At 38.0% G+C, this 230686-nt stretch carries 218 protein-coding genes and 1 riboswitch (2 of these 219 running past the window's edge); of the genes, 135 read left to right on the forward strand and 83 right to left on the reverse strand.

The features are described from left to right. The 4 genes from H7U19_RS04270 to H7U19_RS04285 all read left to right on the forward strand — a co-directional run. Positions 1-338: the 3' end of a TIGR00266 family protein gene (locus H7U19_RS04270; protein ID WP_186559245.1), read on the forward strand. It extends 463 nt beyond the left edge of the window; 338 of the gene's 801 nt are visible here — the last part of the coding sequence; the start codon falls outside the window, past its left edge; its stop codon occupies positions 336-338. 125 nt (positions 339-463) lie between these two features. After that, positions 464-1999 carry a helix-turn-helix transcriptional regulator gene (locus tag H7U19_RS04275; RefSeq protein ID WP_186559254.1) on the forward strand — a complete coding sequence of 512 codons (1536 nt, stop codon included), beginning with the start codon at positions 464-466 and terminating at the stop codon, positions 1997-1999. Between the two features lie 133 nt (positions 2000-2132). Then, a complete protein-coding gene (locus H7U19_RS04280; RefSeq protein ID WP_186559262.1) occupies positions 2133-4697 on the forward strand; it encodes a T9SS type A sorting domain-containing protein in 2565 nt (854 codons plus the stop codon). A 182-nt stretch (positions 4698-4879) separates the two neighbouring features. Further along, positions 4880-5077, forward strand: a complete 198-nt coding sequence (locus H7U19_RS04285; RefSeq protein WP_186559264.1) for a hypothetical protein — start codon at positions 4880-4882, stop codon at positions 5075-5077. 79 nt (positions 5078-5156) lie between these two features. Here H7U19_RS04285 and H7U19_RS04290 read toward each other — a convergent pair whose 3' ends face one another. The 7 genes from H7U19_RS04290 to H7U19_RS04320 all read right to left on the reverse strand — a co-directional run bounded on the left by H7U19_RS04290 (position 5157) and on the right by H7U19_RS04320 (position 12079). Continuing rightward, on the reverse strand, positions 5157-6098 hold the full coding sequence (locus H7U19_RS04290; RefSeq protein WP_186559266.1) for a LysR substrate-binding domain-containing protein: 942 nt from the start codon (positions 6096-6098) through the stop codon (positions 5157-5159). Positions 6099-6302: 204 nt separating this feature from the next. After that, the gene (locus tag H7U19_RS04295; protein ID WP_186559268.1) at positions 6303-7634 is read right to left on the reverse strand and encodes a DUF58 domain-containing protein; all 1332 of its coding nucleotides are present in this window, start codon (positions 7632-7634) and stop codon (positions 6303-6305) included. Between the two features lie 3 nt (positions 7635-7637). Further along, positions 7638-8021 (reverse strand): DUF805 domain-containing protein, encoded by a 384-nt coding sequence (locus tag H7U19_RS04300; RefSeq protein ID WP_186559270.1) that lies wholly within the window; start codon positions 8019-8021, stop codon positions 7638-7640. Positions 8022-8081: 60 nt separating this feature from the next. Then, the gene (locus H7U19_RS04305) at positions 8082-9158 is read right to left on the reverse strand and encodes an AAA family ATPase (protein ID WP_186559272.1); all 1077 of its coding nucleotides are present in this window, start codon (positions 9156-9158) and stop codon (positions 8082-8084) included. Positions 9159-9160: 2 nt separating this feature from the next. After that, positions 9161-10369 carry a DUF4350 domain-containing protein gene (locus tag H7U19_RS04310; RefSeq protein WP_186559274.1) on the reverse strand — a complete coding sequence of 403 codons (1209 nt, stop codon included), beginning with the start codon at positions 10367-10369 and terminating at the stop codon, positions 9161-9163. Continuing rightward, positions 10370-11023, reverse strand: a complete 654-nt coding sequence (locus H7U19_RS04315) for a hypothetical protein (RefSeq protein ID WP_186559276.1) — start codon at positions 11021-11023, stop codon at positions 10370-10372. Between the two features lie 72 nt (positions 11024-11095). Beyond that, positions 11096-12079, reverse strand: coding sequence for a stage II sporulation protein M (locus tag H7U19_RS04320; protein ID WP_186559278.1), 984 nt, complete (start codon positions 12077-12079; stop codon positions 11096-11098). Between the two features lie 23 nt (positions 12080-12102). On the opposite strand from H7U19_RS04320, the gene H7U19_RS04325 reads away from it, so the two are divergent. After that, positions 12103-12822 carry an RDD family protein gene (locus H7U19_RS04325; RefSeq protein ID WP_186559280.1) on the forward strand — a complete coding sequence of 240 codons (720 nt, stop codon included), beginning with the start codon at positions 12103-12105 and terminating at the stop codon, positions 12820-12822. Between the two features lie 175 nt (positions 12823-12997). Continuing rightward, the gene (locus H7U19_RS04330; RefSeq protein WP_186559281.1) at positions 12998-13612 is read left to right on the forward strand and encodes a trimeric intracellular cation channel family protein; all 615 of its coding nucleotides are present in this window, start codon (positions 12998-13000) and stop codon (positions 13610-13612) included. A 139-nt stretch (positions 13613-13751) separates the two neighbouring features. On the opposite strand, the gene H7U19_RS04335 is transcribed toward H7U19_RS04330, so the two are convergent. Continuing rightward, positions 13752-14462, reverse strand: a complete 711-nt coding sequence (locus H7U19_RS04335; protein WP_186559283.1) for a peptidylprolyl isomerase — start codon at positions 14460-14462, stop codon at positions 13752-13754. A gap of 83 nt (positions 14463-14545) precedes the next feature. Here H7U19_RS04335 and H7U19_RS04340 point away from each other — a divergent pair, with 83 nt between their 5' ends. The 3 genes from H7U19_RS04340 (at position 14546) to H7U19_RS04350 (ending at position 17632) form a co-directional block, all read left to right on the forward strand. Further along, positions 14546-15109, forward strand: a complete 564-nt coding sequence (locus H7U19_RS04340; protein ID WP_343069068.1) for an NUDIX hydrolase — start codon at positions 14546-14548, stop codon at positions 15107-15109. A 46-nt stretch (positions 15110-15155) separates the two neighbouring features. Next, positions 15156-15965, forward strand: a complete 810-nt coding sequence (locus H7U19_RS04345; protein ID WP_186559285.1) for a lysophospholipid acyltransferase family protein — start codon at positions 15156-15158, stop codon at positions 15963-15965. A 209-nt stretch (positions 15966-16174) separates the two neighbouring features. Next, complete coding sequence (locus H7U19_RS04350) at positions 16175-17632, forward strand: PQQ-dependent sugar dehydrogenase (RefSeq protein ID WP_186559287.1); 1458 nt, start codon at positions 16175-16177, stop codon at positions 17630-17632. A gap of 261 nt (positions 17633-17893) precedes the next feature. Here H7U19_RS04350 and H7U19_RS04355 read toward each other — a convergent pair whose 3' ends face one another. Both H7U19_RS04355 and H7U19_RS04360 read right to left on the reverse strand, forming a co-directional pair. Beyond that, positions 17894-18391 (reverse strand): hypothetical protein, encoded by a 498-nt coding sequence (locus H7U19_RS04355; RefSeq protein ID WP_186559289.1) that lies wholly within the window; start codon positions 18389-18391, stop codon positions 17894-17896. 120 nt (positions 18392-18511) lie between these two features. After that, complete coding sequence (locus tag H7U19_RS04360; protein ID WP_186559291.1) at positions 18512-19648, reverse strand: helix-turn-helix domain-containing protein; 1137 nt, start codon at positions 19646-19648, stop codon at positions 18512-18514. A 134-nt stretch (positions 19649-19782) separates the two neighbouring features. Here H7U19_RS04360 and H7U19_RS04365 point away from each other — a divergent pair, with 134 nt between their 5' ends. Then, on the forward strand, positions 19783-20802 hold the full coding sequence (locus tag H7U19_RS04365) for a dipeptide epimerase (protein ID WP_186559293.1): 1020 nt from the start codon (positions 19783-19785) through the stop codon (positions 20800-20802). A 14-nt stretch (positions 20803-20816) separates the two neighbouring features. Here the strand turns inward: H7U19_RS04365 and H7U19_RS04370 are convergent, their stop codons facing one another. Then, positions 20817-22088 carry a porin gene (locus H7U19_RS04370; protein ID WP_186559295.1) on the reverse strand — a complete coding sequence of 424 codons (1272 nt, stop codon included), beginning with the start codon at positions 22086-22088 and terminating at the stop codon, positions 20817-20819. Between the two features lie 513 nt (positions 22089-22601). On the opposite strand from H7U19_RS04370, the gene gyrB reads away from it, so the two are divergent. Beyond that, the gene (gyrB, locus tag H7U19_RS04375; protein WP_186559297.1) at positions 22602-24542 is read left to right on the forward strand and encodes a DNA topoisomerase (ATP-hydrolyzing) subunit B; all 1941 of its coding nucleotides are present in this window, start codon (positions 22602-22604) and stop codon (positions 24540-24542) included. An 84-nt stretch (positions 24543-24626) separates the two neighbouring features. Here gyrB and H7U19_RS04380 read toward each other — a convergent pair whose 3' ends face one another. The 4 genes from H7U19_RS04380 to H7U19_RS04395 all read right to left on the reverse strand — a co-directional run bounded on the left by H7U19_RS04380 (position 24627) and on the right by H7U19_RS04395 (position 27790). Continuing rightward, entirely contained in the window at positions 24627-25088 is a 462-nt protein-coding gene (locus H7U19_RS04380; protein ID WP_186559299.1) for a hypothetical protein, read from the reverse strand. Between the two features lie 164 nt (positions 25089-25252). Then, positions 25253-25831 carry a porin family protein gene (locus H7U19_RS04385; RefSeq protein WP_186559300.1) on the reverse strand — a complete coding sequence of 193 codons (579 nt, stop codon included), beginning with the start codon at positions 25829-25831 and terminating at the stop codon, positions 25253-25255. A gap of 41 nt (positions 25832-25872) precedes the next feature. Beyond that, on the reverse strand, positions 25873-26652 hold the full coding sequence (locus H7U19_RS04390) for a membrane metalloprotease (RefSeq protein WP_186559301.1): 780 nt from the start codon (positions 26650-26652) through the stop codon (positions 25873-25875). Positions 26653-26737: 85 nt separating this feature from the next. Further along, a complete protein-coding gene (locus tag H7U19_RS04395; RefSeq protein WP_186559302.1) occupies positions 26738-27790 on the reverse strand; it encodes a hypothetical protein in 1053 nt (350 codons plus the stop codon). 370 nt (positions 27791-28160) lie between these two features. Here H7U19_RS04395 and H7U19_RS04400 point away from each other — a divergent pair, with 370 nt between their 5' ends. From H7U19_RS04400 to secDF, 8 genes are all read left to right on the forward strand, one after another. After that, positions 28161-28682: an RNA polymerase sigma factor gene (locus H7U19_RS04400; RefSeq protein ID WP_186559303.1), complete on the forward strand. Its 522-nt coding sequence runs from the start codon at positions 28161-28163 to the stop codon at positions 28680-28682. Positions 28683-28803: 121 nt separating this feature from the next. Continuing rightward, the gene (locus H7U19_RS04405) at positions 28804-29718 is read left to right on the forward strand and encodes a FecR family protein (RefSeq protein ID WP_186559304.1); all 915 of its coding nucleotides are present in this window, start codon (positions 28804-28806) and stop codon (positions 29716-29718) included. Next, positions 29705-32254: a TonB-dependent receptor gene (locus H7U19_RS04410; RefSeq protein WP_186559311.1), complete on the forward strand. Its 2550-nt coding sequence runs from the start codon at positions 29705-29707 to the stop codon at positions 32252-32254. Before H7U19_RS04405 ends, H7U19_RS04410 begins: the two co-directional genes overlap by 14 nt. A 94-nt stretch (positions 32255-32348) precedes the next feature. After that, complete coding sequence (locus H7U19_RS04415) at positions 32349-33371, forward strand: DUF6588 family protein (RefSeq protein ID WP_186559313.1); 1023 nt, start codon at positions 32349-32351, stop codon at positions 33369-33371. Positions 33372-33620: 249 nt separating this feature from the next. Continuing rightward, entirely contained in the window at positions 33621-34547 is a 927-nt protein-coding gene (locus tag H7U19_RS04420; RefSeq protein WP_186559315.1) for a malate dehydrogenase, read from the forward strand. Between the two features lie 71 nt (positions 34548-34618). Beyond that, a complete protein-coding gene (locus tag H7U19_RS04425; protein WP_186559317.1) occupies positions 34619-35548 on the forward strand; it encodes a SecDF P1 head subdomain-containing protein in 930 nt (309 codons plus the stop codon). 51 nt (positions 35549-35599) lie between these two features. Then, on the forward strand, positions 35600-36208 hold the full coding sequence (locus tag H7U19_RS04430) for a hypothetical protein (RefSeq protein WP_186559319.1): 609 nt from the start codon (positions 35600-35602) through the stop codon (positions 36206-36208). A 159-nt stretch (positions 36209-36367) separates the two neighbouring features. Further along, complete coding sequence (gene secDF, locus H7U19_RS04435) at positions 36368-39352, forward strand: protein translocase subunit SecDF (RefSeq protein ID WP_186559327.1); 2985 nt, start codon at positions 36368-36370, stop codon at positions 39350-39352. Positions 39353-39637: 285 nt separating this feature from the next. On the opposite strand, the gene H7U19_RS04440 is transcribed toward secDF, so the two are convergent. From H7U19_RS04440 to H7U19_RS04460, 5 genes are all read right to left on the reverse strand, one after another. Then, positions 39638-40498 carry a fructosamine kinase family protein gene (locus H7U19_RS04440; protein ID WP_186559329.1) on the reverse strand — a complete coding sequence of 287 codons (861 nt, stop codon included), beginning with the start codon at positions 40496-40498 and terminating at the stop codon, positions 39638-39640. Positions 40499-40508: 10 nt separating this feature from the next. Continuing rightward, entirely contained in the window at positions 40509-41042 is a 534-nt protein-coding gene (locus H7U19_RS04445; RefSeq protein ID WP_186559331.1) for a dihydrofolate reductase family protein, read from the reverse strand. A 95-nt stretch (positions 41043-41137) separates the two neighbouring features. Beyond that, a complete protein-coding gene (locus H7U19_RS04450; protein ID WP_186559333.1) occupies positions 41138-41455 on the reverse strand; it encodes a type II toxin-antitoxin system RelE/ParE family toxin in 318 nt (105 codons plus the stop codon). Then, on the reverse strand, positions 41455-41706 hold the full coding sequence (locus H7U19_RS04455) for a hypothetical protein (protein ID WP_246454587.1): 252 nt from the start codon (positions 41704-41706) through the stop codon (positions 41455-41457). Before H7U19_RS04455 ends, H7U19_RS04450 begins: the two co-directional genes overlap by 1 nt. A 10-nt stretch (positions 41707-41716) precedes the next feature. Further along, a complete protein-coding gene (locus tag H7U19_RS04460; protein ID WP_186559335.1) occupies positions 41717-42934 on the reverse strand; it encodes an RsmB/NOP family class I SAM-dependent RNA methyltransferase in 1218 nt (405 codons plus the stop codon). A 579-nt stretch (positions 42935-43513) separates the two neighbouring features. On the opposite strand from H7U19_RS04460, the gene H7U19_RS04465 reads away from it, so the two are divergent. The 8 genes from H7U19_RS04465 to H7U19_RS04500 all read left to right on the forward strand — a co-directional run bounded on the left by H7U19_RS04465 (position 43514) and on the right by H7U19_RS04500 (position 50733). Further along, on the forward strand, positions 43514-44092 hold the full coding sequence (locus tag H7U19_RS04465) for an RNA polymerase sigma factor (protein ID WP_186559337.1): 579 nt from the start codon (positions 43514-43516) through the stop codon (positions 44090-44092). A 38-nt stretch (positions 44093-44130) separates the two neighbouring features. Continuing rightward, positions 44131-44454 carry a hypothetical protein gene (locus H7U19_RS04470; protein WP_186559339.1) on the forward strand — a complete coding sequence of 108 codons (324 nt, stop codon included), beginning with the start codon at positions 44131-44133 and terminating at the stop codon, positions 44452-44454. A gap of 5 nt (positions 44455-44459) precedes the next feature. Further along, entirely contained in the window at positions 44460-44999 is a 540-nt protein-coding gene (locus tag H7U19_RS04475) for a Spy/CpxP family protein refolding chaperone (protein WP_186559341.1), read from the forward strand. Positions 45000-45118: 119 nt separating this feature from the next. Then, a complete protein-coding gene (locus tag H7U19_RS04480; RefSeq protein WP_246454588.1) occupies positions 45119-46180 on the forward strand; it encodes a YHYH protein in 1062 nt (353 codons plus the stop codon). A gap of 232 nt (positions 46181-46412) precedes the next feature. After that, positions 46413-47207, forward strand: a complete 795-nt coding sequence (locus H7U19_RS04485; protein WP_186559343.1) for a YHYH protein — start codon at positions 46413-46415, stop codon at positions 47205-47207. Further along, the gene (locus tag H7U19_RS04490; RefSeq protein ID WP_246454589.1) at positions 47208-47777 is read left to right on the forward strand and encodes a toxin-antitoxin system YwqK family antitoxin; all 570 of its coding nucleotides are present in this window, start codon (positions 47208-47210) and stop codon (positions 47775-47777) included. Between the two features lie 88 nt (positions 47778-47865). Beyond that, positions 47866-48411 (forward strand): SCO family protein, encoded by a 546-nt coding sequence (locus tag H7U19_RS04495; RefSeq protein ID WP_246454590.1) that lies wholly within the window; start codon positions 47866-47868, stop codon positions 48409-48411. A gap of 165 nt (positions 48412-48576) precedes the next feature. Beyond that, positions 48577-50733, forward strand: a complete 2157-nt coding sequence (locus H7U19_RS04500; RefSeq protein ID WP_186559347.1) for a prolyl oligopeptidase family serine peptidase — start codon at positions 48577-48579, stop codon at positions 50731-50733. A 26-nt stretch (positions 50734-50759) separates the two neighbouring features. On the opposite strand, the gene H7U19_RS04505 is transcribed toward H7U19_RS04500, so the two are convergent. The 7 genes from H7U19_RS04505 to H7U19_RS04535 form a co-directional block, all read right to left on the reverse strand. Next, entirely contained in the window at positions 50760-51200 is a 441-nt protein-coding gene (locus H7U19_RS04505) for a sensor of ECF-type sigma factor (RefSeq protein WP_186559349.1), read from the reverse strand. Positions 51201-51212: 12 nt separating this feature from the next. Next, positions 51213-51719, reverse strand: a complete 507-nt coding sequence (locus H7U19_RS04510) for a hypothetical protein (protein ID WP_186559351.1) — start codon at positions 51717-51719, stop codon at positions 51213-51215. Positions 51720-51763: 44 nt separating this feature from the next. Further along, positions 51764-52303, reverse strand: a complete 540-nt coding sequence (locus H7U19_RS04515) for an RNA polymerase sigma factor (protein ID WP_484496851.1) — start codon at positions 52301-52303, stop codon at positions 51764-51766. Between the two features lie 309 nt (positions 52304-52612). Then, positions 52613-54436 (reverse strand): ABC transporter ATP-binding protein, encoded by a 1824-nt coding sequence (locus H7U19_RS04520; RefSeq protein ID WP_186559354.1) that lies wholly within the window; start codon positions 54434-54436, stop codon positions 52613-52615. Continuing rightward, positions 54436-56166: a phospho-sugar mutase gene (locus H7U19_RS04525; protein WP_186559356.1), complete on the reverse strand. Its 1731-nt coding sequence runs from the start codon at positions 56164-56166 to the stop codon at positions 54436-54438. The genes H7U19_RS04520 and H7U19_RS04525 overlap by 1 nt, the downstream gene beginning before the upstream one ends. A 98-nt stretch (positions 56167-56264) precedes the next feature. Next, a complete protein-coding gene (locus H7U19_RS04530; protein WP_186559358.1) occupies positions 56265-57212 on the reverse strand; it encodes a glycosyltransferase family 2 protein in 948 nt (315 codons plus the stop codon). A 3-nt stretch (positions 57213-57215) separates the two neighbouring features. Continuing rightward, positions 57216-57731 carry a DUF4199 domain-containing protein gene (locus tag H7U19_RS04535; RefSeq protein ID WP_186559360.1) on the reverse strand — a complete coding sequence of 172 codons (516 nt, stop codon included), beginning with the start codon at positions 57729-57731 and terminating at the stop codon, positions 57216-57218. A 157-nt stretch (positions 57732-57888) separates the two neighbouring features. On the opposite strand from H7U19_RS04535, the gene H7U19_RS04540 reads away from it, so the two are divergent. The 4 genes from H7U19_RS04540 to H7U19_RS04555 all read left to right on the forward strand — a co-directional run bounded on the left by H7U19_RS04540 (position 57889) and on the right by H7U19_RS04555 (position 60775). Next, complete coding sequence (locus H7U19_RS04540) at positions 57889-58140, forward strand: type B 50S ribosomal protein L31 (protein ID WP_186559368.1); 252 nt, start codon at positions 57889-57891, stop codon at positions 58138-58140. A gap of 150 nt (positions 58141-58290) precedes the next feature. Beyond that, positions 58291-59466 (forward strand): GlmU family protein, encoded by a 1176-nt coding sequence (locus H7U19_RS04545; RefSeq protein WP_186559370.1) that lies wholly within the window; start codon positions 58291-58293, stop codon positions 59464-59466. A gap of 59 nt (positions 59467-59525) precedes the next feature. Next, complete coding sequence (locus H7U19_RS04550) at positions 59526-60437, forward strand: TolB family protein (protein WP_186559372.1); 912 nt, start codon at positions 59526-59528, stop codon at positions 60435-60437. An 8-nt stretch (positions 60438-60445) separates the two neighbouring features. Continuing rightward, positions 60446-60775, forward strand: coding sequence for a hypothetical protein (locus H7U19_RS04555; protein WP_186559374.1), 330 nt, complete (start codon positions 60446-60448; stop codon positions 60773-60775). On the opposite strand, the gene H7U19_RS04560 is transcribed toward H7U19_RS04555, so the two are convergent. Further along, the gene (locus H7U19_RS04560) at positions 60772-62406 is read right to left on the reverse strand and encodes an ABC transporter substrate-binding protein (protein ID WP_186559376.1); all 1635 of its coding nucleotides are present in this window, start codon (positions 62404-62406) and stop codon (positions 60772-60774) included. The genes H7U19_RS04555 and H7U19_RS04560 overlap by 4 nt on opposite strands. 156 nt (positions 62407-62562) lie before the next feature. Between H7U19_RS04560 and mtaB the strand changes: the two genes are divergently transcribed. After that, positions 62563-63894 carry a tRNA (N(6)-L-threonylcarbamoyladenosine(37)-C(2))-methylthiotransferase MtaB gene (gene mtaB, locus H7U19_RS04565; protein WP_186559383.1) on the forward strand — a complete coding sequence of 444 codons (1332 nt, stop codon included), beginning with the start codon at positions 62563-62565 and terminating at the stop codon, positions 63892-63894. Positions 63895-64025: 131 nt separating this feature from the next. Here the strand turns inward: mtaB and H7U19_RS04570 are convergent, their stop codons facing one another. Then, entirely contained in the window at positions 64026-64322 is a 297-nt protein-coding gene (locus tag H7U19_RS04570; protein WP_186559385.1) for an N-acetyltransferase, read from the reverse strand. Between the two features lie 124 nt (positions 64323-64446). On the opposite strand from H7U19_RS04570, the gene H7U19_RS04575 reads away from it, so the two are divergent. Genes H7U19_RS04575 through H7U19_RS04585 form a run of 3 tightly spaced genes read left to right on the forward strand, consistent with a single transcriptional unit; the run spans position 64447 to position 66501 of the window. Further along, entirely contained in the window at positions 64447-65112 is a 666-nt protein-coding gene (locus tag H7U19_RS04575) for an alpha/beta hydrolase family protein (RefSeq protein ID WP_186559386.1), read from the forward strand. A 33-nt stretch (positions 65113-65145) separates the two neighbouring features. After that, positions 65146-66072, forward strand: coding sequence for a lytic transglycosylase domain-containing protein (locus H7U19_RS04580; protein WP_186559904.1), 927 nt, complete (start codon positions 65146-65148; stop codon positions 66070-66072). 6 nt (positions 66073-66078) lie between these two features. Next, positions 66079-66501, forward strand: coding sequence for a PH domain-containing protein (locus H7U19_RS04585; RefSeq protein WP_186559401.1), 423 nt, complete (start codon positions 66079-66081; stop codon positions 66499-66501). Here H7U19_RS04585 and H7U19_RS04590 read toward each other — a convergent pair whose 3' ends face one another. Continuing rightward, a complete protein-coding gene (locus H7U19_RS04590) occupies positions 66502-67080 on the reverse strand; it encodes a tetratricopeptide repeat protein (RefSeq protein WP_186559403.1) in 579 nt (192 codons plus the stop codon). It lies immediately after the preceding gene. Between the two features lie 206 nt (positions 67081-67286). Here H7U19_RS04590 and rpmH point away from each other — a divergent pair, with 206 nt between their 5' ends. From rpmH to H7U19_RS04605, 3 genes are all read left to right on the forward strand, one after another. Beyond that, positions 67287-67448 (forward strand): 50S ribosomal protein L34, encoded by a 162-nt coding sequence (gene rpmH / locus H7U19_RS04595; RefSeq protein WP_186559412.1) that lies wholly within the window; start codon positions 67287-67289, stop codon positions 67446-67448. A 112-nt stretch (positions 67449-67560) separates the two neighbouring features. Further along, entirely contained in the window at positions 67561-70413 is a 2853-nt protein-coding gene (gene carB / locus H7U19_RS04600; protein ID WP_186559423.1) for a carbamoyl-phosphate synthase large subunit, read from the forward strand. A 184-nt stretch (positions 70414-70597) separates the two neighbouring features. Then, positions 70598-72466 carry a zinc-dependent metalloprotease gene (locus H7U19_RS04605; RefSeq protein ID WP_186559431.1) on the forward strand — a complete coding sequence of 623 codons (1869 nt, stop codon included), beginning with the start codon at positions 70598-70600 and terminating at the stop codon, positions 72464-72466. 30 nt (positions 72467-72496) lie between these two features. Here H7U19_RS04605 and H7U19_RS04610 read toward each other — a convergent pair whose 3' ends face one another. From H7U19_RS04610 to H7U19_RS04635, 6 genes are all read right to left on the reverse strand, one after another. Beyond that, positions 72497-73039, reverse strand: coding sequence for a YceI family protein (locus H7U19_RS04610; protein ID WP_186559433.1), 543 nt, complete (start codon positions 73037-73039; stop codon positions 72497-72499). A 4-nt stretch (positions 73040-73043) separates the two neighbouring features. Further along, positions 73044-73409 (reverse strand): hypothetical protein, encoded by a 366-nt coding sequence (locus H7U19_RS04615; RefSeq protein ID WP_186559435.1) that lies wholly within the window; start codon positions 73407-73409, stop codon positions 73044-73046. Between the two features lie 35 nt (positions 73410-73444). Next, positions 73445-74296, reverse strand: coding sequence for a DUF5777 family beta-barrel protein (locus tag H7U19_RS04620; protein WP_186559437.1), 852 nt, complete (start codon positions 74294-74296; stop codon positions 73445-73447). A 6-nt stretch (positions 74297-74302) separates the two neighbouring features. Beyond that, positions 74303-75148, reverse strand: a complete 846-nt coding sequence (locus H7U19_RS04625; protein ID WP_186559439.1) for a T9SS type A sorting domain-containing protein — start codon at positions 75146-75148, stop codon at positions 74303-74305. Positions 75149-75158: 10 nt separating this feature from the next. Then, positions 75159-75542, reverse strand: coding sequence for an OB-fold protein (locus H7U19_RS04630; RefSeq protein WP_186559441.1), 384 nt, complete (start codon positions 75540-75542; stop codon positions 75159-75161). A gap of 135 nt (positions 75543-75677) precedes the next feature. Further along, positions 75678-76706 (reverse strand): hypothetical protein, encoded by a 1029-nt coding sequence (locus tag H7U19_RS04635; RefSeq protein ID WP_246454591.1) that lies wholly within the window; start codon positions 76704-76706, stop codon positions 75678-75680. Positions 76707-76981: 275 nt separating this feature from the next. Between H7U19_RS04635 and H7U19_RS04640 the strand changes: the two genes are divergently transcribed. From H7U19_RS04640 to H7U19_RS04650, 3 genes are read left to right on the forward strand one after another with little or no spacing between them, the layout of a single operon-like run. Then, positions 76982-77506, forward strand: coding sequence for an RNA polymerase sigma factor (locus tag H7U19_RS04640; RefSeq protein WP_186559445.1), 525 nt, complete (start codon positions 76982-76984; stop codon positions 77504-77506). A gap of 35 nt (positions 77507-77541) precedes the next feature. Further along, the gene (locus H7U19_RS04645; RefSeq protein ID WP_186559447.1) at positions 77542-78462 is read left to right on the forward strand and encodes a FecR family protein; all 921 of its coding nucleotides are present in this window, start codon (positions 77542-77544) and stop codon (positions 78460-78462) included. Next, positions 78446-80953 (forward strand): TonB-dependent receptor, encoded by a 2508-nt coding sequence (locus H7U19_RS04650; protein WP_186559449.1) that lies wholly within the window; start codon positions 78446-78448, stop codon positions 80951-80953. The genes H7U19_RS04645 and H7U19_RS04650 overlap by 17 nt, the downstream gene beginning before the upstream one ends. Here H7U19_RS04650 and H7U19_RS04655 read toward each other — a convergent pair. The 7 genes from H7U19_RS04655 to H7U19_RS04685 all read right to left on the reverse strand — a co-directional run bounded on the left by H7U19_RS04655 (position 80945) and on the right by H7U19_RS04685 (position 87360). Then, positions 80945-81490: an acyl-CoA thioesterase gene (locus H7U19_RS04655; RefSeq protein WP_186559451.1), complete on the reverse strand. Its 546-nt coding sequence runs from the start codon at positions 81488-81490 to the stop codon at positions 80945-80947. The genes H7U19_RS04650 and H7U19_RS04655 overlap by 9 nt on opposite strands. A 4-nt stretch (positions 81491-81494) precedes the next feature. After that, positions 81495-82196, reverse strand: a complete 702-nt coding sequence (locus H7U19_RS04660; RefSeq protein WP_186559453.1) for a DUF3307 domain-containing protein — start codon at positions 82194-82196, stop codon at positions 81495-81497. Then, positions 82193-82804, reverse strand: coding sequence for a SatD family protein (locus H7U19_RS04665; RefSeq protein ID WP_186559455.1), 612 nt, complete (start codon positions 82802-82804; stop codon positions 82193-82195). The genes H7U19_RS04660 and H7U19_RS04665 overlap by 4 nt, the downstream gene beginning before the upstream one ends. A gap of 122 nt (positions 82805-82926) precedes the next feature. After that, a complete protein-coding gene (locus H7U19_RS04670; protein WP_186559457.1) occupies positions 82927-84246 on the reverse strand; it encodes a DNA recombination protein RmuC in 1320 nt (439 codons plus the stop codon). Positions 84247-84376: 130 nt separating this feature from the next. After that, positions 84377-85171 (reverse strand): ABC transporter ATP-binding protein, encoded by a 795-nt coding sequence (locus H7U19_RS04675; RefSeq protein ID WP_186559459.1) that lies wholly within the window; start codon positions 85169-85171, stop codon positions 84377-84379. Positions 85172-85182: 11 nt separating this feature from the next. Further along, complete coding sequence (locus H7U19_RS04680) at positions 85183-86214, reverse strand: FecCD family ABC transporter permease (protein ID WP_186559461.1); 1032 nt, start codon at positions 86212-86214, stop codon at positions 85183-85185. Continuing rightward, positions 86215-87360, reverse strand: coding sequence for an ABC transporter substrate-binding protein (locus H7U19_RS04685; protein WP_246454592.1), 1146 nt, complete (start codon positions 87358-87360; stop codon positions 86215-86217). A 69-nt stretch (positions 87361-87429) separates the two neighbouring features. Further along, positions 87430-87622, forward strand: a riboswitch (cobalamin riboswitch). Positions 87623-87652: 30 nt separating this feature from the next. On the opposite strand from H7U19_RS04685, the gene H7U19_RS04690 reads away from it, so the two are divergent. Genes H7U19_RS04690 through H7U19_RS04700 form a run of 3 tightly spaced genes read left to right on the forward strand, consistent with a single transcriptional unit; the run spans position 87653 to position 91139 of the window. Beyond that, positions 87653-89476, forward strand: coding sequence for a TonB-dependent receptor plug domain-containing protein (locus H7U19_RS04690; RefSeq protein ID WP_186559463.1), 1824 nt, complete (start codon positions 87653-87655; stop codon positions 89474-89476). A gap of 3 nt (positions 89477-89479) precedes the next feature. After that, positions 89480-90505, forward strand: coding sequence for a YncE family protein (locus tag H7U19_RS04695; protein WP_186559465.1), 1026 nt, complete (start codon positions 89480-89482; stop codon positions 90503-90505). 58 nt (positions 90506-90563) lie between these two features. Continuing rightward, positions 90564-91139 carry a PAS domain-containing protein gene (locus H7U19_RS04700; RefSeq protein ID WP_186559467.1) on the forward strand — a complete coding sequence of 192 codons (576 nt, stop codon included), beginning with the start codon at positions 90564-90566 and terminating at the stop codon, positions 91137-91139. Between the two features lie 62 nt (positions 91140-91201). Here H7U19_RS04700 and H7U19_RS04705 read toward each other — a convergent pair whose 3' ends face one another. The 3 genes from H7U19_RS04705 to H7U19_RS04715 all read right to left on the reverse strand — a co-directional run bounded on the left by H7U19_RS04705 (position 91202) and on the right by H7U19_RS04715 (position 94627). After that, positions 91202-92209, reverse strand: a complete 1008-nt coding sequence (locus tag H7U19_RS04705) for an IS110 family RNA-guided transposase (RefSeq protein WP_186559469.1) — start codon at positions 92207-92209, stop codon at positions 91202-91204. 249 nt (positions 92210-92458) lie between these two features. After that, entirely contained in the window at positions 92459-93184 is a 726-nt protein-coding gene (locus H7U19_RS04710) for a Dph6-related ATP pyrophosphatase (RefSeq protein ID WP_186559471.1), read from the reverse strand. A gap of 9 nt (positions 93185-93193) precedes the next feature. Next, positions 93194-94627 (reverse strand): S41 family peptidase, encoded by a 1434-nt coding sequence (locus tag H7U19_RS04715; RefSeq protein ID WP_186559473.1) that lies wholly within the window; start codon positions 94625-94627, stop codon positions 93194-93196. Positions 94628-95012: 385 nt separating this feature from the next. On the opposite strand from H7U19_RS04715, the gene H7U19_RS04720 reads away from it, so the two are divergent. From H7U19_RS04720 to H7U19_RS04735, 4 genes are all read left to right on the forward strand, one after another. Further along, a complete protein-coding gene (locus H7U19_RS04720; RefSeq protein WP_186559475.1) occupies positions 95013-95522 on the forward strand; it encodes an RNA polymerase sigma factor in 510 nt (169 codons plus the stop codon). After that, positions 95509-96003: a hypothetical protein gene (locus H7U19_RS04725; protein WP_186559477.1), complete on the forward strand. Its 495-nt coding sequence runs from the start codon at positions 95509-95511 to the stop codon at positions 96001-96003. The genes H7U19_RS04720 and H7U19_RS04725 overlap by 14 nt, the downstream gene beginning before the upstream one ends. 39 nt (positions 96004-96042) lie before the next feature. Then, positions 96043-96606 carry a DUF4252 domain-containing protein gene (locus H7U19_RS04730; RefSeq protein WP_186559479.1) on the forward strand — a complete coding sequence of 188 codons (564 nt, stop codon included), beginning with the start codon at positions 96043-96045 and terminating at the stop codon, positions 96604-96606. Between the two features lie 91 nt (positions 96607-96697). Further along, a complete protein-coding gene (locus tag H7U19_RS04735; protein WP_186559486.1) occupies positions 96698-97237 on the forward strand; it encodes a DUF4252 domain-containing protein in 540 nt (179 codons plus the stop codon). Positions 97238-97291: 54 nt separating this feature from the next. Here the strand turns inward: H7U19_RS04735 and H7U19_RS04740 are convergent, their stop codons facing one another. The 3 genes from H7U19_RS04740 to H7U19_RS04750 all read right to left on the reverse strand — a co-directional run bounded on the left by H7U19_RS04740 (position 97292) and on the right by H7U19_RS04750 (position 99561). Beyond that, positions 97292-97489 carry a hypothetical protein gene (locus tag H7U19_RS04740; RefSeq protein ID WP_186559488.1) on the reverse strand — a complete coding sequence of 66 codons (198 nt, stop codon included), beginning with the start codon at positions 97487-97489 and terminating at the stop codon, positions 97292-97294. 9 nt (positions 97490-97498) lie between these two features. Further along, a complete protein-coding gene (gene purB / locus H7U19_RS04745) occupies positions 97499-98842 on the reverse strand; it encodes an adenylosuccinate lyase (RefSeq protein ID WP_186559490.1) in 1344 nt (447 codons plus the stop codon). A 161-nt stretch (positions 98843-99003) separates the two neighbouring features. Next, entirely contained in the window at positions 99004-99561 is a 558-nt protein-coding gene (locus H7U19_RS04750) for an adenylosuccinate lyase (RefSeq protein ID WP_186559492.1), read from the reverse strand. A gap of 35 nt (positions 99562-99596) precedes the next feature. Here H7U19_RS04750 and H7U19_RS04755 point away from each other — a divergent pair, with 35 nt between their 5' ends. The 5 genes from H7U19_RS04755 to H7U19_RS04775 all read left to right on the forward strand — a co-directional run bounded on the left by H7U19_RS04755 (position 99597) and on the right by H7U19_RS04775 (position 103219). Continuing rightward, complete coding sequence (locus H7U19_RS04755; RefSeq protein ID WP_186559494.1) at positions 99597-100070, forward strand: heme-binding domain-containing protein; 474 nt, start codon at positions 99597-99599, stop codon at positions 100068-100070. A 146-nt stretch (positions 100071-100216) separates the two neighbouring features. Beyond that, positions 100217-101449 (forward strand): glycosyltransferase, encoded by a 1233-nt coding sequence (locus H7U19_RS04760; RefSeq protein ID WP_186559496.1) that lies wholly within the window; start codon positions 100217-100219, stop codon positions 101447-101449. A gap of 75 nt (positions 101450-101524) precedes the next feature. After that, entirely contained in the window at positions 101525-102079 is a 555-nt protein-coding gene (locus tag H7U19_RS04765) for a hypothetical protein (RefSeq protein ID WP_186559498.1), read from the forward strand. Between the two features lie 122 nt (positions 102080-102201). Continuing rightward, positions 102202-102807 (forward strand): alpha-ketoglutarate-dependent dioxygenase AlkB family protein, encoded by a 606-nt coding sequence (locus H7U19_RS04770; RefSeq protein ID WP_186559500.1) that lies wholly within the window; start codon positions 102202-102204, stop codon positions 102805-102807. Next, entirely contained in the window at positions 102800-103219 is a 420-nt protein-coding gene (locus tag H7U19_RS04775) for a cupin domain-containing protein (protein ID WP_186559502.1), read from the forward strand. Before H7U19_RS04770 ends, H7U19_RS04775 begins: the two co-directional genes overlap by 8 nt. Here the strand turns inward: H7U19_RS04775 and H7U19_RS04780 are convergent. Further along, entirely contained in the window at positions 103206-103901 is a 696-nt protein-coding gene (locus H7U19_RS04780; RefSeq protein WP_186559504.1) for an SIR2 family NAD-dependent protein deacylase, read from the reverse strand. The genes H7U19_RS04775 and H7U19_RS04780 overlap by 14 nt on opposite strands. A 26-nt stretch (positions 103902-103927) precedes the next feature. Here H7U19_RS04780 and H7U19_RS04785 point away from each other — a divergent pair, with 26 nt between their 5' ends. The 4 genes from H7U19_RS04785 to H7U19_RS04800 all read left to right on the forward strand — a co-directional run bounded on the left by H7U19_RS04785 (position 103928) and on the right by H7U19_RS04800 (position 106016). After that, on the forward strand, positions 103928-104587 hold the full coding sequence (locus H7U19_RS04785; protein WP_186559506.1) for a TrmH family RNA methyltransferase: 660 nt from the start codon (positions 103928-103930) through the stop codon (positions 104585-104587). Positions 104588-104623: 36 nt separating this feature from the next. Further along, positions 104624-105151, forward strand: coding sequence for an SRPBCC family protein (locus tag H7U19_RS04790; protein WP_246454593.1), 528 nt, complete (start codon positions 104624-104626; stop codon positions 105149-105151). Between the two features lie 4 nt (positions 105152-105155). Beyond that, the gene (locus H7U19_RS04795) at positions 105156-105530 is read left to right on the forward strand and encodes a VOC family protein (protein WP_186559508.1); all 375 of its coding nucleotides are present in this window, start codon (positions 105156-105158) and stop codon (positions 105528-105530) included. 63 nt (positions 105531-105593) lie between these two features. Further along, a complete protein-coding gene (locus H7U19_RS04800) occupies positions 105594-106016 on the forward strand; it encodes a VOC family protein (RefSeq protein WP_186559509.1) in 423 nt (140 codons plus the stop codon). 4 nt (positions 106017-106020) lie between these two features. Here H7U19_RS04800 and H7U19_RS04805 read toward each other — a convergent pair whose 3' ends face one another. The 6 genes from H7U19_RS04805 to H7U19_RS04830 form a co-directional block, all read right to left on the reverse strand. Then, positions 106021-106797 (reverse strand): carboxypeptidase-like regulatory domain-containing protein, encoded by a 777-nt coding sequence (locus H7U19_RS04805; protein WP_186559511.1) that lies wholly within the window; start codon positions 106795-106797, stop codon positions 106021-106023. A 146-nt stretch (positions 106798-106943) separates the two neighbouring features. Then, positions 106944-108704 (reverse strand): DEAD/DEAH box helicase, encoded by a 1761-nt coding sequence (locus H7U19_RS04810; protein ID WP_186559513.1) that lies wholly within the window; start codon positions 108702-108704, stop codon positions 106944-106946. Between the two features lie 210 nt (positions 108705-108914). Then, entirely contained in the window at positions 108915-109517 is a 603-nt protein-coding gene (locus H7U19_RS04815; RefSeq protein WP_186559515.1) for an aspartyl/asparaginyl beta-hydroxylase domain-containing protein, read from the reverse strand. Positions 109518-109631: 114 nt separating this feature from the next. Next, positions 109632-110864, reverse strand: a complete 1233-nt coding sequence (locus tag H7U19_RS04820) for a M48 family metallopeptidase (protein WP_186559517.1) — start codon at positions 110862-110864, stop codon at positions 109632-109634. Positions 110865-110978: 114 nt separating this feature from the next. Continuing rightward, positions 110979-111293, reverse strand: a complete 315-nt coding sequence (locus H7U19_RS04825) for a GIY-YIG nuclease family protein (protein WP_186559519.1) — start codon at positions 111291-111293, stop codon at positions 110979-110981. A 54-nt stretch (positions 111294-111347) separates the two neighbouring features. After that, positions 111348-112148 (reverse strand): TrmH family RNA methyltransferase, encoded by an 801-nt coding sequence (locus H7U19_RS04830; protein ID WP_186559521.1) that lies wholly within the window; start codon positions 112146-112148, stop codon positions 111348-111350. A gap of 37 nt (positions 112149-112185) precedes the next feature. Here H7U19_RS04830 and H7U19_RS04835 point away from each other — a divergent pair, with 37 nt between their 5' ends. Both H7U19_RS04835 and H7U19_RS04840 read left to right on the forward strand, forming a co-directional pair. Continuing rightward, complete coding sequence (locus H7U19_RS04835) at positions 112186-113913, forward strand: T9SS type A sorting domain-containing protein (protein WP_186559523.1); 1728 nt, start codon at positions 112186-112188, stop codon at positions 113911-113913. Between the two features lie 107 nt (positions 113914-114020). Continuing rightward, positions 114021-114809, forward strand: coding sequence for a DUF6503 family protein (locus tag H7U19_RS04840; RefSeq protein WP_186559525.1), 789 nt, complete (start codon positions 114021-114023; stop codon positions 114807-114809). A gap of 110 nt (positions 114810-114919) precedes the next feature. Here H7U19_RS04840 and H7U19_RS04845 read toward each other — a convergent pair whose 3' ends face one another. Then, on the reverse strand, positions 114920-115987 hold the full coding sequence (locus H7U19_RS04845; RefSeq protein WP_186559527.1) for a DUF3810 domain-containing protein: 1068 nt from the start codon (positions 115985-115987) through the stop codon (positions 114920-114922). Between the two features lie 95 nt (positions 115988-116082). Between H7U19_RS04845 and H7U19_RS04850 the strand changes: the two genes are divergently transcribed. The 5 genes from H7U19_RS04850 to H7U19_RS04870 all read left to right on the forward strand — a co-directional run bounded on the left by H7U19_RS04850 (position 116083) and on the right by H7U19_RS04870 (position 122553). Beyond that, on the forward strand, positions 116083-117543 hold the full coding sequence (locus H7U19_RS04850; protein WP_186559529.1) for an aminoacyl-histidine dipeptidase: 1461 nt from the start codon (positions 116083-116085) through the stop codon (positions 117541-117543). A 486-nt stretch (positions 117544-118029) separates the two neighbouring features. Further along, on the forward strand, positions 118030-120342 hold the full coding sequence (locus tag H7U19_RS04855) for a type IA DNA topoisomerase (protein WP_186559530.1): 2313 nt from the start codon (positions 118030-118032) through the stop codon (positions 120340-120342). 88 nt (positions 120343-120430) lie between these two features. Continuing rightward, positions 120431-121294 (forward strand): beta-keto acid cleavage family enzyme, encoded by an 864-nt coding sequence (locus H7U19_RS04860; protein ID WP_222597371.1) that lies wholly within the window; start codon positions 120431-120433, stop codon positions 121292-121294. Between the two features lie 17 nt (positions 121295-121311). Beyond that, entirely contained in the window at positions 121312-121956 is a 645-nt protein-coding gene (locus H7U19_RS04865) for a GNAT family N-acetyltransferase (protein ID WP_186559532.1), read from the forward strand. Between the two features lie 18 nt (positions 121957-121974). Further along, the gene (locus H7U19_RS04870; protein WP_222597372.1) at positions 121975-122553 is read left to right on the forward strand and encodes a pseudouridine synthase; all 579 of its coding nucleotides are present in this window, start codon (positions 121975-121977) and stop codon (positions 122551-122553) included. Here H7U19_RS04870 and H7U19_RS04875 read toward each other — a convergent pair. The 3 genes from H7U19_RS04875 to H7U19_RS04885 all read right to left on the reverse strand — a co-directional run bounded on the left by H7U19_RS04875 (position 122550) and on the right by H7U19_RS04885 (position 124698). Continuing rightward, the gene (locus tag H7U19_RS04875; RefSeq protein ID WP_186559534.1) at positions 122550-123179 is read right to left on the reverse strand and encodes a hypothetical protein; all 630 of its coding nucleotides are present in this window, start codon (positions 123177-123179) and stop codon (positions 122550-122552) included. The two genes, H7U19_RS04870 and H7U19_RS04875, sit on opposite strands and share 4 nt — an antisense overlap. A gap of 4 nt (positions 123180-123183) precedes the next feature. Continuing rightward, on the reverse strand, positions 123184-123678 hold the full coding sequence (locus tag H7U19_RS04880; RefSeq protein ID WP_186559536.1) for an RNA polymerase sigma factor: 495 nt from the start codon (positions 123676-123678) through the stop codon (positions 123184-123186). 330 nt (positions 123679-124008) lie between these two features. Then, positions 124009-124698 carry a DUF7103 family protein gene (locus tag H7U19_RS04885; protein ID WP_186559538.1) on the reverse strand — a complete coding sequence of 230 codons (690 nt, stop codon included), beginning with the start codon at positions 124696-124698 and terminating at the stop codon, positions 124009-124011. 232 nt (positions 124699-124930) lie between these two features. Here H7U19_RS04885 and H7U19_RS04890 point away from each other — a divergent pair, with 232 nt between their 5' ends. Further along, positions 124931-127084: a TonB-dependent receptor gene (locus tag H7U19_RS04890; protein WP_186559545.1), complete on the forward strand. Its 2154-nt coding sequence runs from the start codon at positions 124931-124933 to the stop codon at positions 127082-127084. 72 nt (positions 127085-127156) lie between these two features. After that, the gene (locus H7U19_RS04895; protein WP_186559547.1) at positions 127157-128161 is read left to right on the forward strand and encodes a sugar kinase; all 1005 of its coding nucleotides are present in this window, start codon (positions 127157-127159) and stop codon (positions 128159-128161) included. A 45-nt stretch (positions 128162-128206) separates the two neighbouring features. On the opposite strand, the gene H7U19_RS04900 is transcribed toward H7U19_RS04895, so the two are convergent. The 4 genes from H7U19_RS04900 to H7U19_RS04915 form a co-directional block, all read right to left on the reverse strand. Further along, positions 128207-129982, reverse strand: a complete 1776-nt coding sequence (locus H7U19_RS04900) for a UvrD-helicase domain-containing protein (RefSeq protein WP_186559549.1) — start codon at positions 129980-129982, stop codon at positions 128207-128209. Positions 129983-130134: 152 nt separating this feature from the next. Further along, positions 130135-133488: a preprotein translocase subunit SecA gene (secA, locus tag H7U19_RS04905; RefSeq protein WP_186559551.1), complete on the reverse strand. Its 3354-nt coding sequence runs from the start codon at positions 133486-133488 to the stop codon at positions 130135-130137. Positions 133489-133739: 251 nt separating this feature from the next. Continuing rightward, complete coding sequence (locus H7U19_RS04910; RefSeq protein ID WP_019387375.1) at positions 133740-133961, reverse strand: DUF2795 domain-containing protein; 222 nt, start codon at positions 133959-133961, stop codon at positions 133740-133742. Between the two features lie 342 nt (positions 133962-134303). Then, complete coding sequence (locus H7U19_RS04915; RefSeq protein ID WP_186559559.1) at positions 134304-134876, reverse strand: cob(I)yrinic acid a,c-diamide adenosyltransferase; 573 nt, start codon at positions 134874-134876, stop codon at positions 134304-134306. Positions 134877-135049: 173 nt separating this feature from the next. On the opposite strand from H7U19_RS04915, the gene H7U19_RS04920 reads away from it, so the two are divergent. Next, entirely contained in the window at positions 135050-137053 is a 2004-nt protein-coding gene (locus H7U19_RS04920; protein WP_186559561.1) for a DUF5723 family protein, read from the forward strand. A gap of 175 nt (positions 137054-137228) precedes the next feature. After that, the gene (locus H7U19_RS04925; protein ID WP_186559563.1) at positions 137229-138803 is read left to right on the forward strand and encodes a DUF5723 family protein; all 1575 of its coding nucleotides are present in this window, start codon (positions 137229-137231) and stop codon (positions 138801-138803) included. A 24-nt stretch (positions 138804-138827) separates the two neighbouring features. On the opposite strand, the gene H7U19_RS04930 is transcribed toward H7U19_RS04925, so the two are convergent. Further along, complete coding sequence (locus tag H7U19_RS04930) at positions 138828-139388, reverse strand: O-methyltransferase (protein ID WP_343069071.1); 561 nt, start codon at positions 139386-139388, stop codon at positions 138828-138830. Positions 139389-139732: 344 nt separating this feature from the next. Further along, a complete protein-coding gene (locus tag H7U19_RS04935) occupies positions 139733-141598 on the reverse strand; it encodes an ABC-F family ATP-binding cassette domain-containing protein (protein ID WP_186559567.1) in 1866 nt (621 codons plus the stop codon). A 102-nt stretch (positions 141599-141700) separates the two neighbouring features. Here H7U19_RS04935 and H7U19_RS04940 point away from each other — a divergent pair, with 102 nt between their 5' ends. The 42 genes from H7U19_RS04940 to H7U19_RS05145 all read left to right on the forward strand — a co-directional run bounded on the left by H7U19_RS04940 (position 141701) and on the right by H7U19_RS05145 (position 185239). Beyond that, a complete protein-coding gene (locus H7U19_RS04940; protein ID WP_186559569.1) occupies positions 141701-142492 on the forward strand; it encodes a polysaccharide biosynthesis/export family protein in 792 nt (263 codons plus the stop codon). A gap of 3 nt (positions 142493-142495) precedes the next feature. Continuing rightward, complete coding sequence (locus H7U19_RS04945; protein WP_186559577.1) at positions 142496-144967, forward strand: exopolysaccharide transport family protein; 2472 nt, start codon at positions 142496-142498, stop codon at positions 144965-144967. A gap of 2 nt (positions 144968-144969) precedes the next feature. Then, the gene (cysQ, locus tag H7U19_RS04950; protein WP_186559579.1) at positions 144970-145758 is read left to right on the forward strand and encodes a 3'(2'),5'-bisphosphate nucleotidase CysQ; all 789 of its coding nucleotides are present in this window, start codon (positions 144970-144972) and stop codon (positions 145756-145758) included. 5 nt (positions 145759-145763) lie between these two features. Continuing rightward, a complete protein-coding gene (cysC, locus tag H7U19_RS04955) occupies positions 145764-146348 on the forward strand; it encodes an adenylyl-sulfate kinase (RefSeq protein ID WP_186559581.1) in 585 nt (194 codons plus the stop codon). Between the two features lie 26 nt (positions 146349-146374). Next, positions 146375-147214 (forward strand): ABC transporter permease, encoded by an 840-nt coding sequence (locus tag H7U19_RS04960; RefSeq protein ID WP_186559583.1) that lies wholly within the window; start codon positions 146375-146377, stop codon positions 147212-147214. Positions 147215-147216: 2 nt separating this feature from the next. Beyond that, the gene (locus H7U19_RS04965; protein ID WP_186559584.1) at positions 147217-148428 is read left to right on the forward strand and encodes an ABC transporter ATP-binding protein; all 1212 of its coding nucleotides are present in this window, start codon (positions 147217-147219) and stop codon (positions 148426-148428) included. A gap of 9 nt (positions 148429-148437) precedes the next feature. Next, on the forward strand, positions 148438-149706 hold the full coding sequence (locus H7U19_RS04970) for a polysaccharide pyruvyl transferase family protein (protein ID WP_186559586.1): 1269 nt from the start codon (positions 148438-148440) through the stop codon (positions 149704-149706). A 47-nt stretch (positions 149707-149753) separates the two neighbouring features. Continuing rightward, complete coding sequence (locus H7U19_RS04975) at positions 149754-150542, forward strand: FkbM family methyltransferase (protein WP_186559588.1); 789 nt, start codon at positions 149754-149756, stop codon at positions 150540-150542. After that, positions 150539-151609 (forward strand): DegT/DnrJ/EryC1/StrS family aminotransferase, encoded by a 1071-nt coding sequence (locus tag H7U19_RS04980; protein ID WP_186559590.1) that lies wholly within the window; start codon positions 150539-150541, stop codon positions 151607-151609. Before H7U19_RS04975 ends, H7U19_RS04980 begins: the two co-directional genes overlap by 4 nt. Next, positions 151606-152319: a WbqC family protein gene (locus tag H7U19_RS04985; RefSeq protein ID WP_186559592.1), complete on the forward strand. Its 714-nt coding sequence runs from the start codon at positions 151606-151608 to the stop codon at positions 152317-152319. The genes H7U19_RS04980 and H7U19_RS04985 overlap by 4 nt, the downstream gene beginning before the upstream one ends. Further along, positions 152320-153252 carry a DegT/DnrJ/EryC1/StrS family aminotransferase gene (locus H7U19_RS04990; RefSeq protein WP_186559594.1) on the forward strand — a complete coding sequence of 311 codons (933 nt, stop codon included), beginning with the start codon at positions 152320-152322 and terminating at the stop codon, positions 153250-153252. Then, positions 153249-154205: an aspartate aminotransferase family protein gene (locus H7U19_RS04995; protein WP_186559596.1), complete on the forward strand. Its 957-nt coding sequence runs from the start codon at positions 153249-153251 to the stop codon at positions 154203-154205. The genes H7U19_RS04990 and H7U19_RS04995 overlap by 4 nt, the downstream gene beginning before the upstream one ends. A 5-nt stretch (positions 154206-154210) precedes the next feature. Then, positions 154211-155242 (forward strand): sulfotransferase, encoded by a 1032-nt coding sequence (locus tag H7U19_RS05000; RefSeq protein ID WP_186559598.1) that lies wholly within the window; start codon positions 154211-154213, stop codon positions 155240-155242. Beyond that, positions 155242-156168, forward strand: a complete 927-nt coding sequence (locus tag H7U19_RS05005) for a glycosyltransferase (RefSeq protein WP_186559600.1) — start codon at positions 155242-155244, stop codon at positions 156166-156168. The genes H7U19_RS05000 and H7U19_RS05005 overlap by 1 nt, the downstream gene beginning before the upstream one ends. Further along, on the forward strand, positions 156165-157298 hold the full coding sequence (locus H7U19_RS05010) for a glycosyltransferase family 4 protein (protein ID WP_186559602.1): 1134 nt from the start codon (positions 156165-156167) through the stop codon (positions 157296-157298). Before H7U19_RS05005 ends, H7U19_RS05010 begins: the two co-directional genes overlap by 4 nt. 14 nt (positions 157299-157312) lie before the next feature. Further along, positions 157313-158275, forward strand: coding sequence for a glycosyltransferase family A protein (locus H7U19_RS05015; RefSeq protein ID WP_186559604.1), 963 nt, complete (start codon positions 157313-157315; stop codon positions 158273-158275). Positions 158276-158288: 13 nt separating this feature from the next. Then, on the forward strand, positions 158289-159143 hold the full coding sequence (locus tag H7U19_RS05020) for a glycosyltransferase (protein WP_186559606.1): 855 nt from the start codon (positions 158289-158291) through the stop codon (positions 159141-159143). Then, positions 159143-160051 carry a glycosyltransferase gene (locus H7U19_RS05025; RefSeq protein WP_186559608.1) on the forward strand — a complete coding sequence of 303 codons (909 nt, stop codon included), beginning with the start codon at positions 159143-159145 and terminating at the stop codon, positions 160049-160051. The genes H7U19_RS05020 and H7U19_RS05025 overlap by 1 nt, the downstream gene beginning before the upstream one ends. A gap of 2 nt (positions 160052-160053) precedes the next feature. Further along, entirely contained in the window at positions 160054-161004 is a 951-nt protein-coding gene (locus H7U19_RS05030; protein WP_186559610.1) for a glycosyltransferase family 2 protein, read from the forward strand. Between the two features lie 21 nt (positions 161005-161025). Further along, positions 161026-161877 (forward strand): glycosyltransferase family 2 protein, encoded by an 852-nt coding sequence (locus H7U19_RS05035; protein WP_186559612.1) that lies wholly within the window; start codon positions 161026-161028, stop codon positions 161875-161877. Between the two features lie 7 nt (positions 161878-161884). Continuing rightward, positions 161885-162724 carry a glycosyltransferase family 2 protein gene (locus tag H7U19_RS05040; protein WP_186559614.1) on the forward strand — a complete coding sequence of 280 codons (840 nt, stop codon included), beginning with the start codon at positions 161885-161887 and terminating at the stop codon, positions 162722-162724. 12 nt (positions 162725-162736) lie between these two features. Continuing rightward, positions 162737-163516 carry a glycosyltransferase family 2 protein gene (locus H7U19_RS05045; protein WP_186559616.1) on the forward strand — a complete coding sequence of 260 codons (780 nt, stop codon included), beginning with the start codon at positions 162737-162739 and terminating at the stop codon, positions 163514-163516. A gap of 17 nt (positions 163517-163533) precedes the next feature. Continuing rightward, positions 163534-164592 (forward strand): acyltransferase family protein, encoded by a 1059-nt coding sequence (locus H7U19_RS05050; RefSeq protein WP_186559618.1) that lies wholly within the window; start codon positions 163534-163536, stop codon positions 164590-164592. A gap of 17 nt (positions 164593-164609) precedes the next feature. Beyond that, entirely contained in the window at positions 164610-165281 is a 672-nt protein-coding gene (locus H7U19_RS05055; protein ID WP_186559620.1) for a class I SAM-dependent methyltransferase, read from the forward strand. A 3-nt stretch (positions 165282-165284) separates the two neighbouring features. After that, entirely contained in the window at positions 165285-166481 is a 1197-nt protein-coding gene (locus H7U19_RS05060; RefSeq protein ID WP_186559623.1) for a glycosyltransferase family 4 protein, read from the forward strand. Then, the gene (locus tag H7U19_RS05065) at positions 166481-167548 is read left to right on the forward strand and encodes a glycosyltransferase family 2 protein (RefSeq protein ID WP_186559625.1); all 1068 of its coding nucleotides are present in this window, start codon (positions 166481-166483) and stop codon (positions 167546-167548) included. The genes H7U19_RS05060 and H7U19_RS05065 overlap by 1 nt, the downstream gene beginning before the upstream one ends. A gap of 12 nt (positions 167549-167560) precedes the next feature. Beyond that, positions 167561-168706 carry a glycosyltransferase gene (locus H7U19_RS05070; RefSeq protein WP_186559626.1) on the forward strand — a complete coding sequence of 382 codons (1146 nt, stop codon included), beginning with the start codon at positions 167561-167563 and terminating at the stop codon, positions 168704-168706. A 72-nt stretch (positions 168707-168778) separates the two neighbouring features. Then, entirely contained in the window at positions 168779-169936 is a 1158-nt protein-coding gene (locus tag H7U19_RS05075; protein ID WP_186559628.1) for an acylneuraminate cytidylyltransferase, read from the forward strand. Between the two features lie 13 nt (positions 169937-169949). Next, complete coding sequence (locus tag H7U19_RS05080; RefSeq protein ID WP_186559629.1) at positions 169950-170828, forward strand: N-acetylneuraminate synthase family protein; 879 nt, start codon at positions 169950-169952, stop codon at positions 170826-170828. After that, entirely contained in the window at positions 170828-171658 is an 831-nt protein-coding gene (locus H7U19_RS05085; RefSeq protein ID WP_186559631.1) for a polysaccharide pyruvyl transferase family protein, read from the forward strand. The genes H7U19_RS05080 and H7U19_RS05085 overlap by 1 nt, the downstream gene beginning before the upstream one ends. Before the next feature lie 4 nt (positions 171659-171662). Beyond that, complete coding sequence (locus H7U19_RS05090; protein ID WP_186559633.1) at positions 171663-173057, forward strand: glycosyltransferase family 28 protein; 1395 nt, start codon at positions 171663-171665, stop codon at positions 173055-173057. Further along, positions 173054-174199 carry a glycosyltransferase family 4 protein gene (locus H7U19_RS05095; protein WP_186559635.1) on the forward strand — a complete coding sequence of 382 codons (1146 nt, stop codon included), beginning with the start codon at positions 173054-173056 and terminating at the stop codon, positions 174197-174199. Before H7U19_RS05090 ends, H7U19_RS05095 begins: the two co-directional genes overlap by 4 nt. After that, on the forward strand, positions 174196-175746 hold the full coding sequence (locus H7U19_RS05100; protein ID WP_186559637.1) for a glycosyltransferase family 2 protein: 1551 nt from the start codon (positions 174196-174198) through the stop codon (positions 175744-175746). Before H7U19_RS05095 ends, H7U19_RS05100 begins: the two co-directional genes overlap by 4 nt. Continuing rightward, positions 175739-176776, forward strand: coding sequence for a hypothetical protein (locus H7U19_RS05105; protein WP_186559639.1), 1038 nt, complete (start codon positions 175739-175741; stop codon positions 176774-176776). Before H7U19_RS05100 ends, H7U19_RS05105 begins: the two co-directional genes overlap by 8 nt. Further along, positions 176769-177767 carry a glycosyltransferase family 2 protein gene (locus tag H7U19_RS05110; RefSeq protein ID WP_186559641.1) on the forward strand — a complete coding sequence of 333 codons (999 nt, stop codon included), beginning with the start codon at positions 176769-176771 and terminating at the stop codon, positions 177765-177767. Before H7U19_RS05105 ends, H7U19_RS05110 begins: the two co-directional genes overlap by 8 nt. Continuing rightward, positions 177764-178726 (forward strand): class I SAM-dependent methyltransferase, encoded by a 963-nt coding sequence (locus H7U19_RS05115; RefSeq protein WP_186559643.1) that lies wholly within the window; start codon positions 177764-177766, stop codon positions 178724-178726. The genes H7U19_RS05110 and H7U19_RS05115 overlap by 4 nt, the downstream gene beginning before the upstream one ends. Then, positions 178727-179278 (forward strand): serine O-acetyltransferase, encoded by a 552-nt coding sequence (locus tag H7U19_RS05120; RefSeq protein WP_186559645.1) that lies wholly within the window; start codon positions 178727-178729, stop codon positions 179276-179278. After that, positions 179278-180393: a glycosyltransferase family 4 protein gene (locus H7U19_RS05125; RefSeq protein ID WP_186559647.1), complete on the forward strand. Its 1116-nt coding sequence runs from the start codon at positions 179278-179280 to the stop codon at positions 180391-180393. Before H7U19_RS05120 ends, H7U19_RS05125 begins: the two co-directional genes overlap by 1 nt. Continuing rightward, positions 180393-181469, forward strand: coding sequence for a glycosyltransferase family 4 protein (locus tag H7U19_RS05130; protein ID WP_186559649.1), 1077 nt, complete (start codon positions 180393-180395; stop codon positions 181467-181469). Before H7U19_RS05125 ends, H7U19_RS05130 begins: the two co-directional genes overlap by 1 nt. Further along, positions 181466-182824, forward strand: a complete 1359-nt coding sequence (locus H7U19_RS05135) for an O-antigen ligase family protein (protein ID WP_186559651.1) — start codon at positions 181466-181468, stop codon at positions 182822-182824. The genes H7U19_RS05130 and H7U19_RS05135 overlap by 4 nt, the downstream gene beginning before the upstream one ends. Next, positions 182778-183788: a glycosyltransferase family 4 protein gene (locus H7U19_RS05140; protein WP_186559653.1), complete on the forward strand. Its 1011-nt coding sequence runs from the start codon at positions 182778-182780 to the stop codon at positions 183786-183788. The genes H7U19_RS05135 and H7U19_RS05140 overlap by 47 nt, the downstream gene beginning before the upstream one ends. A 59-nt stretch (positions 183789-183847) precedes the next feature. Further along, positions 183848-185239: a sugar transferase gene (locus H7U19_RS05145; protein WP_186559655.1), complete on the forward strand. Its 1392-nt coding sequence runs from the start codon at positions 183848-183850 to the stop codon at positions 185237-185239. A 5-nt stretch (positions 185240-185244) separates the two neighbouring features. Here the strand turns inward: H7U19_RS05145 and H7U19_RS05150 are convergent, their stop codons facing one another. Both H7U19_RS05150 and H7U19_RS05155 read right to left on the reverse strand, forming a co-directional pair. After that, a complete protein-coding gene (locus H7U19_RS05150) occupies positions 185245-186408 on the reverse strand; it encodes a lipoprotein N-acyltransferase Lnb domain-containing protein (protein ID WP_186559657.1) in 1164 nt (387 codons plus the stop codon). Then, the gene (locus H7U19_RS05155; protein ID WP_484496850.1) at positions 186408-187481 is read right to left on the reverse strand and encodes a putative type IX sorting system protein PorV2; all 1074 of its coding nucleotides are present in this window, start codon (positions 187479-187481) and stop codon (positions 186408-186410) included. The genes H7U19_RS05150 and H7U19_RS05155 overlap by 1 nt, the downstream gene beginning before the upstream one ends. Positions 187482-187674: 193 nt before the next feature. Here H7U19_RS05155 and H7U19_RS05160 point away from each other — a divergent pair, with 193 nt between their 5' ends. Together H7U19_RS05160 and H7U19_RS05165 are read left to right on the forward strand one after the other, a co-directional pair. Further along, positions 187675-188400 carry a CDP-alcohol phosphatidyltransferase family protein gene (locus H7U19_RS05160; RefSeq protein WP_186559661.1) on the forward strand — a complete coding sequence of 242 codons (726 nt, stop codon included), beginning with the start codon at positions 187675-187677 and terminating at the stop codon, positions 188398-188400. A gap of 13 nt (positions 188401-188413) precedes the next feature. Then, a complete protein-coding gene (locus H7U19_RS05165; protein WP_186559663.1) occupies positions 188414-189298 on the forward strand; it encodes a DUF808 domain-containing protein in 885 nt (294 codons plus the stop codon). Between the two features lie 16 nt (positions 189299-189314). Here the strand turns inward: H7U19_RS05165 and H7U19_RS05170 are convergent, their stop codons facing one another. From H7U19_RS05170 to H7U19_RS05195, 6 genes are all read right to left on the reverse strand, one after another. Beyond that, the gene (locus H7U19_RS05170; protein WP_186559665.1) at positions 189315-189491 is read right to left on the reverse strand and encodes a type II toxin-antitoxin system antitoxin; all 177 of its coding nucleotides are present in this window, start codon (positions 189489-189491) and stop codon (positions 189315-189317) included. A 2-nt stretch (positions 189492-189493) separates the two neighbouring features. Beyond that, the gene (locus tag H7U19_RS05175) at positions 189494-189985 is read right to left on the reverse strand and encodes a hypothetical protein (protein ID WP_186559667.1); all 492 of its coding nucleotides are present in this window, start codon (positions 189983-189985) and stop codon (positions 189494-189496) included. Between the two features lie 5 nt (positions 189986-189990). Further along, positions 189991-190851, reverse strand: coding sequence for an SPFH domain-containing protein (locus H7U19_RS05180; RefSeq protein WP_186559669.1), 861 nt, complete (start codon positions 190849-190851; stop codon positions 189991-189993). 255 nt (positions 190852-191106) lie between these two features. Next, positions 191107-191847 (reverse strand): LPS export ABC transporter ATP-binding protein, encoded by a 741-nt coding sequence (gene lptB, locus H7U19_RS05185; RefSeq protein WP_186559671.1) that lies wholly within the window; start codon positions 191845-191847, stop codon positions 191107-191109. A 246-nt stretch (positions 191848-192093) separates the two neighbouring features. Further along, entirely contained in the window at positions 192094-192915 is an 822-nt protein-coding gene (tatC, locus tag H7U19_RS05190) for a twin-arginine translocase subunit TatC (protein ID WP_186559673.1), read from the reverse strand. Further along, entirely contained in the window at positions 192915-193832 is a 918-nt protein-coding gene (locus H7U19_RS05195) for a KpsF/GutQ family sugar-phosphate isomerase (protein WP_186559914.1), read from the reverse strand. Before H7U19_RS05195 ends, tatC begins: the two co-directional genes overlap by 1 nt. A gap of 238 nt (positions 193833-194070) precedes the next feature. On the opposite strand from H7U19_RS05195, the gene recQ reads away from it, so the two are divergent. From recQ to H7U19_RS05220, 5 genes are all read left to right on the forward strand, one after another. Beyond that, entirely contained in the window at positions 194071-196275 is a 2205-nt protein-coding gene (recQ, locus tag H7U19_RS05200; RefSeq protein WP_186559675.1) for a DNA helicase RecQ, read from the forward strand. A 237-nt stretch (positions 196276-196512) separates the two neighbouring features. Further along, entirely contained in the window at positions 196513-197445 is a 933-nt protein-coding gene (locus tag H7U19_RS05205; RefSeq protein WP_186559677.1) for a peptidylprolyl isomerase, read from the forward strand. A 196-nt stretch (positions 197446-197641) separates the two neighbouring features. Further along, positions 197642-198064, forward strand: coding sequence for a hypothetical protein (locus H7U19_RS05210; RefSeq protein ID WP_186559679.1), 423 nt, complete (start codon positions 197642-197644; stop codon positions 198062-198064). A gap of 48 nt (positions 198065-198112) precedes the next feature. Continuing rightward, positions 198113-198658, forward strand: coding sequence for a YfiT family bacillithiol transferase (locus H7U19_RS05215; RefSeq protein ID WP_186559681.1), 546 nt, complete (start codon positions 198113-198115; stop codon positions 198656-198658). A 1-nt stretch (position 198659) separates the two neighbouring features. Then, positions 198660-199145, forward strand: a complete 486-nt coding sequence (locus tag H7U19_RS05220) for a GNAT family N-acetyltransferase (protein ID WP_186559683.1) — start codon at positions 198660-198662, stop codon at positions 199143-199145. Here H7U19_RS05220 and H7U19_RS05225 read toward each other — a convergent pair. Beyond that, on the reverse strand, positions 199142-199699 hold the full coding sequence (locus tag H7U19_RS05225) for a thioredoxin family protein (protein ID WP_186559686.1): 558 nt from the start codon (positions 199697-199699) through the stop codon (positions 199142-199144). The genes H7U19_RS05220 and H7U19_RS05225 overlap by 4 nt on opposite strands. Before the next feature lie 47 nt (positions 199700-199746). On the opposite strand from H7U19_RS05225, the gene H7U19_RS05230 reads away from it, so the two are divergent. Continuing rightward, a complete protein-coding gene (locus H7U19_RS05230; RefSeq protein WP_186559688.1) occupies positions 199747-200082 on the forward strand; it encodes a tRNA-binding protein in 336 nt (111 codons plus the stop codon). Positions 200083-200141: 59 nt separating this feature from the next. On the opposite strand, the gene H7U19_RS05235 is transcribed toward H7U19_RS05230, so the two are convergent. Together H7U19_RS05235 and H7U19_RS05240 are read right to left on the reverse strand one after the other, a co-directional pair. Further along, positions 200142-200531 carry a PUR family DNA/RNA-binding protein gene (locus H7U19_RS05235; protein ID WP_186559690.1) on the reverse strand — a complete coding sequence of 130 codons (390 nt, stop codon included), beginning with the start codon at positions 200529-200531 and terminating at the stop codon, positions 200142-200144. 136 nt (positions 200532-200667) lie between these two features. Beyond that, a complete protein-coding gene (locus H7U19_RS05240; protein ID WP_186559692.1) occupies positions 200668-202425 on the reverse strand; it encodes an ABC transporter transmembrane domain-containing protein in 1758 nt (585 codons plus the stop codon). Positions 202426-202628: 203 nt separating this feature from the next. On the opposite strand from H7U19_RS05240, the gene nusB reads away from it, so the two are divergent. The 3 genes from nusB (at position 202629) to yajC (ending at position 204623) form a co-directional block, all read left to right on the forward strand. Further along, the gene (gene nusB / locus H7U19_RS05245; protein ID WP_246454596.1) at positions 202629-203576 is read left to right on the forward strand and encodes a transcription antitermination factor NusB; all 948 of its coding nucleotides are present in this window, start codon (positions 202629-202631) and stop codon (positions 203574-203576) included. A 272-nt stretch (positions 203577-203848) separates the two neighbouring features. Then, positions 203849-204325 carry a DUF1573 domain-containing protein gene (locus tag H7U19_RS05250; RefSeq protein WP_186559694.1) on the forward strand — a complete coding sequence of 159 codons (477 nt, stop codon included), beginning with the start codon at positions 203849-203851 and terminating at the stop codon, positions 204323-204325. Between the two features lie 10 nt (positions 204326-204335). Continuing rightward, positions 204336-204623 (forward strand): preprotein translocase subunit YajC, encoded by a 288-nt coding sequence (yajC, locus tag H7U19_RS05255; RefSeq protein WP_186559696.1) that lies wholly within the window; start codon positions 204336-204338, stop codon positions 204621-204623. A 177-nt stretch (positions 204624-204800) separates the two neighbouring features. On the opposite strand, the gene H7U19_RS05260 is transcribed toward yajC, so the two are convergent. Next, entirely contained in the window at positions 204801-205400 is a 600-nt protein-coding gene (locus H7U19_RS05260) for a YdeI/OmpD-associated family protein (protein WP_186559698.1), read from the reverse strand. A gap of 264 nt (positions 205401-205664) precedes the next feature. On the opposite strand from H7U19_RS05260, the gene H7U19_RS05265 reads away from it, so the two are divergent. After that, positions 205665-206264 (forward strand): hypothetical protein, encoded by a 600-nt coding sequence (locus H7U19_RS05265; RefSeq protein WP_186559700.1) that lies wholly within the window; start codon positions 205665-205667, stop codon positions 206262-206264. Between the two features lie 61 nt (positions 206265-206325). On the opposite strand, the gene pepT is transcribed toward H7U19_RS05265, so the two are convergent. Continuing rightward, entirely contained in the window at positions 206326-207564 is a 1239-nt protein-coding gene (pepT, locus tag H7U19_RS05270; protein WP_186559702.1) for a peptidase T, read from the reverse strand. Between the two features lie 301 nt (positions 207565-207865). On the opposite strand from pepT, the gene H7U19_RS05275 reads away from it, so the two are divergent. Further along, complete coding sequence (locus tag H7U19_RS05275) at positions 207866-208903, forward strand: quinone-dependent dihydroorotate dehydrogenase (protein WP_186559704.1); 1038 nt, start codon at positions 207866-207868, stop codon at positions 208901-208903. A gap of 1 nt (position 208904) precedes the next feature. Here the strand turns inward: H7U19_RS05275 and H7U19_RS05280 are convergent, their stop codons facing one another. After that, positions 208905-210875 carry a T9SS-dependent choice-of-anchor J family protein gene (locus tag H7U19_RS05280; RefSeq protein ID WP_186559705.1) on the reverse strand — a complete coding sequence of 657 codons (1971 nt, stop codon included), beginning with the start codon at positions 210873-210875 and terminating at the stop codon, positions 208905-208907. Positions 210876-210965: 90 nt separating this feature from the next. After that, positions 210966-211886 (reverse strand): T9SS type A sorting domain-containing protein, encoded by a 921-nt coding sequence (locus H7U19_RS05285; protein ID WP_186559706.1) that lies wholly within the window; start codon positions 211884-211886, stop codon positions 210966-210968. A 109-nt stretch (positions 211887-211995) separates the two neighbouring features. Between H7U19_RS05285 and H7U19_RS05290 the strand changes: the two genes are divergently transcribed. The 7 genes from H7U19_RS05290 (at position 211996) to guaB (ending at position 221935) form a co-directional block, all read left to right on the forward strand. Continuing rightward, positions 211996-212859, forward strand: coding sequence for a hydroxymethylglutaryl-CoA lyase (locus H7U19_RS05290; RefSeq protein WP_186559708.1), 864 nt, complete (start codon positions 211996-211998; stop codon positions 212857-212859). Between the two features lie 201 nt (positions 212860-213060). Further along, the gene (locus H7U19_RS05295) at positions 213061-214263 is read left to right on the forward strand and encodes a DUF4856 domain-containing protein (protein ID WP_186559710.1); all 1203 of its coding nucleotides are present in this window, start codon (positions 213061-213063) and stop codon (positions 214261-214263) included. A gap of 91 nt (positions 214264-214354) precedes the next feature. After that, on the forward strand, positions 214355-215461 hold the full coding sequence (locus H7U19_RS05300; RefSeq protein WP_186559712.1) for an imelysin family protein: 1107 nt from the start codon (positions 214355-214357) through the stop codon (positions 215459-215461). 105 nt (positions 215462-215566) lie between these two features. After that, complete coding sequence (locus H7U19_RS05305; RefSeq protein WP_186559714.1) at positions 215567-216940, forward strand: HTTM domain-containing protein; 1374 nt, start codon at positions 215567-215569, stop codon at positions 216938-216940. Beyond that, positions 216921-219392 carry a TonB-dependent receptor gene (locus H7U19_RS05310; protein ID WP_186559716.1) on the forward strand — a complete coding sequence of 824 codons (2472 nt, stop codon included), beginning with the start codon at positions 216921-216923 and terminating at the stop codon, positions 219390-219392. Before H7U19_RS05305 ends, H7U19_RS05310 begins: the two co-directional genes overlap by 20 nt. Before the next feature lie 218 nt (positions 219393-219610). Continuing rightward, complete coding sequence (locus H7U19_RS05315) at positions 219611-220321, forward strand: Insecticidal toxin complex protein (RefSeq protein WP_186559718.1); 711 nt, start codon at positions 219611-219613, stop codon at positions 220319-220321. 141 nt (positions 220322-220462) lie between these two features. Next, positions 220463-221935, forward strand: coding sequence for an IMP dehydrogenase (guaB, locus tag H7U19_RS05320; RefSeq protein ID WP_186559722.1), 1473 nt, complete (start codon positions 220463-220465; stop codon positions 221933-221935). 70 nt (positions 221936-222005) lie between these two features. Here the strand turns inward: guaB and H7U19_RS05325 are convergent, their stop codons facing one another. Continuing rightward, positions 222006-222839 carry a ribonuclease H family protein gene (locus H7U19_RS05325; RefSeq protein ID WP_186559724.1) on the reverse strand — a complete coding sequence of 278 codons (834 nt, stop codon included), beginning with the start codon at positions 222837-222839 and terminating at the stop codon, positions 222006-222008. Between the two features lie 383 nt (positions 222840-223222). After that, positions 223223-223459 (reverse strand): hypothetical protein, encoded by a 237-nt coding sequence (locus H7U19_RS05330; RefSeq protein ID WP_186559726.1) that lies wholly within the window; start codon positions 223457-223459, stop codon positions 223223-223225. A 149-nt stretch (positions 223460-223608) separates the two neighbouring features. On the opposite strand from H7U19_RS05330, the gene H7U19_RS05335 reads away from it, so the two are divergent. The 5 genes from H7U19_RS05335 to H7U19_RS05355 form a co-directional block, all read left to right on the forward strand. Continuing rightward, positions 223609-225549 carry a peptidylprolyl isomerase gene (locus H7U19_RS05335; protein ID WP_186559734.1) on the forward strand — a complete coding sequence of 647 codons (1941 nt, stop codon included), beginning with the start codon at positions 223609-223611 and terminating at the stop codon, positions 225547-225549. 7 nt (positions 225550-225556) lie between these two features. Next, positions 225557-226411 (forward strand): peptidyl-prolyl cis-trans isomerase, encoded by an 855-nt coding sequence (locus H7U19_RS05340; RefSeq protein WP_186559736.1) that lies wholly within the window; start codon positions 225557-225559, stop codon positions 226409-226411. Continuing rightward, entirely contained in the window at positions 226374-227828 is a 1455-nt protein-coding gene (locus H7U19_RS05345; RefSeq protein ID WP_186559737.1) for a peptidylprolyl isomerase, read from the forward strand. Before H7U19_RS05340 ends, H7U19_RS05345 begins: the two co-directional genes overlap by 38 nt. 3 nt (positions 227829-227831) lie before the next feature. Further along, the gene (locus H7U19_RS05350; RefSeq protein ID WP_186559738.1) at positions 227832-228785 is read left to right on the forward strand and encodes an AAA family ATPase; all 954 of its coding nucleotides are present in this window, start codon (positions 227832-227834) and stop codon (positions 228783-228785) included. 415 nt (positions 228786-229200) lie between these two features. Then, positions 229201-230686, forward strand: partial view of a bifunctional aconitate hydratase 2/2-methylisocitrate dehydratase gene (locus H7U19_RS05355; protein ID WP_186559739.1) — the 5' portion only. The gene runs 1292 nt beyond the window's last position; 1486 of the gene's 2778 nt are visible here — the first part of the coding sequence; it begins with the start codon at positions 229201-229203; the stop codon falls past the right edge of the window.

A 230686-nucleotide genomic window follows, 5' to 3' on the forward strand; every position in this document is an offset into this window, starting at 1 on the left:
GTATGGCCTTTGTGCATGCGGGAGGTACCATGGCCATGAAAGAATTGGGGGCTGGAGAAACTTTAAGGGTAGATACAGGTTGTATCGTTGGCTTTGACCAAACAGTGGATTACGGCATTGAGTTTGTTGGCGGTATCAAAAATACAGTATTCGGTGGCGAGGGCTTATTCTTTGCTACGCTAAAAGGACCAGGAACGGTTTATGTGCAGTCCCTGCCATTTAGCAGATTGGCCGGTCGTGTTTTGGCGTCTGCTCCAAGAGGAGGCGGTAAGGATAAAGGCGAAGGCAGTATTTTAGGAGGTTTAGGGGATTTGTTGGATGGTGATAACAGGTTCTAAAAAAAATATTCGACTTTAATTTGTTTGAAGTTGTATTTTGAAATCAATTTCTATATTTGTTAATAATTAACAAATGTTAACGAATATTGAACCCCTTTAGCCATTTCAAAATCTTAATAATTTGCTTGATAGGAGGCTTAATAGCTGATGGTCAAAACCAGCGATTGGACTCCTACACAGTGTTTATTGATTCAGCATATCACCATCTGGACGCTAATCCAGATGTTGCATTTTCTTTCCTGGATTCTATTCCCAAACCCGTTGAGAAGAACATTGAAGGTCATATTTCCTGTTATTATGATGCCATGGCACGGATTTATGATAAAAAACACAATCAGGCATTGTGTTATCAAAATTTTGCACTTGCCTTAAAATATGCCAAGATAGAGGAAAATTTCAACGTTGCAGGGGGTACGGCCCTTGAGTTGTTCTATAATACCTATATCATAAAAAAGGACACAAGCGCTTATGCTTACCTACGGCAAGCAAAAAAATATTATGAGCTTGCAGAAAACAAAAAAGGATTGGCAGAGGTGTTACAAATGCCAGCTATTGTAGCTTTTCACGAACATGAGTATAGCCACAGTAACGACATATTATTTGAACATTTAGAGGAATTTAAAAGAATTACAGACGATGCTTACTATTACATGTACGCATTGTATTTGATTACGTTAAATAGCATCCGTTCCGATGATAGTGTTAACGCTTACAAATATTTTAATCGATTCAACGCATTAAGAGGAAACCCCACTATTCCAGAATCTCTCTATAAAAACCATGCCGTGGTGCTATATGGAGGTTGGGCGCGACACCATCTTTCGAAAAAAAATATCGACTCCACGCTATTTTACCTCAAAGCATCGGCAAAGATGCGGGAAAATATGAATGCTTCCGCTAGACAAAACTATTATAGCCTCTATATCGATTATTTCGATCAACAAAATGATCACGTTTCTAAGAATAGATACAAAGATTCCCTGGCGCTTTTCAAAGATGAGGAGCTAAAAGAAACTTTATTGGCTACGGCCCAAATGGGCGATCATATCCTGCATTCGGGAAATGAACTGCAAATGGAGCGAAGCCAAAAAAAAACATGGTTAAAATGGTTTGTTGTCCTTCTGTTTTCATCGTTTGCTTTAGTTCTAGCTTATTTCGTTAAGCTGAGGCGACAAAAAAGTGTAAACCAGATTCATCAAGAGAACAAACAGGATTATACTTTTTTAAAATTGAACCACGAGAAATTAAAAGCGAAGTTTGAGGGGATGGAGGTCTATATTTCTTCTATAAAGAAAGACATAAAAATCATAGCCTTAATAAAGGATTTGAATGAGCAACAAAACCGAATTAAGGAACTATATAGAAATGTGCATTTGAATTCTTCTGTTTTGCTTGAAAAAGGAGAAGATCATTTAGGCCTGATAAATGAACTTAACATGGAATTTTTCAAAACGATTTCCAACAGGCACCCGGAACTTAACTCTTCTGAAAAAATTGTTTGCTATTATTTGTTTATGGGCTTTAAAAGCAAGGAAATTGGGGCGTTTATTAATACTTCAACTAGGGCCATCGAAAGCAAAAGGTACCGGATTTCTAGTAAATTGAATTTAAAAGAAAAGGACATAAGCCTTAAAGATTACCTTGTTGCCACTTTTGGATAAAAAAACCTTCACTTCTGATGCCCCCTTTATAGCATTTCATCGTAGCGTGTGGTTAATGCGTAGTTTTTAATTGCTACAAAAAGCTGGTTCTAGCCCATATTTGTAGTAACAATCTGAAAAATTAGTAAAAACTATGAGAAACACAATTACCCTTGCCATTTTGCTGTTCTGCACAGCCGTTAACGCCCAATCGATAGACTATCAAAAAGCTCCTACCACTCCAGGAAGCAATTATTATGATGTTGTAAATGCTATGCGCAGTAGTATAGCCTCAAAGAAAAATATTGGAAAAAACACCAAGGCCGACATAAAAGCTGAAAAACAATTTGAGCGTTGGGCCTATTTTTGGAAAGATAGGGTGGATATAGATGGAAGTTTTCCGTCAACCCTACAGGGCTATTACAATGCCGGAATTTTAGATATGAATGGTCGATTAAGAGCAAAAGAAGCTTCTAAACATATAATGGCAAAATCCTCAAGTGGCGAATTATGGACAAATGTCGGTCCGCAAACTGTACCAGATCCTAATGGCTACCCAAATTTCCCACAAATGGGAAGGCTCACTAGCTTTTTAAGGTACAAGCACGCCACAGATGCTTCACAAAACGTACTATTTATTTCTGCCCCAAACGGCGGAATATGGAAATCTAACGATAATGGTGCAACTTGGACACCAAAACTAGACCACATAGCTGGCATTGGGGTTACTGATATAAGAAGTAGCTCTACCGACATCAATAACCCCGGTACTATCTACGTGTCAACGGGAGATTATGACGGGGCGCATATCAAATCCATCGGTGTTTTAAAATCTACTAATTTTGGCGAAACGTATCAATCTACAGGTTTGTCATTTAGTTTGGAAGATCAGGAATCAACCTCTAACTTAATTGTTATTGATGCCAATACCGTAATTGTGGGAACCAATAAATTCATCAAAAAAACCACTGATGGCGGTGCAACTTGGACTAATGTTTATACACATACTTATAACGACGCACAGTTAGGTAAGTTTCATAGAAACGGAAATAACATCATTTGTTGCGACAGTTGGGGCGGTTTATTCTTTTCCAGTAACAACGGGAATAGTTGGTCGGCATTGATAAATGAGGGGGTAAGTTCTGCGAGGCATGCTTCTACTTCAGATGTAAACGGTGTTTTTTATGTCCAAAATAAAGCAGGTCAGGTATCTACTTACAACCCTTCGGCCATGACACCAACTTTGACGGCTTTGGGCAACCCAACAACCAATTATAATCCTCAGGGTACTTACAATCAGGCATTAACTGTAAAGGACGGGTTAATTATTAGCGGTGGTGTTGACGGAATAAATACCGAGGATAACGGTAGTGTATGGTACACCACTTTGAATAACGCCTGGCAGGACAATACTTCACCGGGCTCCTATGCTCATGCGGATATACATGAAATGGGGGTTTTGGATTCTGGGTACTCCTTTTGGGCCTGCAACGATGGAGGGCTAATCTATTTCACCTATGCAAACAAAAGCGATGAAAAACCAGTGGTTGAATATAAATCTGATGGAGTACTGATTACCCAATTGTATTCTGTAGCTATTTCTCCGCAAAGCGAAAACCACAAAATAATGGGAAATCAAGATAACGACGGGTATAGTTTGGAAATGAAAGACGGCTCGTTAAAATGGGTATCTGCATTGGCTGGCGATGGTACTTGCACCGCTATCGATTACACAAACCCAAATATAAGATACTTAGGTGGGCAAAATGGTTCCTTAATTAGGACAGATACTGGGTTTGCTAATAATTACGACGGGGATGTGGATATTACAACTCCTGCGGGAGCGCCATTTGTATGGACGCTTAAAATGAACACAACTACGTCAACGACATTATATGGCGGTTTTGGAGAGCTATATAAATCTACAAACAAAGGGGATACTTGGTCCAACCTTAATTCTGGCGCTGGACAAATAGAGTTCATTGAAACTTTTGGGAATAATCTTTTTGTAGTTGGACAAAATGGGGCAAGAAAATCTACTAATGATGGAAGCTCATGGGCATCTATTATTGAACCTGAAGCAAGTGCAAAAATAAATTCCCTTTCTTTTAATCAAACTAATGCCAACATTGTTTATGCCACGGTAACCGGATATATAAATGGTTCTAAAGTGTTTAAATCCACCGATGGAGGTAGCACTTGGACGAACATTTCATCCGGATTACCCAATATTCTAGCTAAGCAAGTCCTGTTGAAACAAAACCAAGGTCAGGAAATCTTATTTTTGGGCACAGAATTGGGGGTTTACTTCAAAATAGGGACAGAGCCATGGACTAAATTAGGAATTGGCTTACCTAATGTTATAATTAATGATATTGAAATCAATTATACGGTTGATAAATTGATTGTTGCAACTTATGGTAGAGGCTTGTGGGAAATAAGCATTAATAATGCCACATTGGGTGTTGAAGAACAGAAATTGGCTGATAGTGATGCTCCAAAGTTATTTCCCAACCCCGTGGCCAATGGTATCCTAAATATCCAGTCAAAACATGAGATGGATTATGTTATTTACAATGTTCTAGGTGGCTTGGTAGTTAATGGACAAATTAAAATAGGACATAACACCATTGATACATCAAAAATTGCCTCTGGCGTGTATGTGATAAGAATGACTAAAGGAAACTTGACTTCAACAAGTAGGTTTATAAATAGGTAAGGCGAATAGATTTTAAGCGGATTGATAGCGAAGGCCTGAATTCATTTTCAGGCCTTTTTTCTGTTAAAATCCTGCCAAAATTAGAATGAAATGCAATTTTTGACTATTTTTAGGGTTGAATATTTAAACAAAACCTATAACAAAAATCTACTTTTATTATTAACCTAAATCCTAACACCACAATGGCAAGAGCAATGCTAGAGTACACTAAAACTGTACTTGAGAAAGTCAGTTTTGACGCGACATTGTTTTGCAAGGAAGTACAAAAGGCAGTAAAACGTTTGTTGCCTTACGAGATAGAAGAGCTTAAAATTTATATTCTGTCTCTCGTACAGCAAAACCCTGAACTAAATCAGTGTATGATTTATTTAAAACCATAAAAAAAAGCGACCGAAAGGTCGCTTTTTTAGTCTTTGAACTCCCCGGATGCAGTGCATTGGGGTTTTTATTTTGATTATATTATTTATTGGGCAAAGGACTTATAATCTTCACATCCTGAAACTTAATCGCCCCTCTGATAATTCCAGAAATTACGGTTTGCATAGCTTCGATAATCTGCATTTTTAATTCACTTTTATGATAAATAATACTGACTTCTCGTGCCGGGGTGGGGTCAGTAAAATGCCTTAAGTTTTCTTTATATTTTTCTTTTAAATCCAATGTATGCAGATAGGGCAGAAGTGTCATCCCCATACCTTCGTTGGACAACTTTATCAAGGTTTCGATACTGCCACTTTCCAGTTGAAATTTGTCATCCACATGGTCCTTAAATGCTTTGCACAAATTTATTACGCCATCCCTAAAACAGTGTCCGTCTTCTAAAAGGAGCAATTCATCAATTTCCAGGTCATTGGCTTCAATTTGTGTTTTAGCATACAGTTTATGTCCGTTGGGAACATAACCCACAAATGGCTCAAAATAAAGTACACGCTCTTTGATATTTTCGTTTTCCAGAGGTGTTGCCGCTATAGCCGCATCCAAATGTCCTTCATTGATACGATAAATAATTTCTTCTGTGGTAAGCTCCTCAATTTTCAACTTAATTTTTGGGTACTTTTTGATGAAGGTTTTTAAGAACATCGGAAGCAAGGTTGGCATAATCGTTGGAATGATACCTAGTTTAAATTCGCCACCAATAAACCCCTTTTGCTGGTCCACGATATCCTGAATCCGATAGGATTCGTTAACAATATTTCTAGCTTGGGTTACTATTTTTTTTCCAACTTCTGTCAACTCGATCGGTTTCTTACTTCTATCAAAAATTTGAACATCCAATTGGTCTTCAAGCTTTTGAATTTGCATACTCAAGGTAGGCTGGGTAACAAAGCATTTTTCGGCTGCTTTAGTAAAGTTTTGATGTTCCGCTACGGCAAGTACATAGTACAATTGGGTTATGGTCATTATTATAAATTTAGGCTATAAAAATATAAAAACTATCAATAAAACTTATAGAAAATAGACTTAATTATAAGTTAATTTTGTCGTATAAAATTACTGCTTAGTAATTAGGACTGATGCCTTTTAGGGCTAGGTTAAAATAGTTTGGTTGGTTTAGTTTAGTTAAAAAGAAAAAGACCTTTGATGCGAAAGCCCAAGGGTCTTTTTTTATAAGAGACCTCTGGCTTTGATTTCCAAATATTTGTTGATCGTATCGATAGTCAGGTTTTCAGGTGTGGTCAAAATGGAGTAGATGCCGAACTTCTTCAATTCGTTCACAATCAAACGCTTTTCAAAATCGAACTTTTCAGCAATAACCTTATCATAAACCTGTTGAATGGTTTCCGCATCCTCATTAATTAATTTGTCCAATTCTGTATTCTTAAAGAAAATCACCACCAATAAATGGCTTTTGGCAATAGCCTTTAAATAGGGTAGTTGTCTGTTTAGCGCATCCAAAGTGCCAAAGTTGGTGTACATCAATAATAAACTTCGGTGTGTGATATGTCTTTTAATATTGGCGTACAATCGGCTAAAATCACTTTCAAAGAAATCCGTTTTTACATTGTAAAGCGACTCCAAAATCAAACGCATTTGTCCACTTCGTCGCTCCGCTACTACCATATTGTTCATCTTTTTTGAAAATGAAAACATACCGGCCTTATCATGTTTTTTCAAAACGATATTACTGATAACCAACGTAGCGTTGATGGCATAATCCAAGAGGCTCAGCCCGTCAAAAGGCATTTTCATGATGCGACCCTTGTCAATGATGGAATACACCGGTTGCGATTTTTCATCCTGAAATTGATTCACCATTAATTGGTTTTTCTTGGCTGTGGCCTTCCAATTTATGGTGCGCAAATCATCACCCAAAACATAATCTTTAATTTGCTCAAATTCCATAGTATGCCCCAAACGACGGACTTTTTTCAATCCGTAATCCATCGCATTTTTGTTTATGTTGAGGAGCTCAAACCTTTTCAATTGCTTAAAACTAGGGTAGGTGGGCACCATCACTTCATTTTCCAGCATAAACCGTTTGGCCACCAATTTGATGGCAGACATGGCATACACATTCAAAAACCCAAAATGGTATTCGCCACGCTCTTTTGGTGTGACGTTATAGGTGATGCTTTTTTTCTTTCGAGGCGATACGGTGGCTTTTAATTTGAAATCCCTAATTTGAAATTGCTTTGGCAATTCATCAATAATTTCCAAATACGCCAAAAAAGGATAATAATTTCTGATAATAATTTCAATTTGATTCTTATCCCCATTGGAAAACTTATCGGGAACAATGCGTTGCCCCTCGATACGTTGTTTACCTAAAAAGACTATCAAAATGTCTAAAAGAAATAGGGCTATCAACACCAAAATACAAAGCTGAGCGATATTGAACAGCACAGGTTTAAAGTAACTCAAAGCAAAAAGCACCACAATACCAATTCCGGCGTAGAAAAATCGGGGTTGTATGTAGAAGGGTCTTAAAAGTTTCAAGTTTTATCTTTCAAGTTTTGGAGGTTCGTCATTAATTGGTTTACCTATGTCGTCTATTTCATTATATTGACCAATTCCTTTTGGATTATCGCCATATTCATTTGGTCCAGGTTCACCATCGGCAAAAACCATCCAAAACACATAGAAAGGTATGATTTGATACCAGCCACTATTGCCTCTATCATGACAACGTTTTGCGCCCTGAGCCAGCATAATCCACATTAAGGGGATAAGAACCAAAAGATATACAAATAGAGCACTATCACCTCCAATATATTCATTTACCAAGAATTCGATTAGATTAGTAATTATTATGTAACACAGATAGGTAAGGCCGTATTCAAGTCTTCTGATTCTGCCTTCAAACGAAAATGGATTTTTAAACATATTTTGTTAGTTATTGGTTAGGATTTAGTAGTACCTGTTGAAATTGAAAACTGAGACTAATTACCTTGGAATTTCCACTTTTTCAATAATTTGTTGAATAATCTGCTTACTGGTCACGCCTTCCATTTCCCTTTCTGGGGTAACGATGACCCTGTGCTGCAACACGGGGATAATGGCCCGTTTGATATCTTCAGGAGTGACAAAATCCCGCCCGCTCATGGCGGCAAAGGCTTTACTGGCCTTTAATACTGAAATGGACGCTCGTGGCGAAGCCCCCAAATACAAAAAGCGATTGCTTCGGGTGGCTACGATTAATTCTGCGATGTATTTTAAAAGGTGTTTTTCAACAATAATTTGACTGACCAGGCCTTGGTATTCTGCTATCTGTTTGGCAGTTAAAAAGGACGTAATCTGCTCGATTTTAGTTTTTTCCTTTAGCTCGTGCTCTCTAGAAAGGATTTCAATTTCTTCATCTAAATTGGGATAATCCACATCTATTTTAAATAGAAAACGGTCCAATTGCGCTTCGGGCAAACGGTAAGTGCCTTCCTGTTCAATTGGGTTTTGGGTGGCCAATACCATAAAAGGTGCATCTAAATTGTATTTGTGGCCATCAATGGTAATTTGTTGTTCCTCCATAACTTCAAACAGTGCGGCCTGGGTTTTGGCCGGAGCTCGGTTGATTTCGTCAATCAAAATCATATTCGAAAAAATAGGGCCTTTTTTAAACTCGAATTCCGAGTCTTTTAAGTTGAAGACCGATGTCCCCAAAATATCGCTTGGCATCAAATCAGGGGTAAACTGAATCCGGCTAAACCCAACGCTCAAGGATTTTGCCAACAATTTTGCGGTAACCGTTTTTGCAACACCCGGAACACCCTCAATCAAAGAGTGCCCTTTAGCCAAAAGTGAGGCAATCAGCATATCCACCATATCTTTTTGCCCAACAATCACTTTGCCCACTTCGGCCTTTATCTTGGCTACACTTTGTTGTAATTCTGATAAGTCCAGCCTATTTTGGAATTCTAAGTCTTTGGTGTCATCTTTTAGGGCGCTGTCATCAATGGACGACACAACATCCTGTTCTGGTTTTGGCAGGTAGTCCTTATGTTCGTCTTTTGGTTTATTTTCCTCCATAATTATTTCGAATAAAATGCTTCAATATGTTTGTTTAATGTAATTAGGTTTTGCTCAAAAAGTTCTTCTTTTGTGCGCAACCATTTGATATAGGTAATCAATTGCTTGACGTCTTCGGTTTTTCTCCCTGCTTTTCCTGCTAACTTAACAATAAAATCGTCATCCAATTTGGAAGTGTCCAGATTAAAATCCGTTCTTATTTTTTCTAAAAAGTAAGTAATCTTTTTGTGAATCAGGTTGTTGTAATCTTTCGTATCTATGTATAGATTGGAAATGGTCTTTACAAAAGCAACTGTAGTATTCTGTAAGGGTTTGATAATCGGGATAATTCGCTGTCTGCGTTTCGCATTGAAAATCATAAATAGCAATGCGAAAATTAAGGCCGTGTACCATGCCCATCGAAAGGACAGTTGCTCCAAAAACCAACTTAAATTCGATTTTTCTTCCACATCGCCGGAATATGCGCTTTGTAGTTTGATGTAGGAATCAAAATAGATGTCATCGTCCGGCAAATAGGACAGTACGTTTTCCACATATTCGTATCGGTTTTCTTTCAGAATGTTATAATTGGTAAAAGCCTTGGGTTCCGTATGCAATAGAATTTTTCCATCCCCAAAATCCATTTGAATGAAATTGATACGTTTTTTGTCCGTTTTGGAATAGCCCAAAACACTAGTATTGGAGCTATCAATCCTAGAGAAAAAATAATCGCCCTCGTTTCTGTCGATACTACTTTCTGTTAGGTTTTTATATTCAAAAGACAGGTTTGAAATACTATCATTTTTGGGGTTGTATTCAAAATCAATATCGATATCTAAAGTATCATGAAGTGCCTGGGCATAGTAATAATCCGAAATAAAAAGGGTGTTGCCCGCATCTACAAATTCCAAAAGTTTATCCACCGAAAAACCGGTTAAATAATCCGAGTTTCCTATAATTATAAAATTGCCCTTGGCTTCGTGGTCACCATAACCATATTCTGAATTTGCGGTGAGATAACTTGAGGGTTGATGGTACACTGTTCTTATTTTCGAATCTTCAAAAAGAATGGACAATTCGTTATAAAGTACACTTACCCCATAGGGTTTGTTGCTTCGTTCGTTAAAAGATTCTTCCCAATCCACAGTTTTGGTGCGCTTGATGCCCAAACCGAAAATGGCCGTAAAAATTACAGCAACAACAACCAATATAATGGGAATTGCTTTCTTCATTTATCCAACTTCATTGATTAGTTTTGTGAAATTCTTCTTCGCCTTTTGGTATTGCGAATCGTCCAGACTGAATTTGCCATACCAGATATAATTATAGAGATAGGAGGTATAGGCAAATGCTTGGCTAAATGGCTTTTCATGGAGCTCATTCAAATATTCCGAATTGGTTTTGTCGTCTTCAAATTTGATGTGGTTTTTTATGCTGAGCATTTTTAGTACCAGTAGATAATAATAACGAATGGCTAATCGATAATCTTTGTTGGATTCAGCTTGATGGATAAGCGAATGGATGTCGGCATGTTCGATATTTTCGGAAGTAATATCCTGATATTGTTTCAGACTTCTATTGCGTTTTGAAGTGAACAATCCGGTGCCACCTTCGTTTAACAGCACATAGGCCAAATACCCCACTGCCCCAAAGAGAATGAGGTAAAACAACCAACCCAAAGGCCCAAAATTAATGGTAAGTTCATCTTCATTATCACGCTCCTTTACCTTGACTTCACTGTTTTCGTAATCTTTATAATTTCCTGAACCATCTGGTGTTCGGTTAACAACTTTTTTGCCTTCGTAGTTGAATTTTTCACCGGAATATTTCTCCTTAAAATCTGAATCAAATACACGATGGACTTCAGGTTCCTGAGTAGGAGCCAAGCCAAATGAAGTGTGTTGAAAACTTAAAAAAAGCAACAAAAAACATAAGATATGTAGGGGCTTTTTAGTCATTTATGCAAGTGCGAGGTCTGGGATTTGGGTAATCTGTTTTTGAACTTTATAAGGATATACCAAATAATAATAACTGATGAGGGATAAAGTGGATAAAATGATACCGACAGACAGCCAATTGGGCATACTATTGGAATATCTGGTGATAAAACCCTCCAAAAACCCTGCGGAAAATGTAAACGGAAAAGTACTTATCAAAATTTTGATACCCGTTTTTGCACCCAGTTTAAAAGAAGTGTATCGCGAATACGTCCCTGGAAACAGAATGCTTGCGCCCAAAATAAGACCCGCAGCACATTCGATAACAATGGCAAAAATTTCCATTGCACCGTGTATCCAAATGCCTCTAACGCTTTCCCAAAGTACGCCTTTTTCATAGAAGAAATATTGAAAAGAGCCTAGCATAATACAGTTTTTGAACATCACCCATAAGGTACCGAGGCCGCCAAAAACCCCTAAGACAAATGCAATAATCCCCACTTTTAGATTGTTGATTGTGATGCCGATAAAACTACCCCAATTGCTACCGCTTTTATAAACCGCTACTGGGTCGCCCGCTTCAATATTTTCCAAGGTCATGTTTACATATCGGTCGCCTAAAATAGAACGTACAAATTCGCCATCATTGGCTGCAGAAATGGCTCCGATAAATGTAAATGCAAAAAAAATGACAAAGGCCACATAAATAAATTTACGGTACTGGTAGCAGATCAAAGGCACTTCGGTTTTCCAAAAGCCAATAATCCTATTGGTGTCCTGCCGTTTGGTTTTGTAAATTTTTTGGAATGCTTTGGCTGCCAGTTGATTTAAATAGGTAATGACCTTGCTTTTAGGGTAATAGGTTTGCGCGTAAGCCAAATCATTGACTACATGGATGTATTGCGAAGCGAGTTCGTCCGGGTCTTCAAAATCATTATTAAAAATAGCCCTCTCAAAACTCAGCCATTTTTCTTTATTTTGCTTGATAAATGCAACCTCTCTCATTACAGGTTAAATTAAATTATAAAATGTCAGAGTTACAAATTAACACGACGCAAAACGTAAAAATAAATTTTAGGGCTGCCGGAGTGGGGGAACGGCTGATTGCGTTTATCATCGATAATGCCATTAAAGTTGGCTATATGTTAATTTTGAACAAAGTTTTCGGCGTATTTGAGGGCATGGACGAATGGTCTCAAATAGGCATAAATACTGTGTTAAGTTTCCCTGTGATGTTTTATACTTTGGCTTTGGAATCTTTTTTGGATGGACAGACCCTTGGTAAACGCGCGTTAAAAATAAGGGTGGTAAAACTTGATGGCTTTCAGGCCACCTTTTCGGATTATGTGGTGCGCTGGTTTTTTCGGATAGTGGATATTTATCTATTCGGAATTGGGTTTTTTGCCATCATTTTTAGCAAGAAACAGCAACGCATCGGCGATATGGCAGCAGGTACGGGAGTGATTGCCCTTAAAGACACTGTGAATATTAGCCACACTATTTTGGAACAGTTAAAAACCGATTATAAACCAACCTACCCCAATGTGATTAAGCTGTCTGACAACGATGCCAGAATCATAAAAGACACCTTTACCAGGGCGCGTGATGCAAAAGACTATAATACATTAATTAAACTAAGGGATAAATTGATTGAAGTAGTCGGTATAAAAGAGGTAAAACAGAAAAGTGATATAGAGTTTATCGATGTCATTTTAAAGGATTATAATTATTATACTCAGGATATGTAAGCAGAGAACCGAATTTCGCCTGAGCGAAATTCGTGTGAATCGCTTACCCTGAGCGGAGTCGAAGGGTCTGGCAAGAACCGAATTGCTCCTGAACGAAATTTATGTGAAAAGTTTACCCTGAGCGCAGTCGAAGGGCTTATCCCGCCTTTGGCGGGATCTCAATCAATCAAAATTTATGTTCTACACACTAGACATATTAGGAACCATTGCCTTTGCTATTTCAGGTGTTTTGGTTGCTATCCATAAAAAAATGGATCTGTTTGGCATTTTGATCATCGCATTCGTTACGGCCGTTGGAGGAGGCACGCTTCGCGATTTATTAATAGGAAATACCCCCGTTAGTTGGATGCGCGATATTACCTATACCTACGTGATTTTGGTGTCGGCCGTATTTGCGATTATCTTCAGAAATAAAATCAATTATTTAAGAACCTCGCTGTTTTTGTTCGATACCATTGGCATCGGCTTATATACCGTTGTGGGAATTCAAAAAGGGTTAAATGCAGAATTACACCCCGTCATCTGCATCGCTTTAGGCACGATAACCGCTAGTTTTGGTGGCGTTATCCGAGATATATTGTGCAATGAGATTCCCGTTATTTTCAGAAAGGAAATTTATGCTACGGCTTGCATTTTAGGGGGCATCATCTATTTTGTATTGAGCCAATTCCCGATTAAAAGTGATATCGTTTTTATCATTGCAGGTGTTGTGGTCATCGTTATTCGATTGTTGGCCGTAAAGTTTAAGATTGCCCTTCCGTCGATTTATTCGAAGAAAAATGAGGTATGAAGCACGAAGATAGAAGCATGTAGCGAAAGAACGAAGCAATAATGTAGTGTTATTAGTTCTTTGTTATTACTAAGAAAACCCTTAGCGCCTTAGCGACTTTGCGAGAAAACTTCGGTCATCCGTCACCTGTCATCTATCCTCACTCAATAATTTCCACATTCCTAATATAGATATTTCTTAAAGGCCAATCGGCTTCATCGGTTTTAACCCCGGCAATTTTATCAATCACTTCCATGCCTTTGGTAACCCGCCCAAAAATGGTATAATCGCCATCCAAAAAGTAAGCTCCAGGAGTTTGCTGTACAATGAAAAACTCATAGGGCGAGGCCAGTTTATGTGGGTTGTCTATTTCACTACTAGGCATAGAAATGACCCCTCTGTCGTGTTTAAACCCTCTGTTGGTATCCTTTGGGAGCAGATATTTTCCAATCTTTCTCCGCTTTCTGGCTGTTTTTTTGTCATCGCTATTGCCTGCCTGCACCATAAAATTATCGATAACGCGGTAAAACTGTGTGTTATTGAAATATTTACGCTTGGTCAAATAAATAAAATTTGCTCTGTGGAATTTGGTTTCGTTGAACAACAAGATTTCAATATCCCCAAAATCGGTAGTCATCCGCACTTTGTTTTCCCTATGTTCCTTTTCATATTGCAGAAAAAACTCCATTGCGTTTTTGGTATCTAAAACAGGGAATTCAGGTTCTTTTGTTTTTTTGGACTTTGTTTTGGGTGTTTCAATATTTTCTTTAGGGGCCTTTTCGATATATACCGGATTCGACTTTTTCTGGGATTGCTTATCTTCACAATTCAGAAACAAAAAGAAAAAGCTCAAAAAGAGGATTGCCCGCATATACTATGGATTTTGATGATTTTTTAAAACTGCTTTCAAAAATAAAAAATATACCACTACCTGCCGAAACATCCCATTTTAAAATGATGCCACCATTTCGCAGGGAACTGATGAAACGGCAGGAAAAAGCCATAAAAAGCGCAAAACAAGCAGGGGTAATGGCCTTGTTTTATCCCAAGGACGACAATAAAACCCATTTTATTTTAATCCTGAGAAACACCTATAAAGGAGTGCATTCGGCCCAGGTATCATTTCCTGGAGGCAAATTGGAAAAAGGCGACAAAAGTTTGGAATACACGGCGGTTAGAGAAACTTTTGAAGAAGTTGGCGTGCCAGAAAAGGATATTGAAGTCATTAAACCTATTTCGCAAGTTTATATCCCACCGAGTAATTTTTATGTACAGCCCTTTATTGGGATTTCAAAAAATAGGCCTAAATTTATAAAGGAGGAGGCCGAGGTAGAACAATTGATTGAAGTGGAATTAACCGATTTGCTCAACGCATCAAGTTTAGCAATGAAAAGAGTAACAGCTTCTTATAAAATTGATATTGAAGTACCTGCATTTAAATTGAACGGCTTTACGGTATGGGGAGCCACGGCCATGATGCTCAGCGAAATCAAGGATCTGCTCCAAAGCTATGAATAGCCGTTGGATTTGTTAACTTTGCCCCACCAACCAGACCAAAAAATATATGGGACTATTTAAAAGAAATCCTTTTGGACACATATTGTTTCTGAAAAAATGGCTCATCCGAATTATGGGTGCGATGACCCATAGGCGTTTTCGTGGCTTTAACGAACTTCAGATAGACGGTTCCGAAATCATAAAGGACTTGCCTGATACAAATGTACTGTTCATTTCTAACCACCAGACTTATTTTGCCGATGTGGTGGCCATGTTTCATGTGTTTAATGCTAGTTTAAGTGGTAGGGGAGATTCGATCAAAAATATCGGCTACTTGTGGAATCCCAAACTCAATATCTATTACGTGGCGGCAAAAGAAACTATGAAAGCTGGCTTTTTACCGAAATTGTTGGCCTACGCGGGTTCGATAAGTATCGAGCGTACGTGGCGAGCAGAGGGCAAGGATGTAAACCGTCAGGTTCGTATGAGTGATATTTCCAATATAGGCATTGCGTTGGAAGATGGTTGGGTTATTACTTTCCCGCAAGGGACAACTACACCGTTTAAGCCTATTAGAAAAGGTACGGCACATATCATCAAACGCTATAAACCCATTGTTGTACCTATTGTCATTGATGGTTTCCGTCGCTCTTTTGACAAAAAGGGCATACGTGTGAAAAAGAAAAATATCCTTCAGACAATGGAAATCAAGCAACCGTTAGAGATTGATTACGACAACGAGACTACGGAAGAAATCGTCAAAAAAATTGAGTTCGCTATTGAGCAACATCCTTCATTTTTAAAAGTTATTCCGCAGGCCGAAATTGAGGCTCAGGAGGCATTGAATAAAAAGCGACATTGGAAGGTTGAGGATTAAAACCGCACAATTAAATAATAGATAAGCTGCCAGTGCCCTAGTACAACTTATCTGCTCTTCCTGATATTTTCATATTATTTTGATTGACAATAATTTAACAATTAATTTCGTTAAATTAGTACCCTAAAAATTGCTATACAGCCGTTTGTACCAACTTCTTTTTCAAGATTTGCAACAACGATGGATGGCAGCACCAAATCTAAAATGCTATGAAAAATCGTAACACCTTAATAATTGCGGTATTACATCTTTTTATCCTCGCTTTGATTTTGAGTTGTTCGGAATCAACAGAATCCAATACTCAAAATGAAGTAGAAGAGGAGGAACAAGAAATGGCCGATTTAGCAAAAGCGGCCCTAAACTACACCAACCATTGCGGTGGTTGTCACGGGCAAAAGTTTGAGTCTTTTATTGAAAGGGATTGGACCTATGGCAGTACCTCCGGGGACATCGCAAACTCCATCACTAATGGCTATGAATCCAACGGCATGCCTTCTTATGAAAGTGCATTTACGGCCCAAGAAATAAAAGATTTGGCCGATTACATCCTTCAAGAAATTGAGGGGAAAACCAAGGCCGATATTGAAACAGAAAATCCGAACCTTTCAGGAATAATAACTTCTGAAGACCTCGATTTTAGATTAGAAACCATAACAAATCAAATCGCGGGTATCCCTTGGGGTATAGTGCAATTGCCAAATGGCGACTTTTTAGTCACCCAGCGCGAGGGCAAACTGTTCCGGGTAACGAACAACGGCACAATTACCGAAATCAGTGGTGTACCCAATGTGGTGGCTCAAGGTCAGGGCGGTTTGCTGGATGTAACGTTGCATCCCGATTTCGAAAACAATTCCTATGTGTATTTGTCCTACTCCAGCCCAAATCCTAATAATGCCAATCAAAAAACGACGGCAGTAGCCCGCGGGCGATTGTCCGGCAATACCATGGAGGCCACCAGCGAGATTTTTACGGCATCACCATACCTCACCACAACCAATCATTACGGCTCCAGGTTGGTATTTGATAACGAAGGATATCTTTATGTTTCCGTCGGTGATCGTGGGAATCGGGACACCTATCCGCAACTATTAAACAACGACGTTGGCAAAATTCACAGGATTATGGATGACGGCACCATCCCAACCGATAATCCATTTTACAATATGCAGGATCACGAATGGTCCGTTTTCGGTTATGGGGTTAGAAACCCGCAAGGGCTGGCCAAACACCCAGTTACCGGTGCCATTTGGGAAGGCGAACACGGCCCGCGAGGGGGCGACGAAATAAATATCGTAGGCTCAGGAAACAATTATGGCTGGCCCGTCATTACCTACGGCATCAATTACAACGGCACCCCAATTACCGACCAAACCGCTATGGCGGGCATGGAGCAACCCATTCATTATTGGGTGCCATCCATTGCGCCCTGTGGCATGGATTTTATGTCCGGCAATTTTTACGGCAGTTGGCAAAGCGATTTGTTTGTGGGCTCCCTAAAGTTTAGGTACCTGCACCGTCTTAAAATGAACGGCAACACCGTGGTGGGCCACGAAGAACTGTTGGATGATATCGGTCGTGTACGCGATGTGCACATGGGCAATGATGGTTATCTGTATATTTTGGTGGAAGGTCCTGGCAGGCTCATTCGGCTTGTGCCAGAGCAGTAGCGGTCATGGATTATGATTTGGGCGTTACCCTCGATGCCACCTTATAACGTTTTATGAAACCCTCGTCCTCGGGTCGGGCTTTCCGCTTAAAGTTTTGGCTCGATGCGCGCCTCGCCAAAAGCTACCGCTGCAATCCCTAACGTTGGCTAGACGGGTAATTAAAGTTCTGGCTTCTTAGTTATTGCATTCTTGTCGCGTATAAAAGCAAAAACGACACTATTCTAATAGTGCCGTTTTTTAAAAAATATCAATGTTGCCAGATCATTCATTCACCACGACCTTGGCTTCAAAATTTGAAATACAAATCGATTGCTCAGTCTCAAAGTTGTAAAGTACCACATTTGTGCTAACCTTTATAGTGGCCGTGGTACCATCGTTTGAAATGTCCACAGCGCCCTCTAGGTTGGTGGTGCTTACATATTGGTTGCCCTGCACATCAATGTAATATACAAATACAGAATTTAGTGAAAAATTGTTTCCAGAGATAGAGTACTGACCGGATTCCAAATCAGGGTTAAAAATATTCATGCCCAAATCAGGTTGCTCATTTACCGCACCGGAGGGATGAGCGCCCACTTGCCAATAGGTGCCTAAGGAGGTGTCGCTTAGCTCATAACCGTAAATGTCGGAGCCGGAAAAATTTTGATCATTGCTACAGTTTTCGTGTATAGCCGCCCTAAGAAATACAGAGACGCTATCATCTTCACTACAACTGGAGAAAGAAAAAATAACGAGAATTAAGAGTAATAGCTTTTTCATTTTTGAATAATTGTTTGGATTAAAATTCAATTATGAAATTAGCTATATCTCTTTCAAGACATTCCAGATTTTTAAGAATGTCAAAAATCTGGACTAATTATCTGGAATCATTAAGGGGTATCAATTTAAGTGTTCCTTTTTATAAGCCATCGGTGTTTTTCCAGTGGATTTTTTAAACACATCATAAAAGGACGATTTTGAATTGAAGCCCGCCTCAAGCCCAATGGAAGTAATCGTGTATTTAGAAAACTCAGGGTTTTTCAGGTAGTTTTTCACCTCTTTAATTCTAAAGGAGTTGACATATTCTGCAAAGCTTGTATGCATTTGTTCATGGATAATCCGGGACACATAACTGGGGCTCAACTGCAAATGCTCTGCAACAATTTCTAAAGTAAGATTTGGGTTTAAGTAAGCTTTATCCCGTTCTAAAAGATGAATTAATTTGCCTAGGTGTTTGCTATTTCCGTTGGCTCTTGATTCTTGGTTTTTGGTAGGTTTTTGATATAAATTAGTTTTCTCCAAATGATCTTTGATATTTTGACGTTCTACTAAAATACCGTATTTATAAATACCGACATGTCCCAACCAATAAATAGTTACCGCAATAGCGATCCAGAGCCAATAAAAATTTGGGGAGCTACCCGCTACGAACATATTTAAATAGGTTAAATACGCCCAAACTATCGTGAATATCCATATCACAAAAAGCGTAATTTTTAGCCATGTCAAATCTGTTCTTATTTCGCTTACCCGAATTTGTTTTTGGTCCTTCTCAGATGAATGCACTTTTTTAATGGCCATGCTAACTAAGGCTAAAGAGAACAAAACAGAAAAAATTTCCACAGCTCTTACAAACCAGCCATAGGACGGAAACAAGGCTTCATGATTGTTGCTTACAGTAAAAAGTAAACGATACACAATGGTAACGACCATTGAAATCAAAAACGGCAAATAAAGCCATAGCTTCCCTTTAATCCGCCGTTCTGGAAATAAGAATTTAACAACATACAAATAAATGAATACGGGGATAATTGTAGCCAATGGCAAGTACACATATTTGTACATCTCTAGCATGGGCATTGCTCCAATATCAGGTAACATATACTGCAAGTTTCCTAGGGAATAGGTGAAAATTAAAAGCGCCAGAAATAATGTGCTTCTAGCACGGTATTTTTTGGAAGAAAGCACCACGGCAGTAAAGAGAAACCCCTGAATGACTCCAGAAATAATAATAATGTTGAAAATATTGAAATTCATGGTTGGCCAAATTTCATATTAAATATACGTAATTAATCGCCAAGTATCTGAAAATCATGGGTTGGCTCTATTTTATATTGCAATTTGGATGCATTTGGATTTAGATAATGTTGGGCTTTTTCTATCTTTAAAGCATGAACTTCAAACTGACCGTTTCGCATTATCAATTACCTTTAAAATACCCATTTACGATTTCGAGGCACACGGTTCATATGCAGGAAACGCTTATTGTCTCAATTTCTGATGGAACAATAACGGGCTACGGCGAAGCTACCGCCAACCCATATTACGGGATAACCATTCAAAAATTAAAAGCATCAATCAAAAGTGTAAGGGCTGAAATAGAATCCCAAAAGGGAGCACATCCCGAAACCCTTTGGCACCATTTGGAGCCTAAATTGAGACACGATTACTTCGCCCTTTGTGCCATCGATTGTGCCTATTGGGACTATTTCGCCAGAAAAAATAAACGAACCCTAAGAAGTTTTTGGAACAACGGGGAAAGCAATTTGCCCAAAACCAATTACACCATCGGCATCGATGAAATTCCGGTGATGACCGAAAAAGTCAAGCAAAAACCTTGGCCGATTTATAAAATTAAACTGGGCATGGAAAACGATTTGGAAATTGTAGAGGCTCTAAGAAATGCCACGGACGCGGTCTTTAGAATCGACGCCAATTGTGCTTGGGAAGTGGACGAGGCCATTCAAAAATCAAAAGCATTGAAAGCATTAGGTGTTGAATTCATTGAGCAACCTTTGAAAGCAGAGAATTGGGATGGAATGAGCATGTTAAAAAAAGAAAGTGCTTTGCCCTTCATTGCCGACGAAAGTTGCAAAACATTGGAAGATGTTGCAAAATGCGCTGAAGTATTTGACGGCATAAATATCAAATTGATGAAATGTGGAGGCATTACTCCAGCTTTAAAAATGATTGAAAAGGGGCGGGCGCTTGGACTAAAAGTCATGTTGGGCTGTATGACCGAATCTACTATTGGTATCTCAAATTTGGTACAACTAGCCCCGCTTTTGGATTACATAGATGCGGATGGGGCAATGCTTTTGGCCAGCGATATTGCTTCAGGCGTTCAATTTCAAAATGGTACAGTTCTATATCCCAAAGATTTTGGCTCTGGGGCTAAATTGCTCTTGTAAAAATTCAAGCGATTTTATTTTTTCAACGCAATTTGATACTGGAGTACAACCATGCCCTTATAATCCTTTTGTTCTAAGGTCATGGCATCAAAAATTGGCCTGTGTTGGTATCCCAAGCTCACTTTATTGCCGTGAGAGCCATCCAGGTAAAAGTTTACGGTAAAATCATAAACAGTCATTTTATCTTCTAGCCTGTCCCAATCAGAATGTTGTACCGCAATATTAGGCTGTATAACTACTTTTTGGCTCAAGACATTGGTTTCCTTAAACGCATATCCAAATTGACCATACCAGGTAGTTCCTGTACCAATCATCGGGAAAGCCACACCGGCACCATTAAAATCCGTGCCCCCTCCAGACGTGGGGTTATTGGCTCCAACATTTCTTATATAATCTTTTCCAAAATCGTAATCGTAGAACCCTAAATATGCAGTAATGGCATCCCCATTAACCAGTGGTAAGTTTAAAAACGAGTCTGCAGCAAAATGGGTCATATCGTAAAATGTGGTAGTAGGCAGCATGGCATCCCCGTCACTCATAGCTTCAGGTTGATATTGAAAACCTACGCCGACGTTAAAGACTTTTTTGTTCTGCATATACGTCCCTGTTTGGTAAGCAGATTTATTGGATTCATGCTCAAAAAACTGGTACTTGACGTAAGCCGAAGTCTTTACTCTTGGTTTGTTATTGGCAAAATTAACTTCACCATCTGGAATAGTTGTAACAAAAAAGGGCCTGTTAAACGCCATGCGGTAGTCAAATTTACCAATCTGTCCTTTAATCCATGCGCCAAATAACCGACCTATGTCATCGTTTTTTTCAACTGAGTTTAGCGTGAATAAAGGCGAATCTAATCCCATTAGGGTTTTGTTCGAACGGATATTCCAGCGACTTAATCCCTGCCAACCAGACTTACCAACTCCAACTTCAAAATATTTACCGAATGTGTATTCCGCATAAAGGTCAAGAATTTCTAAAGGCAGGTCTTTCCTTTTAAAATTAAAATTATTCCCACCAAAAATAGCGTATAGGAAGATTTTGGGGGTTACTTGACAGTTTACCGGAATCCGCAACCTTCGTATCGATATATCAAAGAACTCTGATGTTGGTTCTTCTTGTATCAAAGAGCCTTCGTTAAGCTCAGAATAGCGCATCCAAATTTGCGACGTAATATTCCAATTGATTTTTGGCTTAGGTGTGTCTTCTGTTTGACTGGTGACTAAAAGTGGAAAGGTAAAAGCTATAGCTATTAGCCATAATTTAAACCCTCTTTTTTTAAGTATCATAAATATTTACTTGTAAAGTTCAGGACAAAATTAAAATGAACTTATGGGCAAAAAAGTGACATGTATCATATTTGGGCATGATATTTTTGCAGTAGCCAAAAAATAACCAAAAAAAGCAGACTTTTAACTACAAAAAGGTTCAATTTTATATTTAAACAAAAGAGCTCAGAAAGCAATACTTTGGCATCTGAAGCGTTCTTGTGTTTTCTAAATTCTGTCAAACACTAAAAATGAATCAAAATCCATTTTAAGATGCTTTTTAGGCGATTTAAGAGCGTTTTGGGTAATTAACAATTGTTGATAATTATTGTATAAAGTCGTTAAAATGCTTTCTAACACCCTTATTATTTCGTATATTTGTTAGGCTTGAAAATGATGCTAAATGCGTCATTTTTTTGTGTTAATGAAGTCCTATTTTTTCAAGACGGAGTTGAAGGAAAAATAGTTGACTGAATTAATTCCGCAAAATGCGGAATCTTTTAATTTAAATAAATCAAATTAAACAAGGATTTTATGAGCGACGAAGCTAAAAAACACAATTATTCGGCGGATAGTATTCAGGCGCTGGAGGGCATGGAGCATGTGCGTATGCGTCCCTCCATGTATATTGGAGATGTGGGGGTGAGAGGATTGCACCACTTGGTATACGAGGTGGTGGATAACTCCATTGATGAGGCCCTTGCCGGACATTGCAACAATATAACCGTTACGATTAACGAGGACAATTCCATTACCACTGAGGATGACGGGCGTGGTATTCCAGTAGGCCTTCATAAAAAAGAAGGCGTTTCGGCGCTTGAGGTGGTTATGACCAAAATTGGTGCCGGTGGTAAATTCGACAAGGATTCTTATAAGGTTTCTGGTGGATTGCACGGTGTTGGGGTGAGTTGTGTGAACGCATTATCCGAACATTTAAAGGCTACCGTGCACCGTGAAGGAAAAATTTGGGAGCAAGAATACGAGCGCGGAAAACCTTTATATCCCGTAAAAACCGTTGGGGAGTCCGATAAAAGCGGAACCGTCGTAACGTTTAGACCAGACCCTACCATTTTTACCCAAACCTTAGATTATAATTATGATACCTTGGCAAGTAGGTTAAGGGAATTAGCCTTTTTGAATAAGGGGATTACAGTGCATTTAATAGATAAGCGCCACAAAAAGGAGGATGGTTCTTTTGAAGGTGAAACATTTCATTCAGATGAAGGATTGACTGAATTTGTGAAGTATTTGGATGCTACCCGTGAGCCCTTAATGAAAGATGTAATTGCCTTTGAAGGTGAGAAAAACGGTATTCCTGTTGAGGTGGCGATGATTTACAATACCTCGTATGCTGAAAATTTGCATTCGTATGTAAACAATATCAATACACACGAAGGGGGTACGCACTTATCGGGTTTCCGTCGTGGTTTAACACATACCTTAAAGAAATATGCAGACTCATCAGGATTGACTGATAAATTGAAATTTGATATTGCAGGTGATGATTTCCGTGAGGGATTGACAGCAATTATTTCTGTAAAAGTTGCAGAACCTCAATTCGAAGGTCAGACTAAAACCAAATTGGGCAACCGCGAAGTGTCGGCCTCTGTAAGTCAGGCGGTATCTGAAATGCTGACGGATTATTTGGAAGAGCACCCAGATGATGCAAAAATAATCGTGCAAAAAGTGATTTTGGCGGCACAGGCGCGTCATGCGGCACAAAAAGCCCGTGAAATGGTGCAACGTAAAACCGTGATGAGCATTGGTGGTTTACCTGGAAAATTAAGTGACTGTTCTGAACAGGATCCAGCAAAATGTGAAGTGTTTTTAGTTGAAGGGGATTCTGCAGGTGGAACTGCAAAACAAGGTCGGGACAGAAACTTTCAAGCTATTTTACCTCTTCGGGGTAAAATCTTGAATGTGGAAAAAGCCATGCAACATAAAGTGTTCGAAAATGAAGAAATCAAAAACATTTTTACTGCACTTGGGGTGACCATCGGAACGGAAGAGGATAGTAAAGCCTTAAACCTTTCAAAATTGCGTTACCATAAAATCGTAATTATGTGTGATGCCGATATTGATGGTAGCCACATTGCCACTTTAATTTTGACCTTCTTCTTTAGATATATGAAGGAATTGATTGAAAACGGACACGTTTACATTGCTACACCGCCCTTGTACTTGGTTAAAAAAGGCGCAAAAAAGCAATATGCTTGGAGTGATAAGGAACGTGATGAGATTATTGCTGAATTTGGAGATGGTTCAAAAATACAACGCTATAAAGGTTTGGGTGAAATGAACGCCGAACAATTGTGGGATACGACGATGAATCCTGAGTTTAGAACCATGCGCTTGGTACAAATTGACAATGGCTCTGAGGCGGATAGGATTTTCTCTATGCTGATGGGCGATGAAGTGCCACCACGTAGGGATTTTATAGAAAAGAACGCGATTTATGCTAATATTGATGCGTAAACAATTATAGTTAAATTATTAAAAATGTCGCTCACGACCGAGCGACATTTTTTTTGGCCTGAATTTGACTAACTCAAAAATATATTACAGCCCTATACCTACCCTTACCCTTGGAACATTAGCCCTTACATTAGTGCTCACTGTATTGCGCGGTCTGGGGTATCTATCATAATAATATCTGTCATATCTATAATAATAGAATGAGGCATGGTGATAATAATGATCCCCATGATGGCAATGGTGATTACAATACTCGTAATGCTCTGCATAAGCATCACGTTTGCCTTTCATGTAAGCCCGATAAGCTTTTCGGTCCCTTTTTTTTAATTCTTTTTCATACGCTTCCTGTTCTTCCCAAAACTCTTCAGCTTCGGCTTCGGTTTCAGCTTTAAACTCCTGTTCAAATTTTGCGTCTTCTTTCGCGCGTTTTTCGTAATATGAGGTTTTATCCAATGATTCTTCTTTTTCTTTTGAAACCTCTTGTGCATTTATCGTAAAGGATAAACTTATGATTAAAATACATATTGCTGTTTTAAATAATTTCATAACTGTCAATTTTTAAGGTTATTAATTGGAGCATTAATTGCCCTTTCATATTTAAGACACCTCAATTGGTTTTTACCCTACGGAAAGTTGAAAAAAAAATATTTTGAGCATAAAAAAAACCAACTTAAATGTAAGTTGGCTTCCTTAAAATCTATAAATATTAATTAGAAATCAAAACCTAATGAGAATTGCCACACCCTGTTTTGCGGACTGCCTTCATCGTAAATGTCGCCCATGCCTAAATTGTATCTTACGCCTAAACTTACACCAGAATCGGTTTTAAATCCAGCGCCAAAATTGACGCCCCAATCAAAACGTTGTGGGTCGAATTCCTGAGAAGTACTAAACAGGTTAAAATTACTGTCAAACTCTTCTTTGTGGTTGATTGCCAAACCTGCTTGCGGACCTGCTTCTAAATAAAAGTTATCACTTGGATAAATTTTTAGCAACAAAGGTAGATTGATATAATCCAACTTTTGGGTGAATGTTCCGCTATTATCTTTCAACTCGTAGCCTTGTTGTGAATACAATAATTCAATTTGTAAAGCGATCACTTCTGCAAGGAAAGATTCACCATAAAACCCAGCATGAAAGCCGTGTCTCTGTCCTGTTTCGGTTTCACCATCAAAACTTACTGCAGATAGGTTATACCCAAATTTTAAACCAGCATTCGATTTATTTTGGGCGGTTAAAGTGAAAATTGTACTTAAAAATAGTCCTAATATTAAAATTTTAGTTTTCATGTCTTTATATTTTTTGGGGTTATTGATTAATTCTATTTTATTTATTTACCACCATTGGCTTTTAAGTCTGCTAGACAAAAGGCATCCAACTGTGGAGCACTGTTCATTCCAGCCATATTTGCAATACCTGCACCAGTTTCGGCGCTCCAATACATTAAGCATTCTTCTACATTACAATGTTTTGGATGGTCTGCATCCTCATGATCTTCTTGCATGTCAGATCCTAAATCCGTTAGCCCTAAAATATGTCCTAATTCATGGTTTATTACTGTGGTTTCTAAAACATTTCGGTTAGGTTCCAGGGGGCTATTGCTAAAATCTTGAATTGTTTCTTCATAAATCACAAACGAGGTATTCCAATACGCGCTTCCTAAGGTTACACTATTTCCAGAATCGTTAGAAGATTTTCCATCGATAAAAAGTGCCCAAACTGCTATTTCGGTATCGGTATTGTATTTTGTGCGGACTTCTCTTTCGATATCGGCAATTTCTTCAATAGTAAAACTTTCTTTTTCTGGTGAAGGTATACTGCGTTTTTCAACCATAATGCCATTGGGCTTAAATGTTCTTTGGGTCAAAAATGAAATAAAATTATCAATAGCAGTTTGCGTTGGTTCAAAACCTTCCACATAAACCAGTTCAATCACCATACTTTTAAAAGTGTTATCTGATAACAAATCATTGGCAGAAGAACCTGTAGCCTGTCTATTCAGATTTTTATTTGGGGCGCTGTTCTGATTGTCTTCTGTTGAAGTGTCCTCTTTAGAACACCCTAAAATTAATATTGTGGCTAAAACTACTGTTGAAATAAATCGCTTCATTGCTTAAGATTTTTATTAAAAAGTAGCCACTATTTGGGGGTAGTGGCTACTTGCCATAACATACGTTACAAATGCAAACTCGGTTTTAAATTTGAGACAAAACTAGAGTTATGCCTGCGTTTGTTGTACTTTGTAAGCTGATAGAATTGGAAGAATAACTCGTCACTTTCCAAGTATGGTTCAACGGTTCAAACGTAGCGTTACCAGAGAAAGTCAATGTTAAAAATACTTCTGTTTCCGAGGCTACTTCATAGGTGCCCTGTACATCCTGAATTGTGGTATTCACAGTATTTTCAGCGGTACAGGTTAAGTCGTTTGCAAAATCAATGGTGTAATCTGCATAATCAGTTGCAGTGTTTATACCAGCGTTAACAAATGATTCTACTCTAAACATACCATCTACCAAAATATCTTCCAATGCTTCGGCATTTTCCTCAGCGTCATCTTCAGCATCTTCTATACCTAAACATTCGTTAATTCTGCTCTGTAAATCCATATCGCTAGTAATTTCAATAGTAGTTTCACCATTTAAAGTAGCGGTAATAGGATAGTTTACAGAGAATAAGGCATCGTTACCAAAGTTGTTCATGTAAGCATACAGTTCTTGCTCAGATTCTATTATAACACTACCAGTTTGCTCTACATTCAAATCAAATGTAAGAATGCTGATAGGGAAGTCAATATCCAGACAGCTAATCGCATCTTTAGCTTGATTTTCAGCGTCTTCACAGGCATCCATAAGGGCATCATATTCCGTTTGGTTCATCACTTGAACTTCTGTGTAATTGCTCAACCTCACCGTTAATGGAAATCGAAATTGTACCGTATCGTCATCATTGGTGAACTCACCAACAATATCCAAAACCAAGTTGTAATCAGACTCGCTAATGATGTTGACTTGGGTACCGTTAACCGTTGCAGTTACTGGTAATAATACAGATGAACAGGATATCCCATCTAAAAAGTCGTCGAAACTACCGTCGTACATTGAGGAGCGTTCTAAGTTGTTTGCTGTTGGAGAGGTTGCACTGTTCGTGTTCTCTCTGTTTCCGTTTTCGCTATCAATTTCATCCTGACAAGAGGTAAATGTGAAAATTGATACTAATAAGATTGCGGTTAAAAATTTTAAATTTTTCATGATTTCATTTTTTTGGGTTATAAAACTTTTCTTTTTCATAGCGTTTTTTTTCGCTTCTGTAGGTAAGACACATTCATGTTTTTTTACCCTACCTAAATTTTAAAAAAATATTTTAATTGTTAATTGTATCGAGGCGAAAATACTTAACACAAGAATGATGATTAATAGTATTTTGACTATTTTATATATCAAATCAAATCGTGTTTTGTCGTGTTTTGCTCTCATACATCATTAAGACACGTGCTTTGTTTTTTACCCTACGGAAATTTTCATTTTCTTTTGAAATAGTTTTTAATTAACTAAAAATCAATAAATTATAAAGTAAAATTTTTATTTCTATTTTTGTGATGTCATAATATATTAAGATTTTATGAGTAGCTCCAAACCTAAACTTTGCCAAGAATCGCATTTCAATACCTTTTATTTAGAACACGCCCAGGCCATCAATAATTTTGCCTTTTATAAATGTGGCGACTCTGCGGTTTCTTTGGATTTGGTCCAAGATGCCTTCTCAAAAATTTGGGAAAATTGTGCAAAAATTAATTTTGAAAAGGCCAAAACCTATTTGTTTACCACTGTTAATAATTTGTTTTTGAATACCGTTCGCCACCAAAAAGTGGTGCTGAATTATGCAAAAGCCTCACCATATATGGACAGAACGGATATGAGCCCGGAATATTTGTTGGAAGAGGAAGAATTCAAGCAGAAATTGCAAGCGGTAATTGCTGATTTAAGTGAAGAACAGCGTGAGGTATTTTTATTAAATCGAATTGAGGATAAAAAATATCGGGAAATTGCTGAACTATTGAATATCTCTCAAAAAACAGTTGAAAAACGTATGTCTGGAGCATTGAAAATATTACGGAAAAAGATGGAGGGTATAGAAATTTAGATTGAAGAATTCCTCCGAGGTTTCCTCGGTTTCAGTTGAATCTGTCATTCTCGCGAAAGCGGGAAAAAAAAGTGTAGGGTAAATAAATATATAGGTGTCTTAAGTTTGAAAAGCACAAAAAATGAGTAAAGAAAACGACATATTAAAATGGTTTGATGGAGAGATTTCTGCGGAAGACATCAAAGCCCGCTACCCCGACGAGGACTTTTCCACTTTGGAAAAAACTGGATTTTACACCAAACAATTGGAAGCGCCAAAAGTAGACACGGAAAAAGCTTTAGCCGATTTTAAAAAGAAAAACTTTAAAAAAGAAGTGCCTAAGGTAATCCCTTTAAACTTTAAGTCATTTTTGAGAGTGGCCGCTGTAGTTGTCGCTCTGTTAACCTCGTCTTATTTTGTGTTTTTCAACAATACCATGTCGTTTTCAACAGAAATTGCACAAACAGAAACCTTTAATTTACCTGATAATTCTGAAGTGATTTTGAATGCACATTCGAAATTATCATATAACAAGAAACAATGGAAAACTGACAGAACTTTGGATTTGGATGGTGAAGCCTTTTTTAAAGTAATGAAAGGTGAAAAATTTTCGGTGATGACTGATGCTGGAGTGGTACAAGTTTTAGGAACGCAATTTAATGTAAAGGAGCGCGACAATTATTTTGAAGTGCAGTGTTTTGAAGGTTCGGTGAGTGTGACGAGTGGCGAGAATGAAAAGATTTTAAAACCAGGAAACACATTCAGAATGGTGAATGGAAAAATCATTGAGGTGAAAGATTTTAATGCGACAAGACCGTCTTGGTTGGCGCAAGAATCTACTTTTGATGGAGTTCCGCTTTGGCAAGTTATTGATGAATTAGAGCATCAATACGACATTAATATTACCGTTGAAAACATCGATACGTCTGTGTTGTACTCTGGTGGATTTACCCACAACGATATCAATGTTGCTTTACAATCTGTTTCCATTCCATTAAAATTAAGTTATAAAATAAACGGTAAAACAGTTGAATTCTACGATTATGAATCTAACTAACCCCTTCATTTTATCTCTTTTCCTTCTTTTTAATATTTCATTAGCACAAGTACAAGCACAGGAAAAGGTGAAATTAGTTGATCTTATCGCGGATTTGGAAACCCGATTTGATGTGAAGTTTTCCTATTCCGTGGAAGAGGTAAATGCTATTTCGGTAGATCAACCTTCCGAAACGGACACGCTAAAAGATATCATTCAAAACTTAAATAGCACCACGGTTTTAAATTTTAAATTTTTGAATGAACGCTATATTACGGTTTCCACTATTGATAAAATGATTGACATTTGTGGTGTTTTAATTTCGGGGGTTGATAATCAACCACTTTTTGGGGCATCGGTGGTCATTCTTAATTCATCAAAAGGCGTGATTACCTTAGATGATGGTTCGTTTGAAATAGAGGATGTTGGTGTTAATGAAATCATTCAAATTTCTTTTTTAGGTTTTAAAACATTGATTTTTCAGGCTATTGAATTACGAAAAGGACAAGACAACTGTAAAACCATTTTAGTGCCTGAGCAAAGTGAAGTATTGAATCAAATACTCATCTCAAAGTTTTTAACCACTGGTTTACAAAAAGCAACAGATGGAAGTACAGTGTTGAATACTGAAAAATTTGGCGCGTTACCCGGACTGACTGAACCTGATATTTTGCAGTCCATTCAAGCCTTACCCGGAGTGGAAAGTGTAAACGAAAGTATTGCGAATATTAATATAAGGGGAGGGACTAACGATCAGAATTTAATACTTTGGGATAATATTAAAATGTATCATTCTGGTCATTTTTTCGGATTGATTTCGGCTTATAATCCCTATTTGACCAATAAAGTAATTGTCACTAAAAACGGAACTTCCAGCGAATTTAGTGATGGGGTATCCAGTACCATTAATATGTTCACCAAAGATGAGGTTGATGCGCAATTTTCAGGAGGTTTTGGTGCTAATTTAATCCATGCCGATGCGTTTTTAGAAGTGCCTTTGGGTAAAAAAGTAGCGTTGCATGTTTCAGGGAGACGGTCGTTTACCGATGTGTTTTCGTCGCCTACCTATGACAACTATTTTGAACGTTCGTTTCAAGATAGTGAAATCACTACCAATAGCGAAAATATTAGTGAGAGCAATAGGTCTTCAGATTTTTCATTTTATGATTATACTGCGAAGTTGTTATTCGATTTAAATAAAAATCACAAATTCAGAACCAATGTTATCGGCATCAATAATAATCTGGATTATACCGAAACATTCACCAATACCGATGGTGAAACAGAATCAAAAACCAGTAATCTTAAACAGCAAAACTTAGGGTTTGGAGGGAGTTGGGATGCGAAATGGAGTGACAGATTTTCAACATCATTAAACGGATTCTATTCAAAATATAATGTGGATGCAGTGGACTACCGAGTTGAAACCGATCAAGAATTGGTTCAGGCGAATGAAGTTTTAGAAACTGGATTTAAAGTCAAAACCAATTTTAGAATCAAGACCAATTTAAACTTATTAAGTGGTTATCAATTCAGTGAAATCGGTATTTTGAATGCAACAGAGGTTAGCGCTCCTGCTTATGATAGAACTAAAAAAGATGTGTTATTAAACCATGCAGGATTTACGGAATTGGAGTTCAATAATAAAAAAACGTATGTAAGGGCAGGTGTTCGAGGAAACTATTTTCAAAAGTTTAGCAAACTTATCATTGAGCCCCGTTTGAATGTGAGACAAAAGTTGTCCAATCAATTGGCACTTAAACTGCAAGGAGAGTTTAAAAACCAATCAGCTACACAAATTATCGATTTTCAGGATGACTTTTTAGGGGTTGAAAACAGGCGTTGGATCCTGGCAAACGAGCAAAATATTCCCATTGCAGAAAGTAAACAAGGTTCTTTTGGGCTTGAATTCAAGCATAATAATTTTGTGATTGATATTGAAGGATTTTATAAAACCGTCGATGGCATTACCGTATCTAACCAAGGGTTTTATAACAATTTTCAATATTTGAATGCCACGGGAAGTTATGAAGCAAAAGGTGCAGAGTTTCTAATAAATAAAACTGCTAAAAATTACAGTACTTGGGTAAGCTATACCTATGCTATGAACGATTATGAGTTTGAAACCTTATCGCCACCCAAGTTTCCTAATAACGTAGATATCAGGCATTCAGTGTCTTTGGCATTTAACTATAATATTTTAGAAAATTTAGAAGTATCTGCAGGTGGTATTTGGCGCACAGGACGACCTTTTACAAAACCAGTTGAAGGTAATGAAACCATACAAAACGGAAATAATACTGTGGTGAACTATGATTCACCCAATAGTGAAAATTTAGATGATTTTATACGTTTGGATGCTTCGTTGAACTATAAATTTAATCTTTCTGATGGCATACAATCTTCATTACGAGTTGGTGTTATTAATCTGTTTGATAGAAGGAATACAATAAACACCTATTACGAAGTAGATCCTAACGATTCCGATAATGCTATCAAAATAGAAAACAAGTCTTTGGGACTTACACCCAACATCAGCTTCAGATGTTATTTCTGACATAAAAAATCGATTAAAAGCATTTTTTTTCGACAAAGTGTTGTTTTGTAACTTTTTTTTTATACATTTGTCCTATCCAAATCTATAAACCATAATGAAAAAGTTAACCCTTTTTGCCCTTTTTAGTTTAATAACGATTACTTCAAAAGCTCAGGACCTCGATGCTTTGTTTGCAGCAGGAGAGGAAAGTGCCGAGCGTTTTACAAACGATTATTTAAGACCGGCGACTAACGGATTGATGCACAGCATGAATGCTGGTTGGTTTAATACGGCGGATGCTAAACCCCTTGGCGGATTTGAAATATCCATTATAGCAAATGCTTCGATGGTAAAGGACGAACACAAAATGTTTTTATTGGATCTGGATACTTATGATAATGAAGAAGTCACGTTTGAGTTTGCCGATTCTAGTGTTAGAGCCAGAAATGTGGCCACTGCTTTAGGAGAAAACAATCCTGATATCGATATTATTGTAAGAAATAGGGATTTTCCTAATATAAACGAGCGGATTACGTTGCCTACAGGATTAGGTGATGCCAGTGCCAATTTATTGCCTACAGCATTTTTACAGGGTGCTTTGGGCATTAGCCAAGGTATTGAACTTAAAGCTCGATTTGTGCCCAAAATTAAAACAGATGATGTTGAACTCGGCATGTTCGGTGCCGGAGTGCAATTTGAAGTTACAAAATGGCTGCCGGCGGATAAATTATTGCCAATTGCAATCTCTGGGTTGGTGGCCTATACAAACTTGAACGGTTCTTATGATATTTCAGGTACTTCTGGAGTTTCAGGAAGCGACCAACGTTTAGAAAACAATACAAGTACATGGCTATTCCAAGCTATTGTATCTACAAAACTCCCAGTCATCAATTTTTATGGAGGTTTGGGTTATATCAAAGGAAAATCAGAGTCTGATGTGCTAGGAACGTACACAGTTACATCCGGTCCTTTTATAACAGAGTCTTATGTTGACCCGTTTTCAGTGTCTAGCGAGGTTTCTGATGTTAGGGGTACGATAGGCACAAAATTGAAAGTTGGATTTTTTAGATTGAACGCAGAATATCACCTATCCGAATTTAACGCCTTTTCAGTAGGCCTTAACTTCGGTTTCAGGTAAAATATAAAAGAGAATTATAGTGTATTTTCATATAATTGTTTAGTTTTTTTAGTTAGTTTTTTATTTAATTTAATTTCGAAAGGTGCATGATTTAATCATGCACTTTTTTCGTTAACAGCCGAATAATTAGTAATATTGCATGACTTAAATCATAGAAAAGAATTCGTGTCAATTCTATCTTTGCAAAGTCAAAATTTCCATAGGAAAAACAATTTATTTCAACATAAAAAACAACCTAAAAACAGTATTATGAAAGTTACAGTAGTTGGAGCAGGAGCAGTAGGCGCAAGTTGTGCCGAATATATCGCTATCAAGGATTTTGCATCAGAAGTTGTGTTGCTAGATATCAAGGAGGGTTATGCCGAAGGGAAAGCCATGGATTTAATGCAAACCGCTTCCTTAAACGGTTTTGACACAAAAATTACCGGGATTACCAACGACTATTCTAAAACAGCAGGAAGTTCAATTTGTGTGATTACCTCAGGAATTCCTCGTAAACCTGGAATGACCCGTGAGGAATTGATTGGTATCAATGCAGGTATCGTAAAATCGGTATCTTCAAGCTTAATCGAACATTCCCCTGATACCATCATTATTGTGGTGAGCAATCCGATGGACACGATGACCTATTTAGTTCATAAAACCACAGATTTACCAAAAAATAAAATCATCGGTATGGGCGGTGCTTTAGATTCTGCACGTTTTAAGTACAGATTGGCAGAGGCGATGGAAGCCCCAATTAGCGATATCGACGGTATGGTTATTGGAGGCCATAGTGATACGGGAATGGTACCATTAACAAGTCATGCTACAAGAAATAGTGTAAAAGTTTCGGAATTTTTAAGTGAGGAGCGGCTAAACCAAGTAAAAGAAGATACCAAAGTTGGTGGTGCTACTTTGACTAAATTATTAGGTACGTCTGCTTGGTATGCACCGGGAGCGGCAGTAAGCGCTTTGGTTCAAGCCATTGCTTGCGATCAGAAGAAGCTATTCCCTTGTTCTACATTATTGGAAGGCGAATACGGATTAAAAGATATTTGTATAGGAGTGCCAGTGATTTTAGGACGAAACGGGATTGAAAAGATTGTGGATATCCCATTGAGCGATGCTGAGAAAGACCATATGAAGGCCAGTGCTGAAGGGGTTTCAAAAACAAATGGATTATTGGAATTATAATAGCATTTCCATTTTTAATATATAACATTTGGCTATCAATTTTTGATAGCCTTTTTTGTAAGTCTCTATTTATGAAAAAAATTCTTTTACTAACGGTTTTCGCAATACTGTTTTCCTGTGATGCTTTTAAGCAGAAAGAGGAACATAGATTTGTGTACGCTTTTGAAAATGAGAGCGATTGGTCCAAATCTGAACAGCTAAAAACAATTGAGGTCATAAAAACAAGGTTAAATGGTGTTGGGGTTCAAAATGAAGTGAAACGTTTTGGCGAAAAGCATTTGGAAGTGTTGGTAAAGGTTGCTCAATTGGACGTTCAGCGTCTTGATCAGTTGATTATAAATCAGGGCAAATTAGAATTTTGGGAGCTATACAAAGCAGAAGAATTTTTGTCCTATATAGGCGAGACACTTTACACTATTGAAGAAAGCAATACTTCGGACAGCTTGAAAGTGACTTCAAAATTCGACCTATCTCCAGGTTATCAAGGAGGTCCGATAGTTATCCATGTCAAACAGGATGATTCCGAAACTGTTTTAAATTTGTTGAATAGCGAAGCATCCAGGCCAAACCTTCCATCGGAATTTAAAAATGTGAAATTTTTATTTGGTATTGAAGAAAATGGACGTTTGCCGATATACGCTATTCGGTCTAATGAGGATAACAAAGCACCTTTGACGGGAGAAGTGATTACAAAGGCAAACAATGCTTTTGGCCCAACAGGGAGACCAGAAATATCCATAGAAATGAATCAAGATGGAGCCCTAATATGGGAGCGCTTAACGGGAAGAGCATTTCAAAAAGGAACTTCTATAGCCATAACATTGAATAATGTAGTGTATTCTGCTCCCGGAGTTACAGCCGGTCCCATTAAAGGAGGAAGGTCTTCGGTTTCTGGAAATTTTACAGCCGAGGAAGCCCAGGATTTAGCCATTATTTTGTCTTCGGGACAAGTGATTCCCGAGTTGAAATTAATAGAGTATAGCGCAGTTTCAAACAGATAATTCCCAGGCATTACTTAAACAAGTTTATTTTTTTATATTTGGCGCATGAAAATGAAGTGGTACGTCGTTACTTTAATTATTATCCTATCCGTCTTGGGCGTGGTACAACATGGACAATCTACGTTGCCCAATCAGGAAATTGTGCTTCATTTTAAAAATACCGAATCCTCGCACGCCAATAGCCACGCAACAGTTGCCTTAGTTAAAAGGGAGCTACAGCAAGCAGGCGTAAGCAATATTCAAGTTAAGGAGAATGACAACGGCAAACTCAAAATAAGCTATTATAGCGATACCGATGTTGATGTCATCAAACGGATGCTTTCAAAGCGTATCCGCGCCGAATTGGGTAATACTGATGATGATGAGGATGCACCGTTCAATATTCCGGTTGAAAACGAAGCCATTGCCTATAACATTGATGTTTACGAACTTCAAAGTTCTGGGGATGGCGATTCCGATGTAAACGGCATTCATATTGTAGAAGTTGAGGTAAAGGCAGATCGCCTTTTCAAACCCAAAGTATATTCGTCTTTAGCAATTTATAAGACTTTTAAAGTTGAAGACGACCATTCAAAATTCAAATGGGTCAACGGCATCACGTTGACTTTCGATACCAATCTTGGTGAAATCCCAGAAGTCAGGGCAGGCCCTATTTCCTAGTGGGAACCAAATTCAAAATGCAGGCAATTCAGTCCCGAGCATTTAATCCCATACTTTCCAAAGAAAATTGCCATAGGAAAAACCTATGGATTAAAGGAGTGTATTTCATTTAGTGAATAGCTCCAACCTACTAATATTTAAATATTAAAAATTTCAAAAATGCAAAATAAAGGATTAGTAAAACTATTTGCTATTTTGTTCGGTTTGGTAAGTATTTACCAATTATCGTTCACATTTAAGGCGAATCAGATTGAAAAGGAAGCTGAGGAAATCGCCATCAACAAATTTCCAGACACGGAAGACGACTATCGCGCCAAAAGAAGTTTAGAGGAAGTCAATTATCTGGATGGTATTGCTACCGATACGGTTTACAACTTGGGTATTGCCAAATTCACCTATAACGAGGTAAAACAAAAAGCGATGAACCTTGGTTTGGATTTAAAAGGGGGATTGAACGTGATTCTGCAAGTATCCGTAAAAGACATCCTAAAAGGACTGGCCAACAATACCAAGGACCCTGTTTTCAATACGGCTTTGGACAATGCGTCGGAGCTTCAAAAGGACAGCCAGAACACCTATTTAGAGGATTTCTTTATCGCGTTTGATGCTATAAAAGGGGATCAAAAATTAGCCTCGCCAGATATTTTCTATACCAAAGCATTGGATGGGGAAATTGACGGAAGCATGACCGATGAAGAAGTAAAAGGAATTATAGAAACCAAAATCGATGAGTCTATCGTTTCTGCATTCGAAGTATTGCGCAAGCGTATTGATGAATTTGGGGTAACCCAACCAAACATCCAACGTTTAGGTAACTCCGGGCGTATTTTGGTAGAATTACCAGGCGTTAAGGATATCGAGCGTGCTACAAGTTTGTTACAGAGTACTGCACAATTGGAATTCTGGGATGTGTACGCCGGTGAGCAGTTCCAGCAATTTTTATTTCAAGCTGACCAAGTATTAAAGGACATTGTTGAAGTTGAAGAAGATGTGGATGACGCTGAACCTCAAGACGAAGAAGATGCAACGGATTCTAAAATAGACGATTTATTGGGTGATGCTGTTACGGATTCTACAGCTGTTGAAACAGTAAACCCATTACAAAGCTTGATTAGAGGTTTTGGTTACCGTGGAGGCCCTGTTGTGGCTTCATTTGAAATTAAGGATAAGGACCAGGTAATGGAGTATTTAAACATGCCTCAGGTAAGGTCTTTATTGCCATCTGAATTACGCTACGTGAAGTTTGCCTTTAGCAAGCCAGAAAAGAATAGCGAAATGACAGATTTATATGCCCTAAAAGGTAATCGCGACAATATTCCTGAGCTGAGTGGTGCGGTGGTAACCGATGCGAGACATACCTTCGGACAAACAGGAAAGCCTGAAGTTTCCATGCAAATGAACAGCAAGGGTGCTAAAATCTGGGAAGAAATGACCGGAAGAGCTTACCAGCAAGGTAGCCAAATCGCTATAGTTTTGGACAATGTGGTGTATTCTGCACCTGGCGTAACCTCTGGTCCAATTGCGGGTGGTAACTCTTCAATTTCAGGAAACTTCACCTTAAACGAAGCGATTGACTTGGCCAACGTACTGCGTGCGGGTAAATTACCTGCCTCTGCCGATATCATACAAAGTGAAGTAGTTGGGCCTTCTTTGGGTCAGGAAGCTATCGATAGCGGTACTATGTCCTTCTTAATTGCTTTGGTATTGGTATTGCTTTGGATGATTTTTTACTATGGAAAAGTAGGTGGTTTTGCAGATATCGCGATGCTTTTGAATATCTTATTGATTTTTGGAATCTTGTCAGGATTAGGCGCCGTATTAACATTGCCTGGTATTGCCGGTATTGTATTGACTATTGGTATGTCCGTGGATGCCAACGTACTGATATTTGAGCGTGTCCGCGAAGAATTGGCTAAAGGTAAAGGTCAAAAAGATGCCATTAAAGATGGATTTAGTAATGCATTGTCCTCTATTTTGGATGCCAATATTACCACGGGTTTAACGGCATTAATCTTATTCATTTTCGGAACAGGACCTATTAAAGGATTCGCTACTACCTTATTAATTGGTATCGCAACCTCATTATTTACGGCAATTTTTATCACCAGATTATTGGTAGATTGGTACACTGAAAGAGGAGGGAAGTTGACGTTCTCTACGCCGATTACCAAAAATCTATTTAGAAATATCAATATCGAATTCTTGAAAAAGCGCAAAATCGCTTACATCATTTCAGGGATTTTAATTGCTATCGGCTTGAGTTCATTGTTCACCAATGGATTGGATGAAGGTGTTGATTTTGTGGGAGGTAGAACCTATCAAGTACGCTTTTCCCAAGATATGAATGCTTCCGAGGTTACTAATGTACTTTCAGACCCAGCAGTATTCTCCAGTGCAAATGCTAAAACTTTTGGAGATGCCAACCAGTTAAAAATCACTACAAAATATAAGGTAAACGAAACAGGGGCAGCTGTTGATGAAGAGATAAGATCGACATTGTTCAACGCTCTGCAACCGTATTTTGATGGTATGACCTACGAAGAGTTTATCAGCGATGCCGAGGATAAAACCATCGGATTGATGCGTAGCGATAAAGTAAGCCCTACCATTGCGGATGATATCAAAAAAGCTTCGTTCTGGGCTATTTTAGGCTCTTTAATCGTAGTGTTCCTGTACATCCTGTTGCGTTTTAAAAAGTGGCAGTATTCCTTGGGAGCCGTTGCAGCTGTATTCCATGACGTATTGATTGTATTGGGAATCTTCTCGTTGACTTATAAATTCATGCCGTTCAACATGGAAATAGACCAAGCCTTTATCGCGGCCATTCTAACCGTTATCGGTTACTCATTGAACGATACCGTGGTGGTATTCGATAGGATTCGTGAATTCTTCAACGAGCACACCAGTTGGGAGTTCGATCGCGTGGTAAACTCCTCATTGAGCAGCACCTTAAGTAGAACCCTAAACACCTCGCTAACCACCTTAGTGGTATTGCTATCCATCTTCATTTTTGGAGGCGATTCTATCCGCGGGTTTATGTTTGCGTTAATCGTGGGTGTCATTGTCGGTACTTACTCATCGCTGTTCATTGCAACACCGATTATGTACGACAGCGTCAAAAAACTAGAAGGAAAAAAGAAGTAAGACTAACTCAAATTTTTCTTTAATCAGAAGCCCATCAGCAGTAGTTGATGGGCTTTTTTTATTTGGGCGTTTCCCTCCCGATAACTATCGGGAGGGTCGGGCTTTCACTACTCAATCCCTCTCCCGATAGCTATCGGGATCGGGGATTTCAAACATGCCGTTCAATCCCTAACGCACATCTTTGCGAACGCCAGTAATTAATCACAAAGCTTTGTCATTCCTGCAAAGACTGCAATCTACTTTTTGTCTTTATGGATTCCGCATCTAGTGCGGAATGACAGAAATCTAAAAGTACTTTTGGATAATTGATGTCACCGAGCTATAATAAGACCGACCAAACATATTTAAGTGCACTAGTAAATAATATAATTGATAAATCTCAATTCGGGCTGAAGTATGTTCATCAGATGGCAACATTGAAAAATAAGCCTCATAAAACGCTTCACCAAACCCACCAAACAATTTACTCATGGCAATATCCACTTCGCCATGGCCGTAATACACGGCAGGATCAATCAAATAAGGTTCGCCAGATTTTGAAATTAAGTAGTTGCCACTCCATAAATCACCATGCAATAAAGAGGGTTTAATGTTTTCAAAAAGTGGTTGCAATCGGTTTTTGATGAGTTTGGTATCAGGGTATTCGGAGTCTTGGAGCAAGCCTTTTTGTTTTGCCATTTCTAGTTGTGGGATGAGACGCTCATAGGTATAAAAGTCTGTCCAATTTTGGTGTTTGGTATTACTTTGGGGCAGACGCCCAATAAAGTTATCTTGTTTCAAACCAAAATATTCAGAAGTGCATTGGTGCAAGTTGGCCAACTGTTTTCCAAGGGTTTTAAAACCCTTGGATGAAGGTGATTTCGATTCTATAAACTCCATCAACAAAAACGCAGAACTTTCAAACGTGTCATAAGCTATAACTTTTGGTGTTTTTACGGTGTTGGTTTTAGCAATAGCTTGTAAGCCATAGGCTTCTGTTTGAAACATGGTTAACGCCTCAGGGGCATTGTTCACCTTTAAAAAATAATCGAAGTTTGAGGTTGAAATTTTATAAGCTTGGGAGATGTCGCCACCGCTAACTGAATTAACGTGTGTTATGTATTCCTTTAGTAAATCTGATAAACGGAGTTTTAGACTGCTGAGCATTTTTTATCACTTATCTTTTTCGTTTATAACAACTTTGCACAATCTGATTATAAAACACCTCTGTTTTAACATGTTCAAATTCTAAACGCTTTGGTAAAACATCAAACAGTCGAATACCGTCACCTAAAACAATAGGAATTGTAGTTAATCTCAATTCATCTATTAAATCTTGTTTTAGAAAGTTTTGAACCACTTTACCACCGTCAATATAAAGATTGAGATATCCTTTTTGATGAATAGTTTTTAGAATATCTTTTTCATCACCATACAATAAAGTTACTTTACCTCGAAGTTGTTCAGGAATCTCTTTTAACGAGCGACTTAAAACAAATACATGTTTTTGATATGGCCAATCAATATCAAAGCCTAAAACGGTTTCAAAAGATGTTTTACCCATCACGATGGCATCCACCTCATTCATTAAATCGTTATAACCCATATCTAACTGGTCGGGATTTGGAATCATATCCAACCAATCCAATTCACCATTTTTACCAGCGATGTAGTTGTCGATGCTTTTGCCTAGAAATACGATATTTTTCATTGATGTAAGATAGGCAAGATGAGGTTCTGAAACAAGACTTCGACTGCACTCCGTCTGACAGTAAGGAATGACAAACGTCGCTTGTTTTTCAAATACTATGTACCTCTTTTAATTTTCGGTGGATTTTGCCTCGTATCAAAAACGTCTACAATCTTAATGAATTTATCAGATTCGTCAACTGAATAAATCATTTTGTAATTTTTGTAAACTAAGTATCGATATTGAATTCTTCTTTCTTTAAGAAGTGGTTCTTCTTGACCAATGTATGGCGAATCAATTAGTTTATTGGGTTCTTCAATAATTGCTTGCAGCAATTTTTTTGCAATATTGAGACCTGCTTCTTTTTGGTAGTACTCGAAAATTGCGTCTAATTGGGTTTCGGCAAATCGAGACCAAATTATTTGATACGTCATTACTTGTATTTTGAAAGAAGGTCAGCACTTTTTTTGTAATGACCATTTTCAAAATCTGACTCAGATTCTGCAACACGGTTATTCAATTCCTCAGACGTCATTGAAGCGTCATTTTCGGCGTAATTTGATTTACTCTCTTTTTTCAATAACTTTTCAAGGCGTTCTATAACCTCCTCACTTTGAATTTTGAGAAACTCTTTAATAAACTCTAGTTTTCGGGTTTGCAGATCCATGTTTTGGGCTTTATCCAAAGATATAAAATTAAGCTTTCCGCTCCAACAATGCCATATAAAACCCATCAAACCCAGATTCGTGGGCTAGAATTTTTTTGTCCTTTACAAACTCAAAATTTGCACCAGCTTCTGATTTTAAAAATGTTTCTACTTGCTTTTGATTTTCGGATGGTAACACGGAGCAAGTCGCATAAACCATTTTGCCTCCCGGTTTTACCATTTTAGAATATTGTTGCAAAACATCTTGCTGTACACCTCTAATTCTATCTAAAAACTCAGGTTCTAATTTCCATTTGGCATCGGGGTTTCGGCGCAATACCCCTAAGCCGGAACATGGGGCATCAATCAAAAGCCGGTCGGCTTTATTATACAGTTTTTTAATGGGTTTTGTAGAATCGATGACTTTTAAGTCCACATTGTGAACCCCGTTACGCCGTGCTCTTATTTTCAACTTTTTCAGTTTACTTTCGTAGATGTCCATCGCCACAATTTGCCCTTTATTTTGCATCAATGAGGCGATGTGCAATGTTTTACCGCCCGCACCTGCACAGGCATCGACTACTTTCATTCCAGGGGCTACATCTAAAAATTCGGCTACCAATTGTGAGGACGCATCTTGCACTTCAAAGAGTCCGTTTTTAAAGGCATCCGTAACGAATACATTGGCGCGTTCGGTGAGTTTTAAAGCGGATGGATAGCCCTTGATGAACTCGGTTTGGATATTGTTTTGATCTGCTAGGATATTTTGTAGTTTGTCTTTAGTGGTTTTTAAAGTATTCACTCTTAAAATCACATCGGCCTGTTCGTTTTGCATGGCTATTTCCTTGGTCCATTTGGCTTCCCCTAATTCTTCCAAACCAACTTTATCTATCCAATCGGGGATGGACTCCCTGTATTTTCTATCTTTTGAGAGTTCATCAAAACGCCCTTTTATTTTTCGTGTTGGTGTACCTTCAAAGTATTTCCAATCGGGTAATTTTATACCTTTTAGAGTTGCCCAAACAGCAAACATACGCCACAGATTGTCACGATCAAAAGGTGTTTTTACTTCTGCTATTTCTGCATACAGGCGTTTCCAGCGCACGATGTCGTAAGTAGTTTCAGCAACAAAACCTCTATCGCGAGCACCCCAACGTTTGTCGCGCTTCAGCAATTGTTGAATTACTTTGTCGGCGTATTGGTCCTCGTTGAAGATTTGGGTTAATCCGTCTATTACGGCGAAGCAGAGGTTTCGGTGTAATCGCATTTTGTTTTATTGAGGGGGCAAAGATACGCTTAAATTGTTGAATTGTGGATTTGTTTATCTGTTTAAAAGTGACGCTGACTGTCATGTCGACGGAAGGAGACATCTCATTATTTTTGACTGTTTTTCAATGTTCATTTTGCTTTGTTCTCGACTGCGCTCGAACTGACAGAAAACGAACCAAAACTATTTACCATGGTGTTCAATTCTTCGAATTGATTTGGGTGTTGACTTTTTTGCTGTGGTTTGGTTTATTCTTATTTTGCTGTTGGTTTGCGGGCCGTACTTTGATTGGAGTTTTCACCGGCTTTGGCGGGTTGGCCCGCGTTAGGGATTGTAGAGGAAAGCCCACAGCGCCCCATTAAAAGGGCGCGAGGACTTGGAACGGAAAGCCCGACCCTCCCGATAGTTATCGGGAGTGGGTAACGCCCAAAAAAATATTTTGAAACAGCGCAAGTTTCAATTTTTTTAGGCATCTAAACTGAAAAGCTTTCATCAAAGCGTAGCTTTGATGTTTCAATTGAAATTGTCATTCTCGTCCCGATAGCTATCGGGACGGGAATATGGGTTTAATTTTTGTATTTGAAGGAAAACGATTTTATAGCGGGACTTAAAAACCATAACGCCAATGCTTATGGGAAGTTGTTGGATGATTTTCAGCAGAAGGTGTTTGGGACTTGTTTGTCGTTTGTGCCCAACAAAGAGGATGCGGAGGATATTGCTCAGGAGGTGTTTGTGGAGGTGTTTAACAGCATTGGGAAGTTTAAGGGGAACTCGAAATTGTCGACTTGGATTTACCGCATTACCACCAATAAATGTCTGGAATTTATTAGGAAACGGAATACGAAAAAGCGATTTGGATTTATGCAATCGATTTTGGGGAATGAGATTCCGGTGGATAAAACCAGCTATTTTACCGAAATGAACCATCCAGGGATTATTTTGGAAAATAAGGAGAAGAGCGAGACGTTGTTTTATGCGATTAATCAGTTGCCCGAAGCCCAAAAAGTAGTGTTTACTCTGCACAAAGTGGACGGGAAAAGCTATCAGGAGATTAGTGATATTACTGAGAAAAGTGTGTCTTCGGTGGAGTCGCTGATGTTTCGGGCGAAGAAGAATTTACAGAAACTTTTAGAGAATTTTTATAAAAATGAAAACTAGCGCAAGTTTTTAAAACTTTGGGCATCTAAATATTTGATATGGATACACATAGCAACCTACAACAACAAATTGACGAGACTTTAAATGTTTTGGACAATATTTCCGAAGTGAATGTATCGCCTTTTTTTAAGGATAAAACTATGAACGTTTTGTTTGCCGAAAAAGAGGAGGACGCACCAACGGTATGGGCTTGGTTTACACCTAAATTGCAATTGGTAACCTTATTCTGTTTGGTTATTTTAAATGTGATTGCGCTTACAAGGCTAGAGAGTACGTCGGACTACGATGAGAATTTGGCGGAGTTTGCGGAGTCTTATGGGTTATTGACCAGTGATGAAGGGAATTCAATTTTAAATAATTAATTGGGATGAAGAAAAATTTACCCTTATATATTTTGTTACTTTTCCTAATAGTAGTGAATGGTTTTTTTCTCTACAATTATTTGGGAAGCGGTGAAAATGTAAAAGAGCAGAAGGAGCGAAGGCCACCGGGAAGTTTCCTGATGAACGAACTTGGTTTTGATGAGTCCCAAAAGGAGGCGCTTCGGGATTTGACGCAAAAGCATAGGCGAAAAATGCGAGGTATTTCGGATGAGATCAGGGAGTTAAAAGATGTGTTTTTTAGTGGTTTGTCTGATGAAACGATAAGCATAAATAGGGATTCGGTTGCTTCTTTGATTGGGGATTTAGAGTCGAAAAAAGACCTGCAAACCTATGATCATTTTAGTCAGATTCAAGAATTGTGTAATGAAGATCAGAAGGCCAAGTTTAGTAAAATTATTAAGGATGCCTTACATAAAGGCGCTATGAGGCAGGGGCCTCCTCGTGATAGAAGACCTGATGGCGACAGACCGCCACGGCCTGAGCATCGGGATGGAAACAGGCCACCGCCTCCGAGGCATCAATAGGATTTAAAATAGACGTTCAGTTTTTGGACGTCTTTTTTTATTTGTGTCTTTTTTAACAAGGCCGTCCACAAGTTTAAAAAGAATATTGCATCTAAACTCTTACAACAAAAATGGATATTATGGGAAATTCTAAAATAACAGTTGGTGCCGTAATCATACTTTTAGGTTTGAGTTTGGGAATGGCTCAAAATACAACGCACAGTCACAATGGACAAGATTTTCATAGCCATACAGATTACTTTGGGTCCTATGAATTGAACGATGAAGAACATGGCACCAAAACGACTGTGACCATAAAAGGAAGTAATAGAAAAATGGTTACCAACGCCTTACCAAATCACAAAACGGGACAATTTCCCGGCCCCGGAAATCCCAATACCATTTCAGCTCAAAGGCGGACATATACGTTTCCTATAGAACCAAAATATACAGGAAACCCAGTTTGGGTAAGAGAACCGGGAGTGGCTTTAAATGGGGTGAAGTTTGAGCCTGGCACCGCTGAAGTGGTTGAATGTGATACAGGTGAAAACTACCGCATCGAAGCTTTTCAGGATTTCGTGAATTTGGGGTTGGATTTTAACAATGCGCATGTACAGCCTTCTGGAGCTTATCATTATCACGGGGCACCAACATCTGTTGTTGAAAAGTTTTATACAGGTGAAGATTTAGTACATGTGGGTTTCGCCCACGACGGTTTTCCAATGTATTATTCAAAAAGCAGGCAATATAAATCCAGCTATAAGCTAATTGATGGTACCCGGGAAGGTGAAGACTGCACCTATGATATGAGGCGCAATACTAGAAACGTGGATGTTGGAGGACACCATGATGGTACTTACACTTCAGATTTTGAATTTGTTGAAGGTTCGGGCGATTTAGATCAATGCAACGGGATTGAAATTGACGGCAAATACATCTATTTGGTTACCATTGAATTCCCCTATGTCAGTAGATGTTTGATGGGTGAAGTGTTACATAATGAACAACGAACAAGGCCTAATAGAGAAGAGTTGTTTTCAAGGATGGACGCGAATGGAGATGGACAAATTTCGAAGACAGAAGCTAGAGGCCCATTGGCTGCTCATTTCGATAACTTAGATAAAAATAACGATGGCGTTTTAGTCAAATCTGAATTGGATAACATACCGCGTCCCAATCGGAATCTAAGACGAAGAGGATAATTTTTTTGGTGATGGCGCAAGTTTTTTAAAAAGCCGACATCTAAATTCAAAAGCCAAACCCAAATCAATGAACTCTAAACGAAATAAATTGCTGAATATACTTGTTGTTATAACAATTGCGATACTGATTCTAAATATTGTGATGATTGGAATGTGTATTCATAAAAAGAATAGCAATGCTCTGGAAACAGGAAAAATAAGCGTAAAAATAAACTCAAATTAAAAAAATACTATGAAAACCTTTTTATCAACAAAATTATGGGTATTCACCCTTTGTCTTTTATTATCCGTCATTCACTTGGCATGTAGCAATACCGACGATACTACAACTCCGCAAGAAGAGGAACAAGAGGAGGAAATGGTCGATGATACCATGTATGACATTAGTGGTATCCTTTCGATGTTTGAAGGGACAGGGTTGTCTTATGCCGTAAATGGAAATACGGTAACCTTTACCACTGCGGATTTACCAAATCATACCAGCCCATATTGGCCGGTTAACAATCCACTTCACGAAGCTTATAACGGTACTAACCCTAACTGGCGCCAAAACCCAAATCAAATAGCAGAACAAAACATTGTTTTTACCATAACCCTAAACCCTTCAGAGGCCACAAATAAACAGTCTACAGAAATGGGACCCATTGGGATTGCAAGAAATGGTGTGGTATTTTTTAATCAATATGCCGCGGGAGGTTCGCCTCTTACTAATGAGATTAATTCTTTTGATCAATACTTGGGACACCCAGCCGGACAAGATAATTATCATTATCATATAGAGCCAACTTACCTCACTCAGGAGTTTGGAGATGATGCTTTCTTAGGGCTTTTGGCAGACGGTTTTCCGGTGTATGGTCCTATGGAAGATGGTTCGATCATTACAAATTCAGATTTGGATGACTATCATGGGCATATGCATGAAAACAGTGATTTCCCTAATGGGATTTATCACTATCATATTACCAGTGAGGATCCTTATTTGAATGGGAATGGGTATTTTGGAACACCAGGGAATATCTCCAGATAATTGAAGCACAGTATCTTAAATAGCGTTTTCGTGTTTTGGATGATTTGTGGATGTCACTCACCATCAAATAAGATCACCATTGATGTTTCCGACAAAAATTTGAGCTTAAACAATGGCATATTGTTTCACGACCATTCCCCATTTAATGGTGCGGTGATATTAAAATATGGTTCGGGAGGTATAAGGTCTGAAATTGAATACGCAGACGGAAAAAAAAATGGTGCCGAAACAAGATGGTATGAGAATGGAGATAAATTGTTGGAACGTTTTTATACTAAAGGTTTTAAAACAGGAATTCACAAATCTTGGTGGGAAAATGGTCATCTAAAATTTGAATACCATTTTAATGACAAAGGTGAGCATCATGGTCCAATGAAGGAATGGTACCAGTCAGGACAGCCTCTGAGAGCCTTTAATTATGAAAACGGAAAAGAAGTGGGCTCACAAAGACTTTGGAAACCTGATGGCAGTATTAAAGCGAACTACGAAGTTTTAAATGGGGAACGATTTGGATTGATAGGTTTAAAAAAATGTTATACCGTAACGGTGAATAAAGATGAAATTAAATAGAATATATCTGTTGTTATTATTTTTGATATCCTGCTTTTTTTCATGCAAAAATCAATCAAAAGAAGCAGTTTCGGTCGAAATTACAAAATTGCCCTATTTCAACTCTGCAGATTTCACACCTCAATGGGATACACCAAAACATAAAATACCAGAGTTTTCATTTGTAAATCAGAATGGGGTAAAGGTGACTAATCAAACGTATGAGGGCAAAATTTATATCGCGGATTTCTTTTTTACCAGTTGCCCAGGTATTTGCCCAAAGCTCACCAAAAACATGGCAGATATTCAAGATGCTTATAAAGATGAAAAGGATATTATGTTGCTGTCCCATACGGTAATGCCCTGGCGAGATTCCATTCCTTTGTTAAAGGAATATGCTGAAAAGCATCAGGTAAACGTAGATAAATGGCACTTGGTCACTGGGGATAAGGATCAGCTGTACAATATTGCCAGAACAGGCTATTTCGCGGACGAAGATTTTACAAAAACCCAAGACGAAAACAATTTTATTCATACTGAAAATTTTATTCTTGTAGATAAACAAGGTTATATCCGAGGCGTGTATAACGGCACCTTGCCCATTGATGTAGAACGTTTAAAACGACATTTAGAAATTTTGAAAAGGGAGGTATGATTTGGTTGACAGTTTTTTTGGAAAGGCTCCGTAATTATTTTGCGGAGCTTTTTGTTTAAAAAAAGATGATGCAAATAAAACCCAAGAGCATTAGATTCTTTTTTGTACCTTAAATCTCTCAATTTTAAATGTTAATAAGGCATCATATAATCCATTGAAACTATCATGAAAAACGTACTTATATTATTCCTGTTCACAACGTTTTGCACTCTTACGGCCCAGGAAATTTCTAAACCCGGTCTCGCCCCTGTTAAAATGGTCGTAGACAATTATCATGGGGTTGAATTGGAGGACCCTTATAGATATATGGAAGATTTGAGCAACGAAGAGGTCATAAAGTGGATGAAGGACAATGCGGATTATGCCAAATCAGTTTTAAACAACATCCCAGGAAAGCAGAAGTTATTTGATGCTATTATGGAATTAATAAATAGAAGTTCAGAATCCATTTATGCGCTATCCATCACTAAAGATGATACGTATTACTATTTAAAAAGAAAACCGGGAGAGGATATTGCTAAAATGTATAAAAGGCAGGGCTTTAGCGGGGAAGAAGTATTGTTTTTTGACCCTGAAACCTACAATAGTGATTCAGAAAAGACATATACTATTTCATCAATTTCGCCAAACTTTCAAGGTGATAAAATAGCGGTGGGGGTTTCTCCAGATGGTTCTGAAAACCCTGAAATTATTATTTTCAAAGCAAATGGCGAAAAGTATCCCGAAGTATTGTATTTGCCAACTGGTATATCATGGCTTAAATCTGGAAATGCGTTTTATTACAATAAATATAATTCCGCAGATGTAACAGACATGAACAGGCAAATTTTTACTAAGGTTTACAAACATGAGGTTGGAACCGATCAAAAATCAGATTCTGTTGTTTTTTCTAAAGAATTATACCCTGATCTTAGAATTAAGGATTTGGAGATCCCCTATGTTTTCTATTCTGAAGAGGCGGATTTAGATGTTTTATTTTTGAGTACAGTCGATAACAATATGGACTTATTTTATAAGTTACCATTAACCGATAATAGTGAAAAATGGAAGACCTTAACTACGCGCGAAGATAATGTGGTTGATGTTAAAGCCAGTAAGGAGCACGTATATTATTTGTCTTCTAAGGAAGCCCCGAAATATAAAATTTTAAGGACTTCAATTGGCAGGCCTTCGGTAGCTAATGCCAAGACCTTTATAGAGGAATATGATGAAGAGACTATTAAAGGGTTTGAGTTGACCAAAGATGGACTATACTACATTACAATGAAAAACGGTGTTGAGGCGAGCGTGTATTTTTTGGCGAATGATGCAGCCTCACCCAGAAAACTTGACTTGCCGTTTACTGCGGGCGAAGCTAGCTTGCGAAGCAAAAATATTGAGTCTTCTGAGATTTGGATTACCATTTCGGGGTGGACATCACCTGATAAACGGTATTTATATAATCCTAAAGAGGATTCCTTTACGCTACGACAGCTTTCTTCAGTAGTGGAATATCCAGAATTAGATGATTTGGTTGCCAAAGAGGTCATGGTCGAGTCCCATGATGGGATAATGGTACCTGTGTCCATTATTCACAACAAAGACTTAGAATTAAATGGGAAAAACCCTGTAACACTATATGGATATGGTTCTTATGGGGATTCGATGGCTCCCACTTTTAGCACGGTTATTTTGGCCTACACGCTTTTTGATGGTGTTTTAGTAGTGTCCCACGTGAGAGGCGGAGGCGAACTAGGTGAGGCCTGGCATAACGCTGGAAAAAAGGAAACCAAACCCAATACTTGGAAAGATGCTATTGCAACGGCGGAATATATGATTAGAGAAGGATACACCTCACCTGGGAAACTATCAATTTTTGGAGGCAGTGCAGGGGGTATTCTCGTTGGAAGAGCAATAACAGAACGTCCAGACTTATTTTCTGCCGCCGCTCCCTTAGTGGGTTCTATGAATGCAGTGAGATCCGAGGAGTCACCCAATGGCCCAGTGAATACCCCTGAATTTGGTACTTCAAAGAATCCGGAGGAGTTCAAGTGGCTACTAGAAATGGATGCTTATCATAGCATCCAGAAAGGTGTAAACTACCCAGCTATGCTAATAACTTCAGGAATTAATGATCCGAGGGTTACAGCGTGGGAGCCCGCAAAATTTGCGGCTAAGTTGCAGGCTGCTACTGCTTCGGATAAACCCGTCCTATTTCTAACTAATTTTAAAGGTGGTCATGGTGGGCGTACAAAACTGAGTGATACTATTGACGAATTTGCCGGTATTTTTGCCTTTTTCTATTGGCAAGCGGGACATCCGGATTTTCAGCCTAAAAATTAATCTTAATATAAAAAAAGAGGGAAGTATTAGCCTCTCTCTTTTCTACGCTTTTTATATTCTTCAAACATTTGTTGCCTGAAATCTTCCTCTGCCAATCTCAGTTTAATGATTTTTTTAGGAGGAATAATTTTTGATAATTTTTCTGAAAATTCAATTCGTAATCTGTGCATTTCGTTTTCCGCTTTTCGGAAACGCTCTATTAAAACTAGGGCTTCATTGTCCGACATGGTGTCCGTATTTTCACGAATTTCTTTTCGCAGGCTCTTCATTTCCTTATGGCGGATAGTATTGGTCTTTTCCTCAAATGCATTATACACTGGCCAAAACTCTTGGGACTCTTTTTCGCTTAAATCCAACTTTTCGGTAATAAAGGCCACTTTAAGCGCCTTTATTCTTTCCCATTTGCCTTTTTGTGCCGTAGCCGATAGGCATATTAGAAGCACAGCTATAAACAGTAACTTTTTCATCTTTCATATTTATTATTCTATCATCAACGATTCTATGTCTGCGTTGTTTAATAGGTATTCTTCTATGTTTTCTTTATCTAAATTATAATTTATAAAATCATTTTCATTTAATTCCTCATCAGACATTAATGAGGCAATCTCGTAGGAGCTAATATTTTCATCAATGATATAATTTTCAACAGTTTCTGTTTCTAAATTATCAAAAGATGGATTACTTTCAAAAATAGGAATATTCAAAATAATCAAAACAGCGGCTGCTACACCCGAGATATAAATCATCGTTTGCCTAAAGTTAAATTTAACAACCTTGGTGTCTTTTTCTTCTGAAAGTTTTTCAAAAACCTTGGATTCCAATGTGTCAAAATAATTGTGAGGCGTCTTAAAACCAGCAGAACTTATGTCGTTTAAATGCCTTTCATTTTGGATTTTATCTAACATCGAGGCTTCAAATGATTCAAAATAATCCTTTGGCACTTTAAATCCCGTTGATTTGATGTTATGTAATTTTTTGTCTTTCATTATTTTTCAGTCTTAACTGTTTGACTCACTTTAATTTAAAAGGTTTAATCGTCAGTTAAATAGGCTTCAATTTTTTTAACCGCAATGTGGTAGGAAGCCTTTAATGCACCTTCGCTGGTTTCTAAAACATCAGACATTTCCTTATACTTCAAATCCTCAAAATATTTCATATTGAATACCAATTGCTGTTTCTCAGGCAAAGTTGCAATCGCTTTTTGAAGTTTAAGTTGGATGGCATCGCCTTCAAAATAAACATCAGAAGCCAGGGTTTTTATGGCCAATTGTTGTACTTCTTCACTCGTCACATTGAGCCGTTTGGCGTTTTTATTGATAAAAGTGATAGACTCATTGGTGGCAATACGATACATCCACGAAAATAATTTACTATCGCCTTTAAAGTTATTAATGTTTTTATAAACTTTTATGAATGTATTCTGAAGGACATCGTCAGCATCGTCATGTGATTTTACGATATTTCGAATGTGCCAATACAGGCGCTCCTTGTAGAGTCCCATCAGTTCCCTAAAGGCTTGTTCTTTTTGCCTGTCTGACTGCAATTGTGCTACTAATTCTGTGTCGTCAATCACAAATAATCTTTAATTATTTGACTACTAAATATAAAGAAAGTTTAAATTCAATTATTTGTTATTTCAGGTATTTTTTAAATGATTGATAATCAAATAGTTATATTACATAATATCGATAAAGTGTAAATAAATTCGATAAAATACATTTTTTTCTTGGTTCGTAAGAAGATTTATTATAAGTTTGCTTCAGAAACCTACTTACTATTGTTAGTCGTCCCCAAGTCTAACAATGAACGGAAAAGGATAGAACCCCCAAATCTCTATCCTTTTTTACTTTTTATAAACTTTTTTAATTTCTGAAAAGTACTAATCGAAACTCTGCATTTCAACGAGTTTTTGATAAATTCCTTTTTTGGATAGAAGGTCTTTGTGCTTGCCCTGTTCCACGATTTCTCCTTTGCTTAAAACCACAATTTCATCAACATTTTGAATGGTGGATAGTCGATGGGCAATGACGATGGAAGTTCTATTTTTCATCATATTTTCTAAGGCCAACTGCACAAGGCGTTCACTTTCTGTATCCAATGCCGATGTGGCTTCGTCGAGAATCATAATTGGAGGATTTTTTAATACGGCGCGTGCAATACTTAATCGTTGTTTTTGCCCACCTGAAAGTTTGTTTCCGGAGTCCCCGATGTTGGTGTCAATGCCATTGGGCAAGTCTTTTACGAATTCCCAAGCATTGGCAATTTTTAAAGCTTCAATAATTTCTTCTTCAGAGGCATCCTCTTTTCCTATAAGAATATTGTTCCTTACCGTATCATTAAAAAGAATGGAATCTTGGGTAACCAATCCCATTAAACTGCGCAGTGAATGTTTGGTAATATCCCTTATATCTTCACCGTCAATGGTAATACTGCCCTTGCTAACATCGTAAAAGCGGGTCACCAGATTGGCAATGGTACTTTTGCCGCTACCGGATTGCCCTACCAGTGCTACGCTTTTGCCTTTTGGAACAGATATTGAGAAATTTTTAAGTACCAGATCTTCTTCATATTTAAAGGATACATTGTTTAAAGCGATTGAATCGGTAAAATCAGATTTTGTTTTTGCATTAGGCTTGTCTTCTAATGGAGACTTCGTATTTAATATTTCTAATACGCGTTCCGCTGCTGCGTTTCCTTTTTTTACGCTATAACTCGCTTTACTTATCGCTTTTGCAGGTGTTAAAATATTATAAGCAAGCCCCATATAGACTATAAAAAGTCCTGCTTCTAGACTTTTTTCATTCAAAACCATTCTGCCACCGTACCACAATAAGATGGCAATTACCAAAATACCCAGGAACTCACTTGTTGGAGACGCCAAGTTTTGACGGTTTAGTAACTGGTTTGAAAACTTATTGAACTTAGAAGTGGAATTGCGAAACTTGTCTCCAAATATAGTTTGCGCATTAAATCCTTTAATGACTTTTAGCCCTCCTAATGTTTCTTCAATTATGGATAAGAATTGTCCCTGTTCCTTTTGTACCTTATCAGAATGTTTTTTTAAGCTTTTCCCTATTCTAGAAATAATAAAACCTGAAACCGGGATAAAAATAAAGACAAATAGTGTGAGTTTCGTGCTTATTAAAAACATTGTAATAATAGTAAACAGAATCATAAGTGGCTCTCTAACTATAAGTTCTAATATGGAAAGGAAAGATCCTTGTATTTCCTGAACATCAGTAGTTATTCGTGCAATTGTATCTCCTTTTCGTTTTTCTGAAAAAAATGCTAGTGGCAAATGCGTTATTTTTTCGTAAAGCGCATTTCTAACATCCATTAAGACTCCATTTCTTAAGAAGGTTATAAAATACATGGCAAGGTAGCTAAACAAGTTTTTTAGTAAAAACATGCTTATTACCAAAACTACCATAAAGATTAATACATCATCATGCCCTTGGTTAACCTTTTGGGTCACGAAGAAATTGAGGGAACTTTCCAAATACTCCTTTACGTTAGCGATCCCGTTCCAAGTAGGTTTGGTGTTTAGCTGTTTTGTTTTGTCAAATAAAACATTAAGCATTGGAAACAAAGAGACCATTGCCAGCGTACCAAATAATGCATAGAAAATGTTGCTTATAATATTCAGAATTGCATAGCTTTTATAAGGCCTTGCAAATCGAAGTATTTGCTTAAAGTACTCCATTAAATTAGGTTCATTCCTTTCAGAATGGTTTCAGCTTTAGCATCAAGCTGGGCTTCTGTTGATTTGAAACCATCTACTGAACTTAGCGAGGTATTTACGCTTACATAAAACTTAATTTTCGGTTCCGTGCCGCTCGGCCTAAGGGCTACCTGACTGCCATCCTCCAAATAATACATAATTACATTGGATTTTGGGATACCAATGGACATCTCTTCGCCAGTAAGCAAATTTTTGGATGTGGAGGATTCATAATCCTCAATTCTCGCAACTTTTACGCCATTCACTTCTTTCACAGGATTTTGGCGCGCATCGGTCATCATTTGTTTGATTTCTTCAGCACCTTCGATTCCTTTTTTAGTCAGTGATACCAGTTTTTCTTTAAAACAGCCATGTTCCACATAGAGTTTTATCAATTCATCATAAAAAGAACTCCCGTTGGATTTTGCTATCGCGGCAATTTCACATGCTAATAAAGTAGAAGTTACGGCATCTTTGTCGCGCACAAAATCGCCCACCATATACCCGAAGCTTTCTTCTCCACCTCCAATAAAATTCAACCCAGGGTTGTCCTTAATCAATTTTGCAATCCATTTGAAACCGGTCAAAACCACTTTGTTGGCAACTCCATAAGCATTTGCCAATTTGTGTAGCATGGGCGTTGATACAATAGTTGTAGCTATAAATTCTTTGCCTTCTATTTTGCCTTCGGCCTTCCATTTTTTTAATAGAAAATCGGTCATCATTACCATCGTTTGGTTGCCGTTAAGCAATTGCATATTCCCTTCGGAATTTCGAACCGCAACCCCCAATCTGTCACAGTCTGGATCTGTGCCTATTACAATATCCGCTCCTTCCTTTTCGGCAAGTTCGAGTGCCATTTTTAGGGCGGCAGGTTCCTCTGGGTTTGGAGATTTTACTGTTGGAAACCCTCCGTCCGGTTGCTCCTGCTCCTTTACAATATGGACGTTTTTATAGCCTGCTCGCTTTAAGGTTTCTGGCACTGCCGTGATGGAGGTTCCGTGCAACGAGGTGAATACAACGGTCAGGTTGTCTTTGGCGGCCTGTGTTGCACCTACCGATCCATTTTCAACGGAGGCGTCAATAAAAACATTGTCCACGTCTGTCGATATATTATGGATAAGGCTTTCATTGGCCTTAAATTTTATATCGGAATAATCGAGATTGTTGATGGTTTCAATAATTGCACCGTCGTGTGGCGGAACCACTTGACCTCCATCTCCCCAATACACTTTATAACCGTTATATTCCGGTGGATTATGTGATGCTGTTAACACAATACCGCAATGGCAATTTAGATGCCTAACGGCAAATGATAATTCCGGCGTTGGGCGTAGGTCCTCAAATAGATATACCTCAATACCGTTGGCGGAAAACACATCTGCTACTACCTTGGCCAATGTCTTACTATTATGCCTACAATCATAAGCAATAACAGCTTTTGGGGTTTCTCCGGGAAACTGTTTGCGCAAATAATCGCTTAGGCCTTGGGTGCTTTTTCCAAGGGTATATTTGTTGATACGATTGGTGCCAACGCCCATGATACCTCGCATGCCTCCGGTTCCAAATTCCAGATCCTTGTAGAAACTCTCTTGAATATCCTTTGGATTGTTTGCGATGCTATGCTTGATAGTCTCTTGGGTTTCGTTGTCAAAAGTTGGGGTCAACCAGGTGTTGATTCGGTCTAAAATTTTTGGTTCAATGTGTATCATAATTTAATAGTTGGATAGTGTACAAAATTAAACATTTGGTTCAATATAGCTAGGGTAAAATTACTCTTTCAAAGGAAACCGAAGTGAAAAAATAAATTTCAGAAATTTATTTCATCTTTTACAAGATAACGTTTTTTGTCGGTTTTACTTCGCAAAATAATTTCGCCTAAAAAACCCGCGACAAAAAACTGGGTGCCAATAATCATAGTAGAAAGCGCAATATAGAATTGTGGACGTTGGGTAATAAGTCTTCCCATTGGGTTGATGAATAATTTATCGATGCCAAGATAAGTGGCAAATCCAAAACCAATAGCAAACATAATTACTCCAAGAGCACCGAAAAGGTGCATTGGCCTTTTTCCAAAACGGGATAGAAACCATATAGTGATAAGGTCTAAAAAACCATTAATAAATCGATCCATACCAAATTTGGTCTCACCATATTTCCTGGCCTGGTGTTTTACTACTTTTTCACCGATTTTACCAAACCCTGCACTTTTTGCCAAAACAGGAATATAGCGATGCATTTCGCCATTAACGTCGATGTTTTTCACAACATCATTCCGATAGGCTTTAAGCCCACAATTAAAGTCATGTAATTTGACACCTGACGTTTTCCGTGCCGCCCAATTGAACAGTTTTGAGGGGAGGTTTTTAGCAATAACAGAGTCGTATCGTTTCTTTTTCCAGCCAGAAATTAGGTGGTACCCCTCTTTTTTCACCAGGTCGTATAGTTCAGGGATTTCTTCAGGGTTATCCTGTAAATCAGCATCCATCGTTATGACCACATCGCCATTGGCCTTTTCAAAACCAGCGTGAAGGGCTTGGGATTTTCCAAAATTCCGAAGAAATCTTATACCTTTTACATTATCGTTACTTTCAGAAAGCGAAGCAATGATTTTCCAAGAATTGTCCGTACTTCCATCATCAATAAAAATGATTTCATAAGAAAAATGATTGGACTGCATCACTTGCACAATCCAATCATGTAATTCGTTTAAAGATTCTTCTTCGTTAAGTAGTGGTATAACTACGGATATGTTCATTAACTAAGCTTCTTTTTTGAGTATCAAACCGCCAACCAAAGCATAAATAAGTCCGAATAAGGTGCTCATACCTATCCAAATTGCTGAGCCCAGAAGGGGGTTAGAAAACTTTTCAACGTACTCCATTGATTTATCTATCATTTCTTCAGTCATCTTAGGGTTTTCGTAGAGTTTTTCCCTAGCAACCTCCATCATCTTGCCCATAAACTCAGGGTCGATAACATAGTTGAAAATAATGCTGTACACCGCGTAAATCAGTCCGCTGATAACTCCTGTGGCTACACCAACTTTTAAGGCATCAGAAAGCGAAAGTATTTGCCCATTGCTTTTTCTATATTGGCTGATGGTGTAAATAATAAATAGCGGAAATATAAGGTAGTAAATATAAATAGGCCATTGTTTGCCCTCCAGCATCATGCCCGAAGTGTACATACCTACTGAAATAATTACCATAATAAGCCCCAAAATAAGGCCATAGTTTACTGCGAATTTACCTGGGGATAATTCTTTAGCTTCCATAAATTTTTGTTGTTATTGGTTATATGGATAGTTAGTAAACAAAGATAGTAAAACGTTACACATTCGATGGGATTAAAAAACATAAAAAAAGATTGTAGGTTTATAAAAAATACTTAAATTTGCACCTCTAAAAAATTAAGATTTAAAGCGTAAGGCGATGAAAAAAGGGATACATCCAGAAAATTATAGACTTGTAGCATTTAAAGATATGTCCAATGATGATGTGTTTTTAACAAAATCTACAGCTAATACAAATGAAACGATTGAGGTTGACGGTGTGGAATACCCATTGGTGAAAATGGAAATTTCCAGAACATCGCATCCGTATTATACTGGTAAATCCAAATTGGTGGATACTGCCGGACGTATCGATAAATTCAAAAACAAGTACGCCAAGTTTAAAAAGTAAGCTTGCGCAAAATATATTTAACAAAAGCCTTTCTACTAAAGAAAGGCTTTTTTATTTTTATCACTTAGAATTTCGTGAAGCATCATTTGGTTTTAAGTTTGAGAGACAACTTTAAACTTTAAACTTTAAACTCTAAACTTTTAACTCATTATGAACTACATTCTTTTCGACGGCCCATCAAGAAACAACTTGCTTCCTTTTACCTATACTAGGCCCGTGGCCGATATTCGTGTTGGGATTTTGACGATTCGTGAAAAGTGGGAAACCTATTTGGATACCACCACAACCACGGTTACCGAAGATTACCTCTCGGAAAAGTTCCCAATGGTGGAAATGGAGGAAAATATAATGATAAATGCATCTTATTTACCAAATTTGGAATTGGTAGAAATGGTTAAAGATTTAAAAGAAAACCAAGCCATTTTTAAAGACGAAGACGTTTTGGCCTTCCATGCGAAAGAGGGCGAGGAAAACATTGATTTTGAATCCTTTGAGGCCATTGAATTTAACGGGGATTGTATTAAAATTGAACATACTTGGGATATTTTTTCGAAGAATGGAGAGGCTATCCAAGAGGATTTTAATTTGATAAGCAAAGATAGAAAGTCGCAACCCATTCCTGAAACTACAGTGGCCTTTCATTCTGAAAATATTTTTATCGAACCTGGTGCAAAATTGCCATTATGTTCATTGAATGCTACTAATGGTCCAATTTACATAGGACGTGATTCAGAAATTATGGAAGGTAGCATGATTCGTGGGCCTTTTGCCTTGTGCGACCACGCCACTGTAAAAATGTCGGCCAAAATTTACGGACCAACAACAATCGGCCCGCACAGTAAGGTTGGGGGAGAAGTCAATAATTCCGTGATTTTTGGATTTTCAAACAAGGGGCACGATGGCTTTTTGGGAAATTCTGTCCTAGGCGAATGGTGCAACCTTGGGGCGGATACCAATAATTCTAATCTAAAAAATAATTATGCCGAAGTACGTCTTTGGGATTACCAAACCGAAGGTTTTGCAAGAACTGGTTTGCAATTTTGTGGTTTAATGATGGGTGATCACAGCAAGTGCGGTATCAACACAATGTTCAACACGGGAACGGTAGTTGGGGTTAGTGCTAATATTTTTGGCAGTGGATTTCCCCGAAATTTTGTTCCCAGTTTTAGTTGGGGTGGTAGCGGCGGTTTTACTACCTATCTCACTAAAAAGGCCTTTGAGGTGGCCAAAGTGGTCATGGGAAGAAGAGATATGGCGTTTTCTGATGAAGATAAAGCAATTTTGGAGCATGTTTTTGAAGAAACCCAAAAATATCGTCGGCAGTAACCTTCCGATAACACACTAGTGCTGAAACATTTGTATATTTGTAATGCAAATCCCTCAGCATGTTCAAAACATTACTTCTTTTTCTTTCGCTGGTGTCTCTCGGTTTTTCTCAAGAGTTCGCCTATCAGGTAAAAAATGTGGACATCAATAATGAGTTTCCCCACTTTGGAATTATGCCTGTTGGCAATAATGAAGTCATTTTTATTTCCTATCAATTGAACAAAAAAGGTAGGGTGCGTATCAATTTTGACGGCGAAGGTATTTTGGGTATTTACAAAGGGACTCCTGACGAGGATGGGGGTATCGTAGGTATTGAAGAAATTAAAATTGATCCCAACGCCGAATTGGGACAGGTAACTAGCGCCGTTTTAGGCGCGGATGGTAGATTGATTTATATTACCACTACTTACACAAATAAAAATAGACCCAAAGGTGATTTTAAAAAAGACAATTACCATATCGAAGTAGGGGAGTTTAAACCGGGGGTGGGCTATACCAATTTTAAAGTATTGCCGTTTTGCAAGCCCCGTTATTCCTACGCGCATCCCGCATTAAGTACCGATGGCAAAACCCTGTATTTCACTTCGAACCAAAGAGGGGGAAAGCAAACTACCAAAGGAGGCTCGGATATTTTTATGGCACCAATTTTAAGTCATAATAAATTTGGGGAGTTGCAGAATTTGGGAAGCAAGGTTAATTCCTATAGCCGGGAAATGTTTCCAACTATTGGCCCGGACAAAACACTGTTTTTTGCATCGAATAGATCCAGTGGATTTGGGGGCTATGATATTTATAAAAGCCAATTGAATGCGGATGGTACTTATTCTAAAGCAGAAAAAATGCCCGAGCCAATCAACAGTAAAAAGGATGATTTATCTCTGGTGATGTTTGGGGATAATACGGGCTATGTGGTATCAAAACGCCTTAAAGGAAAAGGTGATGATGATATTTATTATTTTCACATGAAATAATAGCCTTTATGTTAAGCATCATTCTTCTCTATTTTATTGGTAAGTATTATTATGAGCTGGCTCAAGAATATTACAAACATCGGTGGGGGTATGGCATTCTGGGGATTGCTGTGTATTATGTTGGTTCAGCTATTGGTGGTGTTGTAGTTGCGCTTGCTGATGATTTGTTCGATTTAGGAATAAACTTTGAGAGCAAGATAAACCTATTGATTATCGCTTTTATCTTTGGGGTATCCTTAACCGTACTAGTTTATTTCTATTTAAACCGCAGATGGAAAAAATCAGTGGTGGTGCCAAAGGATGAAATTGACGAAATTGGAAGAAGTCCTCAAATTTAATTTTCTAACTTCTTTTTCTTTTTAACATACCTCAAATCCAGCAAATCAATAGGATTAATTCCCAAACCTTTAACGTCCTTTTGCGTAAAGCGCACCACTTCGTCATAAAATAGGGGGACCATAATAGCGTTTTCCATGGCCAAGGAGTCCATTTGGGTATATAGCAGTTTTCGTTTTTCAATGTCTGTTACAGAAAAAGCGGTATTGTAAAGACTGTCAAATAGTTGGTCATTAAAATGAAAATAATTGGAGCCACCGGGCGCAAAATTCTTGCTATAAAAGATGGAGAGATAATTTTCAGCATCCAAATAATCTGCCACCCACGAGCTACGGAACATATCCACTTTTCCATTGGAGCGCGCGGAACGCAAAGTGGCTTCAGGCATCACATCTACATTGATTTTTAGACCTGTTTTTTCCAGCTCGCGTTGGATAAATTCACAAAAACTCAAATAATTACTGGTGGTCACCAAAGTGATTTCTGGATTTTGAATTCCCGTTTCTTTTATAAATTGTTTCACCAATTGTTTGGCTTTTTTTGGCTGATAGGTAAAGCCGATAGATTGATTATACCCTGGAAGCCCAATTGGGATAAAGCCTCCATTGGCGGGATTACCGATGCCATTTCGTAAGTACACCATCATTTTCTTTCGGTCAAATCCGTAATTTATGGCTTTCCTCAACAAAACCGATTGTATTTCTGGGGTTTCAGAATCCAAATAAAAACCCAAGTATTCCGTATTCAAATACGGTCCACGAATCATATTGATGGTTTTAGCGTATTTGTCTCGTAGTTGGCCATCTGCAGTTAATAATTCGTCCTTATAGGAAGCATCCAGACTTCTTAAAAAGTCAATGTTGCCTTGGGCAAACTGTAAAAATTCACTTTGTTTATCGGGTAAAAATGTTAATGAAACCGCTTCTAAATAGGGGAGCTGATTTCCCAAACTGTCTCTTTCAAAATAATTTTCATTCCTTCTAAAAACGAGTTTAATATTTTCTTCCCACCGTTTGAATTTAAATGGGCCTGTTCCGATAGGATGCGAGCGGAATTCCGTGCCATAATGCTCTACAATTTCCTTGGGCACCACAGAACAATATTTCATGGTCAATAATCCGATAAATGCTGGGAAAGGCTGTGTTAATTTAATTTCAAAAAGAGTATCGTTAATGGCTTTAAAATCATCAACTTTGTTTAAAACCCAACTGCCAGGAGGCGCCAATTTTTCATCTCTTAAACGGTTAAAACTGTAGGTGAAATCATCAGCAACCACTGTTCTGGTTGAATCCATTCCAAACAATTCATGTTTATGGAAATAGACATCGTTACGTAATGAAAACTGGTAGGTCAATCCATCTTCCGAAATGGTCCAGTCCTTTGCAATTGAAGGCAAAATATTGAGGTTGTCATCAAACTGCACCAAGCTGTTAAACAGTTGATTGCATACGGAATTGTCCTGCAATGTTCTCGAAAAAGCGGGATCCAAAGTGTTGATATTGGCATATTCGTTATAACGAAAAACGAGCTGGTCTTTATTCGCATTGATGCTCTTGCCACAGCCCGTAAATAAAAGTGCCGTACAACTAATTGAAAAATAATAAGTTAATAGTGGCTTTAGGCGTTTTATCATTTAAGCGATTAGTTGTAAATTTGCAATCTTTTATTGGGTTGTCACTCTGAGCGCAGTCGAAGAGTCACTTTAATACAAAAGACAAAAATAAAAATAAGTTTAGAAAGATTCTGAAACAATCCCGATAACTATCTTGACAGAATGACATTATAGGCAATGAACAAGAAAGTCGCATTTTACACCTTAGGTTGCAAACTGAATTTTTCGGAAACCTCTACTATAGCGAGAAGTTTTACTAACGAAGGTTTTGATAGGGTGGATTTTTCTGAGAAGGCCGATATTTATGTGATTAACACTTGTTCGGTAACTGAAAATGCTGACAAGCGATTTAAGACTATCGTAAAGCAGGCCCAAAAGGCTAACTCAGATGCGTTTATTACCGCGGTGGGCTGTTATGCCCAATTAAAACCTCAAGAATTGGCCGCTGTGGATGGTGTGGATTTGGTATTGGGGGCAACCGAAAAGTTCAAAATAACAGATTACTTGAACGACCTTTCCAAAAACGATTTTGGCGAGGTGCATTCCTGTGAAATTGAAGACGCTGATTTTTACGTGGGCTCCTATTCCTTAGGGGATAGGACACGGGCATTTTTGAAAGTTCAGGACGGTTGCGATTATAAATGTACCTATTGTACAATTCCTTTGGCGCGTGGAATTTCCCGAAGTGATACGATGGACAATGTTTTAAAAAATGCACGGGAGATTTCAAAACAGAACATCAAGGAAATCGTATTGACTGGTGTTAATATTGGTGACTACGGAAAAGGCGAATTCGGGAATAAAAAACACGAGCATACTTTTTTGGATTTGGTGACGCAACTGGATAAGGTTGAGGGTATTGAGCGTTTAAGGATTTCGTCCATAGAACCGAATCTGCTGAAAAATGAAACTATTGATTTGGTATCGAAATCTAGGGCTTTTGTACCCCATTTCCATGTGCCATTGCAGTCTGGGAGTAACGATATTCTTAAGAAAATGAAGCGTCGTTATATGAAAGAACTATATGTAGATAGGGTTTCAAAAATTAAGGAGGTCATGCCACATTCCTGTATAGGCGTGGATGTGATTGTTGGATTTCCGGGTGAAACGGACGAGCATTTTTTAGAAACTTATAATTTCCTAAGCGAACTCGATATTTCTTACCTGCATGTATTCACATATTCCGAAAGGGATAATACGGAAGCTAATGAAATGGATGGCGTGGTGCCTCAAAATGTTAGAAGTAAACGCAGTAAAATGTTACGCGGATTATCTGTGAAGAAACGTCGCGCCTTTTACGAAAGCCAGATTGGATCCATTAGAACCGTTTTATTTGAAAGTGAAAACAAGGAAGGCTATATTCATGGGTTTACCGAAAACTACGTGAAAGTAAAAGCGCCTTGGAATCCTGAATTGATTAATACACTACATGAGGTGGAACTTACCAAAATTGATGAAGATGGATTGGTGCGATTTGAGTTCCTCGGTCATCCTGAACTGTTAGACTGAGCGCAGTAGAAGTCTCGTTTCAGTATCTCCTTCAAACTAAATTAGACTTAATAAAGTTTTTCGCAAAAAAATCCGGAGTTTCAATTAACTCCGGATTTTATAATTTTATCTTCCGTCTTCCGTCTTCCGTCTTATATCCTCACGCCAACAGGCAACATTCTTTTATATTTTCTATTGCTTCTAACGAATTTTGCAATTTCCGGGCTGGTTGGTACCACACTTAAATTTCGATCTCCAATTTGTTCAAAAACGGCTGAAAGAAACTCTTTTCTAAAGCCTTCGTCTTCAATTTCTTCGGGGATTATCATTTTGGTTAAAAAAATCTTTCGCTCCTGCAAGGAGTACTCAATTTTGGCTAAATGGTCATCAATCTTAATTTCAAATTGGCGTAAAAAATCATTGTCTATCAGTTCAGCAGTTTCAACCATAGTGTGTTATATTTAAATTAAAAAAGGAATTATTGAGAAAAAATGGATACAATTTCTCTAAATTTATCGTGCAAAATTACGAAAAAAAATCGGAACCCTAAAGAAATTTAAGAGTTAATTCCTTATGAGTCAAGAGGTAATACATGTGTATTTGATGCCGGGGATGGCGGCCAGCCCATTGATTTTTGAGCATATCAGGTTGCCCAAAAACCAGTTTGAGTTACATCTTTTGGAATGGTTTCTTCCTGTGAAGAAGGAGTCTTTAAGCGATTATGCGCAACGTATGGCGCTGCATGTAAAGCACGAGAATATTGTTTTATTGGGGGTATCTTTTGGTGGCGTTTTGGTTCAGGAAATGTGTCACTATTTAAAGGTTAGGAAACTTATCATCGTATCTAGCGTAAAATCTCCTGCGGAATTGCCCAAGCGCATGCACCTTGCAAAATCCTCTAAGGCTTATAAACTCTTTCCAACAGGTTTGGCCAGTCGGATAGATGTTTTGGCCAAATACGCTTACGGTGATAGATTAAAAAAACGGCTTAACCTTTATAAAATGTATTTGTCCGTGAGTGATAAAACCTATCTCGATTGGGCTTTAGAGCAGATGATGGAATGGGAACCAGAGGTTTGTATTTCGGACATTATTCATATCCATGGAGATAAGGACCCCATTTTTCCAATCAAGAACATTTCGGACTGTATCACTGTCAAAAATGGCACCCACGCGATGATCATCTATAAATATAAATGGTTCAACGAGAATTTGCCCCGTTTAATTTTAGAAGACTAAAAAATATTATACCTTTAAACAAACTTTTTAATGATGAAGACAATAGAACGACTATTGGCGTATGTTGGATTATTAAGTTTATGTGCACTATTTATTAATGCCCTCCAAGATGCGCCTACTGATGAGAATTTCGAAAAGAAGCTAATCAACGATTACAATGTTTATGCCTTGCAAGTCCCTGAGGATTTGTCATTTGCTGGTGAACAGGTTCCTCTGAGTAATCCAGATATCCTGGAGCGAATGGACCGGGAACTTTTGGTGAATACCTATTGGCAGAGCAATGGTTTGTTGATGTTTAAACGTGCCAAAAAATACTTCCCGGTGATTGAGCCGATTTTGGCTAAGCATGGTGTTCCAGACGATTTTAAATATCTCGCGGTGATTGAAAGTGGTTTGACCAACGCAGTTTCCCCGGCTGGAGCAAGAGGGGTTTGGCAAATTATGAAAACTACTGGCCGTGAAAATGGTTTGGAAGTCAACAGCAATGTGGACGAGCGTTACCATTTGGAAAAAGCCACTGAAGTGGCGGCCAAATATTTATTAAAAGCAAAAGAGCGGTTAGGCTCCTGGACGTTGGCTGCGGCCGCTTACAACGCAGGAAATGCGGGTGTCTCAAGGCGATTGAGGGAGCAGAATGTCACGGATTATTACGATTTACTTTTAGGAGAGGAAACCGGAAGATATGTGTTTAGAATCGTGGCCCTTAAAGAGATTTTGTCCCATCCCGATAAATATGGTTTCAACTTCAGGGAAAAGGATTTATATGCTGGTGTTCCAACATTTAAAGTTGAGGTGGATTCTGCTGTAACTGATTTTACTAAGTTTGCTGAAAAGTTTGGGATCAACTATAAAATCTTAAAACTACACAACCCTTGGTTGAGGGAACCTCATTTAAATAATAAATCTGGGAAACTTTACGAGATTGAAATACCTAATGAAGGGTACTATGATGTAAACTAATTTTTGATGAAAGTATTCAAATCAGAAGTTAGTTATGGGTTTATTTTTGGTTTGGCTGTTTTTTTATTTGGAATTAGTTTTTTGACCGGCTTGGGAAGTGCTCCTCAGAGTACAATTGTCACTGTATGCTCGATTAACCTTGTTACAATTCTCTTTATTTGGTATATATTTCATAGTATAAAATATACCATTTCAGAGGGTTACTTAAAGGTAGTTTGTGGTTTTTTGTGCAAAAAGCAGATACCAGTAGATACCATAAAATCTATTAAAAAGACGAATTCGTTGATATCATCTCCCACCGCTTCGTTAGCCAAACGGATACAGATTGGTTACGGGACATACGGTATAATTGTAATATCACCAGAAAATAGAATGGATTTTATAGGAATGCTTCAAAAAGCAAATCCGCGAATAGAAGTTAGCGCATAACTATCGGCCTCTTCTTTTTTGTGCCCTAACAGAGCCCCCAGTTCCATAGTGCTGATTAGGACCAACAGCCTGCTTCATGTTTTGCTTCATCATTTTGATTTGCTCTGTCAACATGCCGTGCTTATCCAATTTTTGGGCTTCTTGTAATAGTTGCTGTGCCTCTCTTTTACGACGTTTTGAGAAGGCGATGCCAGCTAGGTTCAGTTTAGCCATGGCCAAATCATGTTTCATGGAAAGACCAAGGGAAACCGCTTTTTTAAAGTGCTTTTCAGATTCGTTCATGTTATCCTGCATCGTCATAATACCGTGCAGATAACTGTAATACCCTTGTTGCTTTTTTACCAAAGCTGCTTCAGGGTTTTTGATCTTGCTCAACCATTTTTTGGCACCATCAAAATCCTGCTTGCGCAACCTTAAAAAGGCTAGTAGTATAAACTCATTTTTAAAATAAAGGAATACGAAAACACCAGCTAGAAAAATCAGCGCAATCCCATTACCTATATAGCCTTCAGTAAATTGATAAACGGCATAGGCCAATATTCCAATGGCAATGATGAGTTTTATGATTTTATTGTACATTTTTAATGTTTTAATGCAATTTTTAGGTGCTTTTAAAGGTTTGAAACACCATTTTTATTTTGAAATGCAAAGAAACTAAATTTTTATGGAAAAAATATTTTTAAAATAGGTTTGTGAAACCAAAAAGCTTTGTATATTTGCCCCCAGTTTTGCCAAAGGGTAAACTTTTCAGAAAAATACAATTCAGATTTTAAAGATATAAGACGATGAGTAAAAGAACGTTTCAGCCTTCGAAAAGAAAAAGAAGGAACAAGCACGGTTTCAGGGAAAGAATGTCCTCTGTTAATGGCAGAAAAGTGCTTGCCAGTAGAAGAGCAAAAGGAAGAAAAAAATTGTCTGTATCATCTGAAACAAGACATAAAAAATAATGATTAACAATTGTTGATATTTTAAAGGTGTTGCTTAAGTGTAACGCCTTTTTTTATGTTTTGTTATTACATAATTTAGCAAACTGATTTATTAAAACTAGAAAATAGAAAAATGCCGAAAAATCCGAAATTAAAATCTATCCTAATTATTGGTTCTGGCCCAATTATCATTGGGCAAGCGTGTGAATTTGATTATTCGGGCTCCCAAGCCCTAAGATCTTTGAGAGAAGATGGAATTGAGACTATTTTGATCAATTCGAATCCAGCGACCATTATGACAGATCCGTCGATGGCCGATCATGTGTATTTGTTGCCTTTGAATACCAAATCCATTGTTAAGATTTTAAAGGAACATCCACAGATTGATGCCGTATTGCCTACCATGGGTGGTCAAACCGCATTGAATCTGGCCATTGAGGCCGATGAAAAGGGCATTTGGGAAGATTTTGGCGTGGAGTTGATCGGGGTAAATATTGATGCCATCAATATTACCGAAGACCGAGAGCAGTTTAGAGAATTAATGGGTAAAATTGGTGTGGGTATGGCGCCTCAGGCTACAGCCTCTTCCTTCCTTAAAGGAAAGGAAATTGCTCAGGAGTTCGGTTTTCCATTGTGTATCCGTTCCTCGTTTACTTTAGGTGGAGCAGGAGCTGCGATTGTCTATGATGAAAAAGATTTTGATAAATTATTACGACGAGGATTGGAAATTTCTCCTATTCACGAAGTGATGATCGATAAGGCGTTGTTGGGGTGGAAAGAATATGAGTTGGAGCTGCTGAGGGATTCAAATGGTAACGTTGTGATCATATGTTCTATTGAAAATATGGATCCAATGGGCATCCATACCGGGGATTCTATAACCGTTGCGCCGGCTATGACATTGAGTGATAGAACATATCAAAAAATGCGTGATATGGCTATTTTGATGATGCGTAGTATCGGGGATTTTGCAGGAGGCTGTAATGTACAATTTGCTGTGAGTCCTGATGACCAAGAAGATATTATCGCTATTGAAATTAACCCTAGGGTATCACGTTCGTCAGCATTGGCAAGTAAGGCTACGGGATATCCAATTGCGAAAATTGCTGCTAAATTGGCTTTAGGGTATAGTTTGGATGAATTAAGTAATCAAATTACTAAATCTACGTCTGCCTTGTTTGAGCCAACTTTGGATTATGTCATCGTAAAAATTCCGCGTTGGAATTTTGATAAGTTTGAAGGTTCTGATAGGACTTTAGGGTTGCAAATGAAAGCTGTTGGAGAGGTAATGGGTATTGGGCGTTCCTTCCAAGAAGCTTTGCATAAAGCGACGCAATCCCTAGAAATTAAGCGAAATGGTTTAGGAGCTGATGGTAAAGAAAACACCAATTATGATGAGGTTATCGAAAAGTTGACAAACGCCTCTTGGGATCGTGTATTTACCATTTATGATGCTATAAAAATGGGTATTCCGTTAAGCAGAATTTTCGAAATTACCAAGATAGATATGTGGTTCTTAAAGCAATATGAAGAACTGTATTTCTTGGAAAAAGAGATATCTACGTTCAATATTGATACAATTGATAAAGAATTATTACTTGAAGCGAAACAAAAAGGCTACGGGGACAGACAGATTGCACACATGCTAGGATGTTTGGAAAGCCAAGTGTACAATAAGCGCGAGGAGATGGGTATCAACAGGGTCTATAAATTGGTGGATACTTGTGCTGCGGAGTTTGAAGCGAAAACGCCCTATTACTACTCTACCTTTGAGAGCGATATGGAAACTGCTGATGGAAAGCGCTATTCTGATAATGAAAGTAAAGTTTCAGACAGAAAGAAAATTATTGTTTTAGGTTCGGGGCCAAATAGAATTGGACAGGGTATCGAGTTTGATTATTGTTGTGTGCATGGTGTTTATGCGGCCAAAGAATGTGGCTATGAAACCATAATGATTAACTGTAACCCTGAAACGGTTTCTACAGATTTTGATACTGCAGACAAACTTTATTTTGAACCTGTTTTCTGGGAGCATATTTATGATATTATCAAACATGAGAAGCCTGAAGGTGTTATTGTTCAATTGGGAGGGCAAACCGCTTTAAAGCTTGCAGAAAAACTGGATAGATATGGTGTCAAAATTATCGGCACCAGTTTCCAATCCTTGGATTTGGCCGAAGATAGAGGTAGTTTTTCAACCTTATTAAAGGAAAACGATATCCCATATCCGCAATTTGATACTGCTGAAACTGCGGATGAAGCTTTGGCAGTTGCCAAGGAATTGGATTTTCCAATCTTGGTGAGACCATCATATGTACTTGGCGGCCAAGGGATGAAAATCGTTATCAACGAAAAGGAATTGGAAGAGCATGTTATAGATCTATTAAATAAAATTCCTAACAATAAATTGTTATTAGACCACTATTTGGAAGGCGCTATTGAAGCAGAGGCAGATGCCATTTGTGATGGTGAGGAAGTTTACATTATTGGTATCATGGAGCATATTGAGCCTTGTGGTATCCATTCGGGAGATAGTAACTCTACCTTGCCGCCATTCAATTTGGGTGAATTCGTCATGCAACAAATTAAAGATCATACCAAAAAGATTGCCTTGGCTTTAAATACGGTTGGATTGATTAACATTCAATTCGCCATAAAAGATGATAAGGTCTATATTATCGAAGCAAATCCAAGGGCATCGAGAACCGTGCCGTTTATTGCAAAAGCTTATGGAGAGCCATATGTGAACTATGCAACCAAACTAATGCTCCGGGAGAATATGATCAAGGATTTCAATTTTAAACCGGAGTTGGAAGGTTATGCTATTAAACAGCCGGTATTCTCTTTCAATAAATTCCCGAATGTGGATAAAACCTTGGGGCCAGAAATGAAAAGTACTGGAGAGAGCATATTGTTCATCGATAGTCTAAAGGATGATGAGTTTTACGATTTGTATTCTAGAAGGAAGATGTATTTGAGCAAGTAAAAATTAAGCATTTTGTAGTATGGGCCACTCAATTTTGGGTGGCTTTTTTTATTTCTATACTTAATAAAAGTATAAGTTATTTCTGATAAATAATACAATTTATCGAATTTTTATGCTTTTTGTAGGTTTAAATTCAATTTTAAACCATATATTTAACACTGTTTATCAACTAAAACTGTTAAAAATGAAACAAAGTTACTTTTTAATATGTTTTGTTTTCGCTCTAGCTTTTAGCGCATATTCGCAAAATCGGAGGCATATTCAAAACTCAAATCATTCTAATACCCAAATCGCTTCAACCCAAGAGATTTTAAATTCCCGATCTTGTGGAACCGACTTCGCACACAAGACATTATTGGAAACAGATGAAGCCTATAGACAAATCTTTGCAGATAATGAACTAAAAATAAGAAACAAAATACAATCCAAAAAGGCTAGCAAAAGTCTTAGTACAACTCAATATACTATTCCAGTTGTAGTCCATGTCATTCATTTGGGTGAAACTATTGGAACAGGAACCAATATCAGCGATGCTCAGATACAAAGTGCCATAGATCATATGAACGTGGCTTATTCGGGTTCCGGATCTTATACTACAAATATGAATATTGATTTTGTTCTAGCTAAAAGGGACGGAGATTGTAATCCCTCAACAGGCATTGAAAGGGTAGATGGTTCAGGAACGTCAGATTACGCAACTGCTGGAATTACGGATGATTCCGGAAGTGATAATGAAGTAGCAATAAAGAACTTAAGTAAGTATCCAAATGATAAGTTTTACAATATTTGGATTGTAAGTGAAATTAATGATAATAATGCAGGTTCTGGTACGCAAGGGTATGCCTATTACCCAGGAGCGTCCTCTGCTGTAGATGGTTCTGTAATTGTTTATAATGCCTTTGGTTATGATCCCACAGGAGCTTTGGGCTATAATTTGAAATCTTATACGAACGAAAACGTCACGGCCATACATGAACTTGGGCATGGACTTAACTTAAGGCATACTTTTGAAGGAGATGACGGCGATGATGATGGTACCGCCGACCAATGCCCTGTTAATACTGACCCTACTCTTGACGGAGACCTATGTGCAGATACAGATCCTCATAGAAGGGATGATGGAAATTGTGGCGATTCAGGAAATACCTGTACAGGAGCTGGAACCGATTTAGCCGATGTTGTCACTAATTTTATGGCTTATTCAAGTGAAAGTTGTCAGGTTAAATTTTCCGATGATCAAAGGGATAGAACTAGAGCGGCTTTGGAAACAACTCGATTGTCTTTAATAAACTATCCTGGTGGACTGGCTCCCACAGCTTTGCCATCTTCCACATTGGTTTCTACCCCTGCTACTCAAACTATAGCGACCAACTCAGGTATTGGAGTACATAGCCTTTCAATGGGGGCAACAAGTTATTTTTCCGAGGATGCGGAAGACGAAAACGGTTATCATGTCAATTCTTGTAGCAGATTTGAACTAAGTAGTAGCACAACCTACAATATTCAGGTATCCACTGGACCAGCAAATGATGAAGATGTTAAAGTATATATAGATTATAATAATGACGGAGATTTTGAGGATTCTGGAGAAGAAGTCTTTAGTAATACTAACGCAAGAACGCATTCGGGAAGTTTTACTGTGCCAGCCATTTCATCAAATGTACTTGCAAATACAACCTTATGGGTTCGAGTTGTAAGTGATTTTTTCCCGAATACGATTTCTGGCCCAAACTACTCTCCAGTGCATGGTCAGGTAGAAGACTTTTCAGTAATAATTAATTCTACCTTGGGAGTTGATGATAATTTATTATCTGAGGCGCTTCTACTTTTGCCCAATCCAAGTAATGGTGAACTTACCTTGAAGTACTCAGGAGTATTAAACTTAGAACAAGTAGATATATATAATGTCGTTGGTAAAAAAGTTTGGACTAGTAATCTAAGGAATTTCAATGGCGAAAAGGAAATTGACTTATCAAGGGTTCCGGCAGGTATTTATTTTGCCAATATAAAGGCCGAACAATCCCAAATAACCAAAAAGATAATTATTCACTAAAAACGAAATGCCGCTGTTAAGCGGCATTTTTTATTTTTTCTTCATATTGAATGTAAAGATGATTTCAATATCTTCTGCAATTTTATTACTCACAATTTTTGGAATCTTTATATCGAAATCAGAAGCTAGGGCAACAAAGTTTCCCTTCAATAGTATTGTACCCTCCTTATTGAGTAGATTAATAGGAATACCATTGAACCGTTTGGTTACGCCATGAAAAGTCAATTCACCATCAATTTTTAATTCACCAGTTTCCCTTAATTTTTTCATTGAGAAATCATAGATCTTTCCTTTGAAGGTCGCTTTAGGATATTCGTCAGATTCGGCATAATTTTCATTAAAATGCTCCTCCATTAGCGCATTTTTAAACCGAAACCCTTTTACTAAAACCAGTGCTGCAAACTCTCCGTTGTCAGTATTGAGAATAGCCGTAACGGCGGTGTTTTTTGCTTTCACCTCTTCAAAAGAGGGTACTGAGGCCTCAAATTCTACTGTCCCGGTTTTTGTAAAATATTTTGATTGTGCAAAAACGTTGACGCTAATAAGGCCGACCAAAACTATTATATACTTCATTTTTTTAATTTTCTAGTAAACCGTCATCCTTCCATTGCTGGATTAAGGCTCTCAAATTTTGTGCCATCAGGCCACTGGGTGGCATTGGACTACTAGAGTTATTTGTTCTGCTTATAATGCGATCTACTCTGTCTCTTACCTGTGTAAATGTGGTTAATGAAAATGGAGCGCCTTGGGTAGGGGTGCTTCCATGGCATCTCACACAATTAGCATCAATAATACTTTTTATATCATCATCGTACGTAACCTTTGCCATCGGATCTGGATCGGGGTCTGGGTCTGGGCCGTTTAAGTCGTCCCCACCATTGCTGGAACAATTGAATAATAAGGCCATAATTGCCACAATTAGAAACAAATTTTTAAATTTCATAGCTGTATTTATTTAAGATTAATGTTATGGTGCTTCTAGAATCTTCTACTCAAGTTAAAGCCAAAGTAGATATCGCCATCTCCCCAATCACCAGTTGCTTGTCCTAAAAAACCATTGGTATTCATGGGCTGGGCATTAGAAAAATGCATTTGAAATACATGCCCTCCAGTCTCTAAATCGAAACCTACGGATAATGGGTTTTTAAATGGCGAATTTTCTGCCCTGTTTAGGTGTAATCCGTAATCCGCGTTGATGGACCACCTTTTTCCTAATTTATAGCGACCACCTAACCCCAATGCCACTTGGGAATTAGCTTGGGGGTCGAAAACCACATAATTATCATGAAAAAATGTAGGAGCGAATTGTAAAGTTAAATCAGAATTCACCTTTCTGGACACCAACACCTGGGTAGTGTATCCCAATCTGTGCTTAAACTCAATTAGGGGAAAAACATCCTTGTCCATTCCCGTATTGATTAATAGCGCGTTGAACCCTACAATTGTAAATGGGAAGCCGCTTTCTTTTTGGTGGGCAAGGCGATATTTAATGGTGACATCATAAATTTTCATAAATGAACTCCTAGAAACCCCAATATTAATGTTATCCGTTACCCCGTAAACAAAATTCAGACGTGTTACGGCATTGTCAAGTCCAAAAAATGTATCAAAACCGTTTTTAAGGCTACTAAATCTGTGGTAAACAATAAATGTTAGTTCCTTTTTCGCAACTAATTTGGTGGATTCAAAGTTTACAATTTTTAATCCTTTAAATGCAGCACTTACAAATTGTTCTCCAACCGAATCGTTATCAATTTCATCAAGCAAATCCTGTTGAGGAAATATTAGAATTGGAGCCACCAGTAATGCAAAAAGAAAAAAGTATTTCATCCTGAATTATAACTTTATAAAACGTTGAGATTGCGATTGTCCTTCAATGGTTGCACGTAAAATGTAGGCACCGCCATTCAATTGAGAAACGTCAATTGTAGAATTTAAATTACTGATCGATTGGGCTAACACTTTTTTGCCTAAAATGTCAAAAACTTCAATTTCGGCATTATTTCGATTTGAAGACAATTCAAGACGCAATTCAGAATGTGCTGGGTTAGGATATATTTTGAAACTGTTTGAGGTAAAATCGTCCGTACTCAAAGTTGTTACTGCCGTGATGTTATCAATTTCCAATCTGGCATTAATAGAAGCACCGCGCCAATTAGGGGAGGTATTGCTTAAGATTCTTAATTCCGTAACATTAGCAAGTGTAGCTGTAATATCAGTTCCACCGGCCAATGCCATGTCACTCACTGTAATGGGAAGGACTATGCTGGACCAAGAACTGCTAGGAGCTACATCTACCGAATTTGCAGAAGAAATTCGTCCGCCGGATCCCTCCATTGCAACACGTAAGTTTAAGGTGTTAGTAGAGACTCTTACATCGCATGTAATTGCTACTATTCCTGCAGTGGTATAGTTTCCGCCCCAGTCTATATTTGGATTAAACATAACCATTTTGCTGCCACCTCCACCGCCCCCGCTGGAATCATTTTGTAAGTATCTGTCGCCCGCTCCTGCAGGTCCGCCAGTAGCTATGTTGATAGGCGGGTTAGTGGTTGGCCCACCCTCAGACCAGGATTGTACTGTTCCGTCTTGAAAATCATTCACTTGTCCCCCCATAATTTGGGAAGACACAGAATAGGAAAATAATAATGCCAAAACGGCTGAAAATAAAGTTGTCTTCATAATTCGATTTTTAGTGATTAATAATTGTTGATTGATCTAATTTTATTTCTTCAAGGAGGTCATCATATCCGATGAATCTACCTTTAATGATTATATCCTGGCCAGTTTTTATAGAATTTGGAACAGGGTTTTGAAACTGACAAAAAATAGAGCTGTTTAAAACCAAATTGTGCTCACCGATTTCGGTTATATTACCTGATAGTTCTATGGTTTTGTTAAGGTATTTCTGCTCTGATGCCTTTACATTGGATGAAAATTCATCTATGAGTGTTTTGGAGGTCAAAACGTATTCTGGTTTTTCGGTTTCGATGTCCCGATGGTCCTGATAGATGTAATTATAGCCCATAATCCCGCCAATAAGGATAACGAGTAGAATGAACCCCCACTTCTTCATGTGCTGTTTGGTTTTGTTTTTTAAACTCTGCTCCGGTGTTTAGGCCGAAGCAGAGTTGCTAGTTCCAAGTAGATTTCTTGGAGAAATTGACATTTTCTTTTTCATAGAACTGTATTCAATTACTAGCTAATGTTTTTAATTACAAATATTGTCGTAGCGCAGTCGGTCAACCCCGTCAACGCGCAAATCAATCCTTTTTTTGGAATATTCAGAGATTTCGTGCAACCTCCAATCGTTATTGCAAAGCGGCAAGTCCGGGAGGTCTATGGTAACTGTAATATCGTTTTTACTACCTGAGGCCACCCAATCTCCAAAAACAGTGGTCCCGGACCAATACACCCTTAATCTACCGTTTTTGTAAAAACTAAACTTATAGCCTTCATAAACATCATCATGGTTATTGTTATCCCGAGTCAATTTATCAACGGTCCATTCGGAACAACTGGTCAAAATAGAGGTCAATTCATCGATGTTGCAGTCGTTACAATCGTCGTCGTTGTGATCGAAATCATCGTCTTCATCACAACTGTCTTTGTAGGTGTTGATGGTAGATTGAAGCTGACTTAGGTTGTTTATTGGCAGTACTGTACCATCAAATATGGTAACTGTAATGGGGAAAGCAATAGCAACAATATCATCCACTCTCATATTCCGCAAGAAAGCGTTCAGAGCACTGTCGGAGTTCAATGCTTTTTTATCAATAAGTTCCAGTCTTTGGTTAAATATTGAGGCAGAAATAGGGTACTGGAAATCAATGCATTCAATATCATCGTCATACTCGTTTTCTCCATTGCATGAATTGGAAAAGTTCAGCATTTCCGCATCATTTTCAACCGTAACTTCACTGTAATCCTCCATGGCAATTGTAACGGGATAGGTCATATTTAAAATATCCGTGTCGTCATCCTCATCGTCAAAAATGTATTCTACTATTTTATAATCACTTTCAGAATTCACCATTACGGTTTCACCATTGGCGGTCACTTCAACAGGCAATTTCAATTTGAAGCAGTTTGATTTGTCCAAAATATTATCCTCTGAACCATCATTGCTCGAAGTATTTTGCATAAGGTTAAATATGGCTGAATTCACCGTAACAACATCTTCTTCGGGAGTCCGAACAGTTTCCAGCTCTTCTTTTCTACAAGAATGTAAAACTACCATGAGTAATGAAACAATTAATAAGTACCTGGCAAAAATGCGCATCATTCCAATTGAAAAAATTAGAGTTCTTTCCTATTAGACAACTCAACTTTAAAAACTCCTGAGATTTTTTTGATTTTTTTTTCAATTCAATTTCCTTTTGAATCCGTAGTGAATATTTATATTTACTCTGTAATCAAGATTTCAATGCTACGACACTTGTGTTTAAAATTTTGGAATCCATGCCCTTGAATGCTTAGCAACCTTGTCTAGGCAGTTGATTTTAAAAGCCGATTTTGCCAAAAGAGATTAAAAATAAAATATGTGAGGACAAGGTGTTTGAAAGCATCTACAAAAAGTATTCACAGGATTTACATGATTTTTTATATTATAAATTCGGTGCACAGATTAACCCAGACGATAAGATGCAGGAGGCGTTTATGAAGCTTTGGGACAATTGTAAGAAGGTGTCCTTTGGGAAGGCAAAATCGTTTCTTTTTACTGCGGCCAAAAACATGGCATTGAATGATATCAAACATCAAAAAGTTGTTTTGAAATATAGAATTGAGGCGCCCAACAAACAGAATATCGAATCGCCAGAGTTTATTTTAGAAAAAGAACAATTTTTTGAACGGTATCAAAATGTGCTGTCCAAATTAACCGAAGAGCAACGCGTTGCTTTCCTGTTAAGTAAGGCTGAAGGTAAGAAACACAAAGAAATAGCTGAAATTTTGGGAGTTACCCAAAAAACCGTGGAATATAGAATTTATAGTGCTTTTAGTAGTTTAAAAAAAGAGTTGGAAGGTTTTTACATAAAATAATCAGGAGATTTAAAGTTTTAGTTGTTATATAGAAAATGGAGCAACAGATGAATGCTGAAGAATTAGAGAAGAAATGGTTGAACAATACGCTTTCAGAAGATGAAAAGCGACAATTCAATGATTTGGAAGACGCCGAATATAAACAATTTATTGTGGATGCGTCGACTCGTTTTAAATCTTCAAATTTTTCAAGACCAACAGGTTTTGAACGTTTTAATAAAGCTTATAAAACAAGAGGTAAAAGTCCAGAAAACGCAATCAGTTGGAAATCTGTGCTTAGAGTTGCGGCAATGGTCATCTTATCCCTTGGAATCTATTATAGTATTGTCTTCAATCCAGCCACAACTATTGAAACTGACATTGGTGAGAAAAGAACTGTTAGTTTGCCGGATAACTCTATTGTAACCTTAAATGCCGTTTCAGAAATAGAATTTAAAGCTGATGATTGGGAAGAAAAAAGAACACTACAACTTGATGGTGAAGCCTACTTCAAGGTGAATAAAGGATCTACTTTTCAAGTCACCACTGATGAAGGTACGGTAAAGGTTTTGGGAACTGAATTTAGCGTTAAAGCGCGACCGGGTTTCTTTCAAGTAGCCTGTTTTGAAGGAAAAGTAGAGGTAGTTCACAATTATAAAAACCATGTATTGATTGGGGGGCAAACATTTAAATTGTCTAAAAATAAATATGAAGAAGGGCATACCAGTCAAAAGATTCCTGCATGGACAAAAAATATGAGTATCTTTGATGCTACTCCGATTCATGAGGTTTTGGCAGAATTAAAACGACAGTATCAGGTGGAGATTACTCATGATATTGATGCCACCAGACTCTTTTCAGGAGCTTTTGTTCACGACAATCTGGAAAATGCCCTGATTTCCATTGTGGAACCCATGAATTTGACCTATGAATTTAAAGCTTCAAATCTCATAGAAATTCATGAAAAAAAGGATTAGAAAATTTATCTTCTTATTCGTTCTAATTCTTAATTATGGAGCCTATGCCCAAGAGGAGCACGCCACTAAACCTTTGGTCGATATTATTTCGAATTTAGAAACTCGGTTTGAGATTCAATTCAACTATTCGGAAGATCTTGTAAGGCATATTTCTTGTAAAATTCCGGCTGATTCACTTTCGTTAACCGAAACACTAGACTATCTTCAAAAATCTACAGGCCTTTTGTTCGGTGAACTCGATTCTAGGATTGTTTTAGTTAAGGCAAAACCAAAGCGCCGTTTCTGTGGTCATATAAGAGATATAGAAACACAACTGCCAATAGTTGGGGCTGTAATAATTATTTCGGAGGAAAGAATAACCAGTGACCAAAACGGTTATTTTGAAATCGATCCAAACCAAATCTCTTACCCAATTACTATACAATATTTTGGATATGAAACTTTGGAAATAGATAGTGCTTTTGAGATTGATGATTGCACCACGATCAAATTAGTTCCGAACTTTCAACAGCTATCGGAGGTTTTAATTTCGAATTATTTAGTAAACGGCATCAACAAATTAAAGAACGGATCTTTTGAAATTGATTTCAATGATTTCGACATTCTGCCCGGTTTGATAGAAAGCGATGTACTGCAATCTGTTCAGGGTCTGCCCGGAATTCAGAGTATCAACGAAACGGTATCCAATATAAATATTAGGGGTGGTACCCACGATCAAAATCTCATTCGTTGGGATGGTATAAAAATGTACCAATCCGGTCACTTTTTTGGGCTGATTTCAATGTATAATCCTGAAATTACCCAACAGGTGTCCTTAAGAAAAAATGGGAGTAGTGTGACTTTAACCGATGGTGTTTCGGGCACCATAGACATGCGGACCGACAAAAACCTGAATTCAAAATTCAAAGGAGTGGTTGGTGCCAATTTATTGAGTGCTAATGGTTTTGCGGATGTGCCTTTGGGTAGTAAATCTTCAATTCAAGTGGCGGGTAGAAAAGCACTCAGTCCTGTTGTGGAAACACCCACTTACAGTTCTTTTTTCGACAGAATTTCGCAAAATACAGAGGTAGCACATAACCAAATGGATATTATTAACTCTAATCAATCATTTGATTTTTATGACGCATCATTCAGATGGTTGTATCAGTTAAGTAAGAAAGATAAGTTGAGGTTAAATTTTATTACTGTATTCAACGAATTGGTTTTTGATGAAAATGCAATGGTAAATAATCTGCCAGAATCACGACGGAGCAGTTTGTCGCAGTTTAGTATTGCAGGTGTAATGCATTATGAGCGAACGTGGAACAACAAATTAAAAACGGCATTAGAAATATACAATACGGATTATGAATTAAAGTCCATCAACGCTAATATTTTTGAGGGACAAAGGTTTTTACAAGAAAACAAAGTGTCGGAAACCAGTACAAAACTTAGTGTCAATCATAGAATTAACAGTAGGCTCGAGTTTTTGGGAGGTTACCATCTGGTTGAAACCAAAGTCACCAACCTGGATGATGTGGATGACCCAATATTTAGGGATTTGGTGTCGGAAGTTTTAAGGACACACGGTGTTTTTTCGCAAATCGGATATGCGTCCAATGACAAAAAAACCAATTTAAATTTTGGATTGCGATTTAACTATCTTTCCAAATTTAAAAGACAGCTTTGGGAGCCAAGATTGAGTTTTAGCCATATGTTGTCCGCAGACATCACCTGGGAGGTTTTAGGTGAATTTAAACATCAAAGCACATCCCAAGTTATCAATTTTCAAAATGATTTCTTAGGCGTGGAAAAACGACGCTGGCAATTATCCAATGACAAAGGCGTTCCTATAATTACGAGTAGGCAGTTGTCCTCGGGGCTGACTTTAAATAAAAATGGATGGTTGTTTAGTTTAGATGGATATCTGAAAGATGTTAAAGGGATTACATCCCAAAGTCAGGGGTTTCAAAATCAATTTGAATTTTCAAGGGAAACGGGAAGCTATACGGTTACCGGTTTTGATGTGCTTTTGCGAAAGGCCATTGGCAATTTTAATTCATGGTTAAGCTATGCTTATATGAACAATAAATATACTTTTAATACCCTTTTTGAGGAGCGGTTTCCAAGCAATTTTGATATTTCTCATTTGGTAACATTTGGAAGTGTCCTTAAGCTGAAAAACCTAAAACTGTCCATGGGAGTCAACTGGCACTCTGGTAGGCCAACGACCAATCCTATTCTTGGTAATGAATTCACGAATAGTTCAATAAACTATCAAACGCCAAATTCGGATAGTCTAAAAAATTACTTTAGGCTTGATGTTTCTGCAATATATGATTTTACTATAGGTAAGAAGGCAAAAGCAAACCTAGGAGTGTCTATTTGGAATCTTTTGGATAAGGAAAACGAAATCAATAATTTTCATAGGGTAAATAATGATGCTGTTATTAACACCATTCAAAACTCATTGGGAATTACCCCAAATGCAGTACTGCGATTATCATTTTAAACCAAACTCAATTTTAGCGTTGTGCTGTTTGATGGTGTCTATATGTTCTTCGATTTTAAACTCTGATGACTTAAACTTTGTGGATCGATGTCTGGCTTGCTCTTGTCGGACGATACTTCGGGCAAATCTTCTTATTGCTTGTTCAGAATCCAAAATAATCCCTGGGACTTTGGCATTTTTACCGTTTTCGTCTTTGGCCACCATTGTAAAATAAGAGGAGTTGCAATGTTTTATTTTGCCAGTTTGAATGTTCTCGGACTCCACTCTAAGCCCAACCACCATGGAGGTACGACCGGTATAGTTTACCGATGCTTTTAATGTCACCAATTCGCCAACTTCAATGGGGTTTAAAAAATCTACACGATTTACCGAGGCGGTGACGCAATAGTAACCTGAATGCTTGGAGGCACAGGCAAAAGCAATTTGGTCCATCAAATTTAAAATATGGCCCCCGTGTATTTTTCCGCTAAAGTTGGAGTGCGATGGTAGCATCAGTTGTGTTATGGTTACCCGTGATTCTTTTGGATGCTTAAACATGGTTTTAGGTTAAATAAGTGTACGCTATTCCTGTAATAATGGCAATGCCAAAACTGATTAAAGTGCCTATCAATATGTATTCGGTCAATTGCATGGATTTTGATTCCTTTAGATCCCCAAACCTAAAAACAGATTTGGCCGTAATCAGAAAACCTACGGCTTCCCAGTGGTCCGAAATGATAAAAATAAACACTAAAATGCGCTCTAAAATACCAATATATTTCCCTGCATCGGCTAGGGACTGGTTATTTTTAACGAGTTCTGAAATATTCCACTTTAAAAAAATGGTTTTCATAATTATGGACACAGGAATTGTTAAAAACAATAAGCAGGTAAGCAATAAAAGATGTTCTTCTTTGAAAAAGGAACCAAAATATAATTGGTTGTCCATAAAAAAGAAATAACATCCTAAAATCACCAAGACATGAAGTAGCTGATCGATGAAAAACAGCGGTCGTTTTGTTTTTTTGGTCTGAAATGTAAGTTTTAAGCCGTCTATAATTAAATGTGACCCGCCTATTATTAGAATAACAGGCCACAGTGATGCATCCCACAAAATCAGAGTGGTTATGGCAATATGGATTAAGACGTGAAAGTACAGTTTAAAAGATTTTAGTTTCTTTTTTTCTTTTTCCAAAACCCAACTTTGAGGTTGAAGAATAAAATCGCCGATGAGGTGTGCCAGTAAAAGTTTGGTTAAAATCATGATAATGCCATTATTTTTTTTCGGAACATGCTGTCCGTTTCCAATATGAGTTCCATTTCTGCACGCTTTTGACGTTTGCTGATGGCATCCTGTTTGGTACCGATCATGTTTGCCAGTTCTTGTTGTAGTGCGTCGGGATGCTCTATGCCCAGCTTTACGATTTCTGCCGAACCTGTTGTCCAGTGGTCCATAATGGCTAGTGCAAGCTTGAAATAAAGATTGAGTTCTTCGTTTAAGGTGTCATTTGATGTTTTGATCCTTAAATTGATTTTTTCCTTTTTCAAGGCCTCCAAAGTTTCGCCGGAATATATATAGGCTTCCCCATTGGATTCGCTAATGTTTTCAGCTTGGTATGAAGTGTTTCCAATACCGATAGCAAGGCGTACGTCCAAAAGCAACATTTTGATGCAGGCTTTAATGTAAACGGCGCTGATAAAGCTTTCTGAAATATCTTTGATTTCAATTTGAAAACTATCGCCTCGAAAAATTTCCCATTGGGACTGTTCAGGGTTTAGGTGGGATAGTGCCGATTTTAGGGCCCTCATCCAAACCTCAGGATTTTTTTGATGACGGGATTTTATGATATCGCCTGTGATGATACTTGTCATACTTATATTTTTATTCCTTTAAAAGGGAATTAATTAAAATTATTCCTTAAATAAAGCATAAAATAAAATATTCCTTAATTAGGGAATATTCAAATATATCACGTTTTTTCTTAAAAAGCAAATTATTCGTCCTCTTCGGCGCGTTTTATAATGGCCTCGGGCAGGGATTTTTTAGCTTTGGCTCCCATTTTTTTGAGTTTTTCAACGCTTGTGATAAGGTTGCCCCGACCATGAACCAATTTGTTCATCGCAGATGAATAATCACTTTTAGCGGAATCAATCTTTTTGCCTACGCCCGTTAAATCACTAACAAGGCCTTCAAATTTATCATAAAGTGCTCCGGCTTGTCTTGCAATTTCAATGGCATTACGCTGTTGTTTCTCATTATTCCACATGGTATCAATCGTTCGGAGCGTTGCCAAAAGTGTAGCAGGCGTCACGATAACGATATTTTTCTCAAAGGCCTTATTATAAATAGCATTATCCTCGTTCACTACAACCGCAAAAGCAGGTTCAATAGGGATAAACATGAGTACAAAATCTGGTGATTCAATATCGTATAAATCTTGGTAGTTCTTGGCCGAAAGTTGTTCCACATGCTTTCTGATGGAATTAACGTGTGCCTTTAAAAATTGCGGTCTACTGTCCTCTTCAGCATTTACCATCCGTTCATAATCGGTTAAGGATACCTTTGAATCGATAATCATTTTTTTACCATCGGGGAGATGCAATACCACATCGGGCATCACTCGGGAATTGTCGTCACGTGTAAAACTTTGCTGTACAAAATATTCGCGATCTTTTTCCAAACCAGATTTTTCGAGAACACGTTCCAATACCAATTCGCCCCAATTTCCTTGCATTTTGCTATCGCCTTTTAATGCTCGTGTTAAGTTGGTAGCTTCTTTAGTCATTTGTTGATTTAAATCCTTTAGACCCTTGAGCTGTTCTTCCAAGGCGGAATGCATGCGTACACTTTTAAACTGGGTTTCTTCTACTTTCTTTTCGAAACCTTGGATTTTTTCCTGAAGTGGATTTAAGATATTTTTAATGTTCTCTTTGTTTTGCTCTGTGAACTTATTGGACTTTTCTTCGAGTATTTTATTGGCCAATAATTCAAAATCCTTGCGCAGTTGTTCTTGGCGTTCCTCGAGTTCCTTATCACGTTTTAGGTTTTGTTCCTGAAGGTTTTCATACTCTGAATTTCGTCGGGCCAATTCCGTGCTTAAAAATTCTTTTTCCTTGCGAATATCTTCGCGTTCATTTTCAATTTTGGAAAGATTTGATTTCAGTTCCTCAATGGTGAATTGCATTTGGTTTTGCCGTTCTTCAAGGGTGCTTTGCTCACTTTTATTCTTGAGTTTGGTGAAAAGCATCCCCAAATATGCACCGATACCTGCGGAAAATAATATGGCTAGAATTAGGATTAAATTGTCGTTCATGTTTTGGAAAAGAATATTTTCAAATATAATTGATTTATGACCTCGCGCAAAGACGCAAAGGTGCAAAGTATGAACATTGCTAAATTTGTAGTGAGCTCTTTCTCCTGAAAACTGAGACTGCGACTGAAAACTATTTTTTCACCCTAAAACTCCCAGTTTTCTCATCAAAAGCAATCAGATCTTTCGGGAACAATTGTTTAAAAACCCCTTTGGAAATAAGATTGCATGGTTGGTCGGCCACGACTCCGTTTTCAGTCATTACGATGAGCGTATCACAAAGTTGAATCGCTAAACCTATTTCATGTGATGAAAATAGAATGGTCTTTCCCGTTTCTTTCGACAGTTTTTGAAGCAGTTTCAAAATATAGGCTTTGTGGTACATATCCAGATGCGTCGTAGGTTCATCTAAAATAATGATGTCTGTATCCTGAGCTAGTGCTCGGGCAATCATCACATTTTGTAGTTGTCCATCACTGAGCTCAAAACATTTTTTGTCCTTTAAATGCTCAATATTTACTTGGGAAATGGCACGTTTGGTAATTTCAATGTCTTCTTTTGAAAGGTTACCAACCCAATTGGTATAGGGTTGTCGGCCAAGAGCAACAAGTTCAAAAACGGATAGATTTTTAGAAGCTATGGGTTCGGTCAAAACTAAACTCATCGCTTTTGCTAAATCAAGAGACGAGTAATTTTTTAGGTTGATGTCATTGATTAAAGTATCACCTTCAATTGCGCTTTGAACTTTGGTCAAAGTGCGCAAAAGGGTGGATTTTCCAATGCCATTGGCACCAATTAAACCAATTAATTTTCCTTGTTCCAATTCAATATTAATGTCAGACGCAATAACGGTCTTTGACTTTTTTGAAGGATAACCAATCGATAGCTTAGTAGTTTTTAAAACGATATTTTCTTTCTCTTTCTGCATTTTCACCTCCATTAAAATACCATTTTTCGTTTTCTAACCAAAAGCCAAATCACAACTGGAGCACCAACCAAAGACGTTATGGCATTTATTGGTAGTGTGAAATCAGAAGTTGGCAATTGCGCAATGCCGTCACAAATCAACATGACGATGGCACCAAATAGAAATACAGCAGGCAACAGTACTTTATGGTTGGAAGTGCTGAAGACTTGCCTTGTCATATGCGGAATGGCCAAACCGATAAAAGCAATTGGTCCCGTAAAGGCAGTAATGGTCCCTGCCAACAAACTTGTAGCAATGATGATAATAAATCGACTTTGCTTGATGTTCAATCCCAAACTTTTGGCATAGTTTTCACCTAAAAGTAAGGTGTTCAGCGATTTTATTGAAATGACTGACAATAAAATTCCAATGGCGTAAATCAATACTAAAACCCAAATATCCTCCCAAGATAAATTCCCTAAACTACCAAAGCCCCAAAAGATGTATTGCTGCAATTGCTCTGCAGAACCAAAATAGGACAACACGCTGACAATGGCCGAGGTGATACTGGCAAACATCAAACCGATAATTAAAATGGCCATGGTATCTCTTACTTTTATAGATACGGCTAAAACGGCAAGCAGCACCAAAAAACTCCCTAAACTTGCGGAAATCACGATACCCCATTTTGAAATAAAAAGGGAAGCCAAAGCCCCTCCGAAAATACTTGAGCCTAAAATGACCAATGCTACACCCAAACTCGCTCCGGAACTAATGCCCAAAACAAAAGGGCCAGCAAGAGGATTTCTGAATAATGTTTGCATCAAAAGCCCAGAAATTCCCAATCCAGATCCGACGATAATGGCTGTTAGTGCTTTTGGCAATCGATAATTTTGAACAATGTGCTGCCAGGTTTCCTGAGAAGTAGGGTTTCCAATTAGACTATTAAAAATATCCTTTATGGGGATGGAAACCGAACCTAAACTTATGTTCACTAAAAAACATAGCAAAAGAACCACGATAAGGACTACAAAAGATATGCTATGTGTTTTGTCAGATTTCAATTAAGGGAGGGGTTTAAAAAAATAGGGTGAGTATTCTTTTAATAATTCAGGGTGACAAATTTTGATGATATCCTTTAAAACCAAATCTGGTCGTGTCATACCTAATTCATAGTATAAAACACCTCCGGTTGCACCCGTTGTATTAGTAAAGGAATAGATATTCTTATTTTGAAACGCATCAAATTGCGAGTGATTTTCGTTACCGTTTTTTAAATTTTCGTAGCTGGAATAGTTGGATGGACTCAACCATATCTCAGCAGTTTTAGCCTTTACAAAAACCGACTCAAAATTCAATTTTAAACTTCCAGAACCTTGGGTGTCACTCCAAAGATAGTTGACGTTGGCATCTTTCAGCAGTTGCGCTTCGGTACTTGTGCCGTTTGGCAAGTACCAAACATCACTATGCATGGCGCCACTCAAGACCGTAGGCTTATATTTTACATTTTGAGCCAATACTTTAGCCCCTAAATAGTCTTTTTCAATTTGATTAAAAATAGAATCTGCCTCTTTCTCTTTGCCGAATATTGCACCGAAAAACTTAATCCATTCCGCCTTGGCAAGAGGAGAGCTTTCCACCCAATCACCATTAAAAATCACAGGGATTCCAGATTTTTGAATGGTTTCTAACGAGCGATTACCGCCCTCAATCCCAAAAGCAACCACTGCATCAGGATTTAACTCCAGCAGAACTTCAGTATTTAAGCCTTCATTTTTGCCCAATTCTCTAATGTTTCCATTTTCAATTTGAGTTCTTATTTTTTCTGAAGAGACATAATCCGTTCCGGGAAACCCAACCAATGTGCTTTCGACATTTAATAATTCCAATGCTGGAAGGTGGGTGGTTGAGGTGACTACTATTTTTTTAATTGGCTTTAGTATGATACCATCATAGTCATTTTTTAACAGGGAAGTTTTAGCAACTGCTTCTTTTGAAATCAGAACATATTTATAGGTCTTTGCGGCTTCCGGCCACGGTTTGGAAATTTCAATTTCAGAAAAGCCGTTATACTTTTTAATTGAGTACCCTTTTGCATATTTTAATTCCGCTTTCTGAACTTCCATAGGCGGAAGTTTTCTGCTGATCCCTTTGTCCTCTTTACAAGCAACGGAAATACTTAAAACAAAAAGTAAAACGAGTTTTCTCAAAATTCAATTTTTAACCGCTTCAAAAGTAATATTATTTAATGTTTTGAGTAAAAGATTAAACATAATGTTTACTTTTGCTTAGAATTTGGTTTCGTTCTGTTTTAACAGAGTGGATTAAAAGGGAATCTGGTTAAAGTCCAGAACTGTTCCCGCAACTGTAAGCTATCAAGCTTCATGTTCAACTTCGATGTCACTGTCATTTTGATGGGAAGACCAACATGAAGACGCAAGTCAGGAGACCTGCCATGTTCATCATCTAATATTAACTCTCGGGTAAAGGGTTTTGCGGATTATGAAACAACACATTTTTATATTATTTGTAATCGGTTTTGGCAGTCTTGCCCAAGCGCAACTAGACTCTATCCAAAAACTGGATGAGGTTTTTTTGAGTGACAGCAAGCTTGTGCAGTATGCTTCAGGGATTAAAATTGAAAAACTGAACGACTCCGTTATTGCTAAAAATCCGGTATCGCTAACGGGGCTATTGGCGTTTAATTCCAATGTATATTTTAAGGAAAACGGGTTTGGGATGGTGTCCTCACCTTCATTCAGGGGAACCAATGCCTCCCAAACAGCCGTGATTTGGAATGGCATCAATATCAATTCCCAGCTTAATGGGCAGACAGATTTCAATACCATAAATACCTCCAATTTTGATGCGATAGACATACGAAGCGGGGGAGGCAGTGTGCAATATGGCAGTGGTGCAATTGGGGGCAGTATTCACTTAAATAATAATCTGGAGTTTGATTCTCATTTCGATAATAGTGTGCGTTTGTCTTACGGAAGTTTTAATATGAAAATGGCCAATGTCTCGTCTTCCTTTGGTAACTCGAAATTCTCTGCAAACATTGGAATCGCTTATGTGGACTCTGATAACGACTATAAATATTTGGGAACGGATATGGTCAATGAAAATGGGGAATTTAATAACTTGAATTTGGATGTTAATTTAGGATATGTCCTATCTGAAAAGGATGTTTTAAAGCTGTATCATCAAAGTTATGATGGCGAACGTCATTTTTCTGGAACCTTGGTTGCAATAGGGAGGAGTAAATATGAAGATGAAAACTTTAGGACAATGCTGGAATGGACTCGTATTTCAGGAAATATTACTTCAAAGTTGAAAGCGGTTCATCTTAACGAGAAATTCAAATATTTTGAAAACAAGGACAATAGCATTTTTTCTTTTGGAAAAGTGAACACTTTTATTCTCAATCATAATTATAACTGGCGATTATCAAATACGCTTCAGTTTAGAAGCATTTTAGAATTCAACCATTTTGATGGGGGAGGGAGCAGTTTTGGCGACCCTGAGCGAAGTGCTTTTTCAGCAACAGCTTTGATGAACCATAAGCCTGCACAAAGATTTGAGTATAATATCAATATTAGAAAAGACTTTACATCGGATTTCAAAAACCCGTTATTATTTTCTGTGGACGGAGCTTATAAGGTTTCGAAAGCTTATATCATTAAGTTTAATGGCTCCAAAAACTTTAGAATTCCCACATTTAATGATTTGTATTGGCCTTCTAGAGGCAACTTGGATTTGAGTCCTGAAACCTCGTATCAATTAGATTTAGGGCAAGTTTTTCGTTTCAAGAAGTTAAATGTAAGCTTTAATACCTACTATATAACGACAAAAGGTTTAATTCAATGGCGACCTGATGAGGAGGGAGAATGGCGACCTGAGAATGTTGCAAAATCCCATAGTTATGGAGCGGAGTTGGAAGCACAATCTACCTTTAAAATCAACAGCCATCAATTCACTATAAATACTCACTATTCCTATACCGTTTCAGAAAATTTGGAAACCAAAAAGCAATTGATTTATGTGCCTTTTCACAAGGGGAACGTCTCGCTAGCTTATAATTTTCAATCCTTTTCAATGTTCTATCAGCACTTGTTTAATGGTGAGGTATTCATCATAGGTGACGAATTGGATGGCTTTAATGTGGGCAATATTGGAGTGGGGTATCTTTTGAATAAATGCGGAAAAGTTACCTATGACTTGAGTTTTAGAATCAACAATTTATACAATAAAAATTATCAAAATGTGGCGTTGCGACCAATGCCGAATAGAAATTTTCAAATATTAACAACAATTAAATTTTAAACAATGAAACTTAACAAATTACTGGTATTGGCCCTTTCAATAGGTCTGTTTTTTACATCATGTAGCACTGATGATGACACTATAATAATACCAAAAGGCGATTATGAAAATGGGATATTAATCTCGCACGAGGGGAATTTTGGGATGGGAAATGCCTCCGTATCTTTTGTCTCTTTCGATTTGAATACTGTTGAAAATGACGTCTTTAATAATGTAAATAATAAACTATTGGGTGATACGGCACAGAGTATTGCGTTTAATGGGGATTTGGCATACATCGTTTTGAATGTTTCCAATAAAATAGAAATCGTTAACCGATATACTTTTGAGTCTGTCTCGACAATTGATAGTGGTTTAAGCAATCCGAGATATATGGCAATTTCAAATGGTAAAGGCTATGTGACAAACTGGGGAGATTTTACGCCTAGTGATGATGATTTTTTGGCTGTAATAGATTTAACGTCTAATTCAATTATAGATACCATTAATACAAGCTATTTACCAGAGGAAATTGTAGCTCAAGGTAATAAGGTTTATGTAGCTACGGGGATTTTTGGTAATGGGAATAAAGTAGACGTTATAAATACAGAAACCGATGAATTTGAAGAAAGTATTACTGTTGGGAATTCACCCAACTCCCTCCAATTGGACGACGATGGTGATTTATGGGTGCTTTCTTCAGAAAACTTGATTGAAATAGCAACATCGACTAATCAAATATCCAGAACGATAGCGTTAAACGCCGCTATAACATCCCCCTCTAAACTTAATTTTGATAATGGAGCGCTATACTTATATTCTGGTGGCTCAGTTTATAAAATGGAAGAAACAGCCTCGACACTTCCCTCAGTTGCAGAAATTGAAAGTGTGAGTTTTTATGATATGCGTGTAAAAGATGGTGTATTATATGCTTTAGATGCAAAAGATTTTGTTAGTGATGGTTCTTTAACCTCTTATGATTTATCCACCAATACTGAAGTTAATTCGGCAACGGTAAATATCATTCCCGGAGGTATATATTTTAACTAGAGTAGGCCGTTTTGAATTGAATGAAACAAGAGGTAGTCGAGTTTGTAAGCTTATAATTATGAAACACAATTTATACAAGATGATGGGACTCGATATCTATTTGTCCTCATTAAGTAAATCTGAATATAAAGCTGTTTCGGCCGAGATATCCAATACTTCTAGGGTGATGACGCCCCTGATGAGCTGGGACGTTTACAGCCAGGGTTATATTGATACGTTAAACGAGTCTGAGAGACTTCAAGATATAGCTAAAGTGAAGTCCTATGCCAAACAATTGAATTGGAAAAACACCATGGATTCGATTTTTGAAAACGAAGCGTTTCAGGCTATTATCATTACAGATTTAAATCAAAACATCGTTTGGGTGAACAAGGGATTTTCAAAAATGACAGGTTATGCTAAAAATGAGGTTTTGCATAAAACTCCTAAGATGTTGCAAGGGGTTGAAACTTCCGTCTCAGCAAGAAGAAATATCAAAAAGAAAATCGCTTTAAATACTCCTTTTAAAGAAAATATCACCAATTATAAAAAGAGTGGAGAGCCTTATGAATGTGAGGTAAAGATTTTTCCCTTATATAGCACCGAGGATAATAATAAAACTCATTTTATTGCTTTGGAACGGAAAGTAGGGTAGTTATTAGTTATGTAAAAAGCCACTGAAAAGTGGCTTTTTTATGGATTCCCGTCCCGATATTCTTATGGATTGTGCAATTTAGGTTTTACTTTTTTCTCGTAAGTTCTGTTTTCTCTTATAAGTGCAAATATCCGATTAATTATCTTGGCTCTAACTGCGTTGATTACAGTCATTTTATTTTTTCCTTCTGCTATTTTCCTTTCGAAATAGTCTTTGAACTCTCCGTTCACCCTTATAGCAGAGAGAGCTGCCATATGGAAGAGCGTTTTGAGTTTTTTGTTGGCCCTGTTAGAGACTTTGTTCCTCGATCTCTGGCTTGTTCCCGATGTGTACTTGAACGGGGCTACTCCAGAGTGACAGGCAAACTGCCTTCCGTTTTTGAATTTCCTGAATCCATGTGTTGCGATGATGGTGTTCAGGGCAACCTGTTTGCCCACTCCATCCACCGACTGTAGGATTTCCATTTGCCTGGTCAGTTCTTCGGTCGAACCGAACAGCTCATCGATTCTATGGTCGATTTGATCTATGGATTTGCCCAAGCGTTTTATGTGCCTGTCCATTCTGAGTTTTCGATCCCTGTAGAATGGCCTTGATATAAATTTCCTTAGGTCTTTTATCTGAGCCCTGTACTTTGCCCTTTCCCTTACGTACAGCTCTCTTTCGCTTAACAATAACTTTGCCTCTTCCAAAGCTGTGGGCTCTATAGTCTCGACCCTTGCCCTGTCCGAGTACCTTGAAGCATAGCACGCAATGCGGTGGGCATCCGTTCTATCGCTCTTGCTTCTTTGTACCCCTGAGCTTAAATTGATCTGGGCACCGCTCTCTAACCATAAACTGATATTATGTTCCAAACAATACGTGCGCAATATATTTGAGTAATGTCCGGTATGCTCGGCGCAGATCAGCAATGAGCTCAGCTCTTGGGTGTTTTTGATTTTTCTAAAAAAGCTACTCAGAGATTTGGTGTCATTAGAGACAACGGTATGCGCAACCTGTCTGCCCTCCCTGACCAGACAAACATCCAGGGTAAGTTTGCTGACATCAACCCCTATAAACGTTTTAAATTTCATTACTTTTAATTTTTGAAGATTAGAAAAGAGCCGTTTCCTAAGAACCTTATCAGGTTTTACTACGATCTTATACAGGCCTTGGCTCTATAAAACCTGTCAGTTCCTAATATCGGGATAGTGCACAACTAAAGCTATCGATGGATCGCTGACAGGTTTCAATAATAAACATCAAATCTATCTAAAGCAAATCTAAGGTAGCTATCGGGATCACGGGAATGACAATTTTATATGAAGCCTAGTTGTAAATAACTAGGAGTTTTTTGCGATCAAGTCGCAATACCAAACACCATACTTTTCTTCAATTGTGCACACAGAATCATCCGTTTTTGGTGTGTCGTATTCGCGATAAACTTTTTCGCCAACTGCAAATTCGATAGGCTTTTTAAAAATGGGGCCATCAAAACAAAACGTGTGGAATTCACCGTTTTCACCACAGGGGTCAACGTCTTCTGGTAGATTGTCAATAAAGCTTTTATCGATTACTGTTCCGACAAAATCTTCATCAAAGTATTTTGAATTGGCACAGACAATTATCGTTTTGAAGCCTAAATCCAAAAATTCGTTGATTAGTTCTTTGGTGTCTCTTTTCCAAATGGGGAATACAGCTTTAAAATGGTGTTTGGCTAATTGATCTTCACGATATGTTCGTAAGTCTTCCAAAAAAATATCGCCAAAAGCTGAATGGGTGAAACCTTCGGATTTTAATCTGGAAACCGTTGCGCTCATTTTTTGCTCATAAACGGCCATACTTGGCATTTCGGGTAGCTCAATAAAACTTACAGGAATTTTTAAAGCATTTGTTTGCGCAGTCAATAGCTCCTTTCTCAGGCCATGCATAGACACGCGATTGTAATGTGAATTTACTGTTGTAATTAATTCCTCAACAGAGTAACGCTCATCCTTTAATAAATGGTATAGTGCTAGCGCAGAATCCTTACCGGAGCTCCAGTTGAAATAGGTTTTATGTGTATTCAATTTTGATTCTTAATCAATCACCAAACCGCCTTTCAGAGGTCGAAATTCGTTGCTATCAAACAGCATTTCTGTAGGGCTTTGCTTGGATTTTGAGGTTTGGAATTTATTTGTTGTACCTCCAATTTCTGCCAAAGCGACCGCTAGAAAAGGTTCGTCTTCTTCTCCAATTCTACCGTAGTTAAACTTTTGTTCTGTAAAATCTATGTCAGGTGTTAATCCAGTACTTGGCACTTTAACATTATCTCTGTTTACACCATCCGCTACTAAAGGTTGCATGGCATAGGTATGCCTTGGATTGGCTCCCTCACGTCTATAATTGTTTTCAGGTGAGTCATATAAGGTCCTTGAAGCTTGTGTTTTACCTCTGGTATTTGTCCCGATTTGTATAACTTCAATGTAAGGGTTAAGGCCATTAATAAGGCCTTCACTTGCCGAAGCCGAACTTCCTGTCGTTAATACATAAACTTTATCTAGGTTTAATGCGTTGATATCCTCTCCATTTTCAATTTTACTTACAAAGTTGAAATCTGTTGTTTCAAAATTACTGTTATAAATAAGTTTGGAGAATATTTGCCCTATGAATTGCCCAGTAATCATGCTTGCCAAATAGGTCTCTATAGTAACTCTTCCTCCTGGGTTATAGCGCAAATCTAAAACTAAGTGCTGCACGTTATTTGCCTTGAAATCCCCAAAAACAGCATTCAGTTCATCATCATATCCAGCGGTAAAACCATTCAACATCAAATAGCCAACCTTTTCACCATCAACTTCTAAAATTTTGGAAGAATGTATGGGGTTTTCTTCATATTCAAACTTGCTAAGCTGGATATCTCGATCAAGAGGTTCTACCGAATCATCCCCCTCATCAGCCGTTCCCTTGTCATCAAAAAAACCAAGACTTATTGTGTAATTTTCACTAAGTAGCAAACCAGTATTGTTATCTGTATCTGAGTTGTAAAATAATTCAATCCCGTCCACGGCGTAGAAAATATCACCACGTTTAATGCCTTTATTGGCCGCATCACTATTAGGCAATACCAATCGGACAACACCAATAGCTTTGTTGCCTTCATTGGGTTTTTTAAATAGACTGAATTCCATACCATTTGTTGTAGAAATACCGCTGAAATTGCGCTCCAATTCAATATAATCATTCACCATCCAGCTGAATTGGTCAACAATACCTGGCTGATATTTTAGGCTATTAAACAGGTCAAAAGGAGAATCAAACATTTCCAGATATTCCGTATACTCTGAGTTGTTAGTAAATCTATCATTGGCTAAGTCAGGCATTTCATCTTTGTACAAATAGTAGATGCTCATGCCTTTCCAAACAAAGTCGTTGATTTCGGCGGTTTGGATAGGGATATCGTCACCGTCCTCAAAGCAACCCGTTAACATAAAGGCAGATAGAATCAGGGTTAGGGCTCTTAACTTTTTCATACAAGCAATTTTAATATAGTAGTCTATAAAACCCTAAATTTACTTACATTATTGTATAATAAAAAATTTTATCGAGGAAGTGTTTCTTGAAGTTGGAAGCATTAAGTTGGAAGCATGAAGCACGAAGCAGGAGATTTGAAGTATTGTTGGCTGTTTTGAAAGTGCTTTGGCAGATTGGCCCGCGTTAGGGATTGAGGCATTTGTTGAAGCTCCCCGACGATAGGAGGGAGCGACTGCCGAAAGCCCGACCCTCCCGATAGCTATCGGGAAGGGAAACGCCCAAATAATCCAAATTTTTTTAAATGTGATGTAACAAAATAAATCCTGGTTCGTCGTAACTATAAATGGCCTTAAACCAGCTGTTTTCTGAAAACCAAACCTGAATATGACTCAAAGTGAGTTTTTAAATATTGTAATGCCTTTTAAGGATAAGTTGTTCCGAATGGCCAAGCGACTGCTAGTTTCAACAGAAGAAGCTGAAGATGCAACGCAGGAGGTGCTTTTGAAATTATGGCGGAACAAGGAAAAGATAGAGGAGTATAAGAATGTGGAGGCATTTTCGATGACGATGACGAAGAATTTTTGCTTGGACAAGTTGAAATCGAAACAGGCGCAAAACTTAAAGATTGTCCACAGCAATTATGAGGAAAAGAATACGCCTTTGCAAAGACAGGTAGAGCTGAATGATAGCGTAAGTTGGGTGGAGCGGATTATTGAGGAATTGCCCGAACAACAGAGGATGATCATACAACTGAGGGATATTGAGGAATACGATTTTGATGAGATAGCCAAAATGCTGGGGATGAACAATACGGCGGTAAGAGTGGCCCTCTCAAGAGCGAGAAAAACGATAAGAGAACGATTAACTAATACGCATAATTATGGTATTAAATAGTATAGAGAAATTACTTGAAAAGTACGAAAACGGGGAGACGAGCCTTAAGGAAGAGCAAGTGTTAAAAAACTATTTTTCTGGAGAAGACGTTGCACCACACTTAGAGCACTATAAACCCATGTTTGTGTATTTTTTGGGAAACCAACAGGAACGGTTTACAAAAGACCTGCCATTAAAACCTAAGAGAAAATTTAATTACAAGTGGATGTCGGTCGCAGCGGTTGCAGTTATTATGTTGGGAGTTTACTTTACGGACCCGTTCATTGGTGCAGACCAATGTGAGGAAAACTTAGTGGGGACGTTTTGTGAGCCAGAAGATGCGTTTAACGAAGTATCCAAAACGCTAGCTATGATTTCGAATCATATGAATAAAGGTACTTCAACCATTGGGTATCTGGACGAAGTGAATAAAGGCACTTCTACGATTGGATATCTCAATGAAATTGAAAATTCAACCAGTATAATTTTTAAAAAACCTTAAGAAAAAATGAAAACTTTAAATACAATAAAAACAAGTAAGATGAAAAAGAGATTAATAGTATTTGTAATGGCAGTGCTGCTATTGCCGGTAGTTGGCATGGCACAGAGTTCGGTATTCGATAAGTATAGCGACAGCCCCGATGTAACCTATGTGAACATTAAGCCAAAGATGTTCCAGATGATTGCAAAAGTTGGCGTAGATGAAAGTGATCCCGAGGCAAAGGCCTTTATGGATATGGTAAAAAGCATTACCAGTTTTAAGACCATCGTTACCGACAGCAAAGCCATTTCGGCAGATATCACTAAATGGGTAAGATCCCGTTCAGGAGGCTTGGAAGAATTAATGGAAGTGCGCGATGACGGTACCGAGGTGAAATTTTATGTGAAGGAAGGTAGGGATGCCGACCATGTGAAAGAGTTGCTGATTTTTGTGACGGGAATCGATAAGAAAATGGAAGAGAAAGTCGAAATCAATGGCAAAGAACGTAAAATTGAAACCGTTGTGGTTTCGATGACAGGCGATATCGATTTGAACGAGATTTCTAAATTGACCAATAAAATGAACATTCCTGGAGGTCAGCACCTGGATAAAAAGAAATCATAACACATCAATTCATCAATCAAAAAAAGCGAAGTGATTGCATCGATTAAAAAGGTGCAATCACTTTGTTCAATTAACTTTTAAAATCAATCCAATGAATCGAGCAACTAAAATTTTTGCGATCCTATTGCTATGTGCAGTCATGTTTAATTGCAAAAGCGAACCCAGTTTACAGCGTTATTTTGTGGACAATCAGGAAACTACAGATTTTATATCACAGGACATCCCTATTTCCATGCTTGAACTGGATGAAACCAAACTGACAGAGGAGCAAAAAGAAGCTTATAAATCCGTAAGGCGACTGAATTTTATTGGTTTTAAAGCCGATGAAAAAAACCAGGATACTTACAGTACAAAATTGGAGGAGGTTAAAGATATTTTGAGACAAGAGCAATATCAGGATCTTATGGAATTTCAAGATAGGGGCAACAAATTCGTGATAAAATATGTGGGTGATGATGATGAAGCAGATGAAGTAATCGTTCTGGGAAGTTCAAAAGAGGTAGGTTTTGGGGTAGTTCGTTTGTTAGGCGATGATATGAAACCAGAAAAAATGTACGCTCTGGTGGAAGCTATGCGCCACTCTGGCATGGATGCGTCACAATTTAAGGAAATGACAGATTTCTTTAAATAATTATAGTTACGTTAATAGAGAAAAAGGCTTCCGCAATGGAAGTCTTTTTTAATTTTAATCGTTTTCTACTTCCTGTTCTTGCGGAGCGTTGTATTTCGAATTTGAATAGAACACGTTAAGAATAATGGCAAAGAATGTCAACGTCAATATGGTGAGGATGATAAAATTATCCAAAATGTCCAAAATACCGCATACGAAAATACCACCTACCAATAGGCCGGTCAAAATTAAAGTCTGCTTGCTATTCAACATGATGGTGTGCTATATTCCAGTGTAATTACTTGGCGTAATTTGTTTTAGTTCTTCCTTAATTTGATTCGAAACCTCTAAGGTATCAATAAAATTTGAAATGGAGGCCATATTAATTTTTTCATTGGTCCTTGTAAGCCCTTTTAATGCCTCGTAGGGGTTTGGATAGCCCTCTCGTCTTAAAATAGTCTGAATGGCTTCAGCAACCACAGCCCAGTTGTTTTCTAAATCTTCGGCAAACTTACTTTCGTTTAAAAGCAATTTGTTCAAGCCTTTTAAAATGGATTTAAAACCAATCAAAGTATGCCCAAAAGGTACGCCTGCATTTCTTAAAACAGTGCTATCGGTCAAATCCCGCTGCAATCTGGATATTGGTAATTTAGCAGAAAGATGTTCAAAAATGGCATTGGCAATACCTAGGTTACCTTCTGAATTTTCAAAATCGATGGGGTTTACTTTATGAGGCATGGCTGAACTTCCAACTTCGCCCTTTTTTATTTTCTGTTTGAAATAATCCATAGAAACATAGGTCCAAATGTCCCTGTCCAAATCGATTAAAATAGTGTTGATACGTTTTAGGGTGTCAAACAAAGCGGCCATATGGTCGTAATGCTCAATCTGCGTGGTTGGGAAAGAATGTTGTAAACCCAGTTTTTCCTGCACAAAAAGATTGCCAAAGGTTTTCCAGTTAATTTCTGGATAGGCCACGAAATGTGCATTAAAATTACCAGTAGCACCTCCAAATTTTGCTGCACTCGGCACATCGTTCAATAGATTGAACTGCTCTTCCAATCTGACTACAAAAACATCAATTTCCTTGCCCAATCGGGTAGGGGAAGCTGGCTGTCCGTGCGTTCTGGCCAGCATGGGTACGTTTTTCCATTCCTCTACCAATGCCTTCAATTTCTCCAATACCTTGAAATATTCAGGTACATACACATCGTTCATTGCCTCCTTGATGCTTAATGGAATAGCGGTATTGTTAATATCCTGGGAGGTCAATCCAAAGTGGATAAACTCCTTAAATTCGGATAATCCTAACGCATCAAATTTTTCTTTGATAAAATACTCAACCGCCTTTACGTCGTGATTGGTCACACCCTCAATGTCCTTTATCGCTTGCGCATCTTCAGAAGAAAAATCCTGATAGATAGCCTTTAAACTATCAAAAACGGAATGGTCCACCTGTTTCAATTGAGGCAAAGGGATTTCACATAAAGCAATGAAATATTCAATTTCAACACGAACACGATATTTTATCAAAGCTTCTTCAGAAAAATAAGGAGCCAGTTCGTTGACTTTACTGCGATAACGCCCGTCAATTGGTGAAATGGCGTTTAAGGGAGATAATGACATGGATGTTTAATTTTAAAGGATGCAAAGATAGCTTATTTAGACAGAAGACGGAAGCCCGAAGTCCGAAGTTTTCTTCGGTAGGCAGTGTGCAGTGTGCGGTAGGCAGTGTTTGGTTTACACTACTCAGTTGCGGTAATCCGTCACCTGTCATAGGTCATCCGTCATCTGTCCTTCTTCAATTTTTTTAGAATATGCCTTGCCCTCGCTTTAAATGCAGCACTTTGTTGGTGGAAATCACGTTCTAAAATTAGTTGCAACTCAGGATGAACCCAATCAAATTCCTTTCCCAAAATAAACAGGGTGCTCATCGCGTAGGCTTTTGGGGCCACTTTCTCGTCGTTAATCATATAGTCGAAACAGTTTTCGATAATCCTTTCCTTGTGGGTTTCAGTTAGGGCTTTTTCAATGTTAGGGTTTGTGGCTTTAATCAAAAGCTCACAAATTTTTGCAACGGGACGTACGGCCGAATCCAGATGAACTTTACTCATGTTTTCGGTAAATCGGTCCAAGAAAGGGATGATGGCTTCTATTTTCTTGCTACACATAAATTCCAATACCCAGGCCGCACGAGGTGAAATTTTATCATCTACCCTAAAAAGGATGTCCAACAGTTTTGGAATCAAATCGGGATTGTCCATCACCATATTGGCATAATAGAGACGCTTTTCTCGGGAGTGGTTTACATAATTTAATTCGTTGTAAAGTTCGGCAGTAGTCAAAAGGTTTATTACTTTTAGGCATTAAATTTATACCGATGAAAATACTAAAAAAAATAGGACTGATTTTACTAGTAGTGCTGTTAATTGCTCAATTTTTTGGCCCCGAAAAGAATGAGGGCGATTTGGCTTCTATGGATGCTTTTGAATCTGAGACTAACCCACCCGAGGATGTGAAACTGATTCTAAAACAAGCCTGTTACGATTGCCATAGTGATGTAACACGTTACCCTTGGTATAATAGTATTACTCCGGTGAATTACTGGTTGAATCATCATGTTGAAGAAGGGAAAGAGCATTTTAATGTTTCGAAATGGGAAGGCAATTCCATAAAACGAAAAGACCATAAGTTTGAAGAGCTGATAGAAGAAGTGGAGGAGGGTAAAATGCCTTTAAATTCTTATACTTGGACCCATGGTGACGCAAAACTTTCAGAGGAACAAATCAAGACATTAGTGGATTGGGCCAAGCAGGTTCGGTTTAAATATAGTTTGGAGGCGAAGCCTCAATAAAGGCCCCACCCTTCCCGATAGCTATCGGGACTTCCCCAAAGGGGAAGCGAAAACAGAGCGTTGAATAGATTGCCTTTTAATCCAGTTTTTTTATCCTTTGGAGATTTTGGAATTTAGTTTTTGGAATTTGAACGCTAACATTTTTTATGAACGGGAAATTGATAGTTATCGGTTATGTGTGGCCTGAGCCAAAGAGTTCGGCGGCGGGAAGTAGGATGCTCCAACTCATTTATACGTTTCTGTTGGGTGGCTATGATGTCACTTTTGCAAGTCCCTGCGCAAAAACCGAGAATGCTTTCGATTTGAATTTGATTGGCGTATCTCAAAAAACTATTGAGTTAAATAATTCCAGTTTTGATGTTTTTATTAAACAACTCAATCCAGATGTAGTTTTGTTTGACCGTTTTATGATGGAGGAACAATTCGGGTGGAGGGTTGCTGAAAATTGTCCAAATGCTTTACGGATATTGGATACAGAGGATTTGCACTTTTTGCGAAAAGGTCGGCATCAGGCTTTGAAAGATGGAACTCCTTTTGGTAATAATTATTTATTCAACGATACCGCCAAACGCGAAATTGCAAGTATTTATAGGTGCGATTTAAGTTTGATTATTTCCGAAGCAGAAATTGAAGTACTTAAGAGTGACTTTAAAGTGGACGCGTCCCTTTTGGTGTATTTGCCATTTATGTTGGATAACATAGACGAAGCTCATATTTCAACTTTGTCGAAGTTTGAAGAGCGAGGTCATTTTATCTCTATTGGAAATTTTCTGCATGCTCCTAATTATGATGCTGTCCTTTACTTAAAACAGACAATTTGGCCGTTGATTAGAAAGAAATTGTCCAATGCCGAAATACACATTTATGGTGCTTATGCATCTGAAAAGGTAAATCAACTGCATAGTGAAAAACAGGGTTTTTTAATCAAGGGGTTTACGGCAGATGCAAACCAAACGATGCAAAGTGCCAAAATATGTTTGGCGCCATTGCGCTTTGGTGCTGGCTTAAAAGGAAAGCTGGTTGACGCTATGCAAAATGGAACTCCATGCATAATGAGTAGTATTGGTGCCGAGGGCATATTTGGGGACATGGAACATAACGGTTTTATTGCGGATGAACCCGAAAGTTTCTCAAACAAAGCTGTCGAACTTTTCAATAACGAAAAGCTATGGGCCTCATTCCAAAACAATGGATTTAAAGTCGTCAATACCCGTTTTAAGAAGGAAAAGTTTCAACAGAAATTGTTGTCAAGAGTGAACCAAGCATTACAACGTCTAAAGGCGCATAGGGAAAACAATTTTATGGGACAAATGCTGATGCACCATTCCCTAAAAAGCACCAAATACTTAAGCAAATGGATCGAAGCGAAAAATCAATAAAAAATTAAGTACTGATGTTAAGATTTCTTTAGCTTTTATTATCTTTATCAGGCTATTAACCAATTATTTACTCTCATGAGTGCTCTCCTAAAATTTTCTTCAGTTTACTGCTTACTTCTTTTGCTCGCTAGTTGTAGTAGAGGTGGTAGCCCTAATACCATTGTTGTGCTGTCCGAACTTGAAGCAGCCATCTCATTTGACGCAAATTGTACCACGAATATTAATTTCGAGGATTTTGACCACAACGTTTATGGCTATCGTGCAGATGCGCTTTTTACGGTGCCGTCTATTCAAACAGGAGGGCACAGTACATTGGATGAATCCACAGATTTAGGGTTCAATCTGTTTATTGATATCAATGATCTTAACAAAACAAGTTACACCGTCACAAATGGTGGTATTATAACTGGAACTGCTTATGTTTTTTATAAGGTAGGTGGTGTCGGTGGAGAGGAATTTACGAGCACTGGTACGTCCGGTACTTTGGAAGTGGAACGTTTAACGCTGGATGAAGATAAAGATAAAGTGCTTGTATTAAAGGCTACATTGAATAATGTGGAAATTGCCAACATCAATGATCCTAGTAAGATTCGTTGCGTAAATAATTTTAAAATCGAGTTTTACAGGTGACACTTTAAAGGACAATTTTGTTAAGTGGAAGCTAATTGTTCAGTGCTGCTTGGTGGCGTGTTTTGGTCCAAAAAAGTAATTAACCTTTTCATCTTGTAAAATAGGCTAAATTGTAGGATGAAATGAGCCATCAAAATAAAAGTATCGGTTTCAATCTACCTGATGCCCAAATATGTTTGTACGATCAATTTTTTTCAAAAGAAGAAAGCGATAGGCTATATATAAGCTTGGCTGAAAATATCAATTGGCAACAAGATCAGATTAAGTTTTTTGGCAAAATCTATGATGTCCCAAGGCTTACTGCTTTATACGGCGATACCCGTAAAACCTACAAATATTCTGGTATCTTGATGCAACCACATCCTTGGAATGAAGATTTGTTGTTTATAAAAGAGCGCATTGAAAAAGAGGTTGAGGCAGAATTTTCCACCTGTCTTTTGAATTATTACAGAACTGGTTCGGATGGTAATAGTTGGCATCAAGATAATGAAAAGGAACTGGGCAGAAACCCCATTATTGCTTCCGTGTCCCTTGGTGAAACCAGGCCTTTTCAATTGAGGCATATCCAGCGAAATGATTTAAAAAGGGTAGATATTCCATTAACCCATGGGAGTATGCTCTTAATGAAAGATAGCACGCAACACTTTTGGAAACACAGAATTCCAAAAACGAAAAGGGATATTGGACCAAGAATTAATCTCACTTTTAGAATCATTAAAAATGAATAGAATAATTGTGCTTCTGCTTTTATGGACGGTATGCGCTTGCAAAACCACAAAAATCAGCGAAATTAAGGTTGAAAAACTTGCCGAAACTATAAAAAGCTGGAATGGGGATACCCTGCCAAAGTACCCTGAAGGACAACCTAAAGTAACGGTCTTAAAAATTACGATACCACCAAAAACAAAATTGCATAGGCATTACCACCCGGTAATCAATTCTGGTATCATGCTAAAAGGAAAATTAAAAGTTGTGGATGCGGATGAAAATACTCTTTATCTAAAAGAAGGTGATGTTATCGTGGAGTTAGTAAATAAAATTCACTACGGCATAAATGAGGGCAACAGACCAGTTGAAATTGTGGTGTTTTATGCGGGTGCTGAGGATTTACCATTAACAGTACTTGCTAAGGATGACTAATATTGTTCTTAATTAAATTTAGTGCAATTTTTACACCAACGGTGGCAGGTTCTGCAAAAACCGTCAAATTTTTTTTGCTCTCAATATTTGGTTTTGGGTCAATAAAATAGGTAGGTGTATGATCTGGCACATAATGCATCAATCCCGCCGCTGGATATACCTGCATTGACGTACCAATAATTATCAAAATATCGGCCGTTTCACAAATTTCCATGGCTTTTTTAATCATCGGGACATCCTCACCAAACCAAACGATGTGCGGCCTTAATTGATAGCCATTTTTGCAAAGATCCCCCAAAACCAAATCGGTTTTCCATTCTTGAATATCATTGGCGTCATAAGTACTTCGAACCTTTAGCAATTCGCCATGTAAATGCACTACATTGGTGCTTCCGGCACGCTCGTGCAAATCATCCACATTTTGGGTAATGATGCTCACCTTAAAATCCTTTTCCAGTGAAGCCAAATCATAATGTGCCGAATTGGGCTTCACCTCAAAAAGTTGTCGTCTGCGTTGGTTATAAAAATCCAAAACCAGTTCTGGATTTTCCCTAAAACCTTCCGGCGTGGCCACTTTCATAACATCATGCCCTTCCCATAAGCCATCGGCATCCCTAAAGGTTTTAATCCCGCTTTCGGCACTCATGCCTGCTCCAGTAAGTACTACAATATGCTTATTCATACTTTAAAAATACTAACTTTGGAGGAATGATTGACAAAAACCTTTTGGTTCATTTAGAATCCTATTTAACCGAGGCGCGCATGGAAAAATTCCATCGGGTGCTATCTCAGCGTACCAAGCACTTTACGGTGGCTACCGAAGATGTATACCAACTGCACAATACCAGTGCAGTCATCAGAAGTTGTGATGTGTTTGGCATTCAGGAGGTCAGTATTGTTGAGGAGCGCAATACCAAACGTATTGACAGGGAAATAGCCATGGGCGCTCAAAAGTGGGTGGACCTCAACCGGTTTCATTCTGTAAAAGAGTGCATAGTTGATTTAAAAACCAGAGGCTATCAAATTGTGGCTACCTCGCCGCATCAAAAAGACTGTGATTTAAACGATTTTGATATTTCAAAAAAATCCTGCTTTTTCTTCGGAAGGGAAACCGAAGGCCTTTCGGAAGAGGTTTTAAATGCGGCCGATTGTTTTTTAAAAATTCCAATGGTAGGTTTTACCGAAAGTTTGAATATTTCGGTTTCCGCCGCTATCATTTTACAACATGTGACGACTAAGCTGAGAAAATCCAATATAGATTGGCAATTGTCTGAAAATGAAATGCTTGAAAAACGTTTGGATTGGTGCAAAAAAACAATTAAAAGTTATGATGATATCATAAATCGTTTTTATCAATCCAAAAAATAACTATCTTTATAGGGCCGACTATAAACCCTCCACATCATGATGATTCTTCTTTATATTCTGATAGCTCTTGCCCTCATTTTTATAATGCTCATGCTCGTGGCGCCAAAGAAATTTGATGTAAAGCGAAGCATTCTGGTGGATAAACCCACCCCCGAGGTATTTGACTATTTGAAGTTCATCAAAAATCAGGACGAATGGTCACCATGGAAAAAGAAAGATCCAAAGATGAAACAGGAATATGTTGGCAATGATGGGGAAGTAGGGTTTTTGGCCAAATGGGAAGGCAACAAAGATGTTGGTGTCGGGGAGCAACAAATCACCAAAATTACCGAGAATGAAGTAATTGAATCTCGGCTTCGGTTTTTTAAACCATGGAAATCAGAATCGGATGCCTATTTGAAACTTGAAAGTATAGGCCCCAAGCGAACCAAAGTAATTTGGGGATTTAAGGGAGAAAGCAAGCCGCCTTCAAATGTATTTTTCATGTTTTTCAATATGGACAAAGCAGTTGGAAAGGACTTTGAGGAGGGGCTGTTAAGTCTAAAAACAATTTTAGAGAAATAGAGGTATGGAAAAAAACATGGTAGGCTGGTTTGAAATTCCGGTATCGGATATGGATAGGGCCAAAGCCTTTTATGAGACTGTTTTTGAGGTGAAATTAGATGTTCAAAATTTTGGAGGGCTATTGATGGGCTGGTTTCCTTTTGTTGAAGGAAAGGAAGGCGCGGCCGGCACTTTAATCAAACAAGAATCCTATATTCCCAGTCAGGAAGGGACTTTAGTGTATTTTATGAGCGAAGATGTTCAGAATGAACTGGATCGCGTGGAAGGTGCTGGTGGTAAAATATACCAACCCAAAACCGAAATTTCACCAGAGCATGGTTACATGGCCGCGTTTATTGATACGGAAGGTAATCGGGTTGCCCTGCATTCCAGAAAATAGTAGTTCTGGATTAAGCAACCAATTGAATTTAACAAAGCGAATCCTGTTTAATATTATTACGTAATGAAAGCACATACCTATCTTCATTTTAACGGCAACTGCGAGGAGGCCATAAATTTTTACAAAGATGTATTGGATGGCACAATAACTACCTTTATGAGGTTTGGCGAAGCTCCTGAGGACGTTTTCAAAGCACCGGATTTTGCTCAAAATTGGGTGATGCATTGTACACTCGAATTTGGAGGCACTTTGCTGATGGCTTCGGATTACTTAAATGAAGATCAGGAATTTGTTGCTGGCAGTAATTTTGCAGTGAGCATCAATGTTGAAGATGAAGCTCAAGGCCAAGCTATCTGCGATTCCCTTGCTGATGGTGGAAAACTGATGATGCCTTTTATGGATGCATTTTGGGGCGGAAAATTTGGCATGTTAAAAGATAAATTTGGCATACATTGGATGGTAAGTTGCGATATAGAAAAGGTGTAGTATTCTAAATCCTTCTCGATCGGCCTCGGCTCAGCAGTTTATATTCCTCGTAGCATTCGCTGATGGCATCCAAAATCTGTAAATCGTTTGCCGTTTGTATAAAGCCTTTGGAATAGTTGCATTGGCTGACGATTTCATCCAAATCGACCCGGTCCACATTTAACAAAGCGGTCAACATTTCACGGTCAAAACGAGATGCCAAAAGATTTCTAATTTCGTCATCCTGTTTCATTTTTTTCAGCTTACGAAGCTCGTTCGGTTTTTTGCCAAACATACGATGCAGAAAATCAGCCGGATTAAAAATGGAGCCAATCACATTGTTAAGGCCCGAAGGTTTACTGGCTTCGTACCCCGTACTAGATAACCCAGAAATGCTATAGCGATAATTGTTGTTGATAGAAGGTACCTGTTTGATATCTACTTCCAAATATCCGGTAAGTTTTAATTGGTTTACAACAACCTCTTCAAGTGCCAGGGCCAATTCGGTCAATTCGATAGTGGAGCTTCCGAATTTTATCCAGTCATTGGTAACACGCACACGAATGGATTTGAATCCCAGATACGAAAAATGCAGTGTGTCATTGACTTTTGCTGATATTTCAAATTCACCTTTGGCATTGGTCGTCGTTCCAATGACTTGATTTAAGTTAACGATATTTACACTTTCCAACGGTTTGTCGGTTGCCGCATTGGTTACCACACCCAAAACACTCGTGTCATCCTGCCCAGAAACTGAGGCAGACGCAAACATAACAAGTAAAATGAGTAAATAACGTTTCATAGCAAACTTAATCTGAACATAAAAGTACTAAACAAAACACTAAGTTTCGGGCGTTATAGTTTTAATTTGACTAAAAATTAACAAAAAGCGTACCCATTTTCTTTTTGTGAACCGCTAATCGATAAGATTATAGGTAATCAAATAAACTAGCGTCTGGAACGTCTAGGTCTGGAGCCTCCAAAATCCTCAGACTTCGATCGTCTAGATTTTGATTTCCCTTCGCTCCTTCTTCCTCTTCTATCAGAACCGCCTTTTCCTTTTCGGTCGTCCCTGCGTCTGTCGCCTCGATTTCTATCACGTCGTCCGCCACTGCGTTTGCGGTTTTCAGAAACTTCAACATTCACAAAACGGCCGTTGTATTTAAAGTCGGTAAAGAACCCAAGTACTTTCTCCTGCAGTTCTTTTTCCGTATTAAAAAAAGAAAATGTGTCTTTTGCTTCAACCTTAAATACATCATCCTGACCAAGCTCCAAAACTTCCTTTAAAAAGTCTTTCAAGCTCATCCAGTCAAAACCATCCTTTTTTCCAACATTTATAAAATAACGAACAGAGTTTCCAGAATCCTTATGGTCATCGTTAGACACTGATATATTTAAATCCAATGCTTTCTGATAGTAATTGTAGAATCTTGAAAACTCAACGGAAAAGAATTTCTTGATCAGTTCATCCTTGGAGGTATCTTCAAAGAGGGCATTAATATCTCCTAAATACGCATCAATATCATGGTTAACCTCAGTGTTGTGTACTTTTTTGGCCAAAGACATCAATTGCACCTCACAGATTTCCATTCCATTCGGAATGTCCTTCTTTTCAAATTGCTTTTTGATAATGCGTTCGATACTTTTGATTTTCCGCACTTCACTTTTGGAAACAATAACCATGGACACTCCAGTTTTCCCAGCACGCCCCGTACGTCCAGAGCGGTGGGTGTAGGTTTCAATTTCGTCGGGTAGCTGGTAATTGATGACGTGGGTAATATCGTCAACATCAATCCCACGCGCCGCAACATCGGTGGCTACCAACATCTGTATTTGTTTGTTTCTAAAGGATTTCATCACCAAATCCCGCTGGTTTTGGCTTAAATCCCCATGTAGTGCTCCAGCATTATAACCATCTTCTATTAGGCGCTCTGCCACTTTCTGGGTATCCCTTTTAGTACGGCAAAACACTACAGAAAAAATATCGGGATTGGCATCGGCCAAACGTTTTAAGGCTTGGTAACGGTCTCGCGCATTCACCAAATAATATTCGTGCGACACCTGATTGGTACTCTCATTTTTATTACCAACAGTAATTTCCTGCGGTTGGTGCATAAAGTTTTTGGCAATAGAAGCCACCTCTCGGGGCATAGTTGCCGAAAACAACCATGTATTTTTATCATCAGGGGTATGCGATAAAATATCAGTAATATCCTCCTTAAAGCCCATGTTCAGCATCTCGTCGGCCTCATCCAAAACCGAATATTCAATTTTGGAAATATCTACTAAACGTCTCCCGATCATATCCTTCATACGGCCGGGGGTAGCCACAATAATTTGTGCGCCGCGTTTTATTTCGCGTGCTTGTTCCGTAATGCTCGCGCCGCCGTAAACAGCAACCACGTTCAGCCCTTTGCAGTACTTGCCATACAGTTTCATTTCGCTTGCAATTTGTAGGCAAAGTTCCCGTGTTGGCGATAAAATCAAGCCTTGCGTGGTACGGCTGTTGATATCAATTTTTTGAAGCATAGGAAACCCAAAGGCCGCCGTTTTTCCCGTACCGGTCTGGGCCAAGGCCACCAAATCGGTTTCGGAATTCAATAAAATTGGAATGGCTTTTTGTTGCACCTCGCTCGGTGTTTCAAAACCTAAATCAGTAATAGCATGCAATAGGTCTTCATTCAGACCCAAATCGTGGAATGTGTTCATTATTAGTAATATGCGATTTTTTATGTGGTGTTACATAAAGAAGCAAATCGACATATTTAACCTAAAACTTCCCGTAACACATCCTCACCCTGAGGAATTCAAGGCGCAAAGATACGTAAAAGTTTAAAGTTACAAGTTTAAAGAGGGAAATATGCTATTTCACTTGGAATGATGCCGTCCGGATAATTACTGGGATTCATCGGAATTAAATTAAACGTCATTTTCCAATATCAAATTTCGAATCCATGTATTTGGAATCATATCAATTGTAATATTGACGCGATCTTGCCCACTATTATTGAGGACTTTATGTGGGTCTGTTAGTCGTAAGTACCAACATTCTCCTGGTTTCATAGGGACAATCTTATCGTTCAAATAGAAATCTGCCCCTGAATCTTTAATTACGGGAATTGTTAAACGGATCACGGACTTTTCAATTTGTAATCCCAAAGTAGGGTCTGTATGTTCCTTTACAATATTGCCGTTTTCAAGGCGTAAAGCCCTCACTAAAGTCACCTTTGTTTTTTCTTGAAACGTTTCTACTATACTTTTTAGGCAGGGGGAGTTTTCTAATTCTTTGGTGTTTAACCAATCGCACCAAGAACCATCTGCATAATCTTGAGCGGGCGGAGGAAATGGAATGGATGGGTCTACCAAATGCGCCGGCGAGCGTAAAGGCAATACATCATAATAGATAAAACTGTTAAGCCCAATTTTGTCAACCTCAGCTTTTATCTTTTCAACATTGAAAGTGAGAGGCAATTTAATGGCATCGTTTTTAGTGTCAATGGGTTCTAAAACTTCTGTGCTCATGCTTATTGCCTTTAGATTTTGAACTTAAAGAAAACGATTTTTCTATTGAAATAAAATTAAAACGTGTAGATAAATTTTTTATTTACAAGAACAGAGCGACAAAAGCCATACAAATTACTTCTTTAAATTCTTGATTCTTTCTAATAATGTTGGATGTGAATAATGCATAAAAACATAGGCCGGATGTGGAGTTAAGTTGCTCAAACTGTTTTTGGATAATTTTTTAAGCGATGTAATTAGAGGTTCCCCTTTATAGGTGTTTTTGGCATAATCGTCCGCTTGGTATTCAAATTTTCGAGAAAATATATTCATCACCAATCCTGTAATTTCAGAAATAGGTGAGTAGAGTAGGGCAAAGGTAATCAGCCCAATATGAAAACTCGGTATATCAACTCCCAAAGCCTGTGATAATAACGGATTAGAAATAAACAAGGATAAAATATAAAGCGTCAATCCGGTTAACAAAATAGACGAAAACAGATTGAAAATAATATGCTTCTTTTTATAATGCCCCACCTCATGAGCAAGGACCGCCACAATTTCCTCGTCGTCCAAATCATTGATCAACGTATCGTAAAGCGTCACGCGTTTTTCACTGCCAAAACCTGAAAAATAGGCGTTGGCTTTGGTGCTTCGCTTTGAGCCATCAATCACAAAAATCTTATCCAATTTAAAACCAACAGTTTTTGCGTACGCCGAAATTTTATCATGCAAAGTCCCTTCTTCCAATGGTGTTTGTTTATTAAAAAGCGGGACAATCAATTTGGAATAAAACATGTTCATAAATATGGTAAACACGGCCATCAATCCCCAAGCATATAGCCAAAAGTGTTTTCCCGTAGCTTGATAAAACCAGATAATCAACGCTAGAATGCCCCCGCCGATAACAGCCATCATTAGCCAACCTTTAATTTTGTCCAGAATAAAAGTCTCCTTCGTGGTTTTGTTAAATCCAAACTTTTCTTCGATGACGAAGGTGCTGTAATACGAAAACGGAGTGGTCAAAATATCACTGCCAAAAAGGATAATTCCAAAGAAAATTAAAGCTATAATTATAGGATTGTCACTAAAGCTCCTCGCGAAATTATCTATAAACTCAAACCCGTCAAACCATAAAAATCCCAAGGTCAACAATAGTGAAAAGGTGGAAGTCAATAATCCGAACTTATATTTTGTAGCCTTGTACTTTTGTGATTTTTTATAGGCTTCTTCATCATAAACATCTTGTAATTCCTCAGGCAATTTATCATTAAAATGTTTCGCATTTAGCGCATCCAAAATTTTATCCACTATAAAGTTTAGGACGATGATGGCGATGATGATATAAAAAAGGGTTGTGGAGTTCATTATTATTCTTTTCTATCTTAAAATTATACTTTCGGTGTCACACTGAGCGCAGTCGAAGTACTTACATAATTCTGCTTTTTAATGCGTTTCGACTGCGCTCAACGTGACACAAACTTATTCTTTGGAATATTTGTAATGTGTCGCATTTCTACATTCAGCTAAAATTTGCAACATGTCAAAATTACCATTAATTAGGGCTTCCTTCTTTACGCGCGTCCACTTTTTTATTTTCTTTTCAAAATATATCGCCTGCAACACATCAAGGAAAGTTTCATTGAATTTCAATTCCAAAGGTCGTCTTTTTAAGGTATAGCAATCTGGATGCTTTCCTATAATATGTTCATCCAATCTTTTGTCTAAGTTATTGGTGATTCCGGTATAATATGAACAGTCGGAACATTTTAAGATGTATACAAAATAGGAGTACATGTTTAAGGTCTGGTGTATATAAGCGCTTCGACTGCGCTCAGCGTGACATTTTAGTTATTCAAAATTTCGCTGTCTTTTGGCTTCAAAAATAAGAATTCCCGCAGCAACCGAAACATTCATGGAATCGATTCCGCCACGCATGGGGATGATAATGTTTTGGTCAGCGTTTTCCAGCCATTCTTTGTTTAATCCGGTAGCTTCCGCGCCGACTACAATAGCTGTAGGTTGAGTGAAATCTAGGGTGTGATAATTTACGGAAGCCTGCAAAGCTGCGCAATATATATTGACGTTTTTGCTTTTAAGAAAATCGATGGTTTCTGTCGTTGTTCCCGTGGCAATCTGATTGGTAAAAAGACATCCCACGCTGGAACGTATAATATTGGGATTGTACAAATCCGTTTTTGGGTTGGCAATGATTACTGCGTCCACATTGGCCGCATCGGCAGTACGTAATAATGCCCCTATATTCCCGGGCTTTTCGGGGGCTTCGGCGACTAAAATTAGAGGGTTTTTGGTTTCGAGTTTTAGGTTGGATAGATTATGGGATTTGGTTTTTGCAATAGCTAAAACGCCTTCCGTGCTATCCCGATAGGCCAGTTTTTGGTACACTTCTTTGGAAATCTCTATGACGTTAAGTTGTTTGGTCGTTAAGTTGTTTAACTGTTCTGTCGAAAATAATTCAGGATAAAACAAGATGATTTCCAGTTGGTATCCACCCTTTATAGCCAATGCAATTTCGCGTTTACCTTCAATTAAAAAGGTTCCCGATTTTTTGCGTTCACGAGATTTGTCCCGCAACTTTACAAGTTGTCGAATAAATGCGTTTTGCGTGCTGGAAATGATATTTGTAGGCAAATCTTTACTATCTTTGTTTGCACAAATTTACTTAAAAATGAAACAACCTATTCTGCTCCTTGTTTTCTTGTTTTTGTCATTTCAATTTTCGGCTTATGGGCAAGGGCCACCGCCTCCTTGCGGGTTTAGCCCGGGCTATGCATGTAATTCAGATGGAAGTGATTTTGCTGTCTTCAACTTAAGGGAGTTATATCCTTTCACTTTTTGTAATTTAACTAATCAATCCGATTACCATCCAGTGACATATTATGAAACCGAGGGAGATAGGGATAACGAAACCAACCCGATATCTAACCCAGAAAGTTATGTAAATTTGACTAACCCCCAGACCATTTATTATAGGGCTAACAAAATTGTGCCTGATGGTAATAGTGATGTTGCCAAGGGTAATAATCCAATAAGGGCTATTGTTTTTCCAACCGTCAGTCGTCCAACGCCTCTTGTAGCCTGTGATGCTAATAATGACGGTATTGGTGAATTCAACCCTCGCAATAAATCAAGCGAGATTTTGGCGGGATTAGATTCTCTTTATTACAATGTTAGTTATCATGAAACTTTAGAGGAAGCTCAAAATGATTCGAACAGAATTTTTGCCCCTTACACAAATACCACAAACCCGCAGGTATTATATGCCAGAGTTGCTCCATCACTATCGGTAAATTGTTCATCCATTGTAGAATTGGATTTAATGGCGCAAGGCAACTGTAGTGACATAGCCGTTTATTTGACCTCTCAAGCGTCACCCAGACCTGGTTTTGATTATATCAATTATCTGGTTGTGAAGAATAAAGGAGCCAATACTACCGAATCGGGAAGTGTTGAATTTACTTCTGATGGCGCATTAAACTTTATTGAGGCAACTGGAGTGGACGCTGGCAACACGATTACAAATACTTCGACCGGTTTCATTTTGAATTTTAATGATTTAGAGGTCGGTGAAGAAGAAAATGTGAAAATTAAGATGAATGTTCCCGTGCCAACGCCTTTGGGTACTTTACTCACCAATACCGCAATGTATTTGGGTAGTGATATATTAGATGATAACAATTCATCAACTTTAAAAGAAACCGTCATTGGCTCCTACGACCCCAATGATATTTTGGAATCCCACGGTCCGGAAATTGTGCATAGCGAATTCACTTCGGATGATTATCTGTATTATACCATTCGGTTCCAGAATGTGGGTACCGCGGATGCTATTAACGTTTCGATTGACAATACCTTGAATGCGGATTTAGATGAATCTACCATACAGATGCTAAGTGGAAGTCACACTAATGTATTTACACGAACGGGAAGCCAGCTCAATTGGCAATTTGGCGACATCCATTTACCCAGTGAGGATATGGACGAACCCAACAGCCATGGCTACGTATATTATAAAATAAAGCCCAAAGCAGGGTATGCTGTGGGCGATATTATACCCAATACCGCCGAAATCTATTTTGATTTTAATCCAGCCGTAATCACCAACACCTTTGAAACAGAGTTTATTGCAACGCTATCGAACTCTGGACGGCAACAAGTGGAATTTTCAATGCACCCCAACCCTGCGAGTAGTGTTGTAGAGCTACAAGTCCATCACAATACAAATGATTTGGATGTTGCTATTTATAGTATTCAAGGAAAAAAAGTACTTAGTATAACTTTGGAAAGTACAAATAAACCAGCGAGAATTGATGTGTCCAAATTATCAGAAGGCTTGTACTTTTTTACGGTGAATGATGGATTTGCAGAAACCACCAAAAAGTTGGTTGTCGAATAAGCTTTTCACAAAATTGATTTTAAAGTGAACTCCAGTCAATTATGGAGTTTTTTTGTAATGGATTTTGCTCAACTTCGTCCAAAGGGAAAACCTTTTAAAACCAAAATATGAAGCGGATTTTGTTTTTAGTTGCTATCGTGGCCATTTTTTCCTGCAAAAATTCCAAAAAAGAAACTGCCGATTATTCTGAAGAAGTATTGGACGTTTCTACCAGCATATATCCAGAAAACATCACCAAAGTATTCGAAGCCCACGGTGGTTTGGATAAATGGAACACGATGCGAAACTTGGAATTTACGATGCAAAAACCAAATGGAGCCGAAGTGACTACTACCGATTTAAAAAATAGAAAGTCGCTTATCGACATGCCAAACCATACCATCGGTTTTGATGGTACCAATGTTTGGTTGAAACAAAAAGACACGGCACAATATAAAGGAAACCCAAAATTCTATTACAATTTGATGTTCTATTTTTATGCGATGCCCTTTATTTTGGCAGATGACGGCATTATTTATGAGGATGTACAACCTTTGGAGTTTGAAGGCAAATCATATCCGGGCATCAAAATTTCTTATGAGGCAGGTGTGGGCGAGTCGCCGGAAGATGAATATATTTTGTATTACAATTCACAAACGCATCAACTGGAATGGCTGGGATATACAGTAACATTCTTTTCAAAAGAAAAAAGCAAAGAGTTCCACTTTATAAAATACAGCAATTGGCAAAATATAGATGGTTTGCTATTGCCCGAAACCTTGACTTGGTACGATTATGAAAATAATTTACCGACAACCAAACGCAACGATTTAAAGTTTACTGATATCAAGATTTCAAAGGAAGAGCCAAGTCCTGATATTTTTAAGTTGCCTGAGGATGCAATAGTTGTGGAATAATTATTCTTACCGCAGTTTTAGGTTTTTGTTTTCAAATTTAAAATGATTCGTAGTTTTCAGGAATCTTGACTACGCCACCTGAAATTAAAATCTGTTTAGCCCGTGGTCGTTTAATTGCCGTTCACCTCAAAATAATTCACCAAAAGGGCTACCACGTAATTATAACTTTGCATTCCTTTGGCTTGTTTGTTGGCCTTTAAAAAGTTGCCATAAAACATCTTGAAAAAAGGCTCTGTTGGGTTTTCATAGGATTCCCAAAATTCACGGACTTCTTTATAGTTTTTCAAGATGCCCTCATTGACTGTTTCAACGATTTCCTCATATTTAGCTTCGTCTCGCCTATAAATTTCATTTAAACAAAACCGTAATCCAAAAGTATATCCTGCATATCTAAAGTAAACATCATCGTGATGGGTGGCCGCCATAAAGCCGATAAAGTTGGCTTCGTTTTCGGCAGCATAGCCCAATTGGTGCGCTACTTCATGTGAGGCTGTGGTGGGGAATTTATAAACGGGAATCAACCCGTCCACATGCGCTTCATTGGTAAAAGGGTTCATGTAGCCGCTAAAACCCATATAAGTCAAAGGGTAGCTAAAAAGTGATTTTTTGATGCTCTTGGGGTGATACTCCAAATGCGGAAACGTTGTCTTTAAATTTTGATAGCCTACGGGCACCATTTTAAGAATTTCACTTTTTGAATAGGGTAAATCCACTTTTAGGGTATCGTTTTCCGAAAGGCTATTGTGCAGCGTGTTGGATTTATTAATGAGGGTTTCGGTTACCTCTATCAGTTGCTCGGTGGTATAGTCTTTTTCCAAGCCTAAACTTGTATGCAAGGGCAAACGGTGATAATTCATCCCCCAAAACAGATGGAACACAAAATAAAAAAGCGAGAATGCCGCCAGCACATCAATACACCAGTTTTTGAGGTCTTTCCGCAATCGCCATCGGTTTTTGTACAACCATCGTAAACTGTAAATGATCGTCAGGGCATATACCATGTCGCCAAACGAAAACGGTAACCAGCCCAAAACAAATCTAAATATTTTAGAAAGCCATTGGTAAAGTCCGTTGCTATACCATTGCTCTACAAAATCTGGGTAGGTGGAAAGAAACTTCACCGCTAAAAATTGGGGAATAATAGAAAGCGCAATGATTCTTTTTTTGGTTTTCGGCATAGATCAAAAGTAATAAATTGTTTTACATTTTAAAGAGGTTTGGTTTCCAAAACCAAATGGGGATTTTTATCTTTGTGTGACATCAAAAATTCAATATGAACTCAGAAATAAGACAGTTAGAACCCCAATCCCTTTGGAATAAATTTGCAGATTTAAATGCCGTACCACGACCTTCTAAAAAGGAAGATCGTGTGATTGCGTTTATGAAGACATTTGGTAAAAATTTAGGCTTGGAAACCTTAGTGGATGAAGTTGGGAATGTCATCATCAAAAAACCCGCAACCCCAGGAATGGAAGATAGAATCACCATTGTGATGCAATCCCATTTGGATATGGTACACCAAAAAAACAACGACACCGTTTTCGATTTTGATACTCAGGGCATTGAAATGTTTATTGAAGGTGATTGGGTAAAAGCCAAAGGCACCACCCTTGGTGCAGATAATGGTTTGGGGGTAGCCACTATTATGGCAATTTTAGAAAGTACCGATATCCCGCACCCAGCAATTGAAGCCTTATTTACCATTGATGAAGAAACTGGTATGACGGGCGCCATGGGATTAAAAGGGAATGTGCTGTCTGGAGGTATTTTGTTGAATTTGGATACTGAGGAAGATGACGAAATAGGAGTAGGGTGTGCCGGAGGCATTGACGTTACAGCAACCAGAACTTACCAAGAAGAACAAACTCCGGAAAATAAAATCGGCTATCAAATTACGGTAAAAGGATTGCAAGGTGGGCATTCTGGGATGCAGATCCATGAAGGTTTGGGTAATGCCAATAAGATTATGAACCGTTTACTGTTTGATGGTTTTAAAAATTTTGGACTTCGAATTTCAGAAATTGATGGCGGGAGTTTGCGCAATGCTATTCCCAGGGAAAGTGTTGCACTTATTGCCGTTGATGGTGACAAAGAAGATACATTTTTATCCGAAATGAAATTGTGTTCCAAGGCTATAAAAAAGGAATTCAAAACTATGGAGCCTGATTTGGAAATGAAATTTAGAAAAACTGAAATTCCTAACTCAGTTATGGATTCTGAGGCCCAAGACCAAATCATTCGTGCAATATATGGAGCACTAAATGGTGTGTATAGAATGAGCGCAGATATTCCTGATTTGGTCGAGACCTCTAACAATATTGCCAAGGTGATTGTAAAGGACGGCCAAATAAAAGTGGAGTGTTTAACGCGGTCATCGGTGGAGAGTTCAAAAATGGATTTGGCCAATGCGCTTAGGGCGACATTTGAACTGGCGGGTTGTGAGGTGACATTTGCAGGCGATTATCCAGGATGGACCCCCAATATGGATTCCAAAATCCTGAAAGTGATGACGAGGATTTACGAAGAATTGAACGGTGAAAAGGCCCATGTGGCGGCCTGTCATGCCGGACTGGAATGTGGTATTTTAGGTCAGAACTATCCAGAGATGGAAATGATAAGTTTTGGGCCTAATATAAAAGGAGCACATTCGCCTGACGAGCGTGCCCAAATTTCATCTGTTCGAAAGTATTGGAGGTTTGTTTTGGAAATATTAAAAAACATCCCTAACCGATGATATTTGTATTTTATCGATAAAAAATTACATTTCATCTATATTTTTACTTATATTTGAGCAAGCATATAGCTACATGTATCAAAAGCATGTTTTGAATGAAACATAAAGTAAGCGCCCCAAATCGCCTCTAAAAAGAAACATTCAGAACAATGCTTTTTTTCTGATTTCGTTTAAATGTTTAGCTCGTAGTTGGTAATAAAATTTTAAAATTATTTTGAAGAGCCATTGTTTTAAGGGTGATTCTTTACTTATTCACAATGCCATTGAGGTCCGTTTAAAGTATATCTACAAACATTAGGCATATTTCATGATAGGACATTGAAATATTCGTTCTCTACGACCCGTTAATAACTCCTAACAACTCCCTTTTTAAATACCTCTGTAAATTTCTATTTTGCGTTGTTTTGAAAAAAACTTTTCTATGCTCTTGCATAGAAATATCAACTGAAACTGTTATTCCCGCATAGGCGGGAATCTAAAGTAAAAATGAAAGTCTGTATCGCCGAAAAACCAAGTGTAGCCAGGGAAATTGCATCCGTTCTGGGAGCAAATACCAAACGTGATGGCTATTTTGAGGGCAATGGGTATGCTGTTACCTACACCTTCGGGCATCTGTGTACCCTAAAAGAGCCGGTGGACTACAAGCCCTATTGGAAAAGTTGGGATTTAAACAATCTGCCTATGCTTCCCGAAAAGTTTGGGGTAAAAGTAGTGGCCAATTCTGGGGTGCAAAAACAGTTCAAAATTGTAAAAGGTCTTTTTGAAAAAGCAGAGGTGGTCATCAACTGCGGGGACGCAGGGCAGGAGGGTGAGCTTATACAACGCTGGGTAATGGGCGAGGCAAATTACAAAGGTCCTGTGCAGCGCCTATGGATTTCATCCTTAACCACCGAAGCCATCAAAGAAGGTTTTGAAAATCTAAAACCAGCTATGGAATACGACAACTTATTCTATGCTGGATATTCCCGTGCTATTGGGGATTGGCTTTTAGGCATCAACGCTACGAGGCTATATACCGTAAAACACGGTGGGTACAAGCAAATGCTGTCCGTGGGGCGGGTACAAACACCCACATTGGCCATGGTGGTCAATCGGTTTAAAGACATTGAAAATTTCAAACCGCAACCCTATTGGGAACTGCAGACCTTGTACCGAGATACACTTTTTAGCTATGAAGAAGGTCGTTTTTTAAAAAAGGAAGATGGCGAGGCTTTGGCCAATAAAGTCAAGGAAAGTGATTTTGAAATTCAATCCATTACCAAAAAGAAAGGCAAGGAATACGCCCCAAAACTCTTCGACCTCACGGGCTTGCAGGTATATTGTAATACCAAATTCGGGTTTTCAGCAGATGAAACCTTAAAAATTGTGCAAACTCTGTATGAGCGTAAAGTAGTGACCTATCCAAGAGTAGATACCACTTTTTTGCCAAGTGATATGTACCCGAAAGTATCGGGAATTTTACAAAAACTGACGAGTTACAATACGCTGACTCAGCCACTTTTGGGCAAGAAAATTAAAAAATCCACCAAAGTTTTTAACGATAAAAAAGTAACTGACCACCACGCCATCATTCCCACAGGAATGCAAACACAGTTAAATCCTGCACAGCAACAAGTCTATGATATTATCGTTAAGCGATTCATTGCGGTGTTTTACGATGAATGCATCGTGGCCAATACTACCGTGATTGGAAGTGCATCCGAAGTGGTCTTTAAAACAACCGGAAAGGAAATCTTGGAAAAAGGCTGGCGCATAGTCTTTGAGCGTGTCACACTGAGCGCAGTCGAAGTGCCAAAAAAAGAAAAAGAATCCGGTGTTTTGCCAGCTTTTGAAAAAGGCGAAAAAGGCCCGCACGAACCCTCGTTTTTAGAAAAACAAACCAAACCGCCAAATCAATTCACGGAGGCGTCATTGCTCCGAGCTATGGAAACCGCAGGGAGACAAGTGGATGACGAAGAGCTTCGGGATTTAATGAAGGAAAACGGAATCGGTCGGCCGTCCACACGTGCCAATATCATCGAAACGCTTTTCAAAAGAAAATACATCAAGCGCAATAAAAAACAGGTTTTGCCCACCGAAACTGGCATTCAATTGATAGATACCATTCAAAACGATTTACTAAAATCTGCTGAACTCACGGGGAAATGGGAAAAACAGTTGAAAGACATCGAAAAAGGGGAGTTCAGTGCTAATGCCTTTATCAAGAATATGAAACGAATGGTGGATGCCTTGGTGTATGAAGTAAGGAGCGAAACGGTTCGCGCAAATATTTCGCATGAGGCTTCGGTTAAAAGGAAAACCGTAAAAGCGAAGGCGAATTCAAAACCTGGAATTACAACTGAGAAATGCCCAAAATGTAGCAGTGGGAATATCCTAAAAGGAAAGTCGGCTTATGGTTGTAGTGCATACAAATCGGGCTGTGATTTTGTATTGCCCTTCAAATACAAGGGAAAAAAGATTTCAGAAAAGCAGTTTGTCCGATTGCTCCAAAAGGGGTCGACCGTCAATTTAAAAGGGTTTAAAGTTGGGGAAGAAAATGTTGAAGGCTTGGTTAGATTTGATGATGATTTCAAACTAAAATTGGAGCACAAAAGGACATCAAAACTTAGTAAAAACAGTGATATAACCTGTCCCAAGTGTAAAAAAGGAACTGTTTTGAAAGGAAAGTCTGCTTACGGTTGTAGCAACCATAAATCTGGTTGCGACTTTAAAGTTGGCTTTGATATTGTCAGACATCGGATAAATGGACAACAACCGACCAAAGACCTTGTTTATCGCATTTTAGTCGAAAATATTTGAGAATCAGTGGTCTATTCTTCTAAATTGTCTTAATTCAAAAAGTATTTAAGACGTATCCTAAGTGATGCGCACCCTAAAAACCATGCTTATGAAGAATGAATTTATCCTGAACTTTACGCCTACGGGAATGATACCAACCAAAGAAATGACCCCACATGTGCCGATTTCGGTGTCCGAAATTGTGGAAGATGTGCACAAAGCTTCAGAAATCGGGATTACCATGGTGCATTTGCATGCGCGGGATGCTGTGACCGGGGAGCCTACTTACAAGAAGGAAGTGTATGCCCAAATCGTAGAGGGTGTTAGAAAATATGCCCCCGAACTTGTGGTTTGCTTGTCTTTAAGTGGGAGGAATTTTGGTGAATTGGAACAACGCAGTGACCCTTTATTGTTGGAAGGTGGCTTGAAACCGGATATGGGTAGCTTGACGTTGAGCTCACTTAATTTTAATAAAACGGCGAGTATCAATGCTCCGGATATGATTGCTGACCTTGCAAGAATTATGAAAGAAAAAGGGATTGTTCCAGAGTTGGAAGCCTTTGATATCGGGATGATCAACTACGCTAAGTATCTGGAAAGGAAAAAGCTGGTTGAACCGCCTTATTATTTTAATTTGTTGTTTGGCAATATTGCTTGCTCACAGGCCAATTTGTTGCATGCCGGTGTGATGATTAACGACTTGCCGGATAATTCGCTTTGGAGTGTGGCTGGCATTGGAAATGAGCAGTTTAAGATGAATTCCCTGTCGCTGGCTTTCGGAGGGGGCGTTAGAGTGGGGCTTGAAGATAACATCTGGTACGACACCGCCCGCACAAAATTAGCTACGAATAGTGAACTACTAAAAAGAGTTCATGTTATTGCCGAAGCCAATGAAAGAGTATTGATGACTCCGAAAAGGTTTAGAAAAGTTATGAATTTGGCGGAAGGTAATGGTGCCTACGGGCGTCCATAAGCAATTATAGACTTAAAATGGAAAAAGGAAATACAACACAGTTTTATAGATTGAAATGGATGTGGAATATTCTGCGCCATGGGCTTTTTTTAAAAGGTGTAAATAACCGTATAGCGAGAATTGGCCTTGATTTTATGCCCTATTATTGGGTGCTTGAAGGTCAGGAAGAATTTGATCCGCCCCAAATTAGAGGGGATGCGACTGGGTTTGAAGTATCTTTTTTTGACGATACTGACATTGACAAAGTGCAAAGTAGCATCTCTGGTCTCGGTGATGTGGATTACGCTCAAAACCTTAGAAACGGAGAGATTTGTGTAGGGTTGAGGCAAAATGGCAAGGTGGCTGCTTTTATGTTTATAAAAAAAAACAGCCACGAATTTAGGGGAAAGTTATTTCCGCTAAAGGAAAACGAGGCCTACCTTTATGGCATGTATACCTTTGAATCATTTAGGGGCAAAAACCTAGCACCTTATTTGCGTTATCATTGCTACCAATTGTGCAGGCAAGATGGGATTGATAAGTTTTACAGTGTGAGCGACTACCTAAATAAATCAACTTTAAGGTTTAAGAGGAAATTGAAAGCTAGGAATACGCAACTATACCTAAGCATGAGGCTGTTTAAATCTTACAATCGGACATTTTTGCTGAAAAAGTATAATTAGTTTTATTCAAAGTTAAGGTTGATTGTCGAGCACCATCATTTCATTATCTACAAACCTTACGGCTATTTAAGCCAGTTTAGAAGTCGGGATTCCAAACAACAGTCCAAACGGTTTTTGATGGAACTCTATTATTTTCCAGAAGGCACCATGGCTATTGGGAGGTTGGATGAAAAGTCGGAAGGGCTTCTGCTGCTGACTACCGATGGCAAAATGAGCGACTATATAAATAGTCAAAAAGTAGAAAAGGAATATTACGCATTGGTGGACGGTGATATTTCAGAGGAAGCTATCTCCAAGCTTCAAAAAGGCGTGGAAATTGGCTTTAATGGCAAAAAATACCAAACAAAGCCCTGTAAGGCCTTTAAATTGAAAGAAGCGCCACAGTTACCCGAACGTTCCCAAAAGATTAGAGACGCCCGTCATGGGCCAGTGTCATGGGTGTCTATCACCTTGAACGAAGGTAAATTTAGGCAGGTTCGGAAAATGACTTCGGCTGTTGGTTTTCCAACGTTGCGTTTGGTCCGCGTCCGAATTGGACCAATTCAATTGAATAATATGAAAGTGGGGGAGGTGATTCCCGTGGATGTATTGATTTAATCTTCCAGTTCCTCCAATTCCTTGTAATTGCGGTTCAAGCGTTTCAGCAAAAGGCCATAGATGAGTTTGTAAAACAGCCAGATAATCAAAATTAATATAGCTGTAAACAAAATACTAAAAGCAATAAAAATTGCTATGCCGTTCGTGTCCAAATTTTCCATGATTTGTCTGGCGTTGGGGTCATAATGAAACGAGTGATAGAGTGCTAAAACCATTGACACGCCAGCCATAATAAGATTGTAGAGCACGTAGTATTTGATGATTTTACGCGTTCTCAATATATTGGCCATAAGTTGTTTGGCACTGTCGGTAACCGAAATGGTTTTATAGGATCTGAATAGTAAAATAATAAACAGAATAATTACGGCGTAGCTAAATATGGTTAGGCCAAGGGTTAAATCATCCGAGTAAATCGAATCCAATTTCTCCCTAAATGCATCCGAAACGAAATAGGGGATGGAATTGACCAATATCCAAAACACTAATTCGGCTACACTGATGTAAAATAAAGTCTTTACAATGGAAGACGATTTTTTGTGTAACATTGAGTAAATATCCTGGGCCGAAAGTTTTTTGTCAGCAGACGCCTTGTTCCAATCCTTCTTTAGTAAATCTAGTCCGTCCATAACCTTAAGGATTTAAAATAGTTCTTAGTTTAGTTTTTATCCTGTTCATTTTCACGCGGGCGTTAACCTCGCTGATTCCTAAAGTCTCACTGATTTCACGATAATCCTTGTCCTCCAGATATAGGAAAATCAGTGCCTTTTCAATGTCGTTTAGTTTATGTATCGCCTTATACATTACTTTTAACTGTTCTTCTTCTGTGTCATCATAATCCTCCGCTTTCATCTTGAACGATACGCCTTCAAAATCTTGAGTCTTTATCGTGCGTTTTGATTTTCTGTATAAAGTTATAGCCGTATTTAAGGCTACCCGATACATCCAAGTGCTGAACTTTGCATCCCCTCGAAACTTGGGGTAGGCCCTCCAAAGTTGAATGGTAATTTCCTGAAAAAGGTCATTGTGCGCATCGTAATTATTGGTGTATAATCGGCACACTTTGTGCACAATGTTTTGATGCTTTTCCAATAATTCTACAAAGTTATGTTCTTGGGTTTGTGTCAAAAATTTTGATGGATTAGTTACACTATTGGTAGCTATTAGTTTTGAAATGTTACACGAATTTAAAAATAATTTTTTGACTGGATTTTAATGGAATCGGGGACGTTTTAGGTTAAAAGCGCAATAAATTTTTTATATAAAGCTTTTGTTTATATTTTAGAATTAAAATATTTGGTTTTCAATTGTTTGAATATGAGGTATAAATAAAATCTATGATGGGTTTTTAACAGTTTTTAGTCAAATTAAGAGCATTTTGGAGTTTCAATATACACAAAATAAATGATCAAAAAAATTGAAGATTCTTATTTGAATTTGAACTCATATACCGTCAAATTATTTATCTTTAAAAAAGAATTGTCCTTTAGTTAACCATGAAATTCCGAAGGCCCAAAGGGCGATAAATTCCAAAACAAAAACAGGTTTTAAATCTGCCAATTTTGGAAACTTGTCGTCAATCAAAAAATAGATAATAATCAGGGCAACGCAAATTATCATCACCCAGCCTGTAATTTTATAAACATGATTTCTTTTGATTTTTTGAATACTCATTTCGGTGTGTTTTCCTCTTGGTAACGGAAACAGTTTCAATGAAAAATAAATGAGTGTCACAAAAAATACTAGAGCGGAACCCAAATGGATTATCCCAATCCAGCAATTGTATTCGATACATTTTGTGGCGCATGACGAAAGTTTATCCACGCTGGTCGGGAAAAAAGCAACACCTAAAGCACTAAAGCAGGCCACAATACCCGCATTCCTATCCTTATGGTCATGACCATTGTACGCAAACATAAACATTGCTACAGCACAAAGTGTACCGACTAAAACATTGCGCATTTCCGTATGGTAATAGTCGCTAATGGAATTTTCGATAAAATCGCATTTCGCATAAAAAATACCGCCAATGGCAAGCACCACAGGTAATAAGAATGCCAATCCCCCAATAATCTTCCTGAGGAGCATGTAGGAAATCAGCATTTGGTCGTTGGTCTGTTTGGTCTTAATGTCTTGATGGTCAGTCATAATGTTGGCTTTTATGCTTTTAAAGTTAAACATTATTCCCAAATGGGAAGTTTTTACCAAATTTGGGTTCGTTACAATTCGTCTTAAAAAAAGTACAGTTCGGTTACTTGAAGTTTTCCGGTTCAAACTTCTGATGCATTTTTGCAACGTAATCATCAACCTGCCCTGAACGACTTGTGCTGAGCGAAGTCGAAGTAAGTCGAAGGGTCAATAAACGAACAATCAATCAGAAATGAAAAATCTTTTAACCATTCTTATCTCAGTTTTAAGTCTGCAACTCCACGCACAGGGTGTTATCAATGGTACTGTCACCACTACTAAAGGCTTGCCCATAAAAGGTGCCAATATTTATTTGGAGGGCACATACGATGGTAGCACTTCCGATGAAAACGGAACCTTTTCGTTTTCAACATCGGAAACAGGCACACAAACTTTGGTGGTTTCTTATTTGTCTTATGAAACGTTCAGAATGGTTGGGGATGTTTCCTATATGAAAAATGTTGTGGTCAAATTAAAAGAAGATGTCAATACCTTGGATGCCGTGGTGCTGTCTGCTGGTACATTTTCTGCAGGCGACAATAGCAAGGTGAATGTGCTAAAACCGCTGGATGTAGTAACTACTGCCAGTGCTTTGGGCGATTTTGTGGGCGCATTGCAAACTTTGCCAGGGACAACCACGGTGGCTGAGGATGGGCGCTTATTTGTACGGGGTGGTGACGCCAACGAAACCCAAATTTTTATTGATGGTATCCGGGTATTTACGCCCTATACACCCACCACCAACAATGCCCCCACGCGAGGCCGCTATTCCCCATTTTTATTTGATGGGATAACGTTTTCCACCGGCGGGTACTCCGCGGAATTCGGACAAGCCCTGTCCAGTGTGTTGCTTCTAAATACAGTGGATGAGCCCGATCAGGAAAAAACCGATATTGGCATTATGAGTGTGGGCGCTACCCTCGGGAATACCCAAAAATGGAAAAAAAGTTCCATTAGCGTCAATGCATCTTACATTAATTTGGCGCCTTATAATGCCATTTTCCCTAACAGAAATGAATTTATCAAGCCTTTTCAAACTGCCTCGGGGGAAGCCGTTTTCCGTAGAAAAACCAATTCAGGTCTATTTAAACTTTATGGTGCTTTTGATACCAGCAGTTTTGAGATTGTTCAGGAAGATATCAATATGCCCGAGGGGCAATACATCAAATTGAACAACAATAATTTCTATTTAAATGGGTCTTACAGTGCGAAGTTAAACGATACTTGGAGTACGCAAGTGGGGTTTAGCTATACCAATGCCAAAAACAAAACGAATTTTGGCGTAATGGATATCCGTGATACCGAAAACTCGATTCATGCCAAGCTAAAGTTCAAAAACCGCATCAGTAATCGTTTCAAACTCTATTTTGGCGGGGAGTATTTTGCAACGGATTTTGATGAAACATTCAATGACGATACCGTCATAAATGCTAAATACGGGTTTGACAATAATATTGCGGCAGTTTTTGCCGAAGCCGATATTTTTATATCAAAGAACTTGGCTTTTAAAACCGGAATACGCACCGAATATAGTGCACTTTTTGAAGATTTTACTTTGGCCCCAAGGGTGTCCGTAGCCTATAAAATTTCAAACAAAAGCCAATTGTCCTTGGCCTATGGCGATTTTTATCAAAACCCGGCCAGTAACGTTTTGAAGTTTAACCAGGATTTTAAGCCCCAAAATGCGAGTCACTATATTTTGAATTATCAATACAACTCCGACCGAAAGATTTTTAGGGCAGAGGCTTATTATAAAAGCTATAATAATTTAGTCAAGTACGATACGGATTTCCCGAATTTCAGCAGTAACTTTAGCAATGATGGGTCTGGTTTTGCAAAGGGTATAGATTTCTTTTGGCGGGACAGTAAAAGCATTAAAAATGTGGATTATTGGCTAAGCTACTCGTATTTGGACACCGAAAGGGACGACCGCAATTTCCCGGAAAGGGCACAGCCCAATTTTGCCAATACCCATAATTTTTCGGCCGTCGCTAAATATTGGATTGACGATTGGAAAAGCCAAGTGGGGTTCAGCTATGCCTTTGCATCAGGGCGGACATTTACTAATCCCAACAACCCGGGGTTCTTAAACGATAAAACAAAATCCTTCAATAGTTTAAGTATCAATTGGGCTTATTTAATCAGTCCACAAAAGATATTGTATGCATCGGTAAATAACATTTTAGGCTTCCGAAATATAAACGGCTACCAATATGCCAACACTCCCGATATGAACGGTAATTTTAACCGACGTGCCTTGAGGCCGGCTTTAGACCAATTCTTTTTCGTAGGCTTCTTTTGGACCATCAGTGAGGATAAGACCAGTAATCAGTTGGATAATCTGTAATTGATGGAAACATTGCTTCGGAATTAAATGCAACTTTTGTAAATTGTCTCAACTTTAAATCAAAAGTACTATATGGAACAGGTAATTACGTTTGGGGAAGTATTGATGCGCATCTCGCCCCGAGGGCATAAGAAGTTTATTCAATCCAATATGGTGGAATTTTTCTTCGGAGGCACCGAATTGAATGTAGGCATTTCCATTGCCAATTTTGGGGGTAAAGTAAAGCATATCAGTTTAGTATCAGAGGATTTTATTGGGGATGCGGCACTATCCTATATTCAAAAATTTGGAGTTTCTACAACTTCGATTGGCAGATCCAAACAGCCTTTAGGGGTGTATTTTTTAGAAGTGGGTGCGGTGATGCGTCCAAGTAGCATATCCTATAACCGCTCGCATTCGGCATTCTCGGAGATTGTACCAGAGAAGGTCGATTGGCCCCACGCGTTACGAAAGGGTAGTTGGTTTCATTGGACGGGTATCACCCCGGCTTTATCTAAAGGAGCCTTCGAGACACTTTTGCAGGGTTTAAAATTGGCACGGGAAAAAGGGATGGTAGTTTCGGCAGACCCTACCTACAGAAGCGGTTTGTGGCAGTATGGTAAAAACCCGAAAGAGGCCTTAACCGAATTGTTGCACCTTTCTACCATTTTTATTGGTGGTATGGATGAAATCAACGAGGCTTTGGGAACGGATTTTTCGTATTCCAACGACGATTTTATGGAGGCCTCAAAAATGCTCATGGAAAAATTTCCGTCTATCGAAAAGGTGTTTGATAAAATACGGACTTCCGTCAATTCCTCATGGCATAAAATACGTGCCAGAATGTGGAACGGCACCGAATTTAGAGAAACCACTGATTTGGACATCACTCATGTTGTGGATCGTATCGGTACGGGCGATGCCTTTGCCGCCGGCCTGATTTACGGCTTGCAACACTACGGTGATTATGATGCCATGGAATTTGCCAGTGCCGCCTGCGCACTAAAACATACTTACGAAGGGGATATTAACCACACCACAGTGAAGGAGGTAAAGGGCATTTTAGGTGGCAATACTTCTGGACGGTTTGTGCGATGAGTTTTAAACGTATGAATCTGGCGAACATAAATAAATTGGCAATTATTATATCCTTTTTAATTCAAGTTTTTTGATTCGCGATCTAATTGCTCCATTTGTCCTCCCAAAATGTTGTGAAAGCTCCCGGATGCTTATGCCATCATAATACATTGTTATTAACTTTTCATCTAAGTCACTTGTCCAAGGTCGATATGCTTGCAGATGTTTTTTTCTGATTTTTTCAACCGAATATGCCTTTTCTCTAAAAATGTCCTGTTCAGGGACTGTAGTTTTGGTATTTTTGACCAAGGCTTTTTCTTCTTCGCTTTTAACGGGTGTGATGTGAATTTTGGAAGACCTGGGGAAATTTTTTGGCATTAAAGTTTCGGGTATGTGAATACTATTCTTCGTTCTTGTGATGGCAACATACAATAAGTTGATTTCTTCATTCATTTTTGAAATTTCAACAATGCCTTTTTTGATGTCCAGCTTAAGTTTTTCAAGCGTGTCCTCGGTAATAAAATCGTTTACCAGTTGAATAGCATCATATTCCATCCCTTTGCACCTATGTACCGTCGAGAAAATAATTTCAGCTTTACTTTTATCATTATTTTCAATATGCTTGGCTTTTATTCTTTTAATAATGTTCGGGATTTTGTTTCCGTATTTCCGAACGATTTCCAACATTAATCCTAACTGAACATCATCAGTTTTTTCAATATAATTTTCCAGCTCACCAAGGCTTTTCATTTGTTTAATAAGCTTGTCCTTGATGCGTCTATACCTCCTGTTATATAGGTTTAAAATATCATATAATGAAGCGCCTTCATCAGCATATGTGTATGAATTGATGTTCCCTTCAAAATAGATGTGCTTTATTTTCTTTTTCTCAGTGGCATATTCAATTGCTTTGAGCAATAGGCCGAGATTTGTTCGTGCAAGTATCGCTTTGGAACTGTAAATTTGGGTGCTGCCTTTTCCTTTTATTGAAAAATCAATATTATTATTTATGTGCTTTTTCCATTTCAAAACTTCCACGGAAAGATTTGCAATGTCCTGATTAAATCGAAAACTTGTCGATAACTGATAAGTTTTAAAGTCCGTATTTTCCAAAGAATTGACGGCATGTCGCCACCCATAAATTTGTTGATGGGTATCACCAACAATGACTTTGGTTGCATTTTGTTTTAGAAAAATATCAAGCATTGCAGGGGAAGCATCCTGTCCTTCATCGAAAAGGATGTAGTCAAAATCAAGTTTTGGGTTCGAAAGCTGGAACTTTTTGAGGTAAAAATCATGTGTTATTTCTATTTCCCCACTATCCATTTTGCTCAATAAAAGCCTTGTGTTTTTTTCAATGTAGTTGTAGAAAGTATTGATAAAATTTCTAGCCTTAACGTCAAAAACAACATCGAGGTAATTTAAGTCTTTGATCTTGGGTGTATTGCTATTGCAAAAATATGAGGCAAACTTGTTTATGTGATTGGCTAAAATGTACTGAATGTGTTTTTCTCCATCCGACCTGAGTTCCAGAATATCAGCTACCTCGTAGGTCTTTAAGCCTTGGGGTCTGAGTTTATAATTATGTTTGAGCACTGTTTTTTTGAAAGCCAAGGAGTGTGCGGTTTCAATTGTAACGTTTGTAGCTCCTTTTTCTTGGAATTTTTTCAGGGCTTCCAATTTAACCGACTTATTAAAGGCTAGATAGAGTATTTTACTTCTTGGAGGACGCGCTTTTGCATATTCTATTAATGTGGTTGTTTTCCCAGAACCCGCTACGGCGTTTATTTTTATATTGCCGGTTGAATTGATTATTTTGATTTGCTCTGCAGTTAATTTCAATTGTCCAAATAATTAAGATAGTTTCGATAAAAACCACTACTTTTCTTTCGTAATGGAATATACTAAATTCTATAAATTTTAGAAACAAAAAATCCCAACAGCATCACTGTCGGGATTTTAATATTTTGGAGATTCCTGCGAACGCAGGAATTTTACTCATCCACCAAAACCCAATCGCCTTTGGCAATCAGTGGTTCGGCCTGTTTGTATTTTAAGGTTTTGTTTTCGCCATTTAATACATGCTTGATGGTGACACGGTCGTTACGGCCAATTTTAGGCCGGTCGCGCACGATGGTTTCCACCACTTGTGGTTGACGTTGGGTATTACCTGCGGCTCTATTTTGTGCAGAACGCTCATCCAAATTAGGAATTTCCTCTTTTGAAGTTTCCACTTTTTCGCGTTTTCTGGCTCGGGCCTCTTGGATGGTGTCCTGCGTTTCCTGTGGCAATTCACCTTTAAATAGGAATGAAATCACATCCTTGTTAACATCATCAATCATCGCCTTAAAGAGTTCAAAAGCCTCAAACTTATAAATCAACAACGGGTCTTTTTGCTCGTGTACCGCCAATTGCACGGACTGCTTTAATTCGTCCATTTTGCGCAAGTGGGTTTTCCAAGCATCATCAATAATGGCCAAAGCTATATTTTTCTCAAAATCGGTAATCAACTGTTTGCCTTGGGTTTCGTATGCTTTTTCCAGATCCGTAACCACATTCAAACTCTTTACGCCATCCGTAAATGGCACTACGATACGCTTGAATTTGTCGCCCTGATTTTCATAAACATTTTTAATCACCGGGAAAGCCAAATCGGCATTGCGCTCCATTTTTTCGCGGTAATGCTCAAATGCTGTTTTGTAAATCGTTGCCGTAATTTCCTGAGCGGATAGTTTCCCAAATTCTTCCTCAGAAATTGGCGAGCTCATCGAAAAGTAGCGAATTAGTTCAAACTCAAAATTCTTAAAGTCGTTCGCATCTTTGTTGGTTTGGGCAATACCTTCGGAAGTATCAAAAATCATATTGGCTAAATCCACTCGAAGTCGTTCCCCGTGCAAGGCATGACGACGGCGTTTGTAAACCACTTCACGCTGGGCGTTCATCACATCATCGTATTCCAGCAAACGTTTACGCACCCCAAAGTTGTTTTCCTCCACTTTCTTTTGCGCTCGCTCAATAGATTTTGAAATCATGGAATGTTGAATCACTTCACCTTCTTTTAGCCCCATACGGTCCATCATTTTTGCGATACGCTCACTACCGAACAATCGCATCAAATTATCCTCAAGCGACACATAAAATTGAGAACTTCCTGGATCACCTTGGCGACCGGCACGACCGCGTAACTGCCTGTCCACACGGCGTGAATCATGACGCTCCGTACCCACGATAGCTAAACCGCCAGCGGCTTTTACTTCATCACTCAATTTGATATCCGTACCACGGCCCGCCATGTTGGTGGCAATGGTTACCTGTCCTTTTCGACCAGCTTCATCAACGATTTCAGCCTCTTTCTTATGTTGTTTTGCGTTTAGGATATTGTGAGGTATTTTGCGAATACTCAACATTTTTCCTAGCAATTCCGAAATCTCAACCGAAGTGGTACCAATCAGTACCGGACGACCGGCATTTGATAATTGAGTTACTTCGTCAATTACGGCGTTGTACTTTTCACGTTTGGTTTTATACACCAAATCCTCTCTATCATCACGAGCGATTGGCCTGTTGGTTGGAATTTCAACCACATCCAATTTGTAGATTTCCCAGAATTCGCCGGCTTCTGTAACCGCAGTACCCGTCATACCAGACAATTTGCGGTACATTCTAAAGTAATTTTGAAGTGTAACCGTAGCAAATGTTTGTGTGGCATCTTCAATTTTTACATTTTCCTTGGCTTCAATAGCTTGGTGCAAACCATCGGAATAACGACGCCCATCCATAATACGGCCCGTTTGCTCGTCCACAATCATCACCTTATTGTCCATCACCACATATTGGGTGTCCTTTTCAAATAGGGCATAGGCTTTGAGTAATTGGTTCAAGGTATGGATGCGCTCGGATTTTACGCCAAACTCTTTGAACAGTTCTTCTTTTAAAGCGGCCTCTTCCTCTTTGGAAAGTCCTTTTTCCTCAATTTTGCCAATTTCAACCCCAATTTCAGGCATTACAAAAAAGTCGGGGTCGTCCTTTCCAGAAAGGTAATCTACACCTTTATCGGTCAACTCAATTTGATTGTTTTTTTCATCAATTACATAGTACAATTCCGCATCTACCTTTGGCATTTCGCGGTTATTGTCCTGCATATAAAAATTTTCTGTTTTCTGTAGCAACTGCTTCACACCTTCTTCAGATAAAAACTTAATCAGGGCTTTATTCTTTGGTATACCGCGGAACACACGAAGCAATTGGAAACCACCTTCTTTGGTATCCCCTTCTTTGATTAACTTTTTTGCTTCGGCTAAAACACCAGTTAAATATTTGCGCTGTACGCTTACAATATCATCTACTTTTGGCTTTAATTCGGTAAATTCATGGCGGTCTCCTTTTGGGATAGGACCAGAAATAATCAATGGCGTACGGGCATCATCAACCAATACGGAATCCACCTCATCCACAATAGCGTAGTGGTGTGGGCGTTGCACCAAATCATCTGGGGAGTGCGACATGTTATCGCGCAAATAATCAAAACCAAATTCGTTATTGGTGCCGTAGGTGATATCAGCGTTATACGCTTTTTTACGAGCAGCGGAGTTAGGTTGGTGGTAGTCAATACAATCTACGCTCATGCCATGGAACTCAAAAATAGGTGCCATCCATGCGCTATCTCGTTTTGCAAGGTAATCGTTAACCGTTACCAAATGCACGCCTTTTCCAGCTAATGCATTTAAATATACCGGCAATGTAGCCACAAGCGTTTTACCTTCACCCGTTTGCATCTCTGCAATTTTCCCTTGGTGCAGTGCAATACCGCCAATCAATTGTACATCATAATGAATCATGTCCCAAGTAATGGGTTTTCCGGCCGCATCCCAGGAATTTGACCAAGTTGCGCTGTCGCCATCTAAGGTAACATAAGTCTTTTCACCAGATAAACTGCGGTCAAACTCATTGGCTTTCACCGTAATTTCGGTGTTGTTTACAAAGCGCTTAGCTGTTTCCTTCACCACGGCGAAGGCTTCTGGAAGAATGTCGTTTAATACATCTTCAGTGAGATTATAGGCAACGTCTTTAAGCTTATCAATATCTTCGTAGATTTCCTCGCGTCTATCAATGTCTTCGGTCGTTTCGGCCTCCTTAGTAAGGTTGGCAATTTGTTCGTCTATGTCCTTTGTGGCTTCGGCTATTTTAGCTTTAAATTCTGCCGTTTTCGCCCTTAATTCGTCATGCGATAAGGCTTCAAGCGCGCTTTCAAAGGTCTTTATTTGGTCCACTATTGGTGTAATGGCCTTTACGTCCTGTTTCGATTTGTCTCCAACAAATACTTTTAAGACTGAATCTAATAAACCCATTTGATTTTATTTTTATGTTTTGTTTGTCATTCAGACCCCGAGAATTCGGGGGAAGAATCTCGGTAATTCATAGATTCTTCATCCCGATAGCTATCGGGACATTCAGAATGACAAAAATTTATTTTTAATTATTATGTAATACCACTTTTGAAAGTACCTCCAAAGATACATTTTGTTAAGCGTTTTGCTCCCAAAAGGATACAAAAAAAGCCTCAAATCGAGACTTTTTAACTAATCTTTATGCTTTATGTTTAATATTCATCTTCGTTCCAAAGATAATCCTCATCCGTTGGATAATCAGACCAGATTTCCTCAATCGAATCATAAGAATCACCCTCATCCTCGATAGACTGTAAATTTTCGACTACCTCTAAAGGCGCACCAGTTCTAATGGCGTAATCAATCAATTCATCCTTTGTCGCTGGCCATGGCGCATCGCTCAAATACGATGCTAGTTCTAAAGTCCAATACATTTCTTGTGCATTTAATTTTTTGCAAAAATAAATTTTTAGTTCAAACAGACAAGAAAAAAATGAAATATTTAAATCATTAATAAAAAGAACGTCTCTTACTCTACTCAAACACGTGAAATTATCCCTGCGATGTTAATAATAACGCAACACAACAGCTTTTCTGAATTTTATTTTGGGCGTTACCACAAGGGTCGGGCTTTCACTACTCGCTCTCTCCGAGGAGCTCAAACATGCCGTTCAATCCCTAACGCAAAGTAAATTCAGAACGTAAGCTGTCAAATATGGATTATAAAGGTGAATAAGGCTTTTTAACTTCGGTCTTCCGACTCCAGGCTTCAAGCTTTACTTCTTCTCAGGAATCCATTTAATTTCATTTGCTTGCAAGTCGTACGACAACTTCCGTGCCAATACAAAAAGGTAGTCAGAAAGGCGGTTAAGGTAAGTTAGGGCATTGGGTTCGAAGGGTTCCAGTTCATTCAATGCCGAAGCCAATCGCTCGGCACGCCTACAAACACAACGGGCAATATGACAGAATGACACGGTTTGATGTCCGCCCGGTAATACAAAGTGCGTCATTGGGGGTAAGGCTTCATTCATTGTGTCCATTTCCTGTTCCAAAAGTTCAATATCAGCCGAAGAAATTTTCTCAATATTCAAACGTTCTTTGCCGCTTTTTAAAACTGCTTTTTCTGGGTCGGTGGCCAAAATAGCTCCAACGATAAATAATTTATCTTGAACAGTTATCAATAATTCTTGGTAGTGTTCATCAATATCCTGATCACGGATTAATCCTAGGTGTGAATTTAATTCATCAACAGTGCCATAGCTGTCAATGCGGATATGGTGCTTCGGTACACGAGTACCGCCAAATAAAGCCGTAGTGCCTTTATCTCCTGTTTTTGTGTAAATCTTCATATAGCGAAGTTATTGCATTTCATAGAATTTTACAACGGGGTCAATAAGCCATAGCTGTTAATATCTTCTGTATAAGTTCAAGAATACTGCAAAATTGCTGTTGTTTTTTGTAAGTAATTTATTGGTTGAAACATCAAATTCATCTAAAAGCTAAACGATATAACTCCTAATTCATGAAAAAAACTACTTTTTTATTATTTTTTATTCTCCTGTCGTGTTTTATTGAGGCTCAGTCCTTTATAGGGTATTTGTCCGATAATTACAGCGGTGTCCATGGCATTATTTCAAACCCAAGTAATATTGCGGATTCGCGACTTAAATTAGACATTAACCTTGCAGGTGTTAGTGGTTTTGGCGCCAACGATTATTATGGTATCAATATTTTTGACGCCTTTAAGGATACCTACAGTTTTAATACCGACCCCAAAAAGTCCCCAACAAATGACAATAACGGGCTTGGAAATATTGATGTGCTTGGGCCGTCGGTGATGTTCAGCCTTTCTGAGAAAAGCTCTATTGCAGTATTTACTAGGGGAAGACTTTTTATAAACGCCAATGAGCTAAATGGAAATTCTATTGAATCGTTGGATGATGAGGATGTTGTAGATTTCAATATTAACGAAGGCAATTTTGATTTCCTCGCCAATGCATGGGCTGAAGTAGGGATAACCTATGCAAGAGTGATTTGGGATGACCGTCAGAATTTCTTAAAAGGGGGTGCCTCAATCAAATATTTGAAAGGCATGGGGAGTATTTATGGCGTAGGCAACAATGTCACCATAAACTACGACGAGGACGGTACCGACCTCGGTGGTGGACAGACGACGGGAAGTATTTCGTCCACGGGGTTTATCAACTACGGCCGATTTGACGAATTTGACAACGATAATTACGAATATGAGGTTCCGGATAACGCCTCTGGTTTTGCTTTTGATGTAGGATTTGTTTACGAATGGCGGCCTGACTACTATGACTACAGGTCGGGTGGTGCCTTCAAAAATGAACGCGCTTTAAATAAATATAAGTTAAAATTAGGGTTGTCTATAACCGATATTGGTTCCATCAACTATAAAGATGGCATAAAGGAAGGCTACAACATTACCAACACTGGGGTGAGCGAGGACGAGTTTGATAACGCTGACGATATTGGAGATTTTTTGAACAACTTTTATACGCAGACCGACGCTGGGGTAGGCTATGATGTAGATCTTCCGACCGCATTGCATTTTAATGCGGATTATAATTTTAATGGTAAGTTCTATTTAAACCTGAACACAGATTTTTCGGTAATGAAAAAAAGTAGAAAAACAGCAAACCGCGTGGCGAACAATGTGTCGCTCACCCCACGATATGAAAGCAAATGGTTTGGGTTTTACCTACCATTGACCGTAGTCGAGGATAGCGGTTTCAGAATTGGTGCAGGCTTGCGTGCTGGGCCATTGTATTTGGGCTCTGGTTCCATTATATCGGCGTTTGCCAGTGACAACAACCGACAAGCGGATGTTTATGCGGGTTTAAAAATTCCGTTCTTCCATAAGGATTCCAAGGATAAAGATGGAGATGGCATCTTGGATAAATACGATGATTGTCCGTCAAAACCTGGCCCTGTTGAAAATAACGGTTGTCCTTGGGGCGATAAGGATAAAGATGATGTTTTGGATAACGAAGACAAATGTCCAGATGAAAAAGGACCTGCCGAAAATAATGGATGTCCATGGACGGATACTGACGGGGATGGTATTCCTGATAAGGATGACGTTTGTGTCAACACCCCTGGCGATGCTGAAAACAATGGTTGTCCGAAGAAAGTCATTGAAAAGGTTCAAAAGGATTTGAACGAGTATGCTAAAGTTATTCTGTTTGATTACGGTACGCCAGTAATCAATCAAGAATCCTATGATGTATTGAACGACATCATTAAAATATTAAAAGAATACCCGAATGCGAGATTTATGATCGAGGGGCATACGGATAGCACTAGTAGTAGCGGATGGAACCAAAGGCTGTCCGAAAACAGGGCGAATTCTGTGCTGAAGTTCTTGGTGGACAATGGTGTAGATCCATCAAGGTTGACGGCCAAAGGCTATGGTGAGACCAAGCCGATTGCTCCAAATGATACCAAAGAAGGTAGGGCACTGAACAGAAGGGTGGAGATCAATTTGATTAAGTCTAATTAATATTAATACAACTGGTTAACAAATCCCGGAGCATTTATGTTCCGGGATTTTTTTGCCTAATATTCAGTGATATTTTGAAGGAAACCATCAATGAATCAACATTTTGTGCATTTAAACGATTATTAATTAGATTTTTTCACCAAACATTTACCTTTAAGTAACCAAATAGTTTGCTATGAAAAAAATTACCTTGTTGGCCATGTTCCTTTTGGGTTTTCAGTGGCTTCAATCCCAATCCTACCTTGGGTTTCTTACGGATAATTACAGCGGTATCCACGGTGTAATTTCAAATCCCGCTAATATTTCGGATTCAAATTATAAGGCGGATGTCAACCTAATTGGCGTGAGAACGTTTGTTGGGAATGATTATTATGGTGTCAATGTGATGGATGTGTTCAAAGACGAGTATGATTTTGATGGAGACGCCAAAAAGTCGCCTTCCATGGATAATAATTTGGCTCTCAATACGGATGTTTTAGGGCTTTCATTTATGTTTAATCTAAATCCAAAAAGTTCTGTCGCTATATTTTCGAGGGTGCGCTCTTTTGTAAATATCAACGGGATTAATGGTGAAACGGCAGATGCATTGGATGATAAAACCACAGAGGATTTCAATGTGAACGAAGGTGATTTCTATGGGTTTGGTCACGGTTGGATTGAGGTAGGGGCGACTTACGCCAGAACACTAATTGATAACGGACAGCACTTCTTAAAGGGGGGTGTCTCGGTTAAATATCTGCAAGGCGCAGGGAGCGTTTATGCCATGGGCCGAAATGTTATGATTGCGTATGACGCTGACGGTACGAATTTAGGAGGCGGTGAGACTACCGGAAGTATTTCTTCCACAGGGGAAATAACCTATGGGCGCTATGACGATTTTGATGCTGAAAATTACGATTACGAACTTCCCGATGCCACAGGAATTGGGGGAGATATCGGGTTTGTTTACGAATGGCGACCTAATTATGCCAATTCCAGTTCAAATGAAAAAGGCACTAATAAATATAAGTTGAAGGTCGGACTTTCCATAACCGATATTGGAAAGATAAGTTATGATGACGGTTTGGCCGAAACATATAACATCTCTAATAGTGATGTAAGCGAAGAGGACTTTGAAGATGCCGAAAGCGTGGATGATATTTTAAACACATTTTATACGCTAACCGGAATACAAAGAGGGATCGAAGCCTCACTGCCTATGGGGGCACATTTGAATGTGGATTTAAGTTTAAGTCCAAAATTTTATATCAATGCCAATGCGGATTATTCACTGATTTCAAACGGTACTGAAAATGCTAATCGGATTTTAAATACGGTTACGCTTACCCCAAGGTTTGAAAGCCAGTGGTTCAGTTTTTTTGTGCCACTTAGCTATATTGAATATAATGGGTTTCAAGTAGGGGCTGGTTTACGGGCAGGCCCACTATATGTTGGTTCTGGGGCATTGATTTCGGCATTCACGAATCAGGAAACTATGGGGGCCGATGTGTATGCTGGCTTAAAAATTCCGTTGTACCAACCTCGTAATAAAACTTTTAAGAGTAAAAGAAGCCAAAAGGGTGATTATGATGGAGATGGTGTTGCGGACAAAGATGATAAGTGTCCTGAGGATGCCGGGCCTTCTGAAAACAATGGCTGTCCTTATTACGACCGGGATGTGGACGGTGTTCCTGACCATCTTGATAAGTGTCCGAAGGAATATGGGTCACCTGATAATGAAGGTTGTCCAAAAAAGAAGATTGAAAAATAAGGGTAGGTTATTGATTTTGTGGCTTTATAGCCGAATTCTAAAATGTTCCTTAGCCTGTTCTGTTCTAAAAAACACAAACCCCCAATAAAAGGTATCAATGGTCACAGTAACTTTTGGGTGTTGTTTGATGATTTCCCAGGCTTCGGTCATGCCTCTCGACCAATAGATGTCATCGAAAATAAACACGGAATCATTGTGAGCAGTTGGCAATAGAGTTTCAAAATAACGTAACGTAGCTTCTTTTTGATGGTTGCCATCAAAGAAGATTAAATCGAATTTTTTAGTTGCCAAACTTTCAACCGCATTGTTGAAATCTTCATTAATAAATTTGACTTCGTTGGACAGTTCTCTTTTTAAAAAATCTTTAGAAAAACCATGAAGATTTGGGCATCCTTCTACTGTTGTGATTTTTGCGTTTGGTTGTCCCATGGCCATAGCGTGTGTGCTTATGCCTAGTGAAGTTCCCAATTCCAAAATATGATTCGGGTTAAAATATTGTGATAATCGAAATAACAATTTAGCCCGTTTGACTGGGGTTCCTGAAGTCTTTACGATTTTAGAGACATGTCTTTCAGGCTGTTTCATTTTTTTTGAGCCCGGTCCCAAATCATGGACTTTGATATAAGCATCAGTTCGAAGAAGAGACGCCTTATACCTCGCTAGACTTCCGTAAGAAGGATACTCTTTTTTGTCATAAAAACATCGTGTCACCAAATCAAATACAAAAGGGGAGTGCACACCGTGTTGGTTGGTGGATTTTATAAGGAATTTTATGTATTGAATTAATTGGTACAATTTGAGTTTCTAGTTTCAATTAAAGGTTTCAGGTTTCAAGTTTGTGGTTTTGGGTTCTAAGTTTAGCCCCAATAAATATCGGGATTTGAATTTATGCATTTGCCCTTTGCGCCTTTGCGTCTTTGCGAGAAATATTACTCTTCCAATTTTGCCGACAATTCAAACCAGCGTTCTTCCTTGGCTTCAATCGTATCAATAATTTTCTGGAGATCTTCAGATAGCTTGTTAATTTCGTCTTGAGTCAAATCCGGATTATTGAATTTATTCTCTAACTCCTTTTTATCATATGCCAACGAATTTAACTTGCTTTCAATATTGCGCAATTCCTTTTCTTCATTAAAAGACAATTTTGAGGCCTCGTTTTCTTTCCAAGAGGTTTTACCTTTTTTGTCTTCTGAAGAATCGCCGGAAACAACAGGCTGACTATCTTCGTAAATCCTGTAATCGGTGTAATTTCCTGGAAAATCCTCAATCACCCCATCACCTTTAAATACAAATAAATGGTCCACGATTTTGTCCATAAAATAACGGTCGTGGGACACTACAATGATACATCCGGGAAAGTCCAAAAGGAAACTCTCCAAAACATTCAGCGTTACAATATCCAAATCGTTGGTGGGCTCATCCAAAATCAAAAAATTCGGGTTTTGAATTAAAACCGTACAGAGATACAGGCGTTTCCGTTCGCCACCACTCAATTTTTCAACAAAGTCATATTGTTTTTTTCGACTGAACAGAAAGCGTTCCAACAATTGTTGCGCACTAATCTGTCTTCCTTTTTTCAATGGGATAAAATCCCCAAACTCACGAATTACATCTATTACCTTCTGCTCAGGCTTTATGGTAATACCGCTTTGGGTGTAATAGCCAAATTTCACAGTATCACCCTTGACCACTTTTCCGCCGTCTGGTTTTGCGGTTTGGGTAAGTAAGTTGAGGAAGGTGGTTTTTCCAGTACCATTTTTACCAATAATACCGACCCGTTCGCCTTTTTTAAAGGTGTAGTCAAAACTTTTGAGAATGACTTTATCCTTAAACGCTTTTGAAACTTTATGAAACTCGATAATCTTGCTCCCAAGACGTTCCATGTTCAGTTCCAACTGCATTTGATGGTCCTTCCTGCGCTGATGGGCTTTGTGCTTTATTTCGAAGAAATCATCAATTCTGGATTTGGATTTTGTGGTACGCGCTTTAGGCTGTCGGCGCATCCACTCCAATTCCTTTTTAAAAAGCTGTTTCGTTTTTCCGGCCTCAACTTCCTCACGTTCTTTGCGCTCCTCCTTTTTTTCAAGATAATAGGAATAGTTGCCTTTGTAAGAATATAACTGTCTGTTATCCAGTTCAATAATTTCATTGCATACCCTTTCGAGGAAATAACGGTCGTGCGTGACCATAAAAAGCGTGATATTTTCCTTGGCAAAAAAATCCTCCAGCCATTCAATCATTTCCAAATCCAAATGGTTGGTGGGCTCGTCCAAAATCAGCAAATCAGGCTTGTTAATTAAAGCATTGGCCAATGCCAATCTTTTTTTCTGCCCGCCCGAAAGTGTGCTTACCTTTTGGTTTAAATCCTCAAGTTTCAATTTAAAGAGGATTTGTTTGTAAAGGGTTTCAAAATCCCATGCCTGATGCTGTTCCATGGCGTCGAAAGCCTTTTGGTAGGTGTCAGTATCTTCTGGGTTTAGAAGGGATTTCTCATAATCTGAAATGATTTTTAAAACCGGATTATCACTGGCCAAAATAGTGTCTTCAACAGTTAGCGCATTGTCAAACTTGGGGTCTTGGGACAAAAAGGCAACCTTTATGTCTTTGCGATAGATAACAGTGCCGGAATCTGCGGTATCGTCTCCAGAAAGGATATTTAAAATAGAAGTTTTACCAGTGCCATTTTTGGCCACAAAGGCAATTTTTTGATCTTTATGGACACTGAATGAAATATTTTCAAAAAGTGTGAGTTCTCCATAAGATTTTGATATGTTTTCAACCGTTAAAAAGTTCAAAAGAAAGTTTTTTGCAAATAACGGATAAAAAACCAAAAAATCCGATTAAAGTTTTATTATTCACGATGAAAGGTTATATTTGCTCAACTCAAACCCCTAGGAATGAAGCGATTTATTTGGTTTAACCTACTAATTTTTGGCGTGTTATTCTCCTCATGTATCACCAATAAAGATGTGGTGTATTTACAGGATAAAGGTACGGTTGTGGATGATACATCCCAAATTCAGGCTCTAGTTAAACCTTACCGGGTGCAAGTGGCGGATATTCTTAGCATTAGTGTGAAGGCTTTGGATAACGAATTGACTGCTATTTTTAATCCGGTGGAAAGTGGCAATCAAGGTTCTAGTCAAGGTGGTTTGTATTTCAATGGGTTTACTGTAGATGTGCACGGTAATATTGAGTTTCCCATTTTAGGGGAAATCAATGTATTAGGTTACACCGTTGAGGAAATTGAAGATAAGGTTGAAGAAGAACTGCTCAACAACTACTTTAAGGAGACTGCAGAAATATTTGTGACGGTAAAGTTATCCGGTTTACGATATACTGTAACAGGTGAATCAGGAGGTACTGGGGTTTATACTTTGTTTCAGGACAGGGTCAATATCATAGAGGCTTTGGCAAACGCGGGAGATATAAAAGCTACAGGAGATAGGACCGATGTGTTAGTTATAAGACAATATCCAGATGGGCAAAAAATCCATCATATTGATCTTACGGATATTGCCGCAATGAAATCACCCTATTACTACGTCCAACCCAATGATATTATTTTGGTAAAGCCTTTAAAACGTAAGGCAATAGGCGCTGGCCAAACCGCCACACAAACATTGCAGACCGTAGTTTCGGTGTTTTCAGTGCTGGTTTCTACTTATTTCTTAGTTCAAAACCTATAGACTATGAGCGACGAATTTGATGTATTAGAACCTTCCTCTTCCTCAACATCAACTTTTGATATTAAGAAGTTTTTGTTTAGGGCGTTAAGCTATTGGAAGTTGTTCCTTTTATTGCTTATAATAGGAGTCTTTCTAGTTTATCAAAAAAACATTCGGGAGGAGTTTTCATTTCGCTTGGGTACAAAAATTTCTGTTGAGGACGATAGTAACCCTTTGTTTACATCAAACGCCAGTTTAACTTTTAATTGGGGCGGGGTCACCTCCAAGGTACAGACCATGATTGTAACCTTAAAGTCCAGGTCGCACCACGAAAAGGTGGTAGAGCGTTTGGAATTTTACAAAAGCTATTTGCAGGACGGTAGGTTTCGAAAAAAGGATATTTATAAAGCAGCACCTTTCAGGTTCAACCACCAATACGATTTTCCACAGTTATTGAATATTCCTATAAAAATTACTTTTATAGACTCCACCAAATATGATTTGGAGATGGATTTTCAATCGAATATGGTGGCCGCTCAAAACTATTTTGACAAGAGCGTGCACCAGGTTTCTGTGCCAATAGGGCTTTTTAAGTCGCAGTATAAGATTAATGATTCCATTGATCTGCCATTCTTAAAAGGGGATTTAATTAAAGTGGATCACAGAAAGATAGTTCCTGGTTCCACGTTTTATATTCAATTTAGAAACTTTAATGGGATAGTGGCCAGTTATAGGGCTAGGACTGATGTGGCCAACACTAGAAATTCGCCAATTTTGGATATTTCGCTTATTGATAAGAATACCCAAAAAATAGTAGATTATTTAAACACAGTGGTGGAGGTGTTGAGCGAAGACCAACTCAATAGGAAAAACCAATATGCAACCAATGCCATTGCCTTTATCGATAAACAATTGTCACGGGTTAAGGGCGAGCTTACTGAAAATGCCTCAGAACTTAACGATTATAGAAGAAGGAAGAAAATATACGGAATGAGTAGCGAAAGCGAAATGCTAAATGAAAAATTCACTTCGTTAGACAACCAGAAAACAGCTATTAATAGGCAATTAAGCTATTATGACAATCTGAAAAACTATTTATTGACCAGTAACGCGTTTACGGAAATACCGGCACCATCAATAGCTGGTATAGATGACCGTAATATTTTGAGCAATATTTCAAAAATTAACGAACTTTCTGTTCAAAAATCAAAATTACAGTATTCCGTCAGGGACAATGCCACAATATTTGACGATTTAAATAGGGAAATTGAGGGGCTGAAAAAGGTGCTTTTGGAGAATATTAGTTCTGTTACCAATATTTTGAACAAAGAATTGGAAGATACCAAGTCTCAATTATACTCCGTTGAAGCCAAATTTATAAAACTACCTGAGGAACAGCAGGAGCTATTGGCCATTCAAAGGCAATATTCTTTGAGCCAACAAACCTACAATGTTTTTTTAGCCAAACGAGGAGAGGCCGAAATTATTAAAGCTTCAAACGTGTCGGATATCGTAATTGTGGACTCTGCCAAGAACACAGGTGCCCAGGTATTGGGCAGAAATTTAGGGATTAGATATATTTTTGTTCTATTTGGCGCCCTATTGATTCCTTTGTTATTGGCATTTCTTGTGACTGTTTTCGATACAAAAATCCACAATCCTCAGGACTTGGAAGGGCTATCTTCCATTCCTGTTTTGGGAGTAGTCGGGAAAAATACCTTAGATAATAATCTGGCCGTACAAAGACAGCCAAAATCGTCGTTATCTGAGGCCTTTAGAGCCGTCAGATCCAGCCTTCAATATGTTTACAAAAGGCAAAAGACTGAGGGCGCTAAAACAGTAATGGTAACATCCTCCGTAAGTGGTGAAGGCAAAACATTTTGTTCCATTAATATAGCAACGGTATTCGCTATGGGAGGCAAGAAAACCTTATTGCTTGGTCTGGATTTAAGGAAGCCAAAAATATTCGGTGATTTTGATATTAAAAATGACATTGGTGTGGTCAACTATCTTATCGGGCAAAAAGAATGGAAGGATACGGTTCAAAAAACAATGGTCAAAAATTTGGATGTTATTACATCTGGACCCATCCCACCGAACCCTTCGGAGCTTTTAATGAATGATAGAATGAGCGATTTGATAGAGGATTTAAAAGGGCATTACGATTTTATTGTTTTGGACACGCCACCTGTGGGATTGGTAGCGGATGCCATTGAACTGACTGAATATGCGGATGCCTCTATTTATGTAGTAAGACAGGATTATACAAAGAAAGGTATGATAAGCCTTATCAACTCAAAATACGAAAAAGGAGAAATCAAGAATCTAAGTTTTGTTTACAACGGCTATGACCAAAAGGCCAAATACGGTTATGGCTATGGTTATGGCTATGGTTACGGCTATGGCTACGGAAGCTATGCCAATGGTTACCATACCGATAAAGCAGAGGGCAAAGGTGTTTTTGTGAAGTTTAAACGCTTGTTAAAGTTTAAATGATAATGAAAGAGAAGCTTGCCTCTGCTATAAAGGCCGCATTAATAGCTGGCAAAGATATCATGGATGTGTATAAAACCGATTTTGATGTTTTTGTGAAGTCTGATAATTCGCCTCTTACACTTGCAGATCAAAAGGCAAACACTTCCATCAATGCAATTTTAAAGCCCACAGACATTCCCGTAATCAGCGAAGAAAATAAGCAAGAACCCTTTAAAGTTAGGCAAAAATGGGATACTTGTTGGATGGTTGATCCGTTGGATGGCACCAAAGAATTTCTAAAACAAAATGGAGAGTTCACGGTTAATATTGCTCTTATTGAGCATAGTAAGCCTGTAATGGGAGTTATCTATGTTCCCGTTTCAAAGACTTTGTATTATGCCGTGGTTTCTGAAAGAAAAGCTTTTAAATGTGATTTGCAATCGCATAAGTTGACAGAAAGTGTATTTGAAACCCGAACGGAAATTTATCCAGTGCAAACTAATACTGGGATTCTTAAAATAGTAGGTAGCCGTTCCCATCAAAATGAAACTACTTTAAACTACATAGCAACTTTACAGTCCGAAGGCCATAAAACGGAGTTGGTGTCCAAAGGCAGTTCATTAAAGTTTTGCATGGTAGCTGAGGGTTTGGCTGCTATTTACCCAAGATTTGCACCAACAATGGAATGGGATACCGCTGCCGGACATGCTATCTGTAAAGCGGTTGGCGTAAGTGTAAATCAAATAGATGGGCAAGAGGAGATTCGTTACAATAAAGCCGATTTGTTAAACCCATATTTTATCGTGCAATAAGCCGAATGGAACACATAAAAAAACAAAACTACACCATTAGTCGAGAGGATAGGACTAAAATTAAAAACCATAGGCCATGCCTTATTTGGTTAACAGGTTTATCCAGTTCGGGAAAATCGACAATAGCCAATTTATTGGAAAAAGAGCTGTATGCCCAAGGTATGCATACCTATGCTTTGGATGGCGATAATCTAAGGCGGGGACTAAATAAGGATTTAAAGTTTACCAAGGAAGATCGTTTTGAAAATATAAGGCGTACGGCCGAAGTTGCCAAACTGTTTGTAGATGCTGGGATAGTGGTTATAGCTGCTTTTATTACGCCTTACAACAAAATACGCCGTGAGATTAAGAGCATTGTAGGAAGTGATGATTATATAGAGGTTTTTGTTGATACCCCTCTTGAAGTATGCGAGCAAAGAGATGTGAAGGGGTTGTATAAAAAAGCTAGAGCTGATGAAATAAAAAACTTCACCGGTATCAGTGCTCCCTTTGAAAACCCGGATTCGCCAGATATTGTAATTGAAACGGTAAAAGAAAGTCCAAAACAGGCCGTTGATAAAATTTTAAAGGCTATGCAAAGCAAGTTGTAATAGCTCAGTATATTTGAGGAATGCAGATGGAAACCAAGATTTACCAAAAAGAGAATAACCTAAAAATTGGACGCCTTTTAAAAGACAGCGTTAAAGATTTTTTTGGATCCCACTTTTTGGCCAAGCAATTGGCGTCCCGCGATATTAAGTCGCAGTACAGGCAGTCGTATTTAGGTATCGTTTGGGCATTTATAACGCCAGTGACATCCGCATTGGTATGGATTTTTCTCAATGCCTCTGGGACTGTAAAATTATCCGATACAGGTGTGCCATACCCTATTTATGTTTTCTCCGGAACTCTAATTTGGTCCATTATAAAGGATGCTATCAGCTTGCCCACTAGTAATACCAATGCTGCCAGAAGTATACTTACAAAGATAAATTTTCCAAAGGAGGCCCTGATACTTTCGGGCGTCTATAAATTATGCTTTAACAGCGCTATAAAAATATTGCTTTTACTGGTGTTGATGCTTGTTTTCGGAATGCAGTTTCAATGGTCGTTGTTGCTTTTTCCGCTAGCTTTGGTAGTAGCTGTTCTTTTTGGCATCACACTGGGGCTATTTATTACGCCAATAGGATTGATATATACAGATGTGGCAAAATTTGTAAATCTTGGTTTGGGGTTATTAATGTACATTACACCAGTAGTTTATGCCATTCCAAAAACAGGTATAATGAAAACCATAATGGAGGTTAATCCGTTTACCCCATTAATATTGACCGCGAGAAGTTTGGCTTTAGGAACGCCTTTAGAGTTTTTAAGCTATTTTATTTGGATTTTGGCAATCAGCACACCATTGTTTTTTCTCGGGCTGTTGTTTTATAGAATTTCCATTCCCATCATTGTTGAACGTTTAAGTGCATAGTTATGAAGGACAATGAGGTTTTGGTAAAGGTAGAAGGGCTTTCTAAAAAGTTCTGCAAGGATTTAAAAACAAGTTTGTGGTACGGCATTAAGGATTTAATGTCCAACATCAAAGGCAATAAAGGCGAAAGAGTACTTAGAGATAAGGAGTTCTGGGCCGTAAAGGACATTAGTTTTGAGTTGAGAAGAGGAGAGTGCTTGGGTTTGATAGGGCATAATGGCGCAGGAAAATCTACCCTGCTAAAAATATTGAACGGATTGATTAATCCTGATGCTGGAAAGGTCACCATAAAAGGAAGGGTAGGTGCTCTAATTGAGCTTGGCGCCGGCTTTAACCCAATTTTAAGTGGCAGGGAGAATATCTACAATAATGGTGCGGTATTGGGCTTTACCAAAAAGGAAATAGACGATAAGGTTGAAAATATAATCGATTTTGCCGAGATACGGGAGTTTATCGATATGCCCGTGCAAAATTATAGTAGTGGCATGAAGGTACGCTTAGGCTTTGCCGTAGCTGCACAAATGGAACCGGATGTGCTGATTATTGATGAGGTTTTAGCTGTTGGTGATTTAGGCTTCGTCTTGAAATGTTACAAAGCAATTGATAAAATATTACCAAATACTGCAATTATATTTGTATCCCACAGTATGCCTATGATTTCTAGGATTTGTAGTCAAATTATATTGATGGAGAGAGGAAGGCCTGATTTTCAAGGTGATAATGTAAGCCAGGCAATTGATTTGTACTACAATAAGTTCTCTGTAAATAGTACCGATACGGTATTTACCGATAATTCTTTGGAATTGATCAATGTTGAATTATTGGATTACGATAGTTTAGAAAATGATATTCCTCAAATTAATTGGAACAATGACTTTAAATTGCATTTTAAGTTTAGATGCCTGAAAAAAGTAGCATTGCCTCAATTTTCAATATTTATTTTTGATAAAGAACAAAGGCCGGTGGCTATGTTTGAAAGAAACAATGATAATGCGACAATTAGTATCGATAGTGATGTTCTCAGTTTTCAGTTAATTCATGAAAATATGCAGTTGTCAAAAGGACTTTATTCAGTTAGTATGTCGATTATTTCACAAAAGGAAAAGGAGCCAATGTTGAGACTTAACAATTTATTGACGTTTCAGGTCATTCATGAAGACGAAGTTTGGGCTGCGTTTTTACTTAAATCAAAGTATAAGGAAATTTCAAATTAATTATTGCTTATGAAATCAATGGTAATAGGACTTGGACCCGAATATAATTATGATGTTGAGAACCATAGCGTTTGGGGGGATGACAATACCAAATATGCTAGTAATCACGGTGCAAGTTTGATATCAAGAACTTTAATGCGCTTTTTTGATGCGGATTATATCGATGATTTCACAGAAGTAGAGACCTATAAAAAAACGTATGATTTATGTATTATAGCATTTGCTACACACGTTACTGATTGGAGGGATGTATCAGTTTATACTAATTTCGTCAAGAAATTAGGAATCAAAACCATTGCATTTTCTCTCGGAATTCAAGATTATGCGTCAGCCTCATTTATCATTAATTCTGTTCATTCTTCATTAAAAGAATTATTGGTGTATGTTATAAAATCTTCAGGATATATTGGCGTTAGGGGGCCACACACAGCTTCGGTTTTAATAAAATCGGGATTTAAACCAGAGGAGATAGTTAGAATAGGCTGCCCCACATTATTTAGCCCGTTAAGGCGCGATTTAAGAATTATTAAAAAAGAAAAGTTTAGTAAGCCTTTAATCGTGTATCATCGCACCATGGCAGGTCTCAACAAATTATTAATTGGAGGCGCCGATTTATTGGGACAAGATTTTTTGGACGAAGTGGTTTTTGACGCACTGGTGCCTCCAGAGCAAATCGTAAAGAAAACTGAATTAGAACACTACAAAAATCTGGAAAACGGAATATTTGCACTTGATAAAATAAAAGAGCGAGGTATATTTTTAAAAACATTTAACGAATGGTTTGATGAGATAAAAAAGTATGATTTTGTATTGGGGGCAAGGCTTCATGGCTGTATAGCGGCACTTATTCAGGGGATTCCTGCAGTTATGATTGCAAGGGATATCCGTGTACAGGAAATAGCTGAGTTTTACAAAATCCCATATATAAAGTATGAGGAGGTTGGCAATATGACTATTGAAGACATATATAATATGGTCGATTTTACAGAATTTAATAAATTGTATAAACACAGGTTTGATAATTTTATCAAACTAATGCACGATTTGAAGGTGAATAAACAACTTTCTTTCCAAACTAAATGTCCAGAAAGCTATTGGTATAACGAAACGGATTTAAACGCTAATACAGCTATCCTCTTTAAAGAATTGAATCAACTATCAATAAAAGTTTCAAGGCTTGAAAGCATTGCGGCTCAAAACGAGAAAAAGGTAAACAAAGTTATAAAGGCATTTCATAAATTACCAGGGGTTAAATTGGTTAAGGAGATTTTAAAGTAGCAATTAAGATTAATCAATGAAGTAGGGTCTAGAGATACTGAATAGCAATGAAAAAAAAAATAAAGAAAAAGATAAAAAGCATTCTGGAAAAATTCGATTATAAAATTGTTTCTAAACTACATTATAACAAGTTAGTGCAGTCCGCCCAGCAATATGAATCAGCCGATTATGCTAAAGACAGCTTGCTTAAGAGTCTTTTTACAATTTTTAAAGACCAAGGTTATACGCCTGATACCATTTATGATGTTGGAGCAAATAAGGGTACATGGACTTTTGAGTGCTTAAAGTTTTTTCCCGACGCCATGTATTACTTATTTGAACCTCAAAAAAATCTTGAAGAAGATATTAAAACCCTTTTTAAAGGGCATAACAGTGTCCAATTATTCTCTATCGGTTTGGGGCAAACTGATAGCAAAATGAATTTTACAATTCATGATAGGGATGATAGTTGTTCTTTTTCTTTTTCCAAAGAGGAAGCTTCAGCTAGAGGGTTTGAACAAATTGAATTGCCTATTTTTAGATTGGACTCCTTTGTGAAAGATAATGATTTGAAGCCACCTAATATTATAAAGATTGACGCTGAAGGGTTGGATTTACAGGTTTTGGAAGGGGCTTCGGGTGTTCTTGAAACCGTAGAAGTAATAATGATGGAAGTGGCAGTAGTAAATAATAGACTGGAAAACTCCGCTTTGAAAGTATTAAACAGAATGGAATTGATTGGATTTAAACTATTTGATATAACAGATTTAAATAGACCTTTTCCTAATCAAGTCCTGTGGTTGTGCGAATTCGTTTTTATAAAAAAGGGAGGTGCACTAGACAAGAGCTATAGATGATAAACGTAACAAAAACCTTTTTGCCTCCTCAAGAGGAATATCAAAAGATACTCAATAAAGCTTGGCATTCTGGCTGGATGACTAATAGGGGTCTTTTGGTTCAGGAGCTTGAGAATAAGTTGAAAACTTATTTGGGCGTATCTAACATTATTGCAATGGCAAATGGAACTTTGCCACTGCAAATAGCGCTAAAGGCTTTAGGTATAAAAGGAGAAGTTATCACAACACCTTTTAGTTATGTAGCTACCACCAGTAGTATTGTTTGGGAAGGCTGTACGCCCGTTTTTGTCGATATTCATCCAGACTACTTAACAATAGACGAAACTAAAATTGAAGAGGCAATAACGTCAAAAACCACTGCTATTTTGGCTACACACGTTTTTGGAAACCCCTGCAACATTGAGGCTATTGAGAGCATTGCAAAAAAAAATAGTCTGAAGGTAATATATGATGCTGCGCATTGTTTTGGCGTTGAGTATAATGGGAAATCTATATTTAATTACGGAGACGTAAGCACCTGTAGTTTTCATGCTACCAAACTATTTCATACGGCCGAAGGCGGTGCCATATTTTGCAATGCTGAACAGTACAATGCCATGTTTTACCATCATAATTTTGGGCATAAAGGAAAAGAAGCGTTTCAAGGACTCGGAATCAATTCAAAAATGAGCGAATTACAAGCCGCAATGGGTTTAAGTGTTTTGCCATATTTGTCTGAAATTGTAAAAAGGAGAGGAAATATAGTAAGTCTTTATAATGAATTTTTGAAGGAAGTAGGTTTGTCATCATTTAAATTAAGACCCGGTACAAAATGGAATAATAGTTATTTTCCAGTTATTTTTAATAGCGAATCACAATTGTTAAAAGTTAAAAATGAACTAGAAACAGATGATATATTTACCCGCCGTTATTTTTACCCGAGTTTGAATACATTGCCATATTTAGAAAATAAGTGTATGCCTGTAGCAGATTTAATTTCCAAAAGAATTTTGTGCCTACCTCTTTTTGATAGCTTATCTATAAAATCTGCAGAAGTAATTTGTAGAATAATAAAAAAGTGCCTATGAAACTAGGTATAATGCAACCTTATTTTATGCCTTATCTAGGGTATATTGGGCTCGTCAATTACGTAGATCATTTCATTCTTTTTGATACGCCTCAGTTTATTAGGCATGGTTGGATCGAGCGCAACCAGATATTGAAATTGGATGGAGAGCCTATGTATATAAAAGTACCTTTAATTAAGCATTCTAGAAATACTTCGATAAAAGATGTTTCCATAAATAATAGGATAAACTGGAAAGATAAAATCTTAGCCCAGCTATCGCATTATAAAAAGCGAGCCCCACATTATAGCAGTGTCATAAAAATGCTAGATTCAATTTTTGAATACGATTATGAGAGCATAGTTGATTTGAATTACAAAGCATTGTCAGAAGTATGTAGTTATTTGGATATAAAAACTCCAATATCAATTTGGTCCGAAATGGATATAGAAATTGAAAGTGTAAATTCACCTGATGAGTGGGCCCTCAATATCTGCAAGGCTTTAAATGCAGATAGTTATTACAATCCGCCGGGAGGGCGTTCTTTTTTTGATATTGAAAAATATGATAAAGCTGGGGTAAAATTGAATTTTCTTGAGGTGAACCAAAGAAGTTACAAGCAGTTTAGTGAAGGATTCGTACCTTATTTGTCCATAATTGATACTTTAATGTTTTGTGATAAGGAAGAGATTCGTCTAATTTTGAACGACCTGAATATCAAACAAGAGTAAATGATTAGCAAATCACCGATCAATAAAGAAAGTCTGAAAAAAAATGTTGTAGCCACAGCATCGGCAAGAGCTGGGTGGAAATTGATCTTGGAAACTTTGCCTAAAGACGCCGAGATTTTATTGCCTTCCTATATTGGTGTTACCGACAGGGAAGGCTCGGGAATTTATGATCCGGTTACAGATTTAGGCGTTAGGCATGACTTTTACCCTTTAAATCAAGATTTATCTATTTCAATTCCAGAAATTAAGAGTAAAATACGAGAGAAGAATTATAGCCTTATTTTAGTCGTGCACTATTTTGGCTTCAAAGTTCGCAACATAAAAAACATAAAGAAATTGTGCGAGGACAGCAATATTATTCTTGTTGAAGATTGTGCACACCTATACAATTACAATATGCTCTGGGCGTCTGACGCAGGCTCATTTGGAGATTATGCGTTTTATTCCTTGCACAAAAATTTTCCTATTAAAAGTGGCGGGTTATTAGTTCAAAATAATAAAAATCACAATAAAATAATAAGTTCGTCAAAAGATAAAAATAGTGTTTACTTTGAAACCTTGATGAAGTATCAGGTAGAAGCAATAGCTCAAAAACGTATTGAAAATTTTAAATTTCTTGAAGCACAAATTTCGAATGTAAGCGGCGTTAAACCTTTTAAAAAGCTTCAAAAAGGAGATATACCCCATAATTACCCCATTATTGTGGATAATCATTTAAGAGAGAAGTTATACTTTTCGCTAATTGACAAGGGTATTATGCTCATAGCGCTGTACTACCGTTTAATTGAGCCATTAAAAATTTCCAAATTCGAAAGCATGCAGTTTTTGGCGAATAATATTTTGAACTTGCCTGTTCATCAAGATATTGATCAAAATGAAATTGTTATTTTGGTAAATATGATTAAAAAATCTTTAAAGGAATTGAACTCATGAGAGCTATTGGAGGATTTTTTGAGTTGGAGTTACCAGACGGCAAATCCCTTTACCATGATGAAGCCATTAAACTTTCAACCGGTAGGGCCTGCCTTGGTTTGATTTTAAAAACTAACACTTTCAGCAAAATATACCTGCCTTACTATTGTTGCGATGCTTTATTTGAGCCACTGGATTTACAAGGTGTGCCTTTTGAATTTTATGCTATCGATAAAAATCTAGAGATAAATGATACCATTAAGTTAAACCCAAATGAAGCTATTGTTTACTGTAATTTTTTCGGCATAAAATCTAACTACGTAAATGAATTAATTAAGCGTTACGGAAATCAATTGATTATTGATAATTCCCATTCTTTTTTTTCAAAAGGTTTTTCCAATAACATTTCATTTACCACGGCCAGAAAATATTTTGGAGTCCCCGACGGCGCTTTTTTATACGCGCCCAAAGAGGTCCCAAGTTCAGGCATCGAAAGAAATAATGATGTATACCTAAACCATAATGTAAATAGACTTTTAGGGAACCAGGAAAAGGCCTATCGAGAGTTTCTGTCTTATGAAGCATCCCTTAATTGTGATATTCGTCAAATTTCCTCGGTTTCAGAATCGTTATTAAAACTGGTTGATTATAAAGAGGTTAGAAAAATAAGGAATGAGAATTTCAATTTTTATAAAAATGAGTTTGCCCACCTCAATAAAATTGAAATTGGTGACGATGAAAAAGATTGTTTTTGTTACCCTTTATTGCTTAACGAAAAGATTGATGTGCAAAAGCTATTTAACCAAAATATTTTTATTCCTTCGTATTGGAATGATGTTGTACAGAGGGTTTCTGCTAAAGATTATGCATTTGAAATTGCGCTTAGCAAGGATTTGTTGCCATTGCCCATTGACCATAGGTACACTGAAATCGATTTAAGACGGGTAGTTGTCGCTATAAAACAACTGATCTAGGCGCCATGGCAGATATGTATCAAAATAAAGATAGAACCCCATATTTCAAAAAAGACGATAGTCTTGAAGAAGCGCTTTTGGATTTGAATCGATTAATTGGAGGTATTCAACCAAAGAATAATTATTTTTCCGATAAACGGCCAATTATTTTAATTATTGGATGCCCGCGTTCTGGTTCAACCGTCATGTTGCAGTGGTTGGCTTCGCTGGGGCTATTTTCTTATCCATCAAACTTAATTGCTAGGTTTTATAAAAACCCTTACATAGGTATTAGGGTGCAACAATCTATTTTGGAATTTGACCCCTTAAACCAAATGGGGTTCCATCAAACTGAAATCAACTTTAAATCGTCCCTTGGTAAAACCATGGGAGCATTAAGCCCAAGTGAGTTTTGGTATTATTGGTACGAATATTTTAAGTTTGGTGAAAACACCCAAAAGCTTTCAAAAAGCCAGTTGAAAAAGGTAGATGGAGAGAGGTTTTTAAAAGAACTTTATGCTTTTGAGTATCTAACGGGAAAGCCTTTGGTAATGAAGGGCATGTTGCTCAATTGGAATATCCCATATTTGTATCAATTAAATAGTAATTTTTTGTTTATTAATTTAACAAGAGAACCTACTTTAAACGCCCAATCACTATTGTTGGCAAGGGAGAAGTTTTTTAATAATAGAAATAAGTGGTATTCTTTTAAGCCCCAGGAATATAGCACCTTAAAGCATGAAGATCCAATTACACAAGTAGCAGGTCAAGTGGTTTATACACAGAATGCGGTGGATGTTGGGCTTTCTGAATTGCCAAAGAAGAATGTGCTACACGTACAATATGAAGATTTTTGTTCCAATCCTGCGGTTTTTTTACATAACCTAATACGTAAATACAACGACTTATCAGGTGAAGGCAAGCTAAATTGCGATACTGTTAGTTTTACAGAAAACAGGTTTGTAGCCAATACGGAAATTAGACTGAGCAATGCAGATATGCATCAGCTCGAGAAAAAAATTGAGTTTTTCCGAAATAAATTAGCTCAAGAATCATAATGGAAAGTCCTGTAGTTTCAGTTTGTGTTCAAACCTATAATCACGTTAGCTACATTAAGCAGTGTTTAGACGGTATATTAATGCAAAAAACAGATTTTGAATTTGAAATCATCATAGGGGAGGACGAAAGTAGTGATGGCACTCGGGATATTTGTATTGCTTATGCCAAGAAACACCTTGATAAAATTAGATTGTTTTTGCGTTCGCGAAAAGATGTCATTTATATAAATGACAAGCCTACAGGGCGCTTTAATGTAATTGAAAATCTAAAAGCATCCAAAGGCAAATATATTGCTTTGTGCGAAGGAGATGACTATTGGACAGACTCCTTGAAATTGCAGAAGCAGGTAGATTTTATGGAAGAAAACCCTGAATATGGTATTTGTTTTCATAATGTAGAGCAACTGAATTCCTTAAGCGAATTGAAACGCGATACCATCCCAAATGTGGTAAAAGATGAACAATTTGCTATCAAAGATTATATCTTAGCTAACAAAACGGCTACTTGCTCAATTATGTTCAAGAGAAAAAACTTGAATATTGGGGAGTTGCCAAACTGGTTTAAAAAACTACCATTTGCGGATTTAGCAATGATATTAATTGTTATGAAAAACTCTAATAAGAAGGGTATGGTGCTTAAGGATAAAATGGGGGTCTATAGAATACATGAAAATGGTGTGCATGGGGCTTACCATAAGAATACTAAAGGCTTGATTAGCGCATACAAACAGCATATTCGTTTTACCAAAATAATCCGTAAAAATTGGTTGTTTGAAAGAGATTATAGGGTAGTGGTTTATAAAAAACTTAAAAATGTTTATCAATCGTTATATCTTCTTTATAAGCAAAATAAAAGTTCTTTTAGAATGGTACAATCTAAAGTTTTTACACTCTACTATAAGTTTTTGATAAAAAAATTTTCATGAAAAAAATCCTTTTTATATCTCATGAAATGTCCAGAACTGGGGCGCCTATGGTGTTGTTGTATTTGTTGCAATGGATCAGAAAGCACCACTCTGATGTGATTGTGGATGTACTAGCGCTTCAAAATGGAGGGCTTGAGGATGATTTCAAAAAGATATCTAGAAACTATTATGATTATAAAGCTTTGGACAATGGCGATAAACTAACATTCCTACAACGATTATTGTTAAAGCTGAAGATATTAAAAACAAGGAACTACCATCAAGAATTGATAGAGGCCCTAACAGCCAACAATTACAATGTCATTTATGGTAATACGGTATTGTCGCTTCCATTTGCAAAGCAATTGGTTCAACTGAATAAAAAAAGTAGATTAATCCTGCACGTTCATGAGCTTAATGCAATTATAAAACAGACGCTACCGAATTTTAGAGATTACATAAATTTTATAGATCATTTTATTGCGCCCTCTAATCTGGTCAAAACAAATTTACAAGACCATTGGGGGATAGAAGAGAACATTGACGTGGTTTATGAATGTTCCCAGACAAAAGCAGTAACATCACAACAAAAAGTTAGCACAACCTTTACTGTTGGAGCATCTGGCACGGTACATTGGCGAAAGGGACATGATGTTTTTGTTCAAGTAGCACGCTATATTCACGCCAATTATCCAGATGTTAAAATGCAGTTTGTTTGGGTAGGGCATATTCCTGCTCAGGAAAAGATTATTTTAGATGAAGATTTGCTAAAACTAGGGCTGATTGATAAGGTAAAGTTTATAGGCGAAATTGAGGACACCTTAGAGCATTACAGTGCTTTTGATGTTTTTGTAATGACCTCAAGAGAAGATCCTTTTCCATTGGTGTGTATCGAGCTTGGCATGCTAGGCAAGCCTATAATATGTTTTGAGGGTGCGACGGGAACAGAAGAAATTTTAGGTAATGGAGGCGGAAAGATCGTACCATATTTAAGTATCGAGGCCATGGCCAGTGCCATTTTGTTTTATTATGAAAATGAATCCGAAAAAATAACGCAGGGCGAAAAAAATAAAGAAGCCTTTAGTCAATTTTCACCTGAAAAAATCTGCCCTCAATTATTTGAAATCATAAGTAAAAATTGTAGAAATTGATCGTTATCTTTTAAATGCAACCCCTAATATCCATAATAGTTCCCAATTACAACCACGAGCCTTACTTAAGGCAGCGTTTGGATAGTGTTTTTAACCAAACCTATCCTAATTATGAGGTGATTTTATTAGACGATAAAAGCACTGACCAGAGTAGGGAGATATTTTTGGAATATGCCAAAAACAAAAAAGTCAGCCATTGTATTATTAATGAAAAAAATTCTGGAAGCACTTTTAAACAGTGGAACAAGGGGATTGCATTGGCCAAAGGAGAATATATTTGGATTGCAGAAACCGATGATTTTTGCGAACCTAATTTTTTAGAAACTGTGGTGGCCCCCATGGTTGAAGATAATGATGTGGTATTATCATTTTGCCAGTCTTTAAGGGTAAATAGCGAGGGCGAGGTTGCAGGAACATGGCTAACACACACGGCGGAATTTGACCCCAATATTTTTTCTGATGATTTTGTTTTGGATGGTAATCGTTTTATCCAGGATTATCTCATCCATAAAAACGTGATACCCAATGCTAGTGCGGTTCTCATAAGAAAGGATACTTTAAAAGCAATGGTACCACTGGATTTTAAACCATTTATGAAGTACAATGCGGATTGGTTTTACTATCTGAAATTGGTCTGCAACCATAAAATAGCTTTTTGTGCAAAACCGTTAAACGCATTCCGTTACCATAATACAAGTGTAATAGGGAGGGCTCATGGAGAAAGTGGTAAACTGAAAATTCTAAATATGGAACTGGAATTACGCGACTATATGATCTCCTATTTGAAAACGGCCAGCCTAAGTAATATTACTCATATAAAAAAAGAGTGGATAAAAGGAAATCGCGTATTGCATTTCGAGATTGTTTATATTTTTCTGAAAAAAAAGCAATATGCCAAGTCTTTGGCTTATATTTTTAGACGACCTTACCTAGGGGTTAGAATCTTAAAGAAAATTTTGAAAAAAACCGGTAGTTAAGCCTATAGAATTCATGGAAGGTATTTCGGTAATTACATGCTCTAGATCAACCAGGGTTCCTGCATCTTTTCTTAATAATATTACAGAAACCATTGGGATTGAACATGAGGTAATTGCCATTGATAATTCTGAAAACAAATATTCCATTTTCGAGGCCTACAACTTAGGAGTAGCTCAAAGCAATTATGATATACTGTGCTTTGTACACGATGATATAAAAGTACACACCAATAACTGGGGAAAGATTTTAGGAGAGCTATTCTCCTCAAACCCCTCTATCGGGTTAGTCGGAGTCACCGGAACTCGGGTTAAAACTAAAATGCCTTCCACGTGGTGGAGTTGTCCAGAGGAAGAAAAAGTATTACGTATTATTCAGCACTTCGAAAAAGGTAAAGTTGAAAACTGGCATACAGGTTTTGAAAAGCATAGTCTTATAGATGTGGCCGTAATTGATGGGGTATTTATGGTAGCCAAAAAAGGTGATTCCGTAAAATTTGACGAGAGTTTCAAAGGCTTTCACAATTACGATTTGCACCTGTCCTTTGAAACTTTAAAAAAAGGCAAAAAGGTAGTGGCAACAAACAAGATATTGATCGAGCATTTTTCCTATGGGACTTTAAATAAGTCCTGGTTTGCTTCCGCTATCCAAATTCATAAGATGTACAGTAATTTATTGCCACTAAAGGTGAACACCAAAATGAAAGAGAAGGATATTAAGCGGTTGGAAATTGAAAACGGAATTTGGATGGCCTATAAGTTGCTTGAGCTAAAATTGAAAAAACAGGCATTAGCAATTTGGTTACAAATTTTCCGTTTGAAACCAATTTCAAAGTTTCATTTAAAATTTTTAAAAGCTTTTTTGTCATAGTGCTCGCTATTGTCATTCCATATTATAAACTTGTGTTTTTTCAAGAGACCTTAAATTCCCTTGCACAGCAAACGGATCAACGTTTTAAGGTGTATATTGGCGATGATGCCAGTCCTGAAAGCCCAAAGGCCTTACTGAAAACTTATGAGGGGAAATTTGATTTTCAGTACCATAAATTTGAGACAAATCTTGGTGGCAAATCTTTAACCAAACAATGGGATAGGTGTATTGCTCTGACCAATGATGAACCTTGGATGATGATCCTTGGCGACGACGATGTGCTGGGTGAAAATGTAGTAGAACAGTTCTATAAAAATAAGGACGAAGTTGTCAGCCATGGAATCAACCTCATTCGCTATGCCTCCAAAAATATTAATGCTGAAGGGAAGGATTTATCCAAAGTTTATCAGCATCCAGAAATTGAAAAAACCACGGATTCCTACTTTAAACATTTTTCATGGGAGTCTCGAAGTTCTCTTTCGGAATATATTTTTCAAAGAAAAAGTTATCAGAAACATGGCTTCACGGATTTTCCTTTGGCTTGGCATGCAGATGATAAAGCATGGTTGGATTTTACCGATTCGGGCAATGTATTTACTATCAACGATGGGGTAGTCAGTTTCAGGTTGTCGCCTGAAAATATTTCGGGGCAAAGAGATAATGAGGCTATTAAAAATAATTCTCGTAGATTATTCTTTAAAGACATAATAAGCGACAAAAAGTATACATTTACGAATGCGCAAAAGAATGCTTTTCTGTTTGAATATGGCGTTTTGATAAAAGAGCAGGATCTAATGACTGCCGGCAATATCTGGTTGGTATTGCGGGGGTTTCTGAAAATGGGGCATTTTTACGACGGAATGCGATTTTTGAGGCGCATGTACAGAGGTAAATTTTTAGGGAAATAAGGATGGATTTTTCAGTGTCAGTCATCATACCGGCCTATAATTGCGAGCGTTTTATTGAAAAGGCAATTCGTTCAGCTTTGTCTCAGCCCGAAGTTTATGAGGTTCTTGTGATTAACGATGGTAGTACTGATCAAACCCTTTCGATTTCAAAAAAAATTGAAAAATCAAACCAAAAAGTCAAAATCTTATATCATAAAAATGGTGTTAATCGAGGAAGGTCGGCTAGTAGAAATTTAGGTGTTAAAAGGGCAACTGGAAATTTTATCGCCTTTCTGGATGCTGACGACTACTATTTGGAAGATAGATTTTTATCAGACCAAAAATTGTTCCATTTGAATCCCGATGCAGATGGGGCTTACAATGCTGTTGGATTTTATTTTTACAGGGATGCTACTGAAGAAGAAAGGCGAACATTGACTTTGAACACTGTTACCCAAAAGATACCGCCCGATGTACTTTTTGAGGCTTTGATATCGGGTAAATACAGCCATTTTCATATCAATGGACTGACAGTAAAGCGTTCGGTTTTTGATAGAACAGGCCTTTTTAACGAAGCTTTGGTTGTAGCGGAGGATACCGATATATTTTGGAAAATGGCGATGACCTCCAGATTGGAAACTGGAGTAATTGATAAAGCCTTGGCAATTAGGGGGGTGCATGAAGAGAATGTATTTGACCGAAAGGATATCTATAAAGGGTACACCATAAAAATGTATGAATCCCTAATTTATTGGAGCGTAACTAATGGGATTTCACGAAAAAGAATAGATACCCTACTGAAATGGGTTTGGTTATTAAAGTATAAGGAGCACAGCAAATTGCTTGTTCATATAAAATACTGGGGCTTTTTATTTTTCAAAGATTTGAGGCTCTTGTTTTCTACTTTGAGCATCAAATATTTTCCTGTGGTTAGGCTTAGACAAAAACTTTTCCCATTTTTGTTTAAACCCTAAGGTGTTAAATTAATTTACAAAATGAATTCTGGTAATAATGTTACGGTGGTAATACCTTGTTTTAATGATGGCGAGTACATCATTGAAGCGGTAAATTCGGTACTTAATCAAACCTTAAAACCAGAAAAAATCATTATTGTGGATGACGGGTCAGATACCCATACCAAACATATTTTAGGAGGTATAAATGATGATAGTATTGAGGTAGTCTATCAAGATAACTCAGGAGTTTGCAAAGCTCGAAACGTTGCAATTGATTTGGCAAAAACGGATTATATTCTCACCTTAGATGCAGATGACTACTTTGAGCCAACCTTTGTTGAGAAGGCTGTAGCTGTCTTAGGCCAAGATTCCAAAGTCGGTGTAGTGGGCTGTTTTTACAGAAGATTGGTAAACAGAAAAATTCAAAATGAAGTGGTAAAACCGTTGGGCGGAGGCGTCTCTAATTTCTTGGTTAAAAACAATGGATTGGGATGTTCTCTATTTCGAAAAAAATGTTGGGAAGCCGTTTCAGGTTACGATGAAAGTATGTTGAAGGGCTATGAAGACTGGGATTTTTGGATATCCATTTTAAAGCAAGGTTGGCACATGCATATTATAGAAGAACCTCTTTTTTTGTACAGAAGGAGTGAATCTTCAAGGGATGGAAACGCATTTTTAAACCATGATGTGGAATTGAGGGATTATCTTTTCAAAAAGCACAGACAGGTGTTTATGGATAATTTTGAGGCCTTTGCACGTCAAATCATCTATTCAAATTCAAAATTGAAGCAGACCCAATTAAAAATTAAGAATTCAATAGACTACAGGCTTGGAAACTTGATTTTAAGGCCGTTTAGATTTGTGAAACGTATGATTAAAAGCCAAAAATGAATTCCCTATGAATAGCCTTGTCTCTATTATCGTACCTTGCTATAATCATGCGCATCTTTTGGGAGAGACCCTAGAGTCTGTTTTGAATCAAGAATACGCTAATTGGGAATGTATAATTGTAAACGACGGTAGCCCGGATAATACTGAAGAAATTGCTGGCAAATGGTGCAAAAAAGACATCCGTTTCAAATACATTTCTCAGAGAAATGGAGGACTGTCAAGTGCCAGAAATACGGGTGTAAAAAGAAGCAATGGAGAGTATATTTTGCCTTTGGATGCTGATGATCTTTTGCATAAGGATTTTTTAAAAAAAACAATGTCAGTGTTGCAAACTGAAGATGCAGTTGGCATTGTGACTTGCAATAGCAAACATTTTACAGGAGATACCACCAATGTCATTAACGAATGGAGGCCTAAAGGCAATACGTATAAGTACTTGCTGTATCTGAATCAAATAGTTGCTACTTCGCTACTCAGAAAAACATGTTGGGAACAGGTTGGGGGCTATGATGAAAACATGAAAAATGGCTTTGAGGACTGGGAATTTTGGCTCTCGATAACAAAAAATGGTTGGAAATATCAGGTTTTGGATGAGTTTCTTTTTTACTACAGAAGAGCAAAACAATCCATGGTAACGGATACGATAAACTATCATTTTGAAGATATTAAAGCATATATTTTTAAAAAACATAGAGATTTATATATTGAAGATTTTGAAAACTGTATGACCGTATTATTCCATGACCTGAAAGCCTATCGCACAAGTAATGTTAAATTAAAAACATCCTTAGAGTACAAAATTGGAAAACTTTTAACCAAACCGTTTTCTTTTCTTTTGAAAAAATAGAGACATAACATTTTGATATCCGTAGTCATCAGAAATAAAAACCAAGAAAACGCCTTAGAGTTTTTACTAAAAAACCTTAAGGGGCGCTACGATGATGATATTGCGGAAATCATTGTTGTGGACAATCAATCAACTGATGGCAGTCAAGACAAATCCGAAAAATATGGCGCGAGATTTGAAACCATAGCAAATTTCAGTTATGGAGGCAGTGCCAATTTTGCGGCAGAAAAGGCCAAGCATCCAATTGTGGTGATGTTTAGTGCGCATTCCTATCCAGTAAGCCATGACTTTTTTAAACTGATTAAGGAGAAATTTGAAGCCAATCCGAATTTGGCTGGGTTACGTTGCTTACACAACCCGAATGACTATCGAAATTACATCAATAATGTTTCGGCAAAAGAAGACCCGAACAAATCTGGCTTGATATTTTCAGGCTCGGCATTTAGGCGGTCAGTTTGGGCAAAACATCAATTTAGGAATGATGTTGCTACTTTTGAGGATAAGGAATGGACCGTTCGAATGTTAAAGGAAGGCTATGATATTGAATTGGTTCCAGCCATATTCTGCTACCATATTTCCCGATCCAAAGGACAGTTGTTTTTTAGGTTCAAAAGAGATCTGATTGGCAATTACCAATTGTGGCATCAAGATGTGTCTTTTTGGAGTGCTTCCAAAGGTTTTTTGATGTCTTTGATCAGGCTTTTAAAAAGCTTTTTTGTGGATCTTTGGTATATTATATTGAGATATTTACACACTATAAAGTTCCTTTTCAATAAACCTAATAAGTTTTAAGCATATAAACCCAAAGCATGAACCGGAACAATAACTTTGATTTTCTAAGATTTTTGTTCGCAATTTTTGTCGTGCTTTCCCATTCCTATCCTTTGTCGGGTAGCAGTGAAACTTACCAGTGGATTTACCAAATCACCAATGGTCAAATTGTATTGGCCCGGATAGGCTTGGGCGGCTTTTTTATAATTAGTGGCTTCTTTATTTTTAAAAGTTTGAAACGGAGTAAATCGCTGGGCATTTACTTTTGGAAGCGTTTTTTAAGACTGTTTCCGGCACTTTTCGTAGTGCTTTTATTGACCGTTTTACTACTGCCCTTTGTGTATGAGAGTGGTGTGCCCCTGTATAAAAACCCAGAGGTGTACACCTACCTGCCAAACAATTTGTCGTTGTATGGATTTCAGTCAATAATTCAAGGTGTGTTTGACAATAACCCATACCATTCCATTAATGGTTCGTTATGGACAATTCGATATGAGTTTTCACTTTATGTGGCTCTGTCATTACTCTTTTTTGTCAAAAACAATTACAAATTAGTGCGGGGTGTATTGTTCCTTACCTTGGTATTACTATTGGTGATTTACAATTTTTTCTTGGGACGGTTTGCAGGTTCCTCTATATTTGGGATGCTGGGCTATGAAATTTTGGATCTGGGAACCTTTTTTGTATGTGGGAGTGTTTTGGCGGCCTTCAATTTTGAAAGAGTTAAAAGCCCGTTGTTGCTTGTTTTGTCTGTTTTAACACTAATTGGTGCATTACATTTTGAAGTGTATCATTCCGTTAAGCACATACTGCTGCCTGTTGTAATTTTGGTGCTAGGGCAAATTCCGCTTCCATTTTTTAGTACTTTTGGGAAAATAGGAGATATGTCCTATGGTATTTATATTTTTAGTTTCCCAGTGCAACAAACATTGGTTTACTTTTTCAAGCTTGGCACCTATGAACTCATGTTTTGGTCGGTAATAATCTCAATTGTTTTGGGGTTTTGTTCTTGGCATTTAATTGAGAAAAAAGCGCTGAGTTACAAAAATGTTTCAATTTCTAAATTTAAGATAGGATTGAAGAAAAGATTAACTTAAAAACAGTCAGTAGTTTAATGAATATAAAACAGATTATAAAACGTGTTCTAAGGAAAAAAAAGAAATCTCCCGCCTATTTTAAGGTGAAAAATTACGACAAATTTGATGATTTTTGGGTACAAAAGGTAGAAGTAGAAGATGTCGAGGATAGACTGGATTTTTTTCTTAAACTGTGCAAAGGAAAAAATGTGTTGCATTTTGGTTGCACGGACTGGCCCATATTTAGGCCGGAAAAGAATCTGCATATTCAGTTATCAGAAGTAACCGCTAAACTGCATGGTTTTGATATTGATCTGGAGGGCATTGAAAATTTAAAGCAATATGTAGATCAGGAATACTTCTCAAAGTTTTCCGAAATACCCGATTTTAATTATGATGTCTGTTTGATCCCAGAAACCATTGAGCATGTGGATAATGTAAAGGATTTTTTGGCCAACTTATCCGCTGTAAAAGCCGATAAATTTCTAATTACTGCACCAAATTGTTTTACCCCAATTCATTTGGATAGAAACTATCGGGGGAAGGATTATTTTATTGAAGTGGTGCACCCAGACCACAATTGCTGGTATAGCCCTTATACCCTTAAGAATCAAATTCAAAAGTACTCCGATCTTAAGGTTGAGAAGACGTACTTGTTTAATAACGGAATGATGATTTGTTGTGAGGCGGTAAGGAATGAAGTCTCATAGGCTATGCTGAAAAGAAGGATAAAAAAGTCCATTAAATCATTACAGGCCGTTTATAATTTTTTGCTGTTTAGACTTTTCGAAGCATCTAAAATCCGAAGGTCGGACTTACTCTTTATTCTGCCCTATTTTCAAACGGGAGGAGCGGAACGCGTGCACCTTAATATCATTAAAAGCTTGCAGGACAAAAGTATTTGTATCTTATTTACCCATAATTCCGCAACTGAAAATTTCAAAAATGAGTTTTCGAATTTGGCCAAAATTATCGAAGTGAATACAATTCTCACCAAAAACAATAGCTATATAAATCAGTCCCTCAAAAAGGTAATTTGTAAATCGATAAACCAAAGCCGCTCAATAATATCTGTTTTCGGGAGCAATACTAATTTCTTTTATGAAGTGCTTCCTGATATCAAAAAGAGCATCAACAAATTGGATTTGATACATGCCATTTCTGGAGAAAACCCAACCATAGTGCAGCACTATTTGGATTCAAGCGAAGATATCACCCATAGAATCGTAATCAATAAAAAGGCTTTTGATGACGTATCGCATATCTATAAATCCAACAGTTTTTCGGAGGAATTAAAGGGTAAAATTAAAATTATTGAAAATGCCATTCCGATTGATTTAAATGATACACTGGCCGAAAGGGACGTGATCAGAATTGGTTTTGTTGGTAGATGGTCTAAAGAAAAGCGCCCAGAAATTTTTCTTAAGATAGCATCGGAGATCAAAAAAATAAAACCTGAGGTGGAATTCGAAATGGTAGGCATTGGAATGAAAAGTAATGTTTCTGAAATTAACAGGAGCGGTGCCCAATTTCTAGGTGAAATTACGGATGCAAAAAGGTTGGATGCCTTTTATAAATCCCTGACGTTTATTTTGACAACTTCTTCTAGGGAAGGTTTTCCTATGGTCATCCCAGAAGCTATGGCACACGGGGTGATACCTATTTCAACTAATGTTGGTGGGATTAACGAACATTTGATTAGTTTTGAAAATGGGGTGCTCATCGATAACTATAAGGATGAAAATGAAATCGTAACAAAATTTATAGATACTATTGATAAATTGATTAATGATAAAGGATTAAAAACTAAAATTGCAAAGAATGCTTTTAGCTATTCAAGAAAGCACTTTAATATTAGTAAGTTCAACCAGAAGTATAGAAACTTAGTTTTGGGCAACAAAGGGAACTGATGATAACAATTGTACTGACTAACCGAAATAGAAGTTTAAGCTTGATAACCAACTGCTTCGCCTCGTTGCGAAGACAGAATAATCAAAATTTTAAATGTACTGTTGTGGATTATGGTTCAAATCCGCAAAATCAGAAACTACTTCAATCTGAGATCAACAAACATGTAAATTTCGAATTAATTTTATGTAGTACCCAAAAGCAATTGTGGTGTAAATCCAGGGCTATAAATCTAGCATTAAAGCAGTGCGATACCACTCATTTTTTCGCAGGGGACATTGATATGATATATCATCCGCATTTTATTGAAGAACTTCACATACTTAAGGATAAACATAAAGTGGTTTATTTCCAAGTGGGGTTTTTAAGCGAAAATGAGTCAAATACTGATAAGGATTTTGAGGATTATCAAATTGCCTTCCCCTCTAATGAAGAGGCCACGGGCATGACTTTATACAAAACTGAGATTTTAAAATCAATAAATGGTTACGACGAATTTTATCATGGTTGGGGTGCAGAGGATACGGATGTACACGTAAGGTTGAAAAATGCCAATGTTGAGGTGGCTTATTTTGATAGGGATATTTTAATGCTTCATCAGTGGCACCCCAAAGTATATAGGGGTAAAGATAGCCTTGAACCATTTCACTTTAAGCTAGAAAGCATCAATCATAAATATTTGGAATTTACAAGGCAAACCAAAAAAGTTGTTGCCAATACTAATTTTGAATGGGGGCATTACAGCGCATCAGATTATTCAGTTTTGGAAGCGCCACAACAGGAGTTTTTGGTTACTAATGAGCTTGCCGACGTCAAAGGATTTATCCATAGCGTATTGTTGGACCATGCGGATCAAGTAATTAGTGTTAAAATAAGGGAACATTCCGAGTATAATTCCTTAAAACAAACCGCAAAAAAGCTGTTGAATAAAAAAGCTAAGGAGTTTTTATCTTTAGAAGAAGTGAACGACTTGCTTTTGGAAACCATTATTGCAGACAAAAGAAATGCAGCATATAGCTACCGTTACAGCGTTCAAAAAAATGAAATAGCGCTAGTCATCAAACTCTAACCTATTGCACTAATGAAAATTTTAATGGTATCCATGAATTCCATCCACTTTGAACGCTGGACCAATCAGCTCAGGGATGCGGGCCATGAGGTGCATTGGTTCAATATTAGGGATGGTAGCTATTCAGAAAATTTGTCTTGGGTAAAGCAAATTATCGGTTGGAAATACAAGTATCCCAAACTTAAGGGAAGAGTGTTCATAAAAAGAAGATTGCCCAAATTGTATAAAAAACTTGGTTTTATATTTGAAAACAGTACCGAAAAAGCATTTGAAAGCGCGGTACTGAAGATTCGCCCGGATGTAGTGCACAGTTTTGCTCTCTACGTATCCTGTTCCCCAATTTTGAAAGTGATGAACAAATACCCGGAAATAAAATGGATATACTCTGCTTGGGGTAGCGATCTGTTCTATTTTCAACATAAATCGTCGTATCTCAGAGATATAAAAAATGTGCTACCAAGGGTTAATTATCTGTTTGCGGATTGCAAAAGAGATGTTGCACTGGCACAAAACTTTGGTTTTAAAGGAAGGGTTTTAGGAGTTTATCCGGGTGGTGGAGGGTACCCCAATGAAAGGTATGAGCCTTATGTCCTGCCTCCTTCCCAAAGAAATCTGATACTTATTAAAGGTTATCAAGGGCGTTCGGGGAGGGCCATTCCCGTACTAAAGGCGATTGCTAAGCTGAATTCCGAGTTAAAGCCATATCAATTGGCTATTTTTGGAGTAGATGAGGAGGTTGAAAATTTTATTGAGCGTGAAGATGGGCTTCGTAGTTTGGATTTACGCATCTATAAAAAATCTGAGTTTTTAAACCATTTTGAACTTATGAAACTAATGGGGCAAGCATTGATTTATATAGGAAATAGCAATTCTGATGGTATGCCAAATACATTGCTCGAGGCCATAATTATGGGGGCTTTCCCGATCCAATCCAATCCTGGTGGTGCTACAGCTGAGGTCATAAATCATGGCAGAAATGGGCTCCTGATTCAGGATTGTGAAGATGATAATCAAATTTCCAAATTGATAAAAATAGCAGTTTCAGACAAAAAACTTGTGGAAACGGCCTTTAAAGCTAATCAACAAATGAAAGACGTTTTTGAAAGATCAAAAATTGCAAATGCCGTTATTTCAAAATATAATTCCATTCGTCAATGAGCAATTTAAATACGTCGATTAAAAAACAAACTGTATTTTAGCATTTTGACTCATATTAATAGCAGCACAAAAATGAAAAAGATAGGTTTTATCCCCTTGCGGAAAGGCTCTAAAGGGATTCCCAATAAGAACAAAAGAAAGATGGTAGGCAGGCCACTGTTTACCTGGGTTCTTGGCGAAGCTATTTTTTCAGAGCTTGATGAAATTGTTGTCTATACCGATGACGAGTCCATTATTGATTTTATTGCTAAAGAATACCATTGGACTTCTAAAGTCAAAGCCTTGAAGCGAAGTGAAGAAAGTGCTGCAGACACAGCTTCTACCGAATCTGCTATATTGGAATATTGCAATTCTATTAATTACGATTTTGATATTTTCTGCCTAATGCAGGCCACATCTCCTTTCACGAGAAAAGAGGATATTAATACATGTTTGGATAAAATCGGGACTGAATTTGATTCGGCATTAACCGTGGTAAACACCCATCGTTTTTTATGGAATGAAAATGGGGAAGCACTAAACTACAATCCCCAAAAAAGACCAAGACGTCAAGATTTTGAGGGGGTATTGATTGAAAATGGCGCTGTTTATACTATTTCAAAAGAAGCTTTAAAGCTACATAAAAACCGAATAGGGGAGAGAACTGCAGTAGTGAAAATGCCCGAGGAATCACTTTCAGAAATAGATACCGAATCTGATTGGGTGACTGTCGAAAACTTATTGATGGAGCGACAAAAACAGGAGAAAATATCCAAGAAAATCACCCATATAGTTTTGGATGTTGACGGCGTATTTACAGATGGCACTATTACTTATACAAAAGATGGCGAGCATACCAAAAGTTTCGATATGAGAGATGGTATGGGGCTTGAGATTTTAAGGCAATTCAACGTAAAAGTGATGATTATGACCTCGGAGAATTCTCAATTGGTAGCCAAACGCATGGAAAAATTAAAGATTGAGCATGTGTTTTTAGGTATAAAGGATAAGTTTACCTTATTGAACCGAATATTGAACGAGGAGAATATATCTTTGGGTAATGTGGCCTACGTTGGGGACGATGTTAACGACCTTACCAATATTTGTAGTGTTGGGTGGTCTTTGGCCCCAAATAATGCCACGGATATCGTGAAACAACATGCCGACATCGTGCTTTCCAAAGAATCGGGAGCCGGTGCTATCAGGGAAGCTTGTCAATTTATAATGAAGTATAACAAAAGATTCATGTAAGTCCCAAAATCTTATGAATAGTTACAAAAAGCCATATGTTATTGCTGAAATAGGGTGCAACCATAAAGGTGAAATGGAAATTGCGAAAGAACTTATCAAAGTAGCAAAGATATTTTGCAATGTGGACGCTGTAAAATTCCAAAAGCGCAATAATAAAGAGTTGTTAACGGAGGAGCAGTACAATCAACCCCATCCCAATCCTGTTAATTCTTATGGAGCAACTTATGGAGATCATCGTGAGTACTTGGAGTTTAGCTTGAAGGAGCATGAAGAATTAAAAGCCTATTGCGAAGAGGTTGGAATTACATATTCCACTTCGGTCTGGGACTTAACTTCGGCAAAGCAAATAGCATCCTTAAATCCGGATTTCATAAAGATACCATCCGCTTGCAATAACAATACAATGATGCTGGAGTGGCTCTGTAAGAATTATGAAGGCGAACTTCATATTTCAACAGGAATGACTACCAAAGAGGAGATCGACGAAGTCGTAAACCTTTTTAAAACTTTTGGAAGAAATAAAGACTTGGTACTTTATAATTGTACTTCGGGTTACCCTGTGCCCTTTGAAGATGTGTGCTTATTGGACATTAATGTACTAAAGGAAAAGTACGGTGGGCAAATAAAACACATCGGATTTTCTGGACACCATTTGGGTATTGCAGTAGATGTTGCCGCCTACACTTTGGGAGCTAATATTATTGAAAGGCACTACACGCTAGATAGAACCTGGAAAGGTACAGACCATGCTGCATCCTTGGAGCCTATGGGTCTTCGCAAGTTATCAAGGGATTTAAAGGCTGTATATGATTCGTTAAGTTTTAAAAACCAGGATATATTACCTATCGAAAGAGTACAGCGGGATAAACTAAAAAATCAAAAAGTGCAGTAATGATTTCATCAAGGAAGATTCGCTTGTTTTGGTGGAATGAAATTGAACTACAAGGCAAATCCAAAGAGAACTACGGCGATCTTTTGGGTAAATATCTTGTTGAAAAAATTTCTGGTAAGGAAGTGGTTTGGACGAAGCCTAGTGCTTTCTCTTTTTCTGATTTTTTCAGTCCAATATATGTAACAATAGGAAGTATTTTAACCCATGTCAATTCAAAATGCGTAGTTTGGGGAAGCGGTATTGTATCCAAAGAATTTCCAGTAAAAAATGCCAAATTTTTGGCAGTGCGCGGCCCCCAGACAAGAAATCATTTGCTAGACCTGGGTTATGAAGTCCCCAAGGTTTATGGTGATCCGGCCTTACTTTTGCCAAGATATTATAGTCCTCAGGTCAAAAAGGAATACAAGTTGGGTATTGTACCTCATTACGCGGATTTTGAGGCGGTGAAAAAATTTTACCAAAATGATGAATCTATACTTATAATTGATTTAATGACAAATGATATTGAGACAAAAACCGATCAATTTCTTAAATGCGAAAAGATAATTTCATCATCCCTTCACGGCATCATAGTAGCACACGCCTATGGTATACCAGCTGTGTGGCAAAAGTTTTCCAATCGTATATTTGGAGATGATATTAAATACCGCGATTATTTTGAGTCAGTTGGAATTCAAAACTATGAATCAAATATTTTAACTTCTAAGGTGGAGGAAGAAATGGTACTAAGCCTTTTCAAAAATAAACAGACACTGCCCGAAAGAAATGTTATTGATACGCTTTGTAATGGCTTGATGGAGGTTTGTCCATTCAACAATCAAAAGGAATAATTATATGAAGAAAAAAGTGTTTGTATTCTTTCCTGATGGTGTAGGCTTAAGAAATTTTGCCTTTACTAATTTTAAATCTGTTGGTGAGGCGATGGGGTTTGAGGTGGTATATTGGAACAATACTATTTTTTCGCTTAAAGACAACTTAGGTTTCAATGAAGTGAAAATTGAAGACCAATCCAGCCATCCGCTATTGCCGATATATTCCCGGGCTAGAAAAAGAGCCGAGTTAAATGTTTCAAGGGATAAATTTAATGATGCCGTCTACCCAACGTATAAGTTTCCATTTCGCTATAAGGGATTAAAGAATATAATTCGTACCATTTATACTAAAGTGCTGATCGGGCTGTATTCTTCTGAAAAGGGTATTGAACATTTAAGAAAACGAATTAACAAATTGGAACGTTCAATTTCAAAATATGCCTATTGCAGGTCTCAATTAGAGGCACACAAGCCGGATTTAATTTTTTGTACTACGCAAAGGGCAACGCAGTCCATAAGTGCCCTATTAGCGGCACAAGACTTGGGTATACCAACAGTTGCTTTTGTGTACTCATGGGATAATGTACCTAAGGCCATGCAGGTGGTGGAAACTGATTATTACTGCGTTTGGAGCGATTTGATGAAGGCACAGGTGTTGCAGTATTATCCGTTTGTAAAACCAGAGCAGGTTTTTGTAACAGGGACCCCACAGTTTGAGCCCCACTATGATGCTTCCTTATTTGAAAGGAGGGAAGCATTTTTTAAGAAGTATGATTTAGACTTAAATAAGAAATACATCTGTTTTTCAGGTGATGATGAAACCACTTCACCTTTAGACCAGTACTACTTGGAAGATTTGGCAAATGCCGTACGAAAGCTTAATGAAAAAGGCGAAAACCTAGGTATTATTTATAGAAAATGCCCCGTTGATTTTACTGATAGATATAATGCCGTAATAGAAGCAAATAATGACATTATTAAAGTATTGGACCCGATTTGGAAACAAGTCGGAAACCAGTGGAATCAGGTATTGCCAACACCAGAGGATTTTAAGATGCTGTATAATGTTTGCGAGCATAGTGAGTTTGTAACCAACGTTTGCTCCTCAACGGTTTTTGATTTTGTTGCCCATGACAAACCATGTATTTATTATAATTACGAACAACCCCAGCTAAAAAAGGGAATAAGGGATATTGGTCAAAACTACAAATATGTTCACTTTAGAAGTATGCCAAGCAAGGAGGCCGTTGTGTTTTGTATGGATAAAAAACATTTGGAAAGTCAGGTAAAGCAAATTTTGGACGGGCAATTATCAAATGTTGACCAATGTAAAACCTGGTACAAAATTGTGGTAGGCGACACCCCAACTGAGGCTTCAAAGAATATTTGGAATACAATTTCCGGGATATTGCAATGAAAGTAGGTTATATAACATCAGAATATCCACATCCCAAGATAAATCACGCGGCGGGTATTGGTACCAGTATTAAAAACTTGGCTGTTGCCCTTGTTAAAAAAGGTGCGGATGTTACAGTGTTTGTATATCACCAAAATGCGTCCGAAGTTTTGTTGGACGAAGGCGTTGAGATTCATTTGGTCAAAAGGAAAAAGTACAAATTACTCACCTGGTATTTCTACCGAAAGCATCTTCAAAATTATGTCAATTCGGTTGTTAAAAACAAGAATATCGATATTCTGGAAGCAGCCGATTGGACGGGAATCACAGCTTTTATGAAGTTAGATGTGCCTCTGGTAATTCGTTTGCACGGGAGCGATGCTTATTTCTGCAAATTAGAGGGCAGAAAACAAAAATTTAAAAATTTTGTATTTGAAAAGTATGCGCTTAAAATGGGAAAGGCCTATATAGCCCCAACGACATATGCTGGCCAAGAAACAGTAAAGATCTTCGGATTGGATAAATCCAAAATCAAAACGATTCACTATGGCTTAAAACTAGAAAATTTTGAAAATAAAACACCAGAGGCGTATCACAGAAATCGAATATTGTATATTGGAACTATTATCCGAAAAAAAGGCGTTTTAGAGTTGGCTGAAATCTTTAATAAGGTGGCCGATGAAAATCCCAAAGCAGAGTTGATGCTTATTGGAAGTGATTCGCCTGATATTAAAACTGGCGCATCATCCACTTACCAGTTAATGGAAGAAATTTTTACCGACAGGGCTAAAGAACGTGCCAATTACTTGGGGAAGATTCCATACAATGAAGTAAAACAACATATTAGGGGTGCGCATGTTTGTGCCTTTCCTTCCTATGCTGAAACCTTGGGGATGGTAACTATCGAGTCCATGGCAATGCAAAAACCCGTGGTAAATACAAGCATAGGCTGGGCTCAGGAATTGATTGATGACGGTGTTGATGGCTATTTGGTGCACCCCTCAAAGATTAGCGCTTATGCTCAAACATTGTTGCAGTTATTGGAAGATGAATCGCTGTGCTCAAGTATAGGAGTTGAAGCTAGAAAGAAGGTTGAGGCACGTTTTGACATTGATAAAAATGCAGATATAAACCTAAGTTATTATAAGTCGCTGTTGCCATGATTTATATCATACATGGGAAAAATAGGGTGAAAAAAGTGCTAGATGAAAATCTTCAGACACTGCCTTTCGAAACTCAGTTAGGTTTGACGGATAACCTATTTTTATTGGCAGAACGATTTCCTGAAGAACTTATTATTTGGTCACATGAAGCATGTCAGGATTTTATCAATACACAAAGTATTCCTAAGATTTTTCATCATAAACGTATTATGGCTTCATTCGGAGTAAATGAAACGAATTACATCTCAGATGCCATTGGCTATGTGGACCAATCCGTCTATATAAAGGTTAATAGAAGTGTAACCTTTCCAACATGGATAATGAGCAGTGATATTGGAGGTATGCATGCACAACTCTTGAATACCGTTTTCGAAGGCATCAAAAGGTATTCGGACTTTGATTATTTCTTAAATACCATAGCTAAACAAGCCATGCCCCAAGGGCTGTTCTGCTATTCCGTACCGGATTTATTATCCTCGAAACCCCATAAAGGCATAGAAGTTAAAAAGATTTCCAGCTTTAAATTATTCAAATTTATCAGGGAAAATTATAAGCTGGTATGGGTTTTTGTTCTTTTCTTTCAGAAGATTGTGCAAGAGAAGCGGTTCCCATTTTTTCCATTTTTAAGGAGTTTGTTTCGTAAAAGAAGTATTTGTGATTTCGATTTTACAGAAATACCGATAGTCTCTTCAAAACAGCTAATCCAAAAGAAGGAAATTGATGTTGTTATTCCAACTATCGGTAGAAAACCATACTTGCATAACGTTTTGAAGGATCTTTCTAAGCAAACAATTTTGCCCAAAAATGTCATAATTGTAGAGCAGAATCCTGATAAAAATTCAAAGTCCGAGTTGGATTATTTGACAAATGAAGACTGGCCTTTTAAGATAAAGCATAAATTTATTAATCAAACAGGTGTTTGCAACGCCCGAAATCTTGGGATGGGTTTGGTTGAAAGCGAATGGACATTTTTAGGCGATGACGATAACCGATTTGAATCCGATTTAATCGAGGCGGTGTTCCGTGAAATTGAAAAGATTGGAGCAAAAGCCATTTCCACGGTGTATATTAAGCCCGATGAAACACAAAGTTATTTTAAAACATCCCAAACTTCAATTTTTGGGGGAGGCAATAGTTTTGTGAAATCAGAAATGTTAAAACACTTAAAATTTGATTTGGCTTATGAATTCAATTACGGTGAAGATTCCGATTTTGGAATGCAATTGCGGCATTTGGGGGAAGACATCATTTTTTGCCCCAATATAAAAATCACGCATTTAAAGGCTCCTGTTGGTGGCTATCGTGTTAAGGTTATACACCCTTGGTCCGATGAACCAATATTGCCCAAGCCATCCCCAGCAATCATGCTCTTCAATTTAAGGTATTTTACAAAAGCCCAGTTACATACATACAAGCTTTTACTTTTCTTAAAGTTTTACAAGCACCAGAATAAGAAAAACCCATTTGGATACTTCCGTTTAATGAAAAAAAGTTGGAAGATGAGTAAGGTTTGGGCACATAAATTAATGGAAAGAGCCAATGCTTAAATTGTACATAGATATAAACTTTTTGACCGAACAATATCGTGGTTACGTTTTTCCAGTATTGTTCGATTTGCATTACAAGAAAAGTGAGCAATTACAAAATTATTATTGCCTAACGGATGATCTAAATAGTGCGAATATTGTTGTATTTCCTGTAGATTATTCCATTTTTTATAAAAACAGAAAAGCTTTTGAGGCCTTAATCGGCAAAGCAAAAACTGCTAATAAGCCGATTTGGATTTATACGGCTGGAGACTTTGGATTTACGGTTCATATTCCCAATAGCTACACCTTTAGGCTGGGGGGATTTCATTCCGAATTAGGTCAAAATACCTTTATACTGCCTTCGTTTGTAAATGATCCTTACGAAACGGTTTTAGAAGGTCAGTTTGTAGCACTGCCAAAAGAAATCAAGCCCACAATCGGTTTTGTCGGACATGCCAATACAGGCATTGCCAATTACTTAAAATCGTATTTGAGTCATCTTAAATTGAGGTTGAAAAACACCCTAAAATCATCATATTTTGATATGCAACCATTTTATCCTTCTGGCCAAAAGCGGTTTCAATATTTGATGAAATTTAAAGGAAGTGAGCATTTCAAAACCAATTTTATTCTAAGGGATAAATATAGGGCTGGTGTTTCAGGTGAAAATGAAAAAGTGAATACAACCAAAGAATTTTACCAGAATATCTTTGATAATCTGTACACCTTTTGTATCAGGGGACTAGGGAATTTTTCAGTACGATTTTATGAAACATTAGCGGTTGGAAGGATTCCAATCTTAATAAATACGGATTGCAGATTGCCTTTGGATGCAATGATAAGTTGGGAGGAGCATGCCATAATATTAGATTCCTCAGGTAATACTCCAATTGAAACCCAAATTCTCAATTTTCATAATTCAAAAACGAATGATGAACTGGTTGAGATTCAAAACAATAATAGGCTACTTTGGGAAACCCATTTGCGACGGCATTCGTATTTTGTGAAAATTCACGATATATTTATAAATAATGAAAGCAATGCCTAAACCATTTACCCTTATCGTTTGTACCTACATGCGTGCCGAGGCGTTGCTACGATTATTAAATTCTGTTAGGGGACAGACTTTATATCCAAATGAAATTTTAATAATCGACGGTTCAACCGATGATAAAACAGACAGCGTTCTGAAAGAAAATACGTTTGAAAATCTGAGGTATTTTAAAGTGGCAGACCAAGATAGGGGCTTGACAAGACAACGTAATTTTGGGGTTCAAAAAGTCTCGCATACCTCCGAAATCATCTGTTTTTTAGATGATGATGTGGTTTTGGAAACGGATTTCTTTAAAGAATTAATAAGCACCTACGACAAATATTCTGATGCAGTGGCCGTTGGTGGTTATATCACCAATGAAGTCAATTGGGAGCGGGAAGGTGGTACAAAAACAAAAGATAATTTTTATTTTGATGGTTGGATGCGCAAAGAATCGTCAAGATTTAGAATACGGAAATTTTTTGGTTTGCACCCGGACCGGTCGCCCGGTTTTATGCCAACATTTTCACATGGACGTTCCATTAGTTTTTTGCCACCTTCAGGTAAAATATATCCGATAGAAATGATGATGGGCGGTGTGGCGAGCTATAAAAGAAAAGTGTTTCAAACACTAAAATTTTCTGAATATTTTGAAGGCTATGGATTATATGAGGATTTAGATTTTTCTTTAAGGGTAGCTAAGCTTGGAAAGATATATGTAAATACGGCTGCAAGGTTAGGACACTATCATGAAGCCAGTGGCAGGCCCAATGCTTTTAAATATGGAAAAATGGTGGTGAGAAACGGTTGGTATGTCTGGCGTGTAAAATACCCAAGTCCTCCATTCAAAAATCGTTTAAAGTGGAACCTAACTGCTTTGTTGTTAACTGCTTTACGAAGCACTAATATATTTAATAGCCCCAAAAAGCAGGAAGCTTTCACGGAATGCGCAGGAAGATTTTCAGGTTTGTTATCTTTGGTGGTCAATAAACCCAAGGTAGAATGACCAAATCGGCGTTTTTAAAGGCAAATGTAATCCACCCGTTCAATGGGAGGGATTGTGCTTCTTTTGAAGAGGATAAAATACGTTTTGAAGACGGTAAGGATTTAGAAGTTTTAAACGGTATTCCAGTTTTGATTGATGAGTCCAAAAGCATTTTTAGGGTGGATGATATTCTTAAAAGTGCCCCAATCACTCAGGATTCAGGTTATCGGAATAATAGTTTAAAGAACCGCGTTAGGAAGTCGATTTTGCCTCAGTTGTCAAAAGATTTTTCTTTTGAGAAGCGATACAAACAACTCGCCGAAAGCGTTCGAGGTCAAAAGGTTTTGGTAATTGGTGCAGGAGCTAAAATTAAGGAGTATAATGAGCTCTTTTCAGATGCGTTGGTAATCACTTCAGATGTGCATTTGCAGTTTAGTCCGGATATCGTTTTTGATGCACATCAAATTCCGTTTAAGGACGAAACGTTCGATTTGATTATTGCCGGACAGGTTTTGGAACATACTTTTCGACCTTGGGAAGTGGCAAAGGAAATGCAAAGATGCGTCAAACATAATGGATTATTGCTAGTTGAAATTCCATTTAATTTCCCATACCACAGTCCGCCATATGATTTTTTTAGATTCACTTTTACGGGTTTAAGAAGCTTGTTTCCCATTTGTGAATTAAAGCGTTACGAGGTTTCTGAAGGCCAAGGGAGCGCGGTAGCTGTGTTCAATAGCCAATTTCTGGTAGATTTGTTTTCTAACAGATACCTGAGGATGGTTATGGTATTTATTTCACGGTTTTTGTTTGGATGGATAAAATATTTGGATGTGTTTAGAAAAAGAACAACATACAGACGGATTTACGCGCCAATGGGTTTTAGCATGCTGTTCAAAAAGGATGGCAGGCAAAGAAAAGATGACGAGCTCTTAGAGGCGTATTATAGTTTGAAAAATAAGCAAAAAGAAAAAGCATAAATGTTTGGGTTTTCGTCGGATATTAAAAGATACAAAGCTTACAGTGCCAATAAACCGGGATGGGTATTAGTGATGACGCACCAAGGTCTGTGGGCGCTTTTTGTGTACCGGTTTTCAAACTATATTTTTAATAAAAGGCTTCCGAAAATTATAAAAAAAATACTTCTATTTTTCTGTGTGGTATGGCAAAAATTCATTGAAATACTTACTGGAATATCAATTGCCTATTCGGCACAAATAGGAAAAGGATTTTATATAGGTCATTTTGGTGGCATTATCATTAATGCTTCAGCTGTTATTGGGGAAAATTGCAATATTTCGCAGGGGGTTACCATTGGAGTTAGTGGCAGAGGTAAAAAACGAGGTGTACCAAATATTGGAAATAATGCTTATATAGGTGCAAACGCCGTAGTTGTTGGGGGCATTACAATCGGCGATAATTGTGTGATTGGTGCTAATTCTTTGGTAAATTCTTCTTTTGAAGCTAATGTTACCATACTTGGCGTGCCAGCCAAAATTGTATCTAATAATACTTCAAAAGGCTATATCTAATGCAATTTTTAGTGATAACGGATGCGCCAACATTATTAGAAGAGGGACGACAGACGGCCTATGCTCCTTATGTAGTAGAAATGGATATTTGGTTCAAGAATACAGATGAGGCTACCATTGTTTCTCCCTCCAAATACGGCTCCAATCTATTAACGGCGCCTTTTAAGAAACAGCCCAGAGTGGTTTCTATTCCTGCAATTCATTTCTCATCTTTTTTGTCAAGCGTTTTGGGTGTTCTAAGATTGCCAATTGTTGCCTTTACACTTTTCAGAGCAATGAGGCGGGCAGAGCATATTCATTTGAGGTGCCCAGGCACAATTGGACTTCTTGGTTGTTTTGTTCAAATCCTTTTTCCGGGAAAAACCAAAACTGTAAAATACGCTGGCAATTGGGATCCAAATTCCAAACAACCGTTGAGTTATCAACTTCAAAAGAAGATATTGTCCAATACCTTTTTGAGCAGAAATATCAAAGTTTTGGTATATGGTGAATGGGAGAACCAATCAGGGAATATCCAACCATTTTTTACGGCTTCATTTAATGAAAATGAAAAAGAAGGTTGGTCGGAGCGTAATTATGATGGAAAATTGGAATTTGTTTTTGCTGGAAGTTTGGTGTCCGGCAAACGGCCACTATTAGCAATAAAAATAATACAACTACTTCGCAATAAAGGAGTTGAAGCCAGATTGGATTTGTATGGGGATGGCCCACTGAAAAATGAAATTCATAATTATATTTTGGATAGTAACTTGCAGGATGTTGTAGCAATGCATGGCAATCAACCCATTGCCATTTTGAAGGAAAAACTAAAGCGAGCCCATTTCTCTATTTTACCATCCAAGTCCGAGGGATGGCCAAAGGCTTTGGCAGAAGGAATGTTTTTCGGTTCAATTCCCATCGGGACAACAGTGTCTTGCGTTCCGTACATGTTCGGTTTTGGTGAATGGGGAATTTTAATTGAACCTGATGCCACAAGTGCTTCTGACGAAATTATTGGCCATTTATCCAATAGTGATAAATTAAAGCAAATGGCTAAATTAGCATCCCAATGGTCGCAACAATTTACTTTGGAAACCTTTGAACAAGAAATCAAAAAACTTTTAAAAAGACACTAATGCGTGTATTGCAACTCATAGATTCTTTAAAAACGGGTGGTGCCGAAAGGGTTGCAGTAAATTTAGCCAATGTATTGGCAACGCATATCGATGTATCTTTTTTATGCGCTACTCGAAAAGAAGGCTTGCTTAAATCTGGCTTAAGCCAAAATGTTCAATATGTCTTTTTAGATAAGAGGCGCACATTGGATATTCAGGCTATTAGGACGCTTTTTAAGTTTGTAAAAATAAATCAGATTGATATCATCCACGCGCATTCAACCTCTTTTTTTTTAGCAACTTTGGTAAAGCTTTTATTGCCAAAAGTAAAAATCATATGGCATGACCATTATGGGAATAGTGAGTTTGTTAATAAAAGAAAATCTGGGGTTTTAAGGTACTGTTCAAAATATTTTTCGCACGTGATTGCAGTGAATGAGACATTGAAACAATGGGGTATAAAGAACTTGAAAATAGACAATGTTGATTTTTTGTCTAATTTTTCAATCCAAGATACTATCGAACCACAAACGAGTTTAGCTGGAACAATGGGTAAAAGAGTGATTCATTTGGCAAATTTCAGACCCCAGAAAAATCATGAATTGCTTTTTAAATCCTTTTCTTCCGTAATTAAAAAACATCCTGATTGGACGTTGCATTGCGTAGGTGAAGATTTTAAAGATGACTATTCAAAAAAAAATAAAGCAATAATTAAGGATAATAATCTTAGCTCGAATGTTTTTATTTATGGTTCCAAACCTGATGTTGCTAATATTTTAAGTCAAAGTACTATAGGTGTATTATCTTCGGATTCTGAAGGGTTGCCATTGGCAGTATTGGAATATGGAATGGCCGGTTTGCCCGTTGTTGCTACCGATGTAGGAGATTGTAATCTTATTGTGTCAAACGAAAAGGAAGGTTTATTGGTTGAACCAAATGATTTAGAGTCGTTCTCAAATAGTCTTTTAAAGCTTGTAGAAAACCCAGATTTGAGAGAAAAACTTGGAGAAAATATTAAAAATAAAGTTTTTGAGAATTTTTCAGAAGAAAAGGTAGTGGAGCATTTGTTAAATATTTACCAAAGCACACTTATATGAAGCTATCATTGTACCATAAGTTAATACTGTTTCATATTAGTCTTGGGCTTGCGGTTTTTGCATTTAAGCCCTTGGCTTTGCTATACTTTGTTTTCATTTCGATATTTTGGGGGTACAAAATCATAAATGTATCTTACCAAAGTAGGGTATTCTACGTCCTTATGGCATGTGCATATGTTGTTGGTATTGAGGTGTTTTTAAGGATGAACGAAGGTACCTTTTTCTACGAGGCCAGTAAATATCTTGTCATAGTATTTATTCTTGTTGGGATGTTCACCACCAGCTTTAATAGCAAGGGTTTGGGCTATGTTTTGTACGTTATTTTGTTAATTCCGTCCATTTTTGTAGCGGTTTCTGAAATGGGTTTTGAGACCAACATTCGAAAGGCAATTGCCTTTAATTTAAGTGGACCCGTATGTTTAGGACTGGCGGCCATATATTGTTACGGCAGGGTGGTGACGTTAAACCAAATTAAGTTGGTCCTCATTGCTGTTTTGATGCCACTAATCAGCATGACCGTTTATTTATTTTTGTATACCCCCGATATACAGGCGGCAATTACGGGGACGGAGTCTAATTTTGCTACTTCAGGTGGATTTGGGCCAAATCAGGTGGCCACGGTCCTTGGCATGGGTATGTTTGTGCTTACCACGCGTTTTTTTATGTCTAAAGAAAGTACCTTATTGAAAATTATTGATTTGTTGCTTTTGGGTTTATTGAGTTTTAGGGCGATAGTGACATTTAGTCGAGGAGGTGTAGTGACTGCCATAATTATGATTCTATGCTTTCTTATGATTTATTATGCAAAGGTCAATTTTAAGTATAAACGAAAAATTTTATTGTCCCTGACCATTTTTTTAGGATTGGCATTTTTTACTTGGGTTTTTAGTTCTATCCAAACAGGGGGTTTTATTGATAAACGTTATGCCAACCAAGATGCAGCTGGAAGGGAAAAAGAAGATATAAGTACGGGGCGCACAGATTTGATCGCCTTTGAAATAAAGGAATTTATTGCCCATCCGGTATTGGGTATTGGGGTTGGAAAAATAAAGGAACGGAGGTTAAGCGAAACTGGACTCTTAGCGGCGTCCCATAATGAACTGAGTAGAATTTTAGCAGAACACGGCCTATTTGGGGTTTTTGCTTTTCTCATTCTCTTGTTGGCACCATTACTTCACCGTATTAAAAATAAATCCAATATATTTTTCTATTCATTCTACATTTTTTGGTTGCTGACAGTGAACCATTCTGCCATGAGAATTGCAGCTCCGGCGTTTATATACGCGCTTTGTTTGTTAAATATTAAATATGAAAGACGTCCTTTACATAGGAAGCCAATTATCGGAAAGCCATAAAACGGTAACAACAATTGACACTTTAAGTGCGGATTTGCGCAAAGAAGGTTACTCTGTTTTTACTGCTTCCAAAAAGCAGAATAAGGTTCTGAGGTTTATGGATATGCTATTTCATATTATAAAGTATAAAGGCTCCGTGGATTTAGTTTTAATCGATACTTATAGTACCACAAATTTTTACTACGCCTATGCATGTAGCCAATTATGCAGATTTTTTAAGCTGAAATATATTCCAATTCTCCATGGTGGGAATTTGCCTGAACGTCTGAAGAAATCTGCAAAATTATCAAGACAAATTTTTGATAATGCCCAAATTAATGTGGCTCCTTCTCTATATTTAAAGCATCATTTTAGTAAGGCAGGTTATAAAAATTTGTTATTCATCCCAAATTCAATACCATTGGATCAATACAAGTTTCAAAAGCGCAAAATTGATAAAATTAAGATGCTTTGGGTGCGCTCCTTTTCAAAATTGTATAACCCTTTATTGGCTGTTAAGTTGCTGAAATCCCTTAAGGTCGAAGGTGTTCAAGCCTCGTTATGCATGGTGGGGCCAGAAAATGATGGAAGTATGAAAGAAGCCAAAGTATTGGCAAAAGAACTTGAAGTGGACATTGAGTTTACAGGTAAATTGGCAAAATCAGAATGGCATGCTAAAGCTTCGGATTTCAATGTCTTTATAAATACTACCAATATTGATAATATGCCGGTTAGTGTTATAGAGGCAATGGCTTTGGGCTTGCCCATTGTTTCAACAAATGTTGGTGGGTTGCCTTATTTGCTGGAAGACAAAGAGGATGCGATTTTAGTAGAACCGAATGATGCAAACTTATTTAAAGATGCTATTTTAAATCTCATGAAAAATCAGGGTGAAGTGGATAAAATGACCTCAAAGGCACGCCAAAAGGTAGAGCAGTTTGATTGGAAAGTAGTGAAGCAAAGGTGGTTTTCGGTACTTTCTTAACCTTGGTTATCAAATTAACTTAGTATATTTGGGCAGCTTAGTAATCCTCTCCCGACCTGATGCCTAAGAACACCATACATTTTAATATATCGGAGCGTAAAGTATTATTACGGCTTTTTGATCTGGTTTCCATACTTTTTGTGCTGTATTTTGTGGGCAATACTTTTGCTTTCGACTACTTTTCAATCACCCAAGAAAACTGGAAGTGGATATTCGTTTTGGTCGTTTATATTTGGGGGTTTGGAACCATTTTTGAGCTTTACGATTTGCAGAAATCCAGTAAGTTTGAAAAGGTTTGGGTCAATATTTTACTTACCGCCTCCGTTACAGTGCTGTTTTACTTGTTGACCCCGTTTTTAACCCCAGTTTTACCAGAGAACCGCTTGCAAATTCTCTATTTTTTTCTATCAATTTTGCTTGCACTTTTTATTTGGCGTTTTGCATATATTAATTTCGTTACCTCACCTCGATTTTACAGAAAAGTACTGATAGTAGGTGAAACCTCAAACATTAAAACGATTTTAAAGACATTCAACGATGCAGACCCAAATTATAAGGTTGTTGGGTTTATTAATTGCGAAATCAACAAATCCGAAAAGGTTAGGTTTAAGGATTTGCGGGAGTATCATCCCAGGGAGATTTATGATGTTATTAAGGAAGAAAACATTTCGGAAATTGTGATTGCCACTTATAATTCCGAGAATATTACTTCGGATATTTACAGGGATTTGATAACACTATTGGAGGGTGGAGTACCCATTAAAGAATACACCCAGGTGTATGAGGAATTGACGCAAAGGGTTCCCGTTCAATTTGTTGGGAAGGATTTTTATAAATATTTCCCTTTTAGCCGAAGCAACCAAAACAAAATGTATCTCTTTTTTCACCGTTTTTTTGATATGTTGATTTCGTTGATAGGCCTAGTTTTCGGAATAGCACTATTACCGTTAGTGCTTTTGGGGAATCTTATTGCCAATCGTGGCCCGCTTTTTTATAATCAGGAACGTATCGGAAAAAATGGAAACCTATTTAAAATTATTAAATTTCGTACCATGGTTAGAAATGCGGAAATGGATGGGGCTGTTTGGGCAAAGAAAAACGATCATCGGATTACGCCTTTCGGCAGATTTATGCGAAATACCAGAATTGATGAAATACCACAGTTCGTTAATATTCTCAAGGGCGACATGAGTTTAATAGGGCCTCGGCCAGAGCGCCCTCATTTTGTGCGGGAGCTTTCCCAAATACTGCCTTTTTATGAAACACGGCATATTGTGAAACCCGGTTTAACCGGATGGGCCCAGGTAAAAACACGTTATGGCTCGTCTATAGATGATAGCTTGCTTAAACTTCAATATGATCTATATTACATCAAACATCGAAGTTTTGTACTAGACGTCAATATTTTCGTTAAAACTTTAAGTACGGTAATTTTTTTCCGAGGCCAGTAGCAAGTTTACGATTTACTGTAGTGACGTACCAAAAACAGGTAACGAACAAAAAGGGCAATCAAAAGGGGTATCAATCCAATAGCAAATACTTGCACCCCAATTAGCCAATGTAAAGTCAGCAGGCACAACAGAATTATTAGCAGCTTCAAATACTTGACAAACCAAGCGCGAGGTTTAGCTTGAAATAATTGAAAAACAGCAATCAAATTTAGAGCATTGGCCCATAACAAATTGTAATTTTGATGCGTGCCTTTGTGGTCGGTGGCGAACCATAATAATAGGATAATTACCCCGGCTAATCCGGTCAAAACAAATAAGATAATATCCAAAACTTTGGTCTGTCTTTTATTTTTGAAATCCTTATGGGTGATAAAAAGAATAATCAAGCTAAGAATACCAAATACGAAAAGAGGGCTAAATAGGAAGTTGGAGTCATCTGAAATTGGTTCTGGATCAAATAATACACGACTCTCTTTCACTAGAGGAACATCCGTATTTCCCAAAGTAGCCTTTTCAAAAAATCGATAGATATTTTCTGGTAAAAACATTTGTTGTTCGGGAGTGGCTTTTCTGTCGATTACGGCACCCAAAGCCAAATCAATTCCAAAACTTCCCCAGGAATTTCGGTTGACATTTTGATGAATAAGCTCTCTAAATGTAGCCTTCTTATAATCCTCGGGAATTTTGAATTGGATTGTTCTTTCCGTTGCTAAAATGGCTACGTCCTTGATCCGTGTTGCACAATTGTCAAAAAAGAATTCATACAGATAACGCCGGTTTTCTGGCATGTAATTTTCTAAAAGAAACTCATAGAGTTTTTGTTTTTCAGATGCCGAAAGATTTAAAACCTGCTCTTTTACGCTTCTGTTTTGTTGGGTGTAGGCATAAAAGAAATTATCAAAACGATCTACCCCGATAAGATAATTCAATTTCCCTTGGGCAAATTTTAGATAAAAATTGGGAGCATCAAAATCGTAAACCCCATAGTTGAATACCAAATCAAGACCCTTCGTTTTGTCCTTAATCCGTATGCCGCTGTGCCCGAATGCATCATTTAAGGATGTGCCTGGCCCTATCGTTAAAACACTTATCTCAGCTGTTTCTGATAGCTGTTGCGCTTGCGCGGATAAAAATAGAAATGAAAAAACTAAGAGTAATACCTTTCGCATTATCTAAAGATACTAAAATCGAGTTTTAGGGAAAATACATTAGAATACAGGGCTACACTTTGGTCGCCAATATCAGTAAATGCATAATCGATTTGAACGCCGCTATATTTAAATCCTACACCAAAACTAGGTTGGAAACTAAGCTGCTCAGAGTTATCAATCTGCAATTCATTTTGAAAATTACCAAGGCCACCACGCAAATATACCATATCAATATATCCAAATTCAAATCCTAAAGCAGGGTTAATACTCGCAAAGGACGATGAAAAAATATCGTTGTTTTCTTCAAAACGCACATTCAAATTCATGGAGGCCAACAAGGTATAATCGTAATGAAAGGTCATCAATTTTGAAATGCCGATTTGCAATTTAGGTATGGTAATTTCTGTAGTTTCCGGTAGTTCCTGATTTTGGCCCTCCACAGCGTCCCGTATTGTGGCAAACTCATTTTCATCAATGGCCCAGGCATTAAAAGTAGTAGTAATATCACGTGCCATCACTCCAAATTTCCAATCATTTCTGGTTTCAAATTGAATTCCGGCATCCAATCCAAATCCCCAAGATGAAGCAAAATCTCCGATGATCCTCCGAATTACTTTGGCATTAACACCATAACTGATACCATCGTGCAAAGCCAGCCGTCTGGCATATGAAAACGTTAAACCATAGTCTGCCGTAGAAAATAAGCTAATTCTATCGTAGTTAATATTGCCTTGTTCATCAATAAGTTGCGTAGTATTCAAAATGTCATCCACAGCAAATCGAATCAATGAGATTCCAATGGCACTTCTATCATCCAAAGGCATCGAGAAGGCGGCATAGTCATAATTGGCAATATTGGCAAAATAGCTGGAATGCATCAGTGCTAACTGGTTGTCCTCAATATGCACCAGCCCTGCGGGGTTCCAGTAGCCAGAATTTACATCCGCAGAATGTGCCGTTACGGCACTGCTCATGCCCAATGCGGCCGCATCCACACCAATATTCATAAACTCGTTGGAATATTTTCTAACGGTTTGACTAAAGATGGAGAGCGTTATTAAGCTAAATAATGCAGTTGTAAAATACCTCAATCGCAATTTTTTTGCAAAGATGCACATTATACCCTTTTTATCATAGCGTATCCTATAAAAACACCTTATTTATGCATTATGTTACAACGTAAAACGGTGAGATTTGTTGCGCACGTTCTTTATTTTAAAACACAAAAATTACAGGAAATGCCACAGAGTAAAATTGTTTGTTATTTTTACCAAAACATTTTTTATGAAACAATACATACCCAATGCACTGACCCTTCTTAATTTGTTTTGCGGGTGTATTGCTGTTATTTTTGCTGTGAACGACAATTTTGTAGTTGCCGCATTCTTCGTGTTTTTAGGAATATTTTTCGATTTTTTTGATGGATTTGCTGCAAGGAAATTGAAAGTGCAAAGTGAATTGGGGCTGCAACTGGATTCTCTGGCAGATGTGGTGACGAGTGGTTTGGTTCCGGGGATTGTAATGTATAAACTTTTGGAAATTGCTGACTTGGCTTGGGGAGAGGTAGATTTATCAAAATGTTTTGAAATTCCTTTGATGCCCTTCTGTGGGTTGGCAATTACTCTGGCCTCAGCCTACCGACTGGCAAAATTCAATATAGATTCTGAGCAGCAAAACTTTTTTAAAGGCTTGCCTACACCAGCTAATGCGCTGCTGATTCTGTCCTTGCCATTGATTCTAAAGTTTCAGGATAACGATACCATTAATGCCATCATTTTAAACAAATGGTTTTTAATTGGGCTGACCATTTTTAGTTGCTGGATTTTAACTTCAAATATTAAGCTCTTTGCCCTAAAGTTTAAGGACTACAGTTTTAAGACCAATGCCACACGTTATATTTTTATCATCTTGTGTTTGGTATTGCTTATCGTTTTGCATTTTGGAGCCATTCCTGTCATTATTTTGCTTTACATCGGTATGTCTGTTCTTGATAATTTAACCTCAAAATAAATTTAAATAAAGAATGGCATCAGGTTTTTTTGCTTTGCTGGATGATATTGCTGTTCTCATGGATGATGTAGTAGCCATGAGCAAAATTTCTACTAAGAAAACAGCCGGGATTTTGGGTGATGATTTGGCTGTGAATGCGGAAAAGGCTACGGGGTTTGTAGCCTCTAGGGAGCTCCCAGTGCTTTGGGCAATTACCAAAGGTTCTGCCTTAAATAAACTCATTATTTTACCCATAGCCTTTTTGCTAAGTGCTTTCGTTCCAATTGCTGTTATCGTGGCTTTGGTACTTGGCGGATTGTATTTGGCTTATGAAGGGGCTGAAAAAATTTATGAATTTTTATTTCACCGAAATCATAAGGACGAGTATAGAGTGTATGCCGATAAAGCCTTAACCAAAGAAGAACAGGAAATAGCCGAAAAGAAAAAAATAAAGTCGGCCATATTTACAGATTTTATATTATCTGTAGAAATCGTAATTATTGCGTTGGGAACAGTATTGGAAAAGCCAATTTTATTCCAAATATTGGTTGTTTCGATTGTGTGTGTAATTGCGACAGTCGGTGTTTATGGTATAGTAGCGCTTATCGTTAGAATGGATGATTTTGGATATAGGTTGCTGAAGATGAGCTCAAAGGAAAATGGCGTTTTGGCAACCCTTGGAAAGTTTTTGATTAGGGCGCTTCCATTAGTAATCAGAAGCCTTTCTGTAATAGGAACCATTGCCCTTATTTTAGTGGCAGGTGGTATTTTTGTCCATAACATTGAGCCTATACACCATTTTTTAGAAAGGTTTGCTCTTCCATCTATATTGGAAGAGTTTTTGGTTGGTTTGCTGGCGGGTTTTATTCTTTTGCCATTTGTTGACATGGTTAAGAAGATGTTCGCTAAAAAACGTTAGTGTTTTGGCGAACATGTCATTCTTCTTTGCCAGAACTCCCTTTTTTAGGAGAGCGTTTGGCTTTTTTTAAACTTTCGTTCAGCATCCATTCAATTTGGCCATTGGTACTGCGAAATTCATCCGCGGCCCATTTTTCAATAGCTTTAAGCATATCCTCATTTATGCGCAATGCAAAAGCCTTTTTCTTAGCCATTTTTAAGTCTTATTTGAATATTTTGCTAAAATAACATCTACATCACTTCTTCTTCGGGTTCCAATTAAAATCTTTTTATTGTCAACAAGTGTTAGTTGAATACCAATATTTCCAGATACGTTCACGGCTATTCCTTTTTCTCTTTTCCAAAAAAGACCTCCTTTTAATCCCCAACCGCCATATTCCGACAGGGCGTCATACGTTCTGGTTTCTGCACTTTTGATAGTTTTCCAAGGTATGATTTTCATTTTTAAGTGAAACGGAAAAAATTGATAGTGTATACCGATGTCGTCAATTCGTGTTTTCAATTTGAATAGAAAAATTAATCCGTTGCCCGCCATGATTAAGGTAGTCGCAATTGTAAAGTTAATGATATTCATTTTTTGGTCCAGAAAAGCTCTATAAATGAGTACTAAAGGAACTATCGAGAAAACCACTAATAAAATTATAAGCCAAGTTTGGGTGAAGCGTTGCTCTTCTTTGAAAATTCTCATTTTGTTTACTGATTTAAAGTTCCAGTGTTTAAAACAGGTGAAGCATCTTTATCTCCACACAGTATTACCATCAAGTTACTGACCATGGCTGCCTTGCGTTCTTCATCTAAATCCACAATCTCCTTTTTGCCCAATTCTTCAAGGGCCATTTCCACCATGCTTACAGCCCCTTCAACAATTTTGTGGCGTGCTGCAACAATGGCCGTAGCCTGTTGTCTCTTTAGCATTGCATTAGCAATTTCCTGAGCGTAGGCCAAATATCCGATTCGTGCCTCAAGAACTTCAATACCAGCAATGGACAAGCGTTCGTCGATTTCTTTTTCCAGTGTGGCACTTACCTCGTTTACGCTAGACCTTAATGTAATATCTTCCGTATGGCCTTCGTCGGCAAAATTATCATAGGGGTACATGCTGGCCAATTTTCGAACTGCGGCATCTGTTTGTACACGCACAAAATTTTCGTAGTTGTCCACATCAAACGCGGCCTTGTAAGTGTCCTGCACACGCCAAACAAGAATGGTACTAATCATGATGGGGTTGCCAAGTTTATCGTTCACTTTTAGGCGTTCGCTGTCAAAATTACTGGCTCTGAGGGAAATTTTCTTTTTGGAATAAAACGGATTCACCCAGAAAAAGCCATTTTTATTTATGGTACCTACATATTCCCCAAAGAGCAAAAGCACTCTGGAATTGTTGGGTTGTACCATTATAAACCCTTTTACAATGAGGATGGCTAGAATAATGCCAATCACAAAAAGTACCTGACCAGTAGTTAAAATCAAGGCAACACTTCCCAAAAGCAGGATTAGGAAAACAAATAACATTAGATATCCATTGGCCGGGGTGATTATTTTTTCTTCTTTCATGATATAAAGATTTAAAATGATATTAAAATGATATCATAAAGATATAATTAAATTTCCAATAATAGTACTGATTTTCAGAATATTTTCAATTGTGATTCCAAAAAAAAGACAAAAATGGGTGCGAATGCATCAAAAAGTATTGTGCACGATTGCCTATTTTTAGTAACTAAAATGATAAAAAATGGATTTCTGCCTTACTTCGACCTCGCTCAGTAACCCAGTCAAGAATGACAGAAATGTTTAATGAGACATGGGTTAGTCCCGAATCTTCTTCTTTCGTAACTCGAAGTTTTGGCCTAAATATACTTTACGCACCATGGCGTCGTTGGCCAGTTCCTCAGGTTCTCCGGCTTTAAGGATGCTGCCTTCAAACATCAAATAGGTTCTGTCTGTAATCGCCAAAGTTTCCTGTACATTGTGGTCCGTAATCAGGATGCCGATATTCTTTTTGGTGAGTTGCGCAACGATACGCTGTATGTCTTCCACGGCAACAGGGTCAACCCCGGCAAAGGGTTCGTCCAAAAGGATAAAGTTAGGGTCGGTAGCTAAGGCACGAGCAATTTCGGTGCGGCGTCGTTCCCCTCCTGAAAGCAGGTCGCCACGGCTTTTACGGATATGCCCTAAACCGAATTCTTCGATTAAGGATTCCATTTTTAGGCGTTGTTCCTTTTTACTCAATTTCGTAAGTTGCAGCACGCTTAAGATATTATCCTCAATACTTAATTTCCTGAATACAGAAGCCTCTTGCGCCAAATACCCAATTCCGTTTTGTGCACGTTTGTACATGGGGTAGGTGGTAATTTCGGTATTATCCAAAAAGATATGGCCACCGTTAGGTTTGATGAGTCCAACAATCATGTAAAATGATGTGGTTTTCCCGGCTCCGTTAGGCCCTAGAAGCCCCACAATTTCGCCTTGATTTACCTCAAGGGATACATCTTTTACGACTTGTCGTCCGCTGTAGGACTTCATCAAATTTTCAGCTCTTAGAATCATGGGTGCAATTACGGAAATTTTAATTAATTGTGGAAATTGTAATGGGCGTATAACGTTTTGTTAACGGTTTTTGTTGTTAGGCAATTGACGGATTGCCTGTAGGCTTGGGTAAACCCTATGCCTTGGGGGGTGCCCGCGTTAGGGATTGAAGCGGTAGCTTTTGGCGAGGGGCGCATCGAGCCAAAACTATAAGCGGAAAGCCCGACCCTCCCGATAGTTATCGGGAGTGGGTAACGCCCAAAAAATCTAACTGTTCTCCTTTTCTCGTCGCTTTTGATTGCGCAGCACGATTTTTGAAATATAAATGCTGATTTGGTACAAAATGATGATGGGGATAGCAACAATTACCTGACTTGCTACATCCGGAGGTGTGATAATTGCGGCCAAAATAAGTACTACAACTAGCGCATATTTTCTGTAGGTTTTTAAAATTTCCGGGGTAACGATGCCCACTTTTGTTAGGAAATAAATGATGATGGGCAATTCAAAAATAAGCCCCGAAGCGAGAACTGAGGCACGAATTAGGCCAATGTAACTATTTAGGTCAAAATCGTTATGTACCCTGTCCGCCACGGAATAGGTGCCCAAAAAATTAATGGACAGCGGGCAGATAATATAGTACCCAAACAAAACGCCGATAAAAAATAAAAGTGATGAAACCACGATAAATCCACGCGAATATTTACGCTCATTTGCATGCATGGCTGGGCTGATAAATTTCCAGAGCTCGTAAATGATGTAAGGAAAGGCGGTTATAAAGCCAAAGGTTATTGACGTCCAAATGTGAGCGGAAAACTGCCCGGCCATGGTGCGACTTTGCACTTCAAAATCAAATTCGGTATTACAAAAACTTTCAAATCCTAAAAGTTGTGAGGCTTTGCAGAGAATATCGTAAGTCAAAAAATCTGGTTTTGATGGCCCAAAAATTAGCACTTCAAAAATAAAACCTTTTAATAGAAATGCTACAGTTGCAGCGATGATTACCGCCACGACACATCGGATCAAATGCCATCGCAACTCTTCCAGGTGGTCCAAAAAGGACATTTCGTTCACATTCTTCTTCGCCATTATATAATACCTTCTTTTACCAAATCATGTAAATGGACTACCCCACCGTATTTACCATTGTCCTCAACCAAAATTTGGGAAATGCCATTGTCTTCCATAACTTCTTTGGCGTCAATTGCCAGGGCATCTGAGGAGATGCGTTTTGGGTTTTTGCTCATGATATCTTTGGCCTTCAGCGATGAGAAATCATCAGTTCTGCTTAACATTCTACGTAAATCACCATCAGTAATTACCCCGACGATGCTTCCGTTTTCCAGAACAGCAGTAACCCCAAGCAATTTTTCGGATATTTCAACGATTACATCCTTTATACTGGCATTGGCATTAACCTGCGGCTTTCGGTTTACCGATGCAATGTCGTTTACTCTTAAATATAGCTTTTTACCCAAGGAACCACCCGGGTGGTATTTCGCAAAATCGTTACTGGAAAACCCACGTTTTTCTAAAAGACAGACCGCTAGCGCATCCCCAATTACTATTTGTGCCGTAGTACTTGTGGTTGGAGCCAAATTATTTGGGCAGGCTTCTTTTTCAACAAAGGCGTTCAAAACATGGTCGGCCTGTTGTCCAAGGAAAGATGCCACATTTCCGGTGATGGCAATCATCTTATTTTCGGCCATTTTTATCAACGGGACGAGTACTTTAATTTCTGGTGTATTCCCACTTTTTGAAATACAAATCACAACGTCATCCTCCAAAATCAAACCTAGGTCGCCGTGAATGGCATCGGCGGCATGCATAAAAATGGATGGGGTTCCCGTAGAATTCAAAGTGGCCACAATTTTTTGTGCGATGATGGCGCTTTTGCCAACCCCAGTGATGATCACCCGTCCTTTGGAATTAAAAATCAACTCCACCGCATCTGCGAAATCGTCATCTAAAAGTGTTGCTAAATTTGAAATCGCTTTGCTCTCCATGTCAATGGTTTGCCTTGCTGTTTCAATAATTCTCGATTTGTTGTTCAAATTTATTGTTTTTATTGTGTTAGCACTTTTAAAGAAATTGTTATCTTTAGTGTCAGCCAACTTAAGAAATTATCGTAAATTCAAAAATTCGATACAAAACTAACGAAAAAATGAAAGAGGGCTCTCCTAAGTAAAGGCTAAATTTGTCGTATCTAGGATTGAGGTATTAGTTAATTAATTTATAGATTTCATGTCAATTGCGAAAGCTGACCTGCAAGGTGCCCTAAAAACCTATTTTGGGTTTAACACGTTCAAAGGACTGCAAGAAAGTGTTATTAAAAGTATCTTAGATGGTAACCATACGTTTGTGATTATGCCCACCGGGGGTGGTAAATCTCTTTGTTATCAACTGCCGGCGTTAATGCAGGAAGGAACTGCCATCGTGGTTTCACCATTAATTGCCCTTATGAAAAATCAAGTGGATGCCATTCGAGGCGTTTCCAATGAAGAAGGCATTGCCCATGTATTAAATTCCTCACTTAATAAAACAGAGGTAAAACGGGTAAAAGAAGATATAGTAAGTAAAAAAACCAAATTGTTATACGTAGCTCCAGAATCCCTCACCAAAGAGGAAAATGTAGAGTTCCTGCGCTCTGTGAAAATATCGTTTATGGCGATAGATGAAGCGCATTGTATTAGCGAATGGGGACACGATTTTAGACCAGAATACCGAAACTTACGTCATATTATCGGCCGTATTGGGGATAATATTCCAATTATTGGATTGACTGCAACAGCCACTCCAAAGGTTCAAGAGGATATCATTAAGAATTTGGGTATTTCTGGAGCAAAGACGTTTAAGGCATCTTTTAACCGACCGAACTTATATTACGAAGTGCGTCCAAAAACGAAGAATGTAGATGTAGATATCATTCGTTTTGTGAAGCAGAATGAAGGCAAGTCGGGTATTGTGTATTGTTTAAGCCGAAAACGTGTAGAGGAATTGGCTCAGGTACTGCAAGTAAACGGTGTTAAGGCTGTGCCTTACCACGCTGGTTTGGACGCCAAATCGAGGTCTAGCCATCAGGATATGTTTTTGATGGAGGATATAGATGTTGTAGTGGCCACAATTGCCTTTGGAATGGGTATCGATAAACCCGATGTGCGGTTTGTGATACACCATGACATTCCTAAAAGTATTGAAAGTTATTATCAGGAAACCGGGCGTGCCGGTCGTGATGGTGGTGAAGGGCATTGTTTGGCGTTTTACTCCTATAAGGATATTGAAAAGCTTGAGAAGTTTATGTCGGGAAAGCCCGTGGCCGAACAGGAAATTGGGCATGCATTGCTACAGGAAATGGTGGCTTTTGCTGAAACTTCTATTTCAAGGCGAAAGTTTATTTTGCACTATTTCGGCGAAGAATTCGATAATGCAACAGGTGAGGGCGGCGATATGGATGATAATGTCCGCCACCCCAAAAAGAAAACCGAGGCCAAGGATAACGCAAAATTCCTTTTGGAAACCGTTGACAATACCAATGAAAAATACAAATCGAAGGATTTGGTAAATGTGATTATCGGAAAAGAAAATGCATTAATCAACTCGCATAAAACCAACGAACAGCCATTTTTTGGAAAAGGAAAACAGGAAGAAGACAAATATTGGATGGCACTATTGCGCCAGCTATTGGTAGCCGGTTATCTCCGAAAAGATATCGAAACTTATGGTGTCATTAAATTGACGGCTGAAGGCAAAGATTTTATTAAAAGGCCAACATCCTTTATGATGACAGAAGACCATGTGTTTGATGACAATCAAGATGATAGCGGGATTATTACGGCTTCAAAAGTTGGAGGTGGCGTTGCCGATGAAAAGTTGATGAATATGCTCAAGGATTTGCGCAAAAAGAATGCGAAAAAATTGGGCGTACCGCCGTTTGTGATTTTTCAAGACCCTTCTCTGGAGGATATGGCTTTAAAGTACCCAGTATCGCTTTCTGAATTGAGCAACGTTCATGGGGTAGGTGATGGTAAAGCGAAAAAGTACGGAAAAGATTTTGTTGCCCTTATTGCCAATTATGTTGAGGAAAATGATATTGTTCGCCCTGACGATTTGGTGGTAAAATCTACAGGCAGTAATTCTGCCAATAAATTGTACATCATTCAAAATGTAGACCGAAAATTACCGCTTGATGATATTGCTTCCTCCAAAGGCATGAGTATGGAAGAGTTTATCAAGGAAATGGAGGTGATTGTGTTTTCAGGAACCAAGCTCAACATCAATTATTGGATTGATGAAATTTTGGACGAGGACCAACAGGAAGAAATCCACGACTATTTTATGGAATCCGAAACCGACAGCATAGACGATGCCATTGATGAGTTTGATGGCGATTATGATGATGAGGAACTGCGCTTGTACCGCATTAAGTTTATTAGCGAGGTGGCTAATTAGTTCTGAGTCGCAGGCGCGGTTTTTCAGTTTCAAGTTTCAGGTTTATGGTTTCAATTTCTCGGCGAAACTCTATTAAATCTCCGTGTGACTCTGCGGAATAGCTAGTTTGTGATAATCTATAATATCCGTGTCCTTCAAACTTTCAAATGTTCGAACAATATCCATTTTTCTTCCTACTTCCAGCTTCAAACTTCAAACTTAGTTTCCTATATTTGCACCTCATTAAAAATCAGAAACATGCAAGACGGATTATACGCGAAATTCAATACATCAAAGGGCGAAATATTGGTCGCTTTAGAATATAAAAAAACACCAGGAACGGTGGGCAACTTTGTGGCTTTGGCCGAGGGTAATTTAGAGAATTCGGTTAAGCCTCAGGGACAACCGTACTACGATGGTTTAAAATTCCACAGGGTGATTCCAGATTTTATGATTCAAGGCGGATGCCCTAACGGAACTGGAGCCGGCGGACCAGGTTATCAATTTGACGACGAGTTTCATTCAGAATTAAAACACGATGGTCCAGGCGTATTGTCTATGGCAAATGCTGGTCCGGGAACAAACGGAAGCCAGTTCTTTATCACACACATAGAAACCCCATGGTTGGACAACAACCACACCGTTTTTGGAAAGGTGGAACACGGACAGGAAGTGGTGGACGCCATTGCGCAAGGCGATGCTATTGATAGCATTGAAATTGTAAGAGAAGGTGCGGAGGCTGAAGCATTTAATGCTGTTGAAGCATTTAGAACCTTTGAAGGCTCCCGTGAAAAAAGATTAGCTGAAGAAAAGGCGAAACAAGAATCTGAACTAGAAAAAGTAGCCACTGGTTTTGAAAAAACAGATAGCGGTCTGCGTTACCAAATCATTCAAAAAGGTGAAGGTGTAAAGGCGGAAAAAGGAAAAACCGTTTCCGTGCACTATAAAGGCCAATTGATTGACGGTACAGTATTCGATTCTTCGTATAAGAGAAACGAACCCATTGATTTTCCATTAGGTGTTGGTCAAGTGATTCCAGGTTGGGATGAAGGTATCGGCTTATTAAATGTTGGCGACAAGGCACGTTTGGTGATTCCAAGTCATTTGGCTTACGGAAGTCGTGGTGCAGGAGGTGTTATTCCGCCGGATGCCAATTTGATTTTCGATGTGGAGTTGATGGATGTAAAATAAGCAGAGAACAACTTTGTTTCAAAGTCTGTGAATCGCTTATTCTGAATGGAGTCGAAGGATCTTTTAAAAAGTCAATCAAAATATACAAAAGCACTCTATGGAGTGCTTTTTTTATACAAAAAGTTAACATGACGTTTAAATATTTGCTTTGTCGAAAATTTTTTATCGGCTCGTTGCTTACGCATAGTTTTGCCTTGTGACTAGCGTAAAACATACCGAATACTATTCCCAAATATTAAAGGAACTCAATTATCCATTTGGGGACATTTATATATTTAAAGGTTTTGTCGTTTCAGAGATTAAGCAGGGAGTTACGGTAAGTTGGAAAAAACACGCCAAACATTTTGTACAGGATATTGCGTATTATTTGGGTACTGATGGAAAGGATGTTGTATATATTTCCAACCGCATCCATTCGTATTCTGTAAAGGCTGTGGATTGGTTGCAATTTTTTAAAAGTGATTACGGTATGAAAGCGTATGCCGTGGTTTCCGATAGCCCTATGGGCAAGATGAATGTCATGGTAGAGAACCTCTTTTTCGACAACAAGATTAAAAGCTTCAATTCGCTGTATGATGCCATAAATTGGGCCAAAAAAGACTTGGAGAAAGTGGCTTAATCTACAAATTAATACTTATTTTAGAATCACATTTTAAAACTTACACTTGTGGACTCTAAAGCACTAGAACAGCTAAAATACCCCATTGGAAAATTTGATTGTCCCGATCAAATTACTGAAGTACATATTGCAGAATGGATTTCTATCTTGGAAAAGTTCCCCATTCGATTGGAAGCCTTGGTGAAACACCTTTCTAAAGAACAATTGGAAACGCCTTATAGACCTGGAGGTTGGACAATCAGGCAAACCGTCCACCATATTTCGGATAGCCATCACCATAGCTACTCGCGTTTTAAATGGGCATTAACAGAGGAAAAGCCTTTAATAAAAGCCTATTTTGAAGATCGCTGGGCTGAGCTTTCAGATAGCAAAGGAGACCCAATTCAAATGTCTATTGAGCATTTAAAAGCCATTCATTATAAGCTTGTGAACTTGCTGAAAAGCATGAGTGAAGATGATTTCAAAAGAAGTTTCATTCATCCAGAAACCAATAGCGAAGTATTTTTGGACTACAATTTAGGGAATTATGCCTGGCATAGCAATCACCATTATGCCCACATCGAAAATGTGATCAAGCAAAAAGGTTGGGCTTAAAATGATTCGCCCTTTGCAAATAGACGATGCCAAGGTATTGCTTGATATCTACAATTATTATGTGTTGCATTCCACTGCTACTTTTGATATTGAACCTTTGACCATTGCAGTATTCAAAGAAAAAATAAACCGCATTAATGCCGATTATCCCTTTATTGTTTATGAAGAAAACAATGAGATTTTAGGTTATGCCTATGGGAGTAGGTTCAGACCCAAACCTGCGTATGATTATGTGGTAGAATCCACAGTTTATGTGAAACATGATTGCCACGGGAAGCAGATTGGCACAAAGTTGTATTCTGAATTATTGAAACTACTTAGGCAAATGAACCTGCATACGGTTTTAGGTGTGCTTACCGTTCCCAACGATGCCAGTATTAAGCTACATGAAAAGTTTGGTTTCAGGCAAGTGGCTGAATTACAGGAAGTTGGAATGAAATTTGGCGAATGGCAAAATATTGGGATTTGGCAGTTAAAACTGAATTAAACCTTCCATTTAATATTACAGCCAATACTCGGTTTTTGAGTTGCCATATTTTCCTTGCCATCAATCAAACAATCCAAAGCCTGTCGCAAATCCTTGCCCGTAAGCGGTAAATCATTTCCAGGTCGGGAATCGTCCAATTGGCCTCGGTACACCAATTTTAAATGAGCATCAAATAAATAAAGGTCGGGGGTACAGGCGGCATCGTAGGCTTTTGCAACTTCTTGTGTTTCATCATAAAGATAAGGAAAAGGATAGCCTTCGGTTTTGGCATGCGCTTTCATTTTATCTGGTCCGTCCTGCGGATAATTTTCAGCGTCGTTACTGGAAATAGCAATAAATTGAATGCCTTTCGTTTGATATTCATTAGCGATCGCAACCAATTCAGAATTAACGTGAATTACGAAAGGGCAGTGGTTGCAAATAAACATAATCACAGTACCCTTTTCACCCTTGACGTCTTTAAGGTTTAAATTGTTATGAGAAACCGTATCCAGTAATGAAAAATCTGGTGCTTTAGTGCCAAGTGGCAACATATTTGAAGGGGTTCTTGCCATTTTTTTAGAGTTTGCTCAAATGTCGTAATAATTTGTATTTTTAAAAAATGAGCGATGCTATTTCTTTTGAAGATTTTACCAAAGTGGATTTACGGGTGGGCACAATCATTAAAGTGAATGATTTTCCTGAAGCACGAAATCCAGCCTATCAGCTTACGATTGATTTTGGGGATTTGGGAATTAAAAAATCCTCTGCCCAAATCACAACGCGTTATGCCAAAGAAGATTTGTTGCAACGACAAATCATAGCCGTAGTAAACTTTCCTAAGAAACAGATTGCCAATTTTCAGAGTGAATGTCTGGTTTTGGGAGCAGTAGATGATAAAGACGTCATTCTTTTAAATCCCGAAACTAAAGTAAAAAACGGAACTGCGGTCAACTAAAAAACGGGTACAAAAAAACCGTTGCAAAGCAACGGTTCTATATCTAATTTCAATTTGTTTTAAATATCGTCGAAATCCACGTCTGTAAAACTCTCTGTGGATTTTACCTCTTCGGTAGTTTCAGTTTCTGAGGAAGGCGTTTCATATTCTTTTTTGAAATCCTTTTGATGACGTTCGCTAATCACCTCATCTCCTTTTTCCCGGATAATGTAATCAGTCATTTCAGCTAAAATCTCTCTGAATTCCGCAAAATCTTCTTTGTAAATATAGATTTTGTGCTTTTTGTAGTGGTAAGATCCATCATCGTTAGTAAACTTTTTACTTTCCGTAATGGTCAAATAATAATCCTCTGCTTTTGTCGCTCTTACATCAAAAAAATAGGTGCGTCTTCCTGCCCTTAATACCTTCGAAAAAATTTCCTCTTGCTCCATCATGCCATAGTTGTTCATTGTAGTTTCAATATAATTTAATAGTGCTTGCGCACATCAAAAATCTAAAAAAAAGACAAACTAACCAACATTTTTTGAAGTTTCTTTTTGGAATCTTGATTTTTGTTGCATAAAATGAAAAAAAGGAAATCTTGTATCAAACTTTATGTTCTTCGGCTTCGCTCAACTGTTTTAGGTACAAATCCTTGTAGTAGCCTTCCGAATTGACAAGGGCCTCGTGGGTGCCTTTTTGAATGATTTCACCATTGTCCAAAACAATGATTTTATCCGCATTTTTAGCCGAAGAAACACGATGGCTAACGATAACTGTCGTTTTATTTTTAGAAATTTTAAAGAGATTTTTCAGGATTTTCTCTTCAGTTTCGGTATCCACGGCAGAAAGGCAATCGTCAAACAAAAGAATCTTTGGCGATTTTATGATAGCCCGTGCTATGGAAACCCGTTGCTTCTGTCCGCCCGAAAGTGTAATGCCCCGTTCACCCAAAACCGTGTCATAACCTTTGTTGAATTTCACGATGTTTTTATGAACCTGTGCATTTTTTGCGGCCGTAATTACTTCTTCATCCGTAGCATCTTCTTTTCCGAATTTTATGTTGTTTTTAATCGAATCCGAAAATAAAAATGCATCCTGTGGTACGTATCCGATATTTTCCCGTAGGTCGTTCAAATTGTGCTGTTCAATAATAATTCCGTTCACTTGAATATTTCCTTTATCCACATCGTAGAGTCTCCCAATCAAGTCTAAAATTGTAGATTTTCCTGAACCTGTTTTACCCAAAATGGCCAAGGTTTCCCCTTCTTTAATTTCAAAAGAAACACCTTTTAGGGCTTGGATATTGGTGTCATCATAGGTGAAATATACATTATCGAATGTGATATCCCCCGTAACTTCGGTGTGGCCGTCCACCAAATTTTTTATTTCAGGCTCTATTTTTAAAAATTCGTTTATACGCTTTTGCGAAGCTTCCGCCTGTTGTACAATAGAGGTGACCCAACCCACTGTAGCCACGGGCCAGGTGAGCATATTCACATAAATAATAAATTCAGCAATGGTGCCCAGACTATCAATTTTTCCATTGATGTATTGCATGCCCCCAATGTATATCACCAAAAGGTTACTGGCTCCGATGAGTAAAATCATCATAGGGAAAAAGAGTGCCTGCACGCTCACCAAATGCAACTGTTTTTCTTTGCTAGTCGTTGAAAGCGCATCAAAATCTTCAGCCGTTTTAGGTTCGATGCCGTAGGCCTTTATTACGGAAATACCACTGAAAGACTCCTGTGTAAACGTGCTCAATTTGGATAAGTATTCCTGAACAACAGTACTGCGCTTGTGAATTTCCTTGCTCAATCGGTATATAATCACCGAAAGAATAGGCAACGGAAGGATGGTATAAAGCGTTAATGTTGGTGCCTGATTGAACATGTATGCTAACACAATCACAAACAAAGTCAAGGTATTGATGCTATACATAATGGCAGGGCCGGCGTACATTCTTACCCGCCCTACGTCCTCACTGATGCGATTCATCAAATCGCCCGTACGGTTCTTTTTGTAAAAGTTTAGTGAGAGCTTTTGGTACTGTTCGTAAATCTCATTTTTTAAGTCGTATTCGATATATCGGGACACATTAATAATTGTTTGCCTCATAAAAAAAGTTAAAACTCCGGCAATAATGGCAGAGCCGATAATGTATAGTATGGCTTCCAATAATTCCCCCCTTATGGCCGTTTCACTAAGGTTACCCTCGTTTTCAATAATTTCAATAATCCGGCCGACATATCGAGGACTTACCATCAAAAAAATCTTTGCGGTAATGGTGATAATCACACCAATAATCAAATGGGTTTTGTATTTGAGGAAGTATTTATTTAAATGCCTGAGCTCTTTCACCTGAAATCAAAAAATGTTCGGCAAAGATAAGCCAATAAAATCACAAAGCCTTTTATAGAAGTGCACTTTGCTGTTAAATAATCCCTAAACATTTCACTCCAACAAAACTTGAAATTTGAATCGGTTTTAGGAAAATAGTTTTATTTTTGCCAGCGTAAAAAAGCAATAAAACACAACCTACGTTTTAACTTAAGTTCTTTGTCATGATGCTAAACCGACGACATATCCGCGTAAAAGTAATGCAGACCATTTACGCTTTTAATGGAAGCGAAAGTGATGATTTAAGCAAGGATGAAAAATTCCTGCTGTTTAGTATCGACAATATGTACAATCTTTATTTGTTGCTAATTTCCCTATTGCTGGAACTGCAGAAAAGAGCGGAGGCGGATCTTCAGAAAAAACAAAAAAAGCATCTGGCAACTTCCGAAGACAAAAATCCTAATAGGAAGTTTGTGAACAATCAAATCTTTCAAAAGATGCAATCCAATACGGAATTGCAAGAGCTCATTGACAATAATAAAATGATAAATTGGGAACTGGACAGCGAGTATGTCGGTATCATTTACAAAGCGATTATCAGTAGTGAATTGTATGCCGATTATATGCAAACCAGAGTATCCGACTTTAAAGAAGACAAGGATTTCTTCATTGATATGTTCAAGGAGATTATTGCGCCCAATGAGAAATTGTACGAGTATATTGAGGACAAGAATTTAACGTGGCTGGACGACCTACCTACGGTGAATACCACAATTTTAAAAATGCTCAGAAAATTGAAACCGACTACGCCTGATACCCATTTTACGCCAGAATTGTATAAAGATATGGATGATAGACAATTTGCCATTGATTTGTTCAGAAAAACGATTTTGAATAGTGCCTCCATCAATATTGAAATCGAGCAAAAAACCAAAAACTGGGATGCCGACCGTATTGCCAATTTAGATTACGTACTGCTTCAAATGGGGATTTCGGAATTGCAACATTTTCCGTCCATTCCTGTAAAAGTGACGATTAACGAGTATCTGGAAATTGCCAAGGAATATTCCACACCAAAAAGTAGCATCTTTATCAACGGTATTTTGGATAAGTTGGTGAAGGAGTACAAAAACGATGGGAAATTAAACAAAGTAGGGCGTGGGTTGATTTAGTATCGTTTCCTGTTAAGAAAGCCATAAAAGTTTTTAAACCATCAAAATATTTAAAACGAATTCCGAGGCGCTATGCGTTGAGGTTTCCATTGATACTGTCATTCCCGTGAATCCCGATAGCTATCGGGAGGGAATCTAAATAAAAAATTTCCGTTTGACATAAGGTTAAAATGAAATAACGAAATACTTATGTAGCATAGATATAAGGATAGTTCCTTTCAAGAAATTTTTTATTATTTTTGCGCACCAAAGCACTTAAAAACATTACTATCATGAAAAAAATAATTTTAGGACTTAGTACTTTATGTATGGTGGCCTTTACGTCCTGTAAAGAGGATGCCAGTAAAAAAATTGACGATACCAAAGTAGCCGAAGCTGCGGCGAGAGATGAAGTAGCTTCAAAATTCCCTGTACTGGAATTTGATAAAAAAGAGCACGATTTTGGTGAAATAGAAGCTAAAACTCCTGTTGAAACCGTTTTTAAATATAAAAATACTGGTGAAGCACCATTGGTGATTACCAACATCAAAAGTTCATGCGGATGTACAGTGCCTCAAGATTGGAGCAGAGAACCGTTGTCTCCAGGAGGTGAAGGTCAATTTACAGTAAAGTTTAATGGTAGTGGTACCAACAAAGTATCAAAAACCATAACGGTGACCGCCAACACTGAAAAAGGGACTGAAACCGTAAAAATCACGGCGTTTGTAAAGCCAGACCCAAATAAAGCACAGCCTGCTGCAAAAAGCTAAATAAAGAATTATGGGAGAAGGATTCGGCAGTTTATTGCCATTTGTATTGATGTTTGTGGTGATTTATTTCTTTATGATTGCACCTCAAATGAAGCGCGCAAAAAAGGAAAAGAAATTTGCCGCTGAATTAAAAAAAGGCGATAGAGTAATTACCAAGAGCGGATTACACGGCAAGATTGCAGAGTTAAACGACAAGGATAACAGTTGTGTGATTGAAACCATGGCTGGAAAATTGAAGTTTGACCGTTCTGCGATTTCTATGGAAATGAGCACAAAGCTTAACGCACCTGCGAAATAATAAATATCTTTTTAGATGAAATGAAGGCTTCCAATTTGGGAGCCTTTTTTATTTGTCATTCAGAGCAAAGCGAAGAATCTTAACCGCTACTTACGCGATTCTGAAATAAGACTTCGTCCCGAAAGCTTTCGAGAGTGCTCAGTCTGACAGTCTAGAGTGACAGGAAGTTTAGTGCTTTTAACAATTCTTATACTTATCATGTAGCCCAGCACCCTGGATAATCATTGGAATAATTTTTTCCAAACGAGATTGTTTTGTGGCCTCCCGTTTGGCAGAACTGATATGCTCGCAGTATTCCCGTTGCTTGTGGTTGGAAAGATTTTCGAAACTAGATTTTAATTCTGGGTTTTCTTTAAAAGCTTGTTGCAATTCTTCGGGAATAACGACGGACTTTTTGCGCCTATCCGGTTTTACTTCCTTTCCCAGCTTTTGATTTTCAATGGCCTCTTTTACATAAGCTAATACGACATTTTTATCAATATCGGCAATGGACTCAAAACGCATTTGGCGCATGGCTTTGGTTTTGCCCTCTTGGGCATTGGAAAGCAAATTTTGCTCATCTTTTAAAAACACCCCGTTAAAAAACCAAATGCCGAAATGGTTCTTAAATGCCCCTAAACTCACCACGTTTTTGTTGTTGAGGGTGTATACTGGAAAGCTCCATTTGATGGTTTCTTCCAGTTCGGTGGATAGCATTGTATTCCGTAATAAAGTCAACGCCTCACTAAAATGTGGGTTTTCTTCAAGGTATTCTTCTACAGAGTGGATTTTTTTCAATTACGAGTTTTGTTAATGTATTATTTATGATTTGTAGCTCGTTTCAGCACTTAATTTAACAAATAAAAATCAAAATACTATTCTGATTAGGTTATTCTTAATTAAGATATTAGGAAAGAGACTAATTGTCTATGCTACTAATGAGAATTTATTTAGATGAGAAACATAGGCAGTCAAGAGCCGTATACCAAAAATTAGCTAACTTTCATGCGTTAATCAATCGAATAATTATTATGTTTACATAACTGCTAACCGATAAAATAAATGAGAAAGGCGCTTTGCATCATTTTGAATATTGTTTTTATAATTCCTGCTATAGGTCAGACAATAAAAACCAGCTCTGGAGATATTTCTGTTTTAGCTGGCGAAAAAGAACTATCCGTTTCTTTTGGGTATGATAATATGCAGGTGCACGGTTATCAATCAGAGTCTGATTTTATAAAAGATAAGGTTCGAATTAGAGAAGAGCATAATCCTGGCTCGGGAGAAAGATTTGAAGGTTCTTGGTTTGCAGATAGAGATACTGTATATGCGCCATTATTTATTGAACACTTAAACAATAAATTGCCTGAAAAAAGAAAAATTAATGTTTCGATAAACAATCCTAAAGCGAAGTACAATTTACATGTTCAAACATTATGGGTTTACCCGGGATATAATGTTGGTTTTACACAGCCAGCCAAGATAGATGTCGTCCTTAAATTATATGAAATGGCTAATCCGGAAAACATTATTTGGGAATCACAATCACCACTACGGATAAAGGCTAAAACTGCTCCTTATAAGAGGGAGCTGAGGATTGGAGCCGCATATAGTTCATTAGCTACGAGTATGTCGTGGTTATTGAAAAAAAAGGCCAAGTAAAATAGAAAAATTCAAAGTGAACTCGATTATTTATTAAAGTTCAAAGCTCAAACTTTGTTCTTTAGTCTCTTTCAGCAGTCAACTCCGCAATCTTACAAATCACCTCGGTAGCTTTTATCATGCTTTCCACGGGAACGTATTCGTAACGCCCATGAAAGTTATGCCCTCCTGCAAAAATATTAGGGCAGGGCAAGCCCATGTAACTCAATTGCGAGCCATCCGTACCGCCTCGTATGGCCTTAATTAATGGTTCAATACCCACCTGTTTCATGGCTTCTTCGGCGATGTCCACAATATGCATTACAGGTTCAATCTTCTCACGCATGTTAAAGTATTGGTCCTTAATTTCAGTTGCAATCACTTCACGGCCGTATTGGGAATTGAGCTCGTTCGTCAGTTTTTGCATCACCTCTTTTCGGGCTTCAAAATGGCCTTTATCATGGTCGCGGATAATATATTGCAAGGTGGTTTCCTCCACATCCCCATTAATGTCGTGCAAATGAAAAAAGCCTTGGTAGCCCTCAGTATGTTCGGGAGTTTCCATGCGGGGCAAGGAATTGATAAACTCTGTGGCGATATACATGGAATTAATCATTTTACCTTTAGCATAACCAGGGTGCACAATTTTTCCTTTCACCTTTACCACGGCACTGGCGGCATTAAAGTTTTCGTATTCCAATTCGCCAATTTGGCTACCATCCATTGTGTAGGCCCAGTCCGCCCCAAACTTTTCAACGTCAAATTTATGGGCACCACGGCCAATTTCCTCGTCGGGGGTAAAGCCCACTCGAATTTTTCCATGTTTAATTTCAGGGTGCTGGATTAAATATTCCATGGCCGAAACGATTTCACAAATACCAGCTTTATCATCTGCTCCCAAAAGGGTAGTGCCATCCGTAGTAATAAGGGTTTGACCGATATAGAGTTTTAAATCTTCGAAATAGTCGGGAGACAACACAATATTTTCTTCTTTATTTAAAAGAATTTCACCGCCGTGGTAATTCTCAAAGATTTGTGGTTTTACATTTGCTCCGGTAAAATCCGGCGAAGTATCGAAATGCGAAATAAAACCTATTGTCGGTACCTCATGCTCAACGTTGCTAGGAAGCGTAGCCGTCACATAGGCATTATCATCAATGGTAACATCGCTCATGCCAATAGCTTTTAGCTCCTCAGACAACATATTCGCCAAATCCCATTGCTTTGCGGTACTAGGTGTAGTTTCGGATGTCGGGTCAGATTCTGTGTCAATAGTGACGTAACTGACAAATCGCTTTATAATGTGTTCCTTGGAAATCATTGTAATCTTTTGAAGTTTTTCGAGGTGAAATTGTGGCTTTTAAGTTGATACAATGTATGAAAATTGCTGTGAAAATGATGTCCTGTCACCGATTTTTTATTTACAGGATTTCAACTTATTTTTGCATGAACAAGTCTTAATTTTTTGTGTTTAACCGAAAATGAGATAAAATTTGAACAGATGAGGCACTTTTTGAAGAATATAGGATGGCTACATTCAAAGAAAGTAACGAAATATGGTCGAATTTTAGCCAATTTTTAGGGAATAGAAAAAGTTAAGATTAGTTCAAACAATAAATTTGATGTACAAAGCGCTTCTCCGCCCAATATTTTTTACGTTCGACCCCGAAAAAATTCATCATTTTACCTTTTCACTTATTAAATTTACTTCTAAAATCCCTGGTTTCCCAGCATTATTCAGAAGTCTTTACTTGATTGAGGATAAACATTTGGAGCGGGAAGTGTTTGGTTTGAAATTCAAAAACCCAGTAGGACTTGCTGCCGGTTTTGATAAAAATGCTTTATTATATAACCAACTGGCCAATTTTGGTTTTGGTTTTATTGAAATAGGTACGGTAACTCCCAAAGGTCAGCCAGGTAACCCTAAAAAAAGATTATTCCGGTTGAAAGATGATAAGGGTATAATCAACAGGATGGGCTTTAATAATGAAGGACTGGAAGCGGCCATTGCCCAACTTAAAAAAAATAAGTGCAGATTGATTATCGGTGGGAACATCGGTAAAAACACGGCCACTCAGCCAGAGGATTATACGAGTGATTATCTAGAGTGCTTTAACGCCCTGCACCCCTATGTAGACTATTTTGTACTTAACGTGAGTTGCCCCAATGTTGGGAGCCATGCCAAACTGAACGACAAAGATTATTTAGAAGAGCTGATTGGTGCAGTTCAAAAAGCGAATAAAACATTTGAGATACAAAAACCAATTCTTTTAAAAATAGCACCAGATTTAAACAATGATCAACTTGATGAAATTGTGGAGCTTGTAAAAGACACCAATCTCGACGGTGTGATAGCCAGCAATACCTCTACGGACAGAACAGGATTAAAAGCTTCTGAAGCCCAATTGGAAGCCATCGGAAACGGAGGGCTTAGTGGGCAGCCCATTAAAGTCAAAAGTACGAGGGTGATACAATATCTTTCAGAAAAGAGTAAAAAAGCGTTTCCAATTATTGGGGTAGGGGGTATACATTCCGCCGAAGACGCTCTTGAAAAAATTGATGCAGGGGCAGATTTAGTTCAAATCTACACGGGTTTTATCTATGAAGGACCAAGTTTGATTAAGCGCATCAACAAAGCACTTTTAGAGAGAAAAAAATAATCTACTTCACAATTTTCTTCAAAACCTGAGTTTTCCCATCGGAAATAGACAACAAATAAGTGCCACTGGAAAGTGTACTGACATTAATAGGTCGGTCGGTCACTGTACCTCTTAAAAACTCCTGGCCCATTAAATTCGAAATTCTGTAGGTAGAAACGGTTTCAGGGTCATGGTTTTTAATGTAAAGAATATTATCTCTTGCTGGAACGGGGTAAACTGTGTACAATTCATCCGAAATTGGTACATAAATCGTTCTCAAAGAAATATTGTCAATGGCAATATCTCCATCCCAACTCGAGCCCCTTACAGCCCTAAAACGAATTTTTAAGGTTTGATTGGTGTATGAGGCCAAATTGACAATCCCAGTTTTAAAAGGGTCGTCAGAGCTTACTTGTTGACTTCCATTCAGAGCAGGGATGATATCGTTAATATAACCATCCTTGGTAAATAGATCCACATGGAATTCCCCAACGTGATTGCCAAACATGTGATAGTCAAAAGCGATTTCGCTATTGGCGTATTCCACATTAAAGCAAGGGGAAATATATGTAGCCACAGCACCAGGTTCGGCCCCTGAAGCCTCAGCGTAAATATAGGTGTTCAAGCTACCATCTACTTTTTTAGAGTTTTTGGGGCCAGTACCTTTAGAATGGGAAACGCCACGACTGATAAGCCAGTTGTAGCCTTTGCCCGATGTGTTATTGGCCGTCCAGCCATGTTCGCTAGGCAATTCAAATTCATCAAAATCCTCATTGATGGAGAAATCGTCCTGCATGCCCACCTGTATGAATTGATGGAACGTCTTACTTAATGTTTTTGAACTTTTGGAAGCCGACTTCCCGTAGGGTGGTATAGTGGTAACAGTAAGCGTCACGTCATAATTTCCAGTAGTGAAAGTATGACTCGGGTTTTGGTCGGTGTAGTCCACCACACCATCGCTATCCACATCCCATTCCCAAGATATTGCACCTTCACTCAAATCTGTAAAGTTTACGGTAAGCTCGTCTTCGCAGGTGCTAAAAACATCTGCAGTGATATTTACGTTTTCGGTTGGGCATGACAGATACGTTCTGGCAGCTTTATAGAAAGCATAAATGCGCGCCAACTGTTGAGGTGAAAAATGTGTTTTACATGAAGAGCGTGAATAGGACATAATGTTTCCGGTATCCGGAGTAAATTTGTCGCCATTAGCATCTATAATGTCTCCTGTATATTCACAACTTGAATCTACATTGTGAATGCTCAATTTAGGGTCTGCAGGAGTGTCGCATATCATATCCCCATCCGTATCGCAGTTACTGCCGTTTACAAGTTCGGTAGTTAATACTTTATTGTCAGGGCCATGGGTATGCATTAAAGAAAAGAAATGCCCCATTTCATGTGCTAGGGATGAACCGTTATTCGCACAGATATTGTTCATTACTATCACATCGATATCGCCATAAGTATTGGAATAGCCACATAAACTATTCCCTGGAGTAATTTCAACGGAATTGGTAAAATAAATGTTTATGACACCAGGCGTAAAGTGCTCTTCAGTCAGCGTATCTTCATTATCCTTTTCGTAGTTGTAGTAAAACGCATCGTCATTGATGTAATTGATGCCATCACAAAGGAAAAATTCCAAATAGGCTTCCGCATAAAGTACATTCAAATCATTGATAGCCTCATTCAAACTTGAAAGGCTTAATCCACCGTTACCATCCGATGGCCTAATAATATGTGCTTTTACAGGAACTGAATTTAATGGTACTCCGAAACCTTTGCTGTGCTTAGCTTGAGCCTTAAGAGAGGCGAACTCATTTTCAAATGAATTAATCTGCGCTTTATAAGAATTTAAAATTGAAATAGATTCTGAAGAAGTATCCGTTCCGCAAGAAGAACCGTCCAAATGTTGGGCATGCAAAGTTGATATCGATGAGAAAAACATCATCAATACCATCAGGATACTCAATTTAAGGTTAAACTTCATTGGGGCGCAAGTTTGACCCAAATGTACCCCGATGCTTTATCGATTAACAAAAAAAAACGTTAATCGTATTTTTTTATCGATAATGTGAAGTTATCTTACAATTAATTTTTGGGTTTTGCTGAAACCAGCCTCGTTTTGAAGTTTTAAAACATAAATTCCTGATGCTAAATCGGATATGTCAATGTCTAAATTGTTGATATTGTTTTCAATTGGAACTGATCTACTCAATTTCCCTAAAACGGAGTAAATTTCAACATGTTTTAGGTTTGTGTTTTGCAGATTTCTAAGCCTAAGGTTGTCGCTCACTGGGTTAGGAAAAATACTGATACCATCCAATTCAGAAACTTCATCATTGCTTAAAACAGATTGTAGTTCAATTTCGATGGTAGCAACTTTCGCAGAATTAAAAGGAGCCACACCTTGGGCACTGGTAATATTGTCGTTGGTGTCATTATTAGACAATGAATAACCGGTGCCATCTTCCGTGCCGGCATCATATGGGAAAAGATCCATTGTAATCGATGTTTCCCAAGTGCTTCCGTTTCTTAAGTTTAAACCATTTATCGCAATGAACCAGTCTGGACTGGGAGCAATCATAGAAAGCATGGTGAGCAATGGGTAATCTTCACTAACTTCGAGACCTGTGTATATAATAGTATTCGTGGGTTCATTAAGAAACAAATCTCCGGCGTTGAAAAACCTCTCGGCATTATTGGCATCCCGTGCATCTTGGACATCATTATCTCTGAAGTGATTCCAATTTCCTAATTCCGCAATATTCTCCACGCCTGTGGAGGCAGAGGTACCAATTTGAACAAAAGTTACATTGTTGTTGTGGTTTACGCCTACCAAATCAGACCAATGGGCGATATTGCTGGCCGGGAAAGAGGTGCCAATACTATGATCGGTAGCGTTCCAAAAATTAGTAAAAGTAATATTATAAGTAGCCACACTTTGGCCAAAAGAAAGCACACAGGTTAAAAAAGATAAAAGAAAAGTAATTTTTTTCATAGCGAGTTTTTTTGAAAGATTGATTAATAAAGATTAAGGTCGCCATATTAAAGAAAACCTTACAGTCCTAAAAAAATAATAGTATTTTTATCCACCTTTATTTTAAAAGATGTCAAAACCTATTAAAATTATTGAATGCCCTCGTGATGCGATGCAGGGGATAAGGCAATTTATTCCCACGGCAAAGAAGGTGCAGTACATTCAATCCTTACTCCGTGTAGGTTTCGATACTATTGATTTTGGGAGTTTTGTATCGCCCAAAGCCATTCCCCAAATGGTGGATACGGCTGCCGTTTTATCCCAATTGGATTTAAGTAAAACTACCAGTAAGCTCTTGGCTATTATCGCCAATGTAAGGGGCGCTAATGATGCCAGTAAACATCCTGAAATAGATTATTTGGGGTACCCATTTTCCATTTCTGAAAATTTCCAAATGAGGAATACCCATAAAACCATTGCGCAATCAGTGGACATTCTTTCGGAAATATTAGAAATAGCCGATGGTTCCAAAAAAGAAGTGGTAGTTTATATTTCAATGGGTTTTGGAAATCCTTACGGTGATCCTTGGAATGTTGAAATAGTAGGGGAGTGGACCGAAAAACTGGCTGGCATGGGGGTGAAAATATTATCGCTTAGCGATACCGTTGGCACTTCAAACCCAGAAAGTATTTCCTATTTGTTTTCAAATTTAATCCCTATGTATCCTAAAATTGAATTTGGAGCCCATCTGCATACCACGCCATCCACCTGGTTTGAAAAAGTGGACGCGGCGCATAAAGCGGGTTGTCATAGGTTTGATGGAGCTGTTCAAGGCTTTGGTGGATGCCCAATGGCGAAGGATGAATTAACGGGAAATATGCCCACTGAAAAATTATTATCCTATTTTACTTCACTCCAAAAAAACAATTTGAATGCCCTTAGTTTTGAAAGTGCCTATAATGAGGCTTCAAAGATTTTTAACCATTATCATTAAGACTAGCTACTGTGCCTAAATGTTAAATTTTCAATTTTAACATTTTGTAATCTATTGATAAATAGAGAAATGTATCAGTAGCTTATTCTTTATTTAAAATTAATCTAAATAAACTTTGCGTAAGAAAGAATAGGTATTATTTTTGTCCTCGAAATTCTATTTATAATCAGTCTAAATAAAAACAAATACCAAATCCAAATCATGAAAAAATTACTAATAGCGTTAATAGTTTCATCTACTTTTTTTCAATCTTGCGATAATGAGGATGATGTTACAGGGCCAGATACTGTCAACGCACCAGCAACATATGACTTTACCCGAAATGGCAATTCTACAGTGGATTTTAACGGACAAACCACTCGACTTTTAATGGGAGAGGAATTCATTACGGGGTTAATGGATCCTGCAAAAACGGAAACCCAATTGGATGGAATGTTTACCAATGTGGGCGGATATTTTTCCGATTCTGATTTAAACGACTCGAGTAAAAGTATTAGGAGTAAAACCGCAGCTTCAGCAGACTTCTTTTCCGCAAACACTACCGATGCCAATGCGATTAAAGCAGAATTTGATAGTTGGATTAAAGCTCAAGTAGATGAGGTGTTCCCTAATTGGAATGTTGATGCAACCGAAGGAGTGGCAGGTAAACTTCAGGAAGGTGGTGGAAGCACTACAAGATACATCAATGCCAAAGGTTTGGAATACAATCAGGCTATAAATAAAGGGCTAATAGGAGCATTAACTGTGGACCAAGCTCTTAACAATTATTTGAGCACAACTGTTTTGGACGCAGGTACAAATATTGCCGATAATGATACTGATACAGTTGCGGATGGAAAATCTTACACGAATATGGAACATAAATGGGACGAAGCATACGGTTACGTATTTGGTTTGAATGCCAACCCTGCCAAACCAAATGACGATCTCGGAGCGGATAGTTTTCTAAACAAATATATCGGCCGTGTCGAAAATGATCCAGATTTTGCTGGAATCGCTGATGACATTTACCAAGCGTTCAAATTAGGAAGAGCGGCCATCGTTGCCAAAAACTATACGATTCGTGATGAGCAGGCCGAAATAATTAAGGAAAAAATTTCCGAGATTATTGGAATCAGAGCGGTGTATTATTTGCAACAGGGTAAGCTGAATTTGGGAAGCGACAATGCTGTGGCTTTTCATGATCTATCTGAGGGTTTTGGATTTATTTATAGCCTTCAGTTTACCAGAAAACCAGGTGCAAATGCCCCGTATTTTATTAAGGCCGAGGTAGATGGATTTATAGCAACGTTGACTGCAGGGAATGGCTTTTGGGATATTACCGCCGAAGCTTTGGACACCATGTCAGATACAATTGCTTCTAAATTCAACTTTACGGTTGCGGAGGCAGCAAGTTCAAACTAAAAATGAGTTAGTTATTATTTTCAAAAAAGTAATTGCTGTATTGTTTAAATACAGCAGTTGCTTTTTAGTAATTTTGCAAAAATTTTTTCAGATGGAATTGAAAATCATAAGAACATTTATTTTGGGTGTTTTGTTTATCGGCTTAGTAGTAGCCTGTAGTTCATCTTCAGACGATGGCCCAACAGGACCTTCGGACACCTTTGATAGAGGAGCATTGCTCACAAATTTGGCGGATAACATCATTATTCCCGCTTTTGAGGATTTAAATACCAATTTGGGGGCTTTAAAAACTTCAAAAGAGGCTTTTGTTGCTTCGCCAAATCAGAACAATTTGGATGCCTTAAGAACATCGTGGTTATCGGCATATAAATCTTGGCAATTTGTTGAAATGTTCAATATCGGGAAGGCTGAAGAAATTGCCTTTGGTTTTCAGATGAATGTGTATCCAACCAATACAGAGGATATTGAGAATAACATAGCTAATGGCACTTACGATTTAACACATGTTAATAACAACGACGCTGTTGGGTTTCCTACGGTGGATTATTTGCTATATGGGGTGGCCGGTGACGATACGGCAATTTTAGCGAAGTATAACGATGCAAAATACATCACTTACCTTTCGGATGTTATCGATCAAATGAAATCTTTAACAGAAACGGTGTTGAACGATTGGAAAGGCTCTTATAGAAATGCATTTATTTCTCAAACAGGAAATACAACTACAAGTGCTCTAAATAAATTGACCAACGATTTCGTCTTTTATTTTGAAAAAGGATTAAGGGCCAATAAAATTGGTATTCCGGCAGGAAATTTTTCTGCTACGCCATTACCGGAAAAAGTTGAGGCCTTTTACGCAAAATCCATTTCAAAAGAATTGGCTTTAGAGGCTTTAGAGGCCGTGCAGGATTTTTTTAATGGGAACGCCTTTTCAAATGGGGCTTCCGGTGAAAGTTTTAAATCTTATCTGGTACATGTGGAACGCAATGATTTGGCTACTTTGATCAATTCGAGATTGAATGACGCGGAACAAAAGATACAGGCACTGAATGCTGATTTTACATCACAGATTAATTCAGATAATACCAAAATGACCCAAGCTTATGATGCACTACAAATGGTAGTGGTTTCCTTAAAGGTGGACATGCTCCAGGCCTTTAATATCAGTGTGGATTATGTCGATGCAGATGGCGATTAGAATCAAACAATAAACATTAAGAAGGTTGTCAACAAAAAGACAACCTTTTTTATTCCTGCAAGGTTTTTGAAACCTTGTAGGTTTGATAGGAAATGTGAAATAGAGATGCTCAACTTAAAAACATATCTCAACCAAAACACACATGCGGCCCCACTAGCCGTATTCCGACTGGCATTTGGCATCATGATGTGTTTAAGTATTGTGCGCTTTTGGTACAACGGTTGGATTGAAACACTTTACCTCGAACCTAAATTTCACTTTTCCTATTATGGTTTTGAGTGGGTAAAACCTTTTGGGGGCTATACTTATCTGTTATTCATCATTTGCGGATTATCCGCATTGCTTGTGGCTTTAGGCTTAAAATACAGAATAGCCATCATCACTTTCTTTTTAAGCTTTACTTATATTGAATTGATGGATAAAACCACCTATCTGAACCATTATTACTTCATCAGTCTGCTCAGTTTTTTAATGATTTTTTTACCGGCCAATGCATATTTTTCTGTTGATAATATCCTTAGAAAAAAGAGTTACTCTCAGGTGCCTAAATGGACAATTGACAGTGTAAAATTACTATTGGGCATCGTTTATTTTTATGCTGGATTGGCAAAAATAAATAGTGATTGGTTGTTCAGGGCACAACCTTTAAAAATATGGTTGCCTTCAAAATACGATTTGCCTTTTATTGGTGAAATATTAATGCACCAAAACTGGTTCCATTTTGCGATGAGTTGGATCGGGATGCTTTATGATTTGGCTATTCCTTTTTTATTGTTGTATCGAAAAACACGTCTGTTTGCTTTTGCATTAGTAGTGTTTTTCCATGTATTTACCCGTGTTTTATTTCCAATCGGGATGTTTCCGTTTATTATGATTGTGTCCACATTAATCTTTTTTGATGCTGGTTTTCATCAAAGAATAATCAAGGGGATAAGTAAAATTTTAAGTGCGTTGTCACTTCAAATGAATTTGAGAAGTCTCATCACAAAAAAGGAAAACTACAATTATCAATTTAGAAAGCCTATACTTTGGTTGTTGACGGTATTTTTCATCATCCAGCTCGCATTCCCTTTTAGATATTTGCTTTATCCAGGAGAGCTGTTCTGGACAGAAGAAGGCTACCGCTTTTCATGGCGGGTGATGCTTATTGAAAAAATGGGGATATCAACCTTTAAAATTGTCGATGGGCAAACAGGTGAATTCTTCTATGTAAGCAATTCTGATTTCCTGACCTCATTTCAGGAAAAACAGATGAGTTTTCAACCGGATTTTATTCTCGAATACGCTCACTACCTCGGCAATCATTTTGCGTCACAAGGCCATAAAAATGTTCAAGTTTTTGTGGAAAGTTTTGTGGCATTAAATGGACGTTTAAGTATGCCATATATTGATAAAACCGTAGATTTGTACGCCGAAAAAGAATCGTTTAAACCCAAACGCTGGATATTACCTTTTCAAGATGACATTAAAGGATTGTAAACTGATTATAGCACTGCTATTCGGCATTGCCATTTATGCCCAAAATGCCGTAAGCGGTACCGTCACGTTCTCTGGGAATGGCAAACCATTGGAAGGTGTAAGCGTTTACGATAAGGATTCCGGTTTTTTGACGGTTACCGATGCTACGGGAAAGTTTGAGTTTGAAACCGCAAAAGTTAATATGGCTTTGGTGTTCTTTTCTTCGGAATATGAAATTATTGAGGTGAATATCATTACGTCGGAAGCGCGGGATTTGAAAATTGTGTTGCAAGATTTAACCACGGAATTATCCGAAGTAATCATCAACGCTCGCAGACAGCTTATTTTCGATTTAAAACGATTGAACGACGTTGAGGAAACCGCCATTTACGCCGGGAAGAAAACGGAGGTAGTTTTAGTGGAGCAGACCATGGCCAATTTGGCCTCCAACAATGCCCGTCAAATTTATAGTCAAGTGGCAGGACTTAATATCTATCAAAATGACGATGCGGGTTTGCAGCTTAATATTGGAGGCAGGGGATTGGACCCAAATAGAACTGCGAATTTCAACACGCGTCAAAATGGGTACGACATCAGTGCTGATGTTTTGGGGTATCCGGAAAGTTATTACACTCCGGCATCCGAGGCTTTGGAGGAAATACAGATTATCCGGGGAGCTGCATCTCTGCAATACGGTACCCAGTTTGGTGGGTTGATTAATTTTAAACTGAAATCCCCAAACCCCAACAAGGCTTTGGAGCTTATTACAAGAAATACCCTAGGGAGTTTTGGGTTGTACACCAATTTCACTAGTGTTAGCGGTACAAAAAATAAATGGAGCTATTACACCTACTTCAATTATAAAAAAGGGGACGGGTTTCGACCAAATTCCGAGTTTGAATCCAAAAATGTGTTTGCACATTTGGGGTATCAATTTTCGGAGCGTACCTCTATAACTGGTGAGGTGACTTACCTGAATTATTTGGCTCAGCAGGCAGGAGGTTTAACGGATACCATGTTTGATGCAGACCCATTTCAAAGCAATAGAACTCGAAATTGGTTTGAAGTAGATTGGTTGCTGTATAATTTAAAGTTTGCGCATAAGTTCTCGGAAAAGACCAACTTCACTTTAAACTTTTTTGGGCTGGATGCGTCCAGAAAGGCTGTTGGATTTAGAGGGGACCCCTTTCCGTCGGGCTTAAATAAAAACCCGGTTTTGGAGGAGGATACTGTGGACTCCAACGGTAATTATGTCTTCAATCGAGATGTTCTAATTGGGGAATTCAGTAATTGGGGGGTTGAAGGGCGTTTGCTGACCAAATACAAACTTCTGGGTAAAAACGCGGTATTTTTAATTGGTAGCAAATACTATAACGCCGATAATGGTGCCCAGCAAGGTGCAGGGAATATTGGCACGGATGCCAACTTTTCAATTTTCAACACTGAAAACCCAGATTATCCAAATGAATCGAATTTTGAATTTCCTAACCGGAATTTGGCCATTTTTGGTGAAAACATTTTTAGGCTTTCAGAAACATTTTCGATAACTCCCGGTTTTCGGATTGAGAACATTAAAACCGAAAGTAAAGGCACCTATTTTCAAAAAAATTATGACAACGCCAATAACCTAATCTTTTCAGAAGAATTGCCAGATGATAGGACGTTTGACCGTTCATTCCTTTTATTGGGCATTGGTGCAAGCTATAAACCCAATTCATTTTTGGAGCTTTATGGTAACGTTTCGCAAAATTACCGCTCGGTAACATTTAGTGATATTCGTTCGGTAAGCCCAACATTTATTATTGATGAAAATATCACGGATGAAGAGGGGTTTACAGTGGATTTTGGCCTCAGGGGTAAATTCAAAACCTCGGTGTCTTATGATATTGGGGTTTTTGGAGTGAGCTATAACAAAAGAATCGGCGATATTTTGGATAATAGGGCCAATAGGGTACGGACCAATGTGGGTGATGCTTTTATTTATGGAGTTGAAAGTTTTATAGATTGGAACGTGTTGGATTTGTTTCAAAACTCCTCCCAATACAAACTGAAATTGGGTGTCAATTTAGCCTACATCGAATCCGAATACACCCAATCTATCCGAAATGGGGTTGAGGGCAATCAGGTGGAGTTTATTCCAAAAGTCAATTTAAAAACCATGTTACGTTTTGGCTATAAAAATTTGTTGGGAAGCATTCAATATTCTTATTTATCAGAACAATATACCGATGCTTTTGGCTCCCAAAAAGCACCAGTTGGCGCATTAAGGGAAGGCGTAATCGGCGAAATCCCAGAATACGATATTCTGGATGTATCGTTGTCCTATAGCTATAGAAACTTCAAGTTGGAAACCGGCATCAACAACCTTTTGGATAACAGCTATTTCACCAGAAGAGCAACTGGATATCCAGGACCGGGCATTATTCCTTCCGCACCACGAAATTGGTACACTACCTTACAGATTAAATTTTAGTTTTTTTATGGTGCGCCCTTTTGGGGCCGGGCTTTCCGCTAAAAGTTTTGGCTTCCCGCTAAGGCGGGACCAAAAACTACCGCTACTCCCGATAGCTAATCGGACCTTACGTGGCCCATTCCACATGGGGCAATTACTAGTCCAAACAGCAAGTTTTTTTCCATTAAAAAAATTGTCCACTGGATGTCATTTCCAAAAAATGATTAGTTTTATGTGCTATGAAATTCTTTTTGGTGCCATACTTTTTTGCAATAGCTACCTGCGCTCTAAACGCTAAAGAGTGGAATTCCTTAAGTGTTTACCAAAGCACTACAGGAAAGACTGAATTATCCGTTTCCGATTGGCTCAGAAAAGATCGCGTTCGAAATACGGCGATATGGCAAAACGCCAACCACTTCAATTTAATTCACAACCTTTCCAACGAATATCAAACCATGGCCCAACGCAGGGATTTTTACGCATGGTTGTACCGGGAACTTGATAAAAAAGGGCATGATTTAGCTTGGGTAGCCATGGCGTATTTTATTTCAAAGAAAATGCAATTGATGGAAGTATTGCCTTTTTCAATTTTTATAAGGAAAACTATAAAACAACACGCAAGGCATGGTAGCGAAGGAGTATTTGATGAAGCGTTTGGCGAATTGCGCAAATTATTTGTTTCTGAAATAATTTATAAAGGTGAGCAGGCCTTTCAAAAGGATAAGGAAATCCTTAGAAAAGAGCAGTTCATTTGGATAGACGACATTTATAAAACCATGGACGATAAAAGCCTAAAAACCTTGAGCCATATTGCAAAAGGGAAAGGCTTATATGGTTTGATGGTGCCAAAATCCATTCGGTTTCACGATAGATTATCCGATGCTCAATCCCGTTACAATTACGCTGTTGAAACCTTAAGGCCTTATTGTTTTGAGCGCTATAAAATTTAACGTGCTATGTCTGGGATTTTAATTATATTTGCACGCAATTAATTGAATACATCAACAAAGTTGCATTTTGCAATTTTGATCTAATAACTGTCGTTCCCGTGTATCCCGATCGCTATCGGAAGGGAATCTAAATTAATTGCAATGACTGCACATCAAAACAAGATACTGGGAGAAGGTTTAACTTATGACGACGTCCTGCTAGTACCGGCCTTTTCAGAAGTTTTACCCCGCGAAGTCAATATTCAATCCAAATTCACGCGTAATATTACCATCAATGTGCCTATTATTTCGGCTGCGATGGACACAGTTACCGAAAGTAAAATGGCTATTGCCATGGCCCAGGAAGGTGGTATTGGCGTACTGCACAAAAACATGACCGTTGAGGCCCAAGCGCTTAAAGTAAGAAGGGTAAAGCGTGCCGAAAGCGGTATGATTATAGACCCCGTAACCTTGCCAATGGACGCGATTGTAAAAGATGCAAAACGCGCCATGGCCGAGCACAGTATTGGCGGGATTCCAATTGTAGCAAAGGACGGTACTTTAAAAGGGATTGTGACCAACAGGGATTTGCGCTTTGAGCATGAAAAGAAAAAGCCAATTACGGAGGTAATGACAGGCGAAAACTTGGTGACGGCTCCTGTTGGCACCTCTTTGAAAGATGCCGAAATCATCCTTCAGGAACACAAAATTGAAAAGCTGTTAATCGTTGATGATAACTATAAATTATCGGGATTAATCACATTTAGGGATATTACTAAGTTGAGCCAAAAACCCAACGCCAATAAAGATAAGTATGGGCGTTTACGTGTGGCTGCCGCTATTGGCGTTACCGCCGATGCCGTAAAAAGGGCAGAGGCCTTGGTAAATGCAGGTGTTGATGCCGTAGTGATTGATACTGCCCACGGACACACCAAAGGCGTGGTTAGTGTTTTAAAAGAAATAAAATCAAAATTCCCTGAATTGGAAGTTATCGTCGGGAACATTGCTACGGGTGACGCAGCAAGATATTTAGTAGAAGCCGGTGCAGATGCTGTTAAAGTGGGTATTGGGCCAGGGTCAATTTGTACCACACGTGTCGTGGCTGGTGTAGGTTTTCCACAATTTTCTGCGGTATTGGAAGTTGCGGCAGCGATAAAAGGTACTGGTGTTCCAGTAATTGCAGATGGGGGTATCCGCTACACGGGGGATATTCCAAAAGCCATTGCGGCAGGGGCGGATACGGTAATGTTAGGATCGCTATTGGCAGGAACAAAAGAATCTCCTGGGGAGACTATTATTTACGAAGGACGAAAATTTAAATCCTACCGAGGTATGGGTTCTGTGGAGGCTATGAAAGAAGGTAGTAAAGACCGTTATTTCCAGGATGTAGAGGATGATATCAAAAAGTTGGTACCGGAAGGTATCGTTGGACGTGTGCCATACAAAGGCGATTTATACGAAAGCATCCATCAGTTTATTGGCGGATTACGTGCCGGGATGGGATATTGTGGTGCCAAGGACATCGCTACCCTAAAGGAAAACGGACAATTTGTTAAGATTACCGCAAGTGGTATCAACGAAAGCCATCCTCATGATGTAACCATTACTAAGGAGTCTCCTAATTATTCAAGGTAAAATTTTAAGATTTTGTGCTCACATCCATAGGGTATACGCTAAAGAAGTCTTGTTTTGACTCAGTTCTTTGTTAAAGCCAGTTTTTTTTCTTTTTAATTGTTCTATAAATTTCTATGTTATGATTATAAACAGTCTTAATTCGGATTTCATACTGATTTCCGCGTTGTAATTTTTCTTGAAGCTCATAGTCAGTATAAATTTTAAGTCTATGATGTTGTTTTTTATCAGAACAAATTTCAGCGTTTATTTCCCAAGAGTCTTTGATTAATCTTTTCCTGAAAATATTAACTATTAAAGTTTCTTTTGGGGAAAATTGCTTGTAATTGATTTCTGGTCCATCAAATTTTCTTTTACCAATTTTATGTCCTTCTATTGCAATTTTTCTGTTTTCAATTCCTTCTTTCCGTCCTTTTTTTGATAGTTTGTCTGCTTCTTTATTTAGTTTTCTCTTGCGGTATTCTATTCGGACAGATTTTCTGGCTTCATTACCAAGTTTAGTTCTGGTTTTGTCCAATTTGTTTAATAAATCCCAATTCTTTATTTCTTTTCCTTCGTAGTTCTTTCCACCGTTACTTCTCCATTCTTTTATTTTAAAGACACTTGTTCTATCAGTATCTTGAAGTGCAAATCGGTCAGTTATCACGATAATTTTTGACGTTTGAGATAAATCAGGTTCGTTTATTTTAATGAAGTCTCTTAATCCTTGAATTCCAAAAATCAACCCTGCCAATTCAAGCCTTTCAATATTTGAGTCAACATAAATTCCGTCGTGTTCAGATACGTCTTCGAGCTCCAAATATTCAGGGAATTTAATTACATAGCCAATTCCGCCACTTGATTGAGAATCGTACATCATTGAACCGTCACAATGAATATAAATGGCACCATAATCAAATCTTTGCATAATGTTTTCAAATTGGCTCTAACTTGTTTATATGCAGAACTTTTTTCCTGTTATACCAATTAGTTTGGCTATGCGGAAGTTTTTTTAAATAAAGTTACGCATATAAAACCTTATATTTTTTTAAATCCGTAGTGTAAATATAGATGCTTTCTTACGCAATAGAAAGATAAATTGCGAAATTATCTACTAAGCCGATACAACACAAACGTCTTAGCCGTTAAAAGGAAAAACGCCCCAACCTGCTGTGTTGCGCACAACTTAAGGATATGCACCGTTTCAATACTGAAACCACCCCGTCCCTATGGCTATTGGGACATCGCAGTTGAATTTATACCCACCGTTAACGGAGGTAGTAGAAAATATTGATAACGTAAAGGAGAAAATCATTCAGAATACACCACCCCCCGATGCGGAAGCAAAGCATCCCGTATAGGTTTCATATCGATTTCATTCACCACCATAAAGGCAATGCTGTGGACTTCATTTAAAACTTCAGCCCCGGTAATAGTTATGTCCAGATTTTCACGCTGAATATATTCCTTTAAATGGATGTGGTGGTGCTCGGCAATCCTTTGGGCATCCGGGCCCCTAAAATCCCAAATTAGTTTTAATTGTCGCATGCGGTTTGTTTTCGTTGTAAATGTCTAAAAATTATCCGTTTTGGCATCCGATTATGTAAAATAAATCTATCCCCAATACGTTTGCTATTCAACTTGTTTAAAAGTGATATATTGTTATTTTTGTAGCCATTGATTAAAAATCCTAATTTATGAAGATGAAGTGGTTTGCCCTTGTTTTTACTGTTTTATTTATTTCGACATCTTTTGCCCAAAGTGATGATGTGCTTTTTACGGTGGATGGTGACACTGTTTTTACGTCCGAGTTTAAACGCGTGTACAGCAAAAACTTAAATTTGGTTCAGGACGAATCTCAGAAAGATGTGGACGAATATTTAAAATTGTTCGTTAATTACAAGGTAAAACTTAAGGAAGCTAAGGCCCAAGGCTTGCACGAAAAGCCTAATTACCAAAGGGAATTATCTAATTATAAAAGGCAGTTGGCAAAAAACTATATGTCTGACAACACCGTGAGCGAGGCCTTGGTGAAAGAGGCCTACGAGCACTTTTCGCATGACGTAAAGGCCAATCATATTTTGGTGAGAGTATCAGATGATGCATCTCCCGAGGATACATTGACGGCTTATAATCGTATTTTGAAATTAAGGGAGCGTACGGTAAAAGAAGGTTTTGAAGCGGTAAGAAAAGAAGTGCACGACGGAAAAAAATTATATGGCGAGGAATTGGGGTGGTTTACCGCTTTCAGAATGGTATATCCTTTTGAGAAAGTAGCCTTTAATACGCCAGTTGGGGAAACTTCAGAACCGTTTAGAACTCAATTTGGTTACCATATCGTGCACGTTTTGGACAAGCGCAAATCCCCGGGGAAATGCACCGTGAAGCACATTATGGTGATGCATAAAAAGGAGGAGGGCCTTGCGGATTTCTCGGAGAACCGAATAAAGGAACTATACCAAAAAATACAACAAGGTGAGGAATTTGAAACGATTGCCAAGGAATTTTCAGATGATAAGAACACCGCCCCAAGGGGTGGCGAATTGCAGCCTTTTTCAAGTGGGCAATTAAGTGTTCCTGAATTTGAGGAAACAGCGTTTGCGCTAGAAAACCCCGGGGATATTTCTGAGCCGATACGGACTGAGTTTGGGTGGCACATCATTAAATTGAAAGAAATTGAGCCTGTTGGTAGCTTTGAGCAATTAAAATCTGAATTGGAGGCTAAGGTAAAGCGTGATGACCGCTCTAAATTAATCGAGGAAGCATTGATTGCTAAGTTGAAGAAAAAGCGAAATATTGGGGAGGAGACACCTAACTTAGAATATTTTGCCTCAATTTTGAATGACGATTTCTTTACAAGAAAATGGCAGTTGCCCGAAGATTTTAAAGCTAATCAATTATTTCTAAACATAGGAGAAAAGAGCTTAACCTATGCTGATTTTGGGGAGTATCTTGTCAAATATCAACGCAGCTCACGAGGCAGAAAACCTTTTGAGACGATTGCAAAAGAAGCCTACAATGCCTTTTTGAGCAACGAGCTAAAAGCCTATGAGGAGGAACATCTTGAGGCTGAAAATGAAGATTTTGCTCATATTTTATCAGAATATAGGGACGGTTTGCTCCTGTTCGATTTGATGGAAAATACCATTTGGAAAACGGCGAAAACGGATTCTTTGGAGATTCAAAACTATTACGATAACAATAAGGACAAATACTACTGGCCCGAACGCGTGGTTGTGGATGTGGCCTCTGCTTCAAAGCGAAAAATCATTAATAGAGTATCAAAAATGCTACACGAAGAAATGTCGTTCGAGCACATCAAAAAGTTGGTAAACACCAATGGTGATGTTCATGTGATTATTACCTCAGATACCATGCCTGCCGATCATCAGGCGCTACCAAAAGATTTTGAGTTTAAGCCTGGCATTTCAAAAGTATATAAGCACAACAAGGGTTATGTAGTTGCTAAAGTACAAGAGGTGTTGCCAAAAACCTTAAAACCTTTTGAAGATATTAAAGGCTTGGTGATGAGTGATTATCAAACCCACAAGGAGTCACTTTGGCTGGCCGAGCTAAAAGAAAAGTATAAAGTGGTTGTGAACGCCGATGCCCTAAAAAAGGTAAAAGCAGAATTATAGAAAACTAATGCAATTAAAATCCCTCATATTAGTTGTTGTTTTGGCGAGTTTGGCTTCGTGCGATTTTTTTAGAAAAACTGAAGAAAAAAAGCCCATCGCCCGAGTAAATAACAGCTATTTGTACTACGAGGATTTAGAGGATGCTTTTTCAGAAGGAATTAGTAAAGCGGACAGTACTTTGATGGTCCAGAATTTTATTAATAATTGGGCTACCCAGCAATTACTTGTGGACGGTGCAATGATCAACCTGGGAGAGGACAAGCAAAAAACCTTTAGTAAACTTGTGGATCAGTACAAAAAGGACTTATACAGCAAGGCGTATTTGGAGGCTTTAGTGAGACAAAATATCGATACGTCGGTATCAAAAGAAGCGGCCACGGCCTATTATGAATCCCACAAGGATGTATTCAAATTAAACGAGGAGCTTATCAAATTCAGATACATTCATGTAGACGAGGATATCATTGATTTTGAAACCATTAAGGAGCGTTTCAGACGGTTTGATGGGAAGGATAAAAGGGCTCTGGATTCCATAGCTATTCAATTCAGATCATACTCGTTAAATGATTCTATATGGGTGAAAATGAGCCAGGTAATTGCGAAGATTCCAGGGGTGAATTCTGAAAATAAAAGTCAACTGTTAAAAAAATCCCATTTTGTGCAACTCAAAGATTCATTAGGTTTATATTTGATGCAGATAAATGATGTGTTATTTCGTAACGATACTGCGCCGTTGGAATATGTAAAACCTACCATTCATCAGATTGTCATCAACAGGCGCAAATTGGAACTCATAAAAAAATTGGAGAAAGATATTACTAAGGATGCTATTAAAAACAAAGAGTTTGAAATCTATAATTGACGTAAGATTGCTTTTGGTCTTGTTGTTTGTTTGGGCTTTGCCCTCGCACTCACAGGAGATAATTGAAGATGAAGTTGAAGAAGAAACACAAAAAGTGGCTCAAGTAGATTCCACCCAAACCTTTCAGCGTGTAAAAGTGGACGGTGTTGCAGGTGTGGTGGGCGAATATATTGTGTTGCAATCTGATATCGATAAAACATTAATTCAGATGCAGGCCCAGGGGGTGAATACCAAAGATATTACACGTTGTCAAATTTTCGGAAAATTATTGGAGGACAAACTGTATGCCCATCATGCCATTCAAGATAGTATTGAGGTGTCTGATGCTGAAATAAGGCGAAGTGTGGACTACCAATTGCAGCAGTTTTTGCAACAGGTAAATGGCAATATGGACCGCCTTTTGGAATTTTATAAAAAAGAAGATGAAGAAAGCTTGAAGGAAGAGATGTTTGAGATTAACAAATCCCAGATGTTGGCACAACGTATGCAGGCTAAAATTATTGAAGAGGTTGAGGTGACCCCGGAAGAGGTGAGGCAGTTTTTCAACAAGATTCCAGAGGACGAAAGACCAACTTTTGGTACGGAGTTAAAAGTATCGCAGATTGTTGTGGAACCTGAGGTATCTGAAGAGGAAGAGCAAAAAGTAATAGAGCAACTAAAAGGTTTTAAAAAGGACGTTTTGGAAAATGGGGCAAGTTTTCGGTCAAAAGTGGTGTTGTACACTGATGATAAAGCTTCCATTAGCACTGGTGGAAAATACACCTTGAACCGGAAGCAGCCAAGGATGGTAAAGGAGTTCAGGCAGGTTGCTTTCTCGTTGCAAGAGGGTGAGATTTCGGATCCTTTCAAAACCGATTTTGGCTACCATATTGTTTATTGTGAAAAAATCAGGGGGCAGGAATATGATGTAAGCCACATCCTTTTAATACCAAAGGTTTCTGATGAAGCCGTAACAGAAGCCCGTGAAAAAATTACCAAAGTAAGACAAAGGATAGTGGATGGCGACATTACTTTTGAAGCGGCGGCAAGGGAGTCCAGTGATGAAAAAGAAACCAGATTTGATGGTGGGAAATTGATTAACCCCGAAACTCAGGACTATAATTTTGAACTCACCCGAATGGATCCGGAATTGTACGGCCAAATCCAAGATTTAAAGGATGGAGAGGTTAGCCAAATTATTCCGGAATCGGATAGAACGGGGAAAGTAAAGTTCAAACTATTAACCGTGAATGATAGGATTGATGAGCATGAAGCCAATTATGCACGGGATTTCATGAAAATCAAGCAAATGGCTTTGAATGAGAAAAAGATTAAGGCCATTGAGAAATGGCAGGAAGAGAAAATCACAGATACTTATGTAAAAGTAACGGGAGAGATGCGCGATTGTGATTATGCAAGTAACTGGTTAAAAAAATAACATATGTCTGACGTTGCCGCTGTAAAGGAGTTTGTTAAAAAATACCAAGATTTAAAACAGGAAATTGCAAAGGTCATTGTGGGTCAGGATGAGGTCGTCAATCAAATATTGATTTCTATTTTTTCAGGAGGCCATTCTTTGTTAATTGGAGTTCCGGGATTAGCGAAAACCCTTATGGTAAATACCATTGCCCAGGCTTTAGGGTTAGATTTCAAGCGAATACAATTTACCCCAGATTTAATGCCAAGCGATATTTTAGGGAGTGAAATTTTGGATGAAGACCGTCATTTTAAATTCGTAAAGGGCCCAATTTTCGCCAATATTATTTTAGCTGACGAAATCAACAGAACACCACCTAAAACTCAGGCGGCCTTATTGGAAGCCATGCAGGAAAGAGCTGTGACTGTGGCCGGACATCATTATAAATTGAGCTTGCCCTATTTCGTGCTAGCAACTCAAAACCCGATTGAGCAGGAAGGGACGTATCCCTTGCCAGAAGCACAATTAGACCGTTTTATGTTTGCCATTAATTTGGAATATCCTTCTTTTCAAGAAGAAGTAGAAGTGGTTAAGGCAACTACCAATGATGAGGCCGTTAAGGTGAACGCTCTGTTTACAGCTGAGGAAATTCTAAACTTTCAACACGTTATCAGAAGAATTCCTGTTGCAGATAATGTCATAGAATATGCGGTAGGGATGGTTGGCAAAACCCGACCCAATTCTGATGTGGCTCCCGATCTGGTAAAACAATATATCGATTGGGGAGCAGGACCACGAGCTTCACAAAATTTAATTTTAGCAGCCAAAACCCATGCGGCAATAAACGGTAAATTCTCTCCTGACAATGAGGATGTTCAAGCGGTAGCCTACAGTATTTTGAGGCATCGTATCATCAAAAACTACAAAGCCGAGGCAGAAGGTATTACTGAAAACGAAGTGATTTCATCTTTGTTTTAGATGAATATTAAACAATTTATCATTCCTATAATTTTCTTTCTAATAGGAATTGGTTTTTCTGTGATTGGTGCTTTGTTGAAGATAATTCATTTTGAAATTGGTCTAATAACAGGCAATTTATTGATATCCATTGCAACTGGTTTCAAAGTAATGGCTATAGTTTTGGCAATCGTGAAATTACTAAAGATTTATCGCGAAAAGTAGGAACTGGTTAGTCTTGTGAGTAGCACTAAGAATTTTTTATTTTTCTACATGAATTAATGATAAAAATTCAAACATCACCGATAATTATGCGACTCTAATAATTAAGTATTAATACTTAGTTTTATTGAGTCATTTATCTTTACACCTTTGCATTAAATTCGTATTTTGCATCGCTTTTTTAAAATAAAAATAACATTGAAATAATTCTTTTATGAACTACAACGATTACATCAAAGAAATTGAAGAAAGAAAAGCTCAGGGCTTGCACCCTAAGCCAATAGATGGAGGTGAATTATTGAGTGAAATTATTACTCAAATTAAGGATGTAAATAATGCGCATCGTGAGGATTCTCTTAACTTTTTCATTTATAATGTTTTGCCAGGTACAACTAGTGCGGCAGGGGTGAAAGCGAAGTTTTTAAAAGAGATTATTCTCGGTGAATCCGTAGTTGAAGAAATTACACCAAGTTTCGCTTTTGAACTATTGTCCCATATGAAAGGAGGGCCGTCTATCGAAGTACTTTTAGATTTAGTTTTAGAGCAAAAAGATTTAGATATAGCACAGAAGGCTGCAGAAGTTCTAAAAACTCAAGTTTTCTTGTACGAGGCAGACACCGAAAGACTCGAGGATGCCGTAAAGAAAGGTTGCCCTATCTCAAAAGGTATCATTGAAAGTTACGCACAAGCGGAGTTCTTCACTAAATTACCTGAAGTTGAAGAGGAAATTCAGGTGGTGACATATATTGCTGGAGTAGGTGATATTTCTACAGATTTGTTGTCTCCAGGAGCGGACGCGCACTCAAGATCAGATAGAGAATTGCACGGACAATGTATTTTTGAGCATAACAAAGATATGCAACAAGAAGTGTTGGCTTTAAAAGAGCAGCACCCTGATAAACGTGTGATGTTAATCGCTGAAAAGGGAACTATGGGCGTAGGGTCTTCAAGAATGTCTGGAGTAAACAATGTGGCGCTTTGGACAGGTATTTCATCTAGCCCATACGTGCCGTTTATCAATATTGCTCCAGTAATTGCTGGGACTAATGGAATTGCACCAATTTTCTTAACAACTGTTGGCGTAACTGGAGGTATCGGAATCGACCTTAAAAACTGGGTGACTAAAAAGGATGCTGAAGGAAACACGATCTATGATGCTGATGGCGAGCCGGTATTAGAACAAGTATATTCTGTTGAAACAGGAACTGTTCTAACGATCAACACAAAAGAAAAGAAATTATATAACGGAGATCAAGAATTAAAAGATATCTCTGCGGCTTTAACGCCTCAAAAGATGGAGTTCATTAAGGCCGGAGGTTCTTATGCAGTGGTTTTCGGTAAAAAATTACAAACATTTGCATGCAAGGTTTTAGGTATAGATGTGCCTCAAGTATATGCGCCTTCTAAAGAAATTTCTATTGAAGGACAAGGTTTAACAGCGGTTGAAAAAATCTTCAACAAAAACGCTGTAGGAACCACTCCGGGGAAAACGTTACATACAGGGTCTAATGTTCGAGTTGAAGTGAACATTGTGGGATCTCAGGATACTACAGGATTAATGACATCTCAAGAGTTAGAAATGATGGCGGCGACAGTGGTTTCTCCTATTGTTGATGCTAGTTATCAATCGGGATGTCATACCGCTTCAGTATGGGATGATAGGTCAAAAGCGAATATTCCTAAGCTAATGAAGTTTATGA

The organism is Hyunsoonleella aquatilis, assembly GCF_014270105.1.
In the GTDB taxonomy this organism is placed as follows: Bacteria; Bacteroidota; Bacteroidia; order Flavobacteriales; family Flavobacteriaceae; genus Jejuia; species Jejuia aquatilis.

Coding starts and splice junctions, on each gene's coding strand:
- H7U19_RS04695 (WP_186559465.1), top strand. CDS start 89,480: ATGAAACTTAACAAATTACTGGTATTGGCCCTTTCAATAGGTCTGTTT.
- H7U19_RS04810 (WP_186559513.1), bottom strand. CDS start 108,704: ATGAACACATTCCACGATTTGGGTCTGAATGAAGACCTATTGCATGCT.
- H7U19_RS05170 (WP_186559665.1), bottom strand. CDS start 189,491: ATGGCTAAGAAAAAGGCTTTTGCATTGCGCATAAATGAGGATATGCTT.
- H7U19_RS05040 (WP_186559614.1), top strand. CDS start 161,885: ATGAATAGCCTTGTCTCTATTATCGTACCTTGCTATAATCATGCGCAT.
- H7U19_RS05165 (WP_186559663.1), top strand. CDS start 188,414: ATGGCATCAGGTTTTTTTGCTTTGCTGGATGATATTGCTGTTCTCATG.
- H7U19_RS04485 (WP_186559343.1), top strand. CDS start 46,413: ATGAAAACCTTTTTATCAACAAAATTATGGGTATTCACCCTTTGTCTT.
- H7U19_RS05075 (WP_186559628.1), top strand. CDS start 168,779: ATGAAAAAGATAGGTTTTATCCCCTTGCGGAAAGGCTCTAAAGGGATT.
- H7U19_RS04865 (WP_186559532.1), top strand. CDS start 121,312: ATGGAAAAAGGAAATACAACACAGTTTTATAGATTGAAATGGATGTGG.
- H7U19_RS04400 (WP_186559303.1), top strand. CDS start 28,161: ATGAGTAGCTCCAAACCTAAACTTTGCCAAGAATCGCATTTCAATACC.
- H7U19_RS05090 (WP_186559633.1), top strand. CDS start 171,663: ATGAAGAAAAAAGTGTTTGTATTCTTTCCTGATGGTGTAGGCTTAAGA.
- H7U19_RS04560 (WP_186559376.1), bottom strand. CDS start 62,406: ATGATAAAACGCCTAAAGCCACTATTAACTTATTATTTTTCAATTAGT.
- H7U19_RS04725 (WP_186559477.1), top strand. CDS start 95,509: ATGGTATTAAATAGTATAGAGAAATTACTTGAAAAGTACGAAAACGGG.
- H7U19_RS04860 (WP_222597371.1), top strand. CDS start 120,431: ATGAAGAATGAATTTATCCTGAACTTTACGCCTACGGGAATGATACCA.
- H7U19_RS05250 (WP_186559694.1), top strand. CDS start 203,849: ATGAAAAAAATAATTTTAGGACTTAGTACTTTATGTATGGTGGCCTTT.
- H7U19_RS04690 (WP_186559463.1), top strand. CDS start 87,653: ATGAAACAACACATTTTTATATTATTTGTAATCGGTTTTGGCAGTCTT.
- H7U19_RS05030 (WP_186559610.1), top strand. CDS start 160,054: ATGGATTTTTCAGTGTCAGTCATCATACCGGCCTATAATTGCGAGCGT.
- H7U19_RS05175 (WP_186559667.1), bottom strand. CDS start 189,985: ATGAGAATTTTCAAAGAAGAGCAACGCTTCACCCAAACTTGGCTTATA.
- H7U19_RS04815 (WP_186559515.1), bottom strand. CDS start 109,517: ATGAGCACAGAAGTTTTAGAACCCATTGACACTAAAAACGATGCCATT.
- H7U19_RS04440 (WP_186559329.1), bottom strand. CDS start 40,498: ATGCTCAGCAGTCTAAAACTCCGTTTATCAGATTTACTAAAGGAATAC.
- H7U19_RS04340 (WP_343069068.1), top strand. CDS start 14,546: ATGATGCCACCATTTCGCAGGGAACTGATGAAACGGCAGGAAAAAGCC.
- H7U19_RS04570 (WP_186559385.1), bottom strand. CDS start 64,322: ATGGTTGAAACTGCTGAACTGATAGACAATGATTTTTTACGCCAATTT.
- rpmH (WP_186559412.1), top strand. CDS start 67,287: ATGAGTAAAAGAACGTTTCAGCCTTCGAAAAGAAAAAGAAGGAACAAG.
- H7U19_RS04500 (WP_186559347.1), top strand. CDS start 48,577: ATGAAAAACGTACTTATATTATTCCTGTTCACAACGTTTTGCACTCTT.
- H7U19_RS04775 (WP_186559502.1), top strand. CDS start 102,800: ATGAATAGAATAATTGTGCTTCTGCTTTTATGGACGGTATGCGCTTGC.
- H7U19_RS04675 (WP_186559459.1), bottom strand. CDS start 85,171: ATGCAGAAAGAGAAAGAAAATATCGTTTTAAAAACTACTAAGCTATCG.
- H7U19_RS04605 (WP_186559431.1), top strand. CDS start 70,598: ATGAAACAAAGTTACTTTTTAATATGTTTTGTTTTCGCTCTAGCTTTT.
- H7U19_RS04925 (WP_186559563.1), top strand. CDS start 137,229: ATGAAAAAAATTACCTTGTTGGCCATGTTCCTTTTGGGTTTTCAGTGG.
- H7U19_RS04650 (WP_186559449.1), top strand. CDS start 78,446: ATGAAAAAAAGGATTAGAAAATTTATCTTCTTATTCGTTCTAATTCTT.
- H7U19_RS05050 (WP_186559618.1), top strand. CDS start 163,534: ATGAACCGGAACAATAACTTTGATTTTCTAAGATTTTTGTTCGCAATT.
- tatC (WP_186559673.1), bottom strand. CDS start 192,915: ATGGCGAAGAAGAATGTGAACGAAATGTCCTTTTTGGACCACCTGGAA.
- H7U19_RS05150 (WP_186559657.1), bottom strand. CDS start 186,408: ATGCGAAAGGTATTACTCTTAGTTTTTTCATTTCTATTTTTATCCGCG.
- H7U19_RS05060 (WP_186559623.1), top strand. CDS start 165,285: ATGCTGAAAAGAAGGATAAAAAAGTCCATTAAATCATTACAGGCCGTT.
- H7U19_RS04670 (WP_186559457.1), bottom strand. CDS start 84,246: ATGAACGACAATTTAATCCTAATTCTAGCCATATTATTTTCCGCAGGT.
- H7U19_RS05110 (WP_186559641.1), top strand. CDS start 176,769: ATGCCTAAACCATTTACCCTTATCGTTTGTACCTACATGCGTGCCGAG.
- H7U19_RS04385 (WP_186559300.1), bottom strand. CDS start 25,831: ATGAAAACTAAAATTTTAATATTAGGACTATTTTTAAGTACAATTTTC.
- H7U19_RS04620 (WP_186559437.1), bottom strand. CDS start 74,296: ATGAAATACTTTTTTCTTTTTGCATTACTGGTGGCTCCAATTCTAATA.
- H7U19_RS04960 (WP_186559583.1), top strand. CDS start 146,375: ATGGAAACCAAGATTTACCAAAAAGAGAATAACCTAAAAATTGGACGC.
- H7U19_RS04995 (WP_186559596.1), top strand. CDS start 153,249: ATGAGAGCTATTGGAGGATTTTTTGAGTTGGAGTTACCAGACGGCAAA.
- H7U19_RS04980 (WP_186559590.1), top strand. CDS start 150,539: ATGATAAACGTAACAAAAACCTTTTTGCCTCCTCAAGAGGAATATCAA.
- H7U19_RS05195 (WP_186559914.1), bottom strand. CDS start 193,832: ATGGAGAGCAAAGCGATTTCAAATTTAGCAACACTTTTAGATGACGAT.
- H7U19_RS04890 (WP_186559545.1), top strand. CDS start 124,931: ATGAAAAATCTTTTAACCATTCTTATCTCAGTTTTAAGTCTGCAACTC.
- H7U19_RS04525 (WP_186559356.1), bottom strand. CDS start 56,166: ATGATACACATTGAACCAAAAATTTTAGACCGAATCAACACCTGGTTG.
- H7U19_RS04700 (WP_186559467.1), top strand. CDS start 90,564: ATGAAACACAATTTATACAAGATGATGGGACTCGATATCTATTTGTCC.
- H7U19_RS04545 (WP_186559370.1), top strand. CDS start 58,291: ATGAACTACATTCTTTTCGACGGCCCATCAAGAAACAACTTGCTTCCT.
- H7U19_RS04535 (WP_186559360.1), bottom strand. CDS start 57,731: ATGGAAGCTAAAGAATTATCCCCAGGTAAATTCGCAGTAAACTATGGC.
- H7U19_RS04610 (WP_186559433.1), bottom strand. CDS start 73,039: ATGAAGTATATAATAGTTTTGGTCGGCCTTATTAGCGTCAACGTTTTT.
- H7U19_RS04855 (WP_186559530.1), top strand. CDS start 118,030: ATGAAAGTCTGTATCGCCGAAAAACCAAGTGTAGCCAGGGAAATTGCA.
- H7U19_RS04915 (WP_186559559.1), bottom strand. CDS start 134,876: ATGAAGATTTACACAAAAACAGGAGATAAAGGCACTACGGCTTTATTT.
- H7U19_RS04460 (WP_186559335.1), bottom strand. CDS start 42,934: ATGCGATTACACCGAAACCTCTGCTTCGCCGTAATAGACGGATTAACC.
- H7U19_RS05000 (WP_186559598.1), top strand. CDS start 154,211: ATGGCAGATATGTATCAAAATAAAGATAGAACCCCATATTTCAAAAAA.
- H7U19_RS04310 (WP_186559274.1), bottom strand. CDS start 10,369: ATGAAGAAAGCAATTCCCATTATATTGGTTGTTGTTGCTGTAATTTTT.
- H7U19_RS04370 (WP_186559295.1), bottom strand. CDS start 22,088: ATGATACTTAAAAAAAGAGGGTTTAAATTATGGCTAATAGCTATAGCT.
- H7U19_RS04910 (WP_019387375.1), bottom strand. CDS start 133,961: ATGTATTGGACTTTAGAACTAGCATCGTATTTGAGCGATGCGCCATGG.
- gyrB (WP_186559297.1), top strand. CDS start 22,602: ATGAGCGACGAAGCTAAAAAACACAATTATTCGGCGGATAGTATTCAG.
- H7U19_RS04655 (WP_186559451.1), bottom strand. CDS start 81,490: ATGTTTAAGCATCCAAAAGAATCACGGGTAACCATAACACAACTGATG.
- H7U19_RS04590 (WP_186559403.1), bottom strand. CDS start 67,080: ATGTACAATAAAATCATAAAACTCATCATTGCCATTGGAATATTGGCC.
- H7U19_RS04475 (WP_186559341.1), top strand. CDS start 44,460: ATGAAGAAAAATTTACCCTTATATATTTTGTTACTTTTCCTAATAGTA.
- H7U19_RS04760 (WP_186559496.1), top strand. CDS start 100,217: ATGAACGGGAAATTGATAGTTATCGGTTATGTGTGGCCTGAGCCAAAG.
- H7U19_RS04540 (WP_186559368.1), top strand. CDS start 57,889: ATGAAAAAAGGGATACATCCAGAAAATTATAGACTTGTAGCATTTAAA.
- H7U19_RS04350 (WP_186559287.1), top strand. CDS start 16,175: ATGAAAAATCGTAACACCTTAATAATTGCGGTATTACATCTTTTTATC.
- H7U19_RS05085 (WP_186559631.1), top strand. CDS start 170,828: ATGATTTCATCAAGGAAGATTCGCTTGTTTTGGTGGAATGAAATTGAA.
- H7U19_RS04630 (WP_186559441.1), bottom strand. CDS start 75,542: ATGAAGAAGTGGGGGTTCATTCTACTCGTTATCCTTATTGGCGGGATT.
- cysQ (WP_186559579.1), top strand. CDS start 144,970: ATGAAAGAGAAGCTTGCCTCTGCTATAAAGGCCGCATTAATAGCTGGC.
- pepT (WP_186559702.1), bottom strand. CDS start 207,564: ATGATTTCCAAGGAACACATTATAAAGCGATTTGTCAGTTACGTCACT.
- H7U19_RS05220 (WP_186559683.1), top strand. CDS start 198,660: ATGATTCGCCCTTTGCAAATAGACGATGCCAAGGTATTGCTTGATATC.
- H7U19_RS05290 (WP_186559708.1), top strand. CDS start 211,996: ATGTCAAAACCTATTAAAATTATTGAATGCCCTCGTGATGCGATGCAG.
- H7U19_RS04575 (WP_186559386.1), top strand. CDS start 64,447: ATGAGTCAAGAGGTAATACATGTGTATTTGATGCCGGGGATGGCGGCC.
- H7U19_RS04780 (WP_186559504.1), bottom strand. CDS start 103,901: ATGAATAAGCATATTGTAGTACTTACTGGAGCAGGCATGAGTGCCGAA.
- H7U19_RS04445 (WP_186559331.1), bottom strand. CDS start 41,042: ATGAAAAATATCGTATTTCTAGGCAAAAGCATCGACAACTACATCGCT.
- nusB (WP_246454596.1), top strand. CDS start 202,629: ATGATGCTAAACCGACGACATATCCGCGTAAAAGTAATGCAGACCATT.
- H7U19_RS05340 (WP_186559736.1), top strand. CDS start 225,557: ATGCAATTAAAATCCCTCATATTAGTTGTTGTTTTGGCGAGTTTGGCT.
- H7U19_RS04325 (WP_186559280.1), top strand. CDS start 12,103: ATGTCAGAGTTACAAATTAACACGACGCAAAACGTAAAAATAAATTTT.
- H7U19_RS04360 (WP_186559291.1), bottom strand. CDS start 19,648: ATGAATTTCAATATTTTCAACATTATTATTATTTCTGGAGTCATTCAG.
- H7U19_RS04345 (WP_186559285.1), top strand. CDS start 15,156: ATGGGACTATTTAAAAGAAATCCTTTTGGACACATATTGTTTCTGAAA.
- H7U19_RS04645 (WP_186559447.1), top strand. CDS start 77,542: ATGGAGCAACAGATGAATGCTGAAGAATTAGAGAAGAAATGGTTGAAC.
- H7U19_RS05120 (WP_186559645.1), top strand. CDS start 178,727: ATGTTTGGGTTTTCGTCGGATATTAAAAGATACAAAGCTTACAGTGCC.
- H7U19_RS05305 (WP_186559714.1), top strand. CDS start 215,567: ATGCTCAACTTAAAAACATATCTCAACCAAAACACACATGCGGCCCCA.
- H7U19_RS04425 (WP_186559317.1), top strand. CDS start 34,619: ATGAAAAAAATTCTTTTACTAACGGTTTTCGCAATACTGTTTTCCTGT.
- H7U19_RS04470 (WP_186559339.1), top strand. CDS start 44,131: ATGGATACACATAGCAACCTACAACAACAAATTGACGAGACTTTAAAT.
- H7U19_RS04755 (WP_186559494.1), top strand. CDS start 99,597: ATGAAAATACTAAAAAAAATAGGACTGATTTTACTAGTAGTGCTGTTA.
- H7U19_RS04305 (WP_186559272.1), bottom strand. CDS start 9,158: ATGGAGGAAAATAAACCAAAAGACGAACATAAGGACTACCTGCCAAAA.
- H7U19_RS05020 (WP_186559606.1), top strand. CDS start 158,289: ATGGAAGGTATTTCGGTAATTACATGCTCTAGATCAACCAGGGTTCCT.
- H7U19_RS04845 (WP_186559527.1), bottom strand. CDS start 115,987: ATGCCGAAAACCAAAAAAAGAATCATTGCGCTTTCTATTATTCCCCAA.
- H7U19_RS04660 (WP_186559453.1), bottom strand. CDS start 82,196: ATGATTTTAACCAAACTTTTACTGGCACACCTCATCGGCGATTTTATT.
- H7U19_RS04715 (WP_186559473.1), bottom strand. CDS start 94,627: ATGAAAAAGTTAAGAGCCCTAACCCTGATTCTATCTGCCTTTATGTTA.
- H7U19_RS04550 (WP_186559372.1), top strand. CDS start 59,526: ATGTTCAAAACATTACTTCTTTTTCTTTCGCTGGTGTCTCTCGGTTTT.
- H7U19_RS04365 (WP_186559293.1), top strand. CDS start 19,783: ATGAACTTCAAACTGACCGTTTCGCATTATCAATTACCTTTAAAATAC.
- H7U19_RS04415 (WP_186559313.1), top strand. CDS start 32,349: ATGAAAAAGTTAACCCTTTTTGCCCTTTTTAGTTTAATAACGATTACT.
- H7U19_RS04635 (WP_246454591.1), bottom strand. CDS start 76,706: ATGGTAGTTTTACATTCTTGTAGAAAAGAAGAGCTGGAAACTGTTCGG.
- H7U19_RS05140 (WP_186559653.1), top strand. CDS start 182,778: ATGAAAGACGTCCTTTACATAGGAAGCCAATTATCGGAAAGCCATAAA.
- H7U19_RS04290 (WP_186559266.1), bottom strand. CDS start 6,098: ATGACCATAACCCAATTGTACTATGTACTTGCCGTAGCGGAACATCAA.
- H7U19_RS05160 (WP_186559661.1), top strand. CDS start 187,675: ATGAAACAATACATACCCAATGCACTGACCCTTCTTAATTTGTTTTGC.
- H7U19_RS04770 (WP_186559500.1), top strand. CDS start 102,202: ATGAGCCATCAAAATAAAAGTATCGGTTTCAATCTACCTGATGCCCAA.
- H7U19_RS05135 (WP_186559651.1), top strand. CDS start 181,466: ATGAAGCTATCATTGTACCATAAGTTAATACTGTTTCATATTAGTCTT.
- H7U19_RS05205 (WP_186559677.1), top strand. CDS start 196,513: ATGCAAGACGGATTATACGCGAAATTCAATACATCAAAGGGCGAAATA.
- H7U19_RS05145 (WP_186559655.1), top strand. CDS start 183,848: ATGCCTAAGAACACCATACATTTTAATATATCGGAGCGTAAAGTATTA.
- H7U19_RS04920 (WP_186559561.1), top strand. CDS start 135,050: ATGAAAAAAACTACTTTTTTATTATTTTTTATTCTCCTGTCGTGTTTT.
- H7U19_RS05105 (WP_186559639.1), top strand. CDS start 175,739: ATGCTTAAATTGTACATAGATATAAACTTTTTGACCGAACAATATCGT.
- H7U19_RS05065 (WP_186559625.1), top strand. CDS start 166,481: ATGATAACAATTGTACTGACTAACCGAAATAGAAGTTTAAGCTTGATA.
- H7U19_RS04355 (WP_186559289.1), bottom strand. CDS start 18,391: ATGAAAAAGCTATTACTCTTAATTCTCGTTATTTTTTCTTTCTCCAGT.
- H7U19_RS05325 (WP_186559724.1), bottom strand. CDS start 222,839: ATGCAAAGATTTGATTATGGTGCCATTTATATTCATTGTGACGGTTCA.
- H7U19_RS05225 (WP_186559686.1), bottom strand. CDS start 199,699: ATGGCAAGAACCCCTTCAAATATGTTGCCACTTGGCACTAAAGCACCA.
- H7U19_RS05345 (WP_186559737.1), top strand. CDS start 226,374: ATGCTATTAAAAACAAAGAGTTTGAAATCTATAATTGACGTAAGATTG.
- H7U19_RS04405 (WP_186559304.1), top strand. CDS start 28,804: ATGAGTAAAGAAAACGACATATTAAAATGGTTTGATGGAGAGATTTCT.
- H7U19_RS05130 (WP_186559649.1), top strand. CDS start 180,393: ATGCGTGTATTGCAACTCATAGATTCTTTAAAAACGGGTGGTGCCGAA.
- H7U19_RS04835 (WP_186559523.1), top strand. CDS start 112,186: ATGAAACAACCTATTCTGCTCCTTGTTTTCTTGTTTTTGTCATTTCAA.
- H7U19_RS04585 (WP_186559401.1), top strand. CDS start 66,079: ATGAAAGTATTCAAATCAGAAGTTAGTTATGGGTTTATTTTTGGTTTG.
- H7U19_RS05300 (WP_186559712.1), top strand. CDS start 214,355: ATGGAATTGAAAATCATAAGAACATTTATTTTGGGTGTTTTGTTTATC.
- H7U19_RS04450 (WP_186559333.1), bottom strand. CDS start 41,455: ATGACGTATCAAATAATTTGGTCTCGATTTGCCGAAACCCAATTAGAC.
- H7U19_RS04420 (WP_186559315.1), top strand. CDS start 33,621: ATGAAAGTTACAGTAGTTGGAGCAGGAGCAGTAGGCGCAAGTTGTGCC.
- H7U19_RS04940 (WP_186559569.1), top strand. CDS start 141,701: ATGAAGCGATTTATTTGGTTTAACCTACTAATTTTTGGCGTGTTATTC.
- H7U19_RS04580 (WP_186559904.1), top strand. CDS start 65,146: ATGAAGACAATAGAACGACTATTGGCGTATGTTGGATTATTAAGTTTA.
- H7U19_RS04730 (WP_186559479.1), top strand. CDS start 96,043: ATGAAAAAGAGATTAATAGTATTTGTAATGGCAGTGCTGCTATTGCCG.
- guaB (WP_186559722.1), top strand. CDS start 220,463: ATGACTGCACATCAAAACAAGATACTGGGAGAAGGTTTAACTTATGAC.
- H7U19_RS05010 (WP_186559602.1), top strand. CDS start 156,165: ATGAAAAAAATCCTTTTTATATCTCATGAAATGTCCAGAACTGGGGCG.
- H7U19_RS05055 (WP_186559620.1), top strand. CDS start 164,610: ATGAATATAAAACAGATTATAAAACGTGTTCTAAGGAAAAAAAAGAAA.
- H7U19_RS04280 (WP_186559262.1), top strand. CDS start 2,133: ATGAGAAACACAATTACCCTTGCCATTTTGCTGTTCTGCACAGCCGTT.
- H7U19_RS04825 (WP_186559519.1), bottom strand. CDS start 111,293: ATGTACTCCTATTTTGTATACATCTTAAAATGTTCCGACTGTTCATAT.
- H7U19_RS04665 (WP_186559455.1), bottom strand. CDS start 82,804: ATGACAAGTATCATCACAGGCGATATCATAAAATCCCGTCATCAAAAA.
- H7U19_RS05180 (WP_186559669.1), bottom strand. CDS start 190,851: ATGAAAGAAGAAAAAATAATCACCCCGGCCAATGGATATCTAATGTTA.
- H7U19_RS05100 (WP_186559637.1), top strand. CDS start 174,196: ATGATTTATATCATACATGGGAAAAATAGGGTGAAAAAAGTGCTAGAT.
- H7U19_RS05005 (WP_186559600.1), top strand. CDS start 155,242: ATGGAAAGTCCTGTAGTTTCAGTTTGTGTTCAAACCTATAATCACGTT.
- H7U19_RS04335 (WP_186559283.1), bottom strand. CDS start 14,462: ATGCGGGCAATCCTCTTTTTGAGCTTTTTCTTTTTGTTTCTGAATTGT.
- H7U19_RS04795 (WP_186559508.1), top strand. CDS start 105,156: ATGGAAAAAAACATGGTAGGCTGGTTTGAAATTCCGGTATCGGATATG.
- H7U19_RS04285 (WP_186559264.1), top strand. CDS start 4,880: ATGGCAAGAGCAATGCTAGAGTACACTAAAACTGTACTTGAGAAAGTC.
- H7U19_RS04840 (WP_186559525.1), top strand. CDS start 114,021: ATGAAGCGGATTTTGTTTTTAGTTGCTATCGTGGCCATTTTTTCCTGC.
- H7U19_RS04510 (WP_186559351.1), bottom strand. CDS start 51,719: ATGAAAGACAAAAAATTACATAACATCAAATCAACGGGATTTAAAGTG.
- H7U19_RS04300 (WP_186559270.1), bottom strand. CDS start 8,021: ATGTTTAAAAATCCATTTTCGTTTGAAGGCAGAATCAGAAGACTTGAA.
- H7U19_RS04390 (WP_186559301.1), bottom strand. CDS start 26,652: ATGAAGCGATTTATTTCAACAGTAGTTTTAGCCACAATATTAATTTTA.
- H7U19_RS05115 (WP_186559643.1), top strand. CDS start 177,764: ATGACCAAATCGGCGTTTTTAAAGGCAAATGTAATCCACCCGTTCAAT.
- H7U19_RS05330 (WP_186559726.1), bottom strand. CDS start 223,459: ATGCGACAATTAAAACTAATTTGGGATTTTAGGGGCCCGGATGCCCAA.
- H7U19_RS05335 (WP_186559734.1), top strand. CDS start 223,609: ATGAAGATGAAGTGGTTTGCCCTTGTTTTTACTGTTTTATTTATTTCG.
- H7U19_RS04805 (WP_186559511.1), bottom strand. CDS start 106,797: ATGAAACGTTATTTACTCATTTTACTTGTTATGTTTGCGTCTGCCTCA.
- H7U19_RS04520 (WP_186559354.1), bottom strand. CDS start 54,436: ATGGAGTACTTTAAGCAAATACTTCGATTTGCAAGGCCTTATAAAAGC.
- cysC (WP_186559581.1), top strand. CDS start 145,764: ATGGAACACATAAAAAAACAAAACTACACCATTAGTCGAGAGGATAGG.
- H7U19_RS04555 (WP_186559374.1), top strand. CDS start 60,446: ATGTTAAGCATCATTCTTCTCTATTTTATTGGTAAGTATTATTATGAG.
- H7U19_RS04740 (WP_186559488.1), bottom strand. CDS start 97,489: ATGTTGAATAGCAAGCAGACTTTAATTTTGACCGGCCTATTGGTAGGT.
- H7U19_RS05295 (WP_186559710.1), top strand. CDS start 213,061: ATGAAAAAATTACTAATAGCGTTAATAGTTTCATCTACTTTTTTTCAA.
- H7U19_RS04800 (WP_186559509.1), top strand. CDS start 105,594: ATGAAAGCACATACCTATCTTCATTTTAACGGCAACTGCGAGGAGGCC.
- H7U19_RS04790 (WP_246454593.1), top strand. CDS start 104,624: ATGATGATTCTTCTTTATATTCTGATAGCTCTTGCCCTCATTTTTATA.
- purB (WP_186559490.1), bottom strand. CDS start 98,842: ATGTCATTATCTCCCTTAAACGCCATTTCACCAATTGACGGGCGTTAT.
- H7U19_RS04320 (WP_186559278.1), bottom strand. CDS start 12,079: ATGAGAGAGGTTGCATTTATCAAGCAAAATAAAGAAAAATGGCTGAGT.
- H7U19_RS04945 (WP_186559577.1), top strand. CDS start 142,496: ATGAGCGACGAATTTGATGTATTAGAACCTTCCTCTTCCTCAACATCA.
- H7U19_RS05350 (WP_186559738.1), top strand. CDS start 227,832: ATGTCTGACGTTGCCGCTGTAAAGGAGTTTGTTAAAAAATACCAAGAT.
- H7U19_RS04735 (WP_186559486.1), top strand. CDS start 96,698: ATGAATCGAGCAACTAAAATTTTTGCGATCCTATTGCTATGTGCAGTC.
- H7U19_RS04430 (WP_186559319.1), top strand. CDS start 35,600: ATGAAGTGGTACGTCGTTACTTTAATTATTATCCTATCCGTCTTGGGC.
- H7U19_RS04480 (WP_246454588.1), top strand. CDS start 45,119: ATGGGAAATTCTAAAATAACAGTTGGTGCCGTAATCATACTTTTAGGT.
- secA (WP_186559551.1), bottom strand. CDS start 133,488: ATGGGTTTATTAGATTCAGTCTTAAAAGTATTTGTTGGAGACAAATCG.
- carB (WP_186559423.1), top strand. CDS start 67,561: ATGCCGAAAAATCCGAAATTAAAATCTATCCTAATTATTGGTTCTGGC.
- H7U19_RS04850 (WP_186559529.1), top strand. CDS start 116,083: ATGAACTCAGAAATAAGACAGTTAGAACCCCAATCCCTTTGGAATAAA.
- H7U19_RS04530 (WP_186559358.1), bottom strand. CDS start 57,212: ATGAACATATCCGTAGTTATACCACTACTTAACGAAGAAGAATCTTTA.
- H7U19_RS05070 (WP_186559626.1), top strand. CDS start 167,561: ATGAAAATTTTAATGGTATCCATGAATTCCATCCACTTTGAACGCTGG.
- H7U19_RS04765 (WP_186559498.1), top strand. CDS start 101,525: ATGAGTGCTCTCCTAAAATTTTCTTCAGTTTACTGCTTACTTCTTTTG.
- recQ (WP_186559675.1), top strand. CDS start 194,071: ATGTCAATTGCGAAAGCTGACCTGCAAGGTGCCCTAAAAACCTATTTT.
- H7U19_RS04985 (WP_186559592.1), top strand. CDS start 151,606: ATGAAACTAGGTATAATGCAACCTTATTTTATGCCTTATCTAGGGTAT.
- H7U19_RS05125 (WP_186559647.1), top strand. CDS start 179,278: ATGCAATTTTTAGTGATAACGGATGCGCCAACATTATTAGAAGAGGGA.
- H7U19_RS05095 (WP_186559635.1), top strand. CDS start 173,054: ATGAAAGTAGGTTATATAACATCAGAATATCCACATCCCAAGATAAAT.
- H7U19_RS04875 (WP_186559534.1), bottom strand. CDS start 123,179: ATGGACGGACTAGATTTACTAAAGAAGGATTGGAACAAGGCGTCTGCT.
- yajC (WP_186559696.1), top strand. CDS start 204,336: ATGGGAGAAGGATTCGGCAGTTTATTGCCATTTGTATTGATGTTTGTG.
- H7U19_RS05285 (WP_186559706.1), bottom strand. CDS start 211,886: ATGAAAAAAATTACTTTTCTTTTATCTTTTTTAACCTGTGTGCTTTCT.
- H7U19_RS05275 (WP_186559704.1), top strand. CDS start 207,866: ATGTACAAAGCGCTTCTCCGCCCAATATTTTTTACGTTCGACCCCGAA.
- H7U19_RS04820 (WP_186559517.1), bottom strand. CDS start 110,864: ATGAACTCCACAACCCTTTTTTATATCATCATCGCCATCATCGTCCTA.
- H7U19_RS04930 (WP_343069071.1), bottom strand. CDS start 139,388: ATGAAACAGCCTGAAAGACATGTCTCTAAAATCGTAAAGACTTCAGGA.
- H7U19_RS04885 (WP_186559538.1), bottom strand. CDS start 124,698: ATGACTGACCATCAAGACATTAAGACCAAACAGACCAACGACCAAATG.
- mtaB (WP_186559383.1), top strand. CDS start 62,563: ATGAACAAGAAAGTCGCATTTTACACCTTAGGTTGCAAACTGAATTTT.
- H7U19_RS05310 (WP_186559716.1), top strand. CDS start 216,921: ATGACATTAAAGGATTGTAAACTGATTATAGCACTGCTATTCGGCATT.
- H7U19_RS04380 (WP_186559299.1), bottom strand. CDS start 25,088: ATGAAATTATTTAAAACAGCAATATGTATTTTAATCATAAGTTTATCC.
- H7U19_RS04615 (WP_186559435.1), bottom strand. CDS start 73,409: ATGAAATTTAAAAATTTGTTTCTAATTGTGGCAATTATGGCCTTATTA.
- H7U19_RS04395 (WP_186559302.1), bottom strand. CDS start 27,790: ATGAAAAATTTAAAATTTTTAACCGCAATCTTATTAGTATCAATTTTC.
- H7U19_RS04990 (WP_186559594.1), top strand. CDS start 152,320: ATGATTAGCAAATCACCGATCAATAAAGAAAGTCTGAAAAAAAATGTT.
- H7U19_RS04330 (WP_186559281.1), top strand. CDS start 12,998: ATGTTCTACACACTAGACATATTAGGAACCATTGCCTTTGCTATTTCA.
- H7U19_RS05015 (WP_186559604.1), top strand. CDS start 157,313: ATGCAACCCCTAATATCCATAATAGTTCCCAATTACAACCACGAGCCT.
- H7U19_RS05230 (WP_186559688.1), top strand. CDS start 199,747: ATGAGCGATGCTATTTCTTTTGAAGATTTTACCAAAGTGGATTTACGG.
- H7U19_RS04720 (WP_186559475.1), top strand. CDS start 95,013: ATGACTCAAAGTGAGTTTTTAAATATTGTAATGCCTTTTAAGGATAAG.
- H7U19_RS04785 (WP_186559506.1), top strand. CDS start 103,928: ATGATTGACAAAAACCTTTTGGTTCATTTAGAATCCTATTTAACCGAG.
- H7U19_RS04965 (WP_186559584.1), top strand. CDS start 147,217: ATGAAGGACAATGAGGTTTTGGTAAAGGTAGAAGGGCTTTCTAAAAAG.
- H7U19_RS04410 (WP_186559311.1), top strand. CDS start 29,705: ATGAATCTAACTAACCCCTTCATTTTATCTCTTTTCCTTCTTTTTAAT.
- H7U19_RS05315 (WP_186559718.1), top strand. CDS start 219,611: ATGAAATTCTTTTTGGTGCCATACTTTTTTGCAATAGCTACCTGCGCT.
- H7U19_RS05265 (WP_186559700.1), top strand. CDS start 205,665: ATGAGAAAGGCGCTTTGCATCATTTTGAATATTGTTTTTATAATTCCT.
- H7U19_RS05280 (WP_186559705.1), bottom strand. CDS start 210,875: ATGAAGTTTAACCTTAAATTGAGTATCCTGATGGTATTGATGATGTTT.
- H7U19_RS04895 (WP_186559547.1), top strand. CDS start 127,157: ATGGAACAGGTAATTACGTTTGGGGAAGTATTGATGCGCATCTCGCCC.
- H7U19_RS05080 (WP_186559629.1), top strand. CDS start 169,950: ATGAATAGTTACAAAAAGCCATATGTTATTGCTGAAATAGGGTGCAAC.
- H7U19_RS04505 (WP_186559349.1), bottom strand. CDS start 51,200: ATGAAAAAGTTACTGTTTATAGCTGTGCTTCTAATATGCCTATCGGCT.
- H7U19_RS04625 (WP_186559439.1), bottom strand. CDS start 75,148: ATGAAGACAACTTTATTTTCAGCCGTTTTGGCATTATTATTTTCCTAT.
- H7U19_RS04975 (WP_186559588.1), top strand. CDS start 149,754: ATGAAAAAAAAAATAAAGAAAAAGATAAAAAGCATTCTGGAAAAATTC.
- H7U19_RS05035 (WP_186559612.1), top strand. CDS start 161,026: ATGAATTCTGGTAATAATGTTACGGTGGTAATACCTTGTTTTAATGAT.
- lptB (WP_186559671.1), bottom strand. CDS start 191,847: ATGATTCTAAGAGCTGAAAATTTGATGAAGTCCTACAGCGGACGACAA.
- H7U19_RS05235 (WP_186559690.1), bottom strand. CDS start 200,531: ATGAACAACTATGGCATGATGGAGCAAGAGGAAATTTTTTCGAAGGTA.
- secDF (WP_186559327.1), top strand. CDS start 36,368: ATGCAAAATAAAGGATTAGTAAAACTATTTGCTATTTTGTTCGGTTTG.
- H7U19_RS04705 (WP_186559469.1), bottom strand. CDS start 92,209: ATGAAATTTAAAACGTTTATAGGGGTTGATGTCAGCAAACTTACCCTG.
- H7U19_RS04970 (WP_186559586.1), top strand. CDS start 148,438: ATGAAATCAATGGTAATAGGACTTGGACCCGAATATAATTATGATGTT.